Below are 227759 nucleotides of genomic sequence, written 5' to 3'. Positions count from 1 at the left end.
GGACGGATTGGGTCTCATCGGCGCAATCGCCGATGTCAGTTGGCTTTCGATACTGCTCATCTACATCTTGCAATTATCCTGGCGGCAAAGAACAGACAGATTGCTGTCTTTCGCATTCTGGCTGCTGATCCTTTTGGCCTGTGCCGCAATGGCCCGTCTTGGCTTTCTGACTGGTCAGCTGGATCTTGCAACCAAATCCATTCACATGGTTGGATTTGCGTTTCTCGGACTGCTGGGCCTCGCCCTTGGCCGGATCACTGTTCCTGTCACAAACCTCATCCTGGACCCTACCGAAGCCACCTCCCCTTTCCGGCCACATCCTGGCCGACTGCACCTTGCGCCCGGTCTTGTATTCGTTGCACTTGCCGGAGAAATCTTTGGTCTGAGCCAGGCGGTAACCGGATTTCTGATACTAGCCGCCGGCGCAGCTTTCATGGATAGGGTCGCTGAAGCCTTTATTGGTCGGGCGACATTTCATTCCGAAATATTGATGCTGGGCGGGTCCTCAGCACTTGCCGGTGTGGGCCTGATACTTGCCGGCTGCGCGAGGCTTGGTGCGCCCTGGAGCGATATCACCGGACTTCACCTTGCATTTCTGGGCGGTCTGGGTCTCGGAGTTTACGCGGTCTATTGCATCGCAGGTAAGCTTCATACAGGGCATCCATTGGGCCAAAGCTGGCTGGTCAAAACAGGTGCTGTTTTCTTATGCCTATCCGCATTGCTGAGAATTGCACCAGACCTTGGATACGACTTGCCTGGCCCTTTTCATGGACTTGCAACGGTGTCCTGGTCATTCGCATTTTTATACTGGCTGTTGGGCTTTGGCCCGCTCATGGGAAGACTGGGCTCGCAAGTCCCAAAGAACTCATAGGCAATAGATCTTTCAGATCTGAGTTTCCACATAGAGTTGTTGCCCTACGAGGTTCGCCGCATTGCTGACTCACTCTGCGATTACGGAAAAATAGAACAGACAAGAGGGAGCACTCATGAAACGGCGGAGTTTTCTGGTTGGTGGTTTGGTGCTTGCAGGCGGCGGTCTGTTGGCGGCCTCTCGCGTTCCGGCACAAAAACTCGGCACGGACGGCGCATCTGGTTCAGTAAAACTGAACGCATTGAGCGGCGATCAGTCTTCCACGGACATCATCTGGAAAAATCCCGATTCCTGGGCGGAAGAACTGATAACCGCGGCAGAAGACCAGATCGGCGTCACCGTACTCTACGACCCCGGCTATGTCGGGCTGACCTTCCCCAACGGAGACATTCCGCGGGAACGTGGTGTCTGCACGGACGTTATCGTCCGCGCCTACCGCGATGCGTTCGACTTTGATCTTCAACGTGAAGTCAACGTGGACATGAAGAACCATTTCAGCGCCTATCCGCAAAACTGGGGTCTGAAACGGCCGGACAAAAACATCGACCATCGCCGTGTTCCCAACCTGCAGACCTTTTTCACCCGGAAAGGCGCCGGGCTTCCTGTTAGCGACGACCCGAGAGACTATCTGCCCGGCGATATCGTGTCGCAATTGCTACCGGGCAATCTACCGCACATGGCAATTGTCACGCACCGCAAATCGCCCGACGGTCAACGGCCAATGCTCGTTCACAACATCGGCTCAGGAACCAAGCTGGAAGATCGGCTTTTTTCGTACCGGATTACCGGCCGCTACCGCTTCCAGCCTGCCTGAGACTTAAACAGCCACGTATCGCAACAAGTTCTCATCAAAGGCGAACCTTGTGTTGACGCCCTGAATTTCGGCCACAAGATCGTATTTGTCGCTCCCGGTCGATGAATGTCCTTCATCGATATAAAGCTGCCCAAGGCCATCTGCTGCGATGCGGCCCCAGTAGCGGTAACGGCCGCCACCGACTGGTCCTGCAATTTCAATCGCTTGACCGGCCAAAGCTGAAACTCGGAACATGATCGCCATTTTAGCCAGAATTCCATCACCATCTGCGGTCACCGGCTGAGCCGACACCAGAGCCTGCTGCAGCACGGAAGTTGTGTGTGCCGCCGTGAGTTGAGGGCTGATATCTATGAGGGCCCGCACTTCAAGTGGGCGCCATTGTTCAACCACCCGCCGGAAGGCAGCCGGGCGCAAATTACCACCACTCCCGCCGAAGAGAGCACCGGCAAGCGCCGGCAAGTCCGGACGGTTTCCGATACGTTGGGTTGCAGGTCTGCCGGGAGCATCTTGTTGAGGCGATCCTGTCGTGCGCAAAGCATCTCTCAGATCGACCGGCGAAAAGACAGGTCGTCCTCGCGCCTGCGCCATGCCTTGGAGACATGCGATTGCGCCAGTCACGATAGGTGATGCACTGGACGTTCCCGAGAAGCGGTCTGTGTACCAAAGGTCTTCATTGGCACCCCCTTGAAGATCGCCATAACCGCATGTCGTGACTTCGCGGCCCCAACCTTGCGCATCGACAATCGATCCATAGTTGGAAAACCCAAGACGGGACCGGTCCGGTCCATGGTTGCGGCCATGGGTTCCAGGAGGCGGCGCGCCCGCTCCAACAACAATTGCACCTGAATCCCGGTTCGACCGGCGGAAGGGATTGCTCCAGCTGGCCGGGAACCCGAAGCCCGGTGTCTCGTAAAGGACGTCATCGAGGTCCTCCGCACCGTTGCCGGCGGCCTCAACCACGATGATCCCGCGTCGGGAAGCGTTCAGGATTGCGGCAAAATCATCGGGCCACCATTCGACTGCGATGTAACCTCTCTGGTCCGGCCGCAGACGGAAGTTATGCCGGGGGCCGGGACGGTGCATTTCAAGAAGCAGCACATCCCCTGCACTCAGGCGCGCAGCCGCATGGTTGATGGCGCCAGCCGATCCCAGCGACCCGTGGGAAACAGCCGTGCAGATCGCTTCCGGAGAAATGCCAGTGACACCGAAACCATTGATGTCCCCGCCATATTCGCCAAGAACGGCTGTGCCGTGGTTGCGCCAGCTGACATCGTTGTATTCCGTTCCTCCAACAACGCCGCCCTGCCGCTCGACAAGGTCTTCATGTGTAAAGCGCCAACCGCCCTCAATATCGGTTATGTGGACACCCGTGCCGCGACCACCGGCCTGAGTCCAGGCCCAGCGCGCGTTGATGCCAGCCGGAGCCGGGTCGAGATAGATCTGCCTTGCGACAAAGTTCGGTGAAGCTGGAGGCGGCACGTCCGGCGCGGCCACCATCTCGTTCACGCCTTCAACCACTGCTTCCTCGGGAAGCTCGACAGCCGGTTTCAGATAAACAGCTTCAAACAGGTCGTTTTCCAGAAGATCCTTTTGCAGACTCTCAAGATCGGACACGGGAGCCTTCAATCGATAAAACTCCGTCAGACTTGCCAGTGGAGCCATTGCAGCTTCCGACAATGCTCCGACCGATGCCGCAACCCTTTCCTCCGTCGGACCGAAAAGCGGTATGGCGGTGCCACCATATTTCTTGAGTGTCTTTTCAAGCTTCGTGGTTGGCGCACCAGCAAGCGAGATTATTTCCAGGCCGCCTGTGCGCAGTCCGGCATCTGCCTTGGAAATAGCAATCAATTCCGGCTCTGGGGCCGGGCCTGCACTGACTTTCTTGGACTTCCTGGCCATGACATCCTCCCTGGCAATGTGGGACGGACCGGCCGGCTTCAGGGAAGCTCTAAACCCGCTTTGACATAGACGGATAAAACACCGTCGAAGTCCTTGATCTTCTCTGTGAATTCACCAGCCTGTTCGTCCAGAAAAAAACTTAGAAAAAAGCTGTCAGACGACTCCGGATCAGGGGTCGCAAGGTCATGATTGAAAACCGCGCTGAATTGATTGCATGCACTTTCAAGTGCTACGGCAGAAGCCGCTTGCGGCTTGCCACTGCGAAGCTCAGTCAATAGCGAGGCGGATATCAGGACAACGACTTCAGTCAAACCAACAACTTTCGCGAACTATCAAGGCAGAGGTCATCAACACCACTGCCAAATCCGATGGACGAACAGCAACAATATCAACCTGTTACGACCACCAACTTTCGGCCCACGAATTTTCAGCAATGCAAGCCCGCACAAATCAAAGCGGGCGATTTTGAAGAACCGTTATCCGGAAATACCACCAATAAGCGTATAACGGGTTGTATTAAGATTTACCAATCAAGAGTAGCGTCGAACGCACGGATTGGCAAGCTGTTGATGGAGGGTCTGTCTTTCTGCAAGGTGACCTCTGTCATTCGTTGTGTGCAATTCGGTCGTCCATGCTTATATGAAACAGACACATTCAATCGGTTTTAAGAATGCCCACCGTTTATCAGCTGAAATCACGTTTTCAGGATCTTCTCCGCCCTCTTTGCAAGAAACTGGCAACAGCCGGAATAACTGCAAATCAAGTGACACTTGCCGCCCTAGTCCTGTCGATTATGGAAGGCGCAGCTCTTTGGTATTTTCCAGGATCAGCGTTGCCGTTCCTGCTTCTGCCTCTGATCCTGTTTTTACGCATGGGGTTAAACGCCATTGACGGCATGCTTGCCCGCGAGCACGACCAGAAGTCGGATCTCGGCGCGATCTTGAATGAATTGGGCGACGTTCTGGCCGATGCAGCGCTTTATCTCCCGTTTGCCGCTCTGGCTTTTGTATCGGGCGAACTTGTTGTCGGACTGGTGGTGCTCGGCATTATCGGCGAAATGACCGGCGTCATAGGTGTGCAGATCGGCGCAAGCCGGCGATATGATGGTCCGTTTGGCAAGAGCGACCGGGCGGTACTCTTCGGTTTGTGCGGATTTTTGATAGGGCTGGGCGTTCAGTCCAGCATTCTGTTCCTGGTGCTGTTTGCAGCAGGTCTCCTGCTCTCCGCGTTGACAATCTGGAACCGCGCCAAAGCGGCATTGAAGGAGCGGGCCTCCGCATGACACTTGATACAATTCATTGGGTTATCATTGGCATCTGGGGCATTCTGGGGCTGGCGAGTGTCATTGTCTTTGCCGTCGCAAAGCGCTCGAACAAGGACATGAGCGAACTTGTTCAGCGGACCCAGAGCTGGTGGGTCATGGTGGCGATTTTCACGCTCGCCTTCCTGGTCAGCAAAACGATTTCCATCATTGTTTTTGCACTCATCAGCTTCCTTGCACTGAAGGAATATTTTTCGATGATCCCGACCAGGCGCACCGACCGGCGCGTCCTTTTCTGGGCATACCTCTCGATTCCCGTGCAGTATTTCTGGGTCTATGACAGCTATTACGGCATGTTTGCGGTGTTTATTCCTGTCTACATGTTCCTGTTTTTGCCGTTCGCCAGCCTGTTGTCACAGCAGACGGACGGGTTCCTGAAATCTGTCGGAACCCTGAACTGGGGCCTGATGCTGTGCGTCTTTTCGATCAGCCATGCCGCATTTCTTTTGATCCTTCCACCCACACCGGAAAACATGTCCGGCGGTGCCGGACTGCTCCTCTTCCTGATCTTTTTGACCCAGTTCAACGATGTTGCCCAATACACCTGGGGCAAACTCTTCGGTCGGCACAAAATTATTCCAGGTGTCAGCCCGAACAAAACCTGGGAAGGATTTCTGGGAGGGGTTGCAACGACTTTCGTTCTGGCCCTGGTGACCGCTCCCCTGGTGACCCCTTTCGGTATGCTTCATGCGGCAGCTGCAGGTCTTCTCATTCCCGTTGCCGGGTTTGTGGGGGATGTCACCGTGTCAGCCTTGAAACGAGATCTGGGGGTCAAGGATACGGGCAGCCTGATCCCAGGCCATGGCGGCATTCTCGACCGCATTGACAGCCTGACTTTCACAGCCCCCCTGTTCTTCCATTTCACCCGCTATTTCTACTATTGAGCCCGCTATGCTCCAGAAGGCCTTTTACTTAGTCATCAAGATTGCGGTGCTATTTCTGCTCGGACTAAATGTCCGGCGCAAGGAGCTCCTGCCTTCGACAGGCCCCGCGATAGTGGTGGCCAACCACAACAGTCATCTGGATACGATGGTGTTGATGGCGCTGATGCCCTTGTCGAGGCTCCAGGACATCAAACCGGTCGCAGCGGCAGACTATTTCTTTTCCTCTCCCCTCAAAGCATGGCTGTCTGAAAACATATTGGGCATCATCCCCGTTGAGCGAGGCGGCACCAACAAATCGAGCGATCCGCTCCAGGGTTGCTACGACGCACTGTCCGAAGGCAAAGTGCTCGTCCTCTTTCCAGAAGGTTCGCGCGGCGAACCGGAACAGATGACGGACCTGAAAAAGGGCGTCTCCTATCTGGCGGCACGCTTTCCGGATGCGCCGACCGTTCCAGTTTTCACGCATGGCCTCGGCAAGGCACTGCCGAAGGGATCCTTTCTTCTGGTTCCCTTCTTCTGTGATATTTTCGTTGGAGAACCAATCACTTGGACCGGAGACCGGATTCAATTTATGACGACGTTGAAAGACCGGTTTAATGAACTTTCATCTGAAAAGAACTTTGCGCCCTGGGAGTAGCACCTACGCGGCCATCTGGGGTTTTGCCGAAGCAACTTTGTTCTTCATTGTTCCGGATGTGCTTCTGTCGAGCCTTGCCCTGACATCGCTCAAAAAGGCTCTTCTCGCCTGTATATGGGCATCACTTGCAGCAGCTTTCGGCGGCATCACGGTCTGGTTGATGATCAGTAGCTATCCGCAGGAAACAAAGGCCGTACTCTTATGGGTGCCCGGCATCTCGCAAACCACCTTCAACAAAGTGGGCCAACTCTTATCGAACGGCACCTATTCCGGGATGGTGATCGGCGCCTTCACGGGTGTACCATACAAGATTTTTGCTGCTGAAGCCGGAAGCACAAACCTCAACCCAGTGCTCTTCCTGCTGCTGTCGCCGCTCGCAAGATTGCCGCGATTTGCCGTAATTGTTCTTGTCACCTGGAGCCTAAGCCGATTGACCCGCGGGCATATGTCCAACGCCGCAATGCTTGCGCTTTGTCTGACGCTCTGGATTTTGTTTTATGTGTTCTACTTCGCGATGGTCGGATGGTAGCGCATCGTTAGCTGATGGCCAGCGCTGCTTCCAAGGAGCGCAAAACGAAAACCGTTACGGGTCGAAACCCCGACGACAGAACGATCAGGTCCTAAAGGGATACCTGTCTGGCTCTTCAAACACGTCAATTACCTTGGTTCCCGCCTTGATCACCGCGCCATGTTCTGCCCCGCTCGGGATGTCATAAATCGCACCCGGTCCAAGTGTCTTGGTTTCACCGGCAATCGTAAATTCGATTTCACCGCTGAGCACGGTTCCCCACTGTGCAAGGTGAGAATGTGGCGGCAGCACCATGTCTTTTACGAAGTCGAAGAAGACCACCAACCCGGCATCCGAGCGAATGGCATGAGACGTCACCACATCATCGGGAAAAGGGATATCCAGCGCCGGAAATTTCTTTATGAATTCAGGTAATTCCATTGCGCTTGCCACTCCCAAAGCTGAATTGTAGGCGACAAGATTTGCATGTTGCGGCAACGCGGAGCAAGCCTATTCGCAACGGATCATTGTTTCTCTGGACGTGTGCCCGCTAACCGTTCAGGACATCCTTCACGGTGGTTGCAAGCTGCTTGAGCGTGAACGGTTTTGGCAGGAAGAAGAACTTTTCACCTGGCGGCAGGTTTTCTTCAAACGCATCTTCAGCATAGCCGGAGACAAAAATGATCTTCAGATCCGGCCGGGTCTTGCGCAATTCCACTAGAAGTGTTGGCCCGTCCATTTCCGGCATGACGACATCAGAGACCACAAGATCGATCTCACCGTCCGTCTCTTCCATGACCTCGAGCGCTTCATTGCCCGACCCGGCTTCGTAGACAGTATACCCGCGCGACGCCAGCGCCCGTGCGCCGAAGGCTCGGACCGCTTCCTCATCTTCAACCAGCAGAATGGACGCGGATCCAGTGAGGTCTGCGACCTTTTCCGGCTCGCTTTCCTTCGGTTCCGGCTTTTTCTCTTCCACGACCTGCGGAATGTGGCGCGGCAGGAACAGGCGGAACGTTGTTCCGGCATCTACTTCGGAAGTGCAGAATATGAAGCCACCGGTCTGTTTGACGATACCGTAAACCGTTGAAAGACCGAGCCCGGTACCCTTGCCGACTTCCTTGGTGGAAAAGAACGGATCGAAAATCTTTTCCATCACATCGGGCGGCATGCCGTGTCCGGTGTCATCCACTTCAACCAGCGTATATTCGCCAGGGGGCATACCACGGGTGTTTTCGAACTGAGTACTTTCCGCCTCTTCCACGTTGCGAGTGCGGATGGTCAGGCGGCCACCGTCGGCCATTGCGTCACCGGCATTCACAGCCAGATTGACAATCACCTGTTCCAGCTGGTTCAGGTCAGCCATTACCGGCCAGAGGTCGCGGCCATGGATCACCTTCAACTCGACCTTCTCGCCAAGCAGGCGATCGAGCAGGATCGACAGATCCGCCAGAACGTCGTTGAGTTCAAGTTGCTGGGGCCTCAGGGTTTGACGCCGGGAGAAGGCCAGGAGCTGACGAACCAGGCCGGCAGCTCTGTTGGCATTCTGCTTGATGTTCATGATGTCCTGGAAGGACGGATCGGTTGGCCTGTGGCTGGCCAGCAGAAGATCGGAGAACCCGATTATGGCGGTCAGAACGTTGTTGAAATCGTGGGCGACACCACCTGCCAACTGGCCAATCGCCTGCATCTTCTGGCTCTGGGCGAACTGAGCTTCCAGCGCACGTTGTTGCGTCGTTTCGAGCGCATAGATAATCGCCGCTTCGCCGTCCCCTTCACCTTCCTGGACGGCCGAAACATAAAAGGTTGCCGAGCGAGGGTCATTGCCTTCGACAAGCGCAATATCGACGGGTGCTATTTCACCAATCCCATGGGCTGCAGCGGACAGGGCTTTGGAAAGGTCTTCCCGGCCACTGTCGGCAACGTAGGCTTCCAGCTTGGGAGCTTCGTCTCCTGTATCGACTGCACCGAACAGCTTGAGGAAGGGAGCGTTGGTGCGCAGTACACGGCCTTCCTTGTCGAGCGAGGCAATCGCCATCGGCGTGTTGTTGAAGAACCTTGCAAACCTCACTTCAGCCGCTCGCAGTGCCTCGGAGACTTCCTCTCCGCGCGAACGATTGAGCACCAGCGTACGGCTGTCGCCGGGCTGTCCATTCTCACCGAACGGGACCCGGTGCAGCAAGCGAACCGGCAGCCCGCGTCCGTTTCGGGTCACGAAGTCGAGGTCAAAGGTTTCACTCTTGACCTCACCCGCCTGCCCCTTGATGGAACGGATCAGTTCGGTACCGTCTCCGCGCACGATGCTAGACAGGTCCAGATCGCCGGCATCGAACTGGGCAAGATCATAACCGAGCCAATCGGCCAGTGTCGCATTCAGGTAGACGATGCGACCGTTGGCGTCGCAGGAAAAGAACCCTGCCGGTGCATGGTCCAGAAAATTGATTACCCGTTGAAGTTCCTGGAAGGAGTTTTCCTGCTCTGCCCTGTCTCGCGTGATGTCGGCAATCTGCCAGACCGCCATCGGCTTGCCACCGCCACGATCCTTGGAAACCTGCAACGGACGTATCAAAACCCTGTACCAGCGGGCTGTTCCCTCAGCACGGCCGAGAGGAAACGGCATGCGGATCTCTTCCTGGGCTTTGCGCTCGTCACGCATGGCCTGCGACAGACGGAAAATCGCATCGGCTGCATCCGGGTCGGAGGAGAAAACACGCTCCACGACCTTGATATCGGCGGACGTCTCAGCACCGGTCAGATCCGCATAGGACTTGTTGGCATAAACGAGCCGGCCCTCGACATCCGTGATCAAGGCCCCGTCTTCAAGCGTATCGACAAAGGCAGACGCAAGTGGATTGGATTCGCCAGGCCGCGCGGACAGGCGCAGAAAGCCGATAGCCCCTGCAAAAAGGCAGAAGACACCGACAACAGCAAGAATACCAAGTAGTGCGAGGATGAACGGCTGCGCCACTTCACGGTCCATGACCGCAAAGGCTGCTGCCGCTCCGACGAGCAAAAGGGCCAGACCAATCAGCAGGCCGATATTCCCGGATCGCTCGGGCCGGCTGATCATGGGCCCGCTTGGCGCTCCGTCCATGTCACTCATCCATTGTGTCTCCCAGGCCCGATTCGCTTCTAAAAAGGGCCGCGCTTAAGCATTCTGTGCTTACTAGCTAATTTCAACTGATATGAAGCCTGTACCTGTTGAAATTCACCTGTTTGCGCACTCTTTGACAGATGATCTTCAAACGAAGGCTTAATTTGCGCGCCAAGACGCACGTTTGCGCATGCGGAAAACGAAGCCGATGACTTCCGCCACGGCCTTGTAGTGTTCCTCAGGCACTTCCTGATCGATGTCCACAGTCGCGTAAAGCGCCCTGGCCAGAGGTGGGTTCTCAACCACCGGAACCTCGTTCTCCTTGGCAATTTCCCGCATCTTGAGTGCAACTGCATCCGTGCCTTTGGCCAGACAAAGCGGCGCGCCCATACCATCTTCATATTTGAGCGCAACGGCAAAGTGGGTCGGGTTCGTGACCACGACTGTGGCCTGCGGAACCGCAGCCATCATGCGTTTGCGCGAGCGCTCCATGCGCAGCTGACGGATCTTGCCTTTGACCTGCGGGTCACCTTCCGTCTGCTTGAACTCTTCCTTGACCTCGCGCAGCGACATCTTCTGTTTGTTGAACCATTTGTTCTTCTGGTACGCAAAATCGGCCGCAGCAACGACTGTCATCAGGGCAAGAATCGCAGCTAGCAGCTGCAAGACCAGCACCCTCACCTCGGGCAAGATGATGGACGTTTCAGCAAATATGATGATGTCCGCCTCATCCCGGTGCGGCCATAACACCACCACCATGATCGCCCCGACAAGGCAGATCTTCGCCATGCCCTTGGCGAAGTTCACAAGGCTGTCCAGCGAAAACAGGCGTTTAAATCCGGAAATTGGCGAGATTTTCGATAGTTTCGGCTTGATGGTCTCCACCGTGAACAAGGGCTGGTGCTGCACCAGATTTCCGGCAACAGCCATCAGAACGAGCGCAATCAGAGGCAAACCGACAATCAAGGCAACCGACTGTCCGGTGTCCCGCCAAAGGACCTTCAGCGCGTACCCGTCCATAGGAATCTGGTGAGCGTGTTCGATGTAACCTTTGAGCAATTCTCCGAGCGAAACTGCGGTTCCCGGTGCAAATATCGCAATCATCAGCGTCGCCCCGGCCAGCGTGAACCAGGTGCTTACTTCCTGCGATTTCGGTACGTCCCCCTTTTGATGCGCATCCCTCAAGCGCTTTTGCGTGGGGTCCTCAGTTTTCTCCGAGTCGTCGGTATTGTCAGCCATCTGAAGGCACTACCCCACGATGAACTTGCCGAGCGATTCCTGAAAATGCTCCAGATAGAACATCATCAGCGTCGCAATCAGCGCCATGAGAAGAAACATGCCAATCGCGATATTCACGGGCATGGCGATAAAGAAGATCTGCATTTGCGGCATCAGCTTGTTCAAAAGTCCGAGGCCGAAATAAAACACCAGACCCACAACCAGAAACGGCGCACTCATCCGTGCGGCAATGGAAAAGACATGCGCCACGGTTTCCGTGGCATTTGCTGCAAAGTCGCCAACAGGCGGCGCAATTCCAGGCGGAAAGACGGAAAAACTGTCATGAAGGGCCGCGATCACCAGATAGTGGGTGTCGGTCACGAAAACCATTGTGATGCCGAGCAGCGACATGAAGTTTCCATAAAGCGCACCTTGCTGCCCATCATTGGCAAGATCGGACCCAAGGGCGAAGGCCAGCCCTGACTGGTTGGCGATGATGACACCTGCGGTCTGAAGCGCCGACGTAATCAGTTTGGCACAAAGGCCGATGCCGAACCCGATCGCGAGCTCACCGCCAAGAAGCGTCAGCAATTGCGGGGCATTCGCCGTCAGGTTGGCCGGATAGAGCGGGGCTCCTATCGGATAAAGGACCATGGTGAGCGCCAGAGCGATCGTCAGACGAAAGCGTGTTGGTATTGTCGTCTCCCCAAGCGCGGGAAGCAGCATGACCATCGTCCCGAGTCGCGCAAACATAAGCATGAATGCGGCGGCCATGTCGGGTAGAAAATCAAGCTGTATCGTCATTGACCCTGGTGTCCTAGCCGGTATTCAGGATCATCTCGGTGACGCGGCTCATGAAGGCTTGAAGCAACTGGCTCATAAAAGGCAAGGTGACAAGGATCGTTACAAAAATCGCCAGGATCTTTGGAACGAACACCAAGGTCATTTCCTGGATCTGAGTGAGAGCCTGGAAAAGCGCGATCACCACACCGACAAGCAGCCCAATGACCATGGCCGGGGCTGCCACCAGAATCATCGTCCACACACCTTCCCGGGCAATATCGAGAACTTCACCTCCGGTCATGGCGCATCCTTTGCGAAAATTCGGTCAGATCGGCATCCTCATGATTTCTTCGTAGGCTGAAATGACACGATCACGAACGGCGACCATTGTTTCCAGGGCAACTTCGGTTTCGGCAACAGCCGTCACCACATCGACCACATCTGCCTTGCCCTCAATCATGTTTAGCGCCTGACTGTCGGCTGCCTGCCCCTTGTCAACGACGGTATCAACCGCCTCTTTCACCATCTGGCCGAAATCGACCATGTCGGTCTGCTGAGGCGCCGTGTCCTCGACTGCGCGTGCCTGCTGCTGCAGCTTAGCAGCCATCTGATAGGCGTTGTTGGCAATTGACGCGGTAGACATGTGACGGGTCCCTTCCCCTTGTCAGCCCCTGAAACCGTTAGGCTTTCAGAATATCGATGGTCCGTTGCAGCATTTTGCGGGTGGTGTCGATCACATTGAGGTTGGCCTCGTAGGACCGTTGTGCCTCGCGCATATCGGTCGTCTCGATCAATGTGTTTACGTTCGGTTGGAGCACATACCCGTTCTGGTCAGCTGCCGGGTGCCCTGGCATGAAGGTCGATCTGAAGTCAGACGTATCCTCCTCCACCTTGCCAAGCTCAACTGTTTTTGCCCCCAGTTCCTTGTCGAACTGGCTTTTGAAGGTCGGAACCTTGCGCCGGTAAGGCTCTTCATCCGGCGTTCGCGCAGTGGAATTTGCGTTGGCAATATTTTCCGAAATGATCCGCATGCGTCCGCTTTGGGCTTTAAGCCCGCTGGCGGAAACGAACAGGGATTTGATCAGGTCCATCTCAACGGTCCTCTAGTTCAAACGCTTTTCGACAGCGCGGTGCGGATCAGACCGAGGCTCTTGGTGTAGAGCGTTGTCGCCGCCTGGTAGTCCATCTGGTTTTCAGTGAGCTTCATCATTTGCTCTTCCAGATTGACGTTGTTGCCGCTCGGAGTGACTTCAAAACCGTCGTCTTTCACGATTTTGGCAGACCCGACCCCGGATATGCTTGTCGATATGTGCCCGGCTTTCGTCGTTGAGGTCGCCAGCCCGAATGTCTCTCGGCCGATGTGATCCGAAAACGAGAAGGCTTTGACGTCACTGGCACCAAAACCAGGCGTATCCGCATTCGCGATGTTTTCCGCCAGAACTCCCTGGCGGGTCTGGTGCCATCGCATCTTTGATTTGATCGCCTGAAACAGCGGCAGATCCGTCATCGTCATGGCATTCACCAATCGTTAACCAAGTAGGCAATGATTGCCTTTCAATTGGTTAATGAAAAGTTAACAGACCCTTACCCCGACAGCCTGAAACCCTTCAAAAACCAGTGGAAGAGCTCAATTTCCTTTGCATTTCGCGAAATCCGAGCTGCCCCCAGCAGGCAAAAATTGCCTGCTTCTGTTAACTTTGATTCCTAGGGAGATTCGCGAGGGATCAGCAACCGGATACGAGGAATTGCAGGAAGCGAACAAGAACATCCAGTCACACGAAACCTTAGAAAACTAAGTGACTTGATGCGACGAACAAGTCCGAATGCCGGAAACTGAATTACTGGGGATAAGAACCAATTTTCCTCAATTGAGACAGCAACACCAACTATCCGGAAATCGCAATCATCCCGCTGGCGGGGCGGCACGAGGGTAAAATGTACAATTGGATTGAATCGACTTTCAACGTGAGCGGAGGCGTTACGCAGGCAATTGCCGTCGTGCTCGCTCTCGCAGTCGTTTTGCTGCTGTTCAGTCTCTTTATTTTCATCTTGAAACGACTGATGGGTGCACGAGCCCCGCAGAACCGGAGCAGGCAACCCCGGATCGCGGTCATGGACAGCGCAAGCGTCGATGCACGCCGTCGCTTGATCCTAATCCGGAGAGACAATATCGAACACCTGATACTGGTCGGTGGTCCAAGCGATGTCGTAGTAGAACAGAATATCGTCCGCAACAGTCCGCTTCCGAGCGGCCGATCCGCCGGGTATCCTGCCCATGGCGGAAACGGTCAGGTCAAGGGACCAAGCGCACCGGGGCCAGACATACCGGCAAGACCCGACGAACTGATGCCTGACATGGAGCCGGTTCCTGCAGCACCGCCTCAGGCGCGAGCCCCTCTTCCAACACCGGCAGTCTCGCCTCCGATATCCAAACCGGCCAGCGTCAATGAAGGCAAGGCCCCAGCAGCATCCTTGGAAAGCAAGACGACGACCGCGTCGCCAACGCCATCGCTTTCGGCTCAACGAAACCCTTCTGCGCCTAACCCAGCACCCAGATCAGAAACCGTATCAGGCCAGAACCGCGCGGCCGACCTGCTCAAGGCGGCGACGCAAAACGGTTTTTCCCGGTCGCAGCCCCCTGGAAGCGAAGCAGCAGCGACGGAACCAACGGCTCCGGCAGCCCCCACTCAAGCGCCAGAAGTTAAACCTGAGACCTCGAAACAAGCCGCACCTTCCGCCGGAAAGACCCCGACAACTTTCAAGACACTGGCGCGCCCGTTTTCGCCAAAGGACAGGCCATCCTACGGCACCCAGTCGATTACACCGCCTGCATCTGGTCCGGCTGCACGAGCAAAAACAGCGTTGGTCAAACCGGTAGAGCCGCAAGTAAAGACCGACGTAACAAACGAAGCGTCGGAGATGCCCGAAATCGAAGTCAAATTAGATGAACCGGGAAACACTGCTCCTTCGATCACCGTAATCGAACAGAGTTCAGAAGATACACCTGAAGTTTCTGTGTCGACCGATGACGGCAGCCAGGTCACGGAAACGGCACTCCTCGCAGAGCTTGTTGAGAACAACACCGAAGCAGCTGATGAGATGTCATCGCATGAAGTTCAAAACAATGATCAGGAATCCGCTGAGAAGACCGATGCGTCTGAGACGGTGACTGCGCAAGCATCGGATAATGAGCTTTCGACAGACGTGCCACCTGTTGAAACCCCCGGTGAAGCGGCACAGACGCATGACATCAAACTGGAAATGGATGACCTGATTGAACCGGTCGTTGAGGCAAAGAGTGACGACCAGGTTCAGGAACAGTCCCAGAGCCTGGACACGCTGCGGGCAATCAAGGAACCAAAAGAGCCGGCGACCGGCCCTGCCGTCGCGCCTGTAAGGCCGGCACCAAAACCCACGCAAGGACTTGGCGACAAAAATCCGATCGAAGACGAGATGGCTAAAATTCTCGATGAACTGGGCGGACAGCCGAATTGATGTCAGGACTCAGTCGCACGATGCGGTGGAACCGGTGGTCTTTGGTTGCAATGCTGACGGCCGTATTTTTGGCCGTCTTTGCATTTCCCGCAGCCGCACAAGAAATTTCCGTCGGTTTCGGCGAAGACGCGACACTGACGGAACGCGCCGTTCAGCTGGTCATACTGCTGACCATACTGTCGCTCGCACCATCCATTCTCGTAATGGTCACAAGCTTTACCCGAATTGTCGTTGTGCTGTCGCTGCTGCGGTCGGCAATTGGTCTGCAGACTGCGCCTCCCAACATGGTGATGGTCAGTCTGGCGCTGTTTCTGTCCGCGTTCATCATGATGCCAACATTGCAGGCTGCCTATGAAGCCGGCGTTCAGCCCATGATCGATGGCGACATTGAGTTTGACCAGGCATATGAACGCGCGTCGGAACCTTTCCGGGATTTCATGCTGTCACAGGTCCGCGAAAAGGACCTTGCCCTGTTTCAGGAACTCTCCGGGCGCGATGCACCCGAAAGCCCGGATGATCTTGCGATGGCAACGCTCATTCCTGCTTTCATGATCTCGGAGTTGCGCAGGGCTTTCGAAATCGGGTTCCTGCTTTATCTTCCCTTTCTCATCATCGATCTCGTAATCGCTTCAGTGCTCATGTCCATGGGTATGATGATGTTGCCTCCGGTTGTTATCTCGCTACCCTTCAAGCTGATTTTCTTTGTTCTGGTTGATGGCTGGAACCTGGTTGCCGGCTCTTTGGTGAAGAGTTTCGGGGGCGGTTAGCGTCTTCAAAGGAGTGCCTGAATTTCGCAAATCCAGGCACAGACGGCTAACTTTAAAAGTAGAAGAAAATTAACATAGTAATGTAACTATTATTCTTAATCTTCGGGCTGTTCCGCCCGTGTAATCTATTGGAAGATCGGTGATACAGGAACAACTTGAGCAACTTGCCCGGATACGAGAGCCGGAAGCAAGGTCAAGGCTCATCAGAACGCTCGTTGGCGAATATGCCCGCTCTGAGGATCACGACCCCTCGGAAACGGAGCGTGAACTGTTTTCCCGGATCGTCCTGTCCGTCTTTGAACAACTTGACCGCTCGGCACGATACGAACTTGTCGTTCGGCTTGCCAAAACAGATCGCATCATTCCAGATCTCGCTGACCGTCTGGCAAAAGAAGACTACGAGCTTTCTGAGCCCGTCATTGAATGCTCGCCCATGATCAGTCAGGGAGAGTTGATGCAGATCGCGAAAGCCGGCGGGAACAACAAACGGCTGTCCGTTGCACGACGTCAGGATCTCAGCGAAGAGATCACCGACACATTGATTGCCCGTAGCAGCCGCAATGTGGTCAATGCGCTCCTTGAAAATCTGGATGCCCCTTTCTCCGTACGCGGAACACTGGCGTTGCTCATCTTCGCCAATACAGAGGCGGAAATCCTTGCAGGCATCGCAAAGCGCGCGATCAAGGATGAAGAGTTTCTGGAAACCCAGATGCATATTCTGGAAACCAACTGCCCGCTCATCCCTGCGCCTCTCAAAAAGGCGCTGGAGTCAGGCGAGCTGAAAAGACTGGCGTCCAGGATCGACGATCCGGAACGCGAAGGTGACATTGAACTGGATGGGCTTCTCTATTCCAGGCATGAGGCCAGCATCCAGATAGCCAACGGCGAGCTGTCCTTTGATGCAATCCTGCGAACCTTGTTTGAACAGGACCGCATGGATGCTGCAATCTGGCTGATCAGCCGCAAGATCAATCTGGCAGATGATGTTGTGGCCGACACTCTGAAGTCGGACGCAGACGGCGCAATTCTAAGGCTGATGTTGCAGACAGGCATCGACGACAAAACCTATCGCGATTTCCTGAAAGCAAGATGTGGCTGGCTGGACCGTAGCAGCCGATCTATCCCTGAACTGGTCATGCGATACAAGGCGGAGCTCAAAAGTCCGCGCCATACCCAGGCCGCACCGCAATTGCAACGCGCTGCCAACTAACTTTCAATTCAAGATTTAAGAGAACTTGTTTCGTGCGCCTGTCGGTGCGTGAAGGGCAATTGACCTGGCTTTAGCGAGCTAGAAGATCACAAATCCAAGTGCTTATCAGCCCGCTGCTTCCTCAGCCTCGGGGCCGGCCGCCGCCTGTCCCCTGTTGCTGTCTGGCGACATGTACTGACGGCGATACTCTTTCAGGAAGGTTTCAAGTGAATCGACATCTGCAAGAGCATTGGCCACTTCCAGGAATTCCACACCCTGCGTCTCAACCGGGCGGGTCACGACCTCAAAGGCCATCGCTTCCTGGCTGTCCGCCATTTTCTTCATGTATTTCGTCTGCAGGCGTTCCAAACTCAATTGGTCGCCAGCAAGGGAGTAAGCAATACCGGCGCGCAGTATGTCACGGCGCTCAAGCTCGCCCAGGGGAATATTGTCAGACCAGCGTGAACCGTGCATGGCCTCCAGCTGTTCGCCCGCATCTCTCCAGCTTTCCGCGGCCCAGAACGTATCTGCGCGCAACCGGTCGACATCAGACCCGCGCATGTTGCGGACCAGCTCCAATGCAAGGTCAGGACGGCCATTTTCGGTGAGTGCCCTCGCCTCGACGATGTTGCGTTGCCGCTCCAGCGTCGAGGGTAAACTTGCTTGCCGGGTCCTGTTCAGGACCCGAAGTGCTTCGTCGGCTTTCCGATCCATCAGATAGATGGCCGCAAGGTCTGCAGCAATTTGTGCACGCGCTGCTCCCTTCAGGCGATTGTCCACCTGATGGCGCAGCAGTTCCGTCGCCTGATCAAGCAGATCCACTTCGACAAGTCGCTTGGCCAAAAGGCGCACCATCTCGTCGCCCTGGCGCCCAATCGGCGTCATTTCGCGGAAGTCGTAGTAAAGAGCCAGCGCTTTGACGGGCTGCATCTCATCTGCTTTGCCGTCAAGGAACAGCGCATTGAAGAGGCCGTTCATCTCTTCCTGCAAGAGACGCGTTGTGTCGGAGTCGGGTTCTGCCTGAACAGCCGATTTCATGGCCTCAAAGGCTTCCCGATATTGCCCCCGTTCCGCATAAAGCTGCGATAGGAAACGCAACGTCTTGAGCTCGATTTCATCCCCGCGCCAGGAAGTGGCGAGGCTGGCAAGCCGCTCGATCGTTTCATCATTGTCGATTTCACCGTCGCGGTACCGGATTCTCAAGGCCCGGTACTCTGCCTCAGCTGAGCGTGGACGGTCGTCAGATCGCGTGACAAGGTCAAACACCGTAAGCGCTTCCTGGGACCGGCCCGAGGCATCGGCGACCCGGCCGCGCAAAATGTCATAGCGTGCGGCCTGCGCCTGGGTGACTTCACTCGGTTCAATTTCAGCCAGAATACCGTTGGCAAGTCCAAAATCGTTGACCTCGACCATCGCCTGCGCAGCTGCAAGCTTGAATTCGGTCTGTATCGCAGATGGATAATTGCCAACAACCGCGCGGCCACGTGGCATCGCGATCCGTGCCGGTGTCCATTTGCCGAGCTTGACGTCCACAATTGTCTGCCAGACCGCAGCGTCTGGGCTGTTTTTCAGATCTGGCCGGTTCAGGTGCATATAGGCTTCTTGAGGACGGTCAGCCATTGTCTGGGCCGCGCCCATCATCAGATTGAACGAGCTGTCTTCGGCAAGTGCAGGCTCTTCCTCGAGCGCCAGCTTCATCAACCCGAGCGCTTCCTGTGCAAACTGATGCGCCAGATAGAAACGCGACAGCGCCATGAGAGGTTTGCGGCGCTTGCCTTCCGGAGATCTTGCAAGCTTTGCCTGCAACTCCAGCAACCTTGACCGGTACGCACCCGGACCTTCCGTGCTCAACGAGACGAATTCGACATTGTTGCTGTCATCCGGCGCAATGATTGAATTGAAAGCGCCAGTGCCGCCGCGCAAATGCCGATTTGAAAGCGAGAGACCGCCTTCTTTTTCAATCATCACATCGTCGCCAAGGATCTTCACCTTCAATTCGTCGGATTTCCCGACGATGGCGATACCCTGCGCGGAACTCAGTGCATCGAGTTCAACAAAGCTTTGCTGCTTCAACAAACCTCTGGGAGGTCCGAAGCCGGTGACAAGTGAAATCTTGTCTCCCACAAACGGGTCGACAACCTGACGAATATTTTGAGGGTCCTGATAGAGAACGCGGAGCACTGAACCGCCATCGCCGCGCACGGTCCGTTCCAGCTGCAGAGGCCGGGAAGGTTCCAGGATCATGTCCCCGATAACCAGCGACCATGCATTTCCGTCTGCGCCAACAGTCGCAAGAACCGGATCGTTCATGTCAAGGCGGAGGATCTGGTAGTCTTCGAAGTGCTTGACAGCGATGGCGTCCACCGTCTCGGCAAGCGCTGCCGCCATGCCCCGTGTATCGATGGTGGCATCGGTGTCGAAAACCAACCAGATACTGTCATTGCGGCGAAAGACTGCACTGGAAACAGGTTCTGAAAACGGAAAGACAACTCTTACCGTGTTGCCGATCCGGCGCGCTTCGGCAGACACGATCTTACGGGCTTCTGCCGCAAAACTCGCTGGCGGCGTTTCCGGTGAAGGCATCTCGTTGGCCTCGCGGCCGCCTTGGGCGCGCCAGACCTCTGGTGCGTTTTCCGGGCGTGAAGGCAGTTGAATACCTGCAGGCACCTCACCGCCGCCAAACGTGCGCTGCTCCTGAACCTGCACAGCTCCATTTGGAACGGGCACCTCAGGCTGGCTGTCCGGCACAGCGGCTTCGACAGGCTCCAATGTTGGAATGCCATTGCTCACGGGCGTGGCTTGCGTCTGACCAGGCTTCTGCTTGGAAAGGTCCAACATAGGCGCTTTGCGGACGACTTCGTCTCCGGTCGGCGTTTCCTCCCCTGTCTGAGCGCCAGTCTCGGCCTGCGCCAACACCATCGGTGCTGGCTCATTGTCCGCCTCTGTAGTGCTGGCAATTGTCGCTGTGGTCAGGTCGTCGTCTTCGCCTTGTGCGTTACCGGCAACAAGCAAACCAGATGCAACAACTTCTGGTGCAGGAAGCGTTTCGACCGCCGGAGCGGTCGTTGTGGCAACTTGCGGAAGGATGTCGATCTGCGCGTCAGCCGATCGAACATTGGCCGGTGGCCCCGCCTCTGCCGTCAGCTGCGGCGGGGCTGGTTCCTCAAGGTTGGGTTTCGTGCGTGGCACCATGGCAATCTGCTGGTTCGGAACATCGATCGCCTCAGCATCAGTCGGCACCTCGGGGAACACCGCGGCGGCCTGATCAGATTGCTGTGCCTGCGGGACCGCCGCTTCTGGCGTCGCCGCTCCATTGTTGCCGCGCTCGATTGGAACAACGGTATAGGCCGGCGAGTCGTCCGCCGTCGATTCCTTCAAAACACCGCCACTGGCGCTTGATGTTTGTGCCGGAGGCAGACCTCGTGGATCGTCGACTTCACGTGTATCGCGCAAACCGGGCGCGCTGATCATGTTCTTACGGTTTTGATTGTCTTCAACCGACAGCTCTTTGTTGATCAACGCGTTGGCCGGGTCATTCACCTGCATGTTCTCAGGCGTGACGTCGATAACGTAGGTCTGTTCCTCGCGGAAAGCACGGATATCGACCGAGGGTTCGACACGCATCAGAAACTTGAGCTTGCCCTTATCCAGAAAAGACGTTGCATCAATGACACCTTGAGGAAGGTGAGCGCGCAAGTGAGCAATGTCGAGCTGGGCCGGATGATTGAACGTCAGCTTGATGATGTCGTTTTCCCGCACGAAAGCGGTGTCGAACTTGATTGACCAGTCAAACACAAGGCGTGTGAAAGTCGGATGTTCTCCCACGTGCAAGGTAACTTCCGGCCCTTCCTGGGCTTTCAGCCGGGCTTGTTCAAGCGCACGCACCTTGCGCATTGCAGCTTCAGCACGCTTGGCCAGTTCCCGAACGACGTCGTCCGGAAGCCCCGGAGGAAGCCCCTGCCAATCCATTGGCAAAATGTCGACAAAGAGCTTCTCGCCCGCTTCCAGCGTGTTGATCTGGAATTGATTCTTGAGCGCAAAACGGATCGCGCTGCCGTCCGGGTCCCGGCGGGCGATCGTGACATAATCGCCAAGATCAAGCGGCACATCATCAACTTTGATGTCGATCGGTTCTTCGAAGGATATTCTGAGAACGCCGCCCGTGATCACCGCATCGTAGATCGGCAACAGCGTACGGTCTTTGAAAGTCAGGACGATCCGCCCGTAGCGCTCTTCCTGAATGGCATCGAGTTCCACCGGCTCGAGCGTTTCAGCATTGGCTGTTACGCTCGCCGCTGCGGTGAACAGTATCAAGCAAAGAAGTGCAGCGTGAAGAAGACGCAGCAAAGGGCTTGCACTGCCAAGCCCGACAGATCCGTCATTCTTCTGCAATGTCAAGAACGGTACCCGCAAGTTGCCCTGTCCTCAAACGACGCCAACACGCTATTGTTAATGAGCTGTCCTTAACGTGCTCTTACGCGATCCTCTTAAATCCGCTCATTCCTGCTCAATTTGACGGTATTTTTGGGAGCGTGTCGCTCGTTGGAGCCTTTGCCTGCATCTGTTTCTCTGGCTCAGGCACATTCGTCGAATTGCTGGCAATCGCCACAGTGAGCTTTTCAGCAGCTTCCGGAGACATCTTCGCCAGGATCGCCGCCATCTTCCGCGGCTTCATCTGTTGAACGACCTTCATGAGAATGGGCAGACTGAGCCGGTTGAATATGCGCGCTGCATCCTTGGGTTTCATGTTTTCATACATGGTCACAAGGTCAGCGATCTCATCCTTTTCTTTTTGCTTATTCTTTCCGACGGTCTTTTCGATGCGTTGCTCAAGCTTCTTGAGCTCATCAAGACGCTTCTGTATGCGTTCTTCGGTCGCCTGTAGAAGTTTTTCGCGAAGATCAAGTTGACCTTCCTGCTCTTGCAACGTCTCGCGACGCTTGCCCAGGCTTTCCAGTACTGCTCGCTCGGCTGCTGAGCCACCGATTTCCAGGCTGTCCGGCAAGACAGGCTGGTCCGGAGGGGTTCCTCCGCCAGGTGGCGCTGGCGGCGCTGGTGCATCGGCTGCTGCATTTTCAGCCTCGGCACCTTCGGTCTCCTGAGCAAGCGCGGCATTGATGGGAAGACTTGCGCTTTCAGGTCCCGCGACAAACCCGAGAAGCTTGAGCGCAAGCAAAGCACTTGCAGAGATCCCCAGCAATGGAAGCAATCTCAGGTTCATGCAGCGGCACCGTTGCGTTTGCGGAACTGTTCAAGACGCGCTGTTGCTTCCGCCGCAGCGCTTCTGATGTCCGAAGCTCGGCTGTTTCTGGTGCGTTCCGGCTCAGCCGCCGGCGCCATCGGCGCTTGATATGGATCAGTATATGCTGGCGGTGTAGGCCCGCCATATTGCGTTTGCTCTGACGGAGCGCGCACCGGATAGGCTTCGCCTCGCCCACCCATCGCATGACCGGGACTTGCGGAACGCGCAGCTTCGGCAATCTGGGTGATCCTGGTGAAGATCTTCTCTCCTTCACCGATCTGCGAGACCAGCGCACTGGACATTGTTTCTGCTTGTTTCAGGCGGCTACCAAGGGTTTTGTCGGCATCGGCCGCCGTAGTCTTCAGCCCCAGGATTGCCCGTTCAGCGATTTCTGTTGCCGTCATGAGTTCGGAAATGGTTGCCCGAAGCACTTCTTCATCGGCGCGAAGCCTCTGCAGTCTGCGGTTCAGCATCCAGCAGTATCCGATCGTGATCAGCAAAAGTACGGCGACCAGCCCTTCGATGATCATTCCGAGTGGCAATGTGCTCATGGTTGGTCCATTTCGTTTTGCATGGCACGCTCGAAAGCAGCCAGGGTCATTTTCGGCTTGCGCAAATTCTTTGCGACACGGATTGCAATCGCGTCTTCCACTTTTCCAAGCGTCCCTTCCGTCAAGGGAATATTGCCGCATTTGATGGTGACCGAATCCGAGGGTTCAACATCAAAAACAAGCGTTTGCCCAACATCCAGACTCAACACGCGGCCAAGTGGCAGATAGGTCTCGTGAAGAACGGCATCTATGTCGACTTCTGCCGCGTGGATTTCCGTTGCAAGGTGACCTTCCCAGATCGGATCCCGGCCGAACTTTTCGCCCATGAACATCTGCAACAGCAGATCGCGGATCGGCTCCAGCGTTGCATAGGGCATCATGATCTCGACGGAACCGCCGCGATCTTCCATGTCGATCCGCAATTCCACGAGGATCGCCGCATTGGCCGGCCGGGAAATGGCCGCAAATCTCGGATTTGTCTCAAGCCGCTCCAGATTGAAATGGACCGGGGACAACGGAGCAAAAGCCTGCTCGGCATCCTGAAGGATCAGTGCCACCATCTGCTGAACGAGGCCGGTTTCAATTGTGGTGTAAGGCCGCCCTTCAACACGCACTGCGGACGTTCCGCGACCGCCGCCCAGAAGAACGTCAATGATCGAGTAAATCAGGCTAGATTCAACGGTAATCAATCCAAAGCCGTCCCATTCCTCGGCTTTGAATACGCCAAGAATCGCAGGCAGCGGAATGGAATTGAGATAGTCCCCAAACCGTACGGAACTGATTGAATCGAGTGAAACTTCGACGTTGTCCGAGGTGAAATTGCGCAAGGACGTCGTGGTCAGCCGCACAAGGCGGTCAAACACGATTTCCAGCATCGGCAGACGCTCATAGGAGACCATCGCCGAATTGATCAGTGCACGGATCCCGCTCTGATCGCCGGCGATTGTATCTTCGATGTTGAATCCGAGGAGATTGTCGATCTCTTCCTGGTTCAACACACGGTCAGCGCCGCGGGTCGCGTTTTCCAGATCAGGCTCGCTGTCGTCGATCATCGCGGCCCATTGGGCTGCCATGTCATCGGAACTGCCGGCTCCCTGCTCCTCTAGAGCAGCGCCCCAGGCTGCGGCGAGATCTTCGTCATCGTCACCGCCTGCGCCCTGCTCCGCCAGGGCAGCACCCCAAGCGTCGGCCATATCCTCTTCGGACAGATCGTCTTCGTCGTCGACATCAGCCATTCAATTTGTCACTGAACAAGGATTTCCTTGAACAGCACCCCTTCCACCTTCGCCGGATAGACCGACAAATTGATCCGTCTGAGCAATTCTTCCTTCAGACGAAACAAACCGGCAGACCCTTCCAGGTCCGCTGGGCGCAGTTCTCGCAGATAGATCTGAAACGCATCCAGAATGCGTGGCAGATACGGCTGGATCTGATCGATCATTGCCCGATTCTCGACTTCCAGAGCGATGCGAACCTTCAGGTAGGTCGTTCGCCCGTCAGTCGCCAAATTCACTGTCATTTCCGGAAGGTCGTAAAAGACAACCGGCTTTTGCACGGCCTGCGGTGATTCAGGATCACCCGACATGACCATTGGCGCACTGCTTCCCATCAGGAAGTAATATGCGGCACCGCCTGCAGCCAGCAGAACGACCAGACCGATTCCGCCGAACAGGAACAGCTTTTTCTTGCCACCACCGGCAGATTCCGCCTCGTTCTCGCCTTCGTCATCGGCTGCGGCGTTTTCATCAGTCATCCGGAACTCCGCTCAAGCGGGCGTCACGCGCGCGTCTATTTATTACTAAAGAGTTAATGGTTAACGAAAGGTTACCAAGCCATTAACGCGAGTCACCGGGCAAAAATTGCCAAGCGGTTAATTTCTGCCGGAATCTCTTGCCGCACGCATCCGCCTCGTTTGGCTTTTACCCAGATTTCCCAAGGATTTAAAAACTGGCACGCCTCGTGCATTAACCTTAACGAGCCCGCAGATCTGGGGAGATTTGGCCGGCTCATCGGGGAGCATGAAGGGATACGTTCACCATGGAGAACGCTCAGTTAGTCGCCTTATCAAGGCAATCGATCTTGCGGAATCATCTTGATGTGATCGCCAACAACATGGCGAACCTGAACACATCGGGCTTCAAATCGCAGAACTTGCATTTTACAGAATACCTGATGCCGATCGCCGAAGGGTCCGCCTTCGAGCCGGCGGACCAGACCATATCCTACGTCGATATGTTCACGACGCGGACCGACTTCACACCCGGCTCGATCAAGACGACCGGCAACGACTTTGACCTTGCTTTGAACAGCGACGGTTTTTTCGTTGTGCAGATGCCTGATGGCACTGAAGCCTACACACGCAGCGGCACATTCCATCTCGATGACACCGGGCAACTGGTGACTGCGGGCGGCGAGCCCGTCATGACCGAAGGCGGTCCGATCACCTTCTCCGTTGAAGATGGCGGCGTACAGATCACGGAAGACGGAACAATCGCAACCGAGCTTGGCATTCGTGGCAAGATCCGCGTCGTCGATTTTGAAGATGTACGTGAGCTGGAAAAAATCGGCGACACGCTCTTCAAGGGCGAAGATGCGGAACCTGTTCTGGCACCACGCATGGTTCAGGGTGCTTTCGAAAACTCCAATGTCTATGGCGTCACCGAGGTGACGCGTCTTGTCGAAGTTACCCGCGCCTACAACGCGACTTCAAAAGTTGTCAAAGACCTCGATGAGTTGAGACAGCAAGCCATTTCCACACTCGGCAGATTTCAGGCCTGACGCGCTTTAGGGAAGCAGAAAAATGAAAGCACTCCATATCGCCGCAACGGGCATGAAGGCCCAGGAACTGAACGTCGAGGTCATCTCGAACAACGTCGCCAACATGCGCACGACCGGCTTCAAGAAACAGCGCGCCGACTTTCAGGACCTTCTCTACCAAAACCTGCGCCGCATGGGCACGGAGACTTCAGAAGCCGGCACGATCGTTCCGACCGGCATTCAGATCGGGTCCGGCGTGAAGCTGGCTTCAACCGCACGCATCATGTCCCAGGGCTCTCTGGAACAGACCAGCAAGGAACTGGACGTTGCCATTCGCGGAGAAGGTTTCTTCCAAATTGATCTTCCGGACGGTACGACCGCCTACTCACGCGACGGCTCCTTTGAGCGCGACGCAAACGGCCAGCTGGTGACCGTTGATGGCTACACGATCAATCCAGGCATTACCATTCCGGAGAACACGCAGGACATCACGATATCCAACACCGGAGTTGTCCAGGGTGTTGACCAGGGCGGCAACACAGTCCAGCTCGGTCAGCTTCAGCTGGCCCGGTTCGTGAACAAGGCCGGTCTGGAAGCCATTGGTGACAACTTGTTCCTCGAAACAGACGCCAGTGGCGCTGCTGAAAATGGAAACCCCGGCGATCAGGGGTTTGGCAGCGTTCAGCAGTATTTTCTTGAAATGGCCAATGTCGACGCTGTGACCGAGATCGCCGACCTGATCTCCGCCCAGCGTGCTTACGAGATGAACTCACAGATCATCCAGGCCGCTGACGAGATGTACTCCACCACCACGAACCTCCGCTAAGTGGGATGGCTGATATGATGAAATATCTGAAAAAGGCCATCGGCGGCTTTCTACTGGTGGCGATCACCAGCGCCGCATCCTTAGCGGATGACCGCCCGGTGCTGCGCTCTCAGGTCATGACCTTGTCAGAGATCGTGACAGTTGGCGATTTCTATTCAAATGCGGGTCTCCTGGCCTCCAAACCATTGTTCCGGTCTCCAGATATGGGAACATCGGGCAACGTACCGGCTCAGCAGGTTGCTGATCGCGCCCGCGCCGCCGGACTACAGAATGCAGGAACCGATGGCTTGCGCACCGTGGTCGTTCATAGGGGCGCAACCACATTGAACCGCGATCAGCTGTCCGGGCTCGTTCGCTCCGCTCTTGCAGCGCGGGTTGCCGGCATCGATCCGAAAAACCTGGAGATCAAACTGACCCAGGCGCCGGATCGCATTCTTGCTGACCCGAAGGTTCAGGATCCGGTTCGCGTTGATGGCTTCGACTGGTCGCAAACCACAGGACACTTCAAGCTCCGCGCAACAGTGGCTGTGGAACATGGCACCGAACCATTGATCCTTCTTGGGACTGCAATCGAGATGGTGCATGTGGCTGCCCTCGCCCAGCCGTTGCAGCGGGAGGACGTCCTCAGGGAAGAGGATCTGGTCACAATCCGCATGGCAAGAACGAAAGTTCCGTCCGGAGCACTGATCGATGCTGACAGCATTGTCGGGATGGCAGCACGCGTGAACCTGCGCGCCAATGTGCCTCTGGCCCGGAGAAACTTCCAGCGCCCGATCCTCGTGGACCGGGGAGAGAAAGTCACAGTCACTTTCGAAATGCCCGGCATGAAGCTGACCTCACGAGCCAAGGCCATCGATGAAGGCGCAAAAGGTGACGTCATCGATGTGATGAACCTGCAGTCACGGCGCATCGTCCCTGCAACCATCACTTCACGCGGCCACGTACGTGTACATGCCGCCAATCCCATCGTTGCAAGCCTGAACAGCGAGACCAATTGATGTTGAGCACTTCTCACAAAAAAATGCTGGCGGGCATTGCGCTCGCCGCCCTCGCCGCAGGCTGCAGCACCGCAGATCAGCTTGCCGAAGTGGGCAAACAGCCCTCGCTGAATGCCATTCAAGACCCAACAACACAGCCTGGCTATCGGCCCGTGCAGATGCCGATGCCTGAACCCCAGCAAGCCCACTACAATCCGAATTCCCTGTGGCAATCCGGCAGCCGGGCGTTTTTCAAGGATCAGCGCGCGAGCCAGGTAGGCGACATTCTCACAGTCGTTGTCACCATCGACGACGAAGCGCAGATCGACAACGAGACCGAACGCAGCCGCACAGAAGCCAGTGGCGCCGGTGTTGGAGGCGCTCTTGGCACCGCAATCGACACAATCTTTATGCCTGCGACCACCGCGGCAAGCGATCTTGCGAACGTGAACAGCAATTCCACATTCCAGGGTCAAGGCAGCGTCGACAGAGAAGAAACCCTCGAGACAACGATCGCAGCCGTCGTGACCCAGGTTCTGCCGAACGGCAACCTGGTAATCGAAGGCCGTCAGGAAGTCAGGGTCAACTTCGAGGTTCGTGAGTTGATCGTTGCCGGCATCGTCAGGCCGGAAGACATCACTGCAAACAACCGCATTGCCAGCGAACAAATTGCTGAAGCCCGCATTGGCTACGGTGGCCGCGGACAGATCACGACGGTTCAGCAACCACGCGTCGGCAATCAGGTTTTGGACATCTTGTTGCCGTTCTAACGCTGATCGCTTCTTCAGTCCCCCGGCCGGCTGTCGGTGACGTGTTCTAGAAGCGTTGCAGATATCGGCTGATGACGGGCATGGCGTCTCGCTCCCTGAGCGCCATGCCCGTTCTCTTAGTTTCCGGCTCTCCGACAACTTGGGCAATAACAGTCTGACAGTGTTCGACTGCCCAAACATTCTGCCGGAAACAAAAATGATGTGATCGCTTTTGCCCGATTGTCGGGATGACGTGAAGGTAATTTCAGCTACACTAAGACCATAAGTTTATCGGCTCGACGGGGTCCCCATGCGCATTGCTCTATTCTCTCTCTTTACAATCCTTTTCATGAGCGTCACGCCAGCCTTGAGCGCCACGTGTGGCAATGGGCCGGGTGGCTACGAAGCCTGGAAACAATCCTTCATCGCAAACTCTTCAAGCTATGGTTTGAAAGAGCGTGTCGTGAAGAAGGCACTTCAGGGCCTCACCTACAACAAAAAGGTTGTCCGGCTAGACCGGAACCAGAAGTCATTCAAGCTGAGTTTCAAGCAGTTTTATGCCAAGCGGGTCAACAATGCGATGATCAAGCGCGGGCAGAAGCTGGGCAAGACTTATGCCCGTATCTTCAATGGGATTGAGCGCAAATACGGCGTCCCGGCACCAGTGATCCTGGCGATCTGGGGACTGGAAACCAATTATGGCAGCTTTTCCGGAAACATGTCGGTCCTGCGTTCGTTGGCAACTCTTGCTTACGATTGCAGGCGGTCAAAGTTCTTCACGAACGAGCTTGTGAACGCTTTGATGATTGTTCAACGCCGTGACATGACCCCCGCCGAAATGAAAGGCGCCTGGGCCGGAGAAATCGGTCAGACCCAATTTCTCGCCTCTTCCTACATGAAATACGCAGTCGATTGGGACCGAAATGGCAAGCGGGACCTCGTTCGCTCAATTCCCGATGTACTGGCTTCCACCGCCAACTACCTCCAAAAACACGGTTGGCGCCGCGGTCAACCATGGGGACCTGGAACGGCGAACTATCGGGTTCTGAAGAAGTGGAACAAAGCCAGCGTCTACGTTCAGACGATCTCGGTTATGGCGGAAAAGATCGGCAGTTGACTTGATCTTTGGCGTCCGGCCATTTCGCGAGTGACAGTCGCAGTTTTGCCGTCATAAAGTTGTAACTCCGGCAGCGCAAAACCGGGTTCAGCCAGGAGCTGGGGTATTTGGACCCTGAAGGGAAGAATGCCCCAGGTTTCTGCCGTTGTTTCTGATTGCATCAAACCAAAAGACCGGCCTCAAAGCCGACAAGGAGCCTCCAGATGTCCAGCATCAAAAATCTATCCTTATCCCGCCGTACATTGCTTATGGGCGCCGCGGCAACGGGCTTCTCCGCTGTACTTCATCCTTACTCCGTGCTGGCCAAAGAAGGCACTGCCCATATCCGCCTGATGGAGACAACGGATCTCCACGTTCATGTTTTTCCTTATGATTATTATAGCGATCGTCCAATCGATACGGCAGGATTGGCGCGGACAGCCACATTGATCCGGCAGATCCGCGACGAGGCAACCAACTCTGTCCTGGTCGACAATGGAGACTTTCTCCAAGGCAACCCCATGGGTGATTTTGTTGCCTATGAGCGCGGCATGCGCGAAGGCGACATGCATCCGGTAATCAAGGGAATGAATGTCCTTGATTTCGACGCGGCTGCACTCGGCAACCATGAATTCAATTATGGCCTGGACTTCATGATGAAAGTCCTCAATGGCGCCAATTTCCCCATAGTTTGTGCCAACCTGGTCAAGGGTACGACACTTGCCTCAAATGCACGTGGAGACGACCTGTTCCTGAAGCCCTACGTAATCGTCGAAAAGGAAGTCACCGACGGTGCCGGTCAGTCCCACCCGATCAAGATCGGTTTTATCGGCTTCGTTCCACCACAGATCATGAACTGGGACAGGCGACATCTTGAGGGGAATGCCAATGCACGCGACATTGTCGACGCTGCCAAGGCATTCGTTCCGGAGATGCGTGAACAGGGCTGTGACCTTGTAATAGCACTTTCCCACTCGGGCATTGATGCAACCGACTATTCCGAAGGCATGGAAAATGCATCGCTGCACCTGGCGGCGGTTGACGGCATTGATGCGGTCTTTACGGGTCACCATCACCGCGTTTTCCCAGGTCCCGACTACGAAGGTCTCCCGGGTGTCGACTTTGAAAAAGGCACGCTCTTCGGGAAACCGGCCGCAATGGGTGGCTTCTGGGGCTCGCATCTTGGCGTTATCGATCTGATGGTCGAAAGGGACGGCAATGGATGGCGGATCGCCAACTTCATGACAGAAGCACGCCCGATCTACGAAAAAGAAGGTCGCAAGGTCACGCCTCTGGTCGAAAGCCAGCAGGACGTTCTCGACGCCGTCAAGGAAGATCACGAAGCAACCCTTGCCTACGTTAGGCGACCGGTTGGCAAGACATCTGCACCGCTTCACTCTTATTTTGCACTCGTCGCAGATGATCCGAGTGTCCAGATCGTTTCACAAGCCCAGACCTGGTACATTGATCAGATGATGAAGGGCACGGAGTGGGAAGGCCTGCCAATCCTCTCCGCAGCAGCTCCCTTCAAAGCGGGAGGTCGCGGCGGTCCGGACTATTACACCGATGTTCCTGTCGGCGACGTTGCCATCAAGAATGTTGCAGACCTTTACCTCTACCCAAACACGGTGCGCGCCGTTGCCATTAAGGGAAGCACGGTCAAGGAGTGGCTTGAAAGATCTGCAGGGATTTTCCAGCAGGTAGAGGAAGGCGGCAAAGATCAGCCGCTGATCAACCCGGAATTTCCGAGCTACAATTTCGACGTCATTGATGGCATCACTTACGAGATCGACCTTACCCAGCCATCGAAATACGACCCGAATGGTGAATTGATCAATCCGGACGCCAACCGCATCGTCAAGATTGAATTCAATGGTGAACCGCTCAATATGGACGACACATTTGTTGTCGCCACCAACAATTACCGTGCTGGCGGCGGCGGAAATTTCCCCGGCATCAATGACGATGTTGTCGTTTTCGTTGGACCGGACACCAACCGGGACGTTCTCGTGCGCTTTATCGTCGAACAGGGCACCATCAACCCGTCTGCGGACGCAAACTGGTCGTTCAAACCTGTGCCGGACACCACGGTTTTGTTCGAAACGGGCCCGGGCGGTACTGAGCATGCCGGTTCCGTTGAAGGTGTCAGCATTGAGCCTGCTGGCGACGGAACAGACGGTTTCGCTCAGTATCGCATCAAGCTCTGATATTGGAGAGTTGTAGGTTTGCTCTCTCAGTTTCTGAGCAAGCTGTCATCAGACCACTTGGGCGGGCTTGGAGGCCCGCCCGGGCTTTCCTGTGCGACGTGAGCAATTTCAGTTGCCACGTGCCATGGGTCCGACATTCGGACATCAGAACAAAAAAAACCTTCCCGTTTAGGGAAGGTTCTGAAAGTCTTTCGGATCCGCCTTGTAGTTCAGCGGATCGGCCGTTTTCCGGAATTCAGTCGTCGCGATAGACCTTTTCCCGACGTTCATGCGCTTCCTGAGCCTCAATGGACAGGGTCGCAATCGGTCGAGCTTCCAGGCGCCGAATTGCAATCGGTTCGCCAGTCTCCTCGCAATAGCCATAACTCCCGTCCGCAATACGTTCCAAAGCGTCATCGATCTTCGAAATCAGTTTCCGTTGACGGTCCCGGGCACGCAGCTCAATCGAGCGATCCGTTTCAGACGACGCACGGTCAGCAAAATCGGGATGGTTCTGGCTTTCTTCCTGAAGATTTGTGAGCGTCTCTTTGCTCTCTTTCAGGATCTCTTCCTTCCAGGCAAGCAGCTTGTTTCGAAAATACTCACGCTGCCTGTCGTTCATGAACGGCTCGTCTTCCGAGGGTCGATATTCAGACTCAATTTCAACCGTCATCGATAGCTCCGGTTTACCGTTATGCCGGGCGCAATATATAGCCGGTTCCTCCAGTCGACAACGGTTCATTTGCGAAAACACAGATTAAAGAAAGTTAATAACTTTCAACCTGTTGCACCGAATTGCACGCATTTAGATGGAAATTTTGATTTGGGACGATGGGCTTCAATCCGGGAATCGGCCGAGCTTTGCAAGTTCCACTTTCACTCGCAATTCGATCTCTTCAAGAACCGAATCGACCTGCGGATCGCCGCTGTTCTGGCGGTCCGACACCTGACGAGACAGCAGCTCCAGGCGGTCTTCAGATAGATGTCCTCCAAGAAGGTCGGCCCGAAGAGTTTCAAGGTTATCCAACAGCTGATGTCCGTGTTTGGCCGCTTTCCTGCGCCGCTCTGAAAGCGCATCGACTTCCTGCAAGGCGAGCAATGCGTCCATCCCCTGGATTGCCGCGCCGCCTGCAGTTTGCGCGCTTTGAGTTACCTCAGAACCCAAATCAGGCGCAAAACTATCCGAACCTGCGTCGGTTCGCTTTTTTGCGCCCCTGCCCTGCACGCCTGTGATCGGTTTATTGCCTGTAATCCGCATATTGGTTCTTCCAGTCCGCCTTGCGGCACAAATGGCACCAAGTTGATTGCGCGTTCCCGGAGCCTGTCAGATTCTGCCGGTAAGGGTAAATGAGTCCTTGCACATCAGGCAATATTTGCCGGGCCCACAAGGCGTTTCATCAACTCAATACCTGAAGTTTGCGTGGATATCGCCACAAACATACCAGCATCCGGCGCAGAATCCCGTCATTTTTTATCCATGTCCGAACACACTTGGAAAACTGGCACGGCTCTCGCATTACGCAATTGGCAAACAAGCGAACCGCCAGGTTTGACCAGGGTTTACGAGACGGATCAGAAACAGCTTATGCGACAGACGGGCAAAACACATTCTGGATGGAAAACGCAGCTTACGCTGCTGTTTATGGTCCTTTGCGCAGTGACCGTCTGGCTTTTGACGCCGGCGTCAGCAGCTTCCCGGATCAAGGATATCGCCGACTTTGAGGGAATTCGTGAAAACCAGTTGATCGGCTACGGTCTTGTTGTCGGCCTGAACGGCACCGGCGACTCGCTTAACAATGCCCCGTTTACCCAGCAGAGCCTGCAGGCAATGCTTGAACGGTTGGGCGTCAACACAAGAAACGTGGATCTGAATACCGACACGGTCGCGGCAGTGATGGTTACGGCAAACCTGCCGCCCTTTGCCACGCAGGGAACCCGGATAGACGTCAATGTGAGTGCACTTGGCGATTCTGAATCGCTGCAAGGTGGAACGCTCCTTGTGACGCCGCTGGTCGGTGCCGATGGCGAAGTCTATGCTATTGCACAAGGATCTGTTGCAATCGGTGGTTTCTCCGCCCAGGCCGATGCAGCGTCGGTCGTACGCGGCGTGCCGACATCTGGCCGGATCGCAAACGGCGGCCTTGTTGAACGGGAACTGGAGTTCAGGCTCGCGTCTCTGACTACACTGCGTCTCGCCCTTCGCAATCCCGACCTGACAACGGCGCGCCGGATCGCACTTTCCATCAACGAACTCATCGGCATGCCAACGGCGGAACCGTTGGATCCATCGACAGTTCGCCTTGATCTTCCACGTCAATACGATGGCAACATTGTCGATCTTTTGACCGACATCGAACAGTTGATCGTCGAACCGGATTTGGCAGCCAGGATCGTGATCGATGAAAACTCCGGCATTATCGTGATGGGGCAGGATGTGAAGGTTTCGATGGTTGCGGTCGCACAGGGCAACTTGACTGTAACGATTGCAGAATCGCCGCAAGTATCTCAACCTCTTCCCTTCGCAAACGGTCAGACAGCAGTTGTGCCGCGCTCGGAGGTTGGTGTGGACGAGGATGGAACAAAGCTCGCGATCGTTCCTGAAACAGTCACTTTGAAGCAACTTGTTGACGGATTGAATGCCCTGGGCATCGGCCCTCGCGACATGATTTCAATCCTGCAGGCAATCAAAGCCTCTGGTGCTCTTCAAGCGGATATCGAGGTGCTGTAGTCATGGAACTTTTTTCGACCGCTCTGAACCAGCTGCCACCGCAAACCAATCCTCAAAACAACGTTACCTCTGACAAGACGGAAGTCCGCCAGGCGGCTGAAGAATTCGAAGCCGTGTTCCTGAACACAATGCTTCAGAACATGTTCACCGGGCTCGGCGAAGGTGGAACCTGGGGCAAGGGTCATGGGGCAGATGCGTGGCAAAGCCTCTTGATTGACGAATACGCTCGTACGATCGCTGAATCCGGCGGCATCGGGCTGGCCGACAGTGTCGAACGCGAACTGATTGCTCTGCAGGAGGGGTCCAGATGACAGCTCAACCGAACAACACTTCTTTCCCGTTTTCCCTTGATCGGCCGAGCAATCCTCAAGAAGCCGAAGGCTTTTGTTCTGCATTGTCTGGCACAATGGAAGCACTTCTGTCGGTGATAGAGATGGAAACCGACCTTGTCAGAGCCGGGAAACTGAAAGAAGCGGGTGAGCTGCAAGCGGACAAGGCACGGCTGATCCACGAATATACGCGCGGAATGATGACCGCCAAGGAACATGCCGTAGCTCTTGGCAACCTCGCCCCGGCGGCCACTCAGTCACTGAGAAGACAGCATGGGGAGTTTCAGCCGGTTCTCAGAATAAACTTGGCTGTGTTGTCGACGGCACGGGACGTCGCCACCAATCTGGTCGCGACTGTTGCCAAGGCAGCGGGAGCTAAAAACGCCACGGCTCCAACCACATATGGCCGAACCGGCGCAGCTCCCGAGGGCCCACAATCAGCGCGAGGCATCGCAGTCAATCAAGCGCTATAGGCCGCTAGCACGTCGCTGCGAAACAAAAATTGCAAACAAATACAAGGCTCTCTTACGGAGAGCCTTTTTTGTTCAAGCGTGTGGATAGAAGGTTTCCCTGAGGCGCACTTTCCTCTGCAACCAAGCACGGCAACGAATCAGGAACACCTACAACCTGCAACGCAAAGGTCTATCCAAATCTAATCATTCCGTTAACGGAGGATTCATTCCCATACGTTATCTTGCATAGGTAACGGGTATTTGTATTTCGTAACCCGGAGGGAAAGATGTTGGATACGGGAATTGCCCGGCCGCCATCGCCGACCTACACGGCGATCACGCCGGCTACGCGGGCTCCGGAAAGAAACCAATCTGCTGCGGCAACCGAATTGCCTGCAGAAGAGACAGTTACGCCGTCTAGCGAATCTTCCGGCAGTCAACGATCTGCGACTTATGAGAATGAGCGTTCTTTGTTTGAGGACAAGGCTCAACGGCTCGAGAGACGAAATGTTGCCGATCCGGAAAGCGGCAGCTTCATCTATGTCGCCACAAACATCGACACAGGTGAAGTCGTACGCCAGGTTCCAAGCGAAACCCTTCGCAGGCTGCGCGCATACGCAGAAACAATAGATCAGCAGCAGCCCTCCCCGAGATCTCAGATCCTAGAACGCACGGCCTAACAAGAAGTTCGCGCGCATTCTATCGCCCTCAAGTCACGCTAACAGCACTGTGTAGAGCTGCTCTCCGCGGGAGTAAAGTCGCGGAAAGGTGCGTACATCGACGCTTGTTAGTCGGTTTCAAGACTATCTCGGCACTGAATCTGACAGCACTCTTTCCGGCAAATCCCTCCCCCCACTTTTTGAATTAAGAATAAAACACCCTGATTCTTCTTATGAATCAGCTGGTTTACTCTACCTTAACTATAAGTAAAAAATAAGAATTAACCAAGCAAATTAACTATATTTTTTTACACATACTTAAAGTTAAAACGCACTAACCAAATTACTTAGGATTCGATATAAGTTTAACTGACAGTGTTCCCAAGTCATTCAGGAAGAATGGCGTCAATACTACAGAAGGAACTCTGTGATGGGTGATATCACCATTTCTAGCGCGGTGCGCACGAACCTCAATTCTCTTCAGGCTACTTCTCAGCTGATGAGCTCCGTGCAGGAACGGCTTTCAACCGGCAAAAAAGTGAATTCGGCTCTGGACAATCCGAATTCTTTCTTCACGGCCCAAGGCCTTGAAAACCGTGCAAACGACCTGTCCACCCTGCTCGATGACATGGGCCAGTCGGTTCAGAACCTGAAAGCAGCGGACGAAGGCATCAGCGCGATCTCCGATCTCGTAGATGCAGCAAAAGCCAAAGCCAACCAGGCTCTGCAAACGTCCAGTCAGTCTGAACGCAAAGACTTTTCGGCAGAATACAATGAACTCCTGACCCAAATCGAAGATCTGGCAAAGGATGCTGGTTACAAGGGTAAAAACCTCCTTGGTGGCAGCGGAAATGACCTGTCAGTGACTTTCAACGAAGACGGCTCGTCTTCTCTGTCGATTTCTGCAGTCGACTACACTGACACCACCTCCTCTACCGGTCTGAATCTTTCAGATTTGGCAACAGCTGCCGATGGAACCGCTACTCTGGCCCTGACAAACGGTACAGCTGGTGCTGCTGCGCTGACGGCAAATGCAACTGTCGTCTCCGATGATGATTTTACGGCTGGCGACACGCTGACATTGACTGATTCTACCGGCACTGAACTTGGTACGTTGGAAATCACGGCATCGACGACGGTTCAAGACGTGTCTGATTTCATTGGCAACTCTAGCAGTGATATTTCTGCAAGCGTCGGTACAGGCGTTGTTATCCAGTCCGATATTGGCGTCACACTGTCTTCCGATGGTGCACAGTCAGACGTTTCTGTTACGCCATCCACGGCAAATGGATTCGCGACCGACTCGGACATTGAAAGCACTTTGTCATCGCTCACCCGGGCGCAAGACACTCTTCGTGCTCAGGCATCCACATTTGGTACCAACCTTTCTATTGTTGAGAACCGGCAGGACTTTACCAAGGCCCTGATCAACACGTTGGAAGAAGGCGCTGGCAAACTGACCCTGGCGGATACAAATGAAGAAGGTGCAAACCTGCTGGCCCTTCAGACCCAGCAGACACTTGCCTCGACTTCGCTGTCTCTGGCAGCTCAGGCAGACCAGAACGTACTGCGGCTCTTCTAAGCCCTCTCCTTCACAGGAACGAAACACACTGACGAAGGCGGCGACCAACCGGTTCGCCGCCTTCGTTTTGCTTACCAATCATTAAGGTTAAAGTGTGCTAACCATATATCTTTACAGGTTGTTTTCCTGTTGAGCGTCTTGATGTCTGTCGAACCCAGGAAGGGTTCTTTATCGCGTATTCCTAGAAGGGAAACAAAATGCCAGACATCACTATCTCGAGTGCTGTGCGCTCGAACCTTAACGCACTTCAATCCACTTCTCAGCTGATGAGCTCCGTGCAAGAAAAACTTGCAACGGGCAAGAAAGTGAATTCGGCTCTTGATAATCCGAATTCGTTCTTCACGGCAAAAGGTCTTGAGAACCGTGCAAGCGATCTGTCCACCTTGCTTGATGACATGGGCCAATCGGTTCAAACCCTGAAAGCAGCGGACGAAGGCATCAGCGCGATCTCCGATCTCGTAGATGCAGCAAAAGCTAAAGCAAACCAGGCTCTGCAAACGTCCAGTCAGTCTGAACGCAAGGATTTTGCTGCGGAGTATAATGAGCTCCTGACTCAGATCGAAGATCTGGCCAAGGATGCTGGTTACAAGGGCAAAAATCTGCTCGGCGGCACCGGAAATGACCTTTCGGTCATATTCAACGAAGATGGCACTTCTTCTTTGTCGATTTCTTCGATCGACTATACGGACACCACCTCCTCTACCGGTCTGAATCTTTCAGATTTGGCAACAGCTGCCGATGGAACCGCTACTCTGGCCCTGACAAACGGAACTGCTGGTGCTGCCGCGTTGACAGCAAATGCTACTGTCGTCTCCGATGATGATTTTACGGCTGGCGACACGCTGACATTGACTGATTCTACCGGCACTGAACTTGGTACGTTGGAAATCACGGCATCGACGACGGTTCAAGACGTGTCTGATTTCATTGGCAACTCCAGCAGCGACGTTTCCGCCAGCGTTGGAACAGGTGTTGTTATTCAAGCTGACATTGGCGTCACTCTGTCCTCAGATGGTGCACAGTCAGACGTTTCTGTTACGCCATCCACGGCAAATGGATTCGCGACCGACTCGGACATTGAAAGCACTTTGTCATCGCTGACAAAGGCTCAGGACACGCTTCGTGCACAGGCTTCCACGTTTGGTACCAACCTTTCCATCGTTGAGAATCGGCAGGACTTCACGAATGCCCTGATCAACACGTTGGAAGAAGGTGCTGGCAAACTGACCCTGGCGGATACAAACGAAGAAGGTGCAAATCTGCTGGCTCTGCAGACCCAGCAATCTCTTGCCTCTACTTCGCTGTCTCTGGCAGCTCAGGCAGACCAGAACGTGCTGCGACTGTTCTAAGTCAGGCACAAAAACATCACTGAAAAGGCGGGCTTCGGCTCGCCTTTTTTGCTTTTGGGCGCTTTGTTCGCAAAAGCTGCCCTCTCCCCCGCCCCTTTCCAAAATCGCTATCGACTTCAAGGCGTTAACACCTCGTTAACCCTATAATGCGATCCAATTAACCAATGATTAGGGTTAACAGGAGATGATCCTAATCAACCTGCTCAGGACGAGCAGAAGTACATTGTGACCCAGGAAAGGGATTTATCAGATGCAGGACATCACCCTGTCAGCTGCCGTGCGGCAGAACCTTCTCACACTTCAATCCACCGCAGACATGATGTCCGGCGTCCAGAACAAGCTGGCGACTGGATTGAAAGTGAATTCTGCGCTGGACAATCCGAATTCCTTCTTCACCGCATCCGGCCTGAACTCACGTGCCAGCGATTTGAGCAACTTGCTTGATGACATGGGCCAATCGCTTCAGACCATCAAGGCGGCCGACAAAGGTATTCAAACCATCACTGACCTGGTCGAAACTGCGAAAGCCAAAGCCAACCAGGCATTGCAGACCCAAAGTCAGTATGAGCGCAAGACATTCTCAGAACAGTACAACGATCTTCTTGAGCAGATCGAAGATGTTGCGAAAGACAGCTCCTACAAGGGTAAAAACCTGCTCGCTGGCGACGGCAACGACCTGACGACAATCTTCAACGAAGATGCAACCTCCAAGCTGACCATCGAAGCCGTCGACTATACCGATACGGCCCTATCGACCGGTCTCAACCTTTCGGACCTGGCTGAAGGTCAGGGAAGCGCGACTTCCTTTGATTTGCAAGGTGGCAAACAAACGATCACTCTTACCGACGGTACATCGACCCTCAACTCCAGTTCGGCACTCTCAGATTCGAACGTCATCACAGCGGGCATGACACTTGAATTTGTTGATGCTGCGGCATCTCCTAATGTAGTTGTGGGCTCAACGGTAACTGGCGGCGCCACTGTACAGGATCTAGTTGACGGATTGAATTCCGTCGCAGGTGTGCGAGCAGAATTTGACGACACAAGTGGCGAGCTTACGATCTATAGCGACGAAGATTTTCATATCTCCGACGATGCATCGACACACTCAGCAGCGCTGTCGACATTTGCAGTTGATGCAACGGCTCTGGCAACAACAAGTGCGTTGCTTGCCGAAACAGGATCATTTGCAGTTGGCGACACATTGACCTTGACAGACGGGAACGATTTTGAGCTTGGATCGCTTGAAATTGAAGCCGACACAACGGTTGATGATCTCGAAAGTTTCGTGAATGATTTCAACGGCGTTAGCGCGTCATTCGACTCTGGCTCCGGTCGGTTGAACATTACGTCAGAAACAGACCTCTCGCTTACAAGTGACAACACTGACTTCGCCAGCAGCGGCTTCACAGCAAACACGTCCGGCGTCACAGTTTCAGCACTCAGCGACAGCGGGTTTGCCACTGACAATGACATCAACCGGGTTGTAGACAGGTTGAACACTGCGCTTTCAAACCTGAGATCCCAGGCTTCTGAATTCGGTACGAACCTTTCGACTGTTGAGATCCGTCAAGACTACACAAAGACGATGATCAATACTTTGCAGGAAGGTGCAGGTCTCTTGACCTTGGCTGATACCAACGAAGAAGGTGCAAACCTGCTGGCTCTTCAGACCCGTCAGCAGCTGGCTTCGACATCACTGTCCTTCGCATCGCAGGCGGATCAGACAGTGCTATCTCTCTTCTAATAAAAAGAGAATCAGTCAGACGCACGACTCACAAGCTGACAATCAGAAACGGCGGGCCCTCGGTCCGCCGTTTTTGTTTTTATTCTCGATTACTGAATTTCGACTCAAAAAAATCACACGAAAAATCAATATGTTAAAAGAAAGCTTTTGGTAACTTTTATTTACAGCAGGTTAATGAGTGCACGACCGCTTAACTTTCCATTTAGATTTACGACGAGGGAGCGTCCTGATCTTGAAACAACAAGTACGCCCCTTTGAGAGTACTGAATAGGAAAAACGGTGAAGTCTCATGCCTGATATTGTTCTTTCAAGCGCGGTCCGGGACAACCTCCTGTCGCTGAAGCAAACAGCCGATCTTCAATCAGTCACGCAAACGCGCCTGGCCACAGGCCTGAAAGTAAACACGGCACTCGACAATCCCAATTCGTTCTTTACGGCGCAGTCATTAAACGACAGAGCCAGCGATCTTTCCAATCTTTTGGACAATATGGGACAGGCCGTTCAAACTATTCGCGCTGCGGATAAGGGCATCACATCGATCACAAAACTGGTTGAATCGGCCAAAGCGATCGCCAACCAAGCGCTCCAAACGTCGAGTGAGTACGAACGCAAGCAGTTTACAAGCCAGTACAACGACCTCCTCGAGCAGATCGAGGATATGGCCCGTGATTCCAGCTACAAAGGTAAAAACCTGCTAGCAGGCGCTGGCAACGAACTTGAAGTTATCTTCAACGAGGACAGCACATCCAATCTGACAGTCGAACCAGTCGATTTTACAGACACATCACTTGATGACGGTCTTAATCTGGACGATCTTGACCCCGGCGGAACCGGGACGTCTTCATTCAACCTGTTCGGTGGCTCAACAACATTGGCCATGACTGGGCTGCAAGCTTCGTCAAATTTGACTGATTTAGGTGACTGGGCGAACGGTGATCAGGTCACAATTACCGATAGTTCAGGAACAACAACGCTAACTGTCGGTACTGATATTACGACCGTGCAAGACTACGTTGACGCTGTAAATGATTTGAATGGTGCGCACGCAACTTTTGATGAAGCAACCGATTCAATATCGATTACATCCGGTCTTGATAACGCGATCTCCATCTCGAAAGACAATGCCGGCGGCGGCACCGCTACGGACGGAAGCGCTACCGGTGGAACGACTTCGACACTGTCGGTTTCGGCCCTGAGTTCCACGTCCACTCTCGTGGTTTCCGGCGGTTTTCAAGCTGGTGATACGATAACAATCACAGACGGTAACGGGTTTGAACCTGCGTCTCTTGAAATCGACGCCGAAACAACCGTCAGCGATCTGGTGACATTCATTGACAATGTCAAAGGTCTAGATGCTTCTTTCTCTGGAGGAAGCATCAGTCTGATTGGTGAAGTCTCGTTCAACATTGACAGCAGCAATTCGGATTTCAACAGGACGACACTCGCAAGCACTGTGGGAACTGTTGGACTGTCTGCGGCAGCTTCTGAATTCAAAACTGATACAGATATCGACAGGACGCTTCAGGCAATCAATGCGGCACTGGATGAACTCAGATCGGCTGCTCGGGCAATGGGTACATCATTATCGACTGTTGAAGTACGAACCGATTTTACCCAGAATCTGATCAATACGCTTGAGGTCGGCGCAGGTGAGCTCACCATTGCCGACATGAACGAAGAAGGTGCGAACATGCTGGCTCTGCAGACACGCCAGCAGCTCTCCTCGACCGCTCTGTCCCTCGCGAACCAGGCAGATCAGAGCGTATTGAGCCTGTTTGGTTAACACAGTTGGTAAATTTCATTAAGGTATCAGTGATGGTCGTTAACCAATTCGTTAACGTTTCATGGCGATACTCATGTGTGGAGGTCACAGAATGGCGCTCAAGGTCGAGCTAAAACCGGGCGAGCGAATTATCATTGGTGACAGTGTCATTACGAATGATAACCAGCGGACTCGCCTTTTTATCGAAGGCCAGGCACCTATTCTGCGAGAAAAGGACATTCTCACGCCGGCCACTGCGGATACGCCAGCCAAACGGGTCTATTTGGCCGTGCAGCTGATGTATCTGTCTACCGACTTGGAGAGGATTCAGGAGAACTACTTCACCCTCGTCAACGATATCGTGAAGGCCGCACCGAGTACGATTCCATACGTTACAAGAATTAGTAACGCCATCCTAACCGGCGCCTTCTATAAAGCACTGAAAGAAGCACGCAAGCTCATTGAGTATGAAGGGACGCTGATCGGTCATGTACAAACAGGCAGCGCAGGCTTATCAGAAGACCAGCCAGGTGGCAGTGTCACCGAGGGAACTGGAAGCGAATCTGCTGATGAAAGCCGCAGCCCGGCTTCAATTGATCAAGGATGAATGGGCAGACGCCTCCCTCGCGGAAAAGGACGACGTGCTCACCTATAATCGAAAGCTTTGGACAATTCTGGTAACCTCTGCGACTGGTGCTGAAAGTCAGTTGCCTCAGGACATCAAAAACAACATCGCATCACTGGGCGTTTTCGTTTTCAGGCAAACCGTGAGTGTGATGTCTTCAGATGACCCTAACAAGGTTTCTTCGCTTATCAGCATCAACAGAGCCATTGCAGAAGGCCTAAGAGCCCAACCCGAATAGGCAAACAGTTTCGAAATCAAAAAAGGCCGGTGCGTATCGCGACCGGCCTTTTTTGATTCCTGTTTGCTTCAGACTTGTCCGTTGATCCCGGAACAGCTGATCAGAGGTAATCGGAGAGGCTCAGATTGAATACAATCGACGATGCCCTGTAGGAAACTTCGATATTGTTTTGCAACGTGAGGATTTCCGCCGCCAGCTGATCTTTGTCGACACCTTCAATCTCTGCAATCGTTCCCTCGTAACTGCTTTTAATTTGAACGTGACGGTCGTTGGTCAGGGATGCGGTTCGGTAGGAGATGGCAATATCTGTCGACATATCGACGATCCCCGATTGATCGACACCTGGTGGTTGCAGCGTGGTCCGAAGTTTCGAAGAAAGCGCGTTGTAGTATTCCTCGTCAGTCTGGGTTCCGCCAGAAAAGTCGGCAGCGACAAATGCGGCCAGGGACTGCACCAACTCCTTGAGAGGCGTTTCGTTCGCGCGCATCCCGTATTCAACCGTTAGATTGCGGTCGACGACAGCATTCTTGTCGGTTCTCGGGTCTGTTGTTGTTGTATTGCGACCGGTGTACCACTCCACCGTTGTCGATCCACCCGCAGTCAGTGCGGTTGCCGTGTCATAGGGCGGGCCGTCGATGCGCTGGGGCTCCTCACCGTTGTAGGTGCTGAAAAACTCTTCTGCCGCCCATTCATCAGAGACAGCCCGCAGCGTTGTTTGCGCTTGTGCTTCGATCTCGGTAGCCAGCGCGTCTCGCAGGTTCTGGGCAGTTTCTTCAAGATCGGCACCGATCTGAAAGGTCCCCTCCTCTTCCGTATTTGAAGCGGCAGTGAACTCAATCGAGATGGTCTCGGTGTGATCGGGCGGCAGGCTCAGTTCTACGGAAATTGTTTCGCCCAAGGCCGGTTGACCGGTAAACTGGACATCGAAACTGTCCGGATCGGCTGCCAGCGGACCGGTGATAGCGACATTGGATAGTGTGGACGTCACCGAGGCGATATCAAATCCGAAGTCGTGCGCTCCGTCCTCAGCGATCGTGAAGGTGGAATCTGTCGGCACCAGACCTGCATAATTCGTGGTCAAAGCGGAGGTCGTCGTTCTGCCGGTGTTGGCAGACCCAAGGTTGGCCGACGCAAACTCGTCCATGTAGTCGCGCAGTCCTGACAGCGACCCTGACCCGTTCAAGATGTCATCGAGCGGCGCCACAGGGTCGTTGATGGCATCCGTGCCGCCAAACACATAATAGCCAGCGATCTCGGTATTCAGAATATTCAGGGTCTCGCTCAACAGCAACTCGGCGCGGGATTGCGTCTGCGTCTGCCCGTCGTCTTGAATGACGAAGTCGTTGGTATCGAGCGCCGACTTGGCGTCTCGCCGGATGTCTTCGAGCCGTTCCAGCGACATCGTCGCCGTTTCTAGATGAAGGTTCGCGACCGTGATCGTCTGCTGGTAGGTTTCGATCATGCTGACTTTCTGGGTCAACTCGATATCGAGCAAGCGCCGGTCGCCGATTTCTCCGTAGGTCGATCCCACCTTGCCGCTTGCAAGCTGCGTAGTCTTTTCCGCAAGCTTGTCATTCAGCGCACCCAGCTGCTGGGTCAGGTAAGTCCGGGATGTGGTAATGGACGAGACAGGCATTACACTAAACCTTAGACGATATTCAGAAGCTCATCGAAGAGCTCGTTGATGGTCTGCATCACGCGGGCGTTGGCCGCGTAGGCGTTTTCCAGCTGAACCATGAAGGCCAATTCTGTATCCAGATCGACCGCATAGCTCTCTTCGTAGCGGATCGCGAGGTTCATGGTCAGCGTCTCTTTTGACTTTGCATAGGTCGCAGCGTCTTCAGCCTGGTTTCCCTGGTACGAAACTGTCTGATTGACGAAATCGATGACACTGCCCTGGAATGGGGTAGAGCCGCTACCGATGCCTGTGTCAGGATCGAAATAGGTCGATGACGATGTCAGGGCACTAGCGAGAAACTGGGCACGCGCCGGATCATTGGCAGTATTTGCAGTCGGGGTCGTCTGGTAATTGACCAGCAGTGCACTGTCGGCCAAGAGATCTGGATTGATCGCGATGCTGTTCGCGTAGGAGAGCCTTTGACCACCGTCTTCCAGCGCGTCGGTGAACTCAACAGGGGAATCCCGGCTATCGACAAAGATTGCCAGTCCAAGGCCTTGATCGCTATTGGCGGTCACAGTCACATTTGCATTCAGGCTTTCAACTGTGGTCGGACCTGTATTATCGCCAAGGACACGCAACTCGTCGGAACCGTTGTTGCTGACCAGCAAGCCTGTGCTGCCAAGTGCGGCGACGATGTTGGTGATGTAGGTCGACGGTGTTCCGCTTGAAATGTCTATCCCGAATACTGTGTCATTCGGATTGGCGGTTGCTGAATTGTCGAGCGGCAAAAGCGACGCATCTTCAACAGCAACCAATGTTACCGTTTGGGCGACACCGCCAGTGTCCGTGTACTCCAGGGTTATTGTATTGCCTGACTGAAGCGCAGAGACATCCAAATCAAAACCGCTGTCCAGGCCAACGGTGACGTCGCTACTCTCAACGGTCACGTTGGAAAATGCCAGAGACATTTCCGCGGCGATCGTGTCCAGCTGCGCCTGAGCCTCGACAAGTATGTCGTCACGCAGTTCCGCCGTCGCCACCATTGCGCCAGAGTTCGAGGCAGCGATCAGATCGTACGACGTGCCGCCAGGTGTCGTTACCATTACCGTGTTGCCGGGTTCTCCCGGCCGCAGGATGTGGGACGGTGTGAAGCTCAGTGTGGAGGCCTGGTTGTCCGCATAAAGCTGCTGCCCATCAGCTGTCTGGATGAACAAGGTCTCGTTTGCGCCTTTGGAGACATTGACATCAAGATACCCTGAAAGCTGCTCGACCAGCCGATCCCGCTCGTCTTCCATGTCAGCGGTCGAAATGCCGGACTGATAGGCATCTCGAATGGCATCATCGATGTCTTCGATGCTCTTCAAAAGCCCGTTGACGGTGTCGGTCTGTGTTGAAAGTGCGTTGTCGGCTTCCTGACGCAGATCGTCAATGCGCTCGTATGAGCTGTTGAGTTGCCTTGCGAAGGAATCTGCAATCGACACAACATCATTCTGGGCCGCAAAATTTCCCGGATCATTGATCAGGACAGACAATGCGGAGGACAATTGTCCGGCAAGGGATGTCAGACTACTGCTGTCATTGATCGTACCGAAAATATCGTCGAGACGGTCTGTGAAGTCGTTGATTTGTTTTGCGTAGTTCGTATCCGACAAAGAATTGAAGTAGTCGGCTTGAACATATTCGTTCATGACGCGACGGACTTCCGTCGCATTCATACCAGCTACGTTGCCGAGCCCATCGAAATAAACCTCGGCTGAAATCGTTTTCTTGGAATACCCGGCTGTATCCGCGTTTGCGATGTTGGTTGCCGTTACATCCAACTGACGCTGATTGTATTGAATCCCGAAGACCGCGGTATTCATGGCACTCATCAGACCCATGGCGGCTTCTCCTTCGTAAAACGCTGCGACTTAGCCAGAAAAGCCGGCGGGCAGACCCGCCGGCGTTGATGGTCTTACCGGACCATGTTGAGCGCGCTGTCCAACATCTCGTCCGCGGACGTAACAATCCGCGAATTTGCCGAATAGGCCTGCTGAGTAACGATCAGCTTCGAGAATTCATCGGCAATGTCGGCATTGGAAAGTTCGAGTTTTTTGGCCAGGATCTGACCACCACCGGTCAAGTCTGCCTCGCCGGAGGACGTTGTGGCGGCAAAACCGGCACCGTCGACACGCCGAAGGTTCTGTTCAGCTTCGAAAGTCGCTAATGGGATTTCATAAACCGCGCGTTGCTGACTGTTGGAGTAACTGGCGATAACGCGGCCGGATTCGTCCACCGCAACGCCGGTCAGTTCACCGGCAGGATAGCCGTCCTGATCGAGGGACACAGAACTCGTCGTTCCATCGGGATCTGAATATTGCGTCAACGACCCATTAGCGAAGGAGAACTCAACATTCGCTGCAGTCGTTCCGCCGATATTGAGAGACGCAATTGTGAAGCCGTCGCTGGTACCGTTGACAGTGCCGATAGAGCCAGCTGTCATACCGTTCAGCTCACCTGTTGTATCGAAGGTGACATCACCTACGTCGTACCAGGCGTTGGTCGCATCGCCTCCGGAACCGATATACATCGTCCACTCATCAAAGACCGGACCGGTTGAGTTGTAGTTCGCCGTTTTTGCATAGCGAACTTCGACATTCATCGCAGTACCATTTTCATTATAAATGGTAATCGAACCGCCAGAAACGGAAGTATCGAGAAAGTCTTGCTCATCCGCCACAGCAATGTCACTGGTACCGACACCTGCATCCAAAAGGGCGGACGCATCAGTAGTGCCGTCATAGTCGGTCGTGTCCGGAATGCGCGGAAGGTTGGCTTGATATTCAACGGTGGTTGTCGCAGATGCCGATAGCGGCTGATTCTCGATTCGGACAACTGTTGGATTGTCGCCAATGGCATTGCCAGTGTCCGGATCAAGCGGGAAACCCTGAAGGTAATAGCCTGACGCATTGATCAGATAACCTTCCTTATCCCGCTCGAAGTCGCCCGCGCGGGTGTAATAGGTCTCATCGGCAAAGGTTGTCGACCCATCGACAACATCCGATGCCTGCGTCACGACAAAGTAGCCTTCGCCGTTAATCGCCATGTAGGTGTCCACATCGACAGACGTGATATCGCCCTGCACTGTGTTGGTTGCGCGCGATGTGGCAAAGGTCGTACCGGAAACCTGCGCAGCCTGCGTGGCACCGCCACCGGACACAAGATCGGAGAAGGTAGTATCCAACCGCTTGAAACCGGTGGTCTGCGAGTTGGCAACATTACCGGAAATGTTTTCCAGTGCTGTTGCCTGCGCAGCCAGTCCGGAAACGGCTGAGTTGATAGCCCCATAAATACCCATATTCGGTCCTCTTGATAGCTCGGGCACTGCTGACGCGGGCTTGCGCCCATAATCCGCCACATACCCGCAAGGGACGTGCCAACTCACACACATCAAGAAAAATATATATTTTACAATAATTTAACTCATTTCAATAGTGTAAGCGGCAGTCCGTCACCCCGGCAAGGATCGGACAGGAAGGCAATTTCTTCCCCCCGCAATGGGCAAGTCTGTCCGCATGAAGCCGGGCCCATTGCATTCCTTTTGCGGGCTTGCGTCCTTCTCAACGTCCTGTCACTTTCGCCGGAAATTCAAGTTGAACGGACGACCAAATGCGCTTTGAGGGAACTGAAAACTACGTCGCGACCGAGGATCTGAGGATCGCGGTCAATGCTGCGATAGCACTTGAACGGCCACTCCTGATCAAAGGTGAGCCGGGAACCGGCAAGACCGTCCTCGCACAGCAGGTGGCGGCAAGTCTCAACACGCCCTTGATAGAATGGCACGTCAAATCGACAACCAAGGCTCAGCAGGGTCTTTACGAATACGACGCAGTGTCGCGATTGCGCGACAGCCAACTTGGGGACGAGCGGGTCAAGGACATCAATAATTACATTCGAAGGGGCAAACTCTGGGATGCCTTTGAAGCGCCTGAAAAACCCGTGCTGTTGATTGACGAGGTCGACAAAGCAGATATCGAGTTCCCGAACGATTTGCTCCTCGAACTCGATCGGATGGAATTTCACGTCTATGAGACAGGCGAAACGGTTCGTGCCAGGCAGCGTCCGGTCGTGATCATCACTTCCAACAATGAAAAAGACCTGCCGGACGCCTTTCTTCGCCGGTGCTTTTTCCATTTCATCAAGTTCCCGGACGCCGAAACCATGACCGATATCGTCGAGGTTCATTTTCCAGGCATCAAGCAGCGCTTGTTATCGGAAGCCTTGCGTCTCTTTTATGATGTGCGGGACGTGCCGGGACTAAAGAAAAAGCCATCCACTTCCGAACTGATCGACTGGATCAAATTGCTGCTAAATGAAGACATTGATCCGGAAACCCTTCGTCAACAAGATAGCTCCAAACTGATACCACCGCTGCACGGCGCACTTTTGAAGAACGAACAGGACGTGCATCTATTCGAGCGTCTTGCCTTCATGGCACGGCGCGAACGATCCTAGGAGACCTTTTTGTCGAAACGGCATTCAGTCCTACGTGTGGTTTCAGGCCTGGCTCTGGCGATCGCTGTGACGCAAGGGTCGGCTGTGGCACAGGTTCCACCGGAAAAGGATGCCGGGTGGCAGAGTGATGTCAGTGGACTTCGTCATTTTACCGGGTTGCGTTGTCCTGACACGATCGGTGCGTTCTCGCGCATCAAAGTCATGGAAGGCGATGCCGTCAGTCAGGCAAGCTGCATCTACACAGGTCGCGATGGCATCACCGCCGTGTTGCGCAAACACACTCAAGGCACCGGGCGTCGCGAAGCCCTTACCTTTTCCAGAAGCTACAAGGCAGCAGGTTTTGAGCCAATCACGTTGAGCGGGGCAGCCTCTACAGGTATTTCATTCCGTACCCGCAACTGGACGCCGACAAGTCTTTGCGAGACTTTGTGGTATTTTTCCGGGACAGACGCTGACTATACGCTCTGGCTTTCCTATACACTGCCGACTCAAGAAGCTGAAGTCGGACCGGCCATCGAAGTCTTCACAAGCGCACTGGCTGATCAGAACTGACGCGCGGCACCAAACGGCAAAACAACAACTGGAAGCGTCATGCGGCTACTTCTTCTCAGACATGCAAAGTCGGACTGGGGCGACGACGATCTGGAGGATATTGATCGTCCGCTAAACAGCCGCGGCAAGGCTGCAGCCATGAAAATGGGCCGCTATCTTCAACAAAACGGCCTTCTGCCCAATCAGATTATGTGCTCAACGTCGCAGCGCACTCGAGAAACACTTTCACGCGTTCTGCAGTTTTTGCCGCAGGAAGCGCAGATCCACCTCATCTCGGATCTCTACCGACAAAGCGAAGACGACTACACGCCGCTGATACGCAAGTATGGCGGCAGAGCGCAAAACCTGATGGTCATCGGTCACAATCCAGCCACCGAGGACACAGCCCTCAGTTTGACAGGCACGGCAGCGCCAGAGGCTTTGGCTGATCTTGAAGAAAAATATCCGACCGCAGCGCTCTCTGTTCTGGACTTTGATATTGCCGACTGGTCAGAGTTGGGGCCGAAAACCGGTCACCTGGAACGATTTGTCAAACCGAGAGACCTCAAGGACGAACCAGATTAGGGTGTCGTCTCAGACCCTTTTCCAACTGATTTCCCGTTGATCCGACCCCTGCCCGCGCTTACATGAACGCGCTGGAGGCGATTTTGAACCCATTGACCACATTGACGGAGGAATCCCGTCTTACCTTGGCCAACCTGGCGGATGCTGCAACCGATCTTGCAGTTCCAAGCGTAAGGCTCGGGGTGACCGGACTTGCCCGCTCGGGCAAAACAGTTTTCCTGACGGCTCTTGTCCACAATCTGGTCCACGGCGGCCGGCTTCCTGTCTTCAGCGCAGCTGCCGGACACAGGATGACCGGTGCCCGCCTGCAGCCGCAACCCGATGACGCAGTTCCACGCTTCGACTACGAAGCCCACGTGCGCGCCCTGGTCGATGATCGGGTCTGGCCGGATTCGACTCGGCAAGTTGCTGAGCTTCGGCTGACAATAGACTATGAGAGCGCGTCCTATTTCTATCGCAAGCTGGGTCCAGGTCGCCTGCATGTCGATTTGATCGACTATCCCGGTGAATGGCTGCTGGATCTGCCGCTGCTGAACAAGGATTACGCCACTTTTTCGGCAGAAGCCTTACAGCGCGCCCGCGCAACAAACCGCATTGAAATCGCGTCTCCTTTTCTGGAAGTCGTCGGCAAAATGTCACCCGACACGGAGGAAAACGAACCGGCAGCCCAGGAACTCTCTGCGGCATTCAAGAGTTACCTTGCCGGATGCAGAGCCGACACGCACGCTCTTTCCATGCTGCCGCCAGGACGCTTCCTCATGCCCGGCGATCTGGACGGCTCCCCAGCCCTGACCTTTGCACCATTGGACTTTCCCGCAGACGCCGGTGCAGCGCGGACCGGCACGTTGCGTTCTATGATGGAGCGGCGTTATGAGGCCTACAAAGCCCATGTCGTTCGCCCCTTTTTCCGCAACCACTTCGCCCGACTGGATCGCCAGATCGTGCTTGTCGATGTTTTGAACGCCCTTAATGCCGGTCCAGACGCGGTGGCAGATCTAGAGGTCGCGCTCAGCGAAGTGCTTGGCGCTTTCAGGCCAGGCAAGCGAAGTTGGCTGTCGTCAATCCTAACGCGCCGCATCGACCGGATCTTGTTTGCCGCAACCAAAGCGGATCACCTTCACAGCTCAGACCACGACCGGCTCGAGGCAATTTTGAAGAGGCTGGTCTCAAGGGCTGAAGAAAAAGCCAGGTTTAAAGGCGCTGAAGTCGACGTCCTGGCCATGGCTGCAGTGCGCGCGACACGCGAAGCCACGGTCAAACACCGCGGCGAGGCATTACCTGCTATTTTGGGAACACCCCTGCCTGGCGAGCGATTGAACGGAGACACCTATGACGGCAGAACCGAAATCGCGATGTTTCCCGGAGACTTACCCCAGGATCCTGAATCACTTTTTGACAAAGATGAATCACTGCATGAAGGGGTTCGACCAAGCTTTCAATCTGCTCAGGCAGATCTTCAGTTTCTGAGATTCAGACCACCGGAGCTGGACACGACGGCAGAGGGTCTCACCTTGTCGCTTCCGCATATTCGATTGGACCGTGCCCTGGAATTCCTGATCGGAGATCGACTCGCATGACCGGAACCCCTCCCCCTGCTGGACGTCGTCCGACAGCGTTTCGACTTGACGACCGCAAGGTTCGCCTGACCGACGACGAAGACAAAATGCCTTCAGCTGACGAGGCACTCATTACCCAGGCCTTTCTGGAAGACGACGAACCGCGCCTGCCACGTACTGCCAGCACACCCAAGTCCGGCTTCAAATTCGGCAAGTGGCTGATAATCGGGCTGTCCGGCCTCGTATCGCTGACAATCGGTCTGGCTGTCGATAGTCTGATCCGGGATCTTTTTGCCCGCACTGACTGGCTGGGATGGCTGGGCGTTGCACTCGCAACGCTTGCCGCACTCGGTTTGTTGGGGTTGGCTTTGCGTGAAGTCGCCGGACTGATGCGCCTTGGAAAAATCGACAAGTTGCGTGAAAGACTGTCCGAAGCTGCTGAAAACGACAATGCCAGCGCCGCGACAAGTGGACTGAAAGAACTCTTGGCTCTTTATCGCGACAGACCGGAAACGGCGCAGGGTCGCAAGGCTCTGGCCGGTCACATGCGTGAAGTGATCGATGGCCGGGACCTGATCAAACTTGCGGAGCGGGACCTCTTAGGTCCGCTCGACCTCGAAGCAAGGCGTATTGTGATGAACAGCGCCAAACGGGTGTCCATCGTCACGGCCGTCAGCCCACGCGCGCTGGTCGACCTCCTTGCAGTCCTTTTTGAAAATCTGAGAACCATACGCCGCCTCTCTGCACTTTATGGCGGACGCCCTGGAACACTCGGCTTCCTGCGCTTGGCAAGGCAGGTTCTCACGCACCTTGCGGTGACAGGAGGCATGGCGGCTGGCGACAGCCTGGCCTCGCAGGTTCTCGGTCACGGACTGGCCGCGCGCTTGTCCGCACGGCTCGGCGAAGGTGTCGTAAACGGGCTCCTGACTGCTCGCATCGGCATCGCGGCAATCGATGTCTGCAGACCTGCACCTTTCGTCTCCGGAACCGGACCTTCAATTTCCGACTTCATGGGTGAATTGGTGTCTCTGGCAAAAAAGGAAGACCCACAAGACACCAACTAGATTCCGCCCAAAGGTTGCTCATAACCTCCCCCGTTGAAACAGTGTTGCCTGTCGGCCCTGTTGCGCATTGGCTCGACATGCCCCCGGTAGCCGGATAATTTCCTGAAATGTTCATCAATTTCTTTTCTGAGCTGAAAGCTGCCGGCGTTCCGGTTTCCTTGCGGGAATATCTCACGCTCATGGAAGCATTGGACAATGATCTTGCGGAAAAAAGCGTCGAAGACTTCTACTATCTGGCGCGCCTTTGCCTGGTGAAGGATGAAGGCAACCTGGATAAGTTTGATCGCGTTTTTGGACACGTCTTCAAAGGTCTTGATCTTCTGAGCGAGGTTCCCTCTGAAGACATTCCCGAAGAATGGCTCCGCCGCCTGGCAGAAAAGCACCTGAGCGAAGAAGAGAAAGCGCAGATCGAAGCCTTGGGTGGTTTCGACAAATTGATGGAAACTCTGCGCGAACGCCTGAAAGAGCAACAAAAGCGCCATCAGGGCGGAAACAAATGGATCGGCACCGCCGGCACGTCGCCCTTTGGCGCTTATGGTTACAATCCCGAAGGGGTGCGCATCGGTCAGCACGAAAGTCGGCACCGGCGTGCGGTCAAGGTCTGGGACAAGAGAGACTTCAAGGATCTGGATGACAACCAGCTCCTCGGCACACGAAACATTCAAGTCGCCCTGAAACGCCTGCGCAATTTTGCAAGAACAGGCGCGGCAGATGAGCTTGATCTCGATGACACTATCCGGTCTACCGCACATAAAGGGCTTTTGGACATTAAGATGCGTCCGGAACGGCACAATGCAGTCAAAGTGCTTTTGTTCTTCGATATCGGCGGTTCGATGGACGACCACATCAGGGTTTGCGAAGAACTGTTTTCAGCGGCGCGGTCTGAATTCAAGGTCATGGAGCATTTCTATTTCCACAATTGCCTCTATGAATATGTCTGGAAAGAAAATCGCCGCCGCCACACGGAACGCATTCCAACCATGGATGTGCTGCACAAATATCCGGCCGACTACAAGATCATCTTTGTCGGCGATGCATCGATGAGCCCTTATGAAATTGCCTATCCGGGAGGGTCTGTCGAGCATTGGAATGAAGAAGCCGGGGCGACATGGATGCAGCGCGTGACAGGCCTCTACAAAAGTGCAGTGTGGTTGAACCCCGTGCGCGAAGAACATTGGACCTACACACATTCCATACAAATGCTGAACGAACTCATGGAAAGTCGCATGTTCCCGATGACCGTCGAGGGTCTCTCGGAGGCCATGAAGGAATTGGCGCGTTGATCACTGCGCCAAAAGCCTCACGAATTCCGCGTCGATGGATCAACAAATCCGCATCGTTTGCGCAAGTTCGAAATAGCGTCCTGCTCTTGCCCCCAAAAGTCCTTGACGGGTCTCATTGCCGGCACACACACATAGTGCAGATCAGTGGAGTGAATTGCGTGACGGAAACGGACAGACAATCCACGAAAGCGACACAAGCCTCGCATGCCACGACAACCGGGATGGTGGGCGGCGGCTTCTATGATGCGAACTCAGCGCCTCAATGGCGTGCGATTGAAGCTGTCTTTCCACTCATCACAAATGCAATGGCAACTCTTGAAGTTGAAGGTGAAGGGACGATCAGGCTTGCCGACTTCGGCTGCTCAGAAGGGCACAATTCCATTGCGGTCATGGCTGAAGCGCTCGATACCTTGTTGCCTCGCACAACACGTTCCATCCAGACGATCCACTCGGATCTGCCGACAAACGACTTCTCAAAGCTGCTCTTGAACATTCGCTCAGATGGCCGGAGCGTATTTGGCAGCGAAAAGGTCTTTTCCTGCGTTGTGGCGGGCTCCATGTATGACCAGCTGGTTCCCGATGGCTCTCTTCATCTGGCAACAACTTTCAATGCGATTGGCTTCCTCTCGCGCCGTCCCCTGTCACAGTTGCCTGACTACATTTTTCCAAATGGCCCAAGCGCCGTGCGGTCAAACGGGAAGGTTTCCGAAACCGATCGTCAAGCATTTGCCGAGCTTGCCAAACAGGACGTCGCCAGTTTCCTAAAAGTCCGTGCTCGTGAGTTGGCTCCCGGCGGGAAGCTGATTGTGCAGGTCTTTGGACGTGACAGTGATGCGAGCACCAGCGACGGCATCTATGACCTGCTCAATGACGCGGTTCTTGCTTTCGTTGAAAACGGTGAAATCTCAAGAGACGCCTATGCGCGTTATTACCAGCCCGTTTACATGAGGTCGCTGGAAGAATTGACCGCTCCTGCAACCGATCCCTCATACGCGGTTTCAGACTTGTTCAAGCTCGACCAAAGCATGTCCTATGAAGTGCCGGTTCCATTCAACGAAGCGTTTCAGCGAAACGGCAATCTGACAGAGTACGCAGCGCAATACGTCGATTTCTTTCGCGCCTTTACCGAAGCCGTTTTAATAAATGCCCTGCCTGACAGCCCCAGGCGGGACAAGCTCGTTAACAAGGTTTACACCAAGGCGCTGGAGTTGCTGATGGCGAACCCGGACGCATATCCGTTCCGCTACATTGGGGTTGCCATGCTGCTGACTCGGAAAGCCTAGGCAGCATTTTCCTTGTGTGCGACATCGCCTTGTTTCATTGCAACGGTCTCCTGATCTTGTGCAGCATCTTCCCTCAGGAGCTCAAGATCGTCTTCCGTTTCATCAAAATCAGATCTGGCGACCGTGACACGGTTCCGGCCATTGTCTTTGGAAAGGTACAAGGCATCATCTGCGGACTTCATAAGATCCTGAGGTATGCGCCCATGGTCTGGATACCCCGCAACACCGCATGAAACCGTGATTTTCGGCAGGCTTTTTTCGCCGTAACGCACCACGATTTTTTCAATAGCAACCCGGACCATTTCGGCAACGTCTTCGGCGTGAGACAGGGATGTCTCGGGAAGAAGAACCATGAATTCCTCACCGCCCAAACGGCACGGCATTTGATCGCCATCACAGACTTCTTCCAACGTCGATCCAACCGCACGCAACACCATGTCACCTGCATCGTGACCATAGTTGTCGTTGAATTTCTTGAAGTGATCGACGTCAATCGAAACCAGTGAGATCGGTTGTCCATTGTGCTGAGAGCGTTCAAGCCCTGATCTCAACACATCAATGAAATGCCGCCTGTTGAAGAGGCCTGTCAAAGGATCTCTTATCGACTTGTTGTGAAGTTCATCGCGCATGCGCGTATTCGCGATTGCAAGACTCACTTGCTCTGCGGCCATCTGGGCAAGTTTACGCTGAGATAGAAAGTCCTCATCGCTAGCGCCAGCAGCCGGAGAAAGATGCATCAAACCAACGGTTTCTCCATGTGCCAGGATCGGCAAGCAAAGATACACATCGTCTTCAAGATCTGGAGCGACGTGGCTACAGCGGAAACTGACTTCGTTGTCGCCGTAGATATAGGGCCTGCCACGACGCAGTCCCCAGCAGGAGTTGGGGCGAATATGCGCTTCCAGGATACCGCCATTCCAGGTACAAGCTCCGTCCAGCACATCGCGCGAGTTTGAGTAAACATAGACGGCGCCCGCACTGCTCGGCAGCAATTTGGTCATGAACAGGCTGACCATTTCAAACAGCTCGTCCAGCGAGCTGCTCGACTGCAGCCATTCGTTCAGCTCGGACAAAAGGCGAATTTCCCGCGTCAGCTCCGTCTGTCTTTCAATCTCAATGCGTTCCTGTTCCTTGACTCTGATCAGATGCGCCTTGAAAGCCTTGAAAGCGCGGCCGATATCCCCGATTTCATCATTCCGGTCCACGGGCAATTCAGCGTCAAAGTCATTTCTGGAAAGTCGGCGAAGGGCATTCACGACTTCAAGCAAAGGCACACCAATTGCCCACCTTCCGAGCCACATTGCCAACAGGACGGAAAATCCGGCCGCGCCCAACGAAATCAGAATTGTGAAACGTATGGCATTCTGCTCGTGCTTAGCCGCCGCTTTTGCTGCGCTTTCGGCAAGCGCCTGCACGCGGAACAAAAGTTGTTCCAGTTCCATATTGAACTTGGAATGAGTTCCGCTCACCTGCTGCAGCAGGTTCTCCGCTTCAAGGCTGTTACCTCGTTTGGACTTGCTCAGTATTTTGGAAATCGCAACGGAGTAGTCTTCATGCTCTTGACTGATCGCTCTGATGGTTTTCAGAACGGTTTGAAATTCCGTGACCTGTGCCTCTGTGCTCGCAAGTGAAATGCCTTGCTCGGCAATTTCGGCAACGTCGGCGAATTCGCTGGTTATCTTCCCACCCAGGTAGAGGAGCCTGGCTTCTGTCTGGGCCCGTTCCTCTTCGCTTCCGACTTCCCGGCCTTCAATGCCAATCAAACTCATTCTCATCAGACGTTCGACAAGAAATGTCTGCTCAAGCCTGTGGGCCGTAACGTGACCGATTGCATCCGTCAGCGGAACCTCGGCTTCTGCGATGAACTCGATTTCCTGGCCGATTTTCCGGATTTGATAGACGCCAACACCCGACGCGGCGACAACAAACCCGACACAGATCGCGACAATACCCAACAATTTGGCGGTGATTGAATAACGAAAAGCCGAACGCATGCGCATCTTTAACTCCATACCAGCGCACGGAGCTTTACTTAAAGTTGTTAAAATTGACTTATGTAACGCTGAAAATGAAGGTGACAATTTTACCTAAAAATTCAAAACCATCGAAATTATCATTAACAATTCATTTCTGTGTACTACACAGCAAAAGTAATTTCCTCATCATCGACAAGTATGAAGGAAAGACCTGTCCAACGAAGAATGCGCCGCCTCTCTCATCGAGAGCGGCGCACTCCGGGTCATCATCATTAAGCTGGTGTCGGGTCGTCAGCTGCTGCGCAAAACCAGCACCGAACATGGCGCATGACGGACGATGTGTGCTGCGTTGGAACCGATGAAGTATGTTGACAAGCCAGGCTTGTGCGACGTCATCAAAATGAGATCGCAGTCCGACTTCGTCGCCTCTTCAATCACCTCATGATAGACGGACCCCATTCGAACCATCAGGTCGATTGTTCCTTCCGGGACATCCAGTTTCGAACCGATCTGCTCAAGTACCGTTGCAGTTTCCTTGAATTCTCTCTCCTGCCAGCCATCCGGGAGCTGACTGGCAACAAAGCTCTGCACTTCCGGACAGACCGCCATCAAGTGGATCTTGGAACCATAGTCGCGCGCCATTTGTGCAGCTTTTGCAAGCGCTTGCTCTGCAAATGCGGGTTCGCCGGGATCGACGGGAACGAGGATTTTCTTGAACATGGCAAGTCTCCCTGAAGAGTGGTGTTGCCATACTCTTGGCGTTCCATGGCACAATTCGCCATGAGGCAGATCAATCCCCTGAAAGGTCCCCAAAATAGCGGCCCGGCGTTACCCCGAAAGCTTTCTTGAATGTTGAAACGAATGCACTCGGCCCTTCATAGCCGAGTTTATGCGAAACATCTGAGACGCTGCGCCCTGCAGCAAGCAATTCGAGCGCTCTGAACAGCTTCACCTGACGGCACCAGGTCCGGTAATTCAAGCCGGTCTCTGTCTTGATCCGCCTTTCAAAAGAGCGAACGGATGTGGCGCAACGGCCGGCAGCTTCTTCAAGCGAAGGAATATGCGCCGGGCAACGGACCACCGCCTCACACAAATCCCGAAGCCTTGCGTCCTGCGGCATCGGCAACTGCAAGGGGGCGGCCGGCAGCATCTTGAGTTGATCCAAAATCACCGCTGCCAGTCGGCCCGCCGGACCGCCTTCGGTTTCAGATCTCGGGTAGGACATGAACTCCAAAATCAAGGCTCTGAGCAGCGTGGTCACCTGTATCACCTGAGGTGTGGTCGGCAGATCTCTTGCGTAATCAAGTTGAACATAAACATACCGTATCTCGGTCTCGGTGAGGTATCTCGTCTGATGCTCCACACGTGGAGGCAACCAGACCGCACGCTCTGGAGGCGCAAAGAACGTGCCCATCTCGGTGTCGATTGCAATCGATCCCTTGACCACGTGAAACAATTGCGCGCTGTCGTGCGAATGCCAGCCATTGTGACCTATGCCGGCGGGGGCGTTGTTGGCATAACCAATGAGCGGACCCGAAACAGCTCCCACCGGAAACTCTGACAACTCCGGATGAATGGCCATGTACGATCTCCAATCAATCGGTGAGCTTCAAGAATGCGCTGCCCGAACACGTCTTGACACCTCATTTCCTTGTGGTTGAGGCAGTCGCGAAGCTCGTTTCATGCGGCAGTTTTGGCAACTCGGAAACATATCATGACAAAACAGCGCTAACACGCAGTTTCTTTTTGAAGTTAGAAGCAAGTCACTTCGCTGATGGACAGTTTCTCCTCGACGGTTTCTGAATGACCTATTTCACGCAAAATGCCCACCCAAATGAAATCACGGGTTGGCGCTCTCCTGTTGTCTTGTTGATGATCATGGCCGGGGCCATGCAGCTTTCCTTTGCTGCCTGGTGGAACCTGATGAACAATTTTGCGGTCAATGAGCTGGACTTCTCTGGCCGCGAGATCGGAATTCAGCAATCCATCCGCGAGATTCCGGGCTTCCTGAGTTTTTTGGCCGTTTATCTGCTCTTCGTCATGCGCGAGCAAACACTTGCCTATTTATCCTTGCTTTTGCTCGGGTTCGGGGTTGCCATAACCGGCTATTTCCCAACAGCGATGGGCTTTTACATAACCACGCTGATCATGTCGATCGGCTTCCATTATTACGAGACGATGGCACAGTCGCTGTCTCTGCAGTGGCTGCCCAAGGCCACGGCAGCAGCAAGCCTGGGCAAGATAATCTCAGTCGGTGCGTTTGCTCAGCTAATCGCCTATGGCCTGATCTTCATTGCGTGGAAGACATTCGATCTGTCGTTTGCGACCGTCTTCGCAATAGCGGGTGGATTGACCCTTATTGTGCTTGCTTTCCTGGTGATGGCCTACCCGCACTTCCGGGAAGGCGTGCCGCAGCACAAGAAGCTTATTCTGAGAAAAAGGTATTGGCTCTACTACGCCCTCACCTTCATGGCCGGTGCCCGCCGGCAGATTTTTACCGTCTTTGCCGGTTTCCTCATGGTCGAACGTTTCGGCTATGACGTCCACGAAGTGGCTGCTCTGTTTCTGCTCAATGGCGCATTCAACATGGTGCTGGCCCCGAAGATCGGCAAGCTGATTGTACGTTTTGGAGAGCGAAAGGCGCTGATTCTGGAATATATTGGTCTGATCGGGGTCTTTGTCTGCTACGCCTTCGTGACCAACGCGACACTGGCGGCAAGCCTCTACGTGATCGACCATGCGTTCTTTGCGATTGCGATCGCGATCAAGACCTATTTCCAGAAGATCGGTGATCCGGCGGATATTGCCCCGACCGCCGGTGTTGCCTTCACCATCAACCACATTGCAGCGGTGTTCATACCGGTGCTGTTCGGTTTCATCTGGCTCATTTCGCCAGCAGCCGTTTTCCTGGCCGGTGCCGCAATGGCTGCAATCAGCCTGTTCCTGGCCACGATGATCCCGAGCAATCCGGATGAAGGCAATGAGGTCGATTTCTGGTTTCGCAAGCAATCAGCCCAGCCGGCCGAATAACGCACCTGGGACAAGCTGACACCAACAGCGAGTTCGAGGCTGCGTCTATCGCAGCCCCGTGACCCGAAAATCGTCAATCAAACACTGAAAACAGATCGCGCGAAGACGAACGATCAGGCCTGCCGTTCAGGGACATGGACAACCAGTCCGTCCAGCTCTGCAGACACCTGGATCTGGCAGGAAAGGCGCGAAGTCGGCTTCACGTCATACGCAAAGTCCAGCATGTCCTCTTCCATCGGCTCCGGAGAACCGGTCTTTGAAGACCAGGCATCATCGACATAAACGTGGCAGGTTGCGCAGGCGCACGCGCCACCGCACTCGGCCTCGATGCCCTGCACCATATTCTTGATAGCGTTTTCCATCACCGTGGAGCCTTCGGCGGCTTCAACTTCGGTCCGGTTTCCGTCTGCGGTGATAAAAGTGATCTTTGGCATATGTCGCGTCCAAGCCCTAGATTGCGGTTCCAGCTGCCCCGAAATAAAGCTTCCGTGCAAAAGGTCAAGGACCATGCAGACCTCAGAGGTGTGCATGCGACGAAATCGACCGCTTGGATCGTGCTCAGCGCTTGGCGGGCTCCCGCCTACCCTTCCAGCAGATCCCTGATGTACTTGTTGGCCTCGTCCACCGCTGCAACAAGACCTTCAGTGGCTGCATCCTTTGTCGATTGCATCTTGCCCTCAAGGTTCTCGCAAACGGTGGCAACGCGATCGGCGCCGATCGCACGGGCGGATCCTTTAAGGGTATGCACAAGGTCGAGGCGAACCGACTTTTCCGTTTCCTGAGCGAGCCGTTCCAGCGTGGAACATGACTGTGACTTGAAAAGATGCAGAACCTGGACTTCCAGATCACGGTTTCCAAGGGTGTTGGTCGCCAGTTGCACCAGATCGATGGGTGCTTCCGGTGCGACCCGGCCGGCAACGCGGGCCATGGATGAAGGGGCCATGAGGGGTGCTCCAAAATACTCAATACCTGCCTGACGGCACCCGGCCGCAAGCAATTTCTGGTATTGAGCGTGCCCTCCAAGCCGCAAACACCGGGTTAAATCAGCTCGTCAAAGGCGCAGAAGCGGCTGATGTCCCCAAAAAATTGAAATCTTGGTTAACGCAGTTTCAGTCAGCACTTAAAGAGAGATTAAAAAAGTCCTTGCAATTCCGTCATTTCCCCGAAGTTGCAATTTCCTGAATTCAGGTTCCGCCGTTAACTTTTTCCCTTTTTTTGACTTGCGGAAAGCACATCAATCGCGGCAGGCGTCAGCTTGCAAACGAGCCAGTCAGGCTTGATTGGGTTGGAAAACCAAGGCTCTGCCCAGCCTGCCTCTATACAGGCACGGATGGTGCGGGCTGGAATTTCCCGCCCGTTATCGTCGAAGAGCGGCAGCTTGCCACCCGGTTGCGAAAGGCCTTTTTTCAACCAACGCTTTTGGGGAGCCGTCAGATTACCCGCTTTAAGCGAAGCGGAAACTGCTCCTTTTCCAGTGTCTTTCGAGACTCTGACCTGCTTCGATTCCGGCATTCAAACTGCCCCCTAAGTGACTCACGCTATTGCCGTTTCTTGTTCGTTAGGAGAGATTGTGCCATTACAGTAACTGATGCGGCAAGATGGGGAGTGAACCGTCGAACGGAAAGTTCGCGGTCGGTCAGCGGCGGCCCTCCTCTAAGAACAGATTTTGTGGCGTTGCATTCTGTGTAACAGCCCCAGAAGCGACGCATCCGGTAGGTACTGTTTGGAGCTGCTTTTGCAGCTTCGCTGAAATACCGGTGTGTAATGAGTACGGACGTGAGGCGATCCTAAATGGCAAATCCGACAAAGGCGAAAGATCCGGCGGAAGCGGCACTGTCTGCGGTTGAAGAAGCCCTGAAACTCGATTTCGGTGGCCCTGAAGCCGGGACTGCGGAAGCGGCACCTGAGGCGAGCGCAGCAGCTGATGCAGAGCCAGCGCGCAGTCAGCAGGCGGACAACCGGTCATCCCAGCGCGAGGAGCGCCAGTCCCGCAGGCGTGGTCGCGGCGGACGACCGCCGGCAGCCAATGACGATCGTCGGAACATCGGCAGTCTTATCTATGCACTTCAGCGCCGCCCCTCTTCGGCACCGTTCTGGGGCGCTCTCGCCCTGAGTGCCGTGTGGGCAGCGCTCGGCGGCAGTCTCTTCATGACCGCCTTTTCCGACAAGGTCTCTTCGCTCACTGATCCGCAGGTACTAACGTCTTCACCGGAAGTCATCCTGGCCATCGTCGGAATTGTCGTCCCCATTATCTTCTTCTTTGTCATGGCCATGATGATCTGGCGCGCGCAGGAAATGCGCATCGTCGCCCGTGGTATGACCGAAGTCGCCTTGCGCCTTGCTGAACCAGAAGATATGGCGAAGGAATCCATTCTCAGTGTCGGCCAGGCCATCCGCCGCGAAGTAGCGGCCATGGGCGACGGCATCGAAAGGGCGATTGCCCGCGCAAGCGAGCTGGAAGTCCTCGTGCACAATGAGGTTTCCTCACTCGAGCGCTCTTACAATGACAATGAGCTAAAAATCCGCGGCCTGATCGAGGAACTGGTCAGCCAGCGCGAATCCATCGTCATGAATGCCGAGCGCGTTCGTGAAACCATTGCCGGAGCGCATGAGAAATTCTCCTCGCAGCTGTCCGACACATCCGGTGAACTGGGAACAACGGTCGATCAGGCCACTCAACGCCTGACTGACGCAGTCAACAATCGCGTGGAAGAGCTTACCGCGACCGTCGACTCGCGCATTGAATCTCTTGGTGCAACCCTGAATGCCTCCGGCAACGAACTGGTCGACAGCCTGACAGTGCGCGCAGAAGACTATGTTGCCCGCCTGTCCAGCACCGGCAATGAACTGGTCGACAACCTGGCCGAAACCGGCTCCACAATGTGGGAAACGCTCTCGACACGTGGCAACGAAGTCAACGACCGGTTTGCCGATACCGCAAATACGTTTGTTGAGACACTTTCCGCCCGCAGCACCGAAATCAACGACACGATGACCACGTCCAGCACGTCGGTGATCGACACGTTGAGCAGCAAGGCGGACGAGTTCCGGCTTACTCTGGAAACAACCGGCAATTCCGTCGGCGAAGTGATCACCCAACGCGGTGAAGAGATCAACGCAAACCTGTCCCTGACGTCAGGACGCCTGATCGACACAATCACTTCCCGCACTGAAGAGCTGGTGTCCACGGTCGACACACGCGTCAACACGCTCGATCAGTCTCTCGCGGAGACGGGAACCCGGGTCGTCGACAGCATTTCCGAAAAAGGTCAGGCAGTCACCGACACCATTTCCATCCGGGGCGCTGAAATCGTCGAAACGCTGTCCAGCCGCTCAACCGAGGTTGCTGAAATCCTGCGCGGGACAGGCGAAAGCATTGTGGTCGATCTGTCGCTGCGCGGCGGTGAGATTGCATCCAAGCTGGATGAAACGGCCGGTTCTCTCACCCAGACCATTTCCGTTCGCGGTGGTGAATTGGCGGAGAAGCTCGATACGATTTCCGAGCGGATCTACACCGCAATTTCGATCAATGGCGCCGAGCTTGATGAGCGTTTGACCGCTCGCAGCAACGAAATGGCGACCATGCTCGAGCAGCAGACGGTCGGTTTCCGCGACACGCTGGAAGGCGTCTCCACTCAGTTTGCTGCAAGCCTCGGCGAACAGACTGGTAACCTGACACACAAACTGGCTGAAACCGGCACACAGCTGGCTGAACTCATCGGCAGCCGCGGCGACCGCGTGGCAGGTGATATCAACCAGATCAGCGGCAAGATCGCAGAAACACTGGAAGTGCGCGGACTGGCCCTCGAAGAAGGCCTTTCAACACGGCTTACCGAACTGGAATCCATCGTCACCGACAAGGGCGGTCAACTGGTCGACGCGTTCGATACCAAGACGCTTCTTTTGTCCGAAGCGCTCGATTCACGCCTGTCCACACTCGATACGACGTTCGCATCGCGCATCGACACGATGGACGCATCGCTCGGCAATCGCCTCACCGCGATGGACACCTCTCTCGACCAGCGTTTCTCAACCATGGACGCAACGCTCACCGACCGCATCAGCACCATGGATGCATCGTTGGAACAGCGCGTCGGATCTCTGGACAGTTCGCTTAGCGAGCGTATCGCCACGATGGACTCTTCGCTCGGCAGCCATATCAACACGTTGGACCTGACGCTGGATCAGCGCACAGCTGCCTTTGAAGCAACCCTCGAAGCCCGCACCCAGATCCTGTCCGACGCCATCGAGAACCGGACGACCGGGATCAGCGAAGCGCTGGAAGAAAAGACCCGCAACATCACCGACGTTCTGGCGGACCGCTCCGATGCGATCACGTTGCAACTCGGTCAGCGGATCGAATCTGCCGGCAATACGCTTGCCGACCGCGCCGAGGAAATCGGTCAGAACCTGTCGACCCGTGTTGATGGTGCCGCGACGGCAATGGCCGACAAGGCAGAGCTCATTTCGGCTTCAATGACCAGCGGCACCGATCGTATCGATGAAACTCTGGATGCACGTGCGCGTCAGATTTCCGAAACGCTTATTTCCCGCACAAAGGAAATCGCCCAGGCCTTTGTGGAAGGTCAGGACGAAATGACGTCGGCGCTCGACAACAGACTTGCTGAAGCCGGCAACGTCCTTGGCAAGCAGAGTGAACAACTGACGGAGTCCCTTTCTGAGCGCATTGCGGAAATCAACGTTTCGCTCGGTGCCAAGGTGTTCGAAGTTGCTGAAACACTCGACAGCCGCGCAACGCAGCTGGAAACACTCCTCAACGAACGCCTGGAGAGCATCTCGGGCACACTCACTGGAGAAAGTGAGCGTGCACGGGATATCCTGACGGCCGTGATCTCCGAAGCTGGCGCCACCCTGTCCACCGAGAGCACACGTCTGCGCGATGTGGTTCAGGAAGCGGTCACAGCTGCAGTTCAGACACTTGCCGACGAGCGCACGAAAACCGTCGAGATTGTTGACGGCGCCTTGAACCAGGCGACCGAAAAGCTCACCGGCGAAGGCGATCGCATGCGTCAGATCGTTCTGGGCTCCGTTGGCGAAGCGCGCGGTGTGCTGGCCGGCGAGAGCCAAAAAGCAGCTGATGCGGTTACAGCAGCGATGCAGCAGGCGACCGGGGCAATGTCCGGCGAAAGCGGCAAGATCCGCGAGCTGGTTTTGGCCGCAGTTACCGATGCAGCGCGGGCCATGGGCGCCGAGAGCGAAAAAGCCCGCACGCTCTATGCCGGTACGCTGGCCGAATTCACAGGATCCCTCACCGGCGAAAGCGAGAAAGTTCGCGGCGAACTGTCCGGTCTGATTGCCGAAATCTCCGGCAACCTTTCGGCGGAAAGCGAACAGGCACGCCTGACCCTGGCAAAGACACTGGAAGAAATCCGTGGCCAGATGTCGAACGAAGCTGGCATGGTCCGCGCCCGCGTCAACAGCGCGGTTGCGGAAGCCGCCGATCTTCTGGTTGGCCGTGGAAACGAAGTGGCGAACGAGCTGCTGAGCAAGGCCACCAGCTTGAACGAGGCGTTTGGCGCACGTTCCGGCGAGTTGGCCAAGATTGTTGGCGCGGATGGCAACGAGTTGATCAACGCGATCGAAACCCGTGCCAACGACCTCACCGGCCGTCTCTCGGAAGTCCACAACGCCATCCTTGAGGCCATCACCGTCAAGGGTCGCGATGTCACTGACACATTTGCCCACACTGGCCTCGACGCGACCCGGTCGCTCGTCGAAGCAGGTGACCGGATTGTTGCCAGCATCAACGAGCGCAGCGATCAGGCCACGACGCTGCTTACCGACACAAAGCGCAGGCTGGAAGCGGATGTGACCGAGATCCTCAACAAGATCGAGGACTCCAACTCCAACCTCCAGACAATCGTCAGTGTCGCTGGCGAGAACCTGACGGAAGTGGAAGGCAATCTGGCACGTCGTGCAGGCGAGTTCCGCTCCGCCGTCGATCGCGCCGTACAGGAAACCAACTCCACAACATCGCTGATCGGCGAACAGGTTTCCAATCTGCGGGATGTTACAGACACGACCCTTGCCGATATCCGGAACCTGACCGGCCGCTTCACCGACCAGTCAGAAGAACTGACCAAGGCTGCACGTCACCTGGAAGACACAAACAGCTCCGTGGAGAGCCGTGTTTCCGAACGTCGCACAGCCATTGAGGATGTTGCCGACACGTTGCTGGCAAAAACGGAGGCGGTTGATACGCTGATGCGGTCCTTTACGCAGACGCTGTCGGAAACGCTTGAGTCAGCTGACGACAAGGCCCGCGATGCGGCCAACATGCTGGGTGCAGCAGCAGAAGCTGCATCCAAACAGGTTGCCGAGCAGTTTGAATCGATGCGCCTGACGGCAGGTATGGAAGGCCAGAAGGCAAGAGACGCCATCCGGTCGGCTCAGGATGACATCATCTCTGAGATGACCCGCACCGTCAGCGACGCTTCCGAACGCTTCAACGATGCTGCCGGCCGCATGCGTGACGTTGCACGCGAAGTGCATCACGAGCTGGAGGCAACGCGCAGCGAACTCAAACAGGGCGTTCTTAATCTGCCGGATGAAGCGGAAGAGTCTTCTGCAGCCCTCCGCAAGGTGGTCAACGAGCAGATTCGCGCCCTGACCGAGCTTTCAGAGATTGTCGCAAAACAGTCCAATGCTCTGGATATCTCTAAGCCCCAGGCTCAGGCAGCAACGGCGAGTGCGGCCCCCGCCCCGCAACCGGCTCCACAGCCAGCTCCGCAAGCTGCCCCGGCAAGCTTTGCTCCGATAGCGCCTGCAAGCGAGCAGCGCCCGCAGCAAACACGCCCGGCCGAGCCACGCCGTCAAAAACCGGCCCCGGCTGCCAGTGGCGGTTCAAGCGGCAAAGGATGGGTTGCGGATCTCTTGCGCCGTGCCTCGAGTGACGACGATGCCGGCTCTGACACAGACTTGAGCCGGACACCGCTGCAGACTGTTGAAAGTCTCAACTCGCTTTCCGTCGACATTGCACGTGCAATTGACCACGAGACATTCATTGACTTGTGGAACCGCTATCGCGCTGGTGAAAGGCACGTGTTTACACGCCGCCTCTACACCCTTCAGGGCCAGCAGACCTTCGACGAAATTCGTCAGAAGTATTCCCGCGACCCTGAATTCCGGACTGCAGTAGAGCGTTATGTTGCGGATTTCGAGCAATTGCTGGCTCAGGTTTCCCGCAACGACCGTGACAACATGCTAGGCCAGACATACCTGACCTCCGACACCGGCAAGGTCTATACAATGCTGGCACATGCAAGCGGTCGTCTCGACTGATCAACTTGTAGCCTCGAATATCAAGAAAGGGCGGCCAGTGGCCGCCCTTTTTCTATGAGCCCGTATGGCAACAAAATCAGTTCGCCAAGCGCTGATAAGCACCGGATGTCGCTGTTCAATCAATCAGGTGATGGGACCTTCGGACGGGTCTGAAAGATTGCTCTTGATCCGATCAATCACTCTCAGGAAATCTGCAATGTCCTGATCGGTCAAACCAGCAAGCATCTGTCTCTCGACGGCTTTGAGTTTCGGAGCGAGAGCCTGAAAGACCTCCCTGCCTGTAAAGGAAAGCTCAAGCAGAAAACTTCGGCCATCGGCAGCATTGGTTTCACGTGTCAGAAAACCGCGTTCTTCCATGCGTTTGACAGCTCGACTTACAACGACTTTGTCCATACTGGAGCGCGTCACGATTTCTGTTGCCTGCAAGCCAGTCGTCGCGGAACCGAGGATCGCCATAATCCGCCACTCAGCGGGCATCATGCCATAGTCCCGCTGGTAAATTGCTGCCAGTGCTCTTGTGACATCGGCATAAAAAACACGCACCTGATAGGGAAAGAAACTCTCCAGATCGAACTCTGAAGATTGCTGTTGATCTTTGCAGGGACCTTTCGTCAGGCTGCCTTCTTTGTCAGCGTCAGTTTCGCGTGACCTTTTCATTGCTGTCCACTAAGCTCGGTTGTTTTCTGCAGTCATATTACAGGCGGCTTAGTTACATCTGCAACTTGATCGCTTGTAGATGACACAGGCTTCTGGCTGCGAAGGCGTGAGCTTGTTCGCTGAAGCGGAATATCGAGAACTGAATACCCTCGTCACACGTTGCGAAGCGTCCAGGCAGCCATCTCTGCAAAAACGCGATCGGCTGACGAGTTCATGGCTTCAACAGCCTTGTCGACCGAAGTGCTGCCAGACGGGGTCTCCGCGCGGAAAACCTTGGTCGCGACAGTACGTCCATTGCGATCGTTCACCACCCGGGCCGAAATCTCCACAACACCGCGATTGGCACCTTCGACCTTGAGTTCAAATGCCCTGATTTCCGTCTGCAGTTGGTAGTCGATCAACAGACCATCGCCGGGCAGCCCGACTCCTCGCAGACGGCCGGTATTCTGGAGCGTCTCCACCAGTTTCAACTGGACCACATTGGGCAAGGTGTCAGCCCATGCGCTGTTCGGGAAATAGCTGTAGATCGGTCCCTTGTCGACAACCGCTATATAACTTGTATCGAGCGCCTTCAGCGCTCTGGGAGCAGCCACAAGCACCTGAACCCTGCTCGAGCGGCCAGCCGAACCACCGACATCAGCAGCCTCGATGCTGTAAAACGCTGAAGGTGCAGAGCTTGTACAACCGGACACAAGCACACCAAGCCCGAGCGCGCCAAGTACGCGCCTACGGCTTATGTCTGTGGTTGCCTTTGTCATTTACCCCGCCTTCTTTATCTTTTTGTCAGCGCCGCCGGCCACCTGAGTAGGTCGGCACATCCTCGCCGCCAAAGATCACCCTGTTGGGACTGCGCTCAAAGCTTTCTGCTGCTCGTTGAATGGAAACCAGCGTCCGGTTGAGCTGCGCCAGTGCGGAGGCAAAGTCGGTTGAACCCTGGGTGGCGAATTTTGAAAGACCGCCCGCGATGGAATCAGCCCGGCTTTCAAACGCCACGGCCACTTTCCGGATGGCCTGCGCGGCAAGCGTTGCTTCCTTGATGAGGCCTTCACCATCGCCGTCCACCATTGTCGACACTTTCTCAACCAGGCTTTCCACCCGAACTGACGTTGAGTTCAAAGTCGCCGTCATCTGTTTGGCATCGGTGATGATCTGGTCAACATCAGGCGTGCGCTTGGAAAGGTTGGCGGTCATCTGTTCGACATTGTCTGCAGCCCGACGAGCACTCTCCAGGATCGCCGGTATCCCGTCTTCCTGATTGGCCAGACCGGCGGCGGTCGTCTCGACGGAACCGACGATGTTGGCGACTTTTTCAGGATCCACTGCAATCAGCAATTCGTTTGCGGTTTCAAGCGTCGTGGAAAAGCGCTCTGCAGCAGCCTGCACATCGGTGATCAATGCAGCAATCCGGTCATCCTGACCACGTACAGTCGCAGAGACGGCTTCAAAATTCTGAACCGTTGACTTGGTGGAAGCGATGATCTCGTTGATCTGGCTCTGCTGATTGTTGAAATTGTCGATCACGCTGGCCACACCGTCGACAGCGTTTTCAACCGTTTCCGGGTCAACGCTTGCCAGGATTTCATCAACACGCACCAAAGACGCATTCATGCCTTCGGTGAAGGAACTCACGGAATTGACAACCTCTTCAATCTGGAGCGGGTCAATAGCAGCGGCAATCTCGACACCGCGTGTCATGATGGCATCCACTTTCACCACCACGTCGCGTCCGCCTTCGATGATTTCCTTGATGGCACCATCCTGCTTTTGAATGGTTTCGACGATTGCGTTGACGTTGTGCATTGTCTCGCTGGTCGAAACGATCAGCTTTTCAATGTCCCCGGTGCGCTTTTCAAGCACTTCGCCAAGTGCGGCCGCACCCTTCATGACCTTCTCGACTTCTTCCGGCTTGACGGCCTCGACAACCTGGTGGACCTGATCCAGGCCTTCGTTCAGCTTTTTTGTGAAGTTTTCCAGTTCCTGGGCCGCTCCCTGGGCATCAGCCATCAACAGGTCAATATCCTTGCTGGCTTTGCCGAGGCTGGCGGAAAACTCCGTGAGGTCGTCAACAATGGCCGTAACCTTGTCGGAGGGCACGGCGGCCAACAACCGTTCTCCCTGGTCAACCAGCCCTTCCATGCGACCGGCGAGACTTGAGAAGGCATCGGATGCTTTTCCGATACTGGCCATGAAATCCTTCACGCCGTCGGAATTGGCTGCCAGTGCCGCTGAAAATGTCTCGGCGTTCGTGATGATTTCGGTTATCGCCGGGCGGTTTTCTTTCAACAGGTCGTCGATGGTTTTCATCGTCGAGTCCGCACGTTTCAAAACGTCGCGGGCACCATCGACGATGTCATCGAAGAAGGAGCGTTCGGCATAAATCACCGGTACCTGCTCGCTTTCCTGATTGAGCAGCAATGGCGAAGAACTCGACCCACCGCTCAAGTCGACATAGGCAACACCGGTAAGACCCGTGAAATTCAACGTTGCCTTGGTGTCTTCGTGCAGCGGAGTATTCGGGTTGATACGGACAGTGGCGACGACCTTTGTTGGGTCGCCCGGTGCAAAATCGAGGGATTTGACGTCACCGACCTTGATGCCGTTGAAAAGCACCTGACCACCGACAGGCAATCCTGTCACGGGACCGGGATAAACAATCTTCAACTCAACATTCTGTCTGGATTCCGCAGTTACGGCGAGCCAGTACACGAAGCCGAACGCACCGATCAGGGTGGCCACCATGAAGGCACCGATCAGGATGTAGTTCGCGCGGGTTTCCATTCAGTTCAACCTATACTCGGCGCAGCGCCCGCTGCCCCCGGAAATACGCCTCAATCCAGGGATCGTCATTTTTCATCATATCGTCCAGTGTCCCGATGGCCAGAACACGCTTTTTCCCAAGAACAGCAATGCGATCACAGATAGAATGAAGACTGTCGAGATCATGTGTGACCATATAAACGGTCAATCCGAGAGTCGAACTCAAGTTTGCAATCAGCGAATCAAAAGCCGCCGCACCAATCGGGTCGAGACCGGACGTCGGCTCGTCCAGAAACACCAAATCTGGATCAAGTGCAAGAGCACGGGCCAAACTGGCCCTTTTGACCATGCCACCGGACAGTTCGGAAGGTAATTTGTCGGCTGCATCCTGCGGCAGACCAACCAATTCCAGTTTCAATGTCGCCAACTCGTCCATCAATTGTGGCGACAGTTTCAGGTGCTCACGCATCGGCACCTGAATATTCTGTTTGACGGAAAGAGACGAAAACAACGCGCCTTGCTGGAAAAGTACACCCCATCGGCGTTCGATAGCCTTACGTTCATTCACGCTGGCTGTAGAAAGGTCATGGCCGAATACAGAAATCGATCCGGATCTTTTGCGGTTCAGACCCAAAATCGTGCGCATCAGCACCGATTTCCCGGTTCCCGATCCCCCGACGAAGCCCAGCACTTCGCCGCGACGCACGTCGAGATCGAGATCCTGCAGAATGATCTTGCTGCCAAACCCCACGGTGACGTTCCGAACGGACAGAACATTGCCGGCGCCTTCACTCGTATCGGCAGGCGTATTCTCAGTACTTACAGGAGCAGTCAGCGTCATGGCCTGGATCATACTCCAATCGCAGCGAAGAATATGGCGAAGAACCCGTCCACAACAATAACGAGGAAGATCGCCTTCACGACGGACATGGTGGTGTGGCGGCCAAGCGATTCTGAAGATCCTTCAACCTTCAGGCCTTCGACACAGGCAATAAGGCCAACGATCAACGCCATAAACGGCGCTTTCACAAGTCCAACAACAAGCGTTTCAGTTGTGATCGCGGCCTGAAGCTGCGTGAGGAAAGCTGCTGGCGGGATATCGAGGTAAGCCCATGTCACCAGCCCGGATCCGAATAGCGCCGACATGTCGGCAACAAAGGTCAGAATCGGAAGCGCAATCATGAGCGCCAGAATACGTGGCAAAACGAGCACTTCCGTGACGCTGAGGCCGATCACATGGAGCGCATCCACCTCTTCCTGCATGCGCATTGCACCAAGCTCCGCGGTGAACGCGGAACCGGAACGGCCTGCGACCATGATCGCGGTCAATATGACCCCGATTTCCCTGAGCACCAGAATACCGGCCAGATCAACCACAAAGATGTCTGCGCCAAATTGCCTGAGATAAAAACCGCCCTGCTGGGAAATAATGGCACCGATCAAAAAACTCATCAGAGCAACGATCGGAACAGCGCCGATACAGCTTCGGTCGAACTGGACAGCAATTGAAATGCTGCGCAGACGCTTGGGATGCAAGAGTACCGTTGACAGAACCAAGCCGAGCGACCCCAGGATGTGGAGCATTGCCATGGCGTCCTTGCCGGCATCGACCATCTGACGACCGGTGGCTTCCAAAAATCCGGCGATCGAAAAGACACTTCTTTCAGGCCGGTAGCTCGGAGGGTGGTGACGATCAATCTCATCGAAAAGCGTTTGGCGAATGGGTGTAACGCCCGTCAAACCGACCCTGCGTCCCTCAAATTCCAGTCTGCCGCGCGTCCTGTGAATGAGCCAGGCACCACTCGTATCCAGATGCTCAATTTTGGAAACATCTATACAGGTCAGCCGATCCTTGCCGACATTCAGTTTTTCAATGAGCTTTTCAGCGTCGCCGATTGTGCTGACGGTCCAGTCGCCCGACAGCGCCAGAAACTGGTGCTCCGGACCATCCGCTTCAAACTCCATATCCGGTGCAATGTTCTTTTCCAGGAATGCCATTGCGGATGGCTGCCCCCTTGCCGCTACTCAATCATCCTCCGTATACCTGATTGAAAAGATCAGGTCACGGCCTCATAAAGGAGGCTTCGATTTCTACCAACAGCCACCTGAAAGCGTAACACATGGAAATTGCCCGGCCTTATCTGTTGTTTCTTGGGGACGTTCCCGATGCCCTGGCGGCGAAGACCGCGACTGGTATTGTTGACTGGCGTAAAGACTGGTGCGTTGGTCAGGTGCGATTGCAAGGTTGCGCGGCCGATACGGGCCTGCCTGACATGTCGATCGGTGAAGGCAAGGCTGCCGGTGCACAGACACTGGTAATAGGTGCCGTCAACGCAGGGGGCCGGCTGCCGGATCACTGGGTGACCTCCATCGTTGAAGCTCTTGATGCAGGTCTTGATGTTGCTTCCGGCCTCCATGTGCGGCTCGGCGATATTGAAGCCATCAAAGAGGCGGCAGAAAGAAACGGTCGCCAGCTGCACGATGTCCGGCTGAACACCATGACTTTTGCTACCGGCAAGGGCACCAAACGCTCTGGCAAGCGCATTCTCGCTGTGGGCACGGATTGCTCGGTCGGCAAGAAATACACCGCCCTTGCAATGGACAAGGCCATGAATGCCCGCGGTTACGACAGTTCGTTCTGTGCTACCGGCCAGACTGGCGTCTTCATTTCCGGCCGAGGCACAGCGCTGGATGCGGTGATTGCAGATTTTATCGCAGGTGCCGCAGAATGGCTTTCGCCTGAAACAGACGACAACGCCTGGCAGATCATTGAGGGACAGGGGTCCCTGTTTCACCCTTCCTTTGCCGGTGTCACGCTCGGTCTCCTCCACGGGTCACAGCCGGACGGGTTCATCGTGTGCCATGAACCGACCCGCACGAAAATGCGCGGGGTCGAAACCCCGTTGCCAAGCATTCAGGACGTCATTGACCTGACCATCCAGTGTGGCCGATTGACCAATCCGGACATCCGCTGCGTCGGGATAGCGGTAAACACAGCCGCGCTCGACGAAGACGAAGCACAGGCCTATCTCGCGAAAATCGGCGAAAAACACGGTCTGCCAGCAACAGACCCAGTCCGGTTTGGGATGGAAGCAATTGTCGACAAGGTTTCTGCCGAGTTTGGTGCACCATGAGTTTGTCAGTTGAGTTGGTCGCCGAGCGGTTTGAAATCGCCGGAGGGTTTAAGATATCGCGTGAAACGCGAACGCATGCACAAGTTGTTATGGTCACCGTCAGCGACGGCACATCGACTGGCCACGGCGAATGCGTTCCCTACCCTCGCTATGGAGAGTCACTTGAGAGCGTTCAAACGCAAGTCGAGGAGATTGCCCCTCTTCTGAAAGAAGGGTTGTCGCGAGAGGCTTTGCTCAAGACCATGCCTGCTGGGGCTGCCAGAAACGCTGTCGATTGCGCGCTCTGGGACTTTGAGGCCAAACGTTCGGGCCGATCCGCTGCCACGATTGCCGGGTTGGGTACTTTGAAGCCTGTCACGACGGCCTTCACCATCAGTGTCGACACACCCGACATCATGGCGGAAAAGACCGCAGCAGCTGCTCATCGCCCGCTGTTGAAGGTCAAGCTTGCAGGTGCGGGAGACGACGAACGCATAGCTGCCGTTCGTGCTTCTGCACCGAACAGCACCTTGATTGTCGATGCAAATGAAGCCTGGGACGAAAGCTGCTTTGACAAAAACATGTCGGCTTGCAAGGCGGCAGGCGTTGCCCTGATCGAGCAGCCTCTTCCCGCCAAAGGTGACGAGTTGCTGGCAGACGCAAATCATCCTGTGACCCTCTGCGCCGACGAAAGCCTTCATCCTGGAAAAGGCGTTGACGAACTCCGCCGGAAATACGATGCGGTCAACATCAAGCTCGACAAGGCCGGTGGACTGACTGCAGCGCTTCAGCTTGTTCAGGAAGCAAGGGCAATGGAATTCAAGGTCATGATCGGCTGCATGCTCGGCACGTCCCTTGCGATGGCGCCAGCGGTGCTGATTGCACAGGGTGCTGATTTTGTAGACCTGGATGGCCCTCTTCTTCTGGCCCGTGACCGGTCTCCAGGTCTTCATTTTGATGGAAGTACGCTTTACCCGCCACAGCCTGAACTCTGGGGCTAGCCGAATTCCGTGCGTCGGCGCACCAACGGCGTCAGCGCGAGCATGAAGAGCGTACCGGCAAGAGCCACCAAAGCCATTAGGTAAAATGGCCAGTCTGGATTGAGATCATAAAGCGCCCCGCAGACGCTTAGTCCAATGGCCATCTGTATACCGACCGAAGTCGCCAACAAACCTTGCCCGGTTCCAGCCCACCGGCTGGGCACGACCTTGGCAAGAATAGCCACGGCCCCAAGATGTGCTGCGCCGAAACTCAATCCATGCAGAAGTTGCAGTGCCGCCATTGTTTCCAGCGTCTCGGCAAACGGAAACAAGCCCCACCGGACCACCGCTGCCGCGCCGGCTGCAAACAGGAAAACCGGAGGATCAAAACGCTGCGCCAACTTGCCGGCGATTGCAAACAGACCGATTTCTGCAACAACGCCAATGGCCCAGAGCCCTCCGATTGCCAGGTCGGGCACATTTTTCGCTTGCCAGTAGAGCGTCCCAAAACCATAGAACGCGGCGTGACTGGCCTGAAACAGCCCCAGAACAATCAAGACAGGCCAGAACCACACCGTTCGAAATGGTGTCGGAGCGTCCTCCCTATCCGCTTGGGCGGCGTGTTCATCGCGTCGCTGTCTTGGCAAGCTCATGACCACAGCACATGTGGCAAGGCTTGCGCCACAAATCGCGACAACCAGCAGCCAGGCCGACCCTTCTGACGTCAGCGCTCCACCAGCAAGCGTTGCAACTACAAATCCTGCTGATCCCCAAAGTCTCATGCGCGCATAGTCGGCCCCCGTGTTGCGTTGAACATCCAGCGCGTAGGCATCGCTCAATGGAACGATGGGAGCGTTCATCACCATAAAACCGATGACCGCGACACCGAGCATCACAAGACCGCCCGGGAGAAAGAAAAGTGCAAGAAATCCCGCGCCCACAAGAGAGTAGATCATAACCGAGAAACGTCGCTGGCCAGACCTGTCGGACAGATTCGAAAGGATCGGGCTTGCTCCAATACGAGAAATCGTACCGATTCCCAGAATTAATCCGATTTCAACCGGACTTAAGCCCTTCAAACCGAGAACAACCGGGAAAAACGGCAGGAACAGGCCAAATCCAAAAAAATGGCAAGCAAACAGTGCAGAGACTCTTGCACCAATAGGGAAAGAAATGTGTGACATGAAAACCCGGTAAAGAGGTCACCGCAAAAAGATGTTAACGATTTTCATCTTACTCTTTGGGCGAAGTTGACCGTGTTACGGCAACCAACGACCCTTAGGCAAGTTGAGATTCGCGTCCACATGAAAGCGGAAGCAAAACAGGAACAAACAGAGCTGATCAGCGACGCTGAATATCAGACTCTTGAGCAAACCCTGATGGAATCCGACCGCGGGCGTCGGTTTCTCAAGGAATTCCTCAAACGACAAAAGACTCCGGAGACAACGGAGATCCTTGGCGCAATTCAACGACTTGAAAAAGTCGTGACCCGACAGCGCAAGGTACCTGACCTCGACAAGATTCGTCTCGACATTGCAGACATGCATGAGGCCATTGAACGAACGAAGTCAGAGATTGCCAATATCAAGCAGGAAGAGGACGACAGCAACCGTTTTGTCGATGCCTCTCACGAATTGGATGCGATCGTCACACAGACCGAAGGCGCGACCCAATCGATCCTCGAAGCCGCGGAACAAATCCAGGAAAAGGCCTGGGTTCTTCGTGAAAACGGTGCCGACGACGCGACTTGCGACGATATCGACGCAAAGGCCACCGAAATCTTCATGGCGTGCTCCTTCCAGGACCTGACCGGTCAGCGGACCAACAAGGTGGTCCAGGTATTGCGCTACCTGGAGAGCCGCATCAATTTGATGATCAACATCTGGGGCATTGAAGATGTTCAGCCCGATGCTCTCGCCGGCCCTGTCGACTCGCGCCCGGATGCCCATCTTCTGAACGGACCGCAACGTGCCGGCAGCGGCGTTTCCCAAAACAACGTCGACGAACTGATGTCGGCAAGCGACGATGTCTTCGATGCCGCGCTGAAGGAAAACAGCACCGAAGTGTCCGCCGAAGCACCTGGAGCAGAACCGGCGGCAACGCAGGCCAGCGAAGCAGATGTCGACGCCATAATGGCCAGTGAAACCGATGTTGATGCAATTATGGCTGGTGGCACTGAGCCTATGGATGCCGCCGCCATCGACGACATGTTCGCTTCAGCTGGTCCTGCTGAGACAGATGAACCGGAAGTCGTCGAAGAGGATGAACTTGAAAGCGCGGATCCTGACGCCACGCTGGACGAAGCTGCCATTGAGAAGCTGTTCGACAACGAGGTTGCCGAGAGCGAAGAAACCAACGTTGAAGTATTGTCTGACGCTAACGCGGAAGCAGAAGCAGAAGCTGACGCCGAATGGGAATTGACGGCTGAAACGACCGAAGCCGAAGGCGATGATCCTCTGGAACAGTTGTCAGAAGCCGAGCGTCAGGCTCTCTTCAACTGATCCAATGCTTTAAGTAACGAAAAGGCGCTGCATATTGTGCAGCGCCTTTTTTGTATCTGTCAGACCGCAGCATCCCTCTATTCAAGGGTGTTGGCGCGAATTCGCCTTTAACAGCATATCCATATCGATGTTCCCGCCAGTCAGCACCAGCCCAACGACCTTGCCGCGCAGCGGAAGTTTACCGGTCAAGACTGCAGCCAGTGCCGCAGCGCCACCAGGCTCCACGACGAGTTTCAACTCCCTGAAGGCAAATGCCACGGCATCCAGTGCTTCCTCGTCCGAGACGGTGACACCTTGTCCGGCCATTTGACGAAGAATTGAAAAGCCGACGTTCCCCGGACTTTCGGAAAGCAGGGCATCACAGACCGAGCCGGTTTTCCGGCTGTTTGACAGTAGGACGCCAGCTTCCAGCGAACGTTTATAGTCATCGAACAATTCAGGTTCGACCGTATGAAATGTGGCGGATGGCGCCGTGTGTGAAAGAGCAAGCGCGATACCGCTTGAAAGTCCACCGCCGCCTGTGCAGGCCAAAACATCATCCAGGCGCAATCCCAATGCGGTCGCCTGAGCAGCCAATTCAAGTCCAACGGTTCCCTGCCCCGCAATGACCGCTGGGTCGTTAAAGGGGTGAACGAAGGTTGCCCCGGTTTCCGCACCGATCCTTGCAGCGATGGCATCGCGGTCTTCATTCTCGCGATCGTAAGTCACGACCTCAGCACCGAATTCCCGCGTGCGAGCAAGTTTGATCGCAGGTGCGTTCTTCGGCATGACGATTGTTGCCGGCATCCCAAGCAAGCGCGCACTTGCAGCAACACCTTGTGCATGATTGCCGGATGAACACGCGACGACCCCATTTGGCCTGTCATTTTCAGGAATGAGACTGAGCCGGTTGAAAGCACCCCGAAACTTGAATGACCCGCTTCTTTGCAGGTTCTCCGGCTTGATCAGCACAGTCGCCCCTGTGAGTTCATCAAGCAACGGATGGCGAAGAACTGGTGTCAGCAGCGCTTCTCCACGAATTCGTTCAGCCGCTGCTTCTATGTCTAAGAAAGATAAGGCCTTTCCGGAATAAGCGGCCGACTCTCCATCGGAGGGCATGGCATCAGTCTTGTTCATCGACACTCACCTCAGTCACTTTAGGGAAGTCCGATGACTAGTGAGAAATCGGCTCAATATCAACAAGCCGGCAAGAATGAACCACATCACTTGGGAGAAACACCGCAACTTCCCGGCTTCATTCAGCTGCGTTCGCTTCGGCAAACTGGGTATTGTGAAAGTCTCGCGCCCTAATGCAATTGTCCAGAAACTGATGAGCGCTCGCAGCCCAGGTGTAATTCATCGCAATCTTGCGGCAATGCTCACGCGGGATATCAAGCGCCGCTTCAGCTGCCTCCTGCAGATTTTCAGACAAGATGCCCGCGCCGGTATCACCGATGACATCCAGAGGCCCCATCACGGGATAAGCGGCGACCGGCACTCCGCAAGCAAGTGCCTCCAGCATGACATTGCCGAATGTATCGGTGAGCGATGGGAAAACGAAGACATCGCCATCGGAATAGTGCCGGGCAAGTGCTTCACCGACCATTGCACCTGTGAAGTGGACGTCAGCATATTCACGGCGAAGCACTTCAAGTTGGGGGCCGCCGCCAACAACGACCTTTGAGCCCTTCAGCTTGAGGTCCAGGAACGCCTTGATGTTCTTTTCAACCGCGACACGCCCGACATACATAAAGACAGGCCTTGGCAAGTCGGCTGGAAGAACGGCCCCTTCATAAGGCTTGAAAAGTTGCTCATCGACGCCTCGGGACCAGCGCATCAGGTTCTTGAACCCGCGCTTGCGAAGATCCTGCTCAAGAGACCGGGTTGCGACCATGCAACCGCACCCTGCGTTATGGAACCGGCGAAGCCAGCCATAGGACCAGTTCAACGGAACGGGCAGACGTGCAGACACATATTCTGGAAACCGCGTGTGGTAGCTCGTCGTGAATGGCAGGCCGGTCTTTTTGGCAACACTTGCAGCAAGCACTCCGAGCGGCCCCTCGGTTGCTATATGCAGATGTTCGCAGTCATATTCCTCGATTTTGCGGCGAACCATGCCCCGATGCGCAAGGGATAGCCGGATTTCAGGATAGGTGGGGCATGGCAGCGTTAGAAAGGCCTGAGGCGACAAGACCTCAACACGAACGCCAATCGCTTCCAGCTCCTCAGCAGTTCGCTCCAGGGATCTGACAACACCGTTGATCTGCGGATGCCAGGCATCCGTCACAATCAGAATGGAACTCATGCGGCGACCGAAGCTTCCTTCGCCTCCACCGGCACGGCTCCCAACCGGGCGCTGTTCACCCATCGTATCACCTCAAACGTCCCATCATGGTGCTCAGCAACCGCAGTGCAGCTCTCCACCCAGTCTCCGGTGTTGATATAGTGAATGCCGTTCATATCACGGTTGGCAGCATGGTGAATGTGCCCGCAAATGACACCATCAACACCCTGGCGCCTTGCCTCTTCGGAAAGGGCTTCTTCGAACCGTCCAATAAAGCTTACCGCATTTTTGACCTTCAGCTTCGCCCAGGCAGAGAGCGACCAGTAAGTCAGGCCCAGGCGGCGGCGTACCAGGTTAACCCAGGTGTTGACGTTCAGCGCCGTCACATAGGCTTTGTCTCCGAAGAATGCGAGCCATTTGGCGTGTCGGATCACAACGTCGAACTGGTCTCCATGTATGACCAGATATCGTTTTCCGTTCGCCGCTTCATGCACGATGCTATCGGCAACCTCTACACCTCCGAAATGAGTGCCCAGAAAGTTTCTCAGGAACTCGTCGTGATTGCCGGGAATGTATAGAACACGTGCGCCCTTTCGGCCTTTGCGAAGGATTTTCTGGACCACATCATTGTGCAGTTGTGGCCAGTGCCAGGACCGTTTCAACCGCCAACCGTCGACAATATCTCCCACGAGATATACCGTCTCGGCGTCGTTTTCCTTCAGAAAGTCCAGCAGCAGTTCAGCTTGGCAACCACGTGTGCCCAAGTGCACATCCGAGATGAACAGGGCCCTGTAGTGGCGCGATGCCTCCGAGACAGACATAGCAATTCTCCAAATACCTTTTGGAGCGCTTTAGACGCGATTCAGGTATCACTATTGTGACAAAACGCCAGGGATACCGCCGAGGTTCTGATTTCCGGCGATTATGATTAACGTTGGATCAGTCCGCAAAACGTCAAGATTTCTAGCTGAAACAACCTGACCTTACGCCAATCCCCTACCTGCAAGAGCCTGTTTCAGCTATCAGATTGACGGCACATTCGTAGGCAGCCAAAAGAGGCAACACGATTGCCCAAAGAGGAGACAAGAAATGGACCTGGGTCTAAGCGGTAAAAAGGCCATCATCTGCGCATCCAGCCGAGGCCTGGGTCGGGGCTGTGCGGAAGCCTTGGCAGAAGCGGGATGCGACATTGTTCTGAACGGGCGCAACGAATCCGTGCTTGCCGCGACCAAATCCGCCATTCAGGAACGCTACGATGTAAGCGTCCAAAGCGTCGCTGCCGACGTCTCAACCCGTGAGGGTCAGGACGCTTTGCTTGCGGCCTGCTCAGCACCCGACATTCTGATCAACAACAACGGCGGTCCACCTCGCCGGGACTACACCGAACTCACCCGGGAAGCACTGCTCGAAGGCACGGTTCAGAACTTCGTCACACCAATCGAATTGATCCAGGCCGTAGTGCCTTCAATGAAGGAACGCGGTTTCGGGAGGATCGTCAACATCACGTCCCTTTCAGTCAAAATGCCGATTGAAGGGCTGGATCTTTCCAGCGGAGCGCGGGCGGGTCTCACAGCCTTTCTGGCCGGTGTAAGCCGTCAACTGGCTCCCCACGGCGTCACGGTAAACAACATCCTGCCCGGCAAGATGGATACGGACCGCCTGAAAGGCGGCTTTGAACTGTCTGCAAAACAGTCCGGCAAAAGCGTCGCCGCGGTCCGCGAGGAACAGGCAGCCGGCATCCCGATAGGGCGATTTGGCAACGCGGAGGAGTTCGGTCAGGCCTGTGCATTCTTGTGCTCACAATATGCCGGCTACATCACCGGACAGAACCTCCTGATTGACGGCGGCCTTTATCCAGCAGCGTTTTAAGAGACCGCTCCTTCAAATAAAAAGGCCGGGGTTTTCCCCGGCCCATTGCATTCCCACTTTGACTTGATCAGAACTTGTAACGCAGCGACGCTGAAATGATGTTCACATGGCTGTCGACATCGGCAGTGTAGGTGCCGAAGGTCGCGTTAAAGTCCTGGTGGTTGGAATCGATATTGATCTTTGTCGATTCCGGGATGATGTGCGTGTACCCCAAATCAAAAGACAGATGCTTGTTGAAGTTGTAGCTTGCACCTGCGGAGAGCCACCAGCGATTGTTGTCCGGCAAACGGGTCGAGCGGATATCCTCGTCGATCGGTGAGATTTCGTAGCCAAGACCAGCGCGAAAGGTCAGCTTCTCGTTGTAGTCGTATTCCCCACCAAGCGAGAAAAACCAGCCGTCATCATAGTTGAAATGAAGCGTGGTCAGCGCTGCGCCGGTTGCATCGGAAATTGCACGCGGCGATTTCAACCGGCTCCAGTTTGTCCATTCAACGGTACCCAATACACGAATTTTGTCAGTGATTTTTTGCCGGGCAGAAATGTTGACCATATCGGGCGTTACGACACCAAGGCCGATGGCCCGGGTCACACCTCCAACGATCAGGTCACCATCAAGGTCATGACCGACGCCGGAACGATAACCGACACCGATTTCCGTACCCTCCATCGGGCGTACCGTCAGACCGGCCGTAACACCATAGCCGATGCTGCTGCCCGAGATTTCGTTCGAACGCGGAAACCCTGCTCCCGAGGTCGCGTCAGCCGACTTCAGCGAGACATCGAGATATTGAACCTGAATACCGACGGCCAACGAAAACATCTCGTTGATCTGAAGCGCAACAGCCGGATTGACGTTTAGCGAGAACACCGACGACGATCTTGAATAGAACTGAGCCGCCCAGTTTTGCTCCGGTTTGGTAGACAATCCGAAGGGCGCATTGACGCCGACACCGAAAATCAGTTGGTCGTTCAGCCGATAGGCGGCATAGGATGCCGGAATAAAAGCATCAGACGCGATGTCGCCGCTTCCGATAGATGATGTCCCAAGCGCTCCCCCGCTGAGCGTTCCATCGATTTCCGAGACCGGGAAAAGCCCTGTGTTGTGCGCCTCGACAGTCAGGCCCTGTTGCGCACCTATCAGCGACGCCGGGTTCCAGTACATAGAGGATATACCACCGCCCGAAGTTCCATAGCCTGCGAATGACAGCCCCTGATAATAAGAGCTTTGCTCACGAAGAGCGAAGCCCCCTGCATGCGCACTGGTCGCAACTACAGATAGAATAATTGCAGAAGTTGTAAGTAGTAGTGTTCTTTTGTCTGCCCACGGCATTACGTTTTCTCCCGTCCTCATGCCCAAGGATGTTTCGTGACATCTCTAGACAGGTTTCCCGGAGAACGAAGACCGATTCAACACGTTAAAAAACTCAATCAGCTTTAAGAAAAACTTTGCTGCAGCGCGAAATACGCCTTAATCAGACAGGTTATTCTCTTAGGCAGGATCATAACACTGACAAAAGGTTCGCTTCTGAGACTGTTTGTCACGTTGGCGACACACTTTCACACGATTGCCTAGAAAATAGGCAATCGAGAGACAACCTTCCGATAACGTCAATTAACCTGTGGACGTTGCGGCTTTGCCACACGTACCCCAAGGGAATATGCCGCCCTTGTTGGACAAACTTCCGCAGAAACACTGGCAATTTGCACAATCCATAGAAAGGCAGATTTGAAGACTGTGCCCCGTTTGGTGACCTCAAAAGGTCTCCGAGATGCCGAAATCACCCCGAATTCAGATCGAATTTTCCAAGAAATCACCTGCTTCAAGGGCACAACCTGTGTGTGTCATCGCCCTGCACATCCATGTGGTTGTTGACGCAACTGCCTGATATGCAGTTGCGAAACCGGCAGTGCCAGACCGGGACGGGACGGCACTGCCGAAAGTCACTTCACACACTGTCGTCTCTGGCTGTCATGAAGCTGCGCATTGCCACGCTGCTCCAGGGACCAAGTCTGTGCTTCGCCGTCTGGTGACTTTCATAGATGCGTTTCGCCAAGGGGTCTTTCTCGGCAAACTCTGTCAGGACGATTCCCGCGGTTTCTTTCAGCGCACTCATGATGTCATCGGGATAAGGCAACACGCTGACGCCGTCTTCGTCCTGAAGCAGCTGTAATGAGCCCGCGTTTTCCCAATCACTTTCAGCAAGTGCCCGTCCGTTCTCCGCACGGCATGCTTCAAGCAAGACACTCTGAAAGTCTTCAGGCAACCGATCAAATGCATCCTGATTGAAAAGGGCTTCACCAGTGCCGTTGGGTTCATGAAAGCCAGGCGAATAGTAGGACTTGGCGACTTTCTGAAAACCCATTGCCCGATCGGACCAGGGACCAAGAAACTCGGTAGCATCGAGAACACCCGATTGAAGTGCTTGAAAAAGTTCCCCAGGCGGCAGTCCCACGGGCGTTGCCCCGAGACGACGCATCACTTCGCCGCCAAGGCCCGGCATCCGGATTTTCAGTCCCTTGAGGTCATCAAGCCCTTGAAGCTCTTTTTTGTACCAGCCGCCCATCTGGACGCCCGTATTGCCCGCCATGACAGGTTTCAGTCCAAATGGGGCATAAAGCTCGTCCCAAAGTGCTTGTCCGCCGCCGCGTTCGATCCAGGAGATATGCTCGTATGGCAACAGTCCGAAGGGGATGGCCGTAAAGAACACCGAAGCCGGGATTTTGCCTTGCCAGAAGAACGATGCCGTATGCGCCATTTCAGCCGTTCCGGCCGACACTGCATCAAACACGCCGAGCGCCGGAACCAATTCACCCGCTGCATAAAGCCGGATCTGAAAACGGCCATTGGACATAGCCGCGACCTGATCGGCTATCCTCTGTGCACTCACACCTGGGCCCGGCAGGTTCTTCGGCCAGGAGGTAACCATCTTCCATTCGATGGGATCAGCATCGTCCGCGATTGCCGGCACTGCGAGCACGGAAGCGCCTGAAAGGGCCGATGCTCCCAGCAAGGACCGGCGGTTGATGAGACGTCCTTCTGACGATTTCATGTCCGTCATCTCATTAGCTCCAAAGGGAATGAAAGTGGTGCACTGGCCCGTGTCCCTGGCCGATGTTGAGCAAATCAGACGCGGCAATAGCTGCCTGTATGTAGCTCTTTGCTGATCTGACCGAGGCTTCAAGCCCCTGCCCCTTGGCAAGCCCTGCGGCAATCGCAGATGACAGGGTACAACCGGTTCCGTGCGTGTTGCCCGTGGCAATTCGAACGTCACGAAGCCAGATCGCCGGCCCATTCGGTGTCAGGAAAAGGTCTGCACTCTCCTGACCGGTTCCATGCCCGCCTTTGAGCAGAACGGACTGCGCGCCCATCTTGAGAAGATGCTCAGCCTGCTCCTGCATCTGTGCTTCTGTTTCGGCGACATCCGTTTCAAGCATTCTGGCCGCTTCGTGAAGATTGGGCGTGATTACCTCCGCGAGAGGTACAAGAAGCTCGATTAGACTGGAGACAGCGCTGGTTTGGAGCAGAGGGTCGCCTGAAGCGGCAACCATCACCGGATCAAGGACAACTGGTCCGGTTGAGTGGGCTCCAAGCCCCTCAGCAACAGCTTCTATGATCGGCACCTTTGAGAGCATCCCGATTTTGGTCGCCCCGACATTCAAATCGGAATAGACGGCATCCATCTGCGCCCGCACAAAATCGGGTGGTATATCGTGAATGGCGCTCACGCCAAGGGTGTTTTGCGCAGTCAAGGCGGTCAGGACGCTGGCCCCATACACGCCGTTTGCCGAAAAGGATTTCAGATCAGCTTGAATGCCGGCGCCACCGCCGGAATCAGAGCCTGCAATCGTCACCGCAATCGCGGTCATGGTGTCCTCCTTCGAAAATCTGGAATTCTGATGCTTAAGCGCTGCGAAGACGGGCTTCGATATCGCTGAGGCTGAGGCTGTAAAGAGCATCGAGCAACTCAGGCACGAACGTGCCCGGGCCCGCTGCCTGACCGGCAGCAACTTCACCTGCAATGTTGAACACCGACAAACCGGCCGCAGCCGCCAATGCTGTGTCCTTCTCGACACTGGCAAATGCTGCCAAAACGGCACCACCTGCACACCCGGTCGCCGTCACGCGCGCCATCAGGGGATCGCCGTTGAGAAGATGGAAATCTCTCTTGCGGCTTTCGATCTTGTCCCGTTCTCCGGTTACGGCAAGAACCGTTCCCTGCGCAATCAGTGCCTCGACATCTGCCCGGTCGTGAAAAAGAGCGTTCTGTTCAGCCTCGTTCAGGCGAACGAGATCCGGCTGAAAAGCCAAAAGCTCCTTGGCGAAAGCGCATCGCACCGGCGACAGGTTCACAAAGACCGGGTCGATCAGGACAGGATGATTGTTCTCCCGCGCGGCTGCCACGGCCAACGGAATGGCTGCACGGCGGGTTTCGTCAAGCGTGCCAAGATTGACCAGAAGCGCATCCGCACCGGCGGCGAAACTCGCAACCTCCTGCGGCGCAATGGTCATGGAAGGAATGGCACCAAGTGCGAGCAGCACATTGGCGGTAAAACCCTGCGCAACGGCATTGGTTATTGCGTGAACGCGCGGTGTTCGCCGGCGCACACGCTGCAGAAGATCAAAAACCGTCTCGGGTTGAAGATCTTGCGTTGAAGCCGCGATTGAGAGGCTCATGTGTTCCCCCCGGGCATCGTCGGTTTCAGGCCGGAAAATTCTGCAGGATTGAAAAAGGCTATTGCCAGAGACATCGTCATCTCAAATCCCTCCGCCGGTACCAGCCGGATCAGGTTCAAGGAGTTGGCAAGTCGCCTCTCAGCCCGCGCCACAATGGCCGGGCACCCCCATGAGATGCTTGCACTGCTAACAAGGCTGACAACGGATTGCAAGTACCTGCCCAAAGGCTTGTCGGCATCTGCAATTGACTGTGGCGAGGAGATGCGCGATGTCCTTGAGAGCAATTTAATCCAACGCGCCAAACGTCCGGAGCTCCGTATGACCCCGTTTTTCGTGATGATCAAATGCCAACTGGGCGAGACCTATCAGGTTGCCAGCGCTATCGCAGATGCAGAAATCGCGTCGGAAGTCTATTCCACCAGTGGCGATTATGATCTTCTGGTCAAGTTCTATGTCGAAAGCGACGCGGATATCGGCCATTTCGTCAATGAAAAGGTGCATCCTATCGATGGGATTCAGGACACCAAGACGATCATTACTTTCAAAGCCTTTTAAGGCACTGCAAGCAGGAGCCGAAAAATGCGCATGATGAAATCCGCCTTGCTATCCGCCACCCTCTGCATTCTTCCAGTCACCGCGAGTGTACCGGCAAAGGCACAAGGCATGCCGCCGGAACAGATCAAGCAAATTCTTGAAGTCACCAAGACCAGCTGGGTGGCCTTCCGGGACTGGGAAGGCCAGGACCTCATCTATTTTACCCACCTTGAAGCCTGGAAATGTGGCATCGACTACGTCTTCTTCGGCCTGAATGGAAGTCCGTTGGAAGAAATCTGGGAGCTGGATGCGTGTGACCCGGACAATCCGAATGCTGTTTTGAAAGACAAGCCGTATCTGGAAATGCCGGACGGCTCTGTTCAATCCATCAGCGTTCAGCTTGTCTTTCCGGACGGCACCAAAAGCACGGTCGAGACCTTCCCCTACAAGCCACAATGACCAACGACACTTGGCACAAAGCCTGACCCTGCGGTCACGACTTTGACGGTGAGGACGCTCTTCGTGCCTTGGTTCTGTCGAGGCCAAGCCTGTGCTCGCGGTAAATCACGAAAATGCCGGCAGCAATGACAATCATCGCTCCGAGCACCACCTCTGTAACCGGCACTTCGGAAAAGATCAGCCAGCCGACGATAATCGCCCACAGCATGTTGACGTAGTCGAACGGAGCAATGGTTGAGGCTTCCGCGTAGCGATAGCTTTGCGTCAGAAAAATCTGTCCGACCCCACCGGCAAGCCCGATCAGAACCAGCAGTCCCGCAGTCGATGCATCCGGCCAGACCCAGGCTTGCCCAGACGCAAGCAGGCCCAAGGGAAAGGTCAGCAAAGACAGCAAGGTGGCAGCACCAGCAAACCAGGTGACGATGGTTGACGTGCGTTCCGTCTCGCACAGCTTTCGCACTGTGATCATGGCCAGCGCGGCAAAACCTGCACCCGTCACACCAATCAGCGCGCCAAGCGCCGAAGCATTGTCGAGTTGCCCTTCCCCCAGATGGGGAGACAAGACGACGAGAATGCCTAAAAAGCCGACGCCGACCGCACTCCAACGGTAGATGCGCACCTGTTCGCCAAGCAGAAAAAACGCGAGAACAACCACGATCAGGGGTGTGGCAAAACCGATCGCGGTCGCATCCGGCAATGGCAGCAGATAGAGCGCAGTAAAGCCGCACACCATTGCTGATAGTCCGACGGCAGCGCGCGTCAGGTGGCCCTTTGGGTTCTGTGTTTGAAAGGCAAGCCCAAGTTCGCCTCGAAAAGCAACCATCAACAGAACCGGGAACAGACCGAAAAAGTTTCGTGCGAAAACAAGTTGACCAATTGGCACGGTTTCAGCTGCGATCTTCAGCGCGGTTGCCATGACGAAAAACGCAATTGTCGAGGCCAGCTTCAGTGAAATACCGAGCATGGGCGCATGACGCGTCATGCCGGTCGGTGCAGGCTGCCGTTTCAATCGGGTTTTCACGCTTGCAAGCGTCATGACGAATTCCAGGAACCGGCGCAATGAAAACGTCTTGCCCGTGATGCACCGGACTGGAAATCACGTGACGTTGAACAGAAACTGCCATCGACTGAAAGCTCAGCCGCATCAAGAAACGGATCGCCTTGAAAAGGCAGTTTTGGGGCGGGGTCTTAAATGAGTAGCCTGAACAGTATCTGTCCTGTGCGCATCATTTGCAACGCCGCTCTTGAAATTCGTCATCAGGAGATACGAGCGCAAGCGGGATCAGACGCCATCCGGCGACGCGGTTTCAAATCGCTGGAACCACTCAGAATGTCTTCTGCCAATCGGACTTTGGTCTGCATCGTCATAGCTTTAGCGCCATGCACAAGCACAGCCCTGCAGCTCTTTTGTCGCAAATCTCTGCCTGTTTGACGCCTGAAATTGTTCTTTCAGGCTGCCAATCCCTAGAGCTTAGCCTCTTTTTCCGACAGCAGTCTCGCCAGTTCTTCCGGCGGCATCGTCTCGCGCTCGGCGATGGACACTTCAAAGCCCTTGAGGCGTTTGTAGATGGAAAGCAGTTCGATAATCGTCGACCAGGAATTCACCAGATACTGGAAGGAATTCGAGACCTGGCCAAACGCCGTCAGGATCTGCTGGACGATACCGTATGTGATCGTACCGGCGACAATCGTTGGTACCAGAATGAAATACGTGAACATGTTGTCGGCCTGCAGATAGAACCCGCGCGCCAGATTGAAATAGAGGTAATGAAAATAGAGACGGAAGTAGTTCTTCCTTACATTGCTGAATAGCTCGGTGAGAGTTGGCGGCTGAGCCCTGTGCTCATGATCCTCACCATAGACGAGCTCTTTTCGGTACGCGGCTTCAACCCGTTGGTTGTGAAACTCAAGTCCGGGCAGCCTGATCCCGACCACGGCAAGCAGAACGGTCCCGAACAATGACCACAAAATGGCTGCGGTGAAGAGAGGCGCGGGGATTTCACCAACAATCGGCAAGGTGCTGACATAAGTCGACAGACTGAAAAGCACAGGAAGGAACGCAATCAGCGTCATGACGGCATCGATCATGGAAACACCCAGGCCTTCCATGATGGAGGCAAAGCGCATCGTATCTTCCTGAATACGCTGCGAAGCACCCTCAATGTGACGAACATTGCCCCACTTGGCGACGTAATAGTCGTTCATCGCGGTACGCCAGCGGAAGATATAGTGGCTGACAAAGAACCTGTTCATCACAAACAGTGCCATCGACAGCCCTGCAATCTGCGCGAACATCAGCATGAGCATGTAAAAATCGGCGGCAACAACGCCTTTGTCGCCTTCCAGCGCATTTTGCAGCGTATCCCCGAAGGGTCGCCGCCAGTTGTTGATCGCCACCGAAACCTGAACCGAAAAATAGGTGATGAAAATGATCAGAGAAGAACCCCAGACGGACCATACATGCCATCTGTGATCGCGCTCGAAATACCACCAGAAACCGCCGAAAAGCACGGTGCAAACGGCGTAGTAGATGTAGAACCACAAGAAGTCGGGTGTCACGAAAAACCTGAGATCGATCGGGGGTGGACCTTCAGGTGCAGTTCCAAGCCCCAGGCTTGGACCAAGGTCACTGGCAAATCCGTACCAGACGATTACTGCAGCAAGCGACCATATCGCGGCAGACAGGAAAAACAGTTTTGGTTTCGGAAAGAAGGATTGAAACACAAGTAAATTCCTGACTGTTCGGTTTAATGAGTGACGATCAGAGCCGCCAGATAGTCAAACTGTGCTTGGTAACGACGAAATCAAGCAAGAAGCTGAATAACACTATTCACACAATTATAAACACTACAGCGTCTAGCCGTAGTCCCAGGTGACACAACAACACTCAAATTCCTGTGTGGCGTCGCTGTGACTTGCACAAAAAAAGAGGCATCTTTTGGATGCCTCTTCTGATGAACAACAATCAACTTTACCGGGCCGCCTGGATTGCGTCCCAGACCCGCAACGGCGTCGCGGGCATATCGAAAACCTTTTCAACGCCTGCTCCGTCTTTCAACGCTACCTGAATGGCATTCATGACCGCAGCCAGGCCACCGATTGTTCCGGCCTCGCCCGCACCCTTGATACCCATGGCATTCGTAGTGGATGGAACGTTGCGCGTTTCAAAGTGAATCTCCGGCAGGTCCGCCGCCCGGATCAATTGATAGTCCAGCAGAGACGCGGTCAACAATTGTCCTTCTTCGTCATAAACCGTGTGTTCGCACAAGGCTTGGCTGATGGCCGAGACCACACCGCCATGCACCTGACCCGTTAGCAGCAATGGGTTCACGGTCACACCGAAATCGTCCACGATGACGTAGTTTGCAACAGTGATGTCGCCGGTTTCCGGATCGATCTCAAGCTCACAGATATGCGTGCCATTCGGATAAGTGTTTTCTGACTGCGCAACTTCTTCGCGAGCGGACAACGTCTCACCGGCACTTGCTACGATCTCGGCAAGAGTAACCTGCTGGTCCGTCCCGACGACGCGTACCACACCGCTTTCAAGTTCAAGATCTTCAATGCCAGCCTCAAGTTTGTCTGCAGCCAGCTCCTTGACCTTTTTGACCAACGAGATACTGGCGTCGCGCACAGATGGCAATCCAATCGGAATGGATCGGGAACCACCGGTTCCACCACCCTTGCGGACACGGTCTGTATCGCCCTGAACCAGGGTGACATCCTCGATGCTGACGCCGAACTGTTCGGCAACAACCTGGCTGTACGCCGTATCGTGGCCCTGACCGTTGGTTTGCGTTCCGATGAGGAGTGTCAGGCTTCCCTTGTCATCAAGCTCAAGAGTGGCTTCTTCGCTGCCGGCAAAGGCACATGCCTCGACGTAGGAACAGATCCCGATACCACGGTATTTGCCTGATTGAGCGCTCTCTGCCTGACGAGCTTTGAAGCCCGCCCAGTCCGCCACTTCAAGTGCTTTGTCGAGGTGGCCGGCGAAGTCTCCGGTGTCATAAAGGCGCCCTGTCTGGGTCGTGTAAGGCAGTTGATCCGACCGAATGAAATTGAGCTTGCGGAATTCGATCGGGCCGAGACCTGTTTCTTCGCCGGCCTTGTCGATCAGACGCTCAAGCACATAGGCTGCTTCCGGACGCCCCGCTCCGCGATAGGCATCGGTCGGAACCGTATGCATATAGACACCATCGATTTTCGCAAAGACCGCAGGAATGTCATAAAGCCCGGATGCCATCGAGGCACCTAGATAGGGGATGAACGGACCGAACTGATTAAGGTAAGCGCCCATGGCAGCTTTCACATGCACATTGAGGCCCAGGATACGGTTGTTCTCATCGAGTGCGAGCTCGGCATGGGTCAGATTGTCCCTGCCGTGTGCGTCCGTCACAAAATGTTCCATTCTCTCACCTGCCCAGCGCACCGGACGCTCCAGTGACCTGGCAGCAATCATCGCCAGCGGGTATTCGCGATAACAGAAGGCCTTGGTCCCGAAACCGCCGCCGACTTCCGGAGTGATTACCTGGATCTCGCTTGCCTCAAGTTCGAGCGTGCTGCAGAGAATATCGCGCACACCATGACCGCCTTGCGTCCCGAGCGTCAGCTTGAAACGTTTATCCGACGTGTTGAATTCGGCGACACAGCCGCGCAGTTCCATGTAGTTGACGACAATCCGGTTGTTGACAACTTCAATCGACACTGTCTTGTCAGCTTTGGAAAAAGCTTCTTCTGTCTTGGCCTGGTCACCATGTCCAAGTGTGAAAGAGACATTGGTTCCCAGCTCCGGCCAGACCTTCGCCGCATCCGGCTTCAAAGCGTTTTCAATGCCGATGACCACATCGAGCGGTTCATAGTCGATTTCGAGCATCTCTGCAGCGTTTTTGGCAAGGTTCAAATCGTCGGCGACGACGAACGCAATAGCATCCCCGACGAAACGAACCGTGTCTTCACACAAAAGCGGTTGAGGTGGCGCTTCGTAGTGGGTTCCATCCAGCTGCTTGATACGAGCGGCCGTCGACAAAGACTTTCCCGCAACGTCCGCGCCGGTGAGAACCATATGCACACCGTCCATCTCGCGGATGTCATCAGCGTTCTCGATCTTGATTTTGGCGTGAGCCATCGCTGAACGAACGACAACGCCATGAAGACAGCCGTCCGGCATATAGTCGCCGGTATAGATCCCCTTGCCTGTGATCAGCGGTTCGTCTTCTTTCCGACGCAATGGAGCGCCGACACCGAATTTCGGAGTGACCATCTGGTTCATGAATTTGGACCTGTATTTTTGGGAAGAACTTCCCTGAGAATTTGCCGCGCAGCGAAGGTGGCTCTGTCCTAGAACATAGTGCCCATAAGCGGTGGATGCCAGAGGGACAGTCAGCCCGCGAGCCTTGTGTCCTTTGAATTGTGCTGCTTATTCGGTTGAATCGAACATGCTCTGAGCAACCCTTTTGGACCACTCGACTTCCGTCAGTGTGCACCAAGCTTTTGGTTTGCGTCAACAAAGCCAACGAAACTACAGTCCTCACACGTCACACAAAAAAGCAGGATCATGGGCGTTCGTAAGGATTATTTGCGCTCCGGTCTTCAGAAAGGCTCCTGCGTGTTTCGTGCGTAAGGTTTTCGATTGCGTCGGCAAGATGAACTTCCTGGATATTGTAATCTCCCCGTGCGACACGAAGCTTGTGAGCCTCGAGCATAACCTCACCCATTGACACTCCTGCAGGTGGTCGAAACCGATAGCTGGCCAATTCGATCAACAACCCGAGCGGATCGCGAAAATAGATTGAATCCATGAAGCCGCGGTCTTTCGGACCGCTATGAGAAATTCCTAGCGCGTCCAACCTGCCAGCAATCTGCCGAAAGGTTGCCTGGGACACGTCAAGCGCCAGATGATGCACGCAGCCGATCGTCTGCGGTGCAGCTTCTGCATCAGGCTTTCGGTCTTCGTTGGTGAAAATGGTGATCAAGCGCCCATCACCCGGATCGAAATAGAGATGGCTCTGATTGGGGTCGTCGAGATTGGGTTGCTCAAAGACAAATGGCATCCCAAGCAATCCCTCCCAGAAGTCGATGGAGGTTTGTCTATCCGCTCCGACAAGCGTGATGTGGTGCACGCCCTGCGTCTGAATCTTGCGCAAAATATCCTCCCCTATCCATTCCGCGATGTCCCAAGATATGCTTTACCGAACCGCAAATTCAAACCTGCGCCTTTTCTTCTGCCAAAATCTGGCTAGTCTTGTTGCAAACGAAACCAATTGCCCATCCTCTTGGAGCACCCTGCTCCCTTCCTATTGCCCTTTGAGGCAGATGCGGCTCAGGACCAGGTATGAACAAGTCCCCAGAAGACCCAGCGCCCGATGAGGGTGAAGGGCAATCGCGCTCCGGCACGATGACCAGACTGACAGCCAGACTGACCAAACTCACCGAGGGGCTGCCTTCGAACACAATCGGGGCACTTTGGATATTGTTGGCGGCTTTTTTGTTCTCCATCATGGTGACACTGATCAAATTTGTTGGTCAGGAACTCAGCGTCTTTCAGATCCTTCTGGTTCGTCAGCTTGTCATGTTGGCAATTGTCGCCCCGACGATCCTGACTGGGTTGCCGAATTCATTGGCGACGCAGCGGCCTTGGCTGCAAATCACCCGTATCGCTTTTGCCTCAACCGCAATGCTTTGCGGCTTCACCGCAATTATCGAGCTGCCCCTGGCCGACGCGACGGCGATCAGTTTCTCCAAAACGTTTTTCGTCACGATCTTCGCGATCTGGCTGCTGGGTGAAACGGTCGGACTGCATCGCTGGGGGGCAACCATTATCGGATTTCTGGGCGTTCTGCTGATGCTGCGCCCGGGAGGCGACACGCTTGTCGATCCTTACGCCGCGCTCGCAATAGCCGGCGCGGCCGGTGCCGGCATGGTGATGATCGTCGTTCGCATCCTTACCCGCACCGATGCACCGGTGACGATCCTGACTTACCAGGCGTTGGGTGTTGGAGTGATCATGAGCATACCGGCAGTGCTGACTTGGCAACCGCCGACGGCGAAGCAATGGCTTCTACTCGTCATGATCGGAGGCATCTCCTGGGCAGCCCAATTGGCCAACATCAAGGCGTTCAAGGCTGGCGAAGCAACCGCCATTGCTTCGTTGGACTACACAAGGCTGCTTTATGCCACCATTTTCGGAGCAGTTGTCTTCAGCCAATGGCCAAGCACCGAAACACTGGTTGGCGCAGGCATCATCATCGCTGCATCCATTTATACCGTCCACCGGGAGGCCCGGAGAGGCAAGAAACTCGCCCGCGCCTCGGACGGGCGCGGATATTCAAATTGAAAGCACCACTTGAACGGCAGAGCACAGTGCATTGACGTCAGGCGCTTTTTGCCTGCGCTTCAGATCGTTTCTGAGCCTCTTCCTCAACCAGTTCCTTCTTTGACAATTTGCCAACCATGGTTTTCGGCAATTCATCCCGGAACTCGAAATCCCTGGGCATTTCGATGGAAGAAAGGTGATCCTTGAGGAAGGTTTTGACGTCCTCCCCGGTCATTGAGAACCCATCCTTCAGTTTGATGAACGCTTTGGGAGACTGACCGCGATACTCATCGGGAATGGCAATCACAATGGTTTCGTCAACCGCTTCGTGCTGGTAGATCGCTTCTTCGATGACACGGGGATAGACATTGTAACCGGAACACAGGATCAGGTCCTTGATCCGGTCAACAAGATAAATGAAGCCATCCTCATCCTGATATCCGACGTCACCGGTATGCAGATACCCTTCAGGCGTAATGGCCTCGTCGGTGGCATCCTGACGCTTCCAGTACCCCTTCATCACCTGTGGTCCATGAAGGAGCAATTCGCCTTTTTCGCCTTCAGCAACCTCGCTGTGGCGATCTTCAATGCTGACAAATCTGGACGACGTACCGGGAACCAGGCGCCCGATGGAGCCCGCGCGCCTGTTCTCGTCCAGCGGATTGACAGCAGCAACAGGTGAGCTTTCCGTCAGACCATACCCTTCCACAAGGATGCAACCGGTCAGCTTTTCAAAGCTTTCCTTAACCTCGACCGGAAGCGGGGCGCCGCCGGAAAGGCACAGATTGATGCTGGAAAGGTCATAGTTTTCGGTGAGGGGCGAATTGTTGATCGCCGTATAGATCGTTGGAACACCCGGGAAAAGCGTCACTTTCTTGCGCTTGATCGCATCCAGCAAAGATTTCAGCTCAAATCTCGGCTGGAGCACCATTTCAGCACCAAGAATGATCGACAGGTTTTGGGCAACCGTCATGGCGAAGACGTGGAAGAACGGAAGAACGCAAAGCATCTTCTCTTCACCTGCCCGTGCCTTTTCAAAGACACATCGCATCTGTTCGATATTCGCAGACAGGTTCTTGTGCGTCAGCATCGCTCCCTTCGGAACGCCTGTGGTGCCTCCGGTATACTGAAGGACAGCGATGGACTCAGCCGGATCGATATCGACAGGTTTCGGCTTTTGTCCCTTTGCAAGCAGATCGTTGAAGCGGATATGAGCCGCATCATTTGGGATGTCTGCCAGTTCCTTGCGCTTGAAAAGGCTGAACAGCACCTTCTTTACGGTTGGCAGGCAGAAGGACATCGGACAAACGATAATCTTGTCGAGGATCTTTTCCTTCCGGACTTCCTCCACCTTGTCGTAGATGATTTTCAGATCCATCGTCACCATGATGCGCACATCTGCATCGCGGGCCTGGAAGGCGATTTCACGCTCCACATAGAGCGGATTGAAGTTGGCGACCGTTGCGCCGACCTTCATGATCGCAAAATAAAAAATCGTATAGAATGGCGTATTTGGAAGACACAATCCGACATGCACACCCGGCCCGACGCCCATGGCCTGAAGACCCGCGGCTGTTTCGTCCACCAACTCGCCAAGCTCCGCATAGGTCCAGACTTTGCCCATGAAATCGGCGGCCGGTCGCGACCCGAACTCGGCGACAGTGCTTTCAAGATATTCGTGTACCGGACGGGGCGTAAATGCCTCGTTCCACTCCTCCGCAGTCGTCATAACGTTCTCCAACGCATTTTTGTCGCGCTGCTGCATATGCGGGCCGTTTCCCGAAACCTTCGCGAAAGCAGGGCTCTCCTGAAGATCTCTTTTCCCATTTGGCTCCGTCAGTCAGCTTAGCGCCGCCTCTAAAGGGCTCTCCTGACATGACGCAACCTTCCGTTCACGTCAACTCGCGACGTAACGACACCTTTTCATTTTTTTCGCAGGCACGAGGCATAAGTCTTAGGTAATGCGCCCCGGAAAAATGGCAATAGTAAAAGAAATTCAAAAACTTAATTCGCAATCACCAGGCCAAGGGCCATTATCTCTTTGGCCAATTCCATTTGGGTGTTTCAACCCCGTCCACAACCGTCTCACCCAGTTCCTTGCGCAATTCATAGCGAAGACACCCTCGTTGTGATGCAAGAGCTTCAACAAGTTCAGCAGCGTGCGACACCACGATGACCTGGGTCTTTTCAGCCGCTTTGGCGACCAGCCTGCCAAGCGGTTCCAGGAGCGCCGGATGGAGACTTGTCTCCGGCTCGTTCAGCACAATGAGCGGTGCCGGTCGCGGCGACAGGAGTGCCGCGGTTAACAACAGGTAGCGCAGCGTGCCATCCGACAATTCGCTCGATTTCAGCGGTCGCAACAGTCCTTTTTGCTGCATAAGCAGCTCAAAGTACCCGTCATTGACGGCAACTTCGACGGAAGCTCCAGGAAACGCATCGTCTATCGCATCGGCCAGTTCACGTTCATCGCCAATTTCCTGGACAGTCTGCAGGGCTGCGGCGAGATCAGATCCATCCGCACTGAGCACCGGTGTTCTGGTCCCGATCCTAGGAAACCTCGCCGGTGCTTCGCGGTCGGTGCGCAAATGATCGTAGAACCGCCAGGCCCGCATACGCTCGCGCATCACCAGCAACTCAAGTCCATCCTTGGGATCGGCTGCATGGGTCATCATGCTGTCGAACCTGGCAAGGTTCTGAAAAACCGGGATCCTTTGTCCCTGGGCATTCAAAACGCGTGCTGTCGGTCCGTTGCGCCCGGCAATTTCATTGGAACGGGATAACGCCTCACCGGCCCACAAGGCTTCTGCCTTGATTTCCGGATCCATAGAAAAGAGCGACCTGCCCGCATCGGCAGGCAATCCAAGGTCAATTGCATAGCCGTAGTCTTCATCGGCAAATCCGAGTTTCAGACTGACCACATTCTTGCGAACGGTCCCCTGAACAGGCGCTTCTCCCCGTTTCATCGCACGCGAAAATGCTTCCGGGCCTGCCCAAAGGGTCGAGTTCAAGCCACCCTCGGCAGCAAGCGATGCGATTGCCTGACCCTGGGCAACTTCGGCCAACAGCCGGATCGAACGATACAAGCTGGACTTACCGCTGCCGTTCGCGCCGGTGACCAGCGTGATCTGATCCAACGGCAGAACGATGTCCCGCAGGGAGCGATATCCGGAAACCGCGAGCGTAAGAATCATTGGCACCAAGACCCTGCCATGTGAATGTCTACCACCATAAAGTGCATTTCCGATGTGAAGACAAAATCAGAAACCTGAATCTATGTTCAATCCAAAAGAAGCTGCCGAAGACAGATATGCCCAGCATTTGGCCATCCTTTTCATTGCAGCTGCTGTCGTCCTGATTTCAATGCTCGTTCATTTCAATACCGGATTGAAATATTGGCTGCTGGGCAGCTTTGGGGAAACCGTTCCTGGCACCATCCTGAGTATCTCCGAAAATACCGGAAAATCCGAAGATTCGACGCCTCAATTGGAAAATAGTGCTGAAAATACAGAGGCGCACACCGGACCGTGGAACAGTGCAACCGTCGTCGTTGAAATTGAACTCGTAGACGCAACGACTCAGATCTTGAGCTTTACAATGAAGCCTCAGGACATTCATCGCGAGCACACTGGCGACCTGTTGGTAACCTACCTGCCAATCAACCCTAAGATTGCTTATACCTCCCGCAATATGGACAGAATTGCGATAGACGGAAAAGCTCTCCTTTGGTCACTACTTGCAGGCTTGATCATCACCTTGCTTGCAGCCCGTTCCTGGCAAAAATGGGCGCGCCTTAGAAAAGGACTTCGTGGCTATTGACTGGTTCGCGTCATTACCCCTGATCAACCAACTCGAATTTGTTCACATCGAACATCCCGAAATCGGTGATCTTTAGGTGAGGAATCACGGGTAGCGGCAGGAACGCAACTTGAAGAAACGGCTCTTCAAGTGTGCAACCGAGGTCTCTGGCCGCCGCGCGCAAATGTTCCAGGTCTTCGCGAACGGTTTCAAATGGCTCCAGGCTCATCAATCCCGCGAGCGGGAGGGCAAGTTCCGCTTTCACGCCCTGGCTATCTGCAACAGCAAATCCGCCCTTCATGGCGATCACCCTGTTGACCGCATGTGCCATCGCCTGTTCGTCAGCGCCTACGACACAGATGTTATGACTGTCGTGTCCGACAGACGAAGCAATCGCGCCCTGTTTCATCCCGAACCCGTTGACGAAGCCGAGACCGATATTGCCGGTTCCCTTGTGGCGCTCGACAACGGCGACCTTGAGCACGTCCTGGTTCAGGTCAGCAAGTGTCTTACCACCGGTCACAGGCAGTGTCCGTTTCAGGTGCTCCGTGATGATCTTTCCGGGCACCACGCCAATGACGTCAGCTTCGCTGTTACGGGCGGGGATGTCGAATTTCGCTGCCTCGACCGATGAAACCTTGACACTGTCCAGACCGACCGGCGGCACGATGGTCCGCCTCTCGAAAGTGTCTTTGCCGATAACAACACCACCGCTGATGACCTGCGCCACCCGGCAGTCTTCAAAGTCGCTCAAGAGTGCAATGTCGGCCCGCTTTCCAGGTGCAATTGCCCCCCGGTCCCTGAGGCCAAAGGCATTGGCGGCTGACCAGCTGGCTGCCCGGTATACATCCACCGGCCGGATACCTTTCGCGATCAATCTCCGGATCATGCTATCCAGATGACCCTCTTCGGCGATATCCAATGGGTTTCGATCATCGGTACAAAGCGCGACAAAGGCGGAAACGTCTGAACTCAGGATGGGAGCAAGCGCTTCCAGATCCTTGGAAACTGAGCCTTCCCGGATCAGTATCGTCATACCCTTGGCCAACTTCTCAAGTGCTTCTTCAGCTGTTGTTGCCTCATGATCCGTTCGAATGCCGGCTGCCAGATATCCATTCAGAGCGTTGCCGACGACCAAAGGCGCATGGCCATCTATATGTCCATCCTGAAACGCCGCAAGTTTTGCCAGCACGTTGGGGTCTCTGCCCAGCACGCCCGGAAAGTTCATGAATTCAGCCAGGCCGATGACGCTCGGATGGTCTTTAAACGGCAGCAGGTCTTCGATTTCCAGCTTTGCACCCGCAGTTTCGAACGCGGTTGCCGGGACACAGGAAGACAGGTTGACCTTGAGATCCATAACGGTCTGCAGGGAACTGTCCAGGAAGTACCGAATGCCCTCAATACCCAGCACATTCGCAATCTCATGCGGATCACAGATGGCCGTCGTGACACCGTGCGGCAACACGCACCGGTCGAATTCAAATGGCGTGACCAATGAACTTTCGACATGAAGATGAGTGTCGATGAATCCGGGCACCGCGGTCAGCCCCTGCCCATCCACCGCCGCCTTGCCGGAGTAGCTCCCGTGCGTGCCGACAATACGGTCGCCGACAATCGCGATATCGGACTTCACGCTGCTGCCATCGATGACACTGAAAAGAGTGCAGTCCTTCACGACCAGATCAGCTGGCTCGTCTCCAGCGCCTGCTGCAATTGCACGCGCAAGGAAGGCTTCATCGTGGGCTACCGGCATGGGTCTGTACTCCGATTCTTATTGTTTTCCGACAATACGCAACTTGCAGGACGCGACAATGACTTCGTTTCTGCCCGCTTCAGAAATCGGCAGAGTCCGCATTAAAATCAGGAAATAACTTAACCGGAGAGAGGGAGCAGCCAGAAAGTACCCTTAAGGCAACTGACTCAACCTTTCCTTTAGGTGAACATTCTTCATGCGTGACAGTCAGTTACCGCATCACAACACAAAACCCATGCGTTGCAGCAGCGAATTCCAATTGACAGGACGGTTGATCAGGCAAATAATTTCATCAAAATAAATTATTATGAACCACCCGCAGAAGGTGGCCTCTGGAGGAGCAAGGAAGGTGGTGGACACTCGCAAAAGTGGCCGTGGTTCCAATTCCGCACAATTGCGCAGATACAACGAACGTATCGTGTTGCAGATCCTGCGTCGTGCCGGAGAAGCTTCGAAAGCCGAGCTTGCCAGAGCCGTTCAGCTCACCAACGCCGCCATAGGCGCCATCATCCAGAACCTCATCGAAGAAGGCTTGATCATCGAAGCCGGCAAACGCCATGACGGCAGCCGAGGACAGCCGGCCACCATCTTGCGGCTAGCTTCCGGCGGAGCGTATTCCTTCGGTGTCAGGCTGGACCGAACGAACATGGAAACCGTTTTGATGGATTTCGCCGGCGAAATCATCGATCGCCGGGTTCACGACAGGATCCTGCCAGCCCCTGAGGTCGCCGTCCAGATCTTGACCGAAGACCTGAAAAACCTGAAAGCGCAACTGAGTGAAGAAGAGCAAGCTCGCATCACGGGAATTGGCTTGGCGCAGCCTTTCAACCTTGGTGCCTGGCTCCATGAGCTTGGACTTCCGGAAGCCGACTTCAAGAAATGGGACGCATTCGATCTGGCCGAAGCACTTGAAGAAGTCTCCAATATGCCCGTTTTCAGCGAAAACGATGGCACTGCTGCTGCGGTTGCGGAACTCTTTTACGGTGTCGGCCGTCAGAACGACGATTTTCTCTACATGTTCTTGGGTCCGGCAATCGGTGGAGGGCTGATCCTGAAAGGCGACGTTGTCCGCGGAGTGTCAGGCAATGCCGGGGACGTTGCCATGATGCCGGTTCCACCGAGCACACTCGATACGGCACCAAAATCGCGGACAGAATGGGACCTCTTGCTGACCCGGGCGTCGCTTGTCGCTTTTGCTCGCCACATGTCTCCAAGTGACTTTGCCAGCCTGAACAGATCGGATCTGCAGGCAGCAGTGGCCGACAATGACATCAAGTTCCAGGAATGGATGGCAGATTGCGCCTCCGCACTCGCACTGGCTCTGCGTTCAGCCTATGCCCTTGTCGATGCGCCACTGGTGGTAATCGACGGTGATCTGGGTGGAGCGTTCCCCGAAATGTTCCAGGAGGCACTGCAAAAGGCCGTCGAAGACGCAGCCCCGGAAAAACGGCAGTCGCCGCAGATTTTGATCGGCAGTTTCAGGCATGACGCAGGTGCTATCGGCGCCGCCAGTCTGCCGCAATTCTTCAATTTCTCGCCAAGGGCAACGATCCTGACAGGCGGGAAAGACACCGGACCCGCTGGAAGTGGCAGCACGGAAGATAGAGCCAGTTTTCCGGCAAGGGCAGCACGGTTGGGGTCACATCTGGCCACACCCAATCGTCCGACATGAAATAGGCCAGGGAGGAAAACCAAATGATCCGCAAACTACTTGCTACAGGTTCCGTTCTCGCCGCCATGGCTGCCACACCGGCAGTCGCAGCAGACATTTCCGCTTGCCTGATCACGAAGACGGACACAAACCCGTTTTTCGTGAAGATGAAGGAAGGTGCGACTGCCAAGGCGGAGGAACTTGGCATTGAACTCAAATCCTTTGCCGGCAAGGTCGACGGCGACCATGAGACCCAGGTTGCCGCCATAGAAACCTGCATTGCAGATGGCGCAAAAGGCATTCTTTTGACTGCATCAGACACGTCTTCCATCGTGCCTGCTGTCCAGCAGGCTCGTGACAACGGTCTTTTGGTGATTGCCCTCGACACGCCCCTGTCTCCGATTGATGCAGCTGACGCGACATTCGCGACCGACAATTTCCTTGCTGGTGAGCTGATCGGAAAATGGGCCGCAGCCGCTTTGGGCGACGATGCAGCCAATGCCAAGATCGGCATGCTGGATCTTGCCATCAGCCAGCCGACCGTGGGCGTGCTGCGCGATCAGGGTTTCCTGCAGGGCTTTGGCATCGATCTTGGCGATCCGAACAAATGGGGAGACGAGACCGACCCGCGCATTGTTGGCAATGATGTGACCGCGGGCAACGAGGAAGGCGGCCGCAAGGCCATGGAAAACCTTCTGGCGAAGGACCCCATGATCAACGTCGTTTACACAATCAACGAGCCCGCAGCCGCTGGTGCCTATGAAGCGCTGAAGTCTATCGGGCGCGAAAATGACGTCTTGATCGTTTCCGTCGATGGCGGATGCCCGGGCGTTCAGAACGTCAAGGACGGCGTGATCGGCGCGACATCCCAACAATACCCGCTGCTGATGGCATCGCTTGGCATTGAGGCGATCAAGACCTGGGCCGACAGCGGAGCGAAGCCTGAGCCGACCCCTGGCAAGGACTTCTTTGATACCGGCGTTGCCCTTGTCACAGACAAACCGGCAGACGGTGTTGAATCAATCGACACGACCAAGGGTACCGAGCTCTGCTGGGGTTAAGGTCTCAAGACACGACTACGGAAGGGGCATGGGCAGCCTTGCCCCTTCTTTTTTGTGACAGAGGAACAAACGGGCATGACCTCAGACACTGAGACTGACGACAAGAAAGCGGACAATTTCGAAGCCGCCGCCGCGTCCAGTCCGCAAGCCGTCGCTTCATTCGACGATCAACATCGCGGATTTGGACACAAGATCCAGCACACGCTTCATCAGACCCCCGCGCTGGTTCCGCTTATTGTGCTGGTGCTTTCCATCATCGTGTTTGGGCTCCTGCTGGGCTCGAAATTCTTCTCGCCATTCGCCCTGACACTGATCTTGCAGCAAGTTCAGATCGTCGGCATCGTGGCTGCGGCGCAGAGCATCGTGATCCTGACCGCCGGCATAGATCTTTCCGTCGGCGCAATCATGGTGTTGTCGTCGGTTGTCATGGGGCAATTCACTTTCCGCTACGGACTGCCTGTAGAAGTCGCCGTTGTTTGCGGTCTCATCTGCGGTACGCTTTGCGGTTACATCAACGGCTTTCTGGTCGCCGTCGTGAAACTGCCGCCTTTCATCGTGACGCTCGGCATGTGGCAGATCGTTCTTGCCACCAACTTCCTCTATTCCGCGAACGAGACCATTCGGTCACAGGAAATTGCAAAGGCCGCACCCCTGCTTCAGATCTTTGGAAGCAAGGTGAATATCGGCGGGGCAATCTTCACATATGGCGTTATCTTCATGGTGCTGCTCGTTGTCGTACTCGCTTACGTTTTGCGACAAACCGCATGGGGACGGCATGTCTATGCGGTCGGAGATGACCCCGAAGCCGCGCAGCTTTCTGGCGTGCAGGTCAAGAAGGTCCTGATTTCGGTCTACATGCTTTCCGGACTTATCTGCGCCTTTGCGGGCTGGGCCATGATCGGCCGGATCGGCTCTGTCTCACCGACCACAGGTCAGCTTGCCAACATCGAATCCATCACGGCTGTCGTCATTGGCGGCATCTCCCTTTTTGGCGGACGCGGTTCAATCGTCGGCACGCTATTTGGGGCTCTTATCGTCGGGGTCTTTACCCTGGGGCTGCGCCTGTTGGGCGCGGACGCACAATGGACTTACCTGCTCATTGGCCTGCTCATTATTGCAGCGGTCGCGGTTGATCAGTGGATCAGAAAGGTGTCGGTCTGATGGAACCCGTTCTTCAAGCACGCAATCTGGTCAAACGCTATGGCCGTGTGGTGGCCATGGACCATGCCGATTTCGAACTCTACCCTGGCGAAATCCTGGCCGTCATCGGTGACAACGGCGCTGGCAAGTCCACCTTGATCAAAGCTCTCAGTGGGGCGGTGTTTCCCGATGAAGGCGACGTTCTGCTGGACGGCAAAACCGTTCAGTTCAACTCACCGATAGACGCCCGAGAGGCTGGTATTGAGACCGTCTATCAGACGCTCGCCATGTCGCCTGCTCTGTCGATTACCGACAATATGTTCATGGGACGCGAACTCAGGAAACCCGGATTTCGCGGCAAGTGGCTCCGTCAGCTCGACCGGGCCCGTATGGAAGAAATTGCCCGGGACAAGTTGAACGAGCTGGGTCTCTTGACGATCCAGAACATCAATCAGGCTGTGGAGACCTTGTCCGGTGGACAGCGCCAGGGTGTTGCGGTTGCCCGTGCAGCTGCTTTCGGCTCGAAAGTGGTGATTATGGATGAACCGACAGCGGCCCTCGGCGTCAAGGAAAGCCGGCGTGTTCTGGACCTGATCAAGGACGTGAAGGCGCGCGGTCTGCCTATTGTCCTGATCAGCCACAACATGCCGCACGTTTTCGAGGTTGCCGACCGGATCCACATTCACCGGCTCGGACGACGCGCCTGTGTGATCAAACCGTCTGATTTTTCCATGTCGGATGCCGTTGCCATCATGACCGGCGCGATGGATCCACCTGAAAACCTGGCCGCCTGAACGGCCTCTTGAAGCTTCAACTGGGCCCTCTCGGCAACGCCGGGCCGGTCCGGTTGGAAAACAATGAATGATATGGACAGCGAATGTTTCTGATTTGTGGCGAAGCCCTCTTTGACCTCTTCGGCGAGGCATCCAACGACGACAGCATCGGTTTCGACGCCCGCATTGGCGGATCCCCTTTCAATGTGGCCATGGGCCTGGCGCGCCTAGGTGAGGAATCCGCCTTCTTCGGCGGGATTTCAAAGGATGCACTTGGGGAAAGACTGGTTCAAAAGTTCCGGACCGAGGGTGTTTCGGATCGTTACATCCTCAGAACGGACTACCTGACAACATTGAGTCTGGTCCAAAAGGACGAACATGGTTCTCCGGCATATACGTTCTACGGCTCCAATGCCGCGGATCGCATGGTCACGAAAGCCGACCTGCCTGCCTTCGACACGCCACCGCTTTTCCTGCACATCGGCTCCTACACCGCGCTCGTTGAACCAATAGCAGGTGCGCTAAAAGCATTGATCGAACGCGAGCGAGACCGGACGCTTGTCTCCTTCGACCCGAATATCCGCCCAACCGTCGTCGCCGACATGGCGCTCTGGCGAAAAAACACAGAAGCGCTCATGCCGTTGACGGATGTTGTTAAAGTCAGTGACGAGGATCTTGCGCTGATCACACCAGACACCAGCATTGAGGACATAGCTCGCAGTTGGTTACGATCTGGCGCTGCGCTCGTCATTGTCACGAAAGGCGGAGAAGGTGCTTCGGTCTTTGCACCCGGCATCGAACTTACCGTGCCCGGCATCAAGGTTGCTGTGGAAGACACGGTCGGCGCCGGAGACACTTTCCAGGCAGCGCTTCTGGCAGGTTTGAAGGAACTCGGCGCGACAAACCGTTCCGCTCTTGCCGCACTGGATGAAGGCCAGCTAAAAAGACTTGTCGAGTTTGCGGTCCAGGCAGCGGCCGTTACCTGCGCGCGGCGCGGTGCGAACCTGCCGAGAAAGGCCGAACTGGAAAAAGAATGGGCAGCGCTCAAATGAGGGGCTGACAAGTTAATTAAATCGATTTAAAAGACACCCGAAATCGGCCGGAGAACCCGTTACCTGTTAATCGGTCGACCGTTTAGAAGGGATTTGTCCATGGCGGTACGCGTCATTGAAGTTGAAGATTTCGATCTGGTCGTGTTTGGCGCATCCGGTGATCTCGCACACCGCAAATTGTTGCCGGCTCTTTATCATCGCGATGCTGACGGCCAGATGCCGGAAAAAGCGCGCATCATCTGCAGTGCTCGCCGCGACTACACACACGACGACTTCCGTGACTATGCCGAAAAAGCACTCAAGGAACACGTCAAAGACCTGGACGACGCACATCTCAAGCAGTTCCTGGCGCGTCTCTATTATGTGAAGATCGACATTGCGACCGCCAAGGGCTTTGAAGATCTCAAGACCATTCTCGAAGAACGCCCTGAAGTGATCCGAGCCTTTTATCTCGCGGTCGGCCCCGATCTCTTCGGCACAATTTCAGAGAACCTCGGGCGGATTGGCGTCGTCAACAGCAACTCACGCGTGGTCATGGAAAAGCCCATCGGCAAGGACGGCACTTCGGCAAAAGCGCTCAACGACACTGTCGGCGCTGTCTTCGCCGAAGACCAGATCTTCCGGATCGATCACTATCTCGGCAAGGAAACAGTTCAAAACCTGATGGCGCTGCGCTTTGCCAACGCCCTGTTCGAACCGCTATGGAACGCCGCTCATATCGACCACGTCCAGATCACGGTTGCAGAGTCCCTAGGAACCGGCGGACGTGCCGGCTACTACGATACGGCCGGCGCATTGCGGGATATGGTCCAGAACCACATCCTTCAATTGCTCTGTCTGGTGGCGATGGAGCCGCCTGAATCCATGAACGCGGACAGCGTGCGTGACGAGAAACTGAAGGTTCTGAAAGCGCTTTCCCCAATCGACGCGCAAAGTGCCGATAGACTGACAGTCCGCGGACAGTACCGCGCAGGCGCCTCCGCAGGAGGTGCAGTTCCCGGATATCTGGAAGAACTCGGAAACAACGAAAGCCGCACGGAAACCTTTGTGGCGCTGAAGGCGGAAATCGCCAACTGGCGGTGGGCCGGCGTTCCCTTCTATTTGCGCACCGGCAAGAGGCTGGCTCAGCGCGTGTCTGAAATTGTCGTGCAGTTTCAGCCGATCCCGCATTCCATCTTTGACGTGGAAGCTGGAACCATCACGGCCAACCGGCTGATCATTCGTCTGCAGCCGGATGAAGGCGTGCAGATGCAGGTGATGATCAAGGACCCTGGCCCGGGTGGAATGCGCCTGCGTCAGGTCCCGCTCGACATGAGCTTTGCCGAAGCCTTCAAGGTGCGCAATCCAGACGCCTATGAACGTTTGATCATGGATGTGATCCGGGGCAACCAGACGCTCTTCATGCGCCGCGACGAAGTCGACGCCGCTTGGGCCTGGATCGACCCGATCCTGGCGGCCTGGGCGGCCTCCAAGGAAGCTCCTAAGGGCTATACGGCCGGGACTTGGGGCCCATCAGCCTCCATCGCGCTGGTGGAACGCGACGGCCGCACATGGTCGGAAGACGACAGCGAATAATACGGACATGCGCAGGCCAACTGCCTGCCGAGACGCCTTGTGAGATACCGCGAATTGTGAGGATTGCCAGAGACAATCCTCCTCAATCGCTGGAAAGAGAACAGCCAGGCCGCAAGTCGGCTAGCAAAGGATCAAAGCAATGACCATCCAAGACCGCATCGGCGCCGTCACCGAACGGATCGTCAAACGCAGCCATGACAGCCGTTCAAGATACCTGGAGCGGATCGGCAAGGCAGCCGACCAGGGCCCACAACGTTCCCGCCTCTCCTGTGGCAACCTCGCACATGGTTTCGCCGCGTGCGGTCTGAGCGACAAGAACGCTCTGTCCGGCGACGTAGTGCCAAATCTCGGGATCATCACGTCCTACAACGACATGCTTTCGGCGCACCAGCCTTATGAGACCTATCCTGCACTGATACGCGACGCTGCACGGGAAGCTGGCGCTGTCGCACAGGTCGCAGGTGGTGTTCCTGCCATGTGCGACGGTGTCACCCAGGGTCAGGAAGGCATGGAATTGTCGCTCTTCTCGCGCGACGTAATTGCCATGGGCGCTGCGGTTGGCCTGTCGCACCAGATGTTCGACGCGGCGGTTTTTCTGGGGATCTGCGACAAGATCGTCCCCGGCCTGGCAATCGCGGCCTTGTCGTTCGGCCACCTGCCAACCGTCTTCATTCCGGCAGGACCCATGACAACGGGTATATCCAATGATGATAAGGCCAAAGTCAGACAGCTTTACGCTGAAGGCAAGGTTGGCCGGGATGCGCTTTTGGAAAGCGAGTCCAAAGCCTATCACTCACCGGGAACCTGCACCTTTTACGGCACGGCCAATTCGAACCAGATGCTGATGGAAATCATGGGTCTGCATATGCCAGGGGCTTCCTTCGTCAATCCGGGCACGCCGCTGCGGGACGCGCTGACAAAGGAAGCGGCAAAACGCGCACTCGCCATCTCGGCGCTTGGCAACGAGTTCACACCGGTTGGGGAAGTCATCGACGAAAAGGCAATCGTCAATGGCGTTATTGGCTTGCACGCAACTGGCGGCTCCACAAACCACACCATGCATCTGGTTGCTATCGCAGCGACAGCGGGCATCCGCCTGACATGGGACGACATTTCGGACCTCTCCGATGTGGTTCCGCTGCTGGCGCGCGTTTATCCGAACGGCAAGGCAGATGTGAACCATTTTCAGGCAGCTGGTGGCCTCGCCTTCCTGATCCGCGAATTGCTTGGCGATGGCTATCTGCATCAGGATGTGAAGACCGTCTATGGCACGGACCTTTCCGGCTACACTGTTGAGGCCAAGCTCGACGCGGAAGGCAATCTGCAACGCGAAGCAGCGCCCGAAACATCCGGTGATGAAACCGTTCTGGCACCGGTTTCCAAAGCCTTCCAGCCAACGGGCGGGCTGAAGATGCTCACCGGGAATATGGGCAAGGCTGTCATCAAGATTTCCGCAGTTGCCAAGGAACGGCACATCATTGAAGCCCCTGCCCGTGTCTTTCACGACCAGAACGATTTCCTGACTGCCTTCAACAACAAGGAGCTGACCGGCGATGTCGCGGCAGTTGTCCGGTTTCAGGGACCCAAGGCAATCGGCATGCCGGAGCTTCACAAGTTGACCCCCTGCCTCGGCATTCTGCAGGACAGAGGTCACAAGGTGGCGCTGATTACCGATGGTCGTATGTCAGGCGCGTCTGGCAAGGTACCGGCCGCAATCCACGTGACACCTGAAGCTGCCGCCGGAGGCCCCATAGCGAAAGTTCGTGACGGCGATATGATCTGCATCAATGCGATCAGCGGCGAATTGACTGTTCTGGTGGATGAGGCGGAATTCAATGCGCGCCCACTCGCAACAGCCGATCTGAGCGAACACCAGGACGGTGTCGGCCGCGACCTCTTCTCGGTCTTTCGCAATGCCGTCGGCACAGCCGATACCGGCGCCCATGTCTTTGGCGCTTGAGGGAAAATCGATACAAAAGCCGGTTTGGACAAAATGACTCGCCGGCCGGACCGCAGCGAAAAACAAGGACACACATTTGGTTCCTCAGAACCGATGCAAAAACGCCCAAAGGTGTGGCCCAGTTCGCTGTGTTCGACAAAGAGACCAGATAGAGACTTTGGAGGCGATATGGCCCAGGACATTGAAAAAATCGAACGTGTAATGTGCGCTGCTCCGGTGATCCCGGTGCTGGTCGTTGAAGATCCGAAAAAGGCCGTACCAATGGCCAAGGCCCTCGTCCGAGGCGGCCTGCCAGCCATCGAGATCACTCTCCGCACGCCCCATGCTCTGGAAGCTATCGACGCCGTAAACGAACACGTGGAAGGCGCGATTGTCGGAGCCGGAACTGTTCTGAACGACAGGCAATATGATGCTGCCGTTTCGGCCGGCGCACGTTTTATCGTGTCACCGGGCGCTACCGATGCACTGCTGGATGCAGCTGATCAGCACAGCGTGCCTCTCCTGCCGGGTGCAGCCACTGCATCCGAAGTGATGATGCTACTGGAGCGCGGCTATGAGCGCCTTAAGTTCTTTCCCGCCGAACAGGCAGGCGGCGCTTCTTATCTGAAATCGCTGTCTTCGCCGCTCGCAGCAGCCAAGTTCTGCCCGACGGGAGGCGTCAGTCTCGACAAGGCACCGGACTATTTGAAACTGCCGAACGTTCTGTGCGTAGGTGGATCCTGGATTGCTGACGCCAAGGCAATCGCCTCGGAAGACTGGTCGGGCATTGAGGAACGCGCGCGTGCCGCCGCTGGTCTGAACGACTAGAAATCCGATGAATAGTCTGGGCTTCGCTTATGGGAAGCTCAGAATTCGGTTGCCGTTTGCATGGGATCGTCTTCCGAAGACATGTCGGCATCATCGGATGCGCCACCTGCTGTGCTGTCGTCTTGTTCAAGCGTTCTGTTCCACAACAAGCGCATTCCGGCAGAGGACTCGTTTCGCCATGCAAATTCGGCAACCACCGGTCTGTCGAACTTATTCATCGTCAGCAGGACTTCCTCAGGCAGTGCCGTCAGGCCTTTGGCCTTGACACGGCACCCGTTCTTGCCGGCATCGACAATGGTTCCCTCGATCTCGGTGATGCCGTCCAGGTCAGCGATCTTGACCGGGATCTTGACGTCGTTGCGCTTTTCACGGCGCTTGTCGGCACCCAGTTTCTCCTGCTTGGCGAAAACGACAGCAGCATCGTTACCCTTGACGGACGTCACGTGCGCCTTGAGCAGCTTGCCAGCATCCTTGGCCCGAATGCCGATGTTCTTGTAGAGTTCCTGAACATCGACAGACGTCAGGCGGCACCCCCATTCGTTGACGTTTGAGACGACGGCATTCACCACTGCAAGATTGTCGAAGTCAACAACGAGCACTTCCTCCTCGGCATCCGGCTGATCCTTGAGGTGAAACAGAGTATTCTCGCTGCTTTCCGTCGTCATGCCACAAACCTTGCTCTGGCCCGTTGCCAAACATTGAGAAGCGGGTCTCGCCCGGCAAGATCGGGCAGAGAATCACGTCCCCTTCAGGTTGCAATGGTAGTCACACCTGAGAAAATTTGTAATTGACACAACACGCAATTTACTTGTCACAAGCGCGCGAGGCAGGCGTGGTAGCACCGGATGGGAAATCTCGAGACTGTCGTCAGTTGCATATTTTCCATTTTGATCTCCCCCTTCCGAACAGCCTGTGCTAATGGAAGCGCGGAAACCAAAATACGGTTAAATTCAGGTGATTAAACCGATTTAAGGAGACGTTCATGGCACTCGAAGCCCAATTCGTTTCACTCAGCCAACATGCCGAGAAACTGAAAGACACCACGCTTCGGGATCTGTTCGCGAACGACCCCGCACGCTTCACCGCGTTTTCAGCGAAAACCGATGATCTTCTTCTGGATTATTCCAAGTCGATCATCGACGCCGATGCTTTGGCTCAGCTTGTCGACCTCGCAAAAGCAGCCGATGTTGAAGGTCGCCGCGCAGCAATGTTCTCCGGTGAAAAAATCAACGGCACGGAAAATCGGGCTGTGCTGCACACGGCCTTGCGCAACAGGTCGGACGATCCAGTGATCGTGGACGGCAAAGACGTGATGCCGGATGTGCGTGCGGTGCTCGACGCCATGGCGGACTTTTCCGAAGCGGTTCGATCGGCAGAACTGACGTCCTCCACGGGCGCGCCCTTTACCGATGTCGTCAATATCGGCATTGGCGGCTCGGACCTCGGACCTGTCATGACCACGCTGGCGCTTGCGCCATATCACGACGGACCTGAACTTCACTATGTGTCCAATGTGGATGGAGCGCACATCGCCGACACGCTGGCAAAACTGGATCCAGCGACAACGCTCGTCATTGTCGCCTCCAAGACTTTCACCACCATTGAAACCATGACCAACGCGCAGACCGCGCGCAAATGGATCTCCGACACACTCGGCGAAGATGCGGTCGGCAGCCACTTCGCAGCGGTTTCAACCGCGCTCGACAAGGTTGCCGCATTCGGCATCGATCAGTCCCGCGTCTTTGGATTCTGGGATTGGGTGGGCGGCCGCTACTCCGTCTGGTCAGCCATCGGTTTGCCCTTGATGATTGCCATTGGTCCCGACGCCTTTTCGGACTTTCTGGAAGGTGCCCATGCCATGGACAAGCATTTCCAGGAAGCCGAACTTGCAAACAACCTGCCTGTTCTGATGGCCCTGATCGGCGTCTGGAACCGGGATGTTCTCGGACACAGCGCACGGGCTGTCCTGCCTTATGACCAACGCCTGTCGAGGCTGCCGGCCTATCTGCAGCAGCTGGATATGGAATCCAACGGCAAGAGCGTCAAACTGGACGGTACACCCGTTACCCGGGAAACAGGTCCTCTTGCCTGGGGCGAGCCTGGAACGAACGGCCAGCATGCGTTCTACCAGCTGCTTCACCAGGGCACGACGGTGATCCCATGTGAGTTTCTGATCGCGGCCAACGGGCATGAAGACGATCTGAAGCACCATCACGACCTGCTTGTTGCCAATTGCCTTGCCCAGTCAGAGGCCTTGATGCTGGGCAGAACGCTGGAAGAGGCAAAGGCTCTGTTGAAGGCCTCCGGCCAGGCCGATGACGAAGTCGAACGCCTGGCACCTCATAAGGTCTTTCCGGGAAACCGTCCGTCAATCACACTGGTTTATGACAGCCTGACCCCCTTTGCACTCGGCCGCCTGATTGCGCTTTATGAGCATCGGGTGTTTGTCGAAGGCGTTATCTGGGACATCAACTCCTTCGATCAGTGGGGCGTTGAGCTCGGCAAGGAACTCGCAACCGCGCTGTTGCCGATGGTCAAGGGCGATGCAAGTGCGGACAGCAAGGATGCCTCCACAAAAGGACTGTTGGCAGCGCTGAAGAGCTGAACGGCTTTCGGGCGGTCAAAAAGCAACACTTTAACGTTTATGGCAGCAGGTGCGCTGGAACGCGTGCCAACGCCATACTTTCGCCCTAACGGCGCTATCTGGTTCACATCGTTGAAGAACTCTGATCAGATATCCCGGTGGCTGCAATTCGCTTGGAAGAATGAACGATTGCCCCGAGCGGCAAAGCAGCTTACCTTCGGTCAGACTTTTAATGAATTGACACGCCGTCACGTGCGGCCGGAAAGGAGACGAATTCCATGAAGAAGCTTGTACTGCTCGCCGCAGTCGGCCTTGCGCTGGCCGGATGCCAGTCTGATAGCCAGCGCGACCGCGCTCTCGTCGGCGGCGGCCTTGGCGCGGCAACAGGTGCCGCCATCGGTGCTGCGGCCACTGGTGATGTCGGCGGCGCGCTTGTAGGTGCAGCCATCGGTGGTGCCGGCGGTGCGATTGTCGGATCTGCCACTACACCGAAAAACTGCGTTGCCTATGACCGTTACGGTAATCCGTACCGCGTGGCTTGCCCGTAAGACGGCCCACGCAGGCAACACTTCGGTGATGTGACCGGTAGGATGGAAATGATGAAAAAACTGCTTCTCATCGCTGCATCGGCAGCCTTTCTGGCAGGTTGCCAGTCAGACAGCCAGAGGGACCGCGCGCTTGTTGGCGGTGGTCTTGGCGCGGCAACTGGCGCGATCATCGGCGCCGCAGCTGGTAACGGTGCAGGCCCTGCGCTTGCCGGAGCTGCAATCGGCGCAGCAGGCGGCGCGATTGTTGGCGCGGCGACGACACCTAAAAACTGTGTCGCTTATGACCGTTACGGCAATCCCTACCGAGTTGTTTGCCCATAACAGCCTATCCGGCCTTGGATAACCCGAGGCTGGTAAGAAACTGTTAACCATAAATCCTCACCCTTGGCGGACTGAATTTCGCCAGGGGGCAAAACCGGATGAAACCCATCCTAACTGCGGCAGCTTTCGCCGTTCTTTTGGCTGGTTGCGCCAACACCGAAAGCCAGCGGGACAGAATGCTAATCGGCGCCGGCCTCGGCGCGGCCACTGGTGCAACGATTGGCGCGGTTGCCGGATCAACTGTCAACGCGACGATCGCAGGTGCAGCCCTTGGCGCTGTAGGCGGCGGCATTGTCGGCGTCGTCACCACCCCACGAAACTGCATTGCCCATGATGAATATGGAACGCCTTACAAAGTGCGGTGTCCGTAGGACTTCAGCGATATCGCGGCTTACAGAATAGCGTACTTGCTTGATGTGGCGGTGTTTCAATCGAAGCCGGCAAAGACAACGCGCGGCAGTGTTTCGCTCACAATACCCTGCCGAACTGTCATTACGTTTCATTCGCAACAAGCAACCGAGCGGTTTGGCCTATTCTGAAAAGGTCTACTTTTCGCCGTCCCTGGGCATTTGCTTTTCCTTGGGCCCTTGCTTTTCATCTTCGGGCAAAACGACTTTCACCCCGGGAGCTTGTTTCTCAAGGTCCCGTTTGATGAGGCGGTACACAAACCGTCTTAGCAGGCTGCGCAACGCAACCTTAAAGCCCCATAATTCCCCCATAGAGTGAAAATAACAACCGAGAATACAACTTTCAATAAGGGGGACTACGAGCGCAATCTGCGTCCAACTCGGGCCCGCTCTTTTGAACACCGCCATCAACCGGACTGTATATGTCCTTACAAATAGCTATTGTCTGCTGGCAGAGTGACTTCCAATGTCACTGCAGTCGGTCACGATGTTGGTGGTTCGGATGATGCGGAAGATTGCTCGCACGTTTCTTAAGTCAAACAGTCATTTCCAGCTGGGAGGCATAGATTGAACACACCAATTGATGATCTATACCAGCGGGTGGTTTTGAAGCTCAGGAAGCTCGGAGAAGCTTCACCATATGGAGCGGACGCGAACGAACCGGATCCACGCTATCTCGGGTATGGGGTCAGAGCACCTGAAATGAAACGCGTGCTCTCAGCGCTGAAAACCGACTTTTCCATTCTCGACGATGACCAGAAGATTTGTCTGGCTAAGCGGCTCATTTTTTCCGGATATGGTGAGCAGAAGACTGTTGCACTGGCACTGTTGGAACGTATTCCCGCCTATTTCTCTCCGGACCGGTTCGACCTATTGGAGGATTTGATCAGAGGTCTTCACGGCTGGAGCAAAATAGACGCGTATACCGGTGCGCTCTTGAGCGAAGTGCTGAAGGTTCATAAAACTGAGCTGCTTGAACTGCTTGTTTCGTGGAACGGCGATGATGACCTTTGGCTCCGGAGAGCAAGCGTCGTCACTTTCACCCGCAAAGTGGCAAAGTCTGGATTGTACAAGGATGTTGCACTCGCGAACTGTAACGCGTTGATAAACGATCCAGAACACCTGGTGCAGACTGGGGTGGGATGGTGTTTGAGAGATCTTATGCGGTGGCACAAGGAAGAAGTGCTAAACTATGTCATCGGCCTGCGAAGGAACGGTATCAGCAGTACAATTACACTTTACGCACTGCGCGACATCAAAGGTGCAGAACGCCAGGCCGTCTTTGATCAATCCGCCTGACGGTCACCTTTGGAAATAGGATCAGACATTCTGAAGTCACCGAGACCTCAAGGGCAGCGAGACTTTTCGAAGCTTTCGACGAACTGCGATTTGCAGCATGAGAAAGCAGTCAGCCAGCTCACAGTCTTTACCACCATTGGCAGAGCCGGGTACCAGACCCCCTGCTCCACTTTCTTGATATCTTTCAAGGTTTCCAGAGCAACGGTGCGCTTGTGAGTCACCGCAAATGCTTGTCGCCCCTCAGTTCGCCGTTCATCGCTTTCCGGTACATTTCCCAGGCAGCGCCCTTGCGTTTGTCAGGCATCAGTCCGTGCAACACGCCATCGATTAGCTCACCAGCGTCAGTCAAATATTTGCTGTAGATGCTGAAGGGTGGACCCATCTTGTCGAATGCCTCTCCTCCTGCTGCCAACACTCTTCCAAATGCATCGGCTGCTGCATCAGGATCATTCTCAATCAACTGAGGAGTGATTTTCTTATAGTTCTCGTGAAATGCCTTGATCGCATTGAAGGCCTTGAATGCTTCATTGATTTTATTGGGCTGCTTCAGCGCCTTGCTTGCCTTGTCGAGCCTGTCTGCTGCTGCGTTCAGCTTGCTCTCTGCGTAAATGTCGCTCGTAGCCCGCGCGAGTGTTCGAAGGTCCTTTGCTGCATTTTCAAACTCGCCTCCGAGTGCATTTGCGTTTGAAATTACACTGCAGATTTCCTTGTTCCAATACTCATCCCAAAAGCCATAACAGGGATCATCAGCCATAAATGCTCTCCAAAAAAAATTTAGTATCCACAAAACGTAGGTCAGCACCGGGCAAATAAAAACCTATGGAAAAACATAGTATTATGCGTTCAACAGGAGCATTGAACGTGATGGAGATGAACAAGGAAAAACCGGTGAAGGAGTTGATGGCGCAATTACCGCTCACGATCATCCGGATTCTGACTGCTCAGGATGCACAGCCCGGACAAACCATGGCAGCTGAACTCGTTAGGAAAGGCAAGCGGCAAATTCCTTGGACGGCGGCAGCTGAAAATCTCAGTAGGACCGGGCAGTGACCATTTTACTTAGAGAACTTGATCATTCACAGCGACTTTTTCGCACCCAGGCTCCAAAGGTCGCGTTCACCCGAAGTCCCTAATCGGATTAAACGGCGCATCCACTTTGGCCAGACGGAAAAAGAGACCACTTTGCTCGGTTTTCAACTTATTGAGGTGGATCTTAAACTCAGGGTTCTTGTGAAACAGTTCAGGGCTGGCCATTTTTTGAAATTCGAATGAAGAACCATGATCCTTTCGCAGGAATCTGACGACCCTTCCGTTGCCGAGCGGCTCTTGATTGAGCTCAGACCTGAAGATGTTGACAACGGTGATGGCAAGAAATTCGCCCCGGTTCTTGAACCAGAACTTCCGATCAGCCGCCTTTGCAGAACCAGTTTCTGCTCCAGGAGGGTGGGTTGCTGGATGCAATCCCGCAACCTCCTGATCGGACGTGTATTTACCGTTTGAATCACGCATTGCATGAAAAATCTCATGCAAGAGTGTCATTCCCGCCTTGAAACCCGGTCCCAAATAGGATGGTGAGCCCGGGACATATTTTCCCGGCGTGAAGAACAAACGCGGAGGCTGGCCTGCGCCTGCCGGCTTAAAGCGGGCATCTGCCTTTGCCAGGTCCCCTTCGGGAATAACTCGGATTTTCCTCGGCATTGGACCAAAGGCGTGGAATACAACGCGCGGCACGGTTCCGGTCTTGAACAAGCTCTCCATTTGCTCCCGCACGGCTTGCACATAGCTGGATGGCCGCCAAATATGTCCTTGCTTCAAATTGGCGGGCTGTGACGATCCCATAATCTTGAACGTATCGTCCAACTCAGAGGCTGTTGGAAAAGGTAGAGAAGCAAGGTCGATGTCAACCCGTCCGATTGTGGTCGGACCAATCAATCCGTCATCCACAATAAGCTGATGGTTTTGAAACAGCTTGACCGTCGATTCAGTGCCGCCACCGAAAACACCGTCGAAGACGCCCGGAACGCTTTCTGAGTGGGTCATGTCATAGCCCAACCGATCCAACGCTTTTTGTGCGGCCGCAATCTCTGGTCCTCTGCGGCCGCGCTTCAGATAGTTGCTGTTCGTCAACTGTCTTAAAGCGGCGACGGCGTTTAGTTCCGGTGATCTTAAGTTCAGCATGGCAAACCACTCACTCGCATTCTGTGCCTGCGGCACGTTCGCTCAAGGGATATCTGGTTTCCAAAAACAGTCTCCTCCGAGACAGCATCCATGAAAGTGATCCGCGTCACATTCAGAAAGATTTGATCGGAGACATGGATGTCGGAAGGTATAGAGTGACAAGCAATACATCGGCACGCCCCAGGGCAGCGCAAGGGACCCAGACTTCATGAAAATCGAGATACCGGAGGAACCGACCCACATGGTGACAGCAATTGTCGCCTATGCCGGTATTGCCAAGCGGCTGCATGTGGAACTTGAAAAACATGCAGAGACTGCCGGGATCGACCTGGAAGCCATTAAGTCCGATCTGCTCAACCAGGCCAAGAAGACCGTGCCACACGGAGATTTTGCCAAGGACGAGGTCGGCCTCTACCACACCATGTTTGAAGCCATCGATACTATTTTCAAGCCGACAAAATAGTCACTCAAGGATTTGGGCGATCAGTTATGCCTTTTCAGACCCCAGCCGCATTGTCTGCTTGCCCATCCGCTCCTTGGCAATGACTGGACCAAAAAAAAAGCCGGCATGAAAAGCCGGCTTTCTAAGGTTTGCCTGTGTTGGATCAGGCAGCCTGGCTGGCACCACCCTGTTCCAACGCGACTTTCGGATCGACATAGTCATATCCAAGTGCTGTTGCGACAGCTTCACAGGTAACCTGACCGCCGATGACGTTCAGACCCGGCAGGAAGTGAGGATCGTCGAGCAGGGCCTGCTTCGCACCCTTGTCAGCAAGTGCAAGCGCGAAAGGAAGCGTTGCGTTGTTCAGGGCATAGGTCGAGGTCTTCGGCACTGCGCCCGGCATGTTGGCAACACAGTAATGAACAACATCGTCTATGATGTAGGTCGGATCTGAATGGGTTGTTGCGCGCGATGTTTCAAAGCAGCCACCCTGGTCGATGGCCACGTCTACCAGCACCGAACCCGGCTTCATGCGGCTGACAAGATCCTTCGATACAAGCTTCGGAGCTGCCGCTCCGGCAACCAGAACCGCACCAACAACAAGATCAGCTTCCAGCACCTGGCTCTCAAGCGCCGCCCTGCTGGAATAAACTGTCTTGAGGGCCGGGCCGAATGAGAGAGCAAGTTCACCAAGAACCGCCGTATTGCGATCAAGCACGGTCACATCGGCACCAAGTCCAATGGCCATGGTAATTGCATGAGCGCCCACAACACCGCCGCCGATCACGACGACCTTCGCAGGCTCAACACCGGGAACTCCACCGATCAGCGTACCGGAGCCGCCATGTGCTTTTTCAAGCGCCTTGGCACCGGCGATCACCGACAGACGACCAGCAACCTGAGACATCGGAACCAGAAGCGGCAGACGACCACGAGCATCGGTTACGGTCTCATAGGCAATGCAGGTTGCGCCGGACTTCACCAGATCTGCTGTCTGTTCGGCATCCGGAGCCAGGTGCAGATATGTGAAGAGAATATGATCTGGCCGCAGCATTGCACGCTCGCCTGCCTGCGGTTCCTTCACTTTCACAATCATCTGAGCGGCGTCGAAAACCTCTTTCGCCGTCGACAATATCTTTGCACCAGCAGCTTCATAGTCGGCGTCGCTCGCGCCGATCCCGACACCAGCCTTCGTTTCGACAACGACCTCATGACCATGTGCAGTCATTTCAAGAACGCTGTCGGGTGTCAGACCGACCCGGTATTCGTGGTTTTTGATTTCCTTTGGCACACCAATACGCATTTCCATCTCCTCTGAAAGCGTTCTTTGATTGCCTTCAATTCTACGCGCCTTCTTGTCGAATGTGCTTGCGTTCACTGTTCTTAAAATGACATGCGACACAATATTTGTGCGCAAAATATCCCAATCTTAAAATTTCCTGCTAAGTTGACATTACATGACAGCAATATATGCGGTGCAACATAATGCAACTCGACCGTCTCGACCGGAAAATCCTGAATGTGCTTCAAAGCGAAGGGCGCATCGCCAATGCAGACCTTGCCGACAAGGTCGGGCTTTCTCCTTCAGCATGCCTGCGCCGGATGCGGACCCTGGAAGACGCAGGGATCATCGAAAGATACGTAGCCCTCCTCAATCAGAAGAAACTCGGCAGACACATGGATGTTTTTGTCGAAATTTCGCTTGTCGGACAGTCCAAGGAAACCCTTGAGAACTTCGAGCGCGCGGTCGCTCGTTCCGAAGAAATCATGGAGTGCTTCCTAATGGCCGGAGATGCGGACTATATCCTGCGCCTGACGGCACATGACCCAATGGATTTTGAGAGGATACATCGGGATCATCTGGCCCAATTACCGGGGGTTCTGCGCATGAAATCATCATTCGCGATCCGTCCGATCGTCCGGCGCACAGCGATACCACTCAACGGCGAATAGGCCTTGAAACAAGCATTTATCTTTCTGTTTTGCAGGATGATACGCAGCATTTTTCATTGGTATTGGCGGTCAACATCGTGCTCGTAATGACCGTTTCCTCCCTCGCAACAACCTCTGACAGCCGCCCCTTTGAAGTCTCGACGCCGCGAGCCCTGCCCGCTATAGTCCGCCTCCATTCAAAGACTTGGTTTTTCAAGGAACCCGCGCCGGTGTCTCACACGATCACCCGTTTTATCGACACGACCTACCAGCTTGCCGAATGCCCTACCTGGGATGACAGAAAAAACCGCCTTCTCTGGGCCGATATCCAGGGCCGAACGATCCAGTCCATGGATTGGGAAAGCCGTGACATCACCACCTGGCATTTCGACAATGAGGTCGGGTCCTTTGGCCTGACCGAGGACGAACGGCTGATCGTCGCTGTCTGGGACAAGGTGCTGCTGTTCGATCCGGAGAGCGGCGACAGCGAGGTGCTGGTAGAGATCCAACCCGATCAGCCGCGCACACGTTTGAATGATGGAAAAGTCGGCCCGGACGGAGCGTTCTGGGTCGGAACCATGGACACCAACTCGCCGCGTGATCCGATTGCTGGACTTTACCGGGTCGATGCCTCCGGAGAGGCCGCGGAAATTCGTGACGAACTGTTATGTTCCAATGGCCTCGCCTGGACACCTGACGGCACGTATATGTTCCATTCCGACACCTCTCCTGGCTGGATTGAATATTATACTTTCGATCCTGTGGCAGGCACGCTCGGATCAAAGATGCTCTTTGCGCAGCAGACAAACGAAACCGGACGCCCGGACGGGGCCACTGTCGACGCTGACGGCAACTATTGGAGCGCAGGTGTTTCGGCAGGTGTTCTGAATTGCTTTGCACCTGACGGCAATCTCTTGCAGGCGATCAAGATGCCTGTCGAGAAGCCGACTATGCCCTGCTTCTGTGGCCCGGATCTGGATCATCTGGTCGTGACCAGCATCAAGCAACCGTCAGATCCGACCGCGATTGAGCCTGACACACTCTCCGGAGGCCTGTTTCTCGTCGAGGGTCATGGCCAAACGGGTCGGAAAACCTATCGCTTTAAAACCTCAGGCCGCTGACCGGTGAGTTGTCGGTTCCACCGAACCTTCATCGAGAAAGGGCAATGTCGGTCCGAGTGGAACAAGACCTGCGGGATTGAGGGCTTCGATTGAGTAGTAACCCGCCTTGATGTGATCAATTCGCGTGCTGTCTCCAAATGCCGGCTGATTGTAGAGCCGCTCAAGATAAGCGCTTAAGGCGGGATACTCGCGAATGGCCTTCAAGTTGCATTTGAAGAGATCGACATAAGCTGCATCAAAGCGAACCAGTGTCACAAAAAGCCGGATATCACTTTCAACGATATCCTCTCCCGTCAGATACGCACGCCCGTCGGACAGTTGCGTCTCGAGCATGTCGAGCGTTGCGAAAATGGTTTTGACCGCTTCTTCATAAGCAACCTGGCTTCTCGCAAAGCCTGCCCGATAGACCCCATTGTTGAGTGTGTCATAGAGAAGCTCGTTGAGAGCCTGAATCTCTGACTTCTTTCCGGCAGGTGTCAGAGTTGGCTTTTCTCCGGTCAGATTTTCAAAACCGGTGTCGAATATCCGGATGATGTCGGCCGACTCGTTGTTGACAATCGTCTGTCTTGCCCTGTCCCAAAGCACGGGAACTGAAGCCCGTCCACTATATCCTGGGTCGGCCATTGAATAGAGCTCGTGCATGTATTTTGCTCCGATCTCCGTGTCCGCCCCCGTCGACCCTGGAAAGTCGCCAAAGCTCCAGCCTTGTCGGGTCATCACAGGTTCCAGAACAGACACTGAGATGATGTCTTCAAGTTTTTTGAGCTTGCGGGCAATGAGGGTGCGCCCTGCCCAGGGGCAAATGTAATTGACAAAGAGATGATAACGGCCGGCAACCGCCTTGTGCGCAATCTGCCCCTCCGGTCCGACAGCCCCATCTGGTGTAATCCATGACCTGAAACTGGACGTCTGACGAACGAACCGTCCCTTGTCATCGTTTTTTTGATAAGGGTGCCAGTCGGCACTCCATTTCCCATCAACAAGCATCATTTCGCCTTTCTATAAGCATTGAAGGGAGCCTGTGATCAGGCCGCCGGTACCTGTTGCAGAGTTACTCTCCCGCCCTCAAGGGAGAGCGCATAGGCCCCACTTCCAAGCAGAGACTGAACGATCAGCGCCAGCGCCCAGAATGCAGGGAACTCCCAGCCGCCGTTCTCATTGGAAAACAGCCAACCATTTTGCGCATGAACAAAGACTATTGCTCCAATGAGGATCGGCAAAAGCGCAAGGCTCACATAGCGGGCAAACAATCCGCTGATCAGGAGCAGCGCACCGATCACCTCAGCCAGAATTGTCACGTAGGCCAGGGCCGCTGGAAGCCCCAGTGACTGAAAGAACCCGACCGTACCGGCGGGCGTAAAGACAAAAAACTTGAGCCCGGCATGGGCTAGGAAAAGAAGTCCCAATGAAACACGCAACATAAGCGCGGCATAAGGAGCGGTCCTGGTATCAATCATCGTGAATTCCCTGAAGTCTGATTTAGGTTGCTTCAGAGATTTAATTGAAGAAGAATATGCGATAAATATGCGAAAAAGAAACTTATAGTATCAAAAAAGTATACAATATGAATCTTATCGACTGCATGCGGGCCTTCTCGGCTGTTGTTGAAACTGGGTCCTTCACCAAGGCGGGCGACAGACTGAACTTGTCGAAAACTCTGACGAGCAAAAAGGTACAGGCGCTTGAGGCACATCTGGGAACCCGTCTTTTGAACCGGACGACCAGAAGCCTCAGTCTTACTGAAGCCGGTCACCTCTTCCATGGGCGGTGCGGGCAGATCCTGGAAGATGTTGAGGAACTGGAGGCCTTGATCCAGAACCAGGCAGCCAGTCCACGTGGCCGTTTATCGGTGACAGCACCGACAACATTTGGCGAAATGTTCATAGCTCCGCTAATGCCGGCATTTACCGAAAAGTTTCCGGAGATTTCCGTCGATCTCAATCTCACCGACCGGCATATCGACCTTGTCGACGAAGGCTTTGACGTGGCAGTCAGAATTTCTGACTTGGCAGATTCCGCGCTAATCGCAAGGAAACTTGCTCCTGCCCCGATCCACATTTGCGCTTCAATTGACTACTTTAGAAAGTACGGAAAACCTGCGCATCCAACTGATCTTGAACATCATCGATGCGTGATCGACACAAACTTTCAAAACGCCAGTTCCTGGCCGTTCAAGTTAGATCGCGAAATTCGATCCGTTCAGGTCAACGGCCCGCTAGCGGTCAACAGCGCACGAGCGGTTAAAGATATCGTCCTTGCCGGAAGTGGGATCGCGCTCATTCCGGGTTATATGATTGCCAGAGAACGCCGTGAGGGTCAGCTGGAAACCGCACTGTCCGACTTCAACGCATTCAACATCAACGTCTATGCGCTTTATAACTCCAAACGCAACCTGGCTCCGAAAGTCCGGGCCTTTGTTGATTTTCTGGCCGACAAACTCTCCGAAACCGCCACCGACTGGTGATTGGCAAAGGATCGAATTGAGCCCGTCAGCGCTGTTCCTTACCGCAGGATTTCAGCGCTGCAATGACTTGTTCGGCAGTAACGCCCGGCACCTGGATCTTGGTCTCGCCGAATAGGTGCACAACGGCGTTTTCACCGTTGGCATTTGTTTCGTTGAAGATCCGCACAGATTGATTTTCCGGTATGAGAACAGCCATGGAGCCGCCTTCCACACTCAAAAGAATGGACGAGGCTATCAAGGTACAAATCATCGGCCTTCTCCGGACAGATAAGAGATCATTGCAAAGCGCCTCAATAGCGACAGCCGCGAACCCTTACCGGTTTCCAGACAGTTCTGGCGGGCTGAACCTGCACCTGACGACTGACTGTCCTGTAGACTGCCGGCTTTTGGACCACATGGCTCCTGGCCGGTTGGATCAAGACCTTTTCCTTGACCGAGCTGTAGACGGCTGGATGGCGCACGGCGACTTTTGATGCCGGCTGGACCAGAACCTTCTGACTGACGGTTTTGAAAACGGCCGGATGCTTGACCTTGCACAAGACGTTACGGCCTTTGATCATCCGGTATTCCCAGCCAATGCTAGCTGGCTGCACCTGCACCTGGCGGTGCTGCGTCTGATAGACGGCCGGGCTCTTCCGGTAGGTCACACGCTCAGGCTGCACCAGAACACGCCGGCTCTGATAGCCGTAGACCGCGGGCTTTTTCACCACGTAGCTGGACGCGGCCTGAACCAGAACCTTCTCATGGACAGTCTTGTAGACAGCTGGCACGGTTGCCTGCTCATAGCAGGAAAGCGCCTGGCCGCCAGCAAATGCAGCTGACCCCATCAATGGACCAATCACCAGCGCGGCAACCGCGCTCCAGAACCTGCGACGCATAATACTTCCCCCAGTCTGGTGCAGAAACGGCTCTGCCCTTTGACTTTAGGGAAGTTGATCAATGGGTTAAAGCGAAAAAGTTAACAATCGTTAACGCGTTTCGTGCCAATTCGGGACTGCCCCCCGTCAGACCTTCGTCTGCGCGGTCTGGGCCTCGTCGCTCCGGAGACCTTTTTCGTAGTCCGTGTCTTCATTGATTATGTGTTTGGCTTCTTCCGGCACCCACTCGCCCCAGCGCGGTTGCAACTGGTGGTCCACCGAAACCCTGTCATCGAAAACGAAGCATTCGCCTTTCCAGAGACTGTTTTCTTCCGGAACGCTTTCAAGGTAGTTCAGGATACCCCCTTCAAGATGATAGACTTGGTCAAATCCGTTTTTCAGCATCCAAGCAGTTGCTTTTTCACAGCGGATACCGCCCGTGCAGAACATCGCCACCTTGGGCTTCTTCTGCAAGGCTTCCTGGTCTTCCACCCAAGCCGGGAACTCTCGAAACGATTGCGTCTCCGGGTTCAGCGCCTTTTCAAAAGTGCCAAAGGCGAATTCATAGTCGTTGCGCGTGTCGATCACGACAACATCCGGGTCGGAGATCAGGTCGTTCCAGTCTTGGGGTTTCACATATTCCCCGACGATCTCATTCGGATCGATACCGTCAACAGCCAGACGCACGATCTCCTGTTTCAAGCGCACTTTCATGCGCTTGAACACGTGACGGTCAGTCCAGGATTCTTTGTGATGCAGATCTTTCAAACGCGGATCCGCGCGCAAGTGAGAGAGAACCGCACGCACGCCTTTTTCCGGACCGCAGATTGTGCCGTTGATGCCTTCAGATGCCAGCAAAAGACTGCCGCGCACATCCTGCGCCACACAAAAGGCTTTCAGGGGATCACGCAGCGCTTCGAAATCATCGAGCGGTGTAAACGAATAGAGTGCAGCAACGAGGAAATCGTTCATCGGGCTTTTTCTTTTTGTTGAATGTGCCTGGTACAGCGCAAGAAAATCTGGCGGCTGCTACGCATTTCGCACTCTCTATACAGGCTCGACAGCCAGTCTGCAAAGTCCGCAGTATCGCGGATCTCCGGGCCGCCTGCATTCGCCCGCTCCAATCATATGCAATCCGCGACATACCAGGTTCGACGGCACCGCAACCGGATTCGAGGCCGGTGTCCTTAACCATGCTGAAACGTATGATTGTACTCAGGTCTGAACTCCATTAATCAGACCATTCTGGTATCCAGATCACATACCAGAAAATCATTCCGTGCTAATGCCCATTCTCGCTAAGGCATATTATTCAGCATTCAGGTTTCTCTATTCAAATAGGCCAATGACATGGACACGACCCCCCAACCAACGCCTGTGACCCATCCGTTTCAATTCAACGGCCGGGCGGGCGAGTATTTCGGCATCTGGATCGTCAATCTGCTGCTCACGATTGTCACTCTCGGCATTTACAGCGCCTGGGCCAAAGTTCGGCATCAGCGCTACTTTTACGGAAACACGGTTCTTGATGGCCACAATTTCGAGTATCACGCCCGACCGATCAACATTCTGATCGGCCGCATCATCGTCATCATCGCGCTGGTAATCTATCAGGCGCTAGCGTTCATATCCCCTGCCCTGGCCGGTATTCTTATCCTGATCTATCTCGGCTTCGTTCCCTGGTTGTTCAACCGGTCCATCAGGTTCAATGCACGTGTTACCAGCTACCGGAACCTGCGCTTCAATTTTGAACCTTCTTACTGGAAAGCCTTTCTTGTTTTCCTCGTCATGCCGATGGTGGCAGTGTTTACAGCCGGCGTCCTGGCGCCTGTGGCCTCACGCATGCACAACGCCTATATCGGCAATCGCCTGCGTTATGGAAACTCCTCGTTCAAGACCGATCCAAACCTCGGCGACCTTTATGCCAACTGGGGTATGACCATCCTTGTCATGTTCCTTGGTTTCATTGTCATCGGGATCATTTCCGTTGCGGTTGCGCTGCTCTCGGGCATCGATTTTTCCGGCATCGGAACGGCCTTTGAAAGTGATGACGCTGTTCCCACCGGTTTTGCCTTCAGCTTCCTTTTGTTCGGCGTGTTGATCTATACAGCACCGGTTCTCGCCTTCATTTTTTATGCTGCCGGCGTCCGCAACATCGCCTTCAACAGCACGACACTGAACGAAAACCGGCACCGGCTGCACTCAAGCCTCAGCCGTCGACGTTACCTCTGGATCCTGCTGTCCAATCTCGTTGTCATCCTGTTCACACTGGGTCTGATGCGTCCCTGGGCTGCAGTGCGTACCTGGCGCTATTTTGCCGACCAGACGCAGTTGAAATCGCTGGAGCCACTGGACACGTTTGTCGGTGACAACATTCAGGAAGGTTCTGCGGCAGCTGCCGAGTTCACCGCCATGGAAGGCATTGAATTCGGCCTTTAGAGCAAAGGGAGCAATTGCCGCACTGGTACTGAACCCGAAATCTGCTTTCATGCGAATGCGCATGAAAGCAGATTGTTCTAAAGGGTCTGGCCCATATAAACGAGCATTCAGGTCGACCAGGACAGAATTGCAATGCAAAATCACAGCTCCGCGGGTATTCCCGCGCAGATCTGCGCCTGTTTGGCGCTCGAAGGTATGATTTTATGAACCCGGACCCGAACCAAGCCGGCAACCGAACCATCATGCAGACCGTTAACGGCAAGTTTTTCGAAAGCGGCGAGGCAAAAAGCCTCCCTGCAAAAATCAAGAGAACCGGAGAACTGATCCTTGTCGACATCGACGGTCAGCCCAGCGCGAGAATGCTTGAGCTTGACCGTGTCAGCGACAAGCTTCATGGACTTTCCAGGAAGGTTTATTTCGCTGGTGGAGCCGTGTTCGAAACCGAGGACGACGCCGGCATTGACGAACTGTTCGGTCACAAGGGCGGTTTCGTCGATCAACTGAACCGTTTCGAAGGCTCGCTCAAATGGGCTGCAGCTTCCTTCATTCTGTGTCTCGTCGTTGTTTTTGGTGCCTATCGCTGGGGCTTGCCCCTGGCCGCCTATGCTGCGGCTCATGTCACTCCGACTGTTTATTCCGACATCCTCGACTACGGCACTTTGCAATCTCTCGACAGATCAGTCTTTTCTGCGTCCGAATTGCCGGACAGTGAAAGACAAAAGTTTCAGACTGTCTTCGAGGAACTGCTGCAAACCGCGGAATTGGAACCGGACAGCATGGATCTGGAGTTTCGCAAAGGCGGCATCTTTGGCGCCAATGCATTCGCACTCCCAGGCGGGACCATCGTCGTGACCGATGAGCTGATCACATTCAGCGAAACACTCGATGAAGTGGCCGGTGTGCTTGCCCACGAAATCGGTCATGTGACCGAAAAGCATTCTCTCCAGCAGATTTATCGAGTGGCCGGGTTTTACCTGCTGATCGGCGCAGTCACAGGCGATGACGGTCAGCTGTTGGATGAATTGGTCGCTCAGGCAGGCATCCTGCAATCCAGAGCCTATTCACGTGAGTTCGAACACGATGCGGACCGGGTCAGCGTTGAATTGATGCTGAAATCAGGCAGGGACCCACTCGCGGTGACGCGCCTCCTGGACAAGGTCCTCGCCGATTGCGGAGAATCCTGCGAAAGAACCGATATTCTTTCCACTCATCCAGGGATGATTGACCGCAAAGCCGCCATCAAGACACTGATTGAGAAACAGGCTCAAAACTGATCTGCCCTGAAAATCGGCATTCGGCAGCCCAGATTGGCCATATCCCTATCAAATTTGCTTGACCTTACCTGGAATACTTCTAGTTAAAAGTGGTATAACAGCCATAATATCGATATTATCAGGTATGAACATTCAAACACACATCGATCCGGCACAAGAGCCCTCAGCAACGCAACGCGCTTATTTGTCCATCAGGCGTATGATCCTGGTAGGTGAACTGCCCCCCGGTCAGAAGTTGAAAATCGAGAATCTGCGCAAGATCCTCGACATGGGCGGATCGCCAATTCGCGAAGCACTGACCTTGCTGGTCTCCGATCTTTTGGTGGAACGCCTCGATCAACGCGGTTTCCGCACAGCAGAAATCAGCCCGCACAACTTCAGCGAAATCCTGAAATTGCGCTGCCAGCTTGAGGAGATGGCTCTGCGGGAAAGCCTGGCTGTCGCAGATCAGGCTTGGGAAGATCGACTCGTGATCAGCCATCACCGGATGATGCGTGAACCACGCGGCAACGTGGAACGGTTTGAAGAGCTGCACAAGGCCTTTCACATGAACCTCATCAGCGCCTGCAACTCGCCGGTACTGCTCAAGTTCTGCAACCAGCTCTACGATCTCAACATCCGCTACCGGTATCTCGCCGGTAAAGCGCTGAATTATTCCAAGCGGGATATCGGCAAGGAGCATCAAGACATCATGAACGCTGCGGTCGATCGCGATGCGGACCATGCCTGTGCCCTGCTTCTGGATCACTACAAGCGGACCGGCGCTTTCCTGGAAAGACACTTCACGCTCGAAGCTGCCGAATAGGCGAAACACGCAATGATTTGCTTTTGTTTCCTGGCGCTGCTGCTGCGAAGGTTCAACGCGAAAGATCCCACTTTCTGAAAGAAAGTATCAATGCGCCCTGCAGCTCAATCAGGGTTTTGTGTGAGCCTGTCTCTGTCTTTTGACGGTCCTATTCGCGAACCAGCACCAGATCAAAATCCGCCACAAGATATGGTCCGTCTACTTTTCCGGATAGTTCAAACCCTTCGGTTGGAAAGGTTCCGGCAGCCTCTTCGACATAAGTCATGACAAGATCCGCACGCACGCCAAAAACCGTGTCCTGATCCAGGTAAGGATCGTCGTCGGGGAAAATCTCCGTAACGAGTGGCCGGAAACCAGGCGCTTTGACAATATAATGGAGATGTGAGGGCCTCCACGGGTGGCGTCCGCTTGCCGTTAATATGTCGCCCACCGGCCCGTCACTTGGCACCGTATAGCTTACGGGTTTGACGGTGGTAAAAGCGTAACGCCCGTCCTTGCCGGTCGTTTGAATGCCATGAAAGGAATAGGTGTCCTGATCCGGGTCCTGGCTGGAGTAAAGCCCGTTTGGCGCTGTTTGCCAGATGTCGAGTTCAGCACCTTCGATTGGTCGGCCTTTTTCATCCCGAATGGTTCCCTTGGCAAGAAGAACCTGCTCGTTGAAATCCTGCCTGAGGTCCCCTCCAATTGCCAGAGGCGGCGAACCGGTGATGTGGAACGGCCCGAGCACGCTTGAAGATGTGCCGTGCGGATTGGAATGAAGCATGTCGACCAGAGACGATAGTCCGAGCACATCTGAAAGGAGCACGAATTCATGGCGCTCCTTGTCAGAGATATCGCCTGCCCATTCCAGAAACTCGATCCCCTTCTGCCATTCTTCATGGGTCAGGTTGGTCTCTTTTGCAAAGGCATGCAGGTGTGTGACGAGGCTCTTCAGAATCTCCTTCAATCTCGGGTCCGTGTCAGGCCCGAAATAGCTCATGAAGACGTCGGTAATGTTGTCCTTGGTCACGTGACGCATGACAGAGTTCCTAGTTCAGTATGGCCAGGCTCAGAGAAGGCCAGCGGATCAGAATAATGAGGACGATCAGCATCACCACCGCAAAGGGAAACGCGCCGATAAAGACATCCTTGAGTGAAATCCGCGGATCGTTGAGCGTTGCCTTGATAACAAAGCAGGATATGCCGAGAGGTGGTGTCAGCAGCCCGATCTCGGCACCGACGACCGTGACGATGCCGAACCAGATCAGGGACAGCCCCATGGGCTCGACGAGAGGCAAAAACAGCGGCACGACGATCAGGATAATCGAGGCCGTGTCCAACAAAGTGCCGAGGAAGATCATCAACAACACGTAGATGACCATCACCCAGAAGAAGCTCATCTGGGTTTCAGTCAGAAGGTCGCCAAGTTCATTCGGCAGACCGGCAAGACCCAGCATGCGGCTGTAGATCGATGCAGCGGTAATCAAAAACAGGATGGATGCCGTGATGTGCCCCGTTTCGAGAAGCGTGCTCCAAAGAGACTGCAGCGACAGACGGCGCCGGAAGGCTGCAATAACCAGACCCAGAAGCGCACCGGCGGCACCGGCTTCAACAGGGGTGAACCATCCCGTGTAAATACCACCCAGGACCACGGAAATCAGGAACAGCGTCGGCAGGGTCTTTTCGGCGATTTCCCAGGGAGACATCCATTCAGTTTCCTCCGCAGGTCGCCCACCCACATAGCTGGGTGCAAATCGGCCCATCAGAAAGATGGCAATCACATAGGCTGCTGCCAGCAGAAGGCCTGGCACCACACCGGCCAGAAACATGTCGCCAACACTTTGCTCGGCAACAAAGGAATAGATGATCAGCATGGCGGAAGGCGGAATGATCATGCCAAGGACCGAAGACCCAGCGACAACGCCGACGGCAAATCGCGGGTTATAGTCAAAGGCCAGCATTTGCGGGACGGAGACCTTTGAAAACACCGATGCTGAGGCAATCGAAGATCCGGTCACGGCAGCGAAGACAGCATTGGCGCCGACTGTTGCCATGCCGATGCCACCTTTGACCTTCTTGAAACCTGAATTCATAACCGCATAAATGTCGGCTCCCAGCCCTGCTTTTGAGACAATCAGTCCCATGAAGGTAAACAGGGGAACCGTGGCGAAAGTGTATTCCATCACACTGTCGCCAATCGCGATCTTGAGAAGATTGACGGCCAGATCGAAATTGTCCCGCATCAACACGATCGAGACAAAGGACACCAGCCCAAGCGCGATTGGAATGTAAACACCGAGATAGACCAGTACGACAATCGCGATGACGGACAGAATGCCGATTTCAAAAGGGCTCACGCGTTATCCTCTGGCTGTTTGGTGTAACGGACAGGGTCGGTGGACCTCTCACCGGTCAGGGCTTTGAGAGCAAACAAGATCAGGCACAGGGCTGCGCTCAGGAATATGGCAAGTTTCAGCGGCCACCAGGGAGCCGTGAAAATGCCCGGGACGCCGAAATAGTCCTGTGTCTCGTACATTTCCAGAAACTCTGGCCAGATTGCATAGGCAACCAGCGTCATGAACACGGCCGAGGCGAAGTTGATGATCCGCCGGATCGATTCAGCAAGTTTCGGCTTGGTCGCCTGAAGGATTGTCAGAAAACCGTCCGACCGGGTGAGCCGGTTCATTCTCACCACGTCGGGCAGTTGCAGGAAGACAATCAGCACCATGGAGAACTGAACGACTTCGACAGCGCCGCGAAACGGTGCGTTGAACAAACCGCGCGCGACGACGTCGTAATTCACCACCATGATCAGGGCGAGCACGATGAGGGTACCAACTGCGTTGGCACCCATGGCCACCCAGTTGGCAAGTCTGGAGAAGGCGCGAACGCCAGAAAGAATTGGACGCAACATTCTGGCGCTCCACTTGTGCGCTGCTGGCGCTTTACTGAGAAAGCTCTGCAGACCAGTCGCGGACAGGTGAGTACCCGGCTTCCTGCAGCTTCGTCATATAAGCTTTCAGCATATCGCTGCCCGGTTCACCTTTGGAATCCAGCTCTGCGGCCCATTCCACGGCAATGTTCGGCATGGCTTCCGCCCAGTTTTTCCGCTCAGCCGGGTCTAAGTCAACGACCGTCCCACCGGATTCGACAAATGCTGACCGACTTGCATCGGCTCTGTCCATGGCAATGCCGGCAACGTGGTCGCGATACTCAACAGCCACTTCCTGCAGGACATTTTTCACTTCGTCCGGAAGACCGTCCCAATAGTCCTTGTTGACCGTGATCGTCTTGGAATTCACCGCACCAAGGTCAGCCTTCAGCATGTAGGGAGCGACTTCCGCGATCTTGAATGTCTTTGCAGCTTCCGGCCAAAGCATCGCATTGTCGACCAGGCCGGTCTGCAGCATGTTGTAGAAGTCGGTCAGACCGCCACGCACGCCTGCAGCACCTTCGATGCCTTCAAGATACCGCAGGTTCATGCCGGCTCCGGCGACCTTGCTGCCCTCAACATCCTTCAGCGAGTTGACCGGGTCCTTGGAGAACAGCTGATAGGTATCGAGCACGACGCCAGTTGCCAGATAGACCTGGTTTTGTGCCTCGAACTCCTTCTGCATCGTCGGGAACTCTTTGGCGATCTCATCCACCGCCTTGGCAACCGCCCGGGAATCCGGAGCAATGAACGGCGTTACGGCTGCAAGCGCCTGGCTTGGCAACTTGGATGAATGGAAAATCGTCGTGACGATGCCGATGTCGCCCAGTCCGAGTTTCACACCTTCCAGAACACCTTTCGGCTTGACGATGGATCCGCCATAGCTCTCCTGCCAATCCATCTTGTAGTTGCCGGTCTCAGCAAGACGTTTGTCGACTTCCGGAATAAAGAAGTTGGTGAACTCCTTCACCCAGAGCGCTCGTGCCGGATATCCGTCAATAACCACAGCCTTGATCGTTTCCGTCGCAAAGGACGGTACTGCGGTTGCACTCAGGAAAGCCAGCGCCAATGCGCTCTGTCTTGTCAGTTTTCCAATCATGGCATTCTCCTCCCAAAGAAAGCGAGACCGGTCAGGCTTTTTGCCAGATCGTCTCAAGTTTGGTCCCTGACTGTTCGAACAGTTTGGACAAGGGACAGTATTTTGCGACTTCATCGCCGACCCGCCGAAGATCGTCTTCCGAAAGACTTCCGTCGACGCTCACAACCTGACGCAATGCAACAAAGGGAACGTCAATCTCTTCCTCCAGCGTGACGCCCCTGCGGTCGAATTCGCAGGTGATTTCAATTTCCATATGACCGATATCAACACCGAGTTTCGCAGCGCATTTGTGTCCGATGACATTGGTGCAACCGGCCAGTGCCCCAAGGGCAGCCTCAGTCGGTGCCGGTCCAAGATTGGTCCCGCCCCGTGCAACAGGCTCGTCAATCGAATAGCTGACATCGCGAATTCCGATATCCGTCCGCGAATGCGACAGGCCATTTGCCTTTGCCCGGAGTTTGACGACTGTTTTTTCCTTCAAGGCCACGGACCGAACCTCACAGAAACTTGCAAGCCGTGTCGAACGGCAGCCTTGGCAATTTCTGAAACAGAGCTGTTTCGTCGGCATAGCCGAGATTGCAAAGGAAGTTGGATTTCAGGGATGTACCCGAGAAGAACTCTTCATCGACGATCGCATTGGAAAACCCGGACATGGCTCCAACATCCAGTCCAACAGCACGAGCCGCGATCATGAAATAGGCACCCTGCAGGGTTCCATTGCGAAAGGCGGTCACCTCGGAATGCTCGGGCTTGTGCATGAAATGGGGGCGCCGGTCTTCATGAGGAAACAGGTATGGCAGCTCTTTCCAGAACTCGACATCATGCGCAATGATCACGGAAACCGGTGCCGACATCATCTTGTCGATATTCTTGTCTTTCAACGACTTGGCCAGACGCTGCTTGGCTTCGGCTGTTTCGACAAAAAAGAAGCGCGCCGGGCATGAGTTCATGCTGGTCGGCCCCGCAGCGGTGATGTCGTAAATGATTTCCAGCAACTCTCGCGGAACAGACTTGTCCTGCCAGGCATAATGCGAGCGGGCCGAGCGCAGGATCAGATCGATGCTGTCATTGTCCAGCGTCTCGATCCGGTCACGCAGGTCCCTTATGGTTGCTTGCGCTTCCGCCCTCAGTTTTGCGAGCGCTTCGCCTGAAGGTGCCTTGGACGCGATCATGTTCATTCAGCCGCCTCCGTCGTCACCTGATCTTCTTCTGCGACAATCGGATTTGCGCAAATGCCGATGCCTTCGATCTCGACCTCAACAGTTTCACCAGGGCGCAGCCAACGCGGCGGCTTCTTGGCATGTCCTACACCCGGAGGCGTTCCCATGGCCAAAAGGTCTCCAGGCTCCAGTGTTGAGAATTCTGAGACAGTCGCAATGGTGCGGGCAACGCTCCAAAGCATGTCCGATGTGGTTGCGCTCTGCAGTATTTCAGTGCCGACGCGAGACTCGATCTTGAGCCCATCAGCGCCCTCCGGCAGCTCGTCAGGCGTTACGATGACTGGACCGATCGGCCCTGTTGCGTCGAAATTCTTGCCCGGTGTCCACTGATGGGTCTTGCGCTGGTATTCACGCACCGAGCCGTCATTGAAAAGGGTGTAACCAAAGACATGATCGAGCGCGTCTTTTTCGCTGATGTGCTTGCCGCCCTTGCCGATGATCACCATCAGCTCCGCTTCATAGTCAAGTTGTTCGGAGCACGACGGGCGGACCATCGGCGCACCTGCCGGGATCATGGATGTGGTGCACCGCATGAAGAGCGCCGGGTAGACCGGAACGTCATAGCCGCCTTCCTTGATGTGGTCGACATAGTTGAGGCCGAGGCAGATGATTTTGCCGGGGCGGATGACCGGAAGTCCAGGTGTTAAAGAGGTGACCGGCTCCGCGTCCACCTTGTTCTTTTGTCCTGCAAGGCTGTTCAGATCCACCGATCCTTCGATCAGCGGCCTCAGATCCGTGCCAACCCGTCCGTCAATCGCCGTCAGGTTCCAGGCCCATTCCCCATCGACGAGAAAGACACCCTGCCCCGACAAACCTGTCCCTACAATAAACCGCATCATACGCCTCGGTGTTTCTGTAATTTTTGATACTTTGACGACTATCTTATAGATTGTCAAATAATATCGATTTTTTTAAACTGCCGGAAAGAAGGAGATCAATCATGCCGAAATGGGCAGACTACAAACGTATTGCCAAGGAACGCGGAGCACTCGCGCTTGAACTCTTTGTTGTGAATTCCAAACCATCCGGACCGGATGCGGACCTGCCGGGCACACTACCGGACCACCTGGCCTATCAGGCCGAGCTGGAACAGGACGGGAAACTGGTTTTTGCCGGACCGGTGTCCGACGCCACGGGTGAAGATATGAATGGCGAAGGCATGATCATTTACAGGGCCGCCTCGCTTGAAGAGGCCAGAGCTCTCGCCGAGAACGACCCGATGCACAAGCGCGGCGTCAGAACCTTCGCCATTCGCCGATGGTTGGTCAATGAGGGCAGTTTCACGGTTTCCGTCGGATTGTCCGGGAAGAAGGTCAGCTTCTCCTGACTTCCAGGTGTCGGCATTGCCTATTTGGGGGAGTGTCCGCGCTGCCCATGTACACCTATCTTATGAGACACAGCTGTCAGACACTCGGAGCCGCCCATGACCATTCTTGGCGATTTGCTGTCGACAATCTTTGAGCGCCGGTATTTCAGAGGACCGGCCGCGCAGTTCGACGGCCGTTCGCTTGAAGACCTCATAAAGGCGCTTGTTGGCGCAACAGGTGATGTCACAGGACTGACAATTGCCGATCAAATCCTGCTGCGATACCAGGAGCTGACCGATGAAGGGAAACTGGCCTTCTTTCATCATCTTGCCGGAGACATGAACATTGATCCGGAGCAGGTGCGCCAAACGCTGGACGCCTATGAAGCCAGCCCGAGCAAACAGACATATCGGGACTTCATGGCGGCAGTGGAACCTGATCGCCAGGAATTGATCCGTCGCTTGAACCAGATACCGGGGGCAACACAAGTTCTGGTTCAGATGCGGGCGGATCTGTTGCGGCTTGGTGGACAGGATCATGAGCTGCAGGCACTCGATCAGGACTTTCGGCACCTTTTCCTCTCCTGGTTCAATCGGGGTTTCTTGGTTCTGCGTCCCATCAGCTGGGAAAGCCCCGCGCATATTCTTGAAAAGATCATTGCCTATGAAGCGGTGCATGAAATCGGCAGCTGGGAAGATTTGAGACGTCGACTGGCACCGGTTGATCGAAGGTGCTTCGCGTTCTTCCATCCTTCGATGCCGGATGAACCCCTGATCTTCGTTGAAGTGGCTCTGACAAGCGACATTCCAGGGTCAGTCCAGGAATTGCTGGCCGAGGGCCGCGAACCGATCACGGCGGATAAAGCCAGGACAGCTGTCTTCTATTCCATTTCCAATTGCCAGGCAGGCCTCGCCGGAATTTCTTTCGGCAACTCCCTGATCAAACAAGTGGCCACGGATCTCGCAGCCGAGCTTCCGGATTTGAAGACATTCGTGACCCTGTCACCCATTCCCGGCCTCACCCGCTGGCTGGCCGACAACGGAATCCCATTCGAGGGCGCAGACGCTAAACAGCTCAAACTGCTCGCTGCCCACTATCTCATGTCGGCAAAACGGAAGGACGGGCTGCCGCTCGATCCGGTCGCCCGCTTCCACCTTGGCAACGGCGCGCTTGTTCACGCAGTCCATGCCGATGCAGACCTTTCCGAAAAGGGCACAGCACAGTCGGCCGGTGTGATGGTCAACTATCTCTATGACCTTGCAAGAGTTCCGCAAAACCACGAAGGCTTTGCGACACGGCAGGAAATCGCCGCGAGTTCGGACATTCGGTCGTTGGATGGCACGGCAAGAAAGCAAGACTTGAGCAATCAGGACCAGGTACCAGCTGCATAATGGCAGTCCTTTAAGTCCAGCATTTCATTGCAACAAAACCTCATACAATCGATGTAATTTTGCATTTGAATTAAAAATCGATATTATTGAATCCATAAATAATAAATCGATGGGAGGTGGACATGACACGGAAACTGGTTGGTGCCGTTTTCTTCGGTGCGTGCCTGTTGGTTGCCACAGGCGCACAGGCACAGAGTTGCCTGAAAGTAACGCTCACCGGCACGCAAGGCGGACCGCCCGTATTCAAAGGGCAGGCAGGCGCGGGAACGCTCGTGCAATTCGGATCTGCTGAAACCAAATGCAATGACATTCGATTGCAGTTCGACACCGGGCGTGGCACCACACAGCGCCTTAGCCAGGCAGGCGTTCCGGTCGGTCAGCTCGATGCGGTCTTTCTGACGCACCTGCACTCAGACCACACCGAAGGTCTCGCCGACATGATGCAACTGCGTTGGCATTTCAACTCCGGCGGTCCGAAGGTCGACCTTGTCTGTAGCGAGGAGACGAAATCACCGCTCGGCTTTTCGTTGAGCTGCGCACGCTTTGCCAAACACATTGGCGATTCCCTGATCCAGTCCGGCGAGATCGCGCAGCGCCTGGCGGAAAACAAGAAACGATTGCCTGGCGGACCGGCAGAGCTCATTGTCGTCAAGGACTTCAAACCGGAAGACGAGGCGCAGAAAGTCTGGTCGAAAGGGGATGTGTCGGTCAGCGCTATCCGCTCCACCCACATTGCCGGGCACGCGTCTTATCGCGTCGACACACCAGCAGGCAGCGTGGTCATAGGCGGCGATGCCGGAAATGACATGCGCAAGCCCCCACGCAAGACCTCCACATCCGATCAGGTTGAAAAGCTTGCAGCTGGCGCAGACATTGTCGTTCATTCAACCATTCACCCTGTGATGGGGCCTGACGGCGGCACAGGCTTTCCGCCGCCGATATTTTTCCGACAGAGCAACGCTACCGATCTTGGCCATCTCGCCAAGCGGGCCGGTGCCAAACACCTGATGCTGACCCATCTGATCCCGCCTGTTGGGGCACCACGTCAGGGTCCTTACAAACTGCCCGACGGCGCCCTGAGCGAAGACGACTACCGCGACGCGGTTTCAAAGAGCGGTTTTGAAGGAGAAACCACCGTTGGTCAGGACCTTGCCTCCGTGATGTTGACATCTTCCAACTGATTCAATGGCTCAAGACGGCCTCGGACGCACAAACTCCGAGGCCCCGAGCCGTTTCGACCGATCAGAATGTACGCAGCACATCGGTCTGATTGAAAACACCAGCCTGCTCTGGCTAGACCTTAAGATTGCACTGGTGACGGACTGGTCTTGACACTCTGGGCCGCGTTCATAATATAGCCATATGGCTATACATTATCAAAACAGTCTCGACCGTGCCTTCCATGCTCTTGGGGACGGAACTCGCCGCGAGATGATTTCAATGCTCGCAAGCCGCGGGGCTTTGTCCGCAGGAGAGCTGCGTGCGCCATTCGATGCTGCGCAACCCACGATCTCCAAACATTTGAAAGTACTTGAAAACGCCGGCCTTGTTCGCCGGGAAGTAAACGGGCGTGTCCATCACTTTCACCTCGTTGCGGACAGCATGAGACAGGCGGAAGACTGGATTTCACGGCATCGCACCTTCTGGGAAGGCGCTCTTCGGAACCTGGAAAGTTTCGTCACTGATGGGCAACCAGAGCTTCGGGCAACGGACGGAAGTGACGAGGATACAGAATGACGGAAGCTCCGATTCCGTTGATCGTCAGCCGTATCATCGCGGCTCCTTGCAACCGGATTTTCGCAGCCTTTACTGACCCTGCCGCACTTGCCGGATGGTTCAAACCAAATGCGGACACACCTGTCGAAATATTGACTTACGAATTTCGCGTTCGTGGCAGATACCGCCTTGCCTGGCTTTTGCCCGATGGAAGGAGACCCGTGGTTAGCGGCACTTTCGAAGAAATAGAGCGAGACAGGACAATCAAGATGACCTGGGTCTGGGAAGCTCCCGACCCGCTCGCAGGAGTACCAATGTGTGTCACATTTCACTTCGAACGATCCGGCGAGGCCACTGAAGTCAAAATTGTGCATGAAGGCATTCCCAACGACACGGCTTGCACGGTGCACCAGGAGGGCTGGGAAAGCACATTGGACCTCCTGTCAGACACTTTAATCGAAGGACAGGCGACATGAGAAAACTCGCGATTCTGACTTTTTTAACGATGGATGGTGTGATGCAGTCACCGAGTTCACCCGACGAAGATCGATCTGGAGATTTCGAAGGAGGCGGTTGGGCAGCGCCCTTCTGGCAAGACGTCATGGAGCAGGTTCAACGCGAAGCCATGAATGAACCCTATGACATGCTGTTCGGGCGAAAGACCTACCAGCTTTTTGCCGGTCACTGGCCGGAAGCGGAGGACAGCGGCCCTGCCCGCATAATGAATAGGGCAAGAAAATTTGTCGCAACAAGGACGATGGACGAGTTGACCTGGTCGCCTTCCGAAAAGCTGAGCGGCGATCTCGTGACCGAAATTGCGGACCTGAAGGCATCGAACGGGCCTTTGCTCCAGGTGCACGGGAGCTGGCAACTCATCCAGTTGTTGGCCATGCATAACCTGATAGACGAGTTTCGGCTTTGGACATTTCCGGTCGTTGCCGGATCCGGCAAACGCCTCTTTCAGGAAACGGGCTCTTTGAGCGGTTTTGTGCTCAAGAAACTGGAAGCCACCCAGTCAGGCGTTGTCATGAGTATTTACGACCGTTGAACAACAAGAATGCCGTTTAAAGTTGGCAAGTCTCAACTCGAACCTTGCCTTGAAAAGAGTGTCCGGTCGAAAATCCTTGATGCTTCGGATCAAACTCTAAGTCACGATCACAGAAACGTTGCGTTGCTTTTTCTGAAAACTTGTGTCTATTTTGGACAAAATTTGACCAAAATCGAAACATCGATTCTAGATGCAGGAACTCGCACGTGTCGCTTCAAGTTGAGACAAACCTTGAATCCGAGGAAGTCCAAAACCTGGAAAAGCTGGTCCACGACTGGTTTCTGGATATTTTGGCCGAACATTCCGATAAGGAAATCAATGCCCTACTTGGGATAAGCAGTTCGAAACTGTGGAAGTTGAAAAACGGCCATCAGCGTTTGCAGGCGGTCGAACTGCTTCTGTTACATCAGGGACTTGGCATTCCACTTCCCAATACTGTCAGGTCAGCTGACAGCGCATCAATACCGTTGAACGACAATTCCGACAGGCCTGCGCGCCCAACAGATACAAAGAAGCTATTTGATTTTGCATATGACCGTGTCTGCGATCTGGAGAACAGAAAGCCGGCAGCCTTGCGCGCAAATGCGTTTGAGCGACTGGAGCAGACATTTCACATTCTAAAGACTGTCCAGGGCACACCCGAGGCCTTGGAGATTAAGGACCTTACATGAACAACAACGCAGACTTCACTGCGGAGCAATTGACATTCCTGCAGCTCTTTCACATCGCAGCCCAGTATGACTGTCTTTACATCCTGGACTTTTACTGCATGAACGAATTCGATCACGACAAGGTCACAGACCTGAGTGACAGTGAACGCCGGCACCTGGCGGAACTGGCGGAACGTGAAATATTCGAACATGCGATCGAAAACGGCTATCGGCCAACCTTGCCTTTTAACGAGGGCGGAGAACATGAATTCCTTTGTTAAGAAGCTATCACTGGACCGGGTCGAAAGCGGCGCCGCCGGTGACGAAGCGCAGTTTCTCTACAAGTTCTGGCGTCAGAACGAAGGTTTCTACCTGCAAGACAGCCAGGTCACGCACCTGTCCAAGAAGCTGATGCTGTTCCGTCCGGACCTGGTTCCCGACGACGTGCCGCCAGTTACACTCATCGGAAAAGACTCGACATTCCGGAACTACCTGCCGCCGTCTGACCAACCAACATCCTTGCCGCTGGATTACCGCCGGAAAGTGGCACCAGGGTATCACGCGGCCATCCGTGGAGAGCCCTGGTACGACATTCAGCGCACCGGTGACATGATGGGCGAAGGCACACCCGACCTTACTCTTGAGCGGCTGGTTTTGAAGTTTCAGACGCCGGGAGGTTTTGAGCGGATATTCTGTCTTCTATGGCTTTTGGAGGAGCACTCAGGATCTGGTCTATCATATCCAGAACATCATCACGCTCGTTTCCGGCCAGGTATAGGTCGTTATCAATCGGGATGGGTCCACCAGCCTGCCAGCGCACCGCATTTGCATGCAGGCGCGTGAAGCCACACGACCTTAGAAAACCGTCCTTGAAAACGCGCTTTTCCATCCAGCCGTAGTAAAAATCCGCGTCCCATTCGTCGAGCGCTTCAATCTGTGCGATGCGGTTCAGCATGCCGCCGAGATGAGAGTTCTGCCATTCAGGACGCACTTCAGTGCCCCCCATATAGACCGTGTCTCCGGTGATCTTTTCAGCAAAGCGTGGCTGTTCTTCTGCCAGTTCGACCTGACCGCCGGTTTCTGCCGGAAAGCAGCGATAAAAGTGTTTACGCCAATAGTCCGCCAACGTCTGTGGAGGTCGGATCTGGTCAAGGCGTGCGCACACCCTGCCAACCAGTTTGTCCTTCACATCCGTCACCCCGAGCCAGAACGCCCGTCCACTGGAGAATGTCTGTGTTCGCGGAGAAAAATGTGCCTCGAGAATCTTTAGTCCACTGCGTTCGGCCATCCTATCAATCTGATCGAAGTCGTGCCCTCGGTGCAGCGTAAGACCTTGCCTCGCAAACGCGCTGTCGATCGCGCCCCAGGCGCGCTTCAAACGTATTGGATCGACCTCGGATCTCAGCTTGACCATGTGCCCACCAGGTAACTGTTACGCTAACTTGTCCAAGAGAGAACAACCCCGCTGCATCGGACGCACAACTTGAATGACCGCTAAAGCTGCAATATGGCAGCAAATGACAGCGGATCGTTTTCCACGGTATCTGCGTCGCCTCAAGCGATAAACAAAATACGTCTAGAGGCGCCAGAAATACCAGTATCAATGAACCTTGTGGTAAATACCGATGATCAACATTAACAGACCTTTGCCTGAATAAAGGCAGTCGCTCTCGGAGATCGTCGTGATCAGGACCAAGGTGCCCGGTTCGATTGGCACTGCGCAGGCTCAGGCTAGGTGGGAAAAAATCGTCGGGAACGCCATCACGACTTCCATCGCACTCTTCAGCTGAGCTGGAACAGTCTTCATGCGGGAAATAAGCACGTGCCTAGCTTTGTCCCGGTTTCCCCTATCTCCATTGCCAACTCGCCCGCAAATGTCATACGGCAGCGCTCGGTAGGGGGCGCTGGAGGTTTGCTCTTTGCCTTGCTTACTCTTCTTGGGGCGGCCCGAGGCACATTCGCAGACATGCATAGAGACGCTTCCGGAAACAGTGTCCAGCAAGCGATCGATTGGGGCTGTCGGCTTCTCAAAAAAGTTCAGCGAGCGAGATGGCCCGCTCGCTGAAATCTTGTTGGCGCCCTTTCGCGCTTCTGCACCGGCCTAGTGCCGCCCGCCAACCACGATACGGTCGAGGATGAGCGCGCAGAACAGGATCGCAAGCCCGGCGAGGATACCCTGCCCTGCGGCTGCATATTGCAGAGCTTCCAGGACATCCTCGCCAAGGCCTTTGGCACCGATCAGCGATGCCACGACGACCATTGCAAGCGAGAGGAGGATTGTCTGATTCACACCTGCCATGATCGTTCTGCGCGCCAGCGGCAGGTCAACACGCCAAAGCAGGTAGCGCGGGGTCGCACCAAAAGCGAGTGCAGCTTCACGCACCGTTTCAGGCACCTGCTGAAGCCCGAGAACCGTAAACCGGATAACAGGCGGGCTCCCGAAGATCATCGTGGCAACAACACCTGCCGGCTTGCCTGAGCCGATAAAGGCCACGACCGGGATCAGATATACAAAGGACGGCATGGACTGCATGAAATCCAGGATCGGGCGTATGACACCGAAAACCCTGGGCCTGCGCGCACAATAGATGCCGAGCGGAATGCCAAGACTGATCGATATCAGGGCTGCCGCGCCGAGAAGCGCGATCGTGGTCATGGCCTTTTCCCAGAAATCGAGCAGCCCGAGATAGGCAAGGGCAGCACCCGTAAAGATTGCGACCCGTGGCCCCGCCGACAGATACGCCAGCATGATGATGACCAAGGCAACAACCGGCCAAGGCGTACCGACAAGAACGACCTCAATACCGTCGAGCAGCGTGCGCATGCCAAAGGTCAAACTGTCGAAAAAGCCCCTTCCAACGGTTTTGGTCCAATCAAACACCGCCTGCACACCATCACCAACACCCAATCGCCAATTGCGATCTGTCGGGAAAGTGGCAAGGGCTGCGATGGCGTCCGGCTGTGCAAACCTGATCACCGACAACACGACGACGGCAATGGTCAGTCCAGTGGCAACCGCAAGCCTCTGTGCAGACCAGCCGCTCGCAACGCTCTGATCCGACCGCCACCGCGTGAATTGCTCTTCCAGCGTCCAGTTTGCCAGAGACGCGCTCAGGAACTTGATCCCGATCAGTACAAGGAGACCGAAAGCAAGATAAACCAAACCGCTGGAGTCGGCGGCAGCTGCTGCCGCCTGTGCGTCCGCCAAAGCCGTCTCCAGAGAACTGGCGGCCCGTTTGAGGCTCTCAAGTGAAGAAGCCCCTGACTTTTCAGCGGCCGCAATTTGCTGCTGCCGCAACTCCAACGTCTGCGCAATCTGTGCAGCCCGCTCTCTAAGTGACCCACCCAGATCTCCGAACAGACCGAGACCGATTTGAATGTATGCAAAGGTCTCCAGAACCAAAAAACCCAGGAACCACGACCAAAGGCCGCGAGCTCCGAACCAGATAGGGCCCAGCAATCCGGCTGCAAAATTCAAGGTGAAACAATAACCCGGCGCCTTCATCATCACGGCAAAGGTGCGCTGGTAATAGTCCTGCCCGGTGCCAACGAATGTGGCAATCAACGTGTTCAGCCTGTCAACGGTTTCAGGCTTGATATCATTTTCATCGACAACGCTCATGATATGCCCCTCATGCCTGACTGCTTTGGATTGCGCGCAGAAGCTCCGTCTGGTCGATGACCCCAAGATCCTGTCCGTTTTCCTTGACCCGGACCACTCCGGCTCCTTCGGTGCAGATCGAAATCAGGTCGTTCAAGTCCATGTCCGGATGCGCCGTACCGGCACCCTCCGGTATCGGACCGTTTTTGGCCTCGAACTCGGCGACTGGTTTCATGACCGCGTGGGCAAAAATCATGTTGAGTTTGGAGATGCCGGCAACAAAGTCAGCGACGTAGTCGTCAGCCGGATTGAGAATGATATCTTCCGGCGTACCTATCTGGACAATCTGACCGTCCTTCATGATGGCAATCCTGTTGCCAATGCGAATGGCCTCATCAAGGTCGTGGGTGATGAACATGGTCGTTTTGTTCAGCTTCGCACTCAGCTCCATGAACTGATCCTGCAATTGCTTGCGAATGAGAGGATCAAGCGCTGAAAAGGGCTCATCCATCAAGAGAATGTCAGGATCGGAGGCAATGGCACGTGCCAGCCCGACACGCTGCTGCATGCCACCCGATAATTCATGCGCGTACTTGTCCTCCCAGCCGCTCAAATCGACCAGGTCCAGAACCCTGTCAGCCTCTTCCCAGCGCCGTGCTTTGCCGGTGCCACGAATTTCCAGAGGCATGGCAACATTGTCACGCACGGTTCGGTGGGGCATCAGCCCGAAATTCTGAAACACCATGGCGACCCTGTGATTTCGCAACCGGCGAAGTTCAACAGGGTTCATCTCAACAACGTCCTGGCCGTTGACCAGGATGTGACCGGCAGTGGGCTCCAGCAGACGATTGACGTGGCGCACCAAGGTCGACTTGCCGGATCCGGACAACCCCATGATACAAAAGAGTTCACCCCGGTTAATCTGGAAGGTCGCATCAGCGACACCGACCACACAGTCATACTTTTCAAGAACTTCAGCTTTGGAAAGGCCCTCGGCATGAATGGCGCGCAGAGCTTCCTCTGCCCGACCCCCAAACACTTTCCACACAGACCTTGCATCGATTGCGATATCGTCAGACACACCTGTCTCCTTTTTCCAAAAAGGAGGCGCAGCCCCGGCGCGAAGCGGCACCGGGGCGTGACCTGGGAGAGTGTTAGTTCAGGCCGAGCCAGCCATCGACAACTTCACCATTCCCATCGATCCAGGCTGCAACGACATCATCGATCTCACCACCCTTGACCACGACTTCATAGGTCAGTTGCGACAGGTGATCCGCATCCATGCTGATATTGGCAAGGAACTGTGCCGCCGCCGGGTTTCTGTCCTCGAGGGACTTTGAATAGGCAACCTTGACGGTCTTGACGAGATCGCCGGTCGTGATCTTCGACTTGTTGTACCAGTCGGCATCCTGGTCGGGCTGAATGATCGTGAACTGCTCCGGATCATGTTCAGGTTCTTCAAGCATGGTGACGTCATAAAGTGCGTGCACATAGTGTGGTTTGTAGCAATAGAAGACGACACCTTTCTTCTGATCGACGGCGTCTTTCAGGCGAGCATAAAAGACAGTTTCGTCTTCGGTTGTCGGCGCGAGGAATGTCTCAATACCATAGTCCCGCACCTTGACCTTGTGCACGTTGGTCGACGCCCAACCAGAAGCACCCACCCAGATTTCGCCGGTTCCGTCGCCGTCACCGTCAAACAATCCCTGTGCGTCAGGTGTGGCAAGATCAAACACGGATTTGATGTTGTGCTCTTCCGCCATGTAGGTCGGTGTGCAGAACCCGGTTTTGCCGGAATAGCTGCCGGCAGACAGAGCAACTGTGCCCTTCTGGTCGACATATTCGTCTGTAAACGAAGACTGGTTCGGCAACCAGACGTCGGGGTGAACGTCGATATCACCACGACCGCCATCCATCGCAGCAAAAATAACCGCATTGGCGCCCGGTGCATAACCGACCTCACCACCAAGCCGTTTTTCGATGACCTGGCCGATCAGGTTGGCCATGATTTTGGCCCCAGGCCAGCTGGGTTCACCCACCATGACTTTGTCTTGTGAAAAGGCACCGGACGTGCCGAGACCCATGATCAGTGTGGCCGCTAATAAAGATTTCGTTCCGTATTTCATTTTTCGTTCCTCTGGTAGGTTTTGTGTACGCTCTCAGGCGCGTGCCCGCTTTCGTTGCGGGTCTATGAAGGGGATGTCGGAAACCGCAGCGCCGAGACGTTTCATGCGTCCGTCAAGCTGCCCGATTTCAAGGTTTGTTCCGGTTTCTGCGTGTTCAACAGCAATCCGAGCCATCGCGATCGCTCGCTCCAGCGAGGGTGATCGCGTGGCTGAAGTCACAACACCGACCTGCCGCTCGCCGGCATAAACAGGAGCTCCGTGTGCCGGCACGTCGTCGCTGTCGATCAGGAGACCCTTCAGCACCCGGCGCGGTTCACGGGCATTTCTTTCAAGTGCGTCTTTGCCGGTGAAGTCTTCTTTCTTGAGGTCCACCGCAAAGCCCAAGCCGGCTTCATAGGCATCGACACCCGGTGCAAACTCGGCATTGCGGGCTGCAAGCCCGGCTTCGATCCGAATAATCTCGAGCGCTGCGGTTCCCATCGGAGTTACGCCGAACTCTTCACCTGCAGCCATGACGGCGTCCCAGATTGCAATCGCATCGGACTTGGCACAGAAGATTTCGTAACCGAGTTCGCCGGTGTATCCAGTGCGTGACAGCAGGAACGGCGCACCTTCACGGTCGTTCAACCGGGCAACGGTCAGACCGAACCATTTCATTTGGTCCAGCGAAGGCACATGCGGCTGTGTGAATACGATCTTTTGCAACAAATCGCGTGACTTTGGGCCTTGCAGTGCAAGATTGGGCAAGGCGTCGCGATTGTCCTGAATGCGCACATGCAGTTCCCTCTCCCGCGCCAACGCTTCAAGAGTGCGGGCACTTTCCTCCGATCCACAGCACCAGCGGAACAGTTCCGGGCCGAGTCGCAGCAGTGTTCCGTCATCGATAACGGTTCCGCTGCCATCACACATCAAGGTGTAATAGGCCCGCCAAACCGCGAGTTTCTCAACATTGCGCGTGGTGGCAAGCTGCATCAGCTTTGCAGCATCCGGTCCGATGATGTCGTACTTGCGCAAACCGCTCATGTCCTGAACGGTGACCGCTTCCCGGCAGGCCCAGTATTCGCCGAGTGTGCCATAGGAGGGAAAACTGACAGGAGCCCAGAGATTTCTTGCAGGTGCAAATTGCTGCGTCAGACTCGTCAACCGCTCATGGAACGCGGAGTTCTGACTGATTGTCATCGGAGCATCTTCCTTTTCGCGATAGGCCACAGCCCTACGGACCGGTTGATCGGGCCGATAAATACGCACGTGAATGTCAGTCGGGTTCCACCCGTTGATAGGGTCAATGTCATCCGGACAGGCAGTAGACACGCAGACCATGTCGGCCATCGCCTTCATGGCGACATAGTCGCCAGGCCGCGAATGCGACTCTTCCGTCTGGATGGTGTGATGGTGCGGGTCGACCCAGGTGTTCCAGAAGAAATTGATGGCTGGCCATGCTGACCTGCGTCCAACCCCATACCGCGCAAGCGCATTTGACATATTGTCCGAGCAGTTCACGTGTCCTGGAAAGCCACGCTCCTCGTAGCCGCGCGCTGTGCAGGCAAGACCAAATGTATCGTGACGCCCACACGTATCCTGAACCACATTCAGCATGGGGCGCATTTCACGATCGTAGAATTTATCAAACAGTCCCGGCTCAGGATAGGAGCGCCTCACCATCGAGCGTGTCGCGGTGCTGTCGATCATCCACTCCTGACCGCTTTGAAGCCCATCGGAGCGGAACGCCATAAAATCCGAGCACTGCTGCCCTTCTATGTCGATGATCTGAACGATCTCGCCTTCTCGCAATTCATAGGCAACACCTGTTCCCCTTTGAACAGTGAATTCCTCTCGCATGTCGCCAAGTGGAAGGGGCAACGGTCGCCCTGATGGAGCCGCAGGCGCGTGGCTGACAGACAGGACTCCTCCGGCCGTGCCATTGATCAGGTCATTTGTGTTTGCAGGTCTCACCAACCAGACGTCTGCAGTCTTCTCCGCTTTCAAGACTATTGGCTCGACAGATGCCTTTAGCAGATGGGCACCAAAGGAAAGTCGCTCTCCACCCCCTTTTGATGCGACCCAGCCGCAAAATTCAGCGCTGTCAAAACTTTGAGTATCGAGCTCGGAGGTAGCAGCGAGCCCAAGTGCAGGAAGCGCCTCGCCGCCGTCGCCTGAAAAGGCGACAATCTGAAGTTCACCGACACCAGCAATGCCATCAACGGACAGGAGATCACCGGGAAGCATCTTCAAATGCACGGCCTCGCGTGGAGACAGCGCATAAGTTCTGATCTGCGTCGGTTTCCTGAAGCCGGGAAACTTTCTCCCCGGCGTTTCATGACCGACGTTGTTGAACGCGTAAAGTACTGCCTGGCTGCGCATATTGAGCATTTCCGCCATATGTAACTAGTTACATAGCTTGTTAAGACCCGTTACATATGTCAAGTCTCTCTTGTTGCAGAATTTCAATTCGGGCAGTTTTGGAGGCGCATGGACAATCCCAAATACCGCAAACGCGCCAATCTCAGGGACGTTGCCAAACTGGCAAATGTTTCTGTCGCGACTGTTTCCCGTGTCCTGAATACTCCGGACAGTGTTGCCGAAAACACCAAGGCGGTGGTCAATGCAGCAATCGCCGAACTCAGATTTGTCCCGAGTGCAGCTGCACGCGCCATCAACTCGGGCCGCTCTCGGGTCGTCGGCGCATTGGTCCCGACCCTGGACCATGCGATCTTCGCGCGATATCTGGCGGCCCTGGAACAGAAACTATCCGAATATCGACTGTCGCTTGTTGTGGCCACGACCAACGGCGATGCCTCCGTTGAGGCGCAAAAGGCGCAAACGCTGGTGGACATCGGCGCGGAAGGACTGATTGTCTCGGGCATCACGCATGAACCCGAACTGTTTGAACTTATCGAACGCTGCCAGTTGCCGGCTGTGGCGACATCCTATTTCGATCCGGACTTCCTTCTTCCCACAATTGGCTATGATAATGCCGGTGCCGGCCGGATCGCCCTTGAATATCTTCTGTCGCTCGGCCACTCGGCAATCGCGGTCGTTCACGGTTCTCTCAACAGCAACGACCGCACACTTGCACGTCTCAAAGGTCTTGAAGGACACGACACCGCGCGCCTGAGCTTCTTCGAGGCGGACCTGTCCATTGAGGACGGCTGCGCAGCAACAAACAAGATCCTTTCCCGTGACGACGGGCCGACGGCGATCCTGTGTCTCTCAGATGTGCTTGCGACCGGCGTTCTGTATGAACTGAAGCGTCACAAAGTTGCCGTTCCGGACGATATCTCGGTCATCGGGATCGACGATCTGCCCGGATCTGCGCACACGTTCCCTGCCCTCACGACGGTTCATCTTCCTGTCGTCCGTATGGGCCATGCGACCGCAACTGCTATTTCAGAATGGATCGAACACGGAAAAAGGCCGTCCGAACGGCTTTTCGAGACTGATCTGGTGGTCCGGGAATCCACCCGCGCCAGAACTGGAATCTAGCCATGGCGGATTGTGGTTCTATGCGCATGTTTGCATCTGTGCCATGGTCAGAAAATCGACCGTTTCAGGCACAAACGAGATCAAATTGCTGAGAGCAATCAAATGCGAAATGAAAAATCGGTTGATTTTTTCATCTTCTCACGTGAAATTATTGGAGAAAATTTCACAAGCAGGTCTTCGTGTTGAAAGTCCGATGTCGTTGAAACCGCAGAAATGCGCCCAGTCGGTTGTTAGAACGCGTAAGATGACGAAAGAGAATAGCGAGCCGCCTGGCACAAGCTGGACCCATTTGGCTCTGTCAGCGGAGAGAACCGCTCCGCGCAAAGAACGACTGGTGTCATGAGATGAATGAAGCCTTTCTGAATCCGATCCACAGCCACGAAATCGAATTGAGAGAAGGTGATGGTGCCCAGACGCGGGTGTCCTTGCGAGAAAGCTGTTCGCTGACAAAGAGCTCCCAGGGAAGGTCCACCAAGGACGAGTTCGATGCAAAAACTGAAAAGCAGCATCGAAAGATCGGGTTTCTGCTCGTCGATGGTTATGCGTTGATGTCCGTCGCCTCGGCGACCGAACCTCTTAGGGCAGCTAATCTTCTTAGTGGCTCAGATCTTTTCAGCGTTACCTACTATTCGCACAATGCCGGCAAGGCGCGCGCAACTTGCGGCGCTTACTTTGAAACCGAGCCGCTTGGGATTCTGACAAATCAGGTGGACCTGCTTCTTGTCGTCGCCGGCAGCAATCTGGGTGATGCCGAAAACGCCAGTCTTTTTGCCCAGCTGCGCAAGCTTGCAGCACATGGTGTTGATCTGGGCGGCATCTCCGGGGGCGGAGCTCTATTGGCAAAAGCCGGACTGATGAATGACCGGCGGTTCACGGTTCATTGGGAACATTTCGAAGAACTCAATGCCCTCTCCGATGCTTATTTTCTTGAACAGCGTTTGTTTGTGATCGACCGCAACAGGTACACCTGTGCAGGTGGCGTTGCTTCCTTGGACATGATGCTGGCGCTCGTGAAATCGGAACAAGGCGCAGAGCTTGCCGGCAAGGTCAGCGACTGGCTTGTACACAGCGGTATGCGTGGTCAGGACGAACCGCTCCGATCCAGATATCTGGGCAGTAACACAGGCGTCAACAGCTGCGTCACGGCTGCCGTCGAGCTGATGGAAAGCCATGTCACCGATCTTCTGACGCTTGATCAAATGGCCATGCTGGCGGGTGTCAGTTCTCGGAAACTGCAACGCAATTTCAAGTCGGATCTCGGGATCGGCGTGATGCGCTATTACATGGATATCCGTCTTCACAAGGCTGACGAATTGCTGCGCAAGACCAGGATGGCAGTTGCACAGGTTGCCTTTTCAACCGGCTTTGTCGACCAAGCCCACTTTGCCCGCGTCTACAGGGAAAAATACGGCCTTTCCCCTCGGGAACGTCGGAAGAAAACCCAGATTTCAAGATCAGACGAACGTTCATTGGCGAATGGCGGTCTTTCGGCTGCCGGTTCGTTTTCAAAGATCGAGCTCAGCCCTGAACTGACCTAACGGCACCTTTGGAGAGAGTGTCCTTGCGGCAAATCTGCGGCATCAAACAAAGGTCCGCAGAAACTTTCCCGAATGCCCCCTTCGGCCTCACGCCAATTTCAGGCTTGACCTTTTCTGAGGTCAAATTCTGCACTGCGTCTCACAGAATTGCATGACTTTGCCTGGCCGGATCAGAGCCTGCCGTTGAGGACATCTTTGGCTTTCTCAACGTCATTTGAGCTTGTGCAAGCATCATATTTCATACATATTCAAATATAAGAATTTAATTAGAGGTTTTGTATGATGCCCCTATCCCGTCGCGCCTTCCTGTCAGGTTGCGCCGCATTGCCCGTGTCCCTTCAGTTTGAACGGTTGGCAAAGGCCGAACTCTCCATCGGAAACGGAGTTTTGACGACGGTAAGCGACGGGCATCTGACGCTTCCGGGCAGTTTTGTCTTCGAGCCTATGCCCTGGGACGAACTCGCGCCGCTTTTGAAAGAGGCCGGTATTTCCGAAGCGACATTGAAACCGGATTGCAACGTTTCGCTCTACCGGGATGAAGACAAAACAGTCTTGTTCGATGTTGGCTCGGGCCCTGATTTCCAACCTTCGGCAGGCAAGCTTCTGGAAGGTTTGGAGCTGGCTGGAATTGCGCCGGAAGATGTCACACATGTCGTTTTCACGCACGCCCATCCAGATCATATCTGGGGGCTGCTCGATGAATTCGATGATCCTCTGTTTTATGAGGCAACCTACATGATCAGCCGCGCAGAATGGGACTATTGGTGGAACCCTGAAACAGTCAACACGATTGGAGAAGCACGAGCTGCGATGGCCGTCGGCGCAAAACGCCGGTTCGAAGCCATTGAGGACTCAGTCGAATTCTTTGATGGAGACCAGGAAGTCCTGCCCGGCATCCAGGCTGTTTCGACACCTGGCCACACACCTGGGCATATGAGTTTCGAGGTCCGCAGCGGTTCTGAAGCTGCGCTGATCGTCGGAGACGCTATCGGCAACCACCATGTTGCATTCATGAAGCCGGAATGGCCGAGTGGTTCTGACCAGGACGCAGAAGTCGCAGCCTCAACCCGTATCGCATTGTTGGACCGCATTATTGCCGACGATTTGAAACTGGCAGGCTTTCATCTGCCATCTGGCGGGATCGGGCGTGTTGAACGCGCTGCTGGCGGCTATCGTTTTCTTCCGGAGGCCATATGATGCGTTGTGTCGGACTGCTCCTTTCCGCCAGCCTTGCCTTTTCAGCGCATGCCAGCGAAGACATTCCAGATCAATATCCGGGATCAGCGCTCTATTCAAAGCCGGTCGAAGTGATACCTCATGTCTGGTCGGCCATTGGCGCGACAGCTCCGCCAACTTACGAAAACTCCGGTCACAACAACAACTTGAGCTTCATCGTTACCGGAGATGGCGTGATCGTCATCAACGGCGGTGCAGCTTACATTCTTGCCAAAGCTCTCCACCGGGAAATCAACGTCGTGACCGACCAGCCGGTTAAGCTTGTCATTGATGAAAACGGCCAGGGGCATGCAATGCTCGGCAACTCCTATTGGGCAGAGCAAGGGGTTCCCATTCTTGCGCATGTCGACACAGCCCATGAAATCGAGGAACGCGGCAACCAGATCCTCGAGGGCATGAAAAGATACAACCGGGACAAGGCAGAAGGAACGTTTGTCGCTCCGCCAACCGAAACATTTGAAGACAAACGCGTCATCGAAATGGGTAATTTCCGCATCGAGGTTCTTCATCTGGGTCCGGCACACGGACCTGGTGACACGCAAGTCTGGCTGCCGGAACAAAGCCTTGTTATCGCGGGCGACATGGCGTTTCACGAGCGCATGCTGCCGATTTTTGAAGACACAATTGTCGCGGACTGGATTGAGACCTGGGAAAACGGATTTGAAGCACTGAATGCAACATATGTCATCCCGGGCCACGGCCACCCGACAAATATGGCTCAGGTTCGCCGCTACACCCGTGACTACCTGCTCTATCTGCGCAGCAAGATCGGAGACCATCTTGAAGACGGTGGTGACCTGGCCGACGCCTACTATGTGGACCAGTCGCCCTACGCGCACCTGGACACATTTGAAGAACTTGCGACAAAAAACGCCGGCCGCGTCTATGAGCAGATGGAGTTTGAATAGTCTGGCCGCCTAAGCAGCGACCGGACGGCGGGCCAGCTCGCATCGTGTCCACAACGCTTCTAGCGCCGAGACGAGGTGATCAATATCCGAAGCGGTGTGAACGGGCGACGGCGTGATGCGCAGCCGTTCGGTGCCTTTGGGCACGGTCGGATAATTGATCGGCTGAATGTAGATCCTGTGATCTTTCATCAACACGTCGGAAATCAGCTTGCACTTGACCGGGTCGCTTACCATCACCGGGATAATATGGCTCGGATTGTCGAGGTGAGGCAGCCCTATGGCATCGAAACGGCGTCTCACCTGAGCCACATTGGCTTGTTGATGAAGACGCTCGACATTGCTGTTCTTCAGATGTCTCATCGAAGCCGTCGCGCCGGCTGCGACTGCAGGCGGTAATGCGGTAGTGAAAATGAACCCACTGGAGAAAGAGCGCACAAAATCACAGAGCTCCGCTGAAGCCGATATGTAGCCACCGACAACACCAAAAGCCTTGCCAAGCGTTCCTTCAATCACTGTCAGGCGGTCCATAAGCCCTTCCCGCTCAGCGATCCCACCGCCGCGTGGGCCATAGAGACCAACCGCGTGCACTTCATCAAGATAAGTCATGGCGCCATATCGGTCCGCCAGATCGCAAATTGCTGCAATCGGCGCAATATCGCCATCCATTGAATAAACGCTTTCGAACGCGATGAGCTTTGGTTGTTCAACAGGCAGCTCCGCAAGCCTGGCTTCCAGATCAACCAGATCATTGTGTTTCCAGATGACCTTCCGGGCGCGGCTGTGACGGATACCTTCGATCATGGACGCGTGATTCAAAGCGTCGGACAAAACCACGCAATCGGGAATACGAGACGCCAGTGTTCCAAGTGCCGACCAGTTTGCCACATAACCGGACGTGAACAGCAGTGCGGCTTCCTTGCCGTGAAGATCTGCAATTTCGGCTTCCAGCAACGCATGGTCATGCGTATTGCCGGATATGTTTCGGGTTCCGCCCGCACCTGCACCGCATCTGTCGAGTGCATTGTGCATCGCGCTCAGCACTGCTGGATGCTGGCCCATGCCCAGATAGTCATTCGAGCACCAGATGGTGACCTCACCAGGGCCATTGTGGCAGGTCGCGCTTGGGAACCTGCCGCAATGGCGTTCAAGCTCGGCAAAGGCACGATAGTTGCCTGCCTCGCGGAGCGAATTCAGCTCGGATCGGAAAAAAGCGCCGTAATCCATCAGTTGCCAACAGCCTCTGCAACGATCTGCTGCATCAGGTTCTCCACGGCCTGCATGGACCCGTCCGGATAATCCTTGTGCCCGATCATCACACCTTCATCGGTCTCCATGACAAAGATCCCATAAGGACAATGCGTGATGTTCATCGGATCCTTTTCCATGACCTGTCGTGAAATCACGGCAGAGCAGAACAGGAAGATGTCTGCATTCTTGAAGATCGTCGCATCGCTGCCGACATCCGATCCGGTCCGGTTGAGCATTGCCCCGACATGACTGACATAGTCGATGACCAGCCCTTGTCCCACGATCGCGCTTTCGACCGCAAAGGTCGCATCCTCAAAAGAACCGTCGAACGGATAGGTAAAGGGTTTTTCGGCCAAGGCAGCGGTGCTGAGTGCAAGGCCGAGCGTTGCAGCGAGAACGACAGTTTTCATAGCTTGATCCTCTTTCGGGTTGGGCAGGCTTTGCCTGGAGCAGTGTCCCGGGGCAGTCGTTGCAACGACGGTCCGGGACACCAAGCTTTCGGCCTACCCGAGCATGTCTGTGGTGATACCCGAGTACCAGCCCTCAGACTCCTCGTAGGTTGCCTTGCGCAGATCTGCGCTTTCACCGGTCTGGGAGATAAACCCGTCGACCTTGGCTATTTTTTCCGGTGTCGCTTCGTAAGTGGCACCGACCTTGACCCCATCGTTGGGAGCAATGAGAGACCAGCAGGTGTTGGAGAATTTCGCCGGGAAGACCTTGGAACCAGTCAGTGCCCCGCGCACGGCGTTTGCACACACCTTTGCCTGCGAGTTTGCCGAGAAGCCGGATTTCGGCATGTCACCCTGACTTGACGCATCTCCGAGCACGTAAATGTCGGCATCCGCTTTTGTCGACATGTCCGCCGCGTTTACCGGGGCCCAGTTGCCATCCGTTACGCCTGCCAGTTCGGCAATGCGACCGGCCTTCATGGCCGGGATCACATTGCAGACATCGACCTTGGTTTCCTCACCATCAATCGTGACCGTCATCGCATCGGGATCGACCGAGACGTTTCCGCCGCCAAAGTCTTCACCGATCCAATCGACCATTCCTTCATAGTGGTTGGCCCAACCTTCCTGGAACAGCGCCATCTTGGAAAACTTCGGCTTTGGATCCGCAACGATGATCTTCGCGGTTGGATTGTTCTGTTTCAGGAAGTGAGCCACCATCGAGACACGCTCATAGGGTCCAGGTGGACAACGAAAAGGATTGGGTGGTGCCACCATTGCAAACGTGCCACCTGCGGGCATTGCCATCAATTGCGCCTTCAAAAGCTCGGACTGTGAACCGGCCTTATAAGCGTGCGGCATCGCGTTTTGCGCGCTGAGGCCCCAACCCTCAACTGCGCCTTCGACAAAGTCGATCCCCGGGCTGAGGATAAGCTTGTCATAGGGTACGGTGCCGCCGCCGGCCAGGCTTACGGTTTTTGCATCCCGGTCAACGCCAACAGCCCAGTCATGCACCACGTTCACACCGCCGGCAGCGAGCCCGCCATAAGTGTGCCCGATGTCTTCAATTTCCTTGAAGCCACCAAGATAAAGGTTTGAAAAGAAACACGTATAGTATTTCCGCGTCGGCTCGATCAAGGTGACATCAATTTCACCCTTGCTGTCCTTGGCAAGGTAACGCGCCGCTGTCGCACCACCGGCGCCACCGCCAACAACCACCACCCGCGGTTTCCCTTGTGCCCTAACAATGGGCGCGGATAGGGTCGCGGCCACTGCAGCCGTTGTGCCTATGAATTGCCGTCTGTTCAGTGTCATTTTATCCTCCCTAAATGCACTGTCATTGCTCGAGCGCTGAAAAATAGGCCGCCAGCGCCGCTATCTCCTCCGCGTTCAGGCGTCCTGCCATCATCTGCATCACCGGATGTGCGCGCGTCTTGTTCTTGTAGGCATGCATCGCAAGCACAAAGTCTTCTTCCGGCCACAGGACAATGGATGGAATGCCGTCATCTCCGCCATCGGCCTGGTGGCAGGTCGTACATTCGCTGCTGAGATATTCGCCATATTCCGGATCGCCTTTGAGCGCGAGAATGGCGGGGTCAAGGTCATGATCAGTCGGGCTCGCCGTCGGATCCGCCTCCGGAATGTTGGCTGGGCTGTCTGAATACGCCCGAAGGTAAGCAATCAGGTTCAGCCGGTCTTCTGCCTTCTTGAGGCCCGCGAAGCTCATACGTGTGCCGCTTGCAAGCTTGCGTGGGCTTTCCAGGAACGCATCCAGTGTATCGGCGTGCCATTCCAGCCCGCCGGTACCGGCGCGTACCAGGGCCTTGGAATATCGAAAGTCTTCGTGACTGGCAGCTCTGCGACCGAAGAGACCGTTCAGATGCGGTCCAATGCGGTGTTTTGCGCCTTCACCCAGCTGATGACAGCTCTTGCACTTTCTAAATACTTTTTCGCCCGCTGCGGGATCACCGAAATCATCGGCAATTGCCGTTGTACAGAACGCGGCAAGTGCAATTGCTGAAAGGAGATGAGCGAGGCGCATCTTGCTCTACTCTCCGAACGACTTCAGATAAGCGGTGATCGCGGCAAGGTCGTCTTCCTTCTTCAAGCCTGAGAAGGCCATTTTCGTGCCTTTCATGTAGGACCTCGGCTTTGCCAGAAATTCTACCAACGCTGCTTCATCCCAGACCCGGCCTTCACCGTGTGCAGCGACAAACACCTTGGAATACTTGAACCCCTCCACTGAGCCCATCTGGCGGCCGAACAAACCGTTCAGTTGAGGGCCAGACTTGTTTTTCGCGCCCTCACCAACAGCGTGGCAGGCTTTGCATTTCTTGAAGACCTTCTCACCCGAAGCAAAAAGGGCCGGATCGATGGCCGTTGAAGAGGCCGCGGCAACTTCTGTGTCTCTCTCCGCGGCTTCCGGCGCAGCGGTAGTGGCAACAAATGTCGGCGTATCCTGCGCGGTGGCATCATTCATGACCGACTCGCCACCATCTTCTGGTGTCACATCAAGGAACGTCGCGCGCATGGTGATTTCAACGCTTGGCTTGCAGTTTTCCATGCAAGGCTCAGCGCGCCACTTCGTGTATTCAAGCTCCGGTCGGTCATCGACCACAAAGCCATCCTTGTTATACATTTCAAAGTCGGCGAAGTTTTCGTGACTGAGTTCGAAGTCGTCGTCCACAAGGTCGTTGGAATAAAGAATGTAGGCGACAATCGCATAGGTCTCGTCTGCTGTGAGTGTCTGCGCTTCGCCGAATGGCATGGACCTGTGAACATAGTCCCATACTGTCGATAGATATGGCCAATAGGACCCGACTGTCTTTACCGGATCCTTGTCTGCCAGCGTGTCAAAACCGCCTGCCAGAACTGGCCAGTTGTCCACCCCTTCAGCAAAATCGCCGTGGCATGAAGCGCATTTGTCGGCGAAAACTTCTTCGCCTGTATAGGCGTCACCGCGCCCTTCGGGCAGACCGCGGCCATCAGGCAGGACATCGACATCCCATGCTGCGATTTCTTCGGAAACAGCTTCGCGTCCAAGACCGAATTTGCCATCGGTGCGCGGTGCATATTCCGTCAGGTTTTCACCACTCGCCACCCGTTCATTTGCAGACGCCTGGATTTCTTCAATCTTTGCTCTGAGCTCTGTGACGACCTGCGCTTCTTCCGAGGCGCGTTTGCTTGCGTCCTCAGCCTGCAACGACACCTGTTCAACACGCCGTTCCAAAGATTCAATCTGGTTCTGTCCGTAGTCCAGGTTCGCAACCAAAAGCGCGGCTGAGATGGCAAGCGCCGTGCCGCCAGCAATCGGTAGAACAAGCTGATTAAGAGACTTCGACATTCTCGACGACCCCATTTTCATCTACGAACCAGGTTTGGATACAATTGTTGTGATAGACAGAGTTTTCGCCGCGCATTTCCCGCAGCTGCTGTTTGGTCGGCTGGACATATCCCGTTTCGTCCATCGCACGCGACTGCAGCAGCATCGCGTTGCCGTCCCATTCGGTATCCAGATAAAAGCGTGTCAAAGCCTTGGTATCGCCCTGTTTTCCGAGACGCGCAGTTTCCCAGGTGATGCCGCCGTCCCTTGACACGTCAACGCGCGTAATCTTTCCGTGGCCGGACCATGCCAGGCCGGAAATGACCATGGGGCCTTTGGAGTGGTTGATCGGCATTTGCGGACTGGGCGACGTGATCACCGATTTTGCATCCATGACCCAGGTCCATTTGCGCGCGGTCCCGTCTTCGTAAACGTCGGTGTATTTCGAGGTTTCCTCGCGGCTTTCCACTGCGGCATCGGACACTTCGATGCGGCGCAGCCACTTCACCCACATGTTGCCTTCCCAACCGGGAACAACGAGACGCACCGGATATCCGTGCTCCATACGCAAAGCTTCGCCATTGGCCTTGAAGGCAACAAGAACATCGTCGAGCGCCTTCTCCATCGGGATGGAACGGCCATTGGACGAAGCGTCAGCACCTTCCACATAGACCCATTTGTCTTTCAGGTCTCCGGCGGCACTGAGCCCGGCTTCGTTCAAGAGCGTGCGCAACGGAACACCGGTGTATTCCATGTTGTGGATCATGCCGTGGGTGAACTGCGCCCCGTTGAGTTGAGCGCCTGCCCACTCCATGCCGGTGTTGGCGGCGCACTCACAAAAGTAGACGTGGTTTTCTCTGGGAAAGCGTTCCAGATCCGAATAGGTGAAGATCAGTGGCTTGTCGACCAGACCATTGATCATCAACCTGTAGTCTTCCTTTCGCAGTTCAATGGCCCCGGAATGGTGCCGCTCAAAGGCGCAGCCCTGTGGGGTAATGGTGCCATCAAGTGCATGGATCGGCGTGAAGTTGATTGACGAAATCGGCGAGGCAGTCAGCCATTCGACATTCCTGCGAACCACATCTTTTTCAAAACTGATCGGAAGACCATAAGGCGTTTCATCGACGCCAACTCCAGTGATCGATGCCCAGTCCTGAACGTCGGTAATCAACGGATCTGCACTATTGGCACTTGCAGCGCCAGCTACAGACGCCCCCGCAATCGCGACACTTCCTTTCAGGAAATTTCTGCGGGATGTTTCTTTTTTGATGCCCATAAAAGGCCTCCCTGCCTCAACTATGCGCCAATGACTTCCACACTGTTATTCGGTTTCGCAGTAACCGTACCGAGTTTGCGAATGTGATTTTCGACCACGTCCCAGATCTGCGGTCCTTCAGTGCCTTCGTTCACACTTGCCCATCCGGCGACCACATAAGATCGAGCGGGATCAATTGCTTCGCCTGAATTCAACAGGGTCAGGTTCGAAATACGGCTGCCCTGCGGTTGACCGATATCGATCCGGTAACCAAGCCCGCCAGTGCGCACCATGTCACCGCCCTGCTGGTAATAGGGGTCGGGGTTGAAGATGTTGTCGGCCACGTCTTCCAGAACCACCTTCAGAAACTCGCCGGTCATTTCGGTGCGGTAGGCCTGTCCATAGGACATGGACGTCACATTGAAGATGTCTTCGCGGGTGATGTCCTGACCGGGGATCAGCGAGGGGCCCCAGCGCACACCTGGACTAAGTGCGATTTCAGCATCGCGTTCGGAAAGCAACGCGTCGCAGATGAGGTCATCCCAGGTGCCATTGAAGTTGCCGCGCCGATAGAGAAGACTGTCGGTCTTCCCGATAACTTCGGACATCTCGGCCAGATACGGAGCTCTTTGCTCGTCAATCAGCGCAGAAACTTCAGCATCAGGTTCAATCACATCGGAAAAGATCGGAATGAGTTTGTGGCGATATCCAAGCATCTGTCCGTTGCGGATATCGAGATCGACACGGCTCACAAATTTGCCGTTGGATCCCGAGGGTACGATGATGGTCTTTCCCGACAGAACAGGTTCCGGCAATGCGTCATGCGTGTGCCCGGACAAAATGACGTCGATGCCATCGACGACCGTCGCCATCTTCTTGTCGACATCGAAACCGTTGTGGCTGAGGACAACGACACATTCCGCGCCTTCGGCTCGGACTTCGTCGACCATTGCCTGCATGTTCTCGTCCCGGATGCCGAATGCGTATTCGGGGAACATCCATCCCGGATTTGCGATCGGCATGTATGGGAAGGCCTGACCAATAACGGCAACCTTGGTGCCGCCACGTTCGAACATCTTGTAAGGAGGGAACAACTCCGTCGGTTCGTCCCATTCGACATCGAAGATGTTCTGGCCAAGCGCTGCAAACGGCAGGCTTTCCACGATTTCGTTGACACGTTCACTGCCGAGCGTGAACTCCCAATGGAATGTCATCGCGTCCGGGTTCAGAGCGTTCATGACATTGACCATGTCCTGACCTGCTGTTTTGAAACAGGTGTATGAGCCGTGCCACGTGTCGCCACCATCAAGGAGAATGGCATCCGGGCGCTCGGCCCGAATAGCCTTGATGACGGTCGCAACCCGATCAAGCCCTCCAACTCGGCCATAGGCATTTGCAAGCGATGCGAAATCTCCGGAACTCAAGGCATAATGGCTCGGGCTGCCGTCCTGGATCCCATAGAGTTTGCGAAATTGCGCGCCGGTGACGTGGGGAACAGCCCCCTTGTTGCTGCCTACGCCGATATTTTCCGAAGGCTCCCGAAAATAGATCGGCTTGAGCTGGGCATGGATATCCGTGACGTGAATGAGCGAGACGTTTCCAAAGGTATCGAATTCAAGAAGCTGGTCTTGCGTCAGCGTTTGTTGCGCCGCCAATCGAGCCCAATTGCCGAAACCGGACGCTCCGACAATTGCCGAAGCCGCCATTCCGACCTGAAGAAAGTCGCGACGCGAAATCATGTTTCCATTGGCTCCATAAAACATATGCGCATAAGTGAATATTTACAGTGTAACAAAGGGCCCCACCTGTTTGCTGGGGCCCTCAATTGGCTTTAGTTGCGGACGGACGGACCTTCAACACTCAGGCCGTTTCCGCGCGTGGCAACATAGAGTTCAAGAGCCACAAACTCCGGTGAGCCGGGTTTGTAGGTCTCCGCACGCGTATCGCGCACGCATCCCTTGAACCGTGCATGCACGGAATTCAGCTTCGTGTTTTTCAAACGATAGGTCGGGAACCCGTTGATCTGCCCCTGGCTCAGGTGATCAGCCCTGATCATCATTCCATAACTGTCTTCATGACAGTTGGCACAGGACAGCTCCAATTGGCCGGTACGCGTATAATAGAGTTCCTTGCCCTGTTCCCACGTGGCTTTGGCAGGTCCGTCGATCGCCACATCGACAGGCATTCCGCGCGAAACAGAAGATATCAGCGCGACCATATCGGTCATGTCGCCACCGGTATATTTCCATTTCTCAGCGCCCATGCGCGTTTCGCGGCAATTGTTGACCTCCATTTCAAGAGTGGTCACCTTGCCCTTGTCTTCGTTCCACTTCGGATAAACGGCACGCACACCCGCCATGTCCTCCGGAGCACCGTGACAGCTCTCACACGACTTGCCTTCAGTTCCGTCAACGGTTTCCCAATTGACCATGGCGTTTTCGACGCCGATCATGCCGGGATTGTCGAAATCGTCCATCTGAAAGGCCTGGGTTTCGTCCGAACGAAAGCGCCAGCCGGAATAGATCGTTGAAAGATTTTCAGCGTGTGCTGGTGCTTCAACCTCCGTGACGATGGAAATCTCACCATTGATTGTCAGGCTGTCGTCATCAGGGTCCGATACCGCCGTCCCCGGCATCATGACCAGTGCGGCCACCGAGCAAATTGCTATTGTCTTTTTGTGCACGCCTTCCTCCCTCTCCAAGACGTATGGTGGATCGGAAGATCAGTTGACAGTGATCTTCTTTGACGTGTCGTAGACAGATCCGTCGTCGTCATACCAAGTGAACTTGAATTCACCCGATTCCGGCACGACCGCCTCGAACTGGAAATACGGGTTCGTGGAAATGGCCGGCTCAAGCGTCACATCGATCACGTTCTGACCGTTAAAGTCTGCCGTGAAGCGATTGATGATCGAGCGCGGAATGATGTTGCCGTCATCGTCTTTACGCTGACCACTTTCCATCTTGTGGCTGATCAGCGTTTTGATCGTGATCGTCTCGCCGGCGGCGGCTTTTTTCGGGACCTTTACCCGGGGTTTCACACCAGATGCCATGATAAATCTCCTAATACCCTGGGGATCAGCCGCCGCAGCCGCCGATGGTCACTTTCACGTTTGCTTTCGCCGTCTGGAAGGATCCGTCTTCCATCTTCGCGATCGCGACGACATCCTGTGTCGTTGCAAGGCGGATACGGGTTGAAGCGCTTCGCGAGGCACTCAAGGGACCGAATTTGAAGGTCGCAACGTTTGGTACCGGGTTGCCATCGGCAAATAGCGTGACTTCCACAGCGCCCGGCGCATCGAATGCGATCGGCACCGTGTTTCCGTTTTCAGCGATTTCCGGGGCCGTCAGCGTGATCGCCCCTTCCCCAAGCTCCGCACCGCCAGTCAGCGCCGCGATCTCGTCATCGGTCGTGCTGGCAAATACGGGCAGGCTTGTCAGACTCGCCAGCGCGAAAGTGCTGGAGCCGAGCGCCAGAATTTTTCGCCGTGTCAGTTCCATGTTGGTCTCCATTTCAGGAAAGTCATTGTTCCTTGAGCGTTACAAGAAAGGCGACGACATCTTCGACTTGTTGTGCCGTCAGCAATGGCTGCACTTCGCCGCCTCCATGGGCTTCGCCTGTGTAAGCGTCTCCCAGGCGAATGAACCCTTCGGTTCTGTAAAATGAGGGCATCAGGCTGCCGTCGAACATCACTTTGGCATTGGCGACAATGCCCCGCAGTTCCGGGACGGTCCATCGATCCGCGACACCATCGAGCGGAGGTCCGATTTCGCCGTGAAATGCAAGATGGCTAAGCGCCGAAACCTGATGACAGGCAATGCAGTTTCCCGCACCCTTGTTCATGATTTCTGCCCCCACTGCGGGGTCTCCGGCCACTCCGGAAAGCGATGTTTCAACGGCTCCATCAACGAAGACAACGTCAGTTGGTTTAACCGCTTCGGCAAATGCCGTGGATGCGGTAAGCATAGCTGTGAAGCCGATAATTAGGTGTTTCATGCGCCCTCCCTCAGACGATTCTCATCGACCGTTTGTGCGACACTACATCACATATTCCTTTTTACGCAATAACAAATTCAATTAAATGAATTTATCTATCTGTTCGCAGGTGCAGCAATTTTCAGAATAAAATGTCGCCACGGAAACTGGTCGCTATTTGCCCTGATTTTCGAATTTTCGCGCATGATATTTCTGGAAAGGTTCATCGCTGTTGTAGCCTTCCTCAACCACCCAGCTCAGCATGTTCAGTGTCGTCCAGCGCCCGAATGCACCCGGCATATTTGCGACCGCCGCCTGAGTTGCCATGTCCCCCTCAGAAACCTCTTTGGGAAAGAAATAGATATTCGGGGTAAACAACGCACCCCAACGCTTGACCATGTCTTTTTCCGGCAATGTCGTGCCATCGAAATCGGTGACCTCGACATCGCCGAACATATTGATCTGCACAACAAAAAAATTGTCTTCGATGTATTGCTCTATCTCCGGCACCACGAAGACTTCCTCATGCATCTTTTGGCAATAGATGCAGCCGCGCTGCTCCACAATGACCATGAGTCGCTTGCCCTCGGCATTGGCTTCTTCAAGGTCTTCAGAAAGATCCTTGAATGTGTCGCGCATCCAGTCTGCCTTGTGGAGCCCGTCGTCTCCAATCTCGGCGGCAAACACCTGGCAGGACAGGAGGATTGCGCTTATCGCAGCAAACAAACGTGTCATCGTGATTTCTCCTCGATTAGCCAATGGCACTGAACCAGGGAACGTATTCCAGCATCCACTGAGCGATAACGTTGATGGAGTTTGTGGCGATCAGAACGCCGAAAAGGACCAGGAGAGCGCCCATGAGTTTTTCGATGAGGCCCAGATATTTGCGAAACCCTGCCATCCAGGACATGAACGGTCCGATGAAGAGCGCAGCAACAATGAAGGGAAGCGTCATTCCGACGCCATAGACGAACAGGAGAGACGCCCCCTGCCCGGCGGTCTCCTGACCCGCTGCTGTGAACAAGATGGCGGCAAGGACCGGACCGACACACGGCGTCCAGCCAAACGCGAAAGCCAGCCCAACGACAAAGGCGCCGACCAGACCGACATTCGCTGAATTGCCGGTCTCCACCCGCAGTTGCCGATAGAGAATACCGATGCGGATAACCCCAAGAAAATGCAGCCCCATGGCGATGATGATCGCGGCGGCCACCCATCTCAGCACATCGAAGTAATCGCGCACGAGCTGACCGAAAGTTGTGGCTGTGGCACCCAGCCCCATGAAAACGGTGATCACGCCCAGCGCAAAACAGCAGGCCGCAAGAAAGGCACGGAGTTTCACCGCGCCCGTGACCGCCTCCCCGCCGTCCACCTGATTCATTCCAACCCCGGCCAGGTAGCTGAGATAGAATGGTACAATCGGTAGGATGCATGGCGACAGGAATGACAGGAAACCTGCTGCCAGAGCACCAAAAAAGCTAATCTCGAACATGGAATGAGCTGCTTCTCAGCTTGATATATTCATAAATTAGATTATGATTAAGTGTGCGGGTTCGTCAATCGGGGACACATATTGACTTTCATAAAGGCGCTCTTCGTTCTGCTGCTTGCGTTTGCGCCAGCTTCCGCAGCGGCGGAAACATACTTGCTCATGGCTGAGGAAGACGCCTGCTATTGGTGCGCCAAGTGGGATGAAGAGATCGCACATATCTACCCCAAGACGGCAGAAGGCAAGACAGCTCCGCTCAAACGCTATGATTTGTATAGCGAAAAACCCGAAGTCACCTTTGACAAGAAGGTCCGCTTCACACCAACCTTCATTCTCGTGCAAAATGGCGTCGAGGTCGGTCGAATCGAAGGATACCCCGGTGAGGATTTTTTCTGGAGCCTGCTCGGCATGATGTTCAGCAGGGCAAATATTCCACTGGAACAGACAGGTTGAGCAAATTATGACTGCTGACGTGCCAGGCACACCCGAAAACTCAACCAAAAGCGCTTCTCGCTTGCCGGTATTCGACGCCGATATGTGCGCCGAAGACATGGACAGGATGATGAAGAACGCCCAGCGTGCATCCAATTTCCTGAAGGCCATCAGCCACGAAGGCAGGCTGATGATCCTGTGCCACCTGGCATCGGGAGAAAAATCGGTCGCCGAACTGGAAAACCTGCTTTCTGCACGACAGGCCGCCGTTTCGCAGCAACTGACGCGCCTGCGTCTGGAGGGTCTGGTGACACCTCGCCGCGAAGGCAAGGCGATCTACTACAGCTTGACAGACAATCGCCCGAAGCAAATCATGGAAGTCGTTTATGACCTGTTCTGCCGAGAGGAATAACCGTACGCGTTAGCAGCGCCCGGTTATGGGAGGAGCCGGACTTGCTTGAGGTTCTCGGAGAAGCCAACTTGGTTGCGCTCATTGGTCTCCTGGGTGGAATTGCCCTGGGCCTGGCTGCGCGCATCGGAAGGTTTTGCACACTCGGCGCCATTGAGGATTTCCTCTATGGGTCGGATGACGGCCGCCTGCGCATGTGGGCGTTTGCGATCGGTATCGCAATCATCGGCTCGCATATCGCAATGTCTACCGGTTACCTTGAAGGCGCGAGCACAGCCTATCTGGACAGGGTTTGGAACCCGCTTGGATCCATCATTGGAGGCTTGTTGTTCGGCTATGGAATGGCGCTCAGCGGCAACTGTGGCTATGGAGCACTCGCGCGCCTTGGCGGCGGCGATCTGAGAGCCTTTGTCATTGTCCTTGTTATGGGCTTGTCCGCCTATTTCGTGATGTCCGGCCCTTTGGCTCACTTCCGCGTCTGGCTTTTCCCGGTCGAAACGGGCGCTCAAACGCCGCAAGGGGTCAGCCAGTTTTTTGAAGCCAGTTTCGGTGTCGCACCTGTCGTCACCGGGGTCATTGTTGGCGGTCTGATCATCGCATTCACGCTCAGCAGCTCCGCTTTCCGAAAATCTCCGCACCTGATCTTCTGGGGCGCTGTTGTTGGCCTTGCCATCGTCTCCGGATGGGTCGGGACCTATTGGGTCGCCATGACGGGTTTTGAGGCGGAACCTATCGAGACACACACATTCGCAGCCCCCATTGGTGACACCATTTATTACGGCATGACCGCATCCGGGAACACACTGTCCTTTAGCGTCGGATCGGTTGTCGGCGTCATTATCGGTGCGTTTCTGGGCTCTTTTTCCAAAGGACACTTCCGGTGGGAGGCCTGCGAGGACCCGCGCGAACTGCGCCGGCAGATCACCGGGGCTGCGATCATGGGACCGGGTGCGATCCTGGCGATCGGCTGCAGTGTCGGGCAGGGAATTTCCGCGTTTTCCGTTCTGGCTTTCAGTGCTCCGGTAACGTTCCTTGCAATATTTGCAGGCGCGGCGTTCGGCCTCAAGCAACTCATCACCGGCTTTGCTCCGGCTGAATAGTCCAATCCATCCCGCTTGAATGCCTGTTAATCGCAATCGCGTTCCTTGCAATATTCATATTCATAATATCGAATTTTTCTATACTTCCTTGAGTTCGGTCAATGCGCACCCGGGTTCGAGTCTCAAAACTGAAGGGACATTCAACAACTGAAAGCACCCGACCCGCAGCAGAGGACTGATCATGGACCTGACCCATATCCTTGACAGACTTTCAGAACCGACGGTGCTTTTGCTTGGCGGACTTCTGGTTGGTGTGCTGTTCGGTGCGCTCGCACAGCAAAGCCGCTTCTGTTTGCGCGCCGCTGCGTTGGAGTTTTCACGGCGCCGGCCCGCAGACCGTCTGCCAATCTGGCTCCTGGCTTTTTCAAGCGCCTTGATTGCCACACAGCTTCTGGCACGTTTCGGTGAAATCGATACCGGAGAAACCCGCCAGCTCGCCTCTCCCCAAAGCCTCTCCGGTGCCTTGATTGGGGGGCTGATGTTCGGCGCCGGCATGGTCATGGCCCGCGGATGCGCAAGTCGTCTTCTGGTGCTTTCTGCGACTGGAAACCTGCGTGCCCTGCTGTCCGGGCTGGTATTTGCCGTTGTCGCCCAGGCAAGCCTTTACGGCAGCCTCAAACCAATGCGGGACTGGCTGTCCAATCTTTGGACAACGGTAGACACCGGTGGCAACAATCTGAGCTATTTTCTGGGCATGACGGACAGCGCCATATTCCTCTTCGGCAGTCTCTGGTTCCTAGCCGGTCTCGCATTCGCCTGGCGCAACCGCAGCTCCATTTGGCAAACGGCAGCGGCCATAGGGGCCGGCCTCACGGTTCCGCTGGCGCTGTGGTTCACCACCTCCATGACACGACAGGCGTTTGATCCGGTCCCGGTTGACGGCGTAACGTTTACCGGCCCCTCTGCCGACATGCTGATGCGCTTCCTGTCCTCCCCGTTCGAAGGAATAGACTTCAACACCGGCCTTGTACCCGGCGTGTTCCTCGGCTCGTTTCTGGCGGCGTTTTTGACAAGACAACTCCTCTTGCAGGGTTTTGAAAGCGGCCCCTCCATGGCCCGGTATCTAACCGGTGCAGCACTGATGGGGTTTGGCGGCATGCTGGCAGGAGGTTGCGCCGTTGGAGCCGGCATCACAGGGGCGTCCATCTTCGCAGTCACGGCGTGGCTGACATTGATCGGAATTTGGATGTCCGCCGTGGTCACCGACCATGTGTTCAGTCAGCTGTCCGTTTTCTCAAGAATGGGACCGGCCCACGCAAGTTTCGACTGACAGGCGCACGGCGCACAAGGCCTGCCAGGGCACTTGCTAAAGGTGTATGCGCCCCGTGACGATTGCAGTCGCGAGCGCTTGCTCGCGCGTACGCGCTCCGAGCTTTGCCCGTGCGTTGCGCAAATGCAGATCGACCGTGACCGCCTGGATTGACATATGCTCGGCAATCCGGGCAGTTCTGAAGCCCTTGGCCAGCAAAAGAAGACATTCACGCTCCCGGTTGCTCAGGCTGGCTTGCGACAGGTTCTCCAGGCGTCCGATCTTGTGGTGCGCGATCGCCGCACAGATGTGAAGCAGTGTGCCAAACTGTTCGTTGACCGCCTCAATGTCTGGCCGTGACAAGTCGCTGACAAGGTTCCACCCTTTGACAACCGGGTCGTCCTCTCGCGACATTCTGAGCGCAATCCCGGACGTCAGCCCATGTTCCTCGGCCCGGCGAATGACAGCAATGTCTTCCTCGGTCAGATACGCATGATCCGGCAAAAAGTGTATTCCGGTCATGAACTGGCTGGGCAGATTGGGCGCGTAAATGAAGAGCGGGTCGCGCTCGTAGTCTTTTTGCTTGAAGTAAGCAGCCTTCCATTCGGTCAACTGATCGGAAAACCAGATATCATTGGCAGTCGGCACGACATCTCGTCTGCGCTGTCCGTAGACCGCTCCCTTGAAACCGAAACTTTCAAAAAAACCGATCGTTTTTTCCCAAGCTGCCTGTGGGCTATCGGCCGACAAGACTTGGTCGGCAAACTGCTCCAGTTTCTTCATTTCTTGTCGATCTTCTCCCGGACTAAATGACTGTTTTAGGCGCTCAGCTAATGAAATCCATAGCTTGAGCGTTTTTTACGCCGCGTTAGTGTCGATGCAGAGAGAAGGATTTTCTGTGATCACACAAGTCAAGAACCGCTCAAAAGTCGAGCTTCATTTAAACACAAAAGTGTTTTCCCCAATTCGCAAAGCCCTCCAGCCCGGCATATTATCCGGTATTTTCGGGGCTTTTGCCTTTGTGCTTCTGCCAGCGTCATCTGCTGAAGCAGCTGAATGCGAAATCATTTCCGACGTCAGTCTTTACTATGAACGCCTGGAACAGGCGATCATGCTGATGGAATACAAAGACATCGTGGTGCGTGCGACTGACGGCAAAATTCGGTGCGAAGAAGACGCCGGCAACGCGCGGCAAGTGTGTTCTGTCGAAGGCTCCGGCGAAATGCTGATCGATTCTGAACGAGGCACTTTCGTTGTGCGCCTGCCCGCAGACACCGTGAGCGAAGTTCAGATCTATCAGACAGGTGATCTTTCCTGTGGCCCGAAATCGAACTGACGTCTTGCAAGCATCCATTTCATTCAAGGAAACACGACCATGAAGATGCTGTGCCTTGCAGCACTGACCCTGTCACTGTCCGCCGCGGTTTCAGTAGCCAGCGAAACAGACACCAAACTAACCTGCGAAAAGCTGGTCGCGCTCTATATCGAATTGGGAAAAAGCTCAGGTCAGGCCGTCAGCAAGGAAGCAGCGCGCGCAGCCGTGATGTCCGAAAACCCAAGCGACGCAGACTGCGCCGCAATGCTGGCTCTCTTTTCCAAACAGAAATGACGGGAACATGAAGGTTCGATCGTATCTGCAGTACGGCAAAGACGGAAAATACGATCAAGTCCGCCTGTACCCTTGAGCAGTTTGGTGGCTCCTCAGTTGTCATCCACAATAACGAAACGCTCGACGCGCCCGTCAGGATGAACGGCACGAAATTCGTTCTCTGGAACTGACGGGTCCGCGCGGAGGCAGAGCGACGGCATCTTGCCTTCGAGCCGATCAACCTCGCGCTGCCACTGGTCTCGCATGGAGCGGGCGAAAGCCAGTTCACTCTGTGTTTGATCGTGCCAACCCTTAAGAAGGGTGTGCTTGTCGAACACGGTGTCCGCTCCTTAGAATTCTCAATTAGTTTTGTAACTCGGCGACTGGCTGTTCATTTTAAGAGATGTTTAGTCGCATACTTTTGCCAATGAACCAGCCAGCGTGAACGATCAAGGGGGACAACAACAAAAACACCGGAGCCGCAAAAATATATGAAAGACCCAGCATGTTCGGACCGCTTTTTCCCGGAATGAGAGAAAAACTCAGAAACAGAATTGCTAGGAGAGAAATAGGAACGCTAAACATCGCGACCACTTTTGAACCCGAACCAGATTTTTGACGACGAGCAAATATTCCATTTACAAAACCAATAGCAAAAAACAAATATGGGCCGAACAGAAGAAGATACACTAAACTTTCCATCGTATACTCGGCTCCTTTGATTTCACCAAAATTTCAAAGTCTATGACGCCCAAATTGTAAGAAGCCAATAAACAGAGAAAATGCAGCCAGCCAGCACCAATATGGCGGCAACGAACGCTGCAAACGAAGCCAGTTCCTTCATCGGGCTTTTCAAAGAGCCAACACGAAGCAACTTGGTCAATCCCGAAACAATCAAAAGAAATAAAACGAGGAAAATGGCTGGGAGAATAATTTCCATGCTCTCAGATTACCGCTCGCTAATACTGAATGATTTTTTTGTAAATTACTGGCTGTCCATTTCGGACAAGCGCAACACCTTCATGTCCCGTAAGCGGACCGCGCACCTGACTACAACACAGCCACACTTGGTCACCATCCTTCATTTCACTGTAAACCGGCGATAGTTTTTCTTTCAACATATCGAGATCGCGAACATCACTCGAAATATGCTCCGACAAGGGACCAAAAATCTTCAGAAGCCAATCTGCAATTTCTTGCAAAGTGACTTCTTTGGTTAGCACGATATCTTTGGGGTTTCGGCGGACTTGTCTCGACGAGGACCTCGTTATCACTACGTCGGCTCCTTATGAGTCACGTTTGTTTCTGGTCTGTACGCCGTGCAATTAGCTAACACCCACTACAGCAGCCTTCACTGCGTAAACGCCGACCAAAAATAGGACCCAAGCAGACAATCCCGACACGATTGCAAGGATCTGAAAAACTATCGCTGCACGCCACCAAGACACAGAAGAGATAGTTTCTTTTACGTAAGGGTGCTCGTATTGAAGGCTCTTCATTGCTGAGCTTGTCGCAACACAATAATTTGCGAAGTAAGCCATTCCAATACCAAGCGCACTCATTGCGACGCCCCAAGCAAACCACATTAGCGGAGAAGAAAACTTTTCTAGAGCAACGCTCATTACCTTGTCGTCTACTGATACTAGTCTACCCATGAAGGCTAGCATTGTTACGGCAGCAGCACCGTTAATGAGCACCCAGCTTTTAAGGCATGAACACCTGAGTCTGTCGCCGCCTTTGCCGTCGCTAAACGATATTCTTTTTCGTCGTCGAAAAACTTTTCAGCAACCGAGCGCTTTTGTTCATGATCCCAGCGTCTCCGCGCTTCTTCATCGTCCATAATGTTCGGCTCCTAATTAGACACAGCCAACCCCGCCGAACTTGATTGTGTTCAGCAAATGTCGTGTCCGGTGTGTGCGTTAAATTTTCAATTTGCAGGATCAATGTCCCGACTGTGCACCTACCACCTCAAAGCAACCATACGGTGAATCACTTTACGCGCACAGCGACTGAATTTGCCATTCAAAACTTAGCCATGCACATGGGGGAATATAATGCGGTTTGTAAAAGACAGCACCGCCTTACTTTTGATTAGTCTACTGACTGCGTGCCAAACGGTCGTTTCTTCGAATCCCAAAAATGTTTTGATCCAATACGATCCGAATTTTCCTAGAAAAATGGCTGAGTTGGGACAGGCAGAGTGCCAAAAGTACGGTAAAGACGCTGTGCTTATAGACACTATCCGTGGAACACGGTCTGTCTTTTCCAACCGCTTCTTTCAGATGTGAATAACCAAAAAGCAGTACTTCAGGATGAAGCTGACAATGACCTCAGCTTCATCTATTGGCCTCGTATCCGCTCCTTATGAGTCACGATCTTTTTTGCGCTCTCGGTCCATTTGCGCGCCTAGAGATCCTGCGCCTCCTCCTCTTCAAACAAGAACCAATTGACGCCGTTCCAGAACCGCGTATCGGTTGCCTTCACAAAAGGGATGTCGCTGCCGACATGATAGGCACTGTTGACCACCTTGTTTCCAAGCAACTGGTTCCATTGCAGCGATGGCAGACCGCAGTAAACGTTGCCGTCCCAGGGAACTTTATCTTGCTGAAGAACGGAACAGAGCGTCAGCGCATTGGCTGCATTGAAAGCTCCGGCCGAAAAGTCCAGACCGGCTGCAGCACTCGTGTGTTTTGCCGCCATGACTTGATAGATTTCGATATCGGTCGCACGGCCGAGTGCCAAAGCACCGGTCTCATAAACGATCTCGCGTTCGTCGATCGACATGCGATCCAGATCCCACTCTTCGACTTCGTCGAAGGCGGTCCAGGTGTACATGTCGACTTCGAACTTTTTCCGGGCGGAACCGGAAGGCGTGTTCTGCTGGTTGCGATCCTTCTTTTCGGCTTTCATTTTGCCGGCAAGATAGAAGATCGCCTTGCTGGAGCCCTTAAACCTGACGGCAGGTGAAACAGTCGGCCGGAGACGGTTGCCCCGCTCCTGGTAGATATGCATGGCCCGGCTTGGATATTGGGTCCGGAATCATTCAGGTGCCTGCGCACTCATCGCGATTACCTCGATGTTGATTGAACTGAAAAACACCGGGGCTGGAGAGGCCACTTACGCGCGTAGGTCCGATCATCGGAGAAGGCCACGCCGCTTGCAGGTCCGCCCTTGGCAAAGAAGAGCCTAAGCGCGGGCGGCTAAAGTCAACCTACAAAACTACCGTCGCAATTGAACTAATTTGGAAAAAATCAAATGACTGCAATGAACTATTTTTCGCTAATGCAGTGTTCTTGAGGCGTGTGAGTAATAGAAGTCATACTCAATGGAGCAGTAATATAACCACTGTATTGATAGGGTCTATAATGTAGGTAATTTTTGGTTATCTTCTTTATAGATACTGCTACTTCCTCATACTTATAACCACCATTTTCATCATGCTCCACAATGCGCCAAATGTTGTTTAGAGTAGTCGGCACAAAATATGGATCAATACAACCGTCTCCTCCGGTACCGTCAATGTCCGGAAAGTCGCAGTTGTTTCCAAAAACTATCGTATCTCCTACCTGCCATTTCCGTTTAATAATCCGACCTGAGCATTCAATATCAAATGAATACCCACGAGAATCGACGCTTACTGCTCTACCTGCGAACGCACCTTCGTCGTCGATTTTGATGAAGTCAGCCAACGACGTCACACTACTAAAGACAACGAATATAATCACAATTAGGAAACGCACAGCAAAACCCCATTTACCGAAGCCTCTCAATGGGACTATTATGACTATAGTAGTCGCCTGATGACAACCCTACATGGTACAAGGGTATTTTGGGTCTCTTTGCTTTGATGCTTGGAGCAACAAATAACACCAATTTACTTTGATGTTGCCGCAATATTAGTATTTTCCTGCCTCTGTCTTTCAGACTTTGGAAAAACTTCGACTTATCAGCATCAGCGGAATGAAAAACCAGTATTTCTTGCAAGCTCGTTGATTCCAAATACATATCTGACGACGCATCTTTCACAGCACGATCAATGGCCTCGATCCATCCAACAAAAAAGACAATCAACATAGCAGGAACCACTAAATAATCGCGATTAATACTTAGGCGACGTATCTTCAGTATAAAATTTATTCTAAGTAAAAGAATAAGAATAACAGCAATCATATAAATAAGAAAGAAAGATAATTCTTTACCAAGTAAGGAAATTCCTCGATAGGCAATGTGATTTGCATCAAAGCTAATATCAACAACTCGAACACCAAACTCTTGGTAGTAGTAAACAAGATAGACGAACCCGAAAAATACCACAAAAAACATAAAGAAAAGAATTTGGTCGACGAGCTTTTGAACTGAGATCATTACTGCCTCCCGTGATCAGTTAAAGCGCTCAATTGCAACTCAGTAAAATTGCACTGAATATATAAAACCATTAAATGTTCGAATGCACATGTGCGGTTGAACTTTGCTGTCATAACTATAAAAATGTAATTTCTGGTAGAGATCCAGTCAAATAGCAGTTTTTGAAGCAATCGAAAGCGTACTACTTCTTCCGATTGCAGGCTTCATCGTACCGTTTGCGCAACTCCGGATCATAGCGTTTGTCAGGATCGGGATGACTGCGATTGCGCGGATCGATGCGAGGATCCGCATGCAGTTTTTTGACATCGTCATCTGTCAGTTGCCCCTGACTGCCGCCCTCGCCGCTGACACGGATCCCGTTTTCGTTCAGCCGACCGGAAAGGCCTTGGAGCAGAAAATACCCGGCCGCCGTATCTGTCAAGGAAACCAGCAGTGCCTGGACATCAGCTTTCATGCTTTCCGGCACGCCTTTAAGCTAATTGCCGAGTCCAGTTGCAAACGCCTCCGTGTTGGTGAGCGCTTCCGTTGCGGCTTTCTGATCCATGCCACTTGCCGTCATAAAGGACTTGACCTCAGAAGCTGGATCAAGCGGCTGCGTCAACATGCCAGCATCGGCCATCGGCCCATAAACACCACCAATAAACTTTTTGCAGCTGTTCTGAACTAAGGACCGTTCTCTATAAGAAGTTATTCGATCGGGACCGAGATCGGTTCCGTTGTTAAGTTGCGCTTTCTCAAATTGCATAAAAACGCGGCAGTTTCATCTCTTCGGCATCCTGCTACAGACAACACGGAGCTTTTCCTCGCTGACGAAACGCTCACCAGAACCGCGAGACCCTATGGAATAGACGTAAAAGCCGTGGGCGTCCGAAACCGTATCATCTGGAATGAGGATGATCGGGGAGCGATTGTCCGAATGGTTGGTCTCGACAAAGAACTGAGCATCTTCGATTGACGAAAAGATCGCCGCCAATCGTTCATCACCATGCATTCCCTCTAAAACGAAACTGTTCTCTTCGAACTCGACTTTATGGAGGACAAAATCCATTGGGGGGCCGAAGACCGTCAAACACACATTGTCGCCATTACAAACGGCGCGAGGGCTGCAATTCCAGGGCGGCGGCCCCGGATCCATTATCGCCATTGCAGCCGATGAAAAAAACAAGGAAGAAAGTAACAATGCCAATCTCATGGCGAAAACATCCGATCTTTTGACGTGCAATATTTTTGGGCGTTATCTGCGTCTAGGCTCCTCATTAGCAAAGTGAAATTTCAATTTACACGAAACAAAGGATCCCAAATCAACTCGCGATCAATCTTTGGCGGTATTGGCAAATCACTTTAGATGCGCTTTACACTGAGCGCCTTGCTTTTGGAGCTAAAAATCAGACAGAATATGAGGAATCGTGCGAATTCACACGCATCCACATATTCCCGCCTTGTTCACGGCGCACAAATTGCGCATTCTCGTGAAAAGCACTTCTATTTCAAAAAGAAAGACTTGGTGGGTGAGTGGGGGCTCGAACCCCAGACCCGCTGATTAAGAGTCAGCTGCTCTACCAACTGAGCTACACACCCATCGTCGCGTTCACCGCACATATGCGGTTCGCAAGGAGATGCGCTGTATATAGGGCGTGCTGCATCAAAGCAATGGAATTTGGGACACTTTTTTGAAGAACGGACGACAGAGATACGACAGGATCAAGCTCCGGGGTGCTTTGAGCAAAGATTGCAATCTGATCGGATGCTTGCCGTAACATTCAAAAACATCTGCGATCTTTAGCGCAATAATCGAAATTGGGGCTTGACCCGCCAAATCCGCCTCACTAGGGTGCAGCGCATCAAGACCGGGCGGACAGCCTGGCTTGTGTCATGGATCCAGAGGCTGAAAGAGGCCGATTGATCAAGGCGGTACGAAAATGTGCCACACTGTCCAAAACCGGGCCTCAAACGCCCGCAAGCATCAAAGGACCGGGACGACATGATGATGTCGCTCATTCTAGTAGTGGTAGGAAAGCGCGCCTCCGCGGCGGGATAATCCCGGACGGACAGGATGGCGCGCGACCAAGGCTCCCCAAGGGGCCTTTTTTTGTACCCCCCTCCTGACAGCGCTTCCAAAAAGACCCAACCGGACCTTTGACGCTGCATGCGGATGAGGAAACAACAAGAACTGACGAGCCAAAACCTGACTGTTTCAGGTGCTTGAATTGAGGACGAGAACGAATGACACGGGAAATGACCGGCGCCGAAATGGTCATACAGGCGCTGAAAGACCAGGGAGTTGACACGATCTTCGGCTACCCGGGCGGTGCAGTGCTTCCCATCTATGACGAGATCGTTCAGCAGGAAGGCCTTGAGCACATTCTTGTGCGCCACGAGCAGGGCGCCGGCCACGCGGCCGAAGGATATGCCCGCTCCACCGGCAAACCAGGTGTTGCGCTGGTCACGTCCGGCCCTGGCGCGACCAACATGGTCACCGCACTGACCGATGCCATGCTCGACAGTATTCCGCTCGTCTGCATTTCCGGGCAGGTCCCAACCCACCTGATTGGCAACGACGCCTTTCAGGAATGCGACACGGTTGGCATCACCCGTCCCTGCACCAAGCACAATTGGCTGGTGCGCAACGTCGACGACCTGCCGCGCATCCTGCACGAGGCCTTTTATGTCGCAACTTCCGGCCGTCCAGGTCCGGTTGTTGTCGATGTCCCAAAAGACGTTCAGTTTGCGACCGGAACCTATCAGGGTCCGACGCCAAACCCCGCGGCTGCGCACAAAAGCTACCGTCCGCAGGTTAAGGGCGACGCCGCAGGCATTCGCCATGCTGCCGAATTGATGGCAGCTGCGAAGAAACCGATCCTTTATACGGGTGGCGGGGTGATCAACTCCGGAACGCAAGCCTGCCAGCTGCTGCGTGAACTGGTTTCGCTGACCGGCTTCCCGATCACATCGACATTGATGGGTTTGGGTGCTTATCCGGCTTCCGGGGACAACTGGCTCGGCATGCTGGGCATGCACGGCACGTTTGAAGCCAACATGACGATGCATGACTGCGACCTGATGGTGTGCATCGGCGCGCGTTTCGATGACCGCATCACCGGGCGCACCGATGCGTTCTCGCCGAACTCGCGCAAGATCCATATCGATATCGACCCCTCTTCGATCAACAAAACCATCAATGTCGATCTGCCGATCATTGGCGACGTCGGTCATGTGCTTGAGGATCTGGTGCGCATCTGGCGCTCTTCGTCCTTGAAGGCGGATGAAAGCGCGATGAAAGCCTGGTGGGAGCAGATCGATGCGTGGCGGGCGCGCAATTCACTTGCCTATAAGCCCAATTCCGACGTGATCATGCCGCAGCACGCGATCCAGCGTCTTTATGAACTGACCAAGCACCGCAAGACCTTCATCTCCACCGAGGTCGGTCAGCACCAGATGTGGGCGGCGCAGTTTTACGGCTTCGAAGAGCCGAACCGCTGGCTCACGTCCGGCGGGCTTGGAACCATGGGCTACGGTCTGCCTGCGGCCATTGGCGCTCAGGTTGCCCATCGCGATGCACTTTGCGTGGACATTGCCGGAGATGCCTCGATCCTGATGAACATTCAGGAGATGTCGACTGCCGTTCAATACGGCCTGCCGGTCAAGGTCTTCATCCTGAACAACCAATATATGGGCATGGTGCGTCAGTGGCAGCAACTGCTGCACGGCAACCGCTTGTCCCATTCCTATACCGACAGCCTGCCCGACTTCGTCAAGTTGGCAGAAGCTTATGGCGGTGTCGGTTTCCGGGTGGAAAAACCGGCTGATCTGGACGGTGCCATCGAAGAAATGATCGCAATCGACAAACCGGTCCTTTTTGACTGCCGCGTCGCCAATCTCGCCAATTGTTTCCCGATGATCCCCTCGGGCAAGGCTCACAATGAAATGCTGCTGCCGGACGAAGCCAACGACGAAGCAGTTGCCAACGCAATCAGTGCTGAAGGCAAATCTCTCGTCTAAGGCGACCAGGCAAAGGAATTTTGAACATGAACGCACAAAATGTAGATGCGCCTTCCGCCTATTTCCTAGCGGAGGTCAGCAATGAGATCGAAACTCACACGCTATCGCTCCTCGTCGACAACGAACCGGGCGTGCTCGCCCGTGTGATTGGTCTCTTCTCCGGCCGGGGCTACAACATCGACAGTCTGACCGTGTCGGAAACCGAGCATGAGAAGCACCTGTCGCGGATCACCATCGTGACCACCGGCACCCCGATGATCATCGAGCAGATCCGTCATCAGCTCGATCGTCTGGTGCCTGTTCACCGGGTAACCGACCTGACGGTGCGGGCCCGACGGGCCAACCAGGACAAACCCCTGGAACGCGAGCTCGCGCTGGTCAAAGTCGTTGGTGACGGTGACAAGCGGCTTGAAGCACTGCGCCTCGGCGATGCCTTCCGGGCAACCGTGATCGACGCGACCACGGATCATTTCGTCTTCGAGATTACCGGACGCACGTCCAAGATCGAACAGTTCATCGCTATCATGAAACCGCTTGGGCTGGTTGAGGTCTCCCGCACAGGTGTTGCTGCTGTTCAGCGTGGTCCAGAAGGGCTCTGACCCCTGGCACCAATATCCAAGAGCTTTAAGAAGAAAGGCCGGCTGCCTATATGCAGCTGGCCTGTTTCTTTTTCGGACTGTTCATGCCCTTTGATCTTTCAACCTATCTTGCCCGAATAGGTCTTCCCGAGTGCCCGCGCACTCTTGAAGGCTTGCGGAAGCTTCAAGCGGCCCAGATCGCTTCCATTCCATTTGAAAACGTTCTGCCCTTTCTGGGGCAGGTACCGGATCTTGACGACGACGCGCTCTGGCAAAAACTCGTGTTGGATCGAAAAGGCGGCTATTGCTTTGAGTTGAATGCCTTGCTCGCAAGGGCCCTTTCAGCTCTTGGCCTTCCCAGTCAACGTGTGCTTGCCCGGGTTCGAATGGGCGCAGCGGAAGGCGGTGTTCGGTCACATCAGGCACATATCGTGGAAATGGATGGAGCCGACTGGCTGCTGGATACCGGCTTTGGTGGCCAGGCACCGGCAGAACCGATCAACCTCTCTACAAGCGGGGAACAGCCTGTCCGGGACCAGACTTACCGCATGCGGTTTGACACCGCTGAAAACGAAGAGGTTCTGGAGCGAAAGACCGCCGCAGGCTGGGTGCCGCTTTATGGGTTTGACCGGGTGTCACCCAAGCAGGTCGATGTGGAGGCTGCCAACTATCTTTGCGCCAAATGGCCGGAGATTTCCTTTTCGTCTTCCATCAAGTTCTACCGGTTGACCGACGACGGATGGATCAGCTTTCAAAATGGCCTTGCAGGCTATACGTCAAACGGCGTCAAGGCGTCACGCACCATCTTAACCTCAAGCGACCTCTCCCGATTTATGCGTGAAGACCTCGGTCTTGGGTACAACGATGCCGACATCGACGCGGTTGCGAAACGTCTCGCTACCCTGACTCCGCCTGCTGTCACCAGCTAACGCTGTCCTTCGCGGACGACACGCGGGCTACGCGTAGTATCCATCCCGCAGATTTATACCGTGCTCCACAAAGGCTTTCAGACAACACAGCATTTGCGTCCAACCCTCGCAATTTCCATAGGAAGCCTTGCTGCCTTTGGCAGTTTCCCCCCAGCCTTCCTCGCTGATGTTTATCAGCGTCCTGCCATCATCAAGTTCGCTGAGTTCCAGGGTAACCGTTGTTTCGCCTTGGTCCTCACCGTCTGTCTGTTCATCAGACGCCCAGTGAAGAACAATTTTCCGATCTTTGACGACTTCGCTCACCCTGACCGGGAATTGACCGGGAAATTCAGCAAAGCTCCATAGGACGGTTGCTCCGGGCTCCATGCGCCCTTCAGCGCCTCCGGTGGTGAAATAACCTGACAAACGGTCTGGATTGACGATGGCTTCAAAAACCTCAGACACCGGTTTGGATATCCGGCCGGATACGCTGAACGACAACATGGTTCTATCCTCGCTTCACATCTTCAGTTTTTGCCGGCAAAGGTCACCAGGTTTTCAAGGTGATAACTCCACCCTTGCCTGTGCGCCGCTATCAAGTCTCGTTGCTCTGCTTCCGGCGCAGCTTGCCACCCACTGTGAACAAGCCTGATATGGCTCCCCGCCTTCAAAGCTGAGATCTGGAAGCTGACTTCAGTCTCAAATGACCAGTCTTCATCCCACCATTTCAGCAACAGGAAATTCGGCGCCTTGATCTCAAGAACGCGCCCGTGGGTATGGTGCTCACCGGCTACATCTTTCCAGGGCTCATAAAACCTGCCGCCGGAAACCGGGTCCAGAACAACCCCCGCCCCCCACCAGAGGCGCGGGCTTACAAGAATGTCCCAAAGGTGCTCCGCAGGTGCCTGGCACTCTTTTGCAAGGTCGATTTGAACAACAGACATGGCAACTCGCCTTCATGTGTCTTGCAACACGATCTATCATGTTATATTTTTATAACATGTCAAGCAGCGATGATTCAGACCGAATATTCAAGGCCCTGGCCGATAGACGCAGACGACGGATGCTGGATCTTCTGAAAGGCGGCCCTCAAACGACAGGTGCACTCTGTTCCGCCTTCCCTGAGCTGGATCGCTGCACGGTCATGCAGCACATGCGTGTTCTGGAAGCTGCCGATCTCATCATCGTTCAGCGCAAGGGGCGCGAACGCTGGAATCATCTCAATGTACTGCCGATCAGAGACATCTATGCCCGCTGGATCGGCGAATATGCCGAAAGCGCTGTCGAGTTGATGGCGAAGCTCCGCACAGACCTTGAGACCCCGGCGAATTGAAGCTGGAATTTTGTCCGGAACATCCTTCTTATTGACGTTTGCCGACCTAGACGCGACGCAAACGAGCGCGTATACGACACCGGCAATTTATGCCATCGAAGACGCTGCTTCGGTCCCATGGCAACTTCAGGACAAGAGAAGGCAAAACGCCCATGATTCATGGTCTTTCCCGGCCGAAAAATCAGATCCGCTGGCTGCTGCTTGAAGGCATTTCGCCGACAGCGCGCGCGGTTCTTGAAAAGAACGGCTACACCAATGTGGAAGTCCTGCCGGGGGCCCTGGAGCAGGATGCCCTTATCGAGAAGCTGCAGGGTGTCCAGATCCTCGGTATTCGCTCTCGAACGCAAGTAACTGAAGCCGTTCTCGAGGCAGCCAAGAGCCTTGTCGCCGTCGGTTGTTTTTCGGTTGGCACCAACCAGGTTGATCTTTCTGCCACGTTGAACCGTGGCATACCGGTCTTCAACGCCCCATTTTCCAACACCCGTTCAGTCGCGGAGCTGACGATTGCCGAGATCGTCATGCTGATGCGTGGCGTTTTCCCGAAATCGACCGCAGCCCATGAAGGCCGCTGGCTGAAAAGCGCGGTCGGATCCCACGAAATTCGCGGCAAGACGCTCGGGATCGTCGGCTACGGCAATATCGGTACACAGCTTTCCAACCTTGCTGAAGCCATGGGCCTCAGGGTCATCTATTTCGACCTGGTCGACAAACTCCAGCATGGCAACGTCATACCGACCGATAGCCTGGATGCGCTGCTTGGTGAATCGGACGTGGTGTCCCTTCACGTTCCCGATACGCCCGGTACACGCAACATGTTCAAGGCCGAACAGATCGCTGCCATGAAAAAGGGTGCATTCCTGATCAACAACGCCCGTGGTCAGGTGATCGATATTGACGCTCTTGCCGATGCTCTGAAGTCAGGCCATCTGGCCGGCGCTGCGATTGACGTTTTCCCGGTTGAGCCAAAATCCAACAAGGATGAGTTCATTTCTCCGCTGCGCGGCCTGAACAATGTCATTCTGACCCCGCATGTTGGCGGTTCGACAGAAGAAGCCCAGGACCGGATTGGGGAAGAAGTCTCCAAGCGTCTGGTGGAATACTCAGATGTCGGCTCCACAATCGGTGCGGTTTCCTTCCCGCAGGTGCAGCTCTCAAGAGGCTCGGACGCGACGCGTTTCATTCAGGTGCACCACAATGCACCCGGAGCCATGAGAACTTTGAACGACCTCTTTACCCGGCACAACCTCAACATCTTCTCTCAGCACATGCAGTCCCATCAGGACATCGGTTATGTGGTTCTGGACGTCGACACGCCGGTCGAGCAGCCGGTCGAAATCCTGGAAGAAATTCGCAGCCTGCCCAACACGATCAGAGCAAGGTTGCTCAACCGCGTCTGACAAGCAAAGCAGATGAGGCCCCGCCTGCATGGGCGGGGCCGATCTCAGTCGATCGGATCGATCACGAGAAGCAGTCTTGCTCCTACGCTTTCATCGACAGCAGGAGATCGGTGCAAAAGCCCAGTTCGCTCCTCACCGGACCATGCACTGCCACGAAAAAGGGCGACTGCGCCGCGTTTCACACTTTTGATGCGTGACGGTTCGGACAGGTCTTCCTGCGGGACATAGTCCGTGCCGGGCCCCCGGTAAGTGCAAAGCAAACGCGCCGGAACATTGTCCATATGAAATTTCGGGCACATCATTTCGTCTGATACATCCAGGCGGATCCGCATCTGTCGGACGTCCAGCGTTTTGCTCAGCATCATTGCCAATGCGGCAATATCACCGGTCAAGATGTCGCGTTCAGAACTTGATGGGATTTTTGCCTGTTCGCAGGCGGCAATCGCAGCCGCTTCCGCCAAATGAACCGGCACGGTCGTCCTTAACTCCGGCAGGCTTTCCACCGGCAATCCGTCAATCCAGTCCACAAATGCAGGTTCGCAAGTCCTGTTCCAGATCGACGCAGCCACCCCGCGCAGATGGATATCTGCGAGGATCTCCGGTTCAGGCCCACTCATGACATCGCTTGCCACTCGATAGGGCGTATCATCCATCGCTTCCAGGATAGTCATGCTGCTTCTTCCACCCGGCGCCAGCGCGGAAAGGGATCCGGCAATTGCTGGAATGAATTCAGATCATCACCGGCACTTTCGTCAAGCAGACATTGGTCCAGTCGTTCCTTGATCGTTGGCCAGTCGATACCGGAGCCGATAAACACCAACTCCTGACGCCGGTCCCCAAAGGGCTCGACCCAATTGGACCGAGCATAGGCTTGCGCCCGCGGATCCTGAGGCCATTGGCTCGGCGGGACGGATGCCCACCAGGTTCCGATCGGGCTCACGCTGGAGAGTGCCCCGGCCAGTGAGAACTCGGCGACCCATTCCGGCCGTGTGGCGATCCAAAAATGCCCTTTGGCACGGATGACGCCTTCAAGCGGGCTATTGAGCACCTTATGGATTTTCACAGGATCGAAAGGACGACGGGCTCTGTAGACGAAGGATGTGACACCGTATTCTTCTGTCTCTGGCACATGTTCCGCGAACCCATAAAGTTCCTTTGCCCATAAGGGGTGTTCGTGCGCCTTTTGAAAGTCGAACAGTTTTGTATCGAGCACTTCCGAGGGATGGATATCGCTATAATCCACCTCAAGGATCCGGGTGTCTGCATTGAGGCTCCGGATGATCTTACGGGCGGCATCAACCTGTTCCGGCCGTGCGGCGCTGACTTTGTTGAGAACAACAACATCTGCAAATTCTATCTGGTCGGTAAGAAGATGCACGAGTGTGCGTTCATCTTCGTCTCCAAGGACCTCGCCTCTGTCGCGCAGAAAATCGTGACTTGAGAAATCGTTCAGCAGATTGACCGCATCGACAACCGTAACCATGGTATCAAGTCGGGCAACATCAGACAGGCTCTGCCCTGCTTCATCGCGAAACTCGAAAGTCGCCGCCACCGGCAAAGGCTCTGAAATGCCCGTCGATTCAATCAGGAGATAGTCGAATTTGTTCTCAGATGCCAACCGCTGAACTTCGATCAAAAGATCATCACGCAATGTGCAGCAAATGCAGCCGTTAGACATTTCAACAAGGGTCTCTTCGGTCTGGCTAAGCTCTGAGCCGCCGGCACGCACAAGATCGGCGTCGATATTGACTTCGGACATGTCATTGACGATGACCGCAACCTTGAGACCTTCGCGATTGTTGAGTACGCGATTGAGAAGTGTGGTTTTTCCAGCGCCGAGAAATCCCGACAGCACGGTGACGGGTAAGCGTTTATCTAACATGGCCTCTCCAACCGATATGTAATGTTATTACATTACAAATAATCTGAAAAAGCATGGGAGGCAAGTGGGGTTTTGCGAGAAAAAACGCTGCGGCGTTGTGCCAAATCGAAATCACAAGCGAACTTGAGCACACTGAGACGTAGAGCCTGCATTCAAGGGGCAACATGACATCTTGCAGTCACTCCGACGAGACCATTCCCGGGCAACTGCCGCAAGGCAATCTGATCGTTTTTGACGGTATCTGCCTGGTCTGCTCCGGGTTTGCGCGTTTCATGGCACGACACGACAAAACCGCGGATTTCAGGTTCGTTGACGCGCAGTCTGAAACCGGCCGCTCACTTTACGAAAAATATGGCCTTGATGCCGACCTCATGGAGACGAATATCGTCATAGTCGACGGTCAAGCCTACACAAAGATGGCCTCGTTCACCGCAGCCATGCACAGCATCGGATGGCCCTGGAAGCTGCTGACTGTTTTTGATTTTCTGCCCATCGGTGTTGGAAACTGGCTTTATGACCGGATTGCGCAAAACCGCTATCGTCTTGGACGCCGTGCATGCCCCCTTCCCTCAAAAGAGTTGAAAGACAGGCTGATTGACTGAAACCGTCTCTCCAAAAAGGATCGTCATTCTCGGTGGCTATGGGGTGTTCGGCGGCAAACTTGCCGCAGCTCTGCTGCGCAAAAACACGTTTGATGTCATTGTCGCAGGTCGGAGCCTTGCAAAGGCAGAAGCCTTTTGTCGGAAAAATGGTGGCAAACCGGTTCAGCTGGACAGCTCTGCGGAGGACTTTGAAGACAGTCTTGCAAGGCTGTTGCCCTTTGTGATTGTCGATGCTGCTGGTCCGTTTCAATCCTACCAGGAAGGTGACTATCGGGGTGCCCAAGCCGCTCTCAAGGCAGGCAGCCACTATCTCGATTTTTCCGACGACGCCGAATTTACAATGGGCATATCTTGCCTCGATGAACTCGCCAAGAAGCGTGAGCTTGTTTTGCTCTCCGGCGTCTCAAGCGTCCCTGCATTGTCGTCTTCAGCTGTTGACGCCTTGAGGTCGGCGTTTTCACGGCTCGACCTCATCGAAACCACACTGTTGCCAGGTAACAAGGCACCACGAGGACTTTCCGTCATTCAGGCAATCCTGGCACAGGCAGGACATCCGCTTGTTGTCACCCGTTCAGGACAGATCGAAACTTTCACCGGTTGGTCAGGACTGTCTCGCCGGAAAATCGGTCCCGCCGGGCAAGACGGCCTTCCTCTCCGTTGGTCTTCTCTTATCGGCGCTCCCGACCTTGTGCTCTTTCCAAAGCATTTTGAGGCGGGGACTGTACTGTTTCGTGCCGGACTGGAACTTTCCGTCATGCATCTCGGGCTCTGGCTGCTTTCCTTGGGAGTTCGGCTGAAACTCATAAATTCTCTTGTTCCAATGGCACGGCCTCTCCAGCTTGCAGCGAAGACCCTGAAGCCCTTCGGGTCCGATCGTGGCGGCATGGAGGTCAAATTGTCCGGTCTCGATCCTCAAGGCGCTCCACTCAGCAAAAGCTGGACATTGATCGCAGAAAAAGGAGACGGGCCTCAAGTGCCCGCGATTGCCGCTGAAGTTCTGTGTGTACGCCTGTTGGACAGGCAAGTAGTACCGGGCGCGCGCGCCTGCCTTGGTGAAATCAAACTCAACGAGATAGAACCTGCCATTGCAGGACTTGAGGTTAGGTGTTTCAACGCTGCCGACCCAAGCCCAACGGTGTTTCAAAGGGCGTTGGGCAATGAATTCAATTCCTTGCCAGGGTCAGTTCAGGCACTTCATACGGTGTTTGATCGGCATCGTTGGATAGGTGAAGCCAAAGTGTCTCGTGGACGCTCCCTTGTAGGCAATATCCTTTGCAACATCATTGGGTTTCCACCAGCACATGACCGAACGCCTGTTGAAGTGACGATTGAACGACGCGGTGGCAAAGAGGTCTGGCAACGCAACTTTGGCGGAAAGATCTTCAGATCGGTACTGTCGCCAAGAGACCGATTGGGCCAAGGCCATGTTTACGAGCGCTTCGGACCGATGCGATTTGAGATCGACCTGACGCGCACCGGAACAAAGCTTCGCTACCCGGTCTCTCGCGGCACAGTGTTTGGCATACCGCTGCCCTTGTGGCTTCTTCCCGTCAGCGAAGCCAGTGAATATGAATTGGACGGTCGCTTCCGGTTTGATGTGAAGATCTCACTGCCATGGTTCGGAGAGCTCGTTCACTACCAGGGTTGGCTGTCTCCGGCCAAAACAGATCAGCGCTGACCCTCCAACATCAGTTGCAGAAGACCGTTTTCGGCAGCTGCGCTCATATGCAGAAAAACTGCCGACTTTCTCCCAAGGGCCTCAAAGGTTGCCCGATAGACAGACCTGCAGTCTGCAACTGGGAGCAAGATATGACCGAAGACACGTTTCAACCCTGGCTCTGGTTCCGTCACGACAATCGGCGCTGGATCGGCGCTTCAGAGTGCGCACTCGCCGGCCTTCTGGTCGCCTATTCTGTTGCCTGGATGCTCAAACAGGAAGAGCCTCAGGGAACGATGCTCATCGACCCTTTCCTGGCGGTCGTTTTGGGCGGCATCGGCGGATTGGGTGCCGGCTTCGTATTTTCCGGCTGGTATGGACGACCGGGGCGAAATGGATGGTATTTGTCTGTCTTTGCCGCCGTGCTCGCTCCTTCTTTAGCCGGCGGCCTCGCAGGAACGTGCCTGTTCCCTGGGCCCGGCACGCTTATCGGTGCCTACATGCCCCTTTGGACCTTCCGCTTTCCGCTGACCTTTTCAGTCTGGGCGATCTGCCTTGTTGCTATTCACCTGCATTTGCGAAAACTGAGGGCGGATAGTCCAGCTACGGCGTCTGTATTTGTTAAATAATCAGCACTTCAAAGCGTCTCGAAACATTGTCCTTAGAGACAATTTCTTGTTTGACATCAATGACTTTTGAAACAATGTTGCGATTACAGCCTAAACTCTTCAAGTAAGATCGCAGCCGCGTTTTACGGAATACGAACCATGTCTTCAGTGTCGCGCCTTTCAGTCAATGTCAACGCCGTCGCAATGTTGCGAAATCGCAGGGATTTGCCGTGGCCCAGCGTTACGGGACTTGCCGCGATTGCCATGGAGGCCGGAGCCAAAGGCGTTACGGTTCACCCTCGACCGGATGAACGGCATATCCGGAAAACGGATGTCTTCGATCTGGCCGAACTGATCGAAGACCGTTTCCCGAACAAGGAGCTTTGCCTGGAAGGGTATCCTTCCGCGGACTTCATGCAACTGGTCGAGGAAGCACGGCCCGAACAAGTTCTGTTCGTACCTGACGATCCAAGCCAATCGACCTCGGATCACGGCTGGGATTTTACAAAGGACACGGGAGAACTCGAGACGGCGATTGCAGCCGCAAGAGAATGGACAGTCACCGTTTCACTCTTCTGCGACCCAGATCCCGCAACTCCTGAACAGGCAGCACGCCTTGGTGCGGAGCGGATTGAAATCTATACCGGTCCTTACGGCGCTTGCTACGACGATCCCGCACGCGCGCAAAAGGAGCTGGAAAAGATTGCCTTGACGGCAGAAGCAGCACAAGGCTGCGGGCTTGGTGTGAATGCGGGACACGATCTGACCGTTGAAAACATTCCGGCTTTGATCGAACGCACACCATTCATTCGCGAAATGTCGATCGGACATGGTTTCACGGCAGATGCCCTGATTTTTGGTTTTGCAGAAAGCGTTCGAAGGTTCCGCAAATCGATGGGAGAACTTTGAATGCCCGATACGCTGGCGCGACAGGTCGCGTTCCTGTTGGAGGCAGACAAACTCAAGGAAATTGTACGTCTAAATCAGCTTTCCTCCGGAAGCCGGCGGGAAACGACAGCAGAACACTGCTGGCACGTCATTCTTCAGACATTGACGTTTGCCGAGCACGCCGGCAAAGGCACGAACCTGGACCATGTTGTCAAACTGCTGACGGTGCATGACCTCGTTGAGATCGACGCCGGAGATCATTGGGTGACGGAAGACAATGTGGATGCGATCAAGATCCGGGAGCATAGCGCGTCCGAAAGGTTGTTTGCCCTGCTGCCTGATAGTCAAGCCGAAGAGTTCAGAAATCTTTGGCTCGAATTCGAAACCAACGAGACGCGGGAAGCGAAATTCGCCAATGCCATGGATGCACTTCATCCAATGGTTCTTGTGTTCGCGTCCGGTCTTGACGACCCCACCCACGAACCCATTTCTGCTGCTGTCTTGCGAAAAACCAAAGAGCCCCGTCTTGCCCCTTTTCCCGGACTTTGGGAATATGCCCAAAGCCTACTGGCCAATGCGGTTCAGACCGGGCGCCTCCTACCCTGACTTTCTCCTCACCTGCCGCGGATAGCGGTCCTGCCTTTTGAGGAACTTGACTGATGAAGATTGATTTATGGCTCGTGTTTGTTGCCGTTTCTCTCCTACCTGCCATAAGTCCCGGCCCGGGTGTCATGCTGGCAATTTCCAACACGCTGCGCTTTGGCCGCAACGCCACTCTCGCGTCCGCAGCGGGAAACGCCGTCGGCCTGGTTGTCATCGGCTATGCCGTTGCCTTGGGGTTCGGCGCTCTGATGGCCACATCGGCCCTCGCCTTCACAGTTTTGAAATTCGTTGGCGCGGCTTACCTGATCTATCTCGGCCTGAAGATTTTATGGGACAAGTCAAGTTTCCAGATACACGACACTGTTCCGGCCAAACGCAAGAAGCCGGTAAAACTCTTCCTTGAAGCATTGCTGGTGTCTGTGACCAATCCGAAGGCCATCCTCGTTATCACCGCGCTGTTTCCGCAATTTATGCAGGCAGAAGGCTTCAGTCTGTTGGAGACAACAATCCTGTCCTTTACTTATGCCTTGCTGTGCTTCGCCAACCACGCGGTCATTGCCTTTGCCGGCGATCACATGAGGCGCTTTCTGACCTCGGCCAATCGCATTCGTTGGGTGCGCAGAGTGACCGGCGGCCTGTTTGTCGGTTTCGGTGCGGCACTGGCTTCAGCAAGCCGCTGATACCGATATCAGGCAGCAGGTAGATGCGTTAGGCAGCGTCGGCTCGTTTGGCTTTCTGGTGTTCCTCTTCAATCAGGCCAATCTTCCAGTAGCCGGAAATATAGGTATCAGCCTTTGGCAGCCGGCGTTCATTATGGAGGTAGTCTCTCAAAGCCCGAATGACCGAGCTTTCCCCGGCAATACAAGTTTGAACAGTTCCTTCCGGCCAATGCATCGCCCTGACAAAATCGATCTGAGCGGTGGAGGGCTTGTGAACGTCCTCCTGAATCAGCCAGTGAACCTCAATTCCCGCAGGAAGTTCCAAGTTGCGGATGTCGTCTTTTGAAGGCACTTCAAAAAGAGCAACGCCCTTGGCTTCGGCAGGTAGCATTTCCAGCGTCGCTTCTGCCACCGGCATTGCCGAAAGATCTGCGGCGACAAGATACCAGTCAGCATAAAATGATGTGATCTTGGGCTGGCTTGGTCCGAAGAATCCCAGGAAGGAACCTTCACTGGCTTGTTGCGCCCACTTGGTGGCAGGACCGTCGTCACCATGAGCAACAAAGTCGATATCCAACTCCAACTGATCGCTGCGGAAGGCACGAACCGTATAAGTTCGAACCGGATGAAGCTTCTTGCCTGCTTTTTCGGCCCCAAAATGTTTCTCGAAAGACTCGCGGCTTTCGTTTTCTCGCGGAAGAACCAATTTGCAATTGGCGCCTTCGTGTCCCAACGGGAAATCAGAAAGCTCGGGTCCCTGAAACGTTACCCTGATGAAGTTAGGGCTCAGATACCTTGCCGACTTGACAGTCAGAAACCTGGGACGGCGTTTTGGTCGAAGTGCCATGACTACCTTTTTTAAGTTGAGTTTCATACTCAAGAAATAGCATCGAACCACCTCCGTTTAAAGATGCTTCTGTTTAAGTTTCTTCGACACACCGTCAGGCAATCAGAAACAAAAAAGCCCGCCGGTTGGCGGGCTTTCTTGCAACAGGAGAAAGGCGATCAATTGCGGATGATCGGCTCTTTCAGCTCTTCCGGCTTTTTGTCCTTGATGATTTCCCAGTTCAAAGTTGCGTTGTTGATATGACCAGGCACATCCTGCTCGAAACGCTCCTGAACTTTCAGGGAGTTGTTCAAATAAAGCTTGCCGTCGACGATCGACCAGGCTTCCGGTACGACCGGCACCTTGAAGCCCATGGCTGCACCAAATGCGCAAAAACCACCGTATTGTGGGGCGTATTTCGCAGGCTCAGCAGCAAACTTGTCGCGGTTTTCTTCAGAAGAGAATTTCCAGGTCACGTCATCATAGGTGAACGTATATTCGTCGGAACCGGCAACCGGCTTGCCTTCGGTGAAATAAGCGACGGGATCAGTGCCGCCGATGGCTGCGCCACCCTTGGTGAAAGTGGTGATCTCGTCAGCGGAAGCTGTGAAGGACACTGCTGAAAACAGGGCTGTCAGACCCAGCAGAACAGATTTGGAGGTGTAAAGCGGCATTGACGTCTCCTTGGCGATTGGGAGAGCGGCGCACTTCTGCACCGCACTGGTCGGAAAATGCCCCTTGACGCTTCTCAATGCCAATCACCCTTGATCACAGAAATGCCAGCCAGACGACAGCAAATTGTGAGTAGACAAATTCAAAGTCCCGGCAATCCCGCTGGTGGCATCGGCTCTCTTGGCGCAATCAATCCGAGTACAAGATAGATCGCCCGTTCAATGTCGTCATTACGAATGTCGATGCCGCACAAGAGGATGCGAAAATAGATGAGACCCAACAACAGATCGATCCTGGTCTCCATGTCAGATTCAAAGGGTGTTGCAATCAGCACTTGACGCAGCATCAGTCTTTGCGATGCCTCAACTTCATCCAGTACCGCCACCAGCCGCTGCTCACGGCGATGGGGAACCAGCGACCTGAGCGCGGGGCCAAGCCGGGTTTGATGCAGCAAAGCGGTGTAGTATTGAAGACACTGCTGAAGATCCTGCGCAACGCTGGCGCGTTGTGGCGGAGGCGGCACCGACAGGCGAAAAGCCTCCAGAAGCGCAGCTGCGACAAGCTCCGTCTTGTCGCTGAACCTTCGATAAATGGCTTGCTTGCTTGTGTGGGCACGCGCCGCGATTTCGGCAACTGTCGTCTTCTCAAGGCCGTGTTCAGAAACCTCACTAAGAGCCGCGTCAAGCAAGGCAGACGTAACCCTGTTGTCGAGCGGTCGACCAGCTGGAGGTTTCAAATCTGCCTGCACGACTTCCTCACTCAAGTTAAAACGGTACCCATTGGAACCGTAATAGTGAGATTATCATTGTGAAACAAGCATCGCCGCTTGATTTTTGAGGCAGATGGACAGCAAAGAGGAGCGGAATGCCGCGTCCACGTGCAGGAGCACACTGGAACTTCGCGGCAACAGCCGATGAGGAAAAAATGTCAGTTGATACCGATACGGTAAAAAGAGTTGCCCGCCTGGCAAGGATCAAAGTGAGCGAAGATGACGCGACCAGAATGACCGGCGAACTGAACGCCATTCTGGGATTTGTCGAGCAGCTTGACGAAGTCAATATTGACGGTATCGAACCGCTGACGTCCGTGGTTGAACAGACCATGAAGAAGCGTGCAGATGGCATCACCGACGGCAACAAGGCCAACGACATCACACTGAATGCGCCGGTTTCTGAAGACAATTTCTTCATGGTTCCCAAAGTCGTTGAATAAGAGGCCTTAAGTTCGGGATGAGCTCGCCAGACGCCATCAAAATTGAGGTGGAAAGTCCTTTGTCGCCAGACATGAGAGACATGATCACCGAGTTGAATGCAGTGCTTGGATCGCTGACGCCGGAAGAAGCCAACTACAGCATGACCGCTGATGAGATGGCTGGTCCTGCAACGACCGTCTTTATGGCTCGCGTCGATGACAAAGCGGCAGCATGCGGTGCGCTTTATCGGCACCCTGATGGCATCGGCGAAGTGAAACGTTTCTATGTCCGTCCCGACTACCGGAGGCTCGGACTTGCAAGGCAAATCCTTGATCAAGTCACCGCTCGAGCTGTCGAAGAAGGTTTCGCCGAACTCGTTCTGGAGACCGGACACAACTACAAGGCTGCCCGTCAGCTTTACGAGAATGCCGGTTTTGTCGAATGCGGACCCGTGCTCGATTATCCCGAAAGTCCTTATTCCGTTTTTTATTCCCGGCCGACCAAGGCCCACCAAGAGACCTGATCCATGACCGATCTGACCAAACTCACAATTGCCGATGCCCAAGTAGGCCTGAAGAACAAGGACTACACCTCGCTGGAGCTGACCGAGGCATTCCTGAACAATATCGAGGCAGCCAACGCCCAACTCAACGCTTATGTTGCCGTCACCGCCGAAAAGGCCCGCGATATGGCCAAGGCATCCGACGAGAAACTCAGCAAGGGCGAAGGCGGTGTTCTTGAAGGCATCCCGCTCGGTATCAAGGACCTGTTCGCGACAGAGGGTGTCCACACTCAGGCCTGCAGCCACATCCTCGACAGCTTCAAACCGGCCTATGAATCCACGGTCACGTCCAATCTTTGGGCGGACGGTGCGGTTATGCTCGGCAAGCTCAATATGGACGAGTTCGCCATGGGTTCGTCCAATGAAACCTCCTATTACGGCCCGGTGATCAACCCGTGGCGTAAAAACGGATCCAACCAGGATCTTGTTCCGGGCGGTTCTTCGGGCGGTTCAGCTTCAGCTGTCGCAGCGCGCCTTTGCATGGGCGCGACAGCCACGGACACCGGTGGCTCCATCCGTCAGCCTGCTGCCTTTACCGGAACGGTCGGCATCAAGCCAACCTACGGTCGTTGCTCACGCTGGGGCGTCGTCGCCTTCGCCTCATCACTCGACCAGGCAGGCCCGATCGCACACACGGTTCGCGACAGTGCAATTCTTCTGAAATCCATGGCTTCTGTCGACCCGAAGGACACCACTTCGGTTGATGTCGAAGTGCCCGATTACGAAGCTGCGATCGGCAAGTCCGTAAAGGGTCTCAAGATCGGTATCCCTGCCGAATACCGCATGGAGGGCATGCCGGGTGAAATCGAAGAGCTTTGGCAAAAGGGTATTGCCTGGTTGAAAGATGCCGGTGCTGAAATCGTCGACATCACCATGCCGCACACCAAATACGCCCTTCCCGCATATTATATCGTCGCGCCGGCAGAAGCCTCTTCGAACCTGGCTCGCTATGACGGTGTTCGCTACGGGCTGAGGGTTCCCGGCAACGATATTGTCGAGATGTACGAAAACACGCGTGCTGAAGGCTTCGGCGAAGAAGTGAAACGCCGCGTCTTGATCGGCACCTATGTGTTGTCTGCCGGTTATTATGATGCCTACTACCTGAAGGCTCAAAAAGTCCGCACCCTGATCAAGCGCGACTTCGACCTTGCATGGGCCAACGGTGTCGACGCGATCCTGACGCCGGCAACACCTTCAGCTGCTTTCGGCGTTGCCGATCAGGACCTGCACTCAGATCCGGTGAAAATGTATCTGAACGACATTTTCACGGTAACCGTGAACATGGCAGGCCTGCCGGGCATCTCCGTTCCCGCCGGTGTCGACAAGGATGGACTGCCGCTCGGTTTGCAACTGATCGGCAAACCGTTTGATGAAAGCACGCTGTTCCAGGTTGGTCAGGTCATCGAAGATGCCGCCGGTTCTTTCGAACCGCAAAAATGGTGGGGCTAGTTGCCCGCGGCATTCCTGCTACAGCTCTCGTGATCTCAAACTAGCGGGAGCAAACCTGAAACGAGGGTCTCTCGGTGCTGTCTCTTATATGCATCTCGGGAGGCCCTTATGGGGTTCTCATTCAGCAACTGAATTCCGCCGGTGGCAGGCCTGAGTACCGATTGGAAAACAGGACCGGTCATGACAGATATTGAAACTCTGATCATCGGCGCAGGTGCGGTCGGGCTGGCTACAGCACGCGCACTGGCGCTTTCCGGCCGTGAAGTCATGGTTCTGGAAAGACATAGCCTGATCGGATCTGAAACCAGTGCCCGAAATTCCGAAGTCATTCACGCAGGGATCTATTACCCGACCGGCAGCGTGAAAGCGCGTCTTTGTGTTGACGGAAAACACCAGCTTTACGAGTTCTGCGTGGACAATGGAGTTGGCCATGAGCGTATCGGCAAATTGATTGTCGCCGCGCATGATGCGCAGCTCGACGAACTTCGGAAAATCAAACAGAAAGCCGCGGAGAACGGGGTACGCGATCTCGTTTTTGTCGACCGCGACGAACTGCGTGAACGGGAACCGGCTCTCAACTGTTCCGGGGCGCTCTGGTCACCATCTACCGGTATCATAGACAGCCATGCCTTCATGTTGGCATTGCAGGGCGGTCTGGAGGCAAGTGGCGGTCAGGTGGTTCTGAACACAAATGTCACCAGCATCGAAGCGGAGCTCTCTGGCGGATACCGTGTCCACATCGAAACCGAAGACGGGGAAACCTACACCCTCACCTGCAGGGAGCTGATCGTTTCTGCCGGACATGGCGCACCAGGTCTGATGCAGGCATTTCCGGAGGCCATGCCGCCCAAGGCCTATCTGGCCAAAGGCAACTACTTCAAGCTCCAAGGAAAAGCGCCCTTTTCAACGCTGATCTATCCGGTTCCCGAGCCTGGCGGGCTCGGCGTTCACCTAACGCTGGATTTGCAACATCAGGCACGTTTCGGCCCGGATGTGGAATGGGTCGAAGAGTTTGACTACGTTGTCGACCCAGCCCGCGGCGACCGGTTTTATGGAGCCATCCGCTCCTATTGGCCTGACCTTCCGGACGGCTCCCTGGTGCCCGACTATTCTGGCATAAGGCCAAAAATCGCCGGTCCAGGAGAACCAGCTGCGGATTTCAGGATAGAAGGACCGCAATCGCATGGTCTTCATGGATTGGTTGCGCTTTACGGTGTTGAATCCCCAGGGCTGACGGCATCGCTTGCGATCGCTGAGGAAGTGAAAGTCCGTCTCAACTGAACGTCAGTGAACTCTTTCACTTTCCGCTTCCAGAATGCCATCGGCGTCCAGTGCGGCGATCGGAAGTCGCTTGTCGGAGGGAACATCTCCGGACAGTTGCAAGGCAAGGTAGCGCCCACAGCAAACACGCAAAAAACTCGTGAAATTGCCAAGGTCATGACCGGCATCGATGCTCTCGTGATGCAGCTTGGTAATCAGCTGAACCACATTCATGCCGTCTCTGGCAGCGATTTCTTCCAAAACGCTCCAGAAGAATGTTTCAAGACGAACCGATGTCACCATGCCGTCAATACGCAGGGACTTGGTGCTGCTCTCCCAAAGAGCCGGATCGGCTTCAATAAAGAGTTTGCACATATTCTCCTCCAGCTCGCTCTGCAATCACGCTTTCAGGCTGACACCGCGCGGGTGTCTCAATCCAAACGCCAAATTGGAACTTATTCAACGCTTCAGGCTAAGAGTACTGTCTCGTGAGAAATATCCCAAACACGTCTGATGCAGACGTGTTTGAGATCCTTACCTGTGCCGTTGTCAGGCGGCCAGTGTTCCAACTGAAGAACCGCTTAGGACAGCATGAAACTGGGCTATCCAGGCAGGATGAGCCGGCCATGCCGGCGCGGTGATCAGATTGCCATCCGTTACAGCTCCGTCGATGGCAATATCCGCATAGGTCGCTCCGGCAAGCTCTACTTCGGGACGGCATGCCGGATAAGCCGATACCGTGCGACCTTCAACAACCTTGGCGGCCGTCAGGATCTGTGCCCCATGGCAAATGGCGGCAACCGGCTTGGCCGCGTCCATAAAATGCTTCACGGCGTCAATGACCTCAGTTTCGAGGCGCAGATATTCAGGCGCTCTGCCGCCCGGTATCAACAGTGCGTCATAGTCGGCAACGTTCACGTCTGCAAAAGTGGCGTTCAGGGTGAAATTATGCCCGCGTTTTTCCGTATAGGTCTGGTCGCCTTCAAAGTCATGAATGCAGGTAGCCACCGTTTCTCCGGCTTTCTTTCCCGGACAGACGGCGTCAACGGCATAGCCCATTGCGAGCAACGTCTGAAACGGTACCATCGTTTCATAGTCTTCGGTAAAGTCTCCTGTGATCATAAGGATCTTCTTCGCGCTCATGCTTCATCCTCCATCAGCAAACAACGATGGAAAAAGGCTAGCAGGCAAAGCAATTGTGCGGGTATTACGGGAGTACTACACGCCAGTTTTTTGCAAACAGGACCTTGCAGACGGCATCGCAACCAATGCCAAGCGGCTGCAAAAAACTTGGAAATCAATCCCGATAGTCAGGTTCTGATCGATCCAATTCCCGTTTCCAGTAGTCGAAATGAGCGTAGCCCATTCCAACATACGGTTCCCATTCAGCTGCGGTTTTGGCCGCCAGATTTTCTGACATCACAGCCAGCGGCTGACCTGTTGCATATGCCTTCAACAGCGTCTCGGCGGCTCTCTCGAAAAAATAGAGGCTCTCAAATGCTTCGGGAACTGTCATTGCAGATATGGAAATGCCGTGATTGCCCATAATCAGCACAGGTTTGTCTGCAAGGGTTTCGGCAATCCGGCGCCCTTCTTCAGCTTCATCCGCCATCCCGCCAAACCCAAGATCGATGGCAACCTTACCGAAAAATCGAGCGGTGTTGAGATCAATCGGCTTCATGCTCGGGTCCTGCAGCGTTGCCAGCGCCGTCGCATTCGGCGGATGACAATGAAACAACACCCGGGCGTTTGGGTTCATACGGTGAACGGTTCCGTGAATGCACCAGGCAGATGGATCCGGCGCATTGGGCCCTTCCATGACGGTGACGTCATGAGCATCGAGAAGGACAAGGTCGCTTGCACTCACCTCGGAAAAATGCCGCCATTTCGGGTTCATCAAAAACTTTGAACCGTCCTCAGACACCGCCGCACTGAAGTGATTGCCAACGGATTCGTGCCAGCCGAACCTGACCGCAAGGCGGAATGCCGCCGACAGGTCTTCGCGCAGTTCCAATTCGCTCTGGCGTGCCTTGCCGCTGAAATCGACATCGGAGACAACACTCATTCCATCCGTTCCTTCTTCCCCTCAAGCACCCGATAGATGGACCTTAGTTCGCCGCGATCGGTGTAACAGCCCCGCAGATGCCGGTCCCCGCTGTTTGCCGAATACTCCGCGCGGCCGTGTACAATCCGGTGATTGTCAAAAACGATACACTCGCCAGCTTTCAACCGGAACTGCATCATGTATTTTTCACGGCGCATCATCTGCCCGAAGCGGCAGAATGCCGGGTAAAACCGGTCTAGTTCCTGCTGAGGCAGGTCAAACATGTCAGCGTGATGCTGGCTGATGGTAACGCCGGAAATATTTCCGTATTCATCGAGTTCGATCACACGCTGCCGGGAGCGCATGTCGAACCGTTCATGCTCGCAGAAATAGGGTACGTCAGTCGCAACCAAGAGTTCAAAGTCTTCTGGAAAGGCAAGACGAAAGTCTTCCGCCACCGCCAGGCCATCGACAAAGAGACTGTTGCCTCCTTCAACGGTGTTGGCACGGCAGTGAAGAAACTGGATCCCGGGCGCCAGGTCTTCGTCTGGCAGGTCTGTATGCAACGGCAAGGCCTTTGATGTGAAAGCCAGATTGGTGGGTTTGATGTGGGTTTTGACCTCAAAGACCTGGCCAAAATAACTTGGCCGGACGTGACCGATCAGGCTGGCCGTGTCCAGAAGAGCCGCATCCGTATCGGGCAACCCCGTCAATAGCGCAATGCCATCGGTGAGCATGGCTTTGGCCCAATTGCGAAGCTCGGTTTCACCTTCCGTCAGTCGGCTGTAAGAAAATCGGGCCATACGGCCATAGTGATCGGCGAACCAGGGAGATCTGCTCACCTTCGCCACATCTGCCCGCTTTTCACCCTTGGCGTAGTTCGCCAACAAAGACAATGGCATGCGTGTGACATGATCTGTTCCTGCCCAGGCAATTTCCAGCACGCCGCCCGAAATTGCCGCCGAAACAGCCCTTGGTGCTTCCACCTCCGCGAAAATATCAAAGGCCCGTTCCCGGGTTTCGTGATCGAAGGAACTCGGGCAATTGTCTCGCAGCCAGAAGTAGTTGAAATAGGCTGTTTCGCCGGTTTCAAGTGGCACATCCATGCCTCGTTCTTTCAGCAACACGCCGGTTTCGCCGGTTCCGAGCATTTCGATCGCTCCTTAACTTAAGGTATCTTGTCACTTCATACGGACAACGGGAGCAGCTGAAAATCTCAGTTTTCCCATAACTCTTGGGAAAGGTGCACTTGAGGATTTGATTTGAAAAGACGATAAAAATGCAAGTTAATTTAATCCGTAGCTTAAGATAAGGCACATATGGATCGACTTCCACCTCTCAGACTGCTGCACGTCTTCGAAACAGTCCACCGAACCGGAAGCCCCAGCCGCGCGGCAAGGGAGCTCAATGTCTCCCTGCCTGCGGTCAGTCAGTCATTGAAGCAACTTGAAGATCATGTCGGCACATCTTTGCTGGACCGAAGCACAAGGCCGGCAGGTTTTACGGAAGCTGGCGAAATCCTCTTGAACGCAGTTGTTGAAAACAGAGAGAGGCTGACCGACGCTCTTGAGGACATACGGGCACTGACAAACGCCACCGGCGAAGCCGTGACGCTGGCCTGCACGATCGGTTTTGCCACTTATTGGCTGATGCCACGATTGGAGGCCTTTTACCTCGATCACCCCGACCTAGCCGTCAACGTTCAATCAACTTCGCAGGAAGTGCCGCGTCTCGGTCCGGGGGTCGATATTGCCATGCGCTACGGCGACGGTGCCTGGAGTGATGGTTCTGTGGAATTGCTTTTTGAGGAGAGCATCGAACCTGTCTGCGCACCTGAATACCTTGAACGGATCAAGGCCGACGATGGCAGCCTCGCCTCTTCCTTCCTGATCCATGTGGAGACAGATGATCGGCGATGGGTCTCCTGGCCCGACTATCTGAACAGAACCGGACTTAGGGCTGCAGGTTCAGCCAAAGGCCTCCGGTTTTCAAACTACGTCCAGGCGGCACAGGCCGCGCTTTCAGGGCATGGCATCATGCTCGGCTGGCGCTCGATCACGGGTGACTACTCCGAAAGAGGATTGCTGGTACCAGCCGGACTACCTCCACTCACCCCGAAAGACGCCTATCACGCGGTCCTCTCACATCGCAGCCGCAACCATGAGAAAGCAGAGCTGGTCGTTTCCTGGCTCAAGCAAGTGGCCACTCGATAACCCGAAGACCTTGCTCGACTTAGCAGGCCGGAAGCAGTGTCTTTGTGAACCTGTCGACGATCATCGCCCGGTGCCTTCACCGTCCACGCGAAGACCACCTGACTGCCATCGAGCCTGAGTTTCCAATTGGTGAAAATCCCTCTTGACCAACTCAGCAGGCTTTGCCATAACCTCACCCGAACCGTACCGTACGGTTCTCGCCTCGGATCTATCAGGAAGAGCCTCTGAAGGCCACATTCAGTCCCATGCCAGCAGCCGCCTACGACATTGCCACATCCCGCCCGGACGCCGCGCCAGAATTTTCGCCGCGCCAGCAGGTCGTGTTGCAACATGCGCTGACGCTGTTGGTGGATGGCGGCGAAAAGGCCCTGACGACTGCAGGATTGGCCCGGACGGCAAGCTGCTCCAAGGAAAGCCTTTACAAGTGGTTCGGCGACAGAGACGGCCTGCTGGCAGCTGTTGTCGCTTTCCAGGCCAGCCAGGTGCAATTTCCGTCAGAAGCAGGAGCAACCGCTGACGCGGAAACCTTTCGTGCCCATGTCTCCTCCTTTGTGGAGGCACTGCTCGGAGTGCTCTTTTCCGAAACATCGCTTGCACTCAACAGGCTTTCGATCGGTCAAAGCAACACCAACTCCAACCGGCTCGGTCATTTGCTGCTCGTGCGCGGGAAGCACATGATTTCGTCCCGTGCGCGCACCATGCTGGAAAGCGGTCGGCGCCACGGTCTACTGAAATTCGACAGCGCTGAAGACGCTTATCAGGTGCTTTATGGCCTGGCGATCCGCGATGTTCACATTCGCCTGCTGCTCGGTGAAACCGCAAGCCCCGACGAGCAGGATCTCAAGACACAGGCCGAGACGGCAGTCGACCGCTTCTATCGTTTGTTCGGAGCGTAAGCAGCGACACTCCAGACTTCGGCCTGAACAAGTTCAAAAGACAAAGACCGGGTCAAAACCCGGCTTTAACTAGCAAACGGAATGCAAACGGGAGAAAGGAACCCATGCGCGTTTATTACGATCGTGATGCAGATATCAATCTGATCAAAACCAAAAAAGTCGCCATCATCGGTTACGGCTCACAAGGCCGTGCCCATGCCATGAACCTCAAGGACAGCGGTGCAAAGGAGATTGCGGTCGCATTGCGCGCCGGGTCGACGACCGCGCTGAAAGCGGAAGCCGATGGTTTCAAGGTCATGACAGTGGCGGAAGCTGCTGCCTGGGCCGACCTCATGATGATGGCAACGCCGGACGAGCTGCAGGCCGATATCTATCGCGACCACATCGCAGACAACATCCGCGACGGCGCTGCGATTGCGTTTGCACATGGCCTCAACGTTCATTTCGGCCTGATTGAGCCGAAATCCACTGTTGACGTTCTCATGGTCGCTCCGAAGGGCCCTGGTCATACAGTGCGCGGCGAATACGAAAAAGGCGGCGGTGTTCCGTGCCTGATCGCAGTCCACCAGGACGCTTCCGGCAATGCGCAGGATCTTGGCCTGTCCTATGCCTGTGGTGTTGGCGGCGGTCGCTCGGGTATCATCGAGACAACGTTCAAAGAAGAGTGCGAGACAGACCTCTTCGGCGAGCAGGCCGTATTGTGCGGTGGTCTCGTTGAACTTATCCGCGCCGGTTTCGAAACCCTGGTCGAAGCAGGTTACGCACCTGAGATGGCCTATTTCGAGTGCCTGCACGAAGTGAAGCTGATCGTGGACCTGATCTACGAAGGCGGCATCGCCAACATGAACTACTCCATCTCCAACACAGCGGAATGGGGTGAATACGTCACCGGACCGCGCATCGTGACTGCCGAAACCAAAGCGGAAATGAAGCGCGTGCTGGAAGACATCCAGAACGGCAAATTCACTTCCGAGTGGATGCAGGAGTACCGTGCAGGTGCTGCCAAGTTCAAGGCAACACGTCGTCTGAACGACGCGCACCAGATCGAGGAAGTTGGCGAAAAGCTGCGCGGCATGATGCCGTGGATCAAGTCCAACGCGCTCGTCGACAAAACCAAGAACTGATCAAAGCCCCATCGACAGCCAAAGAGAAAGCCCCGTTGATTGCAGCGGGGCTTTTTTGTGCCTCCTATTGGCTCGTATTGAAACTGGCACGATATGACGACGGCGTTTTGCCGGTCAGCTCCCGAAAGGCAGCATTAAAGGCCGACAGGCTCTGATACCCTTGCGCAAAAGCGATTTCCGTCACCGGCAGGTCCGTCTGAGACAAGGCTTCAACCGCGCTGATAACCCTCAGTTTTTGCAGGCACTGGCGCCAGGTCATGCCCAGTTCGTCAGACAGTTTTCTCGCCAAGGTCCTCGGGCTCATCGCAACAAGGGCAGCCAATTCCTCGAATGTCGGAGGGTTCGTAAGAGACTGCTCCGTCAGATCCAGAACACGCTTGACCGCTGCCGACCGTGGTGCCGGCATGGAAAGACGGCTCGGCGTTTCGGAAAGCTTCCAAATGACAGAGGCAAGAGTGCCGAAGAGACCCTGAGCATAGCTCGAAAGGGTGTCTTCGGTTTCGCTCCATTGGGCGCATTCCAAGACCAGTTCCCGTGCCAGTGGTGTCATTTCAAACACGCTCAGGACATTAGGCGGCGCTGGAACAAACGCTTTTGCAAAGAGCACTGACCGGCATTCTATCTTCACAGGCAAGGAGATCTCGATTGGTTTGTCAGCCGTGATGAGGGCAGCCCTTGCCGGCGGCTGAGACCATATGGTCCCTTCTGCTTCCAGTCTCAGTCCCCCGCTCACGGAGTAGAGCAGATAGTGCCTGTCAAACTTGAATTGCTGTTTCGGTGCCGGGCCAAAACACTGTGCAACGGAATAGGCTGGAAGCTCTGTCATGCAAACTACCTTATCGCGAAGTCGCGAACACGAAAGTCTGAAGGCGTCACGTTTCCAGAGGCGTTGCCCGATAACGGCGACTGGAGGGTGCTGAAGTCATCAAAGGGCGAAGCACCGCACCGATCTTCGCGAAATCTTCGGATTTGAGATAAGCCTCAAATCCAGCTTCGTCCTGCCATTCATGCACGATGCCGACATGACTTTCGCTGACAGGGTCGCAATAGGGTCGAAAGGTTCGGCACCTCGGCATCGCGGTGACCGTTTCAGCTTCATCCAACAAAACCTGCAGAGCCTCCTGTCGGCGCGAGGGATCCACCGTGAAATCAACTAGTGCTACCAGCATGATCAACTCTCCAGAATTTGGCCCGAAAACGGATCCTGATTGACGACGCGGCAGGCCGAATAAGCATGGCTGCAGCGCGCCGGAACACCATTGGGGAAACGATGCACTTCGATGGACTGGAACCCCGCGCGACGAAGCAGATCACAAACGTCATCTTCGTGATACCAACGGTGGCGCCACCGCAGCCAGATGAACCATTGGCAGATGTGAGGTTTGCTTACCGAAAGGACCAGGCGGCCGCCGGGCTTGAGAAGTTCAAGAAGGTGTCTGAGCCCGTGCTCGGGATCTTCAAGATGCTCCAGCACGTGGGCACCGAGGATCAGGTCGTAGGTCTTGTCCGAGGTCAGTTCGTCCAGGCGCACCGGCAATGATCGCTGCTTGCGTCCAGCTAATCGCAATCGTTTGCGTGCCTTTTGCAGCATGGTCGATGACGGGTCGACAAGCGTCAGCGACCTAGCTTGACCGGAGACTTCAAACAGGGCGGCTGCAAAATCGCCGCAGCCTGTGCCGACGTCACATACGTCCTTGTCGTGCACTGTCAGGCCAAGCTTGGAAAACAGAAAACGATAGGCAGCCGGAAAACCCAGTCGTTCCAGGGTTAAGGCCCACCGATCGGCTCCCTTCTCGTATCGCTCTGCCAGAGTCATGTGCATTTCCCTCGTGAAAACGGAGGGATCTTGCAATGCCGAGATGAAGTTCACCTCCTGCGAAGGGACAAATTTGCGCTGTGACCTGCCAAATTTATCGACGTCGACACGTCAGAAATTGGCTTCGATCAACCGGGTCACTTCCTGGTCACGTGCAGCTTCGCTTTTCCCGCCGATCACAACGACGATCAACTGCTTTCCGCTTCGTCTCGCCGTAGCGACAAGATTGTAGCCGGACATCCGGATATAGCCGGTCTTCAAACCGTCGACACCCGGAACCTTGCCAATCAGATTGTTGGTCGCTCTGAACGTCCGGCCGTTGTAGCTGAAGGATTTCTGACGATAGTAGCTGGAATATTGCGGAAACCTTCGCTTGAGAGCGAGCCCGAGTTTTGCCATGTCACGAGCACTCGTCACCTGCGCCGGATCCGGAAGCCCGGTTGCATTGACGAAACGCGTCTTTCCCATTCCAAGCGCACGTGCCTGCTGGGTCATCTGCCGTGCGAAGGCCGCTTCGCTGCCTGCGATATTCTCCGCAACGGCAACCGCAACATCATTGGCCGACTTTACGGCAAGCGCGCGTGCAGCCTGTTGAACGGTTATCGTTGAGCCTGCCTTGAGGCCGATCTTTGCAGGAGGCTGCGCTGCCGCATTTGCGGAAACTTCAAGCGGAGAAGACAGGGAGTAACGACCATCTGAAACTGCTTCGAACAGCAGATACAGCGTCATCATCTTGGTCAGCGATGCAGGATACCGCGGCGCGTCGGCATCGACATCATAGAGCTGTTCACCCGTTGCCGCATTCAGCACCAACGCAGAAAAGCCGCGTTCGACGGCCGTTGCCGGTGCATAGCTGATGACAGGCAACGAGGAGCTCTGGACGGATGCAGACGCCGCGGCATTCGTTGCAGGCGATGGTGCCTGCGATGACGGCCCCTGAGCGGTTTGACAGCCGGCGAGAAATCCCGCCAGCAGAACCACGGATGTCTTTTTAACGAAAGAAGACCAGAGCATTGTTTGTCTCACGCATGACCGGCGCTTTCCTGCCTAGGCTTTCAGACGATAGCCGGTCTTGAATATCCAATGTACGACGGCCAATGAGCCGCCCAAAAAAATCATGGTTGCCAGCAAAGACAGCCACAGGCTGACATCCGCCTGTCCGTAAAAGCTCCAACGGAATCCGGAAATCAGATAGACCACCGGATTGATGAGGGTCACTTTTTGCCAGAACTCCGGCAGCATATTGATGGAATAAAAGCTTCCGCCAAGAAAAGCCAGTGGCGTCACGATCAGGAGTGGTACGAACTGCAGCTTCTCGAAATTGTCTGCCCAGATACCAATTATGAAACCGAGAAGTGCGAACGTAACCGCTGTCAGAATGAAGAAGGCCACCATCCAGATCGGATGCTGGATCTCAAGATCCACAAAGAAGTTGGCCGTGATCAGAATGATCAACCCGACAATGACTGACTTGGTTGCCGCAGCCCCAACATAGGCGACGGTAATTTCCAGGAAAGAAACAGGCGCTGACAACACTTCAAAAATCGTGCCCGTAAAGCGCGGGAAATAGATGCCGAAGGAAGCGTTTGAAAGGCTCTGCGTCATGAGCGACAACATGATCAGGCCGGGCACGATAAAGGCACCGTAGCTGACACCATCAACTTCGGTTATGCGAGAACCGATAGCAGCCCCGAAGACCACGAAATAGAGCACCGTGGAGATCACCGGCGAAATCACACTTTGGAAGACGGTCCGTTTGGTCCGCGCCATTTCCGAAAGGTAGATGGACTTGACTGCTTCAAAGTTCATGCGCTGGCCCGCCCTCTCTGCAGCTCCAATTCCATCCTTGGCAAGGTACGTCCGGGAATGGATCCGGACGGTGTCCGCCCGACAGTTTTAAACCCCATGCGCGCATAAAAAGGTTCCGCGAAGGGGTCAGCATCCAGGCCAATACGCTCCAGCTTCAGCGAATTCGCCTGGGCATGAAGTTCATCAAAAAGCGCTCGGCCGACACCTTTGCCCTGACAACTCGGGTCAATGAAACACGTTTCAAGTTCGCCAGTTGCCCCATCCTCTTCAACGGACAGACGAATGCAGCCGGCAAGCTTTCCGCTACTGTCCTCGGCCAACCAGAACTCCGTGCCGGTTATCCAGCTGTCTCTGACCGTCAGTTCTTCGGTACACTGCGCCATGAAATCATCGTCATAGCCGTTGGACTGCTTGGAGCGCAGGCAAAGATCTGTCAGGGCGTCCCGGTCTTCAGCTTTCGCGCGTCGGATAGAATAGTCCGTCATCATGCTTGGTCCCGATTTTCTCTAACCAGCCCGACAAATATGTCTTCCAGTGACGACTGGTCTGTCTGCAAGTCTTGAAATCTCACGCCGGCGCTCGCCAGGTCCGTCAACAACGACGTGATACCCGTGCGTTCTGCGTGAGTGTCATAAGTGTAGGTCAGACTGGTCCCGTCATCCTCGAGAACGAGTTCGTAGCCTTTGAGTTCTTCAGGTATTGCGTCAAGGGGTTCGGAAAGACTGAGTTTCAGCAGCTTGCGACCAAGCTTGCGCATCAACTCCTGCTTTTCCTCAACCAGGATGATTTCCCCCTTGTTGATCACCCCTACTCGCTCGGCCATCTGTTCGGCCTCTTCGATGTAGTGCGTGGTCAGAATAATGGTGACGCCCTTTTCCTTGAGCTCGCCGACGATCCGCCACATGTCATGACGCAACTCCACATCGACACCCGCAGTTGGTTCATCGAGAAACAGGATCTTGGGTTCATGCGCAAGGGCCTTGGCAACGAGCAGCCGTCGCTTCATGCCGCCCGAGAGCGCCATGATCGGATTGTCCTTTTTGTCCCAAAGCGTGAGGTCTTTCAAAATTCGCTCAATGAGCGCCGGGTCTCTTTTCAGGCCAAATAGACCACGGCTCATCGCAACAGTGTCACCAACTATTTCGAATGGCGCGGTCGGCATTTCCTGTGGAACCAGACCGATCAACTGCCGAGCGGCCCGGTACTCCCTGATCGCATCGTGTCCGCCCACCTGGATACTGCCTCCGGTTGGCTGAACGAGACCGCAAATTGTGCTGATCAAGGTTGTTTTTCCGGCACCATTGGGTCCGAGCAACGCAAAGACCTCGCCCTGACTGATATCAAGCGAAACGGACTTAAGTGCCTGGAAGCCACCCTCATAGGTTTTTTCCAGGTCTCGGACGGAGAGTATTGGTGACATGAAGACCTAAACCGGAACGAACAGTTCAGTTTTGACCGGATGGCCAAAGACGAAGCACCCTCGCATGTGGGCAGAGCCTCCGCAAGATGCAAGGCATCCCGTTCGATGATCGGCTGCCAAAGGCGCTACCCGCTTGTTATACAATGCTGTCGTCGATTGGGCATGAGCATTGGAAGAAACGTGAAAACCCGACCGCTCCGAAGCTCTGACACATGTGGACCGGGGCTAGTAAAGCGTCCTTTTGTAGTCTTCTTCCAATTTGTCGTCCAAGGCCTTCATTTCCCCAGCATCGTCCGGCGCCCCGGTTGTCTGATCCATTATGATGTTGATCAGCGACGGCATTTCGCTTCTGTCCTGAAACTTGGACGGATCCCACAAATGCGATCTACGAAACGCCTTGGCACAGTGCATGAAGACCGATGTCACCTTGACCACAATCGCGACCTTGGGCACGCGGTCATTGATGCTCATGGCTTTGAGCAGCTCAGGGTCGACAACAAGGGTGGCTGTGCCATTGACACGCAAAGTGTCATCAAAACCCGGGACCATGAACAGCAAGCCCACACTCGGGTTCGCCACAATATTGCTCAAGCTGTCTAGGCGATTGTTTCCCGGTCGATCTGGAATCGCCAGTGTTTCCTGATCCAGGACCCTCACAAATCCGGCGGGATCCCCTCGCGGGCTGACGTCAGCTCTGCCATCCACGCCCTGCGTTCCCAAACAAAGGAAAGGCGAGCGGCTTATAAATTCTCGTGCATGTTTGTCGAGCCTCGTCTGGCACTTTTGAATGGCAAGCTCGTGTGTTGCGGGAAAGAGCTCGCGCAGAGACGTTTCGTCCCGAACGATGAAATCCGGATTGACCGAGAATTGCTGCATTTTCCCTCCCCTATGTGACTTCAATGCCTGAACGCATGCGATAGAATCAATTCGCTGCGAGCTCTGATCACCGAATTAGCAGGCAAATCGAAATCTGACGCCAGCATTTGCAATGCACTCAACGTGCCTAGCGTCAGCAATGAGGTACGTTCCTCATTCTTGACGACATTGTCAATCCCTTTAGCTGAAACAGGCGTTTTGATCTCAAATGGTCCCAAGTATCAAAAACAAAAAGTTCCTGATGTGAATTCTGTTTCCGACGGTTCAATAGACACACGATAGCCCGCTGAAACCAGCAGTACCTTCAGCAAGCAATTGCACTGTTTCCTGGACTTGAACACTGCGTTCGTTGGCCGGCTATGGGAATTCAGTCGATTGTCTCTATTTTCGGTGTGAGAAAATTCAACTCGGGAATTGTGATCATGTCAGTCCGTCCAGTCACTCATATCGGTGGAACGCAGTCGACGCTTGAAGGCGCAGGTGTCAAGCTTGAGCGTGTCTTCGGATTTCAGGACCCGGAAATGCTGGATCCATTTCTTCTGCTGGACGATTTCCGCAATGAAAGGCCTGAGGATTACCTGGCCGGTTTTCCCTGGCATCCGCATAGAGGCATTGAAACCATCACCTATGTTCTCGCCGGAACTGTCGAACATGGAGACAGCCTCGGCAATACCGGCCACCTGGGTGCGGGCGACGTCCAGTGGATGACTGCAGGCAGGGGTATCATGCATCAGGAAATGCCCACGGGCGACGACAGAGGCCGCATGCACGGCTTTCAGCTCTGGGCCAACTTGCCTTCGTCTTTGAAAATGACAGAACCTCGCTATCAGGATGTCGCGGCGAAAGAGATACCTGTTGTCGTTGACGACGACGGCACGTCCGCGCGGATCATCTGCGGCGAGTTTTGGGGCAAACGCGGCCCGGTAGATGGTATCGCCGCGGAACCGCAATACCTCGACATTCATGTGCCTGCGGGACAAAAGAAACGTTTAAAAGTTGACACTTACAAGCAGACTTTTGCCTATGTCTTTGAAGGCTCTGGAACGTTCGACGGGGCCTCGGAACCCTTTGGCGTATTGACTGAAAAGGAATTTGGAGGCGAAGAACTCAAGATCCGGGATCAGACCGGCAATCGGTCACTCGTTGTTTTCGGCAGCGGTGATGAGATCTGCGTTGAGGCAGGCGATGAAGGTATTCGTTTCCTTCTGGTTTCCGGTGCCCCAATCAAGGAGCCCGTTGCGTGGCACGGCCCAATTGTGATGAACACGCGCGATGAATTGGTGCAAGCGGTTTCCGAACTTCAGAACGGCACGTTTATTCGATAAGGATCGACCTGCCTTGTAACGTTCACATTATCTGGCTAGGGCTGTCGGGTAGACAACCAACCGGACAGCCATGCCCTTAAAACTCAGAGCCGCAACCAGAGCCGATGCCTCGGCTCTCACCGACATTCTGCACAGCGCCAAGGCGTCCTGGGGATATCCGGACGACAAGATGGCTGAGTTCAGAAAGCACTGGCTCATCACCGAAGAGATTATCGACAATCAATATGTCACTGTCGCCGAAAGGAATGGCAGCCCGGTTGCCTTTTCGGGTCTGGCGGCACAAGACAAAGACACGTTGTTGGTTGACTATCTCTTTGTCGCCCCGCAGGCCCAACGTCAGGGCATCGGGGATCTTCTGCTGACCAGAGCACACGACCGTGCCCGCACGCTTGGGTTATCCAGACTTTACCTGGAAGCAGACACACATTCCGAGGCGTTCTATGCACGGCAAGGCTTTGCGACCATTGCAAAACGGCCGAGCGAAATGTCGCCAGGTCGCACTATACCCATGATGGAAAAGCATCTGCAGTCTCCGGTGCATGCCGTCCGCGGAGTGGATCTGAGCCTCTCCCCCGATAACTGGGCCTTCGAACAGGCAAATGAAGCCGCAATCGCTGAACACTTTGAAGAAGCAAAGAAGCGAATTGGCCTGCTTTGGAACGGCCGCACCTTGAAACTGACCAACTTTTCCTTTGAAGACGGTGTATTCAAGGGCAGTTGCACAGAGTGTTCATATTCCGCTTTTCTTGCCTGGCGCGATTGGGGAGCACCCGATCCCTCCGCTTACAACGTCTTTGGCTCAGCCATCCTGAGGTCGGCTGACGGTGCTCTGTTGTTTGGCGTAATGGCTGCTCATACGGCGACTGCTGGCGCAATCTATCCGCCCGGCGGCAATCTCGACCCGACTGACCTGTCACCAGAAGGCAAAGTAGATGTCGTCGGAGCAATTTACCGGGAGTTGGAAGAAGAAACCGGTCTGAACGGCAAGGACGTCACGGCTGGAGACGTTCTGATCGCCTTTGATGGACCACGTATTTCCATTGCCCGGATATTCGATCTCGATCAGCCCGCCGAAGAATTGCGTCGCTCGATCATGCGCTTTTCGGACAGCACGGAAGAACGTGAATTGGCAGATATCAGGATCATTCGCGAACGGGCCGATCTGAATGATCCTGCGGTCGTGTCCTATGCACGTGCGTTTGCAGAGCATCTGTTGCCTGAATGAACGCCCGCAACGGCCAGATCCGGGCAACCCTTTGTTCACCAAGAATGGGCACTAATCACTGGCGGGACTTGCTGAGACATGCAAAAGTCCGCTCACCTCAGGAAGAGCTGACTGGTGAGTCTCTAGGGAGAAAAACAATATGAGCCGTCGCTACGCGATCTTGGATGTCTTCACCAACACGAGCCTTGCCGGTAATCCGCTGGCCATTGTTCTGGACTCCGAAGGTCTCAGTGACGAGCAGATGCAAAAAATTGCAGGCGAGTTCAACCTGTCGGAGACAGTGTTCGTCTTTCCACCGGAAAACCCCGGACACTCCGCCAACATGCGGATATTCACCCCCAAGCTAGAGCTGCCGTTTGCCGGCCACCCAACCGTCGGCACCGCCATTTTGATGGCGAAGGAAAGATTTGGTGAAGTTTCAAACGAACAGGATGCGGTCGTTGTTCTGAAACAGAATATCGGCACCGTTCGCTGTGCGGTGATCCTGCGGGAAAATGCTGCAGCCTTCGCGGAATTCGACGTACCGAGCCTTCCGGAGCCCGCCGGTCCCACCCACAATGTGGAATTGATCGCCGCCGCGCTCAACCTGGAGCCAACCGATATTGGCTTTGAAAATCATGCCCCTTCCCGCTTCCGCGTAGGACCTCCCTTCACCTTCGTACCGGTGCGGGACCTTGATGCGCTGGCGCGCGCGAAACCGGTTCAGTCCATGTGGAAGGCAGGCTTCGGCAAGGACGGGCACAATGATGCCTATGTCTATTGCCGGGAAACTCGCTCGCATGACAGCGCCTTCCAGGCCCGCTTGTTTGCGCCCGACATGGGCATCCCGGAAGATCCTGCCACCGGTTCAGCTGCCGCTGCCTTTGCCGGCGTCGTCGACTATTACGACGACCTTCCAAGCGGCACCCACCATATCCGGATCGAACAAGGGTTCATCATGGGTCGGCCGTCCCTGATCGATCTTGAAATCGACATCGACGGCGGCAACATGCATGCGGTTCGAATTGGCGGTCAGGCAACACTTGTCGCCCGCGGCGAATTGTTCCTTTAACGGGTCGAGACGTCAGAAGAACCGATTTTGTCAGCGCGCGGTGTCTGACCGAATTGCCGAGAATACTCCCGGCTGAACTGGGTCGGGCTTTCATACCCGACCTGAAACGCGGTGCTAGAAACAGACAGTTTGTCATTCTGCAACAAACGCCGCGCCTCCATTAAGCGCAGCCTCTTTTGAAACTGAAGCGGTGTTGTGCCGGTAATGTCCTTGAAACCGGCATGAAAGGCTGAAACGCTCATGGCCGCGTCCTGCGCAAGATCCTCGACACGCAGAGCCGTTGCAAACTCCCTCTTGATCCTGTCAATCGCCGTCGATATGCGCGCAGCACGACTGTCGCGTTTGACCAGTTGTCTCAAGATGCTGCCGTGCTCGGCCTTTAAAAGCCAGAAATGCACCTCCCTTTTGATCAAGGGCTCCAATACCGCGGCCGCCTCTGGCATTTCGGTCAGTTCGAACAACCGTCGCATGGCATCGACAATTGCGTCATCGGCTTTGCCGCTGGAGACCGCCACCGTCTTCTCGCTTCCGTGCTCCAGGAGGTCCAACTCGCCCGACAGGTCACGCAGCAACGCAATGTCCAGATCGAGCGCCAAGGCGACATAGGGCTTCTGGGAGCTTGCCTCTATCACTTTGGATTCGGCCGGCAGATCCAAACCGACGATCAGCGACTGGCCGCTGGCAAAGCGAACCGTTCGGCTACCGACATAAGTTTGTTTGGCACCTTGGAGAACCAGGCAGAAAATTGGATGAAAGACGACTGGATAGACCTGTGTCCTCTGCCTTTGACGCACCAAAGTGACACCGGGAACGCCAATGTCGAAGGGGTCGTTTCCGGCCTTTCGTTCGTCTGCAAAATCAATCAGCTTTTGCGTCAATTGGTCTGTCTGCATCAAGCTCTCCCGGATCTCTGCAGATAAAGGCAAAACTCTGAACTGACAATCACACTACCTTAGCATTTCAGAGAATTAGGCAGATTTTCAGGAGGAACCGGCAGGTACGACAACTGGCGAAAAGCTATCTCAGTGTCATCAGATCCACTGAACGCAGTTTGGAGACAACAGATGACCAATGGCACGAAAATCGCATTGATAACCGGCGGCAGCCGCGGTCTTGGCCGGAACATGGCCATACACTTGGCACGGCACGGCGTCGACAGCGTCCTGACCTACAATTCCAACAAGGCGTCAGCAGAAGAAACCATTGCAGAGATCGAGGCACTCGGTCAGCGCGCAGTCGCAATTGGGTTGGACACGACCGACACTTCGGCCTTCCCTGGTTTTTATTCGGACCTGAGAGCCGTATTGAATGAAACTTGGCAACGCGACGGATTTGATATTCTGGTCAACAATGCTGGTACTGGTGTTCACAAGTCCTTTGCGGACACCACCGAAGATGAGTTTGACCACCTCATGAACATCCACGTCAAAGGCGTCTTCTTTCTGACCCAAGGATTTCTGCCGATGCTCCCGGACGGCAGCCGGATCCTCAACATTTCCACCGGTCTTGCACGCTTCACAATCCCCGGATATGCGGCTTATGCGACGATGAAAGGAGCGGTTGAAACACTGACGCGCTATCTCGCGAAGGAACTCGGACCACGGCGCATTGCTGTCAACACACTGGCTCCAGGCGCGATTGAAACGGACTTTGGTGGTGGTGCTGTCAGGGATGTTCCTGAACACAACAAAATGATCGCGGGCATGACAGCCATGGGCCGAGCAGGAATGCCAGATGATATCGGAGGTACTGTCGCGGCGATTCTAACGGGCGAAACGGGTTGGATGACCGGACAACGCATCGAAGTCTCCGGCGGCCAGAGTCTGTAAAAATGGCCAGAGAACCGCATTGCGGCGGCATATTCTCTTCGCCGCAACGAATTCTGGCGGGAAACCAAGATCGTTTAGTCCGGCTCTTTGGCATCTGCTTTGGAGGCAAAGGTATCGACCAGTCCAGGAAGGACAACGGCGAAGACAATCAGAGTGGCCCCAATCAACATGTCTGGCGTGACCGTCTCGCCCAACAGGAAGAATGCAGCAACAAACGCGAACACAACGGACAGGACAATCAGCAATGACGCCGTGACGGTGGAAACCTCGGACATGGCTTCGTACCAAAGGTAGTAGCAAAGTGCTGTCGAAAAGACACCGAGCGCCAAGAGGACGGAAATATCTATCGTTGTCACCTGAAGCGGGTAGAAGAATAGCGAGGGTGTCAAAACCAGGCCGCACGGCAGCAAAATCTTCAGCAACACCGCCATCCGGTCCAGGCTGGACCTCGTTTTTTTGACAGATGCTGCGCTGCCTACGATGAACATTGCCCAGCTGATACCAGCACCAATCTCCCAGATATCGCCTTCCAGACCAGTGGCGCCGACTTCAAGATCCTGCCGTACTGTCAGGTAAACGCCAGCCAACGCCATCGCGGTGGCAACACCGTCGGACCACCTGACACTCTCCACCCGCGTGATGACAAGAAACAGAAGCACAAAGAATGGCGCTGTGTTTTCGAGCACCATTGCATTGGTGGCGCTGGTCTTCTCAAGGCCAATGTGGAACGTGATGTAGTTTAGTGTAAATCCGGCGATAGCCAGGCATTGATACCGGTCATAGGGAAACAGCCGGAACCGATACCCTGAGAGCATCAGCAGTGCGAAGATCGTTGTACAGCCGATCCAAAGCCGGAAAACGGCTATCTGCAGCCCGTGCAAGTCAGAAGTCAGGAAACGCACGGATACGGAATTCATTCCCAGCAGAAATGCTGCGACGACGCCCATGAAGAGTGCGAACAGGTAGGAACGGCTCATAACAAGGCCAGCCTAGGGGCTGGCCTTGTTAACGGCAATGGCCGTTCAGTCTGAAGAGCTATTCCGCCGCTTCCGCACGAGGCTTGGGAGCAGTTGCAGCCCAGGCCGGAACGGCTTCGAGGCGTTGCAGGTACGCGTTGACCTTCGGAAAATCCTTTAGAGGCACCTGGGATTGAGGATGCATTGCCAATGCGGAATGGCTGCCGACCGCAAAATCAGCGACCGTCAACTCATCACCTAGGACGAAGTCCCGATCCGCAAGGTGGTTTTCCAAAACCGCAGCAAACCGGCGGAAATTATCCAGACCGGCCTCGATCTTGACAGTGTCGGGCGCGCCAAGGCCGAATGCTTGCTTGGCAACGGTCTCCCAGACAATGTCTCCGAGCGCACGATTGAAGTGTTGAACCTCCCAGGACATCCATCGCAGCACCTCAATGCGGCCCTGCCGATGTGTGGGACAAAACTCTTCGGCACCGGCACGTTCACCCAGGTAAATCATGATTGGATTGGCTTCCCAAAGGCTGAAATCGCCGTCAACAAGCACTGGCACCTTTTGATTGGGATTGACCGCCTTGAGTTCGTCCGAGCGATGCTCCCCTTTCATCAGATCGTATTTCTGGATCTCGGTCTCGCCATCGAAACCAAGATGACTGACCGCAGCCAACACGCGTCTGCTGTTGGGAGACAGGTCGGTTACATAAAGCTTCATCTCATCCACTCCTTTGTCGGGCCACTCTCAAGACACTCTGGCTGACCCTGTTGAGCTATCGGTAATCTGCACTGCTTTACTCAACCAATTAGTTGACTATAATGAAACTTGATGATAGTCAACCAAAAGGTTCACTTTATGACTGTGCTTCAGATGCCCCAATTGGACGCTACCTTTTCCGCACTCAGCGATGGCACACGACGTGCCATTGTCTCTCGTTTGGCAACGGGTGAAACGACACTTTCCGACCTTGCCGAACCCTTCGACATGTCGCTGACGGCAGTTTCCAAACATTTACGTGTCCTGTCCGATGCAGGCCTTGTTGAAGTCGAAAAACGCGGCCGAACCAGGCATTGCAGGCTCCGCGGGGCCCCGATCAAGGAAGCCGTCGACTGGCTTCAGAAATACGAAGCCTTCTGGATTGACCGCTTCGATGCCCTTGCCCGCCATCTGGCCAAAGAGGATTGAGTAAGATGACTGTTCAGCAGACTGCCAAAGAGTTTTTGAAGTCGGAACCGGGCCGGGATCCTATTATTATCGAGGGTCTTTTCAGGGCGGCTCCCGAACGGGTTTTCCGCGCCTTTACCGATCCGCGGGATGTCAGTTGCTGGTTTATTCCCAAAGCCGGTTCGCTTGAGCAAGTCGAGATCGATCTGAAGATCGGCGGGAAATGGTGCTTTGTGATTGATAAGACCGACGAAAAGCAAATTCACTTTGAGGGAGAGTATCTGCTCATCGACCCTCCCAACCGGCTCGAATTCAGTTGGCGTCACGTCAAGGAATTTGCCGACGGCACGCGCGAAACGACTGACACGTCAAAGGTCGCTGTAACTTTCACCGCTGCCGGCAAGGCCACCGAAGTCCGGCTTTCGCATGAAGCCATCAAAACCGAAGACGCGCGTCACGGCGTTGGCGGCGGCTGGAACGGCTGTTTTGAGCGGCTTGCCGATTTCGTCAAGGAAATGGAACACGTACCGGGAGAATGAAAATGTCATCACCACAGATCGTTAGTCGGGATGAATGGCTTGAAGCGCGAAAGGCTCTCCTGGCAAAGGAAAAGGCTTTCACCAAGGAGCGCGACCAGCTGTCCGCTGCACGCCGCGACTTGCCGCTTGTGCTCGTGAATGAAGACTACGTTTTCGACACAAGGGATGGCCCGAAGAGCCTGTCAGACCTGTTTGGGCCGCAAAGACAGCTCGTTGTCTATCACTTCATGTTTGGCGAGAACTGGGAGGAAGGCTGCCCGAGCTGTTCCTTCTGGGCCGACAATTACGAGCGGCTCGATGTCCATTTGGCAGCCCGGGACACGGCACTTGTTTCTATCTCCAGCGCGCCGCTGGAAAAACTGGAAGCCTACAGAACACGTATGGGCTGGACGTTTGACTGGGTCTCTTCCCTTGGCACCAGCTTCAACAATGATTACGGAGTTACGTTCCCCGGCAAGGAAGATCCGGCAGGCCGTGGCTACAACTACAAAGGCCAACCAGTTGGCACCGAGGAGTTGCCGGGCGTGAGCACCTTTATCAAGCTCGAAGATGGTCGGGTCGCCCACAGCTATTCTACCTATGGGCGGGGTCTCGACATCTTGAATATGGCCTACAATCTGCTGGATCTGACGCATCTCGGTCGCGATGAAGAAAGCCTGCCCTACCCTCAGGCCTGGGTAAAACGGCGCGATACCTATTGAGTCGCCGAAAAACGAACTTCCCGGAACGGCGACCTTACGTGGACATCGGCAGAAAGTTTCTGCCGACACACTGGTAGGTCCTCAAAACCAGTACAAAGATGGCACGCGCCAACTACAACTCATATCTTGTAACCACGTCGAATTGAGCATTCGGCATTTCGAACACGGCATCCTGTCGTTTCGCCCAAAGCCGCATTCTTGAACCAGGCACCTTGCTGCGACCAACCAATTGCAGTTCGACAAATAAGCAGAAAATCGCCTATTTCCTTTGGGTTTGGATCAGTCACATTTTTCAGAGCCTCGGTGATCGTGCAACGCTATTCGCGTAATCCTTTGTCCTTCAAAGATAATGAGTTTGGTTTCTCCCGGCTCCATTATGGGCCAACTCTGCGGTCACACCAAAGACAAGGGCTTATGCTAGTCGTTCCGTACGCAAAGCCTCCATCTGGAAAGAACCTTGTTGCATCGGATGAAAACCTGCCTTAAGAACGAAACTCGTTAACTGTCAGGTCATGCTTTTAAGCGAACCTCGACAGACGCAATTTGAAGATGATCAAAGGCCAAAGACAGATCCATGATCGCGGCAAGCGACATTTCCGGCTCTTCTGTTAACGCGCGGTCCACGCGCGGCCTCCTTCTACTTGGCGATCTCCTCCTTCTTAGATGCCCCTGAGCGTCGGCTGATCCGCGTATGAATGGCGGAACGGGCACTTAGGGGAGACACTTTCAAAACGCATCACGAAATCCGGATCGCGCGCCCAGGTTCCATCAATTGCAGAACGGCCCGATCCAAGACTGGGACGAAACGACATGACTGCCACTCCTGAGAAGGACCAGATCCGCATCTTCGACACCACCTTGCGTGATGGAGAACAATCGCCCGGCGCGTCGATGACGCTGGAAGAGAAGCTGCAGATCGCCGAGATCCTAGACGACATGGGCGTCGACATCATCGAGGCTGGCTTCCCGATTGCCTCCAATGGCGACTTCGAAGCTGTCAGCGAGATCGCTAAGCGCTCCAAGAACTCCGTCATCGCGGGCCTTGCCAGAGCGATCCATGCCGATATCGATCGCTGTGGTGAAGCCGTCAAACATGCTGAAAAGGGCCGGATTCATACATTCGTCTCCACGTCTCCAATTCATCTGAAGTTCCAGATGAACAAGACGGAAGAAGAGGTAATGGAGATCATCACCGACACGGTGACCCGCTCCCGCAATCTGATTGAAGATGTGGAATGGTCCGCCATGGACGCAACCCGCACTCCGATCGACTATCTGTGCAGATGCGTTGAGGCTGCGATCAAGTGTGGTGCCACCACGATCAATCTGCCCGACACGGTCGGTTATGCGACCCCGGATGAATACAAGGCCATGTTCGAGCAGATCCGTGAACGTGTCCCAGACAGCGACAAGGCTATTTTCTCGGTCCATTGTCATGACGACCTGGGCCTGGCAGTTGCCAATTCGCTGGCTGGTGTCGCTGGCGGAGCACGCCAGATCGAGTGCACGATCAATGGCCTCGGAGAACGCGCGGGAAATGCCTCGCTGGAAGAAATCGTCATGGCCGTTCGGACCCGCGGCGACATCCTGCCTTATACGACCCAGATTGATCCGAAGTTCCTGGTACGGGCATCCAAGATGGTCGCCGGCGCATCCGGTTTCGCCGTGCAATACAACAAGGCGATTGTCGGGAAAAACGCCTTCGCGCATGAGAGCGGCATCCACCAGGACGGTATGCTGAAAAATGCAGAAACCTACGAAATCATGCGTCCGGAAGATGTCGGAGTGAAAGCAACATCCCTGGTCATGGGCAAGCATTCTGGCCGTCATGCCTTCCGCGACAAGCTGCGAGAATTGGGTTTTGAGTTGGGCGACAACGCACTGCAAGACGCGTTCCGCCGCTTCAAGGACCTGGCCGACCGCAAAAAGCATGTTTATGACGAGGACATTGAGGCCCTGGTCGAGGATGAAATCAACATCCTGGGTGAAAGCACAAAAGTGATTGCCCTGACGGTCATCGCCGGAACGGGTGGTCCGCAAAAAGCAATCCTGACGATGGATGTGAACGGTCAACACATCACCAAGGAGGCAACAGGTGACGGACCTGTTGATGCGACTTTCAACGCCATCAAGGCGATCGTACCGCATGAGGCAACACTGTCGCTCTATCAGGTGCATGCTGTGACCGAAGGAACAGACGCGCAGGCGGAAGTCTCGGTGCGTCTGGAAGCCGACGGTCGTATCGCTACTGGCAAGGGAGCGGATACAGACACCTTGGTGGCTTCTGCCCGTGCGTACGTTTCGGCCGTTAACAAACTGGCTCTGCGCCAACAGACCGGTAATCCCGGCGCGCTCGCAGCTGTTTAAGCCGTCGACGAAAAAAGAACGGAAAAAGGCCGCCAAGTGCGGCCTTTTTTGCTTCTTCCTGCGACCTTAGAGCGAAAACCGTCACAAGTGTCTGCGTGCTCGTCCTTGGACGTATCTCACCAATCAATCAGCCCAGCTGATTCGATTTTGACACGAAATGAGTCGGCAAAATTGGTGATTTTGCCAGATTGATTGCGAGTGCTTGGCACGCCCAATTTTTCCTAAGTGCAAATACATAGGCAATTCGACCTAGCGCGTTACATCCTAGGATAGGTGATCGATAACAAATTGACGGCACCAGTATCTTCACGGTTGCACATGAAGTCAAAAAAATGTGATTTATCAATTTGTTAAGTTCAAAGGCCCCTAATCCCCTCACGTTTGATTTGCGGTTCGTAGTGCTAAGGGGTGTGGGGCATGGAACGACTACTGAGTACGGTCAGGATTGGACCGAGAATTTATGTTGGCTTTGGCGTCATCATCCTTTTGCTGGCTTTGCTGGCGGGTACGGGATACTTCGGTCTATCGAACTCAGAGACGACATTTTCGGAATATCGAGGTTTGGCGCGCGATACCAATCTTGTGGGACGCTTGCAGGCAAACGTGTTGATGACGCGGCTAGGCGTGAAGGACTTTGTCATCAAGAGCGACGAGGCAGCGATTAGCGTTGTCAAGGAGCGCCTCGCAAAGGCGCAGTCCTTCCATAAGGAAGCCGAAATCGAAATCCAGGATCCGGAGCGCGCCAAAGGTATTCTGTCGATCGGCGGTGCATTGGGCGACTATGGCGTTGGGTTCGATAAAGTGATCGCACTGCAGGCCAAGCGCAACGAAGATGTGGCGATCCTGAACGAAAAAGGTCCTGAAATTCGAAAGGAAATCACCAAAGTCGCCGTGAGCGCTTTTGAGGATGGTGATGCAACAGCAACCTATTGGGCCGGGCGTGTTCAGGAGAGCTTTTTGCTTGGAAGGCTCTATGCGCAGAAGTTTCTGATCGTCAACGACGCAGCATCTGCGGAGCGTACTCAAAACGAGTTTGAAAAAACGGCCGAGGAGCTCGGAACGCTGATTGGTGAGTTGCAGAATCCCACTCGGGTAGCCGCTGCAAAAGCCGCACAATCTGGCCTTGAAGACTACCGCTCTGCGTTTGGACAGGTTGTCCAGCACATTACGGCGAGAAACGATATCATCCACGGAACGCTGGACAAGATCGGACCGCAGATTGCCAAAACGGTCGAAGATGTAAAACTCAGCGTGAAAGCCGATCAGGACCAGCTTGGGCCGGAAGCTGTTGCGAGTATCCAGGCTACGGAGCGAATGGAACTTGCAATCGGTCTGGCGAGCCTGTTGATCGCCGTTTTCGCTGCAACAGTGATTGCGAGATCCATTGTCAAACCGGTTCACTCCATGACTGCGGCGATGCAGCAGTTGGCCGATGGCAGTATTGATACCGAAGTCCCGGCAACCGGCTTCAAAGACGAAATTGGTGAAATGGCAAAGGCTGTTCAAGTCTTCAAGGACAATGCCGTTGAACGCCAGAGGCTGGAAGGGGAATCTGCGGAAGAGACTGCAAAGCGGGTTGAACGGCAACGCAAGATCGATCGTCTGATCGATACTTTCAGGGACGAGTCCGGAGGGCTGCTCGATTCAGTGGCAGACAACATGGACCAACTGAACAACACGGCCAGTGACCTGGCGGACATTGCCGAGCTGACGTCAGGCCAGGCAAATGGTGCAGCAACCTCTTCCGGGAATGCGTCAGAAAATGTTCAGTCGGTTGCATCCGCTGCAGAGGAACTTGGCGCTTCCATTCAGGAGATCGCCCAGCAGGTCAACCGCACGATGGAAATCGTCGACAAGGCAACCAGTTCAGCTCAGTCAACAAACCATCAGGTTTCCGGACTGGCAGAAGCCGCCCAGAAAATCGGCGATGTTGTCAACCTGATTTCCGATATTGCAGGCCAAACGAACCTGCTTGCCCTTAATGCGACCATTGAGGCGGCAAGAGCAGGCGAAGCAGGCCGTGGCTTCGCGGTTGTTGCTTCTGAAGTGAAACAATTGGCCGAACAAACAGCCAAGGCAACTGAGGAAATCAGCCTGCAGATTTCCGGAATTCAAACATCAACGAATGAAGCCGCAACAGCAATCGACGAGATCGCAACAACAATGGAAGAGGTGAACAGCTTCACCACGAACATCGCGTCTGCAGTCGAAGAACAAGATGCGGCAGCGAAGGAAATCAGCCGGAATGCACAATTGGCTGCGGCCGGTACGTCTGAGGTCTCTGAAAACGTGACCCAGGTGAATTCGGCAGTCGTTGACACGCGCCGGTCGATCGAACAGATGCGAACCGCCTCAACGGCCAGCACCGATAATTCGGCCTCCTTGAAACTCACGGTAGACCGCTTCTTGGAAAATGTGGCCGCAGCGTAGGGCTGCATCGCGAACGGTGAGAAAAACCATGAAGGCCTGGCGTCATGCCAGGCCTTCATTTCGTTTGGCTCCAATGCTCTTTCAAACAAATGCCATCTTTTATGCCCGACGGTTTGAACCGGCATCTTTTAGCGCGGCTCAGCCTCGCGCTATGCGCTCACCCAATTCGCTGTTGGTCATGGCGCGACCGTCGAGGTTCCAGGAACCGTCAACCGTGTGAACCAGATTGGTGTAAATCCGGTCTCGTGGAAGTGTTCCACCTGTAGCGTTTTCAATGATGTCTGTCGCTTCCCTGAAGAAGCCGACCTGGGTGTCCCGATCCGCAAGCGCAAATGACGGTGTTTTGCACTCCAGCCACGCAGCTGACACGGGCTCGCCTCCCGAAAGAGCAGCGAATTTCGGAAGCGCCTGGATTTGCATTGTCACATTGGGCGTCATGACCGTGTTACCCGTCAATCCATGCCATTTCAGGAATGCCTGGGTAATCTTGCGACCAGCTGCAGCACCTGAATCAGCGTCGAAGACGCCCTCTGTGTACGTTAAAGCCAAAGGCATAAGAATCTGTCTCCTTACTTAAATATAACGTTCGTTATATTCTTCGATAAGCTCCATATATGTAACGATCGTTATATCTTCAAGAAAAATATTGCGGTCGTTATATAATTTAAGGCCGAACGAAAATGACTAAGCAGAATACGCGCAAGGCTGAGACGCGGAAGGCCCTCCTGAAAGCCTCCGGTCGGATGTTCAAAAAAGAAGGGTTTGACGGTATCGGCGTTGACGGTATCGCAAATGCTGCCGGAGCAACATCTGGCGCATTCTACGCCCATCTAAAATCCAAGAACGATGCATTCCGAATGGCGCTTGAAGCAGGGCTGGACGAGGTTATTGAGACAATTCCTGACTATCAAAGGCAATATGGCAAAGGCTGGTTTGACGCCTTTGCGCGTTACTACCTGGGTGCCGCGCATCGCAAGGATCGCGCCTGCGGCTGTGCCATGACCGCCATGTCGCCCGACGTCGCCCGGGCAGATGCAGACACGAGGGAACTCTACGACCTTAAGATGGATCGCATAGCAGACTTGATTGCGCGGGGATTGCCGGGTGCGGTCGAAGAGGAAAGACGAAAATCTGCCTGGGCCTTCCTGAGCATCCTCATAGGCGCGCTCACCACAGCACGTGCCATGGCTGACGAGAAACTGGCAGAAGAAGTGGCGAATGCGGCACTGCCAGTCGCGCTCGCGGCAGCGTCCGGGTGTGAAATCAGTTAGACCCGCTTGTCGGAATGACCACGCCACGCGCTCTTTCATGTTCCTGTCGTGTGATCCGGTAGAAGCGGCATGACACGCCGTGTTTGGTCATTTCCATCCACGGTCTTAGACCTGCCTTTTCCATGACGGCAAAGGATTTTCGGTGCTCCGAGGCGGCGTATGCGAACATTTGGTCCTCTGCTCTATGCGAGAAGAACCAGTCAACCAGAGCAATCGCGATTTCGCTTGCGTATCCTTGTCTCCAATATGCCTGTTTCAAACTGTATCCCAGTTCATATCCGTCCGGTTCGTTCTGCCAGGAGAACCCTGCCCGCCCGATAAAGTCGTCATCAATCGTTTCAAGCTTCCATTTGCTGATGCCCGTGCGTCGATGATCCTCCACATAGGATGTCAATCTCCGTTGAACTTCCGCCTCCGCCATCGGTGCAAGGCCCGGCGAATGGTAACGATTGACCTCAGGGTCTGAATGCAGGTCTCTCAGCAATTTATAATCCGTCTCCAGAAACGGCGTTAACCTGAGACGTTGTGTTACCAATATCGGATCGGACAAGGAGGCGTTCTCCCAACAAAAAAGAAGACCGTTCAAGAACGGTCCATTTCAAGTCACTCGCGCTGTCAAAAACTTCGTCTCGTCAGGCACTCATCAAATACGATTGCATGGAGGGACTGAGCATCTGAAACAGGTCTGCCTGCATTCCGTCAATCGCCTTGCTTTCCCGGTGATAGAACCCGGCATCCTGAATTGCCTCGCGCATGTCTCGGTTGTCCGTACGAACGACCGCGACCAGATGCGAAAAATAGGTATTTTGGAAAAACCAGTCGGAGAGCCCTTTACAGAGGCGCTTGGCAAGGTCTTCATCCTGCTCAAGCACGTCGGTGTAGAGGCAATAGTTCAAGCTGATCTCTGAAGTTTCGGCGAGTGGGGTAAACCCTGCCCAACCGATAAACTTGCCCTCCTCCGTCACTGCCTTCCATTTGGCAAAGCCATGATCCGTCTGGTTCTGCAATGCATTACGGACCAGTTCCGCCGCATCAACCACGACGCAATTTGTGGAAGTATCAGTACAAAGGTTGCCGTAAGGGTCTGAATGAAGGTCTTTGACGAGATTAATATCGGCGGGAGACAATGGGACAAGTCGCACTGAACCGCATTCGAGAAAAATCGTCTGCACCGTGTCCTCCCTTTATCGGCGATATCCCGGGACTGAAATACTTCTGACAACAAGCCATTGCCATGTAACTTTAGATTGTGACGCCCCGAAGACAGACCAAAGTATAATGTCAATAATGGCAAAAATATATTCGCATTACCAACAGGTTAGCGAAATAGTGCTCGCTGCAGCGCACACCCCACAGGTTGACGGATCATTTTTCTGCGAAACCCGGCAACCGTTCCAAATCGATTCCAACTGAAGGATCAATCCTTTGCCAATCGGGCATCTGGTTTCGGAACCAGGTTTCCTGTCGTTTTGCATATTGCCGCGTTGCAACAGTGAGCCTGTTGATAGTTTCGTCCAGACTGGCCTGCTGCGACAACAAGTCCCGGATTTCGGCGATTCCTATGGCGCGCATACCGGGCAGTTTTGGCGAGAGACCCTTGCCCAGCAATGCCCGGACTTCATCAATGCCTTCCTCGCCCACAATCATTGCAGCGCGCCTGGCGATACGTTCGTGAAGCCAGGCCCTTGGCGGAGCCAGCACCAGGCGCAAAGCGTGTTCGGGTGACAGAAAGGGCGTTGCATGTTGAGCTTTTTGCAAGACGCTGAGCGGTTGGCCAGTCGCAAGAATGACTTCAAGAGCACGGGCAAGCCGTTGCGGATCGGCAAGTTCACCAGCGGCGACAATGTCTCCAGCGTCCGCAAGCGCTTTTCTGAGCCCTTCGACCCCTTCCCTGTCCGCCAGATCGCGAGCTCTTTCGCGAATGTCCTCCGGTATATCCGGAAGCTCCGCAAGCCCTTGCGTTAAAGCCTTGAAATAAAGGCCTGTACCGCCAACCAAAATCGGTACGCGTCCTTCGGACCAGACAGCCTCCATTTCTGCACTTGCCATTCGCAACCAAGCGCCTGTGGAAAAAGCCTGTGAAGCTGGCAAGACACCGTAGAGGCGATGCTCGGCGTCGCGCTCCTCGCTCGGGGACGGTCTTGCACTCACAAGGCGCAAGTCTTCGTAAAGCTGCATGGAATCGGCATTGATGATCACTCCATCCAGTCTTTTGGCAAGATCCAGGGCCAAAGCAGACTTGCCGCTCGCCGTGGGTCCGGCTATCAAAATGGCGCGCCACCCGATTGTTTTCTTTCTCTTGTCTTCCAAGGCTTCATCCATGTCTCTTGTCGCCACCCTGGTTTCCACTCCAACGGCTCCTGCGGTGAACGCGGATCTCATCAGCAAGGCGGAGGCTGCTCTTGGAGTAACCGGTTCCGCGACGGTGCTCAATCCGGGTGTTGCAGCCGATATCCGGTTTGAAGGGCCGAACGCAAGTGCCGCTGACACATTGCTTCGCGATGTGATCGGGCGGGCACCTGTTGACGTATTTGTCCAGGCTCCTGACAAACGTCGCAAGAAACTGCTGATCGCTGACATGGATTCCACCATGATCCGGCAGGAATGCATCGATGAATTGGCAGCTGAACTCGGTCTGAAAGACAGGATTTCCGAAATCACCGAGCGCGCAATGCGTGGCGAGATTGAATTTGAGCCGGCATTACGGGAACGGGTTGGCCTTCTGGAGGGTTTACCCGTCTCCGCGATCGACACGGTGCTGAGCAACCGCATTCAGCTGATGCCCGGTGGCCGGACACTTGTTCAGACCATGAAGTCTGACAGCGCCTATTGCGCGCTTGTGTCGGGTGGATTCACACATTTCACCAAAGCCATTGCCGCCATGATCGGCTTTGACGAAAATCAGGCTAATACCCTGCTTGAATCGAATGGCAAACTGAGTGGTAAAGTCGGCGAGCCGATCCTGGGCCGGGATGCCAAGCGAACCCGGCTTGAATATCTGGTTGCCGAAAACGGCCTGGATTTCGAAGATACATTGGCGGTTGGTGACGGTGCGAACGATCTTGCCATGATCGAGCGTGCTGGATCAGGTGTTGCCTATAGGGCCAAACCGGCCGTTGCCGCTGCCGCCGACTTCCGCATCGACTACGGTGACCTGACGGCCCTTCTCTATCTTCAGGGATACGCCGAAAAAGATTTCGTACTGAGCTGACCCGAGCCCACTGGATCAAAAAAAGGCGCCGTCACCGGCGCCTTTTTCTTGTTCAGGGCAATCCTGATGAGACTATTCGTCCTCAATTCGCACTGGAACAAAGCGAACATCGCCTGAGGGGTTGGCCAGCAGCAACAAGGCAGACCGGCGCCCGCCTTCCTTGAGCTTCTCAATCTCGGCCTCGACGTCTGCCGGTGTTTCCACCGGTTCCTGAGCGACTTCCTTGATCACGTCACCCGCCTGGACCCGTTTTTCTTCTGCAGAAGAACCAGCCTCGACTTCAGTCACAACAACGCCGGTGACATCAGCTTCAATGGAGAACTGCTCACGAAGCTCATCGTCGAGTTCAGAGAGCGTCATTCCGAGGACTTCGCTCTTCTCAACCGGCTTTTCTTCCTGCTCTTCTTCAGTTGTCGCGCTGGCTTCGGTAACGTCGTTCTCTTCCAGACGCTCCAGAGTGACGCTGATAGTCACTTCTTCACCCTTACGAAGAACGACGACTTCCACATCCTTGCCGATAGCTGTTTCGGCAACCATGCGCGGAAGTTCGCGCATCGCTTCAACTTCACTGCCATCGAACTTGATGATGACATCTCCCGGCTCGATTTCGGCTTTCGAGGCAGGGCCATCTTCAGTCACGCCGGCAACCAGTGCACCCATCGCCTCGTCCATACCAAGGCTCTCAGCGATCTCGTCGGTGACTTCCTGGATGCGCACACCCAGCCAGCCGCGCCGTGTTTCACCGAACTCCCTGAGCTGATCGATCACGCGCGTGGCCGTTTTCGCCGGAATGGCAAAGCCGATACCGATCGACCCGCCGGAGGGAGAAATGATTGCTGTGTTGATACCGACGACATTGCCCTGCATGTCGAACAGCGGACCGCCGGAATTGCCCCGGTTGATCGATGCGTCGGTCTGAATGAAGTTGTCATAAGGACCGGAGTTGATGTCGCGGTTTCTTGCCGACACAATTCCGACGGTAACCGTTCCGCCCAGGCCGAACGGGTTGCCGATTGCCATCACCCAGTCGCCAACACGTATGGCATCTGAGTCACCAAGCTGGACGGCCTTCAAAGGCGTTTCGGGCACCACTTTCAAAACGGCCAGATCTGTCTTTTCATCCGTTCCGAGAATTTCCGCCTTGAGCTTGGTGCCGTCGTTGAAATTCGCTGTGACCTCGTCAGCGCCTTCAATCACGTGATTGTTCGTGATGATGATGCCTTCTTCGCCGTCAATCACGAAGCCCGACCCAAGCGATTGAACGCGGCGAGGTTGGCCATCGTCACGGTTCTGCCGGTTGAAGAATTCTTCAAAGAACTCCTGGAAAGGAGACCCGTCCGGAACCTGGGGCATCGGCACGCTGCGCCTGCCCTGTACAGTTTGCGCGGTGGAAATATTCACCACGGCATCTGCCAGGTTTTCCGCAAGGTCAGCGACGGAAACCGGTCCTTGTGCCTTTGCGGTCTGAATGGGTTGAAACGCGATCATTCCGCCGAGAACGATGCCCGCCGCAGCAAAGGCGACCCGGGACATTCGACGGCGAACAAAATTTGGAGCCATAGGGCTTTCTCCTCATCCCAGCCGATTGGACTGCGGTCCGGCAGAAAAAGCCGAACAAGACAGCCGATGGGTTTCAATCAGGCCTGTTATCCAAACCAGAATATAGAACGGGCGGGAGGATTTTGCCCCTCCCGCCCGAAAACTTTTCGTTATCCGCGTATGATCCACACAACAAATAGTCCAATGGCGGCCACGATCAGGCCTGTGGTGCGCAAAGTCTGGTCTGAGGTTTCAAGCGCACTTCGCATGATGCTCTTCATGCCACCGGGCACCAGAGCATAGAGCACACCTTCCAGAACCAGCACCAAACC

228 protein-coding genes, 1 tRNA gene, 1 pseudogene and 1 riboswitch (2 of these 231 cut by a window edge) are annotated in these 227759 nt (G+C 54.8%); of the genes and pseudogenes, 111 read left to right on the top strand and 119 right to left on the bottom strand.

Going from position 1 to position 227759, the window contains the following annotated elements:
* Both K1718_RS11205 and K1718_RS11200 read left to right on the top strand, forming a co-directional pair.
* On the top strand, window positions 1–871 hold the 3' portion of the coding sequence (locus K1718_RS11205) for an NnrS family protein (protein WP_265684452.1). 353 nt of this gene lie to the left of the window's left edge; only the last 871 of its 1224 coding nucleotides appear in the window; its start codon lies off the left edge, out of view; the stop codon is at window positions 869–871.
* 115 nt (window positions 872–986) lie between these two features.
* On the top strand, window positions 987–1685 hold the full coding sequence (locus K1718_RS11200) for a DUF1287 domain-containing protein (RefSeq protein ID WP_265684451.1): 699 nt from the start codon (window positions 987–989) through the stop codon (window positions 1683–1685).
* A gap of 3 nt (window positions 1686–1688) precedes the next feature.
* On the opposite strand, the gene K1718_RS11195 is transcribed toward K1718_RS11200, so the two are convergent.
* The gene (locus K1718_RS11195; RefSeq protein ID WP_265684450.1) at window positions 1689–3584 is read right to left on the bottom strand and encodes a S8 family peptidase; all 1896 of its coding nucleotides are present in this window, start codon (window positions 3582–3584) and stop codon (window positions 1689–1691) included.
* A 670-nt stretch (window positions 3585–4254) separates the two neighbouring features.
* On the opposite strand from K1718_RS11195, the gene K1718_RS11190 reads away from it, so the two are divergent.
* The 4 genes from K1718_RS11190 to K1718_RS11175 are packed head-to-tail and all read left to right on the top strand — an operon-like array spanning window position 4255 to window position 6955.
* Entirely contained in the window at window positions 4255–4866 is a 612-nt protein-coding gene (locus tag K1718_RS11190; RefSeq protein ID WP_265684449.1) for a CDP-alcohol phosphatidyltransferase family protein, read from the top strand.
* Complete coding sequence (locus tag K1718_RS11185) at window positions 4863–5789, top strand: phosphatidate cytidylyltransferase (protein WP_265684448.1); 927 nt, start codon at window positions 4863–4865, stop codon at window positions 5787–5789. The genes K1718_RS11190 and K1718_RS11185 overlap by 4 nt, the downstream gene beginning before the upstream one ends.
* 7 nt (window positions 5790–5796) lie before the next feature.
* Complete coding sequence (locus tag K1718_RS11180; RefSeq protein WP_152500992.1) at window positions 5797–6426, top strand: lysophospholipid acyltransferase family protein; 630 nt, start codon at window positions 5797–5799, stop codon at window positions 6424–6426.
* Entirely contained in the window at window positions 6410–6955 is a 546-nt protein-coding gene (locus K1718_RS11175; RefSeq protein ID WP_265684447.1) for a hypothetical protein, read from the top strand. Before K1718_RS11180 ends, K1718_RS11175 begins: the two co-directional genes overlap by 17 nt.
* Window positions 6956–7039: 84 nt before the next feature.
* On the opposite strand, the gene K1718_RS11170 is transcribed toward K1718_RS11175, so the two are convergent.
* From K1718_RS11170 to flgB, 8 genes are all read right to left on the bottom strand, one after another.
* A complete protein-coding gene (locus tag K1718_RS11170; RefSeq protein ID WP_265684446.1) occupies window positions 7040–7375 on the bottom strand; it encodes a cupin domain-containing protein in 336 nt (111 codons plus the stop codon).
* Between the two features lie 109 nt (window positions 7376–7484).
* Window positions 7485–10037 (bottom strand): cell cycle histidine kinase CckA, encoded by a 2553-nt coding sequence (cckA, locus tag K1718_RS11165; RefSeq protein WP_265684445.1) that lies wholly within the window; start codon window positions 10035–10037, stop codon window positions 7485–7487.
* A 150-nt stretch (window positions 10038–10187) separates the two neighbouring features.
* Window positions 10188–11267 (bottom strand): flagellar biosynthesis protein FlhB, encoded by a 1080-nt coding sequence (gene flhB, locus K1718_RS11160; protein WP_152500988.1) that lies wholly within the window; start codon window positions 11265–11267, stop codon window positions 10188–10190.
* Between the two features lie 9 nt (window positions 11268–11276).
* Entirely contained in the window at window positions 11277–12050 is a 774-nt protein-coding gene (fliR, locus tag K1718_RS11155; RefSeq protein WP_152500987.1) for a flagellar biosynthetic protein FliR, read from the bottom strand.
* Between the two features lie 13 nt (window positions 12051–12063).
* Window positions 12064–12330, bottom strand: coding sequence for a flagellar biosynthesis protein FliQ (gene fliQ, locus K1718_RS11150; RefSeq protein WP_152500986.1), 267 nt, complete (start codon window positions 12328–12330; stop codon window positions 12064–12066).
* 24 nt (window positions 12331–12354) lie between these two features.
* A complete protein-coding gene (gene fliE, locus K1718_RS11145) occupies window positions 12355–12672 on the bottom strand; it encodes a flagellar hook-basal body complex protein FliE (protein ID WP_152500985.1) in 318 nt (105 codons plus the stop codon).
* 37 nt (window positions 12673–12709) lie between these two features.
* Window positions 12710–13120: a flagellar basal body rod protein FlgC gene (gene flgC, locus K1718_RS11140; protein ID WP_152500984.1), complete on the bottom strand. Its 411-nt coding sequence runs from the start codon at window positions 13118–13120 to the stop codon at window positions 12710–12712.
* 17 nt (window positions 13121–13137) lie between these two features.
* The gene (gene flgB / locus K1718_RS11135) at window positions 13138–13542 is read right to left on the bottom strand and encodes a flagellar basal body rod protein FlgB (RefSeq protein WP_265684444.1); all 405 of its coding nucleotides are present in this window, start codon (window positions 13540–13542) and stop codon (window positions 13138–13140) included.
* Between the two features lie 422 nt (window positions 13543–13964).
* Here flgB and K1718_RS11130 point away from each other — a divergent pair, with 422 nt between their 5' ends.
* The 3 genes from K1718_RS11130 to K1718_RS11120 all read left to right on the top strand — a co-directional run bounded on the left by K1718_RS11130 (window position 13965) and on the right by K1718_RS11120 (window position 17501).
* Window positions 13965–15524, top strand: coding sequence for a flagellar biosynthetic protein FliO (locus K1718_RS11130; protein ID WP_152500982.1), 1560 nt, complete (start codon window positions 13965–13967; stop codon window positions 15522–15524).
* A gap of 50 nt (window positions 15525–15574) precedes the next feature.
* On the top strand, window positions 15575–16291 hold the full coding sequence (gene fliP, locus K1718_RS11125) for a flagellar type III secretion system pore protein FliP (RefSeq protein ID WP_265684689.1): 717 nt from the start codon (window positions 15575–15577) through the stop codon (window positions 16289–16291).
* 139 nt (window positions 16292–16430) lie between these two features.
* On the top strand, window positions 16431–17501 hold the full coding sequence (locus tag K1718_RS11120; RefSeq protein ID WP_265684443.1) for a DUF2336 domain-containing protein: 1071 nt from the start codon (window positions 16431–16433) through the stop codon (window positions 17499–17501).
* 105 nt (window positions 17502–17606) lie between these two features.
* On the opposite strand, the gene K1718_RS11115 is transcribed toward K1718_RS11120, so the two are convergent.
* The 5 genes from K1718_RS11115 to K1718_RS11095 all read right to left on the bottom strand — a co-directional run bounded on the left by K1718_RS11115 (window position 17607) and on the right by K1718_RS11095 (window position 25026).
* On the bottom strand, window positions 17607–21878 hold the full coding sequence (locus tag K1718_RS11115) for a hypothetical protein (RefSeq protein WP_265684442.1): 4272 nt from the start codon (window positions 21876–21878) through the stop codon (window positions 17607–17609).
* A gap of 109 nt (window positions 21879–21987) precedes the next feature.
* Window positions 21988–22701 (bottom strand): MotE family protein, encoded by a 714-nt coding sequence (locus tag K1718_RS11110; protein ID WP_265684441.1) that lies wholly within the window; start codon window positions 22699–22701, stop codon window positions 21988–21990.
* Entirely contained in the window at window positions 22698–23273 is a 576-nt protein-coding gene (locus K1718_RS11105; protein ID WP_265684440.1) for a DUF6468 domain-containing protein, read from the bottom strand. Before K1718_RS11105 ends, K1718_RS11110 begins: the two co-directional genes overlap by 4 nt.
* The gene (gene fliM / locus K1718_RS11100) at window positions 23270–24466 is read right to left on the bottom strand and encodes a flagellar motor switch protein FliM (RefSeq protein WP_247649414.1); all 1197 of its coding nucleotides are present in this window, start codon (window positions 24464–24466) and stop codon (window positions 23270–23272) included. The genes K1718_RS11105 and fliM overlap by 4 nt, the downstream gene beginning before the upstream one ends.
* A gap of 50 nt (window positions 24467–24516) precedes the next feature.
* Window positions 24517–25026, bottom strand: a complete 510-nt coding sequence (locus tag K1718_RS11095) for a flagellar basal body-associated FliL family protein (protein WP_152500977.1) — start codon at window positions 25024–25026, stop codon at window positions 24517–24519.
* 326 nt (window positions 25027–25352) lie between these two features.
* Between K1718_RS11095 and K1718_RS11090 the strand changes: the two genes are divergently transcribed.
* The 6 genes from K1718_RS11090 to K1718_RS11065 all read left to right on the top strand — a co-directional run bounded on the left by K1718_RS11090 (window position 25353) and on the right by K1718_RS11065 (window position 31885).
* Window positions 25353–26051 carry a flagellar hook-basal body complex protein gene (locus tag K1718_RS11090; protein WP_209006901.1) on the top strand — a complete coding sequence of 233 codons (699 nt, stop codon included), beginning with the start codon at window positions 25353–25355 and terminating at the stop codon, window positions 26049–26051.
* Between the two features lie 22 nt (window positions 26052–26073).
* Complete coding sequence (gene flgG, locus K1718_RS11085) at window positions 26074–26856, top strand: flagellar basal-body rod protein FlgG (protein WP_152500975.1); 783 nt, start codon at window positions 26074–26076, stop codon at window positions 26854–26856.
* 14 nt (window positions 26857–26870) lie between these two features.
* Window positions 26871–27854 (top strand): flagellar basal body P-ring formation chaperone FlgA, encoded by a 984-nt coding sequence (flgA, locus tag K1718_RS11080; RefSeq protein WP_265684439.1) that lies wholly within the window; start codon window positions 26871–26873, stop codon window positions 27852–27854.
* Window positions 27854–28603 (top strand): flagellar basal body L-ring protein FlgH, encoded by a 750-nt coding sequence (gene flgH / locus K1718_RS11075; RefSeq protein WP_152500973.1) that lies wholly within the window; start codon window positions 27854–27856, stop codon window positions 28601–28603. The genes flgA and flgH overlap by 1 nt, the downstream gene beginning before the upstream one ends.
* A gap of 289 nt (window positions 28604–28892) precedes the next feature.
* A complete protein-coding gene (locus K1718_RS11070; RefSeq protein WP_265684438.1) occupies window positions 28893–29699 on the top strand; it encodes a lytic murein transglycosylase in 807 nt (268 codons plus the stop codon).
* Window positions 29700–29902: 203 nt separating this feature from the next.
* On the top strand, window positions 29903–31885 hold the full coding sequence (locus tag K1718_RS11065) for a bifunctional 2',3'-cyclic-nucleotide 2'-phosphodiesterase/3'-nucleotidase (RefSeq protein ID WP_265684437.1): 1983 nt from the start codon (window positions 29903–29905) through the stop codon (window positions 31883–31885).
* Window positions 31886–32120: 235 nt separating this feature from the next.
* Here K1718_RS11065 and dksA read toward each other — a convergent pair whose 3' ends face one another.
* Both dksA and K1718_RS11055 read right to left on the bottom strand, forming a co-directional pair.
* A complete protein-coding gene (dksA, locus tag K1718_RS11060) occupies window positions 32121–32537 on the bottom strand; it encodes an RNA polymerase-binding protein DksA (RefSeq protein ID WP_152500971.1) in 417 nt (138 codons plus the stop codon).
* A gap of 165 nt (window positions 32538–32702) precedes the next feature.
* Window positions 32703–33122: a flagellar assembly protein FliX gene (locus tag K1718_RS11055; protein WP_152500970.1), complete on the bottom strand. Its 420-nt coding sequence runs from the start codon at window positions 33120–33122 to the stop codon at window positions 32703–32705.
* Between the two features lie 384 nt (window positions 33123–33506).
* Here K1718_RS11055 and K1718_RS11050 point away from each other — a divergent pair, with 384 nt between their 5' ends.
* The 10 genes from K1718_RS11050 to flaF all read left to right on the top strand — a co-directional run bounded on the left by K1718_RS11050 (window position 33507) and on the right by flaF (window position 43335).
* Window positions 33507–34592, top strand: coding sequence for a flagellar basal body P-ring protein FlgI (locus K1718_RS11050; protein ID WP_152504236.1), 1086 nt, complete (start codon window positions 33507–33509; stop codon window positions 34590–34592).
* 2 nt (window positions 34593–34594) lie between these two features.
* Window positions 34595–34903, top strand: coding sequence for a rod-binding protein (locus tag K1718_RS11045; protein ID WP_152500969.1), 309 nt, complete (start codon window positions 34595–34597; stop codon window positions 34901–34903).
* Entirely contained in the window at window positions 34900–35394 is a 495-nt protein-coding gene (locus K1718_RS11040; protein WP_265684436.1) for a flagellar protein FlgN, read from the top strand. Before K1718_RS11045 ends, K1718_RS11040 begins: the two co-directional genes overlap by 4 nt.
* A gap of 266 nt (window positions 35395–35660) precedes the next feature.
* Window positions 35661–36053: a hypothetical protein gene (locus tag K1718_RS11035; RefSeq protein WP_265684435.1), complete on the top strand. Its 393-nt coding sequence runs from the start codon at window positions 35661–35663 to the stop codon at window positions 36051–36053.
* Between the two features lie 409 nt (window positions 36054–36462).
* Window positions 36463–37614 carry a flagellin N-terminal helical domain-containing protein gene (locus tag K1718_RS11030; RefSeq protein WP_265684434.1) on the top strand — a complete coding sequence of 384 codons (1152 nt, stop codon included), beginning with the start codon at window positions 36463–36465 and terminating at the stop codon, window positions 37612–37614.
* Window positions 37615–37811: 197 nt separating this feature from the next.
* Entirely contained in the window at window positions 37812–38963 is a 1152-nt protein-coding gene (locus tag K1718_RS11025) for a flagellin N-terminal helical domain-containing protein (protein ID WP_265684433.1), read from the top strand.
* A 250-nt stretch (window positions 38964–39213) separates the two neighbouring features.
* The gene (locus K1718_RS11020; protein ID WP_265684432.1) at window positions 39214–40710 is read left to right on the top strand and encodes a flagellin N-terminal helical domain-containing protein; all 1497 of its coding nucleotides are present in this window, start codon (window positions 39214–39216) and stop codon (window positions 40708–40710) included.
* 289 nt (window positions 40711–40999) lie between these two features.
* Window positions 41000–42493 (top strand): flagellin N-terminal helical domain-containing protein, encoded by a 1494-nt coding sequence (locus K1718_RS11015; RefSeq protein ID WP_265684431.1) that lies wholly within the window; start codon window positions 41000–41002, stop codon window positions 42491–42493.
* A 91-nt stretch (window positions 42494–42584) separates the two neighbouring features.
* Complete coding sequence (gene flbT / locus K1718_RS11010; RefSeq protein ID WP_152500963.1) at window positions 42585–43079, top strand: flagellar biosynthesis repressor FlbT; 495 nt, start codon at window positions 42585–42587, stop codon at window positions 43077–43079.
* On the top strand, window positions 42961–43335 hold the full coding sequence (gene flaF, locus K1718_RS11005) for a flagellar biosynthesis regulator FlaF (protein ID WP_152500962.1): 375 nt from the start codon (window positions 42961–42963) through the stop codon (window positions 43333–43335). The genes flbT and flaF overlap by 119 nt, the downstream gene beginning before the upstream one ends.
* Before the next feature lie 100 nt (window positions 43336–43435).
* Here the strand turns inward: flaF and K1718_RS11000 are convergent, their stop codons facing one another.
* The 3 genes from K1718_RS11000 to K1718_RS10990 form a co-directional block, all read right to left on the bottom strand.
* Window positions 43436–44971, bottom strand: a complete 1536-nt coding sequence (locus K1718_RS11000) for a flagellar protein (RefSeq protein ID WP_265684430.1) — start codon at window positions 44969–44971, stop codon at window positions 43436–43438.
* An 11-nt stretch (window positions 44972–44982) separates the two neighbouring features.
* Window positions 44983–46836 carry a flagellar hook-associated protein FlgK gene (gene flgK, locus K1718_RS10995; RefSeq protein WP_152500960.1) on the bottom strand — a complete coding sequence of 618 codons (1854 nt, stop codon included), beginning with the start codon at window positions 46834–46836 and terminating at the stop codon, window positions 44983–44985.
* A 74-nt stretch (window positions 46837–46910) separates the two neighbouring features.
* Complete coding sequence (locus K1718_RS10990; protein WP_152500959.1) at window positions 46911–48293, bottom strand: flagellar hook protein FlgE; 1383 nt, start codon at window positions 48291–48293, stop codon at window positions 46911–46913.
* Window positions 48294–48604: 311 nt separating this feature from the next.
* Here K1718_RS10990 and K1718_RS10985 point away from each other — a divergent pair, with 311 nt between their 5' ends.
* The 7 genes from K1718_RS10985 to K1718_RS10955 all read left to right on the top strand — a co-directional run bounded on the left by K1718_RS10985 (window position 48605) and on the right by K1718_RS10955 (window position 55752).
* On the top strand, window positions 48605–49450 hold the full coding sequence (locus K1718_RS10985) for an AAA family ATPase (protein ID WP_265684429.1): 846 nt from the start codon (window positions 48605–48607) through the stop codon (window positions 49448–49450).
* Between the two features lie 9 nt (window positions 49451–49459).
* Window positions 49460–50002 (top strand): hypothetical protein, encoded by a 543-nt coding sequence (locus tag K1718_RS10980; protein ID WP_265684428.1) that lies wholly within the window; start codon window positions 49460–49462, stop codon window positions 50000–50002.
* Between the two features lie 39 nt (window positions 50003–50041).
* Window positions 50042–50566 carry a SixA phosphatase family protein gene (locus K1718_RS10975; protein WP_265684427.1) on the top strand — a complete coding sequence of 175 codons (525 nt, stop codon included), beginning with the start codon at window positions 50042–50044 and terminating at the stop codon, window positions 50564–50566.
* A gap of 83 nt (window positions 50567–50649) precedes the next feature.
* Complete coding sequence (locus K1718_RS10970; RefSeq protein WP_265684426.1) at window positions 50650–52143, top strand: YcjX family GTP-binding protein; 1494 nt, start codon at window positions 50650–50652, stop codon at window positions 52141–52143.
* A complete protein-coding gene (locus K1718_RS10965) occupies window positions 52140–53186 on the top strand; it encodes a YcjF family protein (protein ID WP_265684425.1) in 1047 nt (348 codons plus the stop codon). The genes K1718_RS10970 and K1718_RS10965 overlap by 4 nt, the downstream gene beginning before the upstream one ends.
* Window positions 53187–53293: 107 nt before the next feature.
* Entirely contained in the window at window positions 53294–54469 is a 1176-nt protein-coding gene (locus K1718_RS10960) for a vWA domain-containing protein (RefSeq protein WP_265684424.1), read from the top strand.
* Between the two features lie 158 nt (window positions 54470–54627).
* Window positions 54628–55752, top strand: coding sequence for a class I SAM-dependent methyltransferase (locus tag K1718_RS10955; RefSeq protein ID WP_265684423.1), 1125 nt, complete (start codon window positions 54628–54630; stop codon window positions 55750–55752).
* Here K1718_RS10955 and K1718_RS10950 read toward each other — a convergent pair.
* The 3 genes from K1718_RS10950 to K1718_RS10940 all read right to left on the bottom strand — a co-directional run bounded on the left by K1718_RS10950 (window position 55749) and on the right by K1718_RS10940 (window position 59310).
* A complete protein-coding gene (locus tag K1718_RS10950; RefSeq protein WP_265684422.1) occupies window positions 55749–57752 on the bottom strand; it encodes a sensor domain-containing diguanylate cyclase in 2004 nt (667 codons plus the stop codon). The genes K1718_RS10955 and K1718_RS10950 overlap by 4 nt on opposite strands.
* 267 nt (window positions 57753–58019) lie before the next feature.
* Entirely contained in the window at window positions 58020–58448 is a 429-nt protein-coding gene (locus tag K1718_RS10945) for a universal stress protein (protein ID WP_152500952.1), read from the bottom strand.
* 70 nt (window positions 58449–58518) lie between these two features.
* On the bottom strand, window positions 58519–59310 hold the full coding sequence (locus tag K1718_RS10940) for an AraC family transcriptional regulator (protein WP_265684421.1): 792 nt from the start codon (window positions 59308–59310) through the stop codon (window positions 58519–58521).
* 221 nt (window positions 59311–59531) lie between these two features.
* On the opposite strand from K1718_RS10940, the gene K1718_RS10935 reads away from it, so the two are divergent.
* Entirely contained in the window at window positions 59532–60758 is a 1227-nt protein-coding gene (locus K1718_RS10935) for an MFS transporter (RefSeq protein WP_265684420.1), read from the top strand.
* Between the two features lie 113 nt (window positions 60759–60871).
* On the opposite strand, the gene K1718_RS10930 is transcribed toward K1718_RS10935, so the two are convergent.
* Window positions 60872–61192: a 2Fe-2S iron-sulfur cluster-binding protein gene (locus tag K1718_RS10930; RefSeq protein WP_152500949.1), complete on the bottom strand. Its 321-nt coding sequence runs from the start codon at window positions 61190–61192 to the stop codon at window positions 60872–60874.
* A gap of 146 nt (window positions 61193–61338) precedes the next feature.
* Window positions 61339–61701: an Hpt domain-containing protein gene (locus K1718_RS10925; RefSeq protein ID WP_265684419.1), complete on the bottom strand. Its 363-nt coding sequence runs from the start codon at window positions 61699–61701 to the stop codon at window positions 61339–61341.
* A 5-nt stretch (window positions 61702–61706) separates the two neighbouring features.
* Between K1718_RS10925 and K1718_RS10920 the strand changes: the two genes are divergently transcribed.
* Window positions 61707–61940 carry a hypothetical protein gene (locus K1718_RS10920; RefSeq protein WP_265684418.1) on the top strand — a complete coding sequence of 78 codons (234 nt, stop codon included), beginning with the start codon at window positions 61707–61709 and terminating at the stop codon, window positions 61938–61940.
* A 609-nt stretch (window positions 61941–62549) separates the two neighbouring features.
* Window positions 62550–68060, top strand: coding sequence for an apolipoprotein A-IV repeat region-like domain-containing protein (locus K1718_RS10915; protein ID WP_265684416.1), 5511 nt, complete (start codon window positions 62550–62552; stop codon window positions 68058–68060).
* 123 nt (window positions 68061–68183) lie between these two features.
* On the opposite strand, the gene K1718_RS10910 is transcribed toward K1718_RS10915, so the two are convergent.
* The 5 genes from K1718_RS10910 to K1718_RS10890 form a co-directional block, all read right to left on the bottom strand.
* Window positions 68184–68717, bottom strand: coding sequence for a MarR family winged helix-turn-helix transcriptional regulator (locus K1718_RS10910; RefSeq protein ID WP_265684415.1), 534 nt, complete (start codon window positions 68715–68717; stop codon window positions 68184–68186).
* A 152-nt stretch (window positions 68718–68869) separates the two neighbouring features.
* Complete coding sequence (locus tag K1718_RS10905) at window positions 68870–69475, bottom strand: ABC-type transport auxiliary lipoprotein family protein (protein ID WP_152500944.1); 606 nt, start codon at window positions 69473–69475, stop codon at window positions 68870–68872.
* 25 nt (window positions 69476–69500) lie between these two features.
* The gene (locus tag K1718_RS10900) at window positions 69501–71495 is read right to left on the bottom strand and encodes an MlaD family protein (protein WP_265684414.1); all 1995 of its coding nucleotides are present in this window, start codon (window positions 71493–71495) and stop codon (window positions 69501–69503) included.
* Window positions 71496–71505: 10 nt separating this feature from the next.
* The gene (locus K1718_RS10895) at window positions 71506–72315 is read right to left on the bottom strand and encodes an ABC transporter ATP-binding protein (protein ID WP_209006895.1); all 810 of its coding nucleotides are present in this window, start codon (window positions 72313–72315) and stop codon (window positions 71506–71508) included.
* 8 nt (window positions 72316–72323) lie between these two features.
* Window positions 72324–73472, bottom strand: a complete 1149-nt coding sequence (locus K1718_RS10890; protein WP_152500942.1) for an ABC transporter permease — start codon at window positions 73470–73472, stop codon at window positions 72324–72326.
* A gap of 122 nt (window positions 73473–73594) precedes the next feature.
* On the opposite strand from K1718_RS10890, the gene dgcN reads away from it, so the two are divergent.
* Together dgcN and dgcA are read left to right on the top strand one after the other, a co-directional pair.
* Window positions 73595–74608: an N-acetyltransferase DgcN gene (dgcN, locus tag K1718_RS10885; RefSeq protein ID WP_265684413.1), complete on the top strand. Its 1014-nt coding sequence runs from the start codon at window positions 73595–73597 to the stop codon at window positions 74606–74608.
* Window positions 74605–75588 (top strand): N-acetyl-D-Glu racemase DgcA, encoded by a 984-nt coding sequence (gene dgcA / locus K1718_RS10880; protein ID WP_265684412.1) that lies wholly within the window; start codon window positions 74605–74607, stop codon window positions 75586–75588. The genes dgcN and dgcA overlap by 4 nt, the downstream gene beginning before the upstream one ends.
* Here the strand turns inward: dgcA and K1718_RS10875 are convergent.
* On the bottom strand, window positions 75585–76751 hold the full coding sequence (locus tag K1718_RS10875) for an MFS transporter (RefSeq protein ID WP_265684411.1): 1167 nt from the start codon (window positions 76749–76751) through the stop codon (window positions 75585–75587). The genes dgcA and K1718_RS10875 overlap by 4 nt on opposite strands.
* A gap of 120 nt (window positions 76752–76871) precedes the next feature.
* Between K1718_RS10875 and K1718_RS10870 the strand changes: the two genes are divergently transcribed.
* Complete coding sequence (locus tag K1718_RS10870; protein WP_265684410.1) at window positions 76872–78068, top strand: protein phosphatase CheZ; 1197 nt, start codon at window positions 76872–76874, stop codon at window positions 78066–78068.
* Window positions 78069–78149: 81 nt separating this feature from the next.
* Here the strand turns inward: K1718_RS10870 and K1718_RS10865 are convergent, their stop codons facing one another.
* The 3 genes from K1718_RS10865 to K1718_RS10855 all read right to left on the bottom strand — a co-directional run bounded on the left by K1718_RS10865 (window position 78150) and on the right by K1718_RS10855 (window position 81152).
* Complete coding sequence (locus K1718_RS10865; RefSeq protein ID WP_265684688.1) at window positions 78150–79166, bottom strand: threonine ammonia-lyase; 1017 nt, start codon at window positions 79164–79166, stop codon at window positions 78150–78152.
* A 136-nt stretch (window positions 79167–79302) separates the two neighbouring features.
* The gene (locus K1718_RS10860) at window positions 79303–80352 is read right to left on the bottom strand and encodes a glycosyltransferase family 4 protein (RefSeq protein ID WP_265684687.1); all 1050 of its coding nucleotides are present in this window, start codon (window positions 80350–80352) and stop codon (window positions 79303–79305) included.
* Window positions 80349–81152, bottom strand: coding sequence for a UDP-2,3-diacylglucosamine diphosphatase (locus K1718_RS10855; RefSeq protein ID WP_265684409.1), 804 nt, complete (start codon window positions 81150–81152; stop codon window positions 80349–80351). Before K1718_RS10855 ends, K1718_RS10860 begins: the two co-directional genes overlap by 4 nt.
* 268 nt (window positions 81153–81420) lie before the next feature.
* Between K1718_RS10855 and K1718_RS10850 the strand changes: the two genes are divergently transcribed.
* Window positions 81421–82200, top strand: a complete 780-nt coding sequence (locus K1718_RS10850; RefSeq protein ID WP_265684408.1) for an SDR family oxidoreductase — start codon at window positions 81421–81423, stop codon at window positions 82198–82200.
* A 67-nt stretch (window positions 82201–82267) separates the two neighbouring features.
* Here the strand turns inward: K1718_RS10850 and K1718_RS10845 are convergent, their stop codons facing one another.
* The 4 genes from K1718_RS10845 to thiM all read right to left on the bottom strand — a co-directional run bounded on the left by K1718_RS10845 (window position 82268) and on the right by thiM (window position 86875).
* Window positions 82268–83530, bottom strand: coding sequence for an OmpP1/FadL family transporter (locus K1718_RS10845; RefSeq protein WP_265684407.1), 1263 nt, complete (start codon window positions 83528–83530; stop codon window positions 82268–82270).
* A gap of 616 nt (window positions 83531–84146) precedes the next feature.
* Complete coding sequence (locus K1718_RS10840) at window positions 84147–85259, bottom strand: TRAP transporter substrate-binding protein (RefSeq protein ID WP_265684406.1); 1113 nt, start codon at window positions 85257–85259, stop codon at window positions 84147–84149.
* Between the two features lie 4 nt (window positions 85260–85263).
* On the bottom strand, window positions 85264–86067 hold the full coding sequence (gene thiD, locus K1718_RS10835; protein WP_265684405.1) for a bifunctional hydroxymethylpyrimidine kinase/phosphomethylpyrimidine kinase: 804 nt from the start codon (window positions 86065–86067) through the stop codon (window positions 85264–85266).
* Between the two features lie 34 nt (window positions 86068–86101).
* A complete protein-coding gene (thiM, locus tag K1718_RS10830) occupies window positions 86102–86875 on the bottom strand; it encodes a hydroxyethylthiazole kinase (protein ID WP_265684404.1) in 774 nt (257 codons plus the stop codon).
* Window positions 86876–86943: 68 nt separating this feature from the next.
* A riboswitch (TPP riboswitch) is annotated at window positions 86944–87054 on the bottom strand.
* A gap of 139 nt (window positions 87055–87193) precedes the next feature.
* On the opposite strand from thiM, the gene K1718_RS10825 reads away from it, so the two are divergent.
* Both K1718_RS10825 and K1718_RS10820 read left to right on the top strand, forming a co-directional pair.
* Window positions 87194–87430: an Lrp/AsnC ligand binding domain-containing protein gene (locus K1718_RS10825; protein WP_265684403.1), complete on the top strand. Its 237-nt coding sequence runs from the start codon at window positions 87194–87196 to the stop codon at window positions 87428–87430.
* A 24-nt stretch (window positions 87431–87454) separates the two neighbouring features.
* On the top strand, window positions 87455–87868 hold the full coding sequence (locus tag K1718_RS10820; RefSeq protein WP_152500930.1) for a hypothetical protein: 414 nt from the start codon (window positions 87455–87457) through the stop codon (window positions 87866–87868).
* A 34-nt stretch (window positions 87869–87902) separates the two neighbouring features.
* Here the strand turns inward: K1718_RS10820 and K1718_RS10815 are convergent, their stop codons facing one another.
* From K1718_RS10815 to K1718_RS10800, 4 genes are all read right to left on the bottom strand, one after another.
* Entirely contained in the window at window positions 87903–88904 is a 1002-nt protein-coding gene (locus K1718_RS10815; RefSeq protein WP_265684402.1) for a DMT family transporter, read from the bottom strand.
* Window positions 88905–89332: 428 nt separating this feature from the next.
* Window positions 89333–90592, bottom strand: a complete 1260-nt coding sequence (gene sbmA / locus K1718_RS10810) for a peptide antibiotic transporter SbmA (RefSeq protein ID WP_152500928.1) — start codon at window positions 90590–90592, stop codon at window positions 89333–89335.
* A 247-nt stretch (window positions 90593–90839) separates the two neighbouring features.
* Window positions 90840–93137: a xanthine dehydrogenase family protein molybdopterin-binding subunit gene (locus K1718_RS10805; RefSeq protein ID WP_265684401.1), complete on the bottom strand. Its 2298-nt coding sequence runs from the start codon at window positions 93135–93137 to the stop codon at window positions 90840–90842.
* Window positions 93138–93420: 283 nt separating this feature from the next.
* The gene (locus K1718_RS10800; protein WP_265684400.1) at window positions 93421–94011 is read right to left on the bottom strand and encodes a VOC family protein; all 591 of its coding nucleotides are present in this window, start codon (window positions 94009–94011) and stop codon (window positions 93421–93423) included.
* A 188-nt stretch (window positions 94012–94199) separates the two neighbouring features.
* On the opposite strand from K1718_RS10800, the gene K1718_RS10795 reads away from it, so the two are divergent.
* Window positions 94200–95201 (top strand): DMT family transporter, encoded by a 1002-nt coding sequence (locus tag K1718_RS10795; RefSeq protein ID WP_209006894.1) that lies wholly within the window; start codon window positions 94200–94202, stop codon window positions 95199–95201.
* A 37-nt stretch (window positions 95202–95238) separates the two neighbouring features.
* On the opposite strand, the gene K1718_RS10790 is transcribed toward K1718_RS10795, so the two are convergent.
* Both K1718_RS10790 and K1718_RS10785 read right to left on the bottom strand, forming a co-directional pair.
* Window positions 95239–96909 (bottom strand): long-chain-fatty-acid--CoA ligase, encoded by a 1671-nt coding sequence (locus tag K1718_RS10790; RefSeq protein ID WP_265684399.1) that lies wholly within the window; start codon window positions 96907–96909, stop codon window positions 95239–95241.
* A gap of 304 nt (window positions 96910–97213) precedes the next feature.
* Window positions 97214–98371, bottom strand: coding sequence for an AAA family ATPase (locus K1718_RS10785; protein ID WP_265684686.1), 1158 nt, complete (start codon window positions 98369–98371; stop codon window positions 97214–97216).
* A gap of 82 nt (window positions 98372–98453) precedes the next feature.
* Here K1718_RS10785 and K1718_RS10780 point away from each other — a divergent pair, with 82 nt between their 5' ends.
* Window positions 98454–98996, top strand: coding sequence for a hypothetical protein (locus K1718_RS10780; RefSeq protein WP_152500924.1), 543 nt, complete (start codon window positions 98454–98456; stop codon window positions 98994–98996).
* Between the two features lie 13 nt (window positions 98997–99009).
* Here K1718_RS10780 and ade read toward each other — a convergent pair whose 3' ends face one another.
* Entirely contained in the window at window positions 99010–100728 is a 1719-nt protein-coding gene (ade, locus tag K1718_RS10775; RefSeq protein ID WP_265684398.1) for an adenine deaminase, read from the bottom strand.
* Window positions 100729–101080: 352 nt separating this feature from the next.
* Here ade and K1718_RS10770 point away from each other — a divergent pair, with 352 nt between their 5' ends.
* The 8 genes from K1718_RS10770 (at window position 101081) to eda (ending at window position 110747) form a co-directional block, all read left to right on the top strand.
* The gene (locus tag K1718_RS10770) at window positions 101081–102400 is read left to right on the top strand and encodes an ROK family transcriptional regulator (RefSeq protein ID WP_265684397.1); all 1320 of its coding nucleotides are present in this window, start codon (window positions 101081–101083) and stop codon (window positions 102398–102400) included.
* Window positions 102401–102423: 23 nt separating this feature from the next.
* Window positions 102424–103440, top strand: coding sequence for a sugar ABC transporter substrate-binding protein (locus tag K1718_RS10765; RefSeq protein ID WP_152500921.1), 1017 nt, complete (start codon window positions 102424–102426; stop codon window positions 103438–103440).
* Between the two features lie 75 nt (window positions 103441–103515).
* Entirely contained in the window at window positions 103516–104601 is a 1086-nt protein-coding gene (locus K1718_RS10760; protein ID WP_152500920.1) for an ABC transporter permease, read from the top strand.
* A complete protein-coding gene (locus tag K1718_RS10755) occupies window positions 104601–105374 on the top strand; it encodes an ATP-binding cassette domain-containing protein (RefSeq protein WP_152500919.1) in 774 nt (257 codons plus the stop codon). Before K1718_RS10760 ends, K1718_RS10755 begins: the two co-directional genes overlap by 1 nt.
* 83 nt (window positions 105375–105457) lie before the next feature.
* Window positions 105458–106405, top strand: a complete 948-nt coding sequence (locus tag K1718_RS10750; RefSeq protein ID WP_265684396.1) for a carbohydrate kinase family protein — start codon at window positions 105458–105460, stop codon at window positions 106403–106405.
* 99 nt (window positions 106406–106504) lie between these two features.
* Complete coding sequence (gene zwf / locus K1718_RS10745; RefSeq protein ID WP_265684395.1) at window positions 106505–107980, top strand: glucose-6-phosphate dehydrogenase; 1476 nt, start codon at window positions 106505–106507, stop codon at window positions 107978–107980.
* 139 nt (window positions 107981–108119) lie between these two features.
* Window positions 108120–109940, top strand: coding sequence for a phosphogluconate dehydratase (gene edd, locus K1718_RS10740; RefSeq protein WP_265684394.1), 1821 nt, complete (start codon window positions 108120–108122; stop codon window positions 109938–109940).
* Between the two features lie 168 nt (window positions 109941–110108).
* Entirely contained in the window at window positions 110109–110747 is a 639-nt protein-coding gene (eda, locus tag K1718_RS10735) for a bifunctional 4-hydroxy-2-oxoglutarate aldolase/2-dehydro-3-deoxy-phosphogluconate aldolase (RefSeq protein WP_265684393.1), read from the top strand.
* 38 nt (window positions 110748–110785) lie between these two features.
* Here the strand turns inward: eda and K1718_RS10730 are convergent, their stop codons facing one another.
* Complete coding sequence (locus tag K1718_RS10730) at window positions 110786–111412, bottom strand: PilZ domain-containing protein (RefSeq protein WP_265684392.1); 627 nt, start codon at window positions 111410–111412, stop codon at window positions 110786–110788.
* A gap of 317 nt (window positions 111413–111729) precedes the next feature.
* Between K1718_RS10730 and pgi the strand changes: the two genes are divergently transcribed.
* The 5 genes from pgi (at window position 111730) to K1718_RS10705 (ending at window position 115906) form a co-directional block, all read left to right on the top strand.
* Entirely contained in the window at window positions 111730–113352 is a 1623-nt protein-coding gene (gene pgi, locus K1718_RS10725) for a glucose-6-phosphate isomerase (protein ID WP_265684391.1), read from the top strand.
* A 257-nt stretch (window positions 113353–113609) separates the two neighbouring features.
* Window positions 113610–113879 carry a glycine zipper domain-containing protein gene (locus K1718_RS10720; RefSeq protein WP_152500913.1) on the top strand — a complete coding sequence of 90 codons (270 nt, stop codon included), beginning with the start codon at window positions 113610–113612 and terminating at the stop codon, window positions 113877–113879.
* 51 nt (window positions 113880–113930) lie between these two features.
* Complete coding sequence (locus tag K1718_RS10715) at window positions 113931–114200, top strand: bacteriocin (RefSeq protein ID WP_152504225.1); 270 nt, start codon at window positions 113931–113933, stop codon at window positions 114198–114200.
* Window positions 114201–114298: 98 nt separating this feature from the next.
* Entirely contained in the window at window positions 114299–114571 is a 273-nt protein-coding gene (locus tag K1718_RS10710; RefSeq protein ID WP_152500912.1) for a hypothetical protein, read from the top strand.
* Between the two features lie 603 nt (window positions 114572–115174).
* Entirely contained in the window at window positions 115175–115906 is a 732-nt protein-coding gene (locus tag K1718_RS10705) for a DNA alkylation repair protein (protein WP_152500911.1), read from the top strand.
* Window positions 115907–116123: 217 nt separating this feature from the next.
* Here K1718_RS10705 and K1718_RS10700 read toward each other — a convergent pair whose 3' ends face one another.
* Window positions 116124–116660 carry a hypothetical protein gene (locus tag K1718_RS10700; RefSeq protein WP_152500910.1) on the bottom strand — a complete coding sequence of 179 codons (537 nt, stop codon included), beginning with the start codon at window positions 116658–116660 and terminating at the stop codon, window positions 116124–116126.
* An 83-nt stretch (window positions 116661–116743) separates the two neighbouring features.
* Between K1718_RS10700 and K1718_RS10695 the strand changes: the two genes are divergently transcribed.
* Window positions 116744–116956, top strand: a complete 213-nt coding sequence (locus K1718_RS10695; protein ID WP_265684390.1) for a hypothetical protein — start codon at window positions 116744–116746, stop codon at window positions 116954–116956.
* 66 nt (window positions 116957–117022) lie between these two features.
* Here the strand turns inward: K1718_RS10695 and K1718_RS10690 are convergent, their stop codons facing one another.
* A complete protein-coding gene (locus K1718_RS10690) occupies window positions 117023–118084 on the bottom strand; it encodes a peptidoglycan-binding domain-containing protein (RefSeq protein ID WP_265684389.1) in 1062 nt (353 codons plus the stop codon).
* Window positions 118085–118292: 208 nt separating this feature from the next.
* On the opposite strand from K1718_RS10690, the gene K1718_RS10685 reads away from it, so the two are divergent.
* Entirely contained in the window at window positions 118293–118547 is a 255-nt protein-coding gene (locus K1718_RS10685; protein ID WP_152500907.1) for a hypothetical protein, read from the top strand.
* A gap of 142 nt (window positions 118548–118689) precedes the next feature.
* Here K1718_RS10685 and ald read toward each other — a convergent pair whose 3' ends face one another.
* Window positions 118690–119829: an alanine dehydrogenase gene (gene ald, locus K1718_RS10680; RefSeq protein ID WP_152500906.1), complete on the bottom strand. Its 1140-nt coding sequence runs from the start codon at window positions 119827–119829 to the stop codon at window positions 118690–118692.
* Window positions 119830–120011: 182 nt separating this feature from the next.
* On the opposite strand from ald, the gene K1718_RS10675 reads away from it, so the two are divergent.
* Entirely contained in the window at window positions 120012–120479 is a 468-nt protein-coding gene (locus K1718_RS10675; protein WP_265684388.1) for an Lrp/AsnC family transcriptional regulator, read from the top strand.
* A gap of 209 nt (window positions 120480–120688) precedes the next feature.
* Window positions 120689–121579, top strand: a complete 891-nt coding sequence (locus K1718_RS10670; RefSeq protein WP_265684387.1) for an SMP-30/gluconolactonase/LRE family protein — start codon at window positions 120689–120691, stop codon at window positions 121577–121579.
* Here the strand turns inward: K1718_RS10670 and K1718_RS10665 are convergent.
* Window positions 121568–122566 (bottom strand): glutathione S-transferase family protein, encoded by a 999-nt coding sequence (locus K1718_RS10665; RefSeq protein WP_265684685.1) that lies wholly within the window; start codon window positions 122564–122566, stop codon window positions 121568–121570. The genes K1718_RS10670 and K1718_RS10665 overlap by 12 nt on opposite strands.
* A 38-nt stretch (window positions 122567–122604) precedes the next feature.
* A complete protein-coding gene (locus tag K1718_RS10660) occupies window positions 122605–123036 on the bottom strand; it encodes a DoxX family protein (protein ID WP_265684386.1) in 432 nt (143 codons plus the stop codon).
* Between the two features lie 107 nt (window positions 123037–123143).
* Between K1718_RS10660 and K1718_RS10655 the strand changes: the two genes are divergently transcribed.
* Window positions 123144–124043: a LysR family transcriptional regulator gene (locus K1718_RS10655; RefSeq protein ID WP_265684385.1), complete on the top strand. Its 900-nt coding sequence runs from the start codon at window positions 123144–123146 to the stop codon at window positions 124041–124043.
* Window positions 124044–124068: 25 nt separating this feature from the next.
* Here the strand turns inward: K1718_RS10655 and K1718_RS10650 are convergent, their stop codons facing one another.
* From K1718_RS10650 to trhO, 3 genes are all read right to left on the bottom strand, one after another.
* Complete coding sequence (locus tag K1718_RS10650; RefSeq protein WP_152500901.1) at window positions 124069–124293, bottom strand: hypothetical protein; 225 nt, start codon at window positions 124291–124293, stop codon at window positions 124069–124071.
* Between the two features lie 40 nt (window positions 124294–124333).
* Window positions 124334–124921, bottom strand: a complete 588-nt coding sequence (locus tag K1718_RS10645; RefSeq protein WP_152500900.1) for a hypothetical protein — start codon at window positions 124919–124921, stop codon at window positions 124334–124336.
* Between the two features lie 126 nt (window positions 124922–125047).
* Window positions 125048–125872, bottom strand: a complete 825-nt coding sequence (gene trhO / locus K1718_RS10640) for an oxygen-dependent tRNA uridine(34) hydroxylase TrhO (RefSeq protein WP_265684384.1) — start codon at window positions 125870–125872, stop codon at window positions 125048–125050.
* Between the two features lie 378 nt (window positions 125873–126250).
* Between trhO and K1718_RS10635 the strand changes: the two genes are divergently transcribed.
* From K1718_RS10635 to K1718_RS10625, 3 genes are all read left to right on the top strand, one after another.
* Window positions 126251–127339, top strand: coding sequence for a YjgN family protein (locus K1718_RS10635; protein ID WP_152500898.1), 1089 nt, complete (start codon window positions 126251–126253; stop codon window positions 127337–127339).
* Window positions 127340–127542: 203 nt separating this feature from the next.
* A complete protein-coding gene (locus K1718_RS10630) occupies window positions 127543–128613 on the top strand; it encodes a M48 family metallopeptidase (protein WP_265684383.1) in 1071 nt (356 codons plus the stop codon).
* Window positions 128614–128737: 124 nt separating this feature from the next.
* Window positions 128738–129418 (top strand): GntR family transcriptional regulator, encoded by a 681-nt coding sequence (locus K1718_RS10625; protein WP_152500896.1) that lies wholly within the window; start codon window positions 128738–128740, stop codon window positions 129416–129418.
* Window positions 129419–129566: 148 nt separating this feature from the next.
* Here the strand turns inward: K1718_RS10625 and K1718_RS10620 are convergent, their stop codons facing one another.
* The 7 genes from K1718_RS10620 to K1718_RS10590 are packed head-to-tail and all read right to left on the bottom strand — an operon-like array spanning window position 129567 to window position 135487.
* Window positions 129567–130436 (bottom strand): dioxygenase family protein, encoded by an 870-nt coding sequence (locus K1718_RS10620; protein WP_265684382.1) that lies wholly within the window; start codon window positions 130434–130436, stop codon window positions 129567–129569.
* 10 nt (window positions 130437–130446) lie between these two features.
* On the bottom strand, window positions 130447–131754 hold the full coding sequence (locus K1718_RS10615; RefSeq protein ID WP_265684381.1) for a TRAP transporter large permease: 1308 nt from the start codon (window positions 131752–131754) through the stop codon (window positions 130447–130449).
* The gene (locus K1718_RS10610) at window positions 131751–132311 is read right to left on the bottom strand and encodes a TRAP transporter small permease subunit (protein ID WP_152500893.1); all 561 of its coding nucleotides are present in this window, start codon (window positions 132309–132311) and stop codon (window positions 131751–131753) included. The genes K1718_RS10615 and K1718_RS10610 overlap by 4 nt, the downstream gene beginning before the upstream one ends.
* Before the next feature lie 31 nt (window positions 132312–132342).
* The gene (locus tag K1718_RS10605) at window positions 132343–133428 is read right to left on the bottom strand and encodes a C4-dicarboxylate TRAP transporter substrate-binding protein (RefSeq protein WP_265684380.1); all 1086 of its coding nucleotides are present in this window, start codon (window positions 133426–133428) and stop codon (window positions 132343–132345) included.
* Between the two features lie 31 nt (window positions 133429–133459).
* Window positions 133460–133915 carry an OsmC family protein gene (locus tag K1718_RS10600; RefSeq protein ID WP_265684379.1) on the bottom strand — a complete coding sequence of 152 codons (456 nt, stop codon included), beginning with the start codon at window positions 133913–133915 and terminating at the stop codon, window positions 133460–133462.
* A gap of 10 nt (window positions 133916–133925) precedes the next feature.
* Window positions 133926–134606, bottom strand: a complete 681-nt coding sequence (locus tag K1718_RS10595) for a malonic semialdehyde reductase (RefSeq protein WP_265684378.1) — start codon at window positions 134604–134606, stop codon at window positions 133926–133928.
* Window positions 134603–135487 carry a fumarylacetoacetate hydrolase family protein gene (locus K1718_RS10590; protein ID WP_265684377.1) on the bottom strand — a complete coding sequence of 295 codons (885 nt, stop codon included), beginning with the start codon at window positions 135485–135487 and terminating at the stop codon, window positions 134603–134605. Before K1718_RS10590 ends, K1718_RS10595 begins: the two co-directional genes overlap by 4 nt.
* A 101-nt stretch (window positions 135488–135588) precedes the next feature.
* On the opposite strand from K1718_RS10590, the gene K1718_RS10585 reads away from it, so the two are divergent.
* The 8 genes from K1718_RS10585 (at window position 135589) to K1718_RS10550 (ending at window position 141041) form a co-directional block, all read left to right on the top strand.
* Window positions 135589–135975, top strand: a complete 387-nt coding sequence (locus K1718_RS10585; RefSeq protein WP_265684376.1) for a YciI family protein — start codon at window positions 135589–135591, stop codon at window positions 135973–135975.
* A gap of 96 nt (window positions 135976–136071) precedes the next feature.
* On the top strand, window positions 136072–137346 hold the full coding sequence (locus K1718_RS10580; protein ID WP_152500888.1) for a malonyl-CoA decarboxylase: 1275 nt from the start codon (window positions 136072–136074) through the stop codon (window positions 137344–137346).
* A 122-nt stretch (window positions 137347–137468) separates the two neighbouring features.
* Window positions 137469–138527 carry an MBL fold metallo-hydrolase gene (locus K1718_RS10575; RefSeq protein WP_265684375.1) on the top strand — a complete coding sequence of 353 codons (1059 nt, stop codon included), beginning with the start codon at window positions 137469–137471 and terminating at the stop codon, window positions 138525–138527.
* A 181-nt stretch (window positions 138528–138708) separates the two neighbouring features.
* Window positions 138709–139083: an ArsR/SmtB family transcription factor gene (locus K1718_RS10570; RefSeq protein WP_265684374.1), complete on the top strand. Its 375-nt coding sequence runs from the start codon at window positions 138709–138711 to the stop codon at window positions 139081–139083.
* Window positions 139080–139538 (top strand): SRPBCC family protein, encoded by a 459-nt coding sequence (locus tag K1718_RS10565; RefSeq protein WP_265684373.1) that lies wholly within the window; start codon window positions 139080–139082, stop codon window positions 139536–139538. The genes K1718_RS10570 and K1718_RS10565 overlap by 4 nt, the downstream gene beginning before the upstream one ends.
* On the top strand, window positions 139535–140110 hold the full coding sequence (locus K1718_RS10560) for a dihydrofolate reductase family protein (RefSeq protein ID WP_265684372.1): 576 nt from the start codon (window positions 139535–139537) through the stop codon (window positions 140108–140110). The genes K1718_RS10565 and K1718_RS10560 overlap by 4 nt, the downstream gene beginning before the upstream one ends.
* 206 nt (window positions 140111–140316) lie before the next feature.
* Window positions 140317–140781, top strand: a complete 465-nt coding sequence (locus K1718_RS10555; RefSeq protein WP_265684371.1) for a hypothetical protein — start codon at window positions 140317–140319, stop codon at window positions 140779–140781.
* Window positions 140778–141041 carry a hypothetical protein gene (locus K1718_RS10550; protein WP_152500882.1) on the top strand — a complete coding sequence of 88 codons (264 nt, stop codon included), beginning with the start codon at window positions 140778–140780 and terminating at the stop codon, window positions 141039–141041. The genes K1718_RS10555 and K1718_RS10550 overlap by 4 nt, the downstream gene beginning before the upstream one ends.
* Before the next feature lie 353 nt (window positions 141042–141394).
* On the opposite strand, the gene K1718_RS10545 is transcribed toward K1718_RS10550, so the two are convergent.
* From K1718_RS10545 to K1718_RS10525, 5 genes are all read right to left on the bottom strand, one after another.
* Window positions 141395–142174 (bottom strand): hypothetical protein, encoded by a 780-nt coding sequence (locus tag K1718_RS10545; RefSeq protein ID WP_209006890.1) that lies wholly within the window; start codon window positions 142172–142174, stop codon window positions 141395–141397.
* Window positions 142175–142861: 687 nt separating this feature from the next.
* Window positions 142862–144382: an ABC transporter permease gene (locus K1718_RS10540; RefSeq protein WP_265684370.1), complete on the bottom strand. Its 1521-nt coding sequence runs from the start codon at window positions 144380–144382 to the stop codon at window positions 142862–142864.
* A 10-nt stretch (window positions 144383–144392) separates the two neighbouring features.
* Entirely contained in the window at window positions 144393–145442 is a 1050-nt protein-coding gene (locus K1718_RS10535; RefSeq protein ID WP_265684369.1) for a quaternary amine ABC transporter ATP-binding protein, read from the bottom strand.
* Window positions 145443–145515: 73 nt separating this feature from the next.
* Window positions 145516–146487 carry an ABC transporter substrate-binding protein gene (locus K1718_RS10530; protein ID WP_152500879.1) on the bottom strand — a complete coding sequence of 324 codons (972 nt, stop codon included), beginning with the start codon at window positions 146485–146487 and terminating at the stop codon, window positions 145516–145518.
* A 33-nt stretch (window positions 146488–146520) separates the two neighbouring features.
* Window positions 146521–148848 carry a DUF1989 domain-containing protein gene (locus K1718_RS10525; protein WP_265684368.1) on the bottom strand — a complete coding sequence of 776 codons (2328 nt, stop codon included), beginning with the start codon at window positions 148846–148848 and terminating at the stop codon, window positions 146521–146523.
* Between the two features lie 108 nt (window positions 148849–148956).
* Here K1718_RS10525 and K1718_RS10520 point away from each other — a divergent pair, with 108 nt between their 5' ends.
* The 4 genes from K1718_RS10520 (at window position 148957) to K1718_RS10505 (ending at window position 153652) form a co-directional block, all read left to right on the top strand.
* The gene (locus K1718_RS10520; RefSeq protein WP_265684367.1) at window positions 148957–149970 is read left to right on the top strand and encodes a LacI family DNA-binding transcriptional regulator; all 1014 of its coding nucleotides are present in this window, start codon (window positions 148957–148959) and stop codon (window positions 149968–149970) included.
* A 344-nt stretch (window positions 149971–150314) separates the two neighbouring features.
* On the top strand, window positions 150315–151508 hold the full coding sequence (locus tag K1718_RS10515; protein WP_265684366.1) for a GlxA family transcriptional regulator: 1194 nt from the start codon (window positions 150315–150317) through the stop codon (window positions 151506–151508).
* Between the two features lie 279 nt (window positions 151509–151787).
* Entirely contained in the window at window positions 151788–152705 is a 918-nt protein-coding gene (locus K1718_RS10510) for an MBL fold metallo-hydrolase (RefSeq protein ID WP_265684365.1), read from the top strand.
* Window positions 152702–153652, top strand: a complete 951-nt coding sequence (locus K1718_RS10505; RefSeq protein ID WP_265684364.1) for an MBL fold metallo-hydrolase — start codon at window positions 152702–152704, stop codon at window positions 153650–153652. The genes K1718_RS10510 and K1718_RS10505 overlap by 4 nt, the downstream gene beginning before the upstream one ends.
* Window positions 153653–153661: 9 nt before the next feature.
* Here K1718_RS10505 and hemA read toward each other — a convergent pair whose 3' ends face one another.
* The 13 genes from hemA to K1718_RS10440 all read right to left on the bottom strand — a co-directional run bounded on the left by hemA (window position 153662) and on the right by K1718_RS10440 (window position 165393).
* On the bottom strand, window positions 153662–154876 hold the full coding sequence (gene hemA / locus K1718_RS10500; RefSeq protein WP_265684363.1) for a 5-aminolevulinate synthase: 1215 nt from the start codon (window positions 154874–154876) through the stop codon (window positions 153662–153664).
* Entirely contained in the window at window positions 154876–155310 is a 435-nt protein-coding gene (locus tag K1718_RS10495; protein WP_265684362.1) for a DUF302 domain-containing protein, read from the bottom strand. Before K1718_RS10495 ends, hemA begins: the two co-directional genes overlap by 1 nt.
* Window positions 155311–155403: 93 nt before the next feature.
* Window positions 155404–156663 (bottom strand): NAD(P)/FAD-dependent oxidoreductase, encoded by a 1260-nt coding sequence (locus tag K1718_RS10490; protein WP_265684361.1) that lies wholly within the window; start codon window positions 156661–156663, stop codon window positions 155404–155406.
* A 22-nt stretch (window positions 156664–156685) separates the two neighbouring features.
* A complete protein-coding gene (locus K1718_RS10485; RefSeq protein WP_265684360.1) occupies window positions 156686–157390 on the bottom strand; it encodes a c-type cytochrome in 705 nt (234 codons plus the stop codon).
* Between the two features lie 6 nt (window positions 157391–157396).
* A complete protein-coding gene (locus K1718_RS10480) occupies window positions 157397–158692 on the bottom strand; it encodes a c-type cytochrome (protein ID WP_265684359.1) in 1296 nt (431 codons plus the stop codon).
* The gene (soxC, locus tag K1718_RS10475; protein WP_152500870.1) at window positions 158676–159947 is read right to left on the bottom strand and encodes a sulfite dehydrogenase; all 1272 of its coding nucleotides are present in this window, start codon (window positions 159945–159947) and stop codon (window positions 158676–158678) included. Before soxC ends, K1718_RS10480 begins: the two co-directional genes overlap by 17 nt.
* Before the next feature lie 20 nt (window positions 159948–159967).
* Entirely contained in the window at window positions 159968–161665 is a 1698-nt protein-coding gene (gene soxB / locus K1718_RS10470) for a thiosulfohydrolase SoxB (protein WP_152500869.1), read from the bottom strand.
* A 92-nt stretch (window positions 161666–161757) separates the two neighbouring features.
* Complete coding sequence (gene soxA, locus K1718_RS10465; RefSeq protein ID WP_265684358.1) at window positions 161758–162609, bottom strand: sulfur oxidation c-type cytochrome SoxA; 852 nt, start codon at window positions 162607–162609, stop codon at window positions 161758–161760.
* A gap of 39 nt (window positions 162610–162648) precedes the next feature.
* Window positions 162649–162978 (bottom strand): thiosulfate oxidation carrier complex protein SoxZ, encoded by a 330-nt coding sequence (soxZ, locus tag K1718_RS10460; protein ID WP_152500868.1) that lies wholly within the window; start codon window positions 162976–162978, stop codon window positions 162649–162651.
* Window positions 162979–163003: 25 nt separating this feature from the next.
* The gene (soxY, locus tag K1718_RS10455) at window positions 163004–163426 is read right to left on the bottom strand and encodes a thiosulfate oxidation carrier protein SoxY (RefSeq protein WP_152500867.1); all 423 of its coding nucleotides are present in this window, start codon (window positions 163424–163426) and stop codon (window positions 163004–163006) included.
* Between the two features lie 22 nt (window positions 163427–163448).
* Complete coding sequence (gene soxX, locus K1718_RS10450) at window positions 163449–163922, bottom strand: sulfur oxidation c-type cytochrome SoxX (protein ID WP_265684357.1); 474 nt, start codon at window positions 163920–163922, stop codon at window positions 163449–163451.
* 153 nt (window positions 163923–164075) lie between these two features.
* Window positions 164076–164636, bottom strand: a complete 561-nt coding sequence (locus K1718_RS10445; protein ID WP_265684356.1) for a thioredoxin family protein — start codon at window positions 164634–164636, stop codon at window positions 164076–164078.
* 16 nt (window positions 164637–164652) lie between these two features.
* Entirely contained in the window at window positions 164653–165393 is a 741-nt protein-coding gene (locus K1718_RS10440) for a cytochrome c biogenesis CcdA family protein (RefSeq protein WP_265684355.1), read from the bottom strand.
* An 81-nt stretch (window positions 165394–165474) separates the two neighbouring features.
* On the opposite strand from K1718_RS10440, the gene K1718_RS10435 reads away from it, so the two are divergent.
* The 4 genes from K1718_RS10435 (at window position 165475) to K1718_RS10420 (ending at window position 168601) form a co-directional block, all read left to right on the top strand.
* Window positions 165475–165843, top strand: a complete 369-nt coding sequence (locus tag K1718_RS10435) for a thioredoxin family protein (RefSeq protein ID WP_265684354.1) — start codon at window positions 165475–165477, stop codon at window positions 165841–165843.
* Window positions 165844–165850: 7 nt separating this feature from the next.
* Entirely contained in the window at window positions 165851–166234 is a 384-nt protein-coding gene (locus K1718_RS10430) for an ArsR/SmtB family transcription factor (protein WP_152500863.1), read from the top strand.
* Window positions 166235–166275: 41 nt separating this feature from the next.
* The gene (locus tag K1718_RS10425) at window positions 166276–167331 is read left to right on the top strand and encodes a YeeE/YedE family protein (protein WP_152500862.1); all 1056 of its coding nucleotides are present in this window, start codon (window positions 166276–166278) and stop codon (window positions 167329–167331) included.
* Window positions 167332–167512: 181 nt separating this feature from the next.
* On the top strand, window positions 167513–168601 hold the full coding sequence (locus K1718_RS10420; protein WP_265684353.1) for a YeeE/YedE family protein: 1089 nt from the start codon (window positions 167513–167515) through the stop codon (window positions 168599–168601).
* Between the two features lie 36 nt (window positions 168602–168637).
* On the opposite strand, the gene K1718_RS10415 is transcribed toward K1718_RS10420, so the two are convergent.
* Window positions 168638–169363, bottom strand: a complete 726-nt coding sequence (locus K1718_RS10415; RefSeq protein WP_152500860.1) for a LuxR C-terminal-related transcriptional regulator — start codon at window positions 169361–169363, stop codon at window positions 168638–168640.
* Between the two features lie 115 nt (window positions 169364–169478).
* On the opposite strand from K1718_RS10415, the gene K1718_RS10410 reads away from it, so the two are divergent.
* Window positions 169479–169916 (top strand): hypothetical protein, encoded by a 438-nt coding sequence (locus K1718_RS10410; RefSeq protein ID WP_265684352.1) that lies wholly within the window; start codon window positions 169479–169481, stop codon window positions 169914–169916.
* A gap of 39 nt (window positions 169917–169955) precedes the next feature.
* Window positions 169956–170189, top strand: a complete 234-nt coding sequence (locus tag K1718_RS10405) for a hypothetical protein (protein WP_265684351.1) — start codon at window positions 169956–169958, stop codon at window positions 170187–170189.
* 92 nt (window positions 170190–170281) lie between these two features.
* On the opposite strand, the gene K1718_RS10400 is transcribed toward K1718_RS10405, so the two are convergent.
* The 11 genes from K1718_RS10400 to K1718_RS10350 form a co-directional block, all read right to left on the bottom strand.
* Window positions 170282–170506, bottom strand: coding sequence for a hypothetical protein (locus tag K1718_RS10400; protein WP_265684350.1), 225 nt, complete (start codon window positions 170504–170506; stop codon window positions 170282–170284).
* 58 nt (window positions 170507–170564) lie between these two features.
* A complete protein-coding gene (locus tag K1718_RS10395; RefSeq protein ID WP_265684349.1) occupies window positions 170565–170870 on the bottom strand; it encodes a hypothetical protein in 306 nt (101 codons plus the stop codon).
* A gap of 257 nt (window positions 170871–171127) precedes the next feature.
* Window positions 171128–171391, bottom strand: coding sequence for a hypothetical protein (locus K1718_RS10390; RefSeq protein ID WP_265684348.1), 264 nt, complete (start codon window positions 171389–171391; stop codon window positions 171128–171130).
* Window positions 171392–171837: 446 nt separating this feature from the next.
* The gene (locus K1718_RS10385; protein WP_265684347.1) at window positions 171838–172008 is read right to left on the bottom strand and encodes a hypothetical protein; all 171 of its coding nucleotides are present in this window, start codon (window positions 172006–172008) and stop codon (window positions 171838–171840) included.
* A gap of 566 nt (window positions 172009–172574) precedes the next feature.
* Window positions 172575–173180 carry a phage capsid protein gene (locus K1718_RS10380; protein WP_285806069.1) on the bottom strand — a complete coding sequence of 202 codons (606 nt, stop codon included), beginning with the start codon at window positions 173178–173180 and terminating at the stop codon, window positions 172575–172577.
* Window positions 173181–173437: 257 nt separating this feature from the next.
* Complete coding sequence (locus tag K1718_RS10375; RefSeq protein WP_265684346.1) at window positions 173438–173857, bottom strand: hypothetical protein; 420 nt, start codon at window positions 173855–173857, stop codon at window positions 173438–173440.
* Window positions 173858–173921: 64 nt separating this feature from the next.
* Window positions 173922–174533 carry a hypothetical protein gene (locus K1718_RS10370; RefSeq protein ID WP_265684345.1) on the bottom strand — a complete coding sequence of 204 codons (612 nt, stop codon included), beginning with the start codon at window positions 174531–174533 and terminating at the stop codon, window positions 173922–173924.
* A 181-nt stretch (window positions 174534–174714) separates the two neighbouring features.
* Window positions 174715–174987 carry a hypothetical protein gene (locus K1718_RS10365; RefSeq protein ID WP_265684344.1) on the bottom strand — a complete coding sequence of 91 codons (273 nt, stop codon included), beginning with the start codon at window positions 174985–174987 and terminating at the stop codon, window positions 174715–174717.
* A 21-nt stretch (window positions 174988–175008) separates the two neighbouring features.
* Entirely contained in the window at window positions 175009–175278 is a 270-nt protein-coding gene (locus tag K1718_RS10360) for a hypothetical protein (protein WP_265684343.1), read from the bottom strand.
* 15 nt (window positions 175279–175293) lie between these two features.
* Window positions 175294–175725 carry a hypothetical protein gene (locus K1718_RS10355; protein WP_265684342.1) on the bottom strand — a complete coding sequence of 144 codons (432 nt, stop codon included), beginning with the start codon at window positions 175723–175725 and terminating at the stop codon, window positions 175294–175296.
* 310 nt (window positions 175726–176035) lie between these two features.
* Window positions 176036–176111: transfer RNA gene (locus tag K1718_RS10350), tRNA-Lys, on the bottom strand.
* Window positions 176112–176756: 645 nt separating this feature from the next.
* Here K1718_RS10350 and K1718_RS10345 point away from each other — a divergent pair.
* The 3 genes from K1718_RS10345 (at window position 176757) to K1718_RS10335 (ending at window position 180039) form a co-directional block, all read left to right on the top strand.
* Complete coding sequence (locus tag K1718_RS10345) at window positions 176757–178532, top strand: acetolactate synthase 3 large subunit (RefSeq protein ID WP_152500853.1); 1776 nt, start codon at window positions 176757–176759, stop codon at window positions 178530–178532.
* Window positions 178533–178558: 26 nt separating this feature from the next.
* Window positions 178559–179131 (top strand): acetolactate synthase small subunit, encoded by a 573-nt coding sequence (gene ilvN, locus K1718_RS10340; RefSeq protein ID WP_152500852.1) that lies wholly within the window; start codon window positions 178559–178561, stop codon window positions 179129–179131.
* 83 nt (window positions 179132–179214) lie between these two features.
* A complete protein-coding gene (locus tag K1718_RS10335) occupies window positions 179215–180039 on the top strand; it encodes an arylamine N-acetyltransferase family protein (RefSeq protein ID WP_265684341.1) in 825 nt (274 codons plus the stop codon).
* 27 nt (window positions 180040–180066) lie between these two features.
* Here K1718_RS10335 and K1718_RS10330 read toward each other — a convergent pair whose 3' ends face one another.
* Entirely contained in the window at window positions 180067–180522 is a 456-nt protein-coding gene (locus K1718_RS10330) for an SRPBCC family protein (protein ID WP_265684340.1), read from the bottom strand.
* A 23-nt stretch (window positions 180523–180545) separates the two neighbouring features.
* Window positions 180546–180962: an SRPBCC family protein gene (locus K1718_RS10325; protein WP_265684339.1), complete on the bottom strand. Its 417-nt coding sequence runs from the start codon at window positions 180960–180962 to the stop codon at window positions 180546–180548.
* 56 nt (window positions 180963–181018) lie between these two features.
* Between K1718_RS10325 and K1718_RS10320 the strand changes: the two genes are divergently transcribed.
* Complete coding sequence (locus K1718_RS10320; RefSeq protein ID WP_265684338.1) at window positions 181019–181351, top strand: helix-turn-helix domain-containing protein; 333 nt, start codon at window positions 181019–181021, stop codon at window positions 181349–181351.
* Window positions 181352–181503: 152 nt separating this feature from the next.
* Window positions 181504–182748 carry a phosphoglycerate dehydrogenase gene (gene serA, locus K1718_RS10315; RefSeq protein WP_152500847.1) on the top strand — a complete coding sequence of 415 codons (1245 nt, stop codon included), beginning with the start codon at window positions 181504–181506 and terminating at the stop codon, window positions 182746–182748.
* 44 nt (window positions 182749–182792) lie between these two features.
* On the opposite strand, the gene K1718_RS10310 is transcribed toward serA, so the two are convergent.
* Entirely contained in the window at window positions 182793–183419 is a 627-nt protein-coding gene (locus tag K1718_RS10310; protein WP_265684337.1) for a DUF1826 domain-containing protein, read from the bottom strand.
* Entirely contained in the window at window positions 183416–184630 is a 1215-nt protein-coding gene (locus tag K1718_RS10305) for a GTP-binding protein (protein WP_265684336.1), read from the bottom strand. The genes K1718_RS10310 and K1718_RS10305 overlap by 4 nt, the downstream gene beginning before the upstream one ends.
* Before the next feature lie 164 nt (window positions 184631–184794).
* Between K1718_RS10305 and K1718_RS10300 the strand changes: the two genes are divergently transcribed.
* The 6 genes from K1718_RS10300 (at window position 184795) to K1718_RS10275 (ending at window position 189668) form a co-directional block, all read left to right on the top strand.
* A complete protein-coding gene (locus K1718_RS10300) occupies window positions 184795–185232 on the top strand; it encodes a thiol-disulfide oxidoreductase DCC family protein (protein WP_265684335.1) in 438 nt (145 codons plus the stop codon).
* Window positions 185225–186910 (top strand): SDR family oxidoreductase, encoded by a 1686-nt coding sequence (locus K1718_RS10295; RefSeq protein ID WP_265684334.1) that lies wholly within the window; start codon window positions 185225–185227, stop codon window positions 186908–186910. Before K1718_RS10300 ends, K1718_RS10295 begins: the two co-directional genes overlap by 8 nt.
* Before the next feature lie 131 nt (window positions 186911–187041).
* Window positions 187042–187518, top strand: coding sequence for a hypothetical protein (locus tag K1718_RS10290; protein ID WP_265684333.1), 477 nt, complete (start codon window positions 187042–187044; stop codon window positions 187516–187518).
* A gap of 138 nt (window positions 187519–187656) precedes the next feature.
* Window positions 187657–188406, top strand: coding sequence for a pyridoxine 5'-phosphate synthase (locus K1718_RS10285; protein ID WP_265684332.1), 750 nt, complete (start codon window positions 187657–187659; stop codon window positions 188404–188406).
* Entirely contained in the window at window positions 188407–188991 is a 585-nt protein-coding gene (locus K1718_RS10280; protein ID WP_265684331.1) for an HD domain-containing protein, read from the top strand.
* Window positions 188992–189044: 53 nt separating this feature from the next.
* Window positions 189045–189668, top strand: a complete 624-nt coding sequence (locus tag K1718_RS10275; RefSeq protein WP_265684330.1) for a LysE family translocator — start codon at window positions 189045–189047, stop codon at window positions 189666–189668.
* A gap of 28 nt (window positions 189669–189696) precedes the next feature.
* Here the strand turns inward: K1718_RS10275 and K1718_RS10270 are convergent, their stop codons facing one another.
* From K1718_RS10270 to K1718_RS10260, 3 genes are all read right to left on the bottom strand, one after another.
* The gene (locus tag K1718_RS10270; protein ID WP_265684328.1) at window positions 189697–190494 is read right to left on the bottom strand and encodes a siderophore-interacting protein; all 798 of its coding nucleotides are present in this window, start codon (window positions 190492–190494) and stop codon (window positions 189697–189699) included.
* Between the two features lie 158 nt (window positions 190495–190652).
* Window positions 190653–191147, bottom strand: coding sequence for a YHS domain-containing (seleno)protein (locus K1718_RS10265; protein ID WP_152500837.1), 495 nt, complete (start codon window positions 191145–191147; stop codon window positions 190653–190655).
* Window positions 191148–191287: 140 nt separating this feature from the next.
* Window positions 191288–191893, bottom strand: a complete 606-nt coding sequence (locus K1718_RS10260; RefSeq protein ID WP_265684326.1) for a TetR/AcrR family transcriptional regulator — start codon at window positions 191891–191893, stop codon at window positions 191288–191290.
* 176 nt (window positions 191894–192069) lie between these two features.
* On the opposite strand from K1718_RS10260, the gene gatC reads away from it, so the two are divergent.
* The 4 genes from gatC (at window position 192070) to K1718_RS10240 (ending at window position 195629) form a co-directional block, all read left to right on the top strand.
* On the top strand, window positions 192070–192357 hold the full coding sequence (gatC, locus tag K1718_RS10255; RefSeq protein ID WP_265684684.1) for an Asp-tRNA(Asn)/Glu-tRNA(Gln) amidotransferase subunit GatC: 288 nt from the start codon (window positions 192070–192072) through the stop codon (window positions 192355–192357).
* A gap of 17 nt (window positions 192358–192374) precedes the next feature.
* On the top strand, window positions 192375–192860 hold the full coding sequence (locus tag K1718_RS10250; RefSeq protein ID WP_265684324.1) for a GNAT family N-acetyltransferase: 486 nt from the start codon (window positions 192375–192377) through the stop codon (window positions 192858–192860).
* A 3-nt stretch (window positions 192861–192863) separates the two neighbouring features.
* The gene (gene gatA, locus K1718_RS10245) at window positions 192864–194348 is read left to right on the top strand and encodes an Asp-tRNA(Asn)/Glu-tRNA(Gln) amidotransferase subunit GatA (RefSeq protein WP_265684323.1); all 1485 of its coding nucleotides are present in this window, start codon (window positions 192864–192866) and stop codon (window positions 194346–194348) included.
* Between the two features lie 180 nt (window positions 194349–194528).
* Complete coding sequence (locus K1718_RS10240) at window positions 194529–195629, top strand: NAD(P)/FAD-dependent oxidoreductase (RefSeq protein WP_265684321.1); 1101 nt, start codon at window positions 194529–194531, stop codon at window positions 195627–195629.
* Between the two features lie 3 nt (window positions 195630–195632).
* On the opposite strand, the gene K1718_RS10235 is transcribed toward K1718_RS10240, so the two are convergent.
* From K1718_RS10235 to K1718_RS10220, 4 genes are all read right to left on the bottom strand, one after another.
* A complete protein-coding gene (locus K1718_RS10235) occupies window positions 195633–195983 on the bottom strand; it encodes a ribbon-helix-helix domain-containing protein (RefSeq protein WP_152500832.1) in 351 nt (116 codons plus the stop codon).
* Window positions 195984–196157: 174 nt separating this feature from the next.
* Complete coding sequence (locus K1718_RS10230) at window positions 196158–196751, bottom strand: DJ-1/PfpI family protein (RefSeq protein ID WP_265684319.1); 594 nt, start codon at window positions 196749–196751, stop codon at window positions 196158–196160.
* A gap of 154 nt (window positions 196752–196905) precedes the next feature.
* Window positions 196906–197673, bottom strand: coding sequence for a class II aldolase/adducin family protein (locus K1718_RS10225; protein WP_265684317.1), 768 nt, complete (start codon window positions 197671–197673; stop codon window positions 196906–196908).
* Window positions 197670–198803 carry a TauD/TfdA family dioxygenase gene (locus K1718_RS10220; RefSeq protein ID WP_265684316.1) on the bottom strand — a complete coding sequence of 378 codons (1134 nt, stop codon included), beginning with the start codon at window positions 198801–198803 and terminating at the stop codon, window positions 197670–197672. Before K1718_RS10220 ends, K1718_RS10225 begins: the two co-directional genes overlap by 4 nt.
* 168 nt (window positions 198804–198971) lie before the next feature.
* Between K1718_RS10220 and K1718_RS10215 the strand changes: the two genes are divergently transcribed.
* From K1718_RS10215 to ilvC, 3 genes are all read left to right on the top strand, one after another.
* Window positions 198972–199865, top strand: a complete 894-nt coding sequence (locus K1718_RS10215; protein WP_265684314.1) for a LysR substrate-binding domain-containing protein — start codon at window positions 198972–198974, stop codon at window positions 199863–199865.
* A gap of 245 nt (window positions 199866–200110) precedes the next feature.
* The gene (locus tag K1718_RS10210; protein WP_152500828.1) at window positions 200111–200761 is read left to right on the top strand and encodes a TetR/AcrR family transcriptional regulator; all 651 of its coding nucleotides are present in this window, start codon (window positions 200111–200113) and stop codon (window positions 200759–200761) included.
* Between the two features lie 104 nt (window positions 200762–200865).
* Window positions 200866–201885, top strand: a complete 1020-nt coding sequence (ilvC, locus tag K1718_RS10205) for a ketol-acid reductoisomerase (RefSeq protein ID WP_152500827.1) — start codon at window positions 200866–200868, stop codon at window positions 201883–201885.
* Between the two features lie 64 nt (window positions 201886–201949).
* Here the strand turns inward: ilvC and K1718_RS10200 are convergent, their stop codons facing one another.
* The 8 genes from K1718_RS10200 to K1718_RS10165 all read right to left on the bottom strand — a co-directional run bounded on the left by K1718_RS10200 (window position 201950) and on the right by K1718_RS10165 (window position 207806).
* Window positions 201950–202711: a helix-turn-helix domain-containing protein gene (locus tag K1718_RS10200; RefSeq protein ID WP_265684310.1), complete on the bottom strand. Its 762-nt coding sequence runs from the start codon at window positions 202709–202711 to the stop codon at window positions 201950–201952.
* Window positions 202712–202757: 46 nt separating this feature from the next.
* Entirely contained in the window at window positions 202758–203054 is a 297-nt protein-coding gene (locus K1718_RS10195) for a putative quinol monooxygenase (RefSeq protein ID WP_265684308.1), read from the bottom strand.
* Between the two features lie 2 nt (window positions 203055–203056).
* A complete protein-coding gene (locus K1718_RS10190; protein ID WP_265684307.1) occupies window positions 203057–203701 on the bottom strand; it encodes a class I SAM-dependent methyltransferase in 645 nt (214 codons plus the stop codon).
* A 111-nt stretch (window positions 203702–203812) separates the two neighbouring features.
* Entirely contained in the window at window positions 203813–204715 is a 903-nt protein-coding gene (locus K1718_RS10185; protein WP_265684304.1) for a D-alanyl-D-alanine carboxypeptidase family protein, read from the bottom strand.
* 33 nt (window positions 204716–204748) lie between these two features.
* Window positions 204749–205510 (bottom strand): ABC transporter permease, encoded by a 762-nt coding sequence (locus K1718_RS10180; RefSeq protein WP_265684302.1) that lies wholly within the window; start codon window positions 205508–205510, stop codon window positions 204749–204751.
* A complete protein-coding gene (locus K1718_RS10175; protein WP_265684300.1) occupies window positions 205507–205998 on the bottom strand; it encodes a GNAT family N-acetyltransferase in 492 nt (163 codons plus the stop codon). The genes K1718_RS10180 and K1718_RS10175 overlap by 4 nt, the downstream gene beginning before the upstream one ends.
* Window positions 205995–206930 (bottom strand): ABC transporter ATP-binding protein, encoded by a 936-nt coding sequence (locus tag K1718_RS10170; protein WP_265684298.1) that lies wholly within the window; start codon window positions 206928–206930, stop codon window positions 205995–205997. Before K1718_RS10170 ends, K1718_RS10175 begins: the two co-directional genes overlap by 4 nt.
* A 225-nt stretch (window positions 206931–207155) precedes the next feature.
* On the bottom strand, window positions 207156–207806 hold the full coding sequence (locus tag K1718_RS10165; RefSeq protein WP_265684296.1) for a pyridoxamine 5'-phosphate oxidase family protein: 651 nt from the start codon (window positions 207804–207806) through the stop codon (window positions 207156–207158).
* A gap of 422 nt (window positions 207807–208228) precedes the next feature.
* On the opposite strand from K1718_RS10165, the gene K1718_RS10160 reads away from it, so the two are divergent.
* The 3 genes from K1718_RS10160 (at window position 208229) to K1718_RS10150 (ending at window position 211407) form a co-directional block, all read left to right on the top strand.
* Window positions 208229–209131: a pirin family protein gene (locus K1718_RS10160; RefSeq protein ID WP_265684294.1), complete on the top strand. Its 903-nt coding sequence runs from the start codon at window positions 208229–208231 to the stop codon at window positions 209129–209131.
* A gap of 70 nt (window positions 209132–209201) precedes the next feature.
* Entirely contained in the window at window positions 209202–210356 is a 1155-nt protein-coding gene (locus tag K1718_RS10155) for a GNAT family N-acetyltransferase (protein ID WP_265684292.1), read from the top strand.
* Window positions 210357–210495: 139 nt separating this feature from the next.
* Window positions 210496–211407 carry a PhzF family phenazine biosynthesis protein gene (locus K1718_RS10150; RefSeq protein WP_152500816.1) on the top strand — a complete coding sequence of 304 codons (912 nt, stop codon included), beginning with the start codon at window positions 210496–210498 and terminating at the stop codon, window positions 211405–211407.
* On the opposite strand, the gene K1718_RS10145 is transcribed toward K1718_RS10150, so the two are convergent.
* Complete coding sequence (locus K1718_RS10145; protein WP_265684290.1) at window positions 211404–212300, bottom strand: AraC family transcriptional regulator; 897 nt, start codon at window positions 212298–212300, stop codon at window positions 211404–211406. The two genes, K1718_RS10150 and K1718_RS10145, sit on opposite strands and share 4 nt — an antisense overlap.
* Window positions 212301–212471: 171 nt before the next feature.
* Between K1718_RS10145 and K1718_RS10140 the strand changes: the two genes are divergently transcribed.
* On the top strand, window positions 212472–213236 hold the full coding sequence (locus K1718_RS10140) for an SDR family NAD(P)-dependent oxidoreductase (protein ID WP_265684288.1): 765 nt from the start codon (window positions 212472–212474) through the stop codon (window positions 213234–213236).
* Between the two features lie 74 nt (window positions 213237–213310).
* Here K1718_RS10140 and K1718_RS10135 read toward each other — a convergent pair whose 3' ends face one another.
* Both K1718_RS10135 and K1718_RS10130 read right to left on the bottom strand, forming a co-directional pair.
* Window positions 213311–214213 (bottom strand): DMT family transporter, encoded by a 903-nt coding sequence (locus K1718_RS10135; protein WP_152500813.1) that lies wholly within the window; start codon window positions 214211–214213, stop codon window positions 213311–213313.
* A gap of 58 nt (window positions 214214–214271) precedes the next feature.
* A complete protein-coding gene (locus tag K1718_RS10130) occupies window positions 214272–214922 on the bottom strand; it encodes a glutathione S-transferase family protein (RefSeq protein WP_265684286.1) in 651 nt (216 codons plus the stop codon).
* Between the two features lie 153 nt (window positions 214923–215075).
* Between K1718_RS10130 and K1718_RS10125 the strand changes: the two genes are divergently transcribed.
* From K1718_RS10125 to K1718_RS10115, 3 genes are read left to right on the top strand one after another with little or no spacing between them, the layout of a single operon-like run.
* Complete coding sequence (locus K1718_RS10125; RefSeq protein ID WP_371419583.1) at window positions 215076–215390, top strand: ArsR/SmtB family transcription factor; 315 nt, start codon at window positions 215076–215078, stop codon at window positions 215388–215390.
* 5 nt (window positions 215391–215395) lie between these two features.
* Entirely contained in the window at window positions 215396–215908 is a 513-nt protein-coding gene (locus tag K1718_RS10120; RefSeq protein ID WP_265684283.1) for an SRPBCC family protein, read from the top strand.
* 2 nt (window positions 215909–215910) lie between these two features.
* Window positions 215911–216609, top strand: a complete 699-nt coding sequence (locus K1718_RS10115) for a DUF899 domain-containing protein (RefSeq protein ID WP_152500809.1) — start codon at window positions 215911–215913, stop codon at window positions 216607–216609.
* A 659-nt stretch (window positions 216610–217268) separates the two neighbouring features.
* Here K1718_RS10115 and K1718_RS10110 read toward each other — a convergent pair.
* On the bottom strand, window positions 217269–217421 hold the full coding sequence (locus K1718_RS10110) for a hypothetical protein (protein ID WP_265684281.1): 153 nt from the start codon (window positions 217419–217421) through the stop codon (window positions 217269–217271).
* On the opposite strand from K1718_RS10110, the gene K1718_RS10105 reads away from it, so the two are divergent.
* Together K1718_RS10105 and K1718_RS27520 are read left to right on the top strand one after the other, a co-directional pair.
* Window positions 217420–218976 carry a 2-isopropylmalate synthase gene (locus K1718_RS10105; protein ID WP_152500808.1) on the top strand — a complete coding sequence of 519 codons (1557 nt, stop codon included), beginning with the start codon at window positions 217420–217422 and terminating at the stop codon, window positions 218974–218976. The two genes, K1718_RS10110 and K1718_RS10105, sit on opposite strands and share 2 nt — an antisense overlap.
* Before the next feature lie 1428 nt (window positions 218977–220404).
* Window positions 220405–221406: pseudogene (locus K1718_RS27520) on the top strand (methyl-accepting chemotaxis protein); the annotation flags it as partial.
* Window positions 221407–221544: 138 nt separating this feature from the next.
* Here the strand turns inward: K1718_RS27520 and K1718_RS10095 are convergent.
* On the bottom strand, window positions 221545–221961 hold the full coding sequence (locus tag K1718_RS10095) for a 4-oxalocrotonate tautomerase (protein WP_265684275.1): 417 nt from the start codon (window positions 221959–221961) through the stop codon (window positions 221545–221547).
* A 125-nt stretch (window positions 221962–222086) separates the two neighbouring features.
* On the opposite strand from K1718_RS10095, the gene K1718_RS10090 reads away from it, so the two are divergent.
* On the top strand, window positions 222087–222677 hold the full coding sequence (locus K1718_RS10090) for a TetR/AcrR family transcriptional regulator (RefSeq protein WP_265684273.1): 591 nt from the start codon (window positions 222087–222089) through the stop codon (window positions 222675–222677).
* Here the strand turns inward: K1718_RS10090 and K1718_RS10085 are convergent.
* From K1718_RS10085 to miaA, 3 genes are all read right to left on the bottom strand, one after another.
* A complete protein-coding gene (locus K1718_RS10085; RefSeq protein ID WP_265684272.1) occupies window positions 222670–223227 on the bottom strand; it encodes a GNAT family N-acetyltransferase in 558 nt (185 codons plus the stop codon). The genes K1718_RS10090 and K1718_RS10085 overlap by 8 nt on opposite strands.
* Window positions 223228–223309: 82 nt before the next feature.
* The gene (locus tag K1718_RS10080; protein ID WP_152500803.1) at window positions 223310–223849 is read right to left on the bottom strand and encodes a GNAT family N-acetyltransferase; all 540 of its coding nucleotides are present in this window, start codon (window positions 223847–223849) and stop codon (window positions 223310–223312) included.
* A gap of 193 nt (window positions 223850–224042) precedes the next feature.
* On the bottom strand, window positions 224043–224999 hold the full coding sequence (miaA, locus tag K1718_RS10075) for a tRNA (adenosine(37)-N6)-dimethylallyltransferase MiaA (RefSeq protein WP_265684270.1): 957 nt from the start codon (window positions 224997–224999) through the stop codon (window positions 224043–224045).
* Here miaA and serB point away from each other — a divergent pair.
* Window positions 224998–225888, top strand: coding sequence for a phosphoserine phosphatase SerB (serB, locus tag K1718_RS10070; protein ID WP_265684268.1), 891 nt, complete (start codon window positions 224998–225000; stop codon window positions 225886–225888). The genes miaA and serB overlap by 2 nt on opposite strands.
* A 72-nt stretch (window positions 225889–225960) precedes the next feature.
* Here serB and K1718_RS10065 read toward each other — a convergent pair whose 3' ends face one another.
* Both K1718_RS10065 and K1718_RS10060 read right to left on the bottom strand, forming a co-directional pair.
* Complete coding sequence (locus K1718_RS10065) at window positions 225961–227448, bottom strand: Do family serine endopeptidase (protein WP_265684266.1); 1488 nt, start codon at window positions 227446–227448, stop codon at window positions 225961–225963.
* Between the two features lie 149 nt (window positions 227449–227597).
* On the bottom strand, window positions 227598–227759 hold the 3' portion of the coding sequence (locus K1718_RS10060) for a DUF2065 domain-containing protein (RefSeq protein ID WP_152500799.1). Its footprint extends 24 nt past the window's final position; only the last 162 of its 186 coding nucleotides appear in the window; its start codon lies beyond the right edge, outside the window — the gene reads right to left on this strand; its stop codon occupies window positions 227598–227600.

It is taken from the genome of Roseibium porphyridii, assembly GCF_026191725.2.
GTDB lineage: Bacteria > Pseudomonadota > Alphaproteobacteria > Rhizobiales > Stappiaceae > Roseibium > Roseibium porphyridii.
The sequence above is the reverse complement of the archived record's forward strand: the minus strand, read 5'-3'. Positions and strand labels throughout refer to the sequence as shown.

Bases quoted from the DNA above. Each gene is read 5' to 3' on its own strand.
- K1718_RS10290 (WP_265684333.1), top strand. From the start codon at position 187,042: ATGACCGAAGACACGTTTCAACCCTGGCTCTGGTTCCGTCACGACAAT.
- K1718_RS11045 (WP_152500969.1), top strand. From the start codon at position 34,595: ATGGAACTTTTTTCGACCGCTCTGAACCAGCTGCCACCGCAAACCAAT.
- K1718_RS10755 (WP_152500919.1), top strand. From the start codon at position 104,601: ATGGAACCCGTTCTTCAAGCACGCAATCTGGTCAAACGCTATGGCCGT.
- K1718_RS10620 (WP_265684382.1), bottom strand. From the start codon at position 130,436: ATGCGTCACGTGACCAAGGACAACATTACCGACGTCTTCATGAGCTAT.
- K1718_RS10630 (WP_265684383.1), top strand. From the start codon at position 127,543: ATGAACCCGGACCCGAACCAAGCCGGCAACCGAACCATCATGCAGACC.
- K1718_RS10345 (WP_152500853.1), top strand. From the start codon at position 176,757: ATGACACGGGAAATGACCGGCGCCGAAATGGTCATACAGGCGCTGAAA.
- K1718_RS10945 (WP_152500952.1), bottom strand. From the start codon at position 58,448: ATGTTCAAGAAAATCCTCGTTCCCGTCGATCCCGGCGAACCCGCATTT.
- K1718_RS10665 (WP_265684685.1), bottom strand. From the start codon at position 122,566: ATGCTTGTTGATGGGAAATGGAGTGCCGACTGGCACCCTTATCAAAAA.
- K1718_RS10150 (WP_152500816.1), top strand. From the start codon at position 210,496: ATGAGCCGTCGCTACGCGATCTTGGATGTCTTCACCAACACGAGCCTT.
- K1718_RS10605 (WP_265684380.1), bottom strand. From the start codon at position 133,428: ATGATTGGAAAACTGACAAGACAGAGCGCATTGGCGCTGGCTTTCCTG.
- zwf (WP_265684395.1), top strand. From the start codon at position 106,505: ATGGCGGTACGCGTCATTGAAGTTGAAGATTTCGATCTGGTCGTGTTT.
- K1718_RS10265 (WP_152500837.1), bottom strand. From the start codon at position 191,147: ATGCCGCTTTACACCTCCAAATCTGTTCTGCTGGGTCTGACAGCCCTG.
- K1718_RS11020 (WP_265684432.1), top strand. From the start codon at position 39,214: ATGCAGGACATCACCCTGTCAGCTGCCGTGCGGCAGAACCTTCTCACA.
- K1718_RS10280 (WP_265684331.1), top strand. From the start codon at position 188,407: ATGCCCGATACGCTGGCGCGACAGGTCGCGTTCCTGTTGGAGGCAGAC.
- flhB (WP_152500988.1), bottom strand. From the start codon at position 11,267: ATGGCTGACAATACCGACGACTCGGAGAAAACTGAGGACCCCACGCAA.
- K1718_RS10335 (WP_265684341.1), top strand. From the start codon at position 179,215: ATGCCCTTTGATCTTTCAACCTATCTTGCCCGAATAGGTCTTCCCGAG.
- K1718_RS10930 (WP_152500949.1), bottom strand. From the start codon at position 61,192: ATGCCAAAGATCACTTTTATCACCGCAGACGGAAACCGGACCGAAGTT.
- fliR (WP_152500987.1), bottom strand. From the start codon at position 12,050: ATGACGATACAGCTTGATTTTCTACCCGACATGGCCGCCGCATTCATG.
- K1718_RS10825 (WP_265684403.1), top strand. From the start codon at position 87,194: ATGACCCCGTTTTTCGTGATGATCAAATGCCAACTGGGCGAGACCTAT.
- K1718_RS10525 (WP_265684368.1), bottom strand. From the start codon at position 148,848: ATGCGCAGCCAGGCAGTACTTTACGCGTTCAACAACGTCGGTCATGAA.
- K1718_RS10110 (WP_265684281.1), bottom strand. From the start codon at position 217,421: ATGTCGTTTCGTCCCAGTCTTGGATCGGGCCGTTCTGCAATTGATGGA.
- K1718_RS10860 (WP_265684687.1), bottom strand. From the start codon at position 80,352: ATGAGTTCCATTCTGATTGTGACGGATGCCTGGCATCCGCAGATCAAC.
- K1718_RS10655 (WP_265684385.1), top strand. From the start codon at position 123,144: ATGAATCTTATCGACTGCATGCGGGCCTTCTCGGCTGTTGTTGAAACT.
- K1718_RS10520 (WP_265684367.1), top strand. From the start codon at position 148,957: ATGGACAATCCCAAATACCGCAAACGCGCCAATCTCAGGGACGTTGCC.
- pgi (WP_265684391.1), top strand. From the start codon at position 111,730: ATGGCACTCGAAGCCCAATTCGTTTCACTCAGCCAACATGCCGAGAAA.
- K1718_RS10960 (WP_265684424.1), top strand. From the start codon at position 53,294: ATGTTCATCAATTTCTTTTCTGAGCTGAAAGCTGCCGGCGTTCCGGTT.
- K1718_RS10595 (WP_265684378.1), bottom strand. From the start codon at position 134,606: ATGAACATGATCGCGTCCAAGGCACCTTCAGGCGAAGCGCTCGCAAAA.
- ilvN (WP_152500852.1), top strand. From the start codon at position 178,559: ATGAACGCACAAAATGTAGATGCGCCTTCCGCCTATTTCCTAGCGGAG.
- K1718_RS10780 (WP_152500924.1), top strand. From the start codon at position 98,454: ATGTTCAATCCAAAAGAAGCTGCCGAAGACAGATATGCCCAGCATTTG.
- K1718_RS11170 (WP_265684446.1), bottom strand. From the start codon at position 7,375: ATGGAATTACCTGAATTCATAAAGAAATTTCCGGCGCTGGATATCCCT.
- K1718_RS10685 (WP_152500907.1), top strand. From the start codon at position 118,293: ATGAAAATCGAGATACCGGAGGAACCGACCCACATGGTGACAGCAATT.
- K1718_RS11030 (WP_265684434.1), top strand. From the start codon at position 36,463: ATGGGTGATATCACCATTTCTAGCGCGGTGCGCACGAACCTCAATTCT.
- K1718_RS10480 (WP_265684359.1), bottom strand. From the start codon at position 158,692: ATGTCGAAGTCTCTTAATCAGCTTGTTCTACCGATTGCTGGCGGCACG.
- K1718_RS10430 (WP_152500863.1), top strand. From the start codon at position 165,851: ATGACTGCTGACGTGCCAGGCACACCCGAAAACTCAACCAAAAGCGCT.
- trhO (WP_265684384.1), bottom strand. From the start codon at position 125,872: ATGAACGATTTCCTCGTTGCTGCACTCTATTCGTTTACACCGCTCGAT.
- K1718_RS11065 (WP_265684437.1), top strand. From the start codon at position 29,903: ATGTCCAGCATCAAAAATCTATCCTTATCCCGCCGTACATTGCTTATG.
- K1718_RS10545 (WP_209006890.1), bottom strand. From the start codon at position 142,174: ATGGTCAAGCTGAGATCCGAGGTCGATCCAATACGTTTGAAGCGCGCC.
- flgK (WP_152500960.1), bottom strand. From the start codon at position 46,836: ATGGGTCTGATGAGTGCCATGAATACCGCGGTCTTCGGGATTCAATAC.
- serA (WP_152500847.1), top strand. From the start codon at position 181,504: ATGATTCATGGTCTTTCCCGGCCGAAAAATCAGATCCGCTGGCTGCTG.
- K1718_RS10095 (WP_265684275.1), bottom strand. From the start codon at position 221,961: ATGCCTTTGGCTTTAACGTACACAGAGGGCGTCTTCGACGCTGATTCA.
- flaF (WP_152500962.1), top strand. From the start codon at position 42,961: ATGTACAAACAGGCAGCGCAGGCTTATCAGAAGACCAGCCAGGTGGCA.
- K1718_RS10370 (WP_265684345.1), bottom strand. From the start codon at position 174,533: ATGATCTCAGTTCAAAAGCTCGTCGACCAAATTCTTTTCTTTATGTTT.
- K1718_RS10785 (WP_265684686.1), bottom strand. From the start codon at position 98,371: ATGATTCTTACGCTCGCGGTTTCCGGATATCGCTCCCTGCGGGACATC.
- fliP (WP_265684689.1), top strand. From the start codon at position 15,575: ATGCTGACGGCCGTATTTTTGGCCGTCTTTGCATTTCCCGCAGCCGCA.
- K1718_RS10820 (WP_152500930.1), top strand. From the start codon at position 87,455: ATGCGCATGATGAAATCCGCCTTGCTATCCGCCACCCTCTGCATTCTT.
- K1718_RS11130 (WP_152500982.1), top strand. From the start codon at position 13,965: ATGTACAATTGGATTGAATCGACTTTCAACGTGAGCGGAGGCGTTACG.
- K1718_RS10385 (WP_265684347.1), bottom strand. From the start codon at position 172,008: ATGGACGATGAAGAAGCGCGGAGACGCTGGGATCATGAACAAAAGCGC.
- K1718_RS10530 (WP_152500879.1), bottom strand. From the start codon at position 146,487: ATGAAATACGGAACGAAATCTTTATTAGCGGCCACACTGATCATGGGT.
- hemA (WP_265684363.1), bottom strand. From the start codon at position 154,876: ATGGATTACGGCGCTTTTTTCCGATCCGAGCTGAATTCGCTCCGCGAG.
- K1718_RS10690 (WP_265684389.1), bottom strand. From the start codon at position 118,084: ATGCTGAACTTAAGATCACCGGAACTAAACGCCGTCGCCGCTTTAAGA.
- K1718_RS10865 (WP_265684688.1), bottom strand. From the start codon at position 79,166: ATGCCCTCCGATGGAGAGTCGGCCGCTTATTCCGGAAAGGCCTTATCT.
- K1718_RS10140 (WP_265684288.1), top strand. From the start codon at position 212,472: ATGACCAATGGCACGAAAATCGCATTGATAACCGGCGGCAGCCGCGGT.
- K1718_RS10440 (WP_265684355.1), bottom strand. From the start codon at position 165,393: ATGTTCGAGATTAGCTTTTTTGGTGCTCTGGCAGCAGGTTTCCTGTCA.
- K1718_RS10105 (WP_152500808.1), top strand. From the start codon at position 217,420: ATGACTGCCACTCCTGAGAAGGACCAGATCCGCATCTTCGACACCACC.
- K1718_RS11105 (WP_265684440.1), bottom strand. From the start codon at position 23,273: ATGAGCACATTGCCACTCGGAATGATCATCGAAGGGCTGGTCGCCGTA.
- ade (WP_265684398.1), bottom strand. From the start codon at position 100,728: ATGCCGGTAGCCCACGATGAAGCCTTCCTTGCGCGTGCAATTGCAGCA.
- K1718_RS10720 (WP_152500913.1), top strand. From the start codon at position 113,610: ATGAAGAAGCTTGTACTGCTCGCCGCAGTCGGCCTTGCGCTGGCCGGA.
- soxC (WP_152500870.1), bottom strand. From the start codon at position 159,947: ATGGGCATCAAAAAAGAAACATCCCGCAGAAATTTCCTGAAAGGAAGT.
- K1718_RS10195 (WP_265684308.1), bottom strand. From the start codon at position 203,054: ATGCTGGTAGCACTAGTTGATTTCACGGTGGATCCCTCGCGCCGACAG.
- K1718_RS10115 (WP_152500809.1), top strand. From the start codon at position 215,911: ATGTCATCACCACAGATCGTTAGTCGGGATGAATGGCTTGAAGCGCGA.
- K1718_RS10155 (WP_265684292.1), top strand. From the start codon at position 209,202: ATGCCCTTAAAACTCAGAGCCGCAACCAGAGCCGATGCCTCGGCTCTC.
- K1718_RS10235 (WP_152500832.1), bottom strand. From the start codon at position 195,983: ATGTGCAAACTCTTTATTGAAGCCGATCCGGCTCTTTGGGAGAGCAGC.
- K1718_RS10495 (WP_265684362.1), bottom strand. From the start codon at position 155,310: ATGAAAACTGTCGTTCTCGCTGCAACGCTCGGCCTTGCACTCAGCACC.
- K1718_RS11195 (WP_265684450.1), bottom strand. From the start codon at position 3,584: ATGGCCAGGAAGTCCAAGAAAGTCAGTGCAGGCCCGGCCCCAGAGCCG.
- K1718_RS10415 (WP_152500860.1), bottom strand. From the start codon at position 169,363: ATGAAGAAACTGGAGCAGTTTGCCGACCAAGTCTTGTCGGCCGATAGC.
- K1718_RS10765 (WP_152500921.1), top strand. From the start codon at position 102,424: ATGATCCGCAAACTACTTGCTACAGGTTCCGTTCTCGCCGCCATGGCT.
- K1718_RS10900 (WP_265684414.1), bottom strand. From the start codon at position 71,495: ATGGAAACCCGCGCGAACTACATCCTGATCGGTGCCTTCATGGTGGCC.
- soxB (WP_152500869.1), bottom strand. From the start codon at position 161,665: ATGATTTCGCGTCGCGACTTTCTTCAGGTCGGAATGGCGGCTTCGGCA.
- K1718_RS10120 (WP_265684283.1), top strand. From the start codon at position 215,396: ATGACTGTTCAGCAGACTGCCAAAGAGTTTTTGAAGTCGGAACCGGGC.
- K1718_RS10950 (WP_265684422.1), bottom strand. From the start codon at position 57,752: ATGCGCATGCGTTCGGCTTTTCGTTATTCAATCACCGCCAAATTGTTG.
- K1718_RS10870 (WP_265684410.1), top strand. From the start codon at position 76,872: ATGAAAGCGGAAGCAAAACAGGAACAAACAGAGCTGATCAGCGACGCT.
- K1718_RS10330 (WP_265684340.1), bottom strand. From the start codon at position 180,522: ATGTTGTCGTTCAGCGTATCCGGCCGGATATCCAAACCGGTGTCTGAG.
- K1718_RS11040 (WP_265684436.1), top strand. From the start codon at position 34,900: ATGACAGCTCAACCGAACAACACTTCTTTCCCGTTTTCCCTTGATCGG.
- K1718_RS10445 (WP_265684356.1), bottom strand. From the start codon at position 164,636: ATGACACGTTTGTTTGCTGCGATAAGCGCAATCCTCCTGTCCTGCCAG.
- K1718_RS10365 (WP_265684344.1), bottom strand. From the start codon at position 174,987: ATGAAAGCTGATGTCCAGGCACTGCTGGTTTCCTTGACAGATACGGCG.
- gatA (WP_265684323.1), top strand. From the start codon at position 192,864: ATGACCGATCTGACCAAACTCACAATTGCCGATGCCCAAGTAGGCCTG.
- K1718_RS10710 (WP_152500912.1), top strand. From the start codon at position 114,299: ATGAAACCCATCCTAACTGCGGCAGCTTTCGCCGTTCTTTTGGCTGGT.
- flgG (WP_152500975.1), top strand. From the start codon at position 26,074: ATGAAAGCACTCCATATCGCCGCAACGGGCATGAAGGCCCAGGAACTG.
- K1718_RS10355 (WP_265684342.1), bottom strand. From the start codon at position 175,725: ATGAGATTGGCATTGTTACTTTCTTCCTTGTTTTTTTCATCGGCTGCA.
- fliE (WP_152500985.1), bottom strand. From the start codon at position 12,672: ATGTCTACCGCGTCAATTGCCAACAACGCCTATCAGATGGCTGCTAAG.
- edd (WP_265684394.1), top strand. From the start codon at position 108,120: ATGACCATCCAAGACCGCATCGGCGCCGTCACCGAACGGATCGTCAAA.
- K1718_RS10625 (WP_152500896.1), top strand. From the start codon at position 128,738: ATGAACATTCAAACACACATCGATCCGGCACAAGAGCCCTCAGCAACG.
- K1718_RS10985 (WP_265684429.1), top strand. From the start codon at position 48,605: ATGCGCTTTGAGGGAACTGAAAACTACGTCGCGACCGAGGATCTGAGG.
- K1718_RS10220 (WP_265684316.1), bottom strand. From the start codon at position 198,803: ATGCTCGGAACCGGCGAAACCGGCGTGTTGCTGAAAGAACGAGGCATG.
- soxZ (WP_152500868.1), bottom strand. From the start codon at position 162,978: ATGGCATCTGGTGTGAAACCCCGGGTAAAGGTCCCGAAAAAAGCCGCC.
- K1718_RS10490 (WP_265684361.1), bottom strand. From the start codon at position 156,663: ATGACACTGAACAGACGGCAATTCATAGGCACAACGGCTGCAGTGGCC.
- K1718_RS10575 (WP_265684375.1), top strand. From the start codon at position 137,469: ATGACACGGAAACTGGTTGGTGCCGTTTTCTTCGGTGCGTGCCTGTTG.
- flgC (WP_152500984.1), bottom strand. From the start codon at position 13,120: ATGGACCTGATCAAATCCCTGTTCGTTTCCGCCAGCGGGCTTAAAGCC.
- K1718_RS10965 (WP_265684425.1), top strand. From the start codon at position 52,140: ATGACCGGAACCCCTCCCCCTGCTGGACGTCGTCCGACAGCGTTTCGA.
- K1718_RS10485 (WP_265684360.1), bottom strand. From the start codon at position 157,390: ATGCGCCTCGCTCATCTCCTTTCAGCAATTGCACTTGCCGCGTTCTGT.
- K1718_RS10990 (WP_152500959.1), bottom strand. From the start codon at position 48,293: ATGGGTATTTATGGGGCTATCAACTCAGCCGTTTCCGGACTGGCTGCG.
- flgA (WP_265684439.1), top strand. From the start codon at position 26,871: ATGATGAAATATCTGAAAAAGGCCATCGGCGGCTTTCTACTGGTGGCG.
- K1718_RS10190 (WP_265684307.1), bottom strand. From the start codon at position 203,701: ATGACTCTGGCAGAGCGATACGAGAAGGGAGCCGATCGGTGGGCCTTA.
- K1718_RS10660 (WP_265684386.1), bottom strand. From the start codon at position 123,036: ATGATTGATACCAGGACCGCTCCTTATGCCGCGCTTATGTTGCGTGTT.
- K1718_RS11070 (WP_265684438.1), top strand. From the start codon at position 28,893: ATGCGCATTGCTCTATTCTCTCTCTTTACAATCCTTTTCATGAGCGTC.
- K1718_RS10795 (WP_209006894.1), top strand. From the start codon at position 94,200: ATGAACAAGTCCCCAGAAGACCCAGCGCCCGATGAGGGTGAAGGGCAA.
- K1718_RS10890 (WP_152500942.1), bottom strand. From the start codon at position 73,472: ATGGCATTCCTGGAAAAGAACATTGCACCGGATATGGAGTTTGAAGCG.
- K1718_RS10210 (WP_152500828.1), top strand. From the start codon at position 200,111: ATGCCAGCAGCCGCCTACGACATTGCCACATCCCGCCCGGACGCCGCG.
- K1718_RS11180 (WP_152500992.1), top strand. From the start codon at position 5,797: ATGCTCCAGAAGGCCTTTTACTTAGTCATCAAGATTGCGGTGCTATTT.
- K1718_RS10540 (WP_265684370.1), bottom strand. From the start codon at position 144,382: ATGAGCGTTGTCGATGAAAATGATATCAAGCCTGAAACCGTTGACAGG.
- K1718_RS10320 (WP_265684338.1), top strand. From the start codon at position 181,019: ATGTCAAGCAGCGATGATTCAGACCGAATATTCAAGGCCCTGGCCGAT.
- K1718_RS10840 (WP_265684406.1), bottom strand. From the start codon at position 85,259: ATGACGGACATGAAATCGTCAGAAGGACGTCTCATCAACCGCCGGTCC.
- K1718_RS10815 (WP_265684402.1), bottom strand. From the start codon at position 88,904: ATGACGCTTGCAAGCGTGAAAACCCGATTGAAACGGCAGCCTGCACCG.
- K1718_RS10325 (WP_265684339.1), bottom strand. From the start codon at position 180,962: ATGTCTGTTGTTCAAATCGACCTTGCAAAAGAGTGCCAGGCACCTGCG.
- K1718_RS11110 (WP_265684441.1), bottom strand. From the start codon at position 22,701: ATGAACCTGAGATTGCTTCCATTGCTGGGGATCTCTGCAAGTGCTTTG.
- K1718_RS10160 (WP_265684294.1), top strand. From the start codon at position 208,229: ATGTCAGTCCGTCCAGTCACTCATATCGGTGGAACGCAGTCGACGCTT.
- K1718_RS11000 (WP_265684430.1), bottom strand. From the start codon at position 44,971: ATGCCTGTCTCGTCCATTACCACATCCCGGACTTACCTGACCCAGCAG.
- K1718_RS10875 (WP_265684411.1), bottom strand. From the start codon at position 76,751: ATGTCACACATTTCTTTCCCTATTGGTGCAAGAGTCTCTGCACTGTTT.
- K1718_RS10730 (WP_265684392.1), bottom strand. From the start codon at position 111,412: ATGACGACGGAAAGCAGCGAGAATACTCTGTTTCACCTCAAGGATCAG.
- K1718_RS10570 (WP_265684374.1), top strand. From the start codon at position 138,709: ATGGCTATACATTATCAAAACAGTCTCGACCGTGCCTTCCATGCTCTT.
- K1718_RS10560 (WP_265684372.1), top strand. From the start codon at position 139,535: ATGAGAAAACTCGCGATTCTGACTTTTTTAACGATGGATGGTGTGATG.
- K1718_RS11025 (WP_265684433.1), top strand. From the start codon at position 37,812: ATGCCAGACATCACTATCTCGAGTGCTGTGCGCTCGAACCTTAACGCA.
- K1718_RS11095 (WP_152500977.1), bottom strand. From the start codon at position 25,026: ATGACTGATGAAAACGCCGCAGCCGATGACGAAGGCGAGAACGAGGCG.
- K1718_RS10940 (WP_265684421.1), bottom strand. From the start codon at position 59,310: ATGGCCATTCATCCGGAGTTGTCAGAGTTTCCGGTGGGAGCTGTTTCG.
- K1718_RS10675 (WP_265684388.1), top strand. From the start codon at position 120,012: ATGCAACTCGACCGTCTCGACCGGAAAATCCTGAATGTGCTTCAAAGC.
- K1718_RS10305 (WP_265684336.1), bottom strand. From the start codon at position 184,630: ATGTTAGATAAACGCTTACCCGTCACCGTGCTGTCGGGATTTCTCGGC.
- dgcN (WP_265684413.1), top strand. From the start codon at position 73,595: ATGGAAATTGCCCGGCCTTATCTGTTGTTTCTTGGGGACGTTCCCGAT.
- K1718_RS10895 (WP_209006895.1), bottom strand. From the start codon at position 72,315: ATGACGCTGACTGCTCCTGTAAGTACTGAGAATACGCCTGCCGATACG.
- K1718_RS10760 (WP_152500920.1), top strand. From the start codon at position 103,516: ATGACCTCAGACACTGAGACTGACGACAAGAAAGCGGACAATTTCGAA.
- K1718_RS10510 (WP_265684365.1), top strand. From the start codon at position 151,788: ATGATGCCCCTATCCCGTCGCGCCTTCCTGTCAGGTTGCGCCGCATTG.
- K1718_RS11050 (WP_152504236.1), top strand. From the start codon at position 33,507: ATGGTCCTTTGCGCAGTGACCGTCTGGCTTTTGACGCCGGCGTCAGCA.
- K1718_RS10175 (WP_265684300.1), bottom strand. From the start codon at position 205,998: ATGATGACGGACTATTCTATCCGACGCGCGAAAGCTGAAGACCGGGAC.
- K1718_RS11015 (WP_265684431.1), top strand. From the start codon at position 41,000: ATGCCTGATATTGTTCTTTCAAGCGCGGTCCGGGACAACCTCCTGTCG.
- K1718_RS10395 (WP_265684349.1), bottom strand. From the start codon at position 170,870: ATGGAAAGTTTAGTGTATCTTCTTCTGTTCGGCCCATATTTGTTTTTT.
- K1718_RS10635 (WP_152500898.1), top strand. From the start codon at position 126,251: ATGGACACGACCCCCCAACCAACGCCTGTGACCCATCCGTTTCAATTC.
- K1718_RS11035 (WP_265684435.1), top strand. From the start codon at position 35,661: ATGTTGGATACGGGAATTGCCCGGCCGCCATCGCCGACCTACACGGCG.
- K1718_RS11200 (WP_265684451.1), top strand. From the start codon at position 987: ATGAAACGGCGGAGTTTTCTGGTTGGTGGTTTGGTGCTTGCAGGCGGC.
- K1718_RS10790 (WP_265684399.1), bottom strand. From the start codon at position 96,909: ATGACGACTGCGGAGGAGTGGAACGAGGCATTTACGCCCCGTCCGGTA.
- gatC (WP_265684684.1), top strand. From the start codon at position 192,070: ATGTCAGTTGATACCGATACGGTAAAAAGAGTTGCCCGCCTGGCAAGG.
- thiD (WP_265684405.1), bottom strand. From the start codon at position 86,067: ATGACCGCGATTGCGGTGACGATTGCAGGCTCTGATTCCGGCGGTGGC.
- K1718_RS10180 (WP_265684302.1), bottom strand. From the start codon at position 205,510: ATGAACTTTGAAGCAGTCAAGTCCATCTACCTTTCGGAAATGGCGCGG.
- flgB (WP_265684444.1), bottom strand. From the start codon at position 13,542: ATGACGATGACGGATCTGCCGCTGTTTCAGGCGATCAAATCAAAGATG.
- K1718_RS10715 (WP_152504225.1), top strand. From the start codon at position 113,931: ATGAAAAAACTGCTTCTCATCGCTGCATCGGCAGCCTTTCTGGCAGGT.
- K1718_RS10550 (WP_152500882.1), top strand. From the start codon at position 140,778: ATGAACAACAACGCAGACTTCACTGCGGAGCAATTGACATTCCTGCAG.
- flgH (WP_152500973.1), top strand. From the start codon at position 27,854: ATGTTGAGCACTTCTCACAAAAAAATGCTGGCGGGCATTGCGCTCGCC.
- K1718_RS10975 (WP_265684427.1), top strand. From the start codon at position 50,042: ATGCGGCTACTTCTTCTCAGACATGCAAAGTCGGACTGGGGCGACGAC.
- serB (WP_265684268.1), top strand. From the start codon at position 224,998: ATGTCTCTTGTCGCCACCCTGGTTTCCACTCCAACGGCTCCTGCGGTG.
- ilvC (WP_152500827.1), top strand. From the start codon at position 200,866: ATGCGCGTTTATTACGATCGTGATGCAGATATCAATCTGATCAAAACC.
- K1718_RS10310 (WP_265684337.1), bottom strand. From the start codon at position 183,419: ATGACTATCCTGGAAGCGATGGATGATACGCCCTATCGAGTGGCAAGC.
- K1718_RS10300 (WP_265684335.1), top strand. From the start codon at position 184,795: ATGACATCTTGCAGTCACTCCGACGAGACCATTCCCGGGCAACTGCCG.
- K1718_RS10285 (WP_265684332.1), top strand. From the start codon at position 187,657: ATGTCTTCAGTGTCGCGCCTTTCAGTCAATGTCAACGCCGTCGCAATG.
- K1718_RS10240 (WP_265684321.1), top strand. From the start codon at position 194,529: ATGACAGATATTGAAACTCTGATCATCGGCGCAGGTGCGGTCGGGCTG.
- K1718_RS10695 (WP_265684390.1), top strand. From the start codon at position 116,744: ATGCGTTCAACAGGAGCATTGAACGTGATGGAGATGAACAAGGAAAAA.
- K1718_RS10855 (WP_265684409.1), bottom strand. From the start codon at position 81,152: ATGTCTGTCTCGGAGGCATCGCGCCACTACAGGGCCCTGTTCATCTCG.
- cckA (WP_265684445.1), bottom strand. From the start codon at position 10,037: ATGAGTGACATGGACGGAGCGCCAAGCGGGCCCATGATCAGCCGGCCC.
- K1718_RS10200 (WP_265684310.1), bottom strand. From the start codon at position 202,711: ATGACAGAGCTTCCAGCCTATTCCGTTGCACAGTGTTTTGGCCCGGCA.
- K1718_RS10165 (WP_265684296.1), bottom strand. From the start codon at position 207,806: ATGCAGCAATTCTCGGTCAATCCGGATTTCATCGTTCGGGACGAAACG.
- flbT (WP_152500963.1), top strand. From the start codon at position 42,585: ATGGCGCTCAAGGTCGAGCTAAAACCGGGCGAGCGAATTATCATTGGT.
- K1718_RS10225 (WP_265684317.1), bottom strand. From the start codon at position 197,673: ATGAGTGTTGTCTCCGATGTCGATTTCAGCGGCAAGGCACGCCAGAGC.
- K1718_RS10650 (WP_152500901.1), bottom strand. From the start codon at position 124,293: ATGATTTGTACCTTGATAGCCTCGTCCATTCTTTTGAGTGTGGAAGGC.
- K1718_RS11190 (WP_265684449.1), top strand. From the start codon at position 4,255: ATGCCCACCGTTTATCAGCTGAAATCACGTTTTCAGGATCTTCTCCGC.
- K1718_RS10270 (WP_265684328.1), bottom strand. From the start codon at position 190,494: ATGGCACTTCGACCAAAACGCCGTCCCAGGTTTCTGACTGTCAAGTCG.
- K1718_RS10185 (WP_265684304.1), bottom strand. From the start codon at position 204,715: ATGCTCTGGTCTTCTTTCGTTAAAAAGACATCCGTGGTTCTGCTGGCG.
- ald (WP_152500906.1), bottom strand. From the start codon at position 119,829: ATGCGTATTGGTGTGCCAAAGGAAATCAAAAACCACGAATACCGGGTC.
- K1718_RS10580 (WP_152500888.1), top strand. From the start codon at position 136,072: ATGACCATTCTTGGCGATTTGCTGTCGACAATCTTTGAGCGCCGGTAT.
- K1718_RS10585 (WP_265684376.1), top strand. From the start codon at position 135,589: ATGCCGAAATGGGCAGACTACAAACGTATTGCCAAGGAACGCGGAGCA.
- K1718_RS10065 (WP_265684266.1), bottom strand. From the start codon at position 227,448: ATGGCTCCAAATTTTGTTCGCCGTCGAATGTCCCGGGTCGCCTTTGCT.
- K1718_RS10130 (WP_265684286.1), bottom strand. From the start codon at position 214,922: ATGAAGCTTTATGTAACCGACCTGTCTCCCAACAGCAGACGCGTGTTG.
- K1718_RS10750 (WP_265684396.1), top strand. From the start codon at position 105,458: ATGTTTCTGATTTGTGGCGAAGCCCTCTTTGACCTCTTCGGCGAGGCA.
- K1718_RS10590 (WP_265684377.1), bottom strand. From the start codon at position 135,487: ATGATGCGGTTTATTGTAGGGACAGGTTTGTCGGGGCAGGGTGTCTTT.
- K1718_RS10845 (WP_265684407.1), bottom strand. From the start codon at position 83,530: ATGCCGTGGGCAGACAAAAGAACACTACTACTTACAACTTCTGCAATT.
- miaA (WP_265684270.1), bottom strand. From the start codon at position 224,999: ATGGATGAAGCCTTGGAAGACAAGAGAAAGAAAACAATCGGGTGGCGC.
- K1718_RS10275 (WP_265684330.1), top strand. From the start codon at position 189,045: ATGAAGATTGATTTATGGCTCGTGTTTGTTGCCGTTTCTCTCCTACCT.
- K1718_RS10215 (WP_265684314.1), top strand. From the start codon at position 198,972: ATGGATCGACTTCCACCTCTCAGACTGCTGCACGTCTTCGAAACAGTC.
- K1718_RS10905 (WP_152500944.1), bottom strand. From the start codon at position 69,475: ATGACAAAGGCAACCACAGACATAAGCCGTAGGCGCGTACTTGGCGCG.
- dksA (WP_152500971.1), bottom strand. From the start codon at position 32,537: ATGACGGTTGAAATTGAGTCTGAATATCGACCCTCGGAAGACGAGCCG.
- K1718_RS10805 (WP_265684401.1), bottom strand. From the start codon at position 93,137: ATGAACCAGATGGTCACTCCGAAATTCGGTGTCGGCGCTCCATTGCGT.
- fliM (WP_247649414.1), bottom strand. From the start codon at position 24,466: ATGGCCGACGCTTGGGGTGCTGCCCTGGCGGAGCAGGGCGCAGGCGGT.
- K1718_RS10090 (WP_265684273.1), top strand. From the start codon at position 222,087: ATGACTAAGCAGAATACGCGCAAGGCTGAGACGCGGAAGGCCCTCCTG.
- K1718_RS10565 (WP_265684373.1), top strand. From the start codon at position 139,080: ATGACGGAAGCTCCGATTCCGTTGATCGTCAGCCGTATCATCGCGGCT.
- K1718_RS10170 (WP_265684298.1), bottom strand. From the start codon at position 206,930: ATGTCACCAATACTCTCCGTCCGAGACCTGGAAAAAACCTATGAGGGT.
- K1718_RS10610 (WP_152500893.1), bottom strand. From the start codon at position 132,311: ATGTTGCGTCCAATTCTTTCTGGCGTTCGCGCCTTCTCCAGACTTGCC.
- dgcA (WP_265684412.1), top strand. From the start codon at position 74,605: ATGAGTTTGTCAGTTGAGTTGGTCGCCGAGCGGTTTGAAATCGCCGGA.
- K1718_RS11055 (WP_152500970.1), bottom strand. From the start codon at position 33,122: ATGCGGATTACAGGCAATAAACCGATCACAGGCGTGCAGGGCAGGGGC.
- K1718_RS10515 (WP_265684366.1), top strand. From the start codon at position 150,315: ATGAATGAAGCCTTTCTGAATCCGATCCACAGCCACGAAATCGAATTG.
- K1718_RS10925 (WP_265684419.1), bottom strand. From the start codon at position 61,701: ATGGCCCCTTCATCCATGGCCCGCGTTGCCGGCCGGGTCGCACCGGAA.
- K1718_RS10135 (WP_152500813.1), bottom strand. From the start codon at position 214,213: ATGAGCCGTTCCTACCTGTTCGCACTCTTCATGGGCGTCGTCGCAGCA.
- eda (WP_265684393.1), top strand. From the start codon at position 110,109: ATGGCCCAGGACATTGAAAAAATCGAACGTGTAATGTGCGCTGCTCCG.
- soxY (WP_152500867.1), bottom strand. From the start codon at position 163,426: ATGGAACTGACACGGCGAAAAATTCTGGCGCTCGGCTCCAGCACTTTC.
- thiM (WP_265684404.1), bottom strand. From the start codon at position 86,875: ATGAGCCTCTCAATCGCGGCTTCAACGCAAGATCTTCAACCCGAGACG.
- K1718_RS10915 (WP_265684416.1), top strand. From the start codon at position 62,550: ATGGCAAATCCGACAAAGGCGAAAGATCCGGCGGAAGCGGCACTGTCT.
- K1718_RS10230 (WP_265684319.1), bottom strand. From the start codon at position 196,751: ATGAGCGCGAAGAAGATCCTTATGATCACAGGAGACTTTACCGAAGAC.
- K1718_RS11185 (WP_265684448.1), top strand. From the start codon at position 4,863: ATGACACTTGATACAATTCATTGGGTTATCATTGGCATCTGGGGCATT.
- K1718_RS10935 (WP_265684420.1), top strand. From the start codon at position 59,532: ATGACCTATTTCACGCAAAATGCCCACCCAAATGAAATCACGGGTTGG.
- K1718_RS10910 (WP_265684415.1), bottom strand. From the start codon at position 68,717: ATGAAAAGGTCACGCGAAACTGACGCTGACAAAGAAGGCAGCCTGACG.
- soxX (WP_265684357.1), bottom strand. From the start codon at position 163,922: ATGAAACACCTAATTATCGGCTTCACAGCTATGCTTACCGCATCCACG.
- K1718_RS10420 (WP_265684353.1), top strand. From the start codon at position 167,513: ATGGACCTGACCCATATCCTTGACAGACTTTCAGAACCGACGGTGCTT.
- K1718_RS10505 (WP_265684364.1), top strand. From the start codon at position 152,702: ATGATGCGTTGTGTCGGACTGCTCCTTTCCGCCAGCCTTGCCTTTTCA.
- K1718_RS10250 (WP_265684324.1), top strand. From the start codon at position 192,375: ATGAGCTCGCCAGACGCCATCAAAATTGAGGTGGAAAGTCCTTTGTCG.
- K1718_RS10645 (WP_152500900.1), bottom strand. From the start codon at position 124,921: ATGCGTCGCAGGTTCTGGAGCGCGGTTGCCGCGCTGGTGATTGGTCCA.
- K1718_RS10360 (WP_265684343.1), bottom strand. From the start codon at position 175,278: ATGCAATTTGAGAAAGCGCAACTTAACAACGGAACCGATCTCGGTCCC.
- fliQ (WP_152500986.1), bottom strand. From the start codon at position 12,330: ATGACCGGAGGTGAAGTTCTCGATATTGCCCGGGAAGGTGTGTGGACG.
- K1718_RS10850 (WP_265684408.1), top strand. From the start codon at position 81,421: ATGGACCTGGGTCTAAGCGGTAAAAAGGCCATCATCTGCGCATCCAGC.
- K1718_RS10405 (WP_265684351.1), top strand. From the start codon at position 169,956: ATGAAGATGCTGTGCCTTGCAGCACTGACCCTGTCACTGTCCGCCGCG.
- K1718_RS10380 (WP_285806069.1), bottom strand. From the start codon at position 173,180: ATGCATATCTACCAGGAGCGGGGCAACCGTCTCCGGCCGACTGTTTCA.
- K1718_RS10145 (WP_265684290.1), bottom strand. From the start codon at position 212,300: ATGCAGACAGACCAATTGACGCAAAAGCTGATTGATTTTGCAGACGAA.
- K1718_RS10700 (WP_152500910.1), bottom strand. From the start codon at position 116,660: ATGGCTGATGATCCCTGTTATGGCTTTTGGGATGAGTATTGGAACAAG.
- K1718_RS10125 (WP_371419583.1), top strand. From the start codon at position 215,076: ATGCCCCAATTGGACGCTACCTTTTCCGCACTCAGCGATGGCACACGA.